Origin of the sequence: Aureimonas sp. Leaf454 (assembly GCF_001424685.1) — a bacterium.
GTDB lineage: Bacteria > Pseudomonadota > Alphaproteobacteria > Rhizobiales > Rhizobiaceae > Plantimonas.
In genome coordinates, this window is the sequence record NZ_LMQT01000022.1 from 1 (window position 1) to 220,690 (window position 220,690).

222 protein-coding genes, 1 tRNA gene and 2 pseudogenes (1 of these 225 cut by a window edge) are annotated in these 220,690 nt (G+C 67.3%); 98 read left to right on the plus strand and 127 right to left on the minus strand.

Annotation, left to right across the window (positions count from 1 at the left end):
* The 7 genes and pseudogenes from ASG43_RS16470 to ASG43_RS22300 form a co-directional block, all read left to right on the plus strand.
* Window positions 1-330, plus strand: a pseudogene (locus ASG43_RS16470) (hypothetical protein); the annotation flags it as partial.
* A 2-nt stretch (window positions 331-332) separates the two neighbouring features.
* On the plus strand, window positions 333-521 hold the full coding sequence (locus ASG43_RS16475; protein ID WP_056507490.1) for a hypothetical protein: 189 nt from the start codon (window positions 333-335) through the stop codon (window positions 519-521).
* Window positions 522-561: 40 nt separating this feature from the next.
* Complete coding sequence (locus ASG43_RS16480) at window positions 562-1,428, plus strand: ParB/RepB/Spo0J family partition protein (RefSeq protein ID WP_056507493.1); 867 nt, start codon at window positions 562-564, stop codon at window positions 1,426-1,428.
* Window positions 1,425-1,574 (plus strand): hypothetical protein, encoded by a 150-nt coding sequence (locus ASG43_RS22915; protein ID WP_156386750.1) that lies wholly within the window; start codon window positions 1,425-1,427, stop codon window positions 1,572-1,574. The genes ASG43_RS16480 and ASG43_RS22915 overlap by 4 nt, the downstream gene beginning before the upstream one ends.
* On the plus strand, window positions 1,571-2,206 hold the full coding sequence (locus ASG43_RS22295) for a dATP/dGTP pyrophosphohydrolase domain-containing protein (protein WP_244488135.1): 636 nt from the start codon (window positions 1,571-1,573) through the stop codon (window positions 2,204-2,206). Before ASG43_RS22915 ends, ASG43_RS22295 begins: the two co-directional genes overlap by 4 nt.
* Window positions 2,203-2,451, plus strand: a complete 249-nt coding sequence (locus ASG43_RS16490) for a hypothetical protein (protein WP_056507497.1) — start codon at window positions 2,203-2,205, stop codon at window positions 2,449-2,451. The genes ASG43_RS22295 and ASG43_RS16490 overlap by 4 nt, the downstream gene beginning before the upstream one ends.
* Window positions 2,452-2,469: 18 nt before the next feature.
* The gene (locus tag ASG43_RS22300; protein WP_082490997.1) at window positions 2,470-3,573 is read left to right on the plus strand and encodes a tyrosine-type recombinase/integrase; all 1,104 of its coding nucleotides are present in this window, start codon (window positions 2,470-2,472) and stop codon (window positions 3,571-3,573) included.
* A 57-nt stretch (window positions 3,574-3,630) separates the two neighbouring features.
* Here ASG43_RS22300 and ASG43_RS16500 read toward each other — a convergent pair.
* Window positions 3,631-3,706: transfer RNA gene (locus tag ASG43_RS16500), tRNA-Ile, on the minus strand.
* Between the two features lie 176 nt (window positions 3,707-3,882).
* Here ASG43_RS16500 and ASG43_RS16505 point away from each other — a divergent pair.
* Window positions 3,883-4,665 carry an SIMPL domain-containing protein gene (locus tag ASG43_RS16505; protein WP_056507861.1) on the plus strand — a complete coding sequence of 261 codons (783 nt, stop codon included), beginning with the start codon at window positions 3,883-3,885 and terminating at the stop codon, window positions 4,663-4,665.
* Between the two features lie 100 nt (window positions 4,666-4,765).
* Here ASG43_RS16505 and ASG43_RS16510 read toward each other — a convergent pair whose 3' ends face one another.
* Window positions 4,766-5,143 carry a hypothetical protein gene (locus ASG43_RS16510; protein WP_056507500.1) on the minus strand — a complete coding sequence of 126 codons (378 nt, stop codon included), beginning with the start codon at window positions 5,141-5,143 and terminating at the stop codon, window positions 4,766-4,768.
* A 459-nt stretch (window positions 5,144-5,602) separates the two neighbouring features.
* On the opposite strand from ASG43_RS16510, the gene ASG43_RS16515 reads away from it, so the two are divergent.
* Window positions 5,603-6,061 carry a DoxX family protein gene (locus ASG43_RS16515; protein ID WP_056507504.1) on the plus strand — a complete coding sequence of 153 codons (459 nt, stop codon included), beginning with the start codon at window positions 5,603-5,605 and terminating at the stop codon, window positions 6,059-6,061.
* 107 nt (window positions 6,062-6,168) lie between these two features.
* Here ASG43_RS16515 and ASG43_RS16520 read toward each other — a convergent pair whose 3' ends face one another.
* The 4 genes from ASG43_RS16520 to ASG43_RS16535 form a co-directional block, all read right to left on the minus strand.
* A complete protein-coding gene (locus ASG43_RS16520; RefSeq protein ID WP_056507506.1) occupies window positions 6,169-6,468 on the minus strand; it encodes an HlyU family transcriptional regulator in 300 nt (99 codons plus the stop codon).
* A 4-nt stretch (window positions 6,469-6,472) separates the two neighbouring features.
* Window positions 6,473-8,461, minus strand: coding sequence for an RNA polymerase sigma factor RpoD (rpoD, locus tag ASG43_RS16525; protein WP_056507507.1), 1,989 nt, complete (start codon window positions 8,459-8,461; stop codon window positions 6,473-6,475).
* A gap of 343 nt (window positions 8,462-8,804) precedes the next feature.
* On the minus strand, window positions 8,805-10,766 hold the full coding sequence (gene dnaG, locus ASG43_RS16530; RefSeq protein ID WP_056507509.1) for a DNA primase: 1,962 nt from the start codon (window positions 10,764-10,766) through the stop codon (window positions 8,805-8,807).
* 152 nt (window positions 10,767-10,918) lie between these two features.
* Window positions 10,919-11,374 (minus strand): GatB/YqeY domain-containing protein, encoded by a 456-nt coding sequence (locus ASG43_RS16535; RefSeq protein ID WP_056507511.1) that lies wholly within the window; start codon window positions 11,372-11,374, stop codon window positions 10,919-10,921.
* 309 nt (window positions 11,375-11,683) lie between these two features.
* Here ASG43_RS16535 and carA point away from each other — a divergent pair, with 309 nt between their 5' ends.
* The 5 genes from carA (at window position 11,684) to ASG43_RS16565 (ending at window position 19,199) form a co-directional block, all read left to right on the plus strand.
* Window positions 11,684-12,865 carry a glutamine-hydrolyzing carbamoyl-phosphate synthase small subunit gene (carA, locus tag ASG43_RS16540; protein ID WP_056507513.1) on the plus strand — a complete coding sequence of 394 codons (1,182 nt, stop codon included), beginning with the start codon at window positions 11,684-11,686 and terminating at the stop codon, window positions 12,863-12,865.
* 220 nt (window positions 12,866-13,085) lie between these two features.
* Complete coding sequence (locus ASG43_RS22305; RefSeq protein ID WP_082490998.1) at window positions 13,086-13,448, plus strand: helix-turn-helix transcriptional regulator; 363 nt, start codon at window positions 13,086-13,088, stop codon at window positions 13,446-13,448.
* Between the two features lie 198 nt (window positions 13,449-13,646).
* Window positions 13,647-17,147, plus strand: a complete 3,501-nt coding sequence (gene carB, locus ASG43_RS16550; protein ID WP_056507515.1) for a carbamoyl-phosphate synthase large subunit — start codon at window positions 13,647-13,649, stop codon at window positions 17,145-17,147.
* 281 nt (window positions 17,148-17,428) lie between these two features.
* The gene (gene greA, locus ASG43_RS16555) at window positions 17,429-17,902 is read left to right on the plus strand and encodes a transcription elongation factor GreA (protein ID WP_056507516.1); all 474 of its coding nucleotides are present in this window, start codon (window positions 17,429-17,431) and stop codon (window positions 17,900-17,902) included.
* 247 nt (window positions 17,903-18,149) lie between these two features.
* Window positions 18,150-19,199 (plus strand): glycosyltransferase family 4 protein, encoded by a 1,050-nt coding sequence (locus ASG43_RS16565; protein WP_056507519.1) that lies wholly within the window; start codon window positions 18,150-18,152, stop codon window positions 19,197-19,199.
* Window positions 19,200-19,457: 258 nt separating this feature from the next.
* Here the strand turns inward: ASG43_RS16565 and ASG43_RS16570 are convergent, their stop codons facing one another.
* The gene (locus ASG43_RS16570) at window positions 19,458-20,276 is read right to left on the minus strand and encodes a glycosyltransferase family 25 protein (RefSeq protein WP_056507520.1); all 819 of its coding nucleotides are present in this window, start codon (window positions 20,274-20,276) and stop codon (window positions 19,458-19,460) included.
* Window positions 20,277-20,300: 24 nt separating this feature from the next.
* The gene (locus ASG43_RS16575) at window positions 20,301-22,109 is read right to left on the minus strand and encodes an ABC transporter ATP-binding protein (protein WP_056507522.1); all 1,809 of its coding nucleotides are present in this window, start codon (window positions 22,107-22,109) and stop codon (window positions 20,301-20,303) included.
* Window positions 22,110-22,589: 480 nt separating this feature from the next.
* On the opposite strand from ASG43_RS16575, the gene trxB reads away from it, so the two are divergent.
* From trxB to ASG43_RS16600, 5 genes are all read left to right on the plus strand, one after another.
* Window positions 22,590-23,561: a thioredoxin-disulfide reductase gene (trxB, locus tag ASG43_RS16580; RefSeq protein WP_056507524.1), complete on the plus strand. Its 972-nt coding sequence runs from the start codon at window positions 22,590-22,592 to the stop codon at window positions 23,559-23,561.
* Between the two features lie 182 nt (window positions 23,562-23,743).
* Window positions 23,744-26,371, plus strand: coding sequence for a bifunctional lysylphosphatidylglycerol flippase/synthetase MprF (gene mprF, locus ASG43_RS16585; protein WP_082490999.1), 2,628 nt, complete (start codon window positions 23,744-23,746; stop codon window positions 26,369-26,371).
* Window positions 26,368-27,771, plus strand: a complete 1,404-nt coding sequence (locus ASG43_RS16590; RefSeq protein ID WP_056507525.1) for an AcvB/VirJ family lysyl-phosphatidylglycerol hydrolase — start codon at window positions 26,368-26,370, stop codon at window positions 27,769-27,771. The genes mprF and ASG43_RS16590 overlap by 4 nt, the downstream gene beginning before the upstream one ends.
* 150 nt (window positions 27,772-27,921) lie before the next feature.
* Window positions 27,922-28,818: a LysR family transcriptional regulator gene (locus ASG43_RS16595; protein WP_056507527.1), complete on the plus strand. Its 897-nt coding sequence runs from the start codon at window positions 27,922-27,924 to the stop codon at window positions 28,816-28,818.
* A 386-nt stretch (window positions 28,819-29,204) separates the two neighbouring features.
* Window positions 29,205-29,702, plus strand: coding sequence for a GNAT family N-acetyltransferase (locus tag ASG43_RS16600; RefSeq protein ID WP_056507529.1), 498 nt, complete (start codon window positions 29,205-29,207; stop codon window positions 29,700-29,702).
* 33 nt (window positions 29,703-29,735) lie between these two features.
* On the opposite strand, the gene ASG43_RS23765 is transcribed toward ASG43_RS16600, so the two are convergent.
* From ASG43_RS23765 to ASG43_RS16615, 4 genes are all read right to left on the minus strand, one after another.
* Window positions 29,736-30,062, minus strand: coding sequence for a BrnA antitoxin family protein (locus ASG43_RS23765; RefSeq protein ID WP_348271088.1), 327 nt, complete (start codon window positions 30,060-30,062; stop codon window positions 29,736-29,738).
* On the minus strand, window positions 29,944-30,246 hold the full coding sequence (locus ASG43_RS16605; protein WP_056507531.1) for a BrnT family toxin: 303 nt from the start codon (window positions 30,244-30,246) through the stop codon (window positions 29,944-29,946). Before ASG43_RS16605 ends, ASG43_RS23765 begins: the two co-directional genes overlap by 119 nt.
* A gap of 169 nt (window positions 30,247-30,415) precedes the next feature.
* Window positions 30,416-31,087, minus strand: a complete 672-nt coding sequence (locus ASG43_RS16610) for a glutathione S-transferase N-terminal domain-containing protein (protein ID WP_056507533.1) — start codon at window positions 31,085-31,087, stop codon at window positions 30,416-30,418.
* A gap of 14 nt (window positions 31,088-31,101) precedes the next feature.
* A complete protein-coding gene (locus ASG43_RS16615; protein WP_056507535.1) occupies window positions 31,102-32,307 on the minus strand; it encodes a pyridoxal phosphate-dependent aminotransferase in 1,206 nt (401 codons plus the stop codon).
* 225 nt (window positions 32,308-32,532) lie between these two features.
* On the opposite strand from ASG43_RS16615, the gene ASG43_RS16620 reads away from it, so the two are divergent.
* The 3 genes from ASG43_RS16620 (at window position 32,533) to ASG43_RS16630 (ending at window position 34,656) form a co-directional block, all read left to right on the plus strand.
* Window positions 32,533-33,150, plus strand: coding sequence for a glutathione S-transferase family protein (locus ASG43_RS16620; RefSeq protein WP_056507867.1), 618 nt, complete (start codon window positions 32,533-32,535; stop codon window positions 33,148-33,150).
* A 133-nt stretch (window positions 33,151-33,283) separates the two neighbouring features.
* Entirely contained in the window at window positions 33,284-34,246 is a 963-nt protein-coding gene (locus tag ASG43_RS16625; RefSeq protein WP_056507537.1) for a DMT family transporter, read from the plus strand.
* A complete protein-coding gene (locus ASG43_RS16630; protein ID WP_056507538.1) occupies window positions 34,243-34,656 on the plus strand; it encodes an acyl-CoA thioesterase in 414 nt (137 codons plus the stop codon). Before ASG43_RS16625 ends, ASG43_RS16630 begins: the two co-directional genes overlap by 4 nt.
* A gap of 57 nt (window positions 34,657-34,713) precedes the next feature.
* Here the strand turns inward: ASG43_RS16630 and ASG43_RS16635 are convergent, their stop codons facing one another.
* From ASG43_RS16635 to ASG43_RS23620, 3 genes are all read right to left on the minus strand, one after another.
* The gene (locus tag ASG43_RS16635) at window positions 34,714-35,202 is read right to left on the minus strand and encodes a hypothetical protein (protein WP_056507540.1); all 489 of its coding nucleotides are present in this window, start codon (window positions 35,200-35,202) and stop codon (window positions 34,714-34,716) included.
* A 111-nt stretch (window positions 35,203-35,313) separates the two neighbouring features.
* Entirely contained in the window at window positions 35,314-36,633 is a 1,320-nt protein-coding gene (locus tag ASG43_RS16640; RefSeq protein ID WP_244488137.1) for an extensin family protein, read from the minus strand.
* 260 nt (window positions 36,634-36,893) lie between these two features.
* Window positions 36,894-37,385, minus strand: coding sequence for a hypothetical protein (locus ASG43_RS23620; protein ID WP_156386751.1), 492 nt, complete (start codon window positions 37,383-37,385; stop codon window positions 36,894-36,896).
* Between the two features lie 283 nt (window positions 37,386-37,668).
* On the opposite strand from ASG43_RS23620, the gene ASG43_RS16650 reads away from it, so the two are divergent.
* The 3 genes from ASG43_RS16650 to ASG43_RS16660 all read left to right on the plus strand — a co-directional run bounded on the left by ASG43_RS16650 (window position 37,669) and on the right by ASG43_RS16660 (window position 39,694).
* Window positions 37,669-38,589, plus strand: a complete 921-nt coding sequence (locus ASG43_RS16650) for a vanadium-dependent haloperoxidase (protein WP_056507545.1) — start codon at window positions 37,669-37,671, stop codon at window positions 38,587-38,589.
* Window positions 38,589-39,062 carry a hypothetical protein gene (locus ASG43_RS16655; protein WP_056507547.1) on the plus strand — a complete coding sequence of 158 codons (474 nt, stop codon included), beginning with the start codon at window positions 38,589-38,591 and terminating at the stop codon, window positions 39,060-39,062. Before ASG43_RS16650 ends, ASG43_RS16655 begins: the two co-directional genes overlap by 1 nt.
* Before the next feature lie 335 nt (window positions 39,063-39,397).
* A complete protein-coding gene (locus ASG43_RS16660; protein WP_056507549.1) occupies window positions 39,398-39,694 on the plus strand; it encodes a hypothetical protein in 297 nt (98 codons plus the stop codon).
* A 42-nt stretch (window positions 39,695-39,736) separates the two neighbouring features.
* Here the strand turns inward: ASG43_RS16660 and ASG43_RS16665 are convergent, their stop codons facing one another.
* The gene (locus ASG43_RS16665) at window positions 39,737-40,069 is read right to left on the minus strand and encodes a hypothetical protein (protein WP_156386752.1); all 333 of its coding nucleotides are present in this window, start codon (window positions 40,067-40,069) and stop codon (window positions 39,737-39,739) included.
* Window positions 40,070-40,232: 163 nt separating this feature from the next.
* Between ASG43_RS16665 and ASG43_RS16670 the strand changes: the two genes are divergently transcribed.
* From ASG43_RS16670 to ASG43_RS16680, 3 genes are all read left to right on the plus strand, one after another.
* Window positions 40,233-40,505 (plus strand): hypothetical protein, encoded by a 273-nt coding sequence (locus ASG43_RS16670; RefSeq protein WP_156386753.1) that lies wholly within the window; start codon window positions 40,233-40,235, stop codon window positions 40,503-40,505.
* A gap of 235 nt (window positions 40,506-40,740) precedes the next feature.
* Entirely contained in the window at window positions 40,741-41,700 is a 960-nt protein-coding gene (locus ASG43_RS16675) for a LysM peptidoglycan-binding domain-containing protein (protein WP_056507556.1), read from the plus strand.
* Between the two features lie 54 nt (window positions 41,701-41,754).
* Window positions 41,755-42,339: a protein-tyrosine phosphatase family protein gene (locus ASG43_RS16680; protein ID WP_056507558.1), complete on the plus strand. Its 585-nt coding sequence runs from the start codon at window positions 41,755-41,757 to the stop codon at window positions 42,337-42,339.
* Between the two features lie 102 nt (window positions 42,340-42,441).
* Here ASG43_RS16680 and ASG43_RS16685 read toward each other — a convergent pair whose 3' ends face one another.
* Complete coding sequence (locus ASG43_RS16685; RefSeq protein ID WP_056507560.1) at window positions 42,442-42,975, minus strand: DUF1097 domain-containing protein; 534 nt, start codon at window positions 42,973-42,975, stop codon at window positions 42,442-42,444.
* 310 nt (window positions 42,976-43,285) lie between these two features.
* On the opposite strand from ASG43_RS16685, the gene uvrB reads away from it, so the two are divergent.
* Genes uvrB through ASG43_RS23625 form a run of 3 tightly spaced genes read left to right on the plus strand, consistent with a single transcriptional unit; the run spans window position 43,286 to window position 46,904 of the window.
* Window positions 43,286-46,396, plus strand: a complete 3,111-nt coding sequence (gene uvrB, locus ASG43_RS16690; protein ID WP_056507562.1) for an excinuclease ABC subunit UvrB — start codon at window positions 43,286-43,288, stop codon at window positions 46,394-46,396.
* Between the two features lie 56 nt (window positions 46,397-46,452).
* Window positions 46,453-46,653 (plus strand): hypothetical protein, encoded by a 201-nt coding sequence (locus ASG43_RS16695; RefSeq protein WP_056507564.1) that lies wholly within the window; start codon window positions 46,453-46,455, stop codon window positions 46,651-46,653.
* On the plus strand, window positions 46,650-46,904 hold the full coding sequence (locus ASG43_RS23625) for a hypothetical protein (RefSeq protein ID WP_056507565.1): 255 nt from the start codon (window positions 46,650-46,652) through the stop codon (window positions 46,902-46,904). Before ASG43_RS16695 ends, ASG43_RS23625 begins: the two co-directional genes overlap by 4 nt.
* Before the next feature lie 216 nt (window positions 46,905-47,120).
* Here ASG43_RS23625 and ASG43_RS22925 read toward each other — a convergent pair whose 3' ends face one another.
* Complete coding sequence (locus ASG43_RS22925; RefSeq protein WP_156386755.1) at window positions 47,121-48,587, minus strand: hypothetical protein; 1,467 nt, start codon at window positions 48,585-48,587, stop codon at window positions 47,121-47,123.
* A gap of 513 nt (window positions 48,588-49,100) precedes the next feature.
* On the opposite strand from ASG43_RS22925, the gene ASG43_RS16705 reads away from it, so the two are divergent.
* Complete coding sequence (locus tag ASG43_RS16705; protein WP_056507567.1) at window positions 49,101-49,523, plus strand: HIRAN domain-containing protein; 423 nt, start codon at window positions 49,101-49,103, stop codon at window positions 49,521-49,523.
* Window positions 49,524-50,064: 541 nt separating this feature from the next.
* Here ASG43_RS16705 and ASG43_RS16710 read toward each other — a convergent pair.
* The 3 genes from ASG43_RS16710 to ASG43_RS16715 all read right to left on the minus strand — a co-directional run bounded on the left by ASG43_RS16710 (window position 50,065) and on the right by ASG43_RS16715 (window position 50,975).
* Window positions 50,065-50,385 carry a hypothetical protein gene (locus ASG43_RS16710; RefSeq protein WP_056507569.1) on the minus strand — a complete coding sequence of 107 codons (321 nt, stop codon included), beginning with the start codon at window positions 50,383-50,385 and terminating at the stop codon, window positions 50,065-50,067.
* A 181-nt stretch (window positions 50,386-50,566) separates the two neighbouring features.
* Window positions 50,567-50,704 carry a hypothetical protein gene (locus tag ASG43_RS22930; RefSeq protein WP_156386756.1) on the minus strand — a complete coding sequence of 46 codons (138 nt, stop codon included), beginning with the start codon at window positions 50,702-50,704 and terminating at the stop codon, window positions 50,567-50,569.
* Between the two features lie 46 nt (window positions 50,705-50,750).
* Window positions 50,751-50,975, minus strand: coding sequence for a hypothetical protein (locus tag ASG43_RS16715; protein ID WP_056507571.1), 225 nt, complete (start codon window positions 50,973-50,975; stop codon window positions 50,751-50,753).
* A gap of 129 nt (window positions 50,976-51,104) precedes the next feature.
* Here ASG43_RS16715 and ASG43_RS16720 point away from each other — a divergent pair, with 129 nt between their 5' ends.
* The gene (locus ASG43_RS16720) at window positions 51,105-51,356 is read left to right on the plus strand and encodes a hypothetical protein (RefSeq protein WP_056507573.1); all 252 of its coding nucleotides are present in this window, start codon (window positions 51,105-51,107) and stop codon (window positions 51,354-51,356) included.
* Between the two features lie 43 nt (window positions 51,357-51,399).
* On the opposite strand, the gene ASG43_RS16725 is transcribed toward ASG43_RS16720, so the two are convergent.
* Window positions 51,400-51,774, minus strand: a complete 375-nt coding sequence (locus ASG43_RS16725) for a hypothetical protein (RefSeq protein ID WP_056507575.1) — start codon at window positions 51,772-51,774, stop codon at window positions 51,400-51,402.
* A gap of 80 nt (window positions 51,775-51,854) precedes the next feature.
* Window positions 51,855-52,430: a hypothetical protein gene (locus ASG43_RS16730; RefSeq protein ID WP_156386757.1), complete on the minus strand. Its 576-nt coding sequence runs from the start codon at window positions 52,428-52,430 to the stop codon at window positions 51,855-51,857.
* A 404-nt stretch (window positions 52,431-52,834) separates the two neighbouring features.
* Here ASG43_RS16730 and ASG43_RS16735 point away from each other — a divergent pair, with 404 nt between their 5' ends.
* On the plus strand, window positions 52,835-53,047 hold the full coding sequence (locus tag ASG43_RS16735) for a cold-shock protein (protein ID WP_056507579.1): 213 nt from the start codon (window positions 52,835-52,837) through the stop codon (window positions 53,045-53,047).
* Window positions 53,048-53,129: 82 nt separating this feature from the next.
* Here ASG43_RS16735 and ASG43_RS16740 read toward each other — a convergent pair whose 3' ends face one another.
* Entirely contained in the window at window positions 53,130-53,585 is a 456-nt protein-coding gene (locus ASG43_RS16740) for a hypothetical protein (RefSeq protein ID WP_056507580.1), read from the minus strand.
* A 109-nt stretch (window positions 53,586-53,694) separates the two neighbouring features.
* Complete coding sequence (locus ASG43_RS16745; protein ID WP_056507584.1) at window positions 53,695-54,327, minus strand: pyroglutamyl-peptidase I; 633 nt, start codon at window positions 54,325-54,327, stop codon at window positions 53,695-53,697.
* A 311-nt stretch (window positions 54,328-54,638) separates the two neighbouring features.
* Here ASG43_RS16745 and ASG43_RS16750 point away from each other — a divergent pair, with 311 nt between their 5' ends.
* On the plus strand, window positions 54,639-54,854 hold the full coding sequence (locus tag ASG43_RS16750; RefSeq protein WP_056507586.1) for a cold-shock protein: 216 nt from the start codon (window positions 54,639-54,641) through the stop codon (window positions 54,852-54,854).
* 21 nt (window positions 54,855-54,875) lie between these two features.
* Here ASG43_RS16750 and ASG43_RS16755 read toward each other — a convergent pair whose 3' ends face one another.
* The gene (locus tag ASG43_RS16755; protein WP_056507588.1) at window positions 54,876-55,112 is read right to left on the minus strand and encodes a hypothetical protein; all 237 of its coding nucleotides are present in this window, start codon (window positions 55,110-55,112) and stop codon (window positions 54,876-54,878) included.
* Between the two features lie 425 nt (window positions 55,113-55,537).
* On the opposite strand from ASG43_RS16755, the gene ASG43_RS16760 reads away from it, so the two are divergent.
* Complete coding sequence (locus ASG43_RS16760) at window positions 55,538-56,443, plus strand: hypothetical protein (protein ID WP_056507589.1); 906 nt, start codon at window positions 55,538-55,540, stop codon at window positions 56,441-56,443.
* A gap of 106 nt (window positions 56,444-56,549) precedes the next feature.
* On the opposite strand, the gene ASG43_RS16765 is transcribed toward ASG43_RS16760, so the two are convergent.
* Window positions 56,550-57,236, minus strand: coding sequence for an MBL fold metallo-hydrolase (locus ASG43_RS16765; protein WP_056507590.1), 687 nt, complete (start codon window positions 57,234-57,236; stop codon window positions 56,550-56,552).
* Window positions 57,233-58,123, minus strand: coding sequence for a branched-chain amino acid aminotransferase (locus tag ASG43_RS16770; RefSeq protein WP_056507591.1), 891 nt, complete (start codon window positions 58,121-58,123; stop codon window positions 57,233-57,235). The genes ASG43_RS16765 and ASG43_RS16770 overlap by 4 nt, the downstream gene beginning before the upstream one ends.
* A gap of 281 nt (window positions 58,124-58,404) precedes the next feature.
* On the opposite strand from ASG43_RS16770, the gene ASG43_RS16775 reads away from it, so the two are divergent.
* Genes ASG43_RS16775 through ASG43_RS16785 form a run of 3 tightly spaced genes read left to right on the plus strand, consistent with a single transcriptional unit; the run spans window position 58,405 to window position 61,143 of the window.
* Window positions 58,405-58,944, plus strand: coding sequence for a MarR family transcriptional regulator (locus tag ASG43_RS16775; RefSeq protein ID WP_244488138.1), 540 nt, complete (start codon window positions 58,405-58,407; stop codon window positions 58,942-58,944).
* Entirely contained in the window at window positions 58,941-59,669 is a 729-nt protein-coding gene (locus ASG43_RS16780) for a response regulator (protein ID WP_056507594.1), read from the plus strand. Before ASG43_RS16775 ends, ASG43_RS16780 begins: the two co-directional genes overlap by 4 nt.
* A gap of 58 nt (window positions 59,670-59,727) precedes the next feature.
* On the plus strand, window positions 59,728-61,143 hold the full coding sequence (locus ASG43_RS16785) for an ATP-binding protein (protein ID WP_082491020.1): 1,416 nt from the start codon (window positions 59,728-59,730) through the stop codon (window positions 61,141-61,143).
* A gap of 141 nt (window positions 61,144-61,284) precedes the next feature.
* On the opposite strand, the gene ASG43_RS16790 is transcribed toward ASG43_RS16785, so the two are convergent.
* The 4 genes from ASG43_RS16790 to ASG43_RS16805 all read right to left on the minus strand — a co-directional run bounded on the left by ASG43_RS16790 (window position 61,285) and on the right by ASG43_RS16805 (window position 63,591).
* On the minus strand, window positions 61,285-61,641 hold the full coding sequence (locus tag ASG43_RS16790) for a tRNA-binding protein (RefSeq protein ID WP_056507595.1): 357 nt from the start codon (window positions 61,639-61,641) through the stop codon (window positions 61,285-61,287).
* A gap of 4 nt (window positions 61,642-61,645) precedes the next feature.
* On the minus strand, window positions 61,646-62,464 hold the full coding sequence (gene proC / locus ASG43_RS16795; RefSeq protein ID WP_056507596.1) for a pyrroline-5-carboxylate reductase: 819 nt from the start codon (window positions 62,462-62,464) through the stop codon (window positions 61,646-61,648).
* On the minus strand, window positions 62,461-62,946 hold the full coding sequence (locus ASG43_RS16800) for a YbjN domain-containing protein (RefSeq protein WP_056507871.1): 486 nt from the start codon (window positions 62,944-62,946) through the stop codon (window positions 62,461-62,463). Before ASG43_RS16800 ends, proC begins: the two co-directional genes overlap by 4 nt.
* 330 nt (window positions 62,947-63,276) lie before the next feature.
* Window positions 63,277-63,591: an accessory factor UbiK family protein gene (locus tag ASG43_RS16805; RefSeq protein WP_056507597.1), complete on the minus strand. Its 315-nt coding sequence runs from the start codon at window positions 63,589-63,591 to the stop codon at window positions 63,277-63,279.
* Window positions 63,592-63,815: 224 nt separating this feature from the next.
* Between ASG43_RS16805 and lgt the strand changes: the two genes are divergently transcribed.
* The 7 genes from lgt to ASG43_RS16840 all read left to right on the plus strand — a co-directional run bounded on the left by lgt (window position 63,816) and on the right by ASG43_RS16840 (window position 70,680).
* Window positions 63,816-64,679: a prolipoprotein diacylglyceryl transferase gene (gene lgt, locus ASG43_RS16810; protein WP_056507600.1), complete on the plus strand. Its 864-nt coding sequence runs from the start codon at window positions 63,816-63,818 to the stop codon at window positions 64,677-64,679.
* 164 nt (window positions 64,680-64,843) lie between these two features.
* Window positions 64,844-65,770 carry an SAM-dependent methyltransferase gene (locus ASG43_RS16815; protein WP_244488139.1) on the plus strand — a complete coding sequence of 309 codons (927 nt, stop codon included), beginning with the start codon at window positions 64,844-64,846 and terminating at the stop codon, window positions 65,768-65,770.
* A gap of 33 nt (window positions 65,771-65,803) precedes the next feature.
* Window positions 65,804-66,613, plus strand: coding sequence for a peptidoglycan editing factor PgeF (gene pgeF, locus ASG43_RS16820; protein WP_056507604.1), 810 nt, complete (start codon window positions 65,804-65,806; stop codon window positions 66,611-66,613).
* A gap of 9 nt (window positions 66,614-66,622) precedes the next feature.
* Window positions 66,623-67,774, plus strand: coding sequence for a Xaa-Pro peptidase family protein (locus ASG43_RS16825; RefSeq protein WP_056507606.1), 1,152 nt, complete (start codon window positions 66,623-66,625; stop codon window positions 67,772-67,774).
* 172 nt (window positions 67,775-67,946) lie between these two features.
* Complete coding sequence (locus ASG43_RS16830; RefSeq protein ID WP_156386758.1) at window positions 67,947-68,528, plus strand: hypothetical protein; 582 nt, start codon at window positions 67,947-67,949, stop codon at window positions 68,526-68,528.
* A gap of 243 nt (window positions 68,529-68,771) precedes the next feature.
* Window positions 68,772-69,704 carry a ribose-phosphate pyrophosphokinase gene (locus tag ASG43_RS16835; protein ID WP_056507609.1) on the plus strand — a complete coding sequence of 311 codons (933 nt, stop codon included), beginning with the start codon at window positions 68,772-68,774 and terminating at the stop codon, window positions 69,702-69,704.
* A 7-nt stretch (window positions 69,705-69,711) separates the two neighbouring features.
* Entirely contained in the window at window positions 69,712-70,680 is a 969-nt protein-coding gene (locus tag ASG43_RS16840; RefSeq protein ID WP_056507610.1) for a magnesium and cobalt transport protein CorA, read from the plus strand.
* Window positions 70,681-70,719: 39 nt separating this feature from the next.
* Here ASG43_RS16840 and ASG43_RS16845 read toward each other — a convergent pair whose 3' ends face one another.
* Window positions 70,720-71,262 carry a tetratricopeptide repeat protein gene (locus tag ASG43_RS16845; RefSeq protein ID WP_056507874.1) on the minus strand — a complete coding sequence of 181 codons (543 nt, stop codon included), beginning with the start codon at window positions 71,260-71,262 and terminating at the stop codon, window positions 70,720-70,722.
* A gap of 336 nt (window positions 71,263-71,598) precedes the next feature.
* Between ASG43_RS16845 and ASG43_RS16850 the strand changes: the two genes are divergently transcribed.
* The 5 genes from ASG43_RS16850 to ASG43_RS16870 all read left to right on the plus strand — a co-directional run bounded on the left by ASG43_RS16850 (window position 71,599) and on the right by ASG43_RS16870 (window position 75,298).
* The gene (locus tag ASG43_RS16850) at window positions 71,599-72,255 is read left to right on the plus strand and encodes a 50S ribosomal protein L25/general stress protein Ctc (protein WP_056507611.1); all 657 of its coding nucleotides are present in this window, start codon (window positions 71,599-71,601) and stop codon (window positions 72,253-72,255) included.
* Window positions 72,256-72,282: 27 nt separating this feature from the next.
* Window positions 72,283-73,023, plus strand: a complete 741-nt coding sequence (gene pth / locus ASG43_RS16855; protein WP_056507613.1) for an aminoacyl-tRNA hydrolase — start codon at window positions 72,283-72,285, stop codon at window positions 73,021-73,023.
* Between the two features lie 151 nt (window positions 73,024-73,174).
* Window positions 73,175-74,278 carry a redox-regulated ATPase YchF gene (gene ychF, locus ASG43_RS16860; protein WP_056507876.1) on the plus strand — a complete coding sequence of 368 codons (1,104 nt, stop codon included), beginning with the start codon at window positions 73,175-73,177 and terminating at the stop codon, window positions 74,276-74,278.
* 100 nt (window positions 74,279-74,378) lie between these two features.
* Window positions 74,379-74,831: a MaoC family dehydratase gene (locus tag ASG43_RS16865; RefSeq protein ID WP_056507615.1), complete on the plus strand. Its 453-nt coding sequence runs from the start codon at window positions 74,379-74,381 to the stop codon at window positions 74,829-74,831.
* Window positions 74,828-75,298: a MaoC family dehydratase gene (locus ASG43_RS16870; protein ID WP_056507617.1), complete on the plus strand. Its 471-nt coding sequence runs from the start codon at window positions 74,828-74,830 to the stop codon at window positions 75,296-75,298. The genes ASG43_RS16865 and ASG43_RS16870 overlap by 4 nt, the downstream gene beginning before the upstream one ends.
* A gap of 97 nt (window positions 75,299-75,395) precedes the next feature.
* Here ASG43_RS16870 and ASG43_RS16875 read toward each other — a convergent pair whose 3' ends face one another.
* From ASG43_RS16875 to ASG43_RS16895, 5 genes are all read right to left on the minus strand, one after another.
* A complete protein-coding gene (locus ASG43_RS16875; RefSeq protein ID WP_082491002.1) occupies window positions 75,396-76,400 on the minus strand; it encodes a cytochrome c1 in 1,005 nt (334 codons plus the stop codon).
* Window positions 76,401-76,425: 25 nt separating this feature from the next.
* The gene (locus tag ASG43_RS16880; protein WP_056507619.1) at window positions 76,426-77,724 is read right to left on the minus strand and encodes a cytochrome b N-terminal domain-containing protein; all 1,299 of its coding nucleotides are present in this window, start codon (window positions 77,722-77,724) and stop codon (window positions 76,426-76,428) included.
* A gap of 21 nt (window positions 77,725-77,745) precedes the next feature.
* Complete coding sequence (petA, locus tag ASG43_RS16885) at window positions 77,746-78,306, minus strand: ubiquinol-cytochrome c reductase iron-sulfur subunit (protein ID WP_056507621.1); 561 nt, start codon at window positions 78,304-78,306, stop codon at window positions 77,746-77,748.
* 261 nt (window positions 78,307-78,567) lie between these two features.
* On the minus strand, window positions 78,568-80,457 hold the full coding sequence (locus ASG43_RS16890) for an ABC transporter ATP-binding protein (RefSeq protein ID WP_056507622.1): 1,890 nt from the start codon (window positions 80,455-80,457) through the stop codon (window positions 78,568-78,570).
* Window positions 80,454-82,334 (minus strand): ABC transporter ATP-binding protein, encoded by a 1,881-nt coding sequence (locus ASG43_RS16895; RefSeq protein ID WP_056507623.1) that lies wholly within the window; start codon window positions 82,332-82,334, stop codon window positions 80,454-80,456. The genes ASG43_RS16890 and ASG43_RS16895 overlap by 4 nt, the downstream gene beginning before the upstream one ends.
* A 202-nt stretch (window positions 82,335-82,536) precedes the next feature.
* Between ASG43_RS16895 and ASG43_RS16900 the strand changes: the two genes are divergently transcribed.
* Both ASG43_RS16900 and ASG43_RS16905 read left to right on the plus strand, forming a co-directional pair.
* A complete protein-coding gene (locus ASG43_RS16900) occupies window positions 82,537-83,001 on the plus strand; it encodes a tRNA (cytidine(34)-2'-O)-methyltransferase (protein WP_056507624.1) in 465 nt (154 codons plus the stop codon).
* 107 nt (window positions 83,002-83,108) lie between these two features.
* Window positions 83,109-84,503 carry an HD-GYP domain-containing protein gene (locus ASG43_RS16905; RefSeq protein WP_244488140.1) on the plus strand — a complete coding sequence of 465 codons (1,395 nt, stop codon included), beginning with the start codon at window positions 83,109-83,111 and terminating at the stop codon, window positions 84,501-84,503.
* Between the two features lie 37 nt (window positions 84,504-84,540).
* On the opposite strand, the gene ASG43_RS16910 is transcribed toward ASG43_RS16905, so the two are convergent.
* Window positions 84,541-84,795, minus strand: coding sequence for a hypothetical protein (locus tag ASG43_RS16910; RefSeq protein ID WP_056507882.1), 255 nt, complete (start codon window positions 84,793-84,795; stop codon window positions 84,541-84,543).
* A gap of 211 nt (window positions 84,796-85,006) precedes the next feature.
* Between ASG43_RS16910 and hemF the strand changes: the two genes are divergently transcribed.
* The gene (hemF, locus tag ASG43_RS16915) at window positions 85,007-85,912 is read left to right on the plus strand and encodes an oxygen-dependent coproporphyrinogen oxidase (protein WP_056507625.1); all 906 of its coding nucleotides are present in this window, start codon (window positions 85,007-85,009) and stop codon (window positions 85,910-85,912) included.
* 15 nt (window positions 85,913-85,927) lie between these two features.
* Here hemF and ASG43_RS16920 read toward each other — a convergent pair whose 3' ends face one another.
* The gene (locus tag ASG43_RS16920) at window positions 85,928-86,248 is read right to left on the minus strand and encodes a multidrug efflux SMR transporter (protein ID WP_056507626.1); all 321 of its coding nucleotides are present in this window, start codon (window positions 86,246-86,248) and stop codon (window positions 85,928-85,930) included.
* A 289-nt stretch (window positions 86,249-86,537) separates the two neighbouring features.
* Here ASG43_RS16920 and ASG43_RS22315 point away from each other — a divergent pair, with 289 nt between their 5' ends.
* The gene (locus ASG43_RS22315; RefSeq protein WP_082491003.1) at window positions 86,538-86,714 is read left to right on the plus strand and encodes a DUF1059 domain-containing protein; all 177 of its coding nucleotides are present in this window, start codon (window positions 86,538-86,540) and stop codon (window positions 86,712-86,714) included.
* 98 nt (window positions 86,715-86,812) lie between these two features.
* On the opposite strand, the gene ASG43_RS16925 is transcribed toward ASG43_RS22315, so the two are convergent.
* Genes ASG43_RS16925 through ASG43_RS16935 form a run of 3 tightly spaced genes read right to left on the minus strand, consistent with a single transcriptional unit; the run spans window position 86,813 to window position 89,282 of the window.
* The gene (locus ASG43_RS16925) at window positions 86,813-88,078 is read right to left on the minus strand and encodes a CCA tRNA nucleotidyltransferase (protein WP_056507627.1); all 1,266 of its coding nucleotides are present in this window, start codon (window positions 88,076-88,078) and stop codon (window positions 86,813-86,815) included.
* Window positions 88,075-88,701, minus strand: a complete 627-nt coding sequence (locus ASG43_RS16930) for a CoA pyrophosphatase (protein ID WP_056507628.1) — start codon at window positions 88,699-88,701, stop codon at window positions 88,075-88,077. The genes ASG43_RS16925 and ASG43_RS16930 overlap by 4 nt, the downstream gene beginning before the upstream one ends.
* Window positions 88,698-89,282, minus strand: a complete 585-nt coding sequence (locus ASG43_RS16935) for a DUF1285 domain-containing protein (RefSeq protein WP_244488141.1) — start codon at window positions 89,280-89,282, stop codon at window positions 88,698-88,700. Before ASG43_RS16935 ends, ASG43_RS16930 begins: the two co-directional genes overlap by 4 nt.
* A gap of 341 nt (window positions 89,283-89,623) precedes the next feature.
* On the opposite strand from ASG43_RS16935, the gene ASG43_RS16940 reads away from it, so the two are divergent.
* From ASG43_RS16940 to ASG43_RS16955, 4 genes are read left to right on the plus strand one after another with little or no spacing between them, the layout of a single operon-like run.
* The gene (locus tag ASG43_RS16940) at window positions 89,624-90,640 is read left to right on the plus strand and encodes a MoxR family ATPase (protein ID WP_056507884.1); all 1,017 of its coding nucleotides are present in this window, start codon (window positions 89,624-89,626) and stop codon (window positions 90,638-90,640) included.
* A 7-nt stretch (window positions 90,641-90,647) separates the two neighbouring features.
* The gene (locus ASG43_RS16945) at window positions 90,648-91,577 is read left to right on the plus strand and encodes a DUF58 domain-containing protein (RefSeq protein WP_056507634.1); all 930 of its coding nucleotides are present in this window, start codon (window positions 90,648-90,650) and stop codon (window positions 91,575-91,577) included.
* Window positions 91,577-94,462, plus strand: coding sequence for a DUF4159 domain-containing protein (locus ASG43_RS16950; RefSeq protein WP_056507635.1), 2,886 nt, complete (start codon window positions 91,577-91,579; stop codon window positions 94,460-94,462). Before ASG43_RS16945 ends, ASG43_RS16950 begins: the two co-directional genes overlap by 1 nt.
* Window positions 94,459-96,537 carry a hypothetical protein gene (locus ASG43_RS16955; protein ID WP_056507636.1) on the plus strand — a complete coding sequence of 693 codons (2,079 nt, stop codon included), beginning with the start codon at window positions 94,459-94,461 and terminating at the stop codon, window positions 96,535-96,537. The genes ASG43_RS16950 and ASG43_RS16955 overlap by 4 nt, the downstream gene beginning before the upstream one ends.
* Here ASG43_RS16955 and ASG43_RS16960 read toward each other — a convergent pair.
* Entirely contained in the window at window positions 96,534-97,085 is a 552-nt protein-coding gene (locus ASG43_RS16960; protein ID WP_244488142.1) for an N-acetyltransferase, read from the minus strand. The two genes, ASG43_RS16955 and ASG43_RS16960, sit on opposite strands and share 4 nt — an antisense overlap.
* Window positions 97,086-97,308: 223 nt before the next feature.
* On the opposite strand from ASG43_RS16960, the gene ASG43_RS16965 reads away from it, so the two are divergent.
* Window positions 97,309-98,292: a glutathione S-transferase family protein gene (locus ASG43_RS16965; protein WP_056507886.1), complete on the plus strand. Its 984-nt coding sequence runs from the start codon at window positions 97,309-97,311 to the stop codon at window positions 98,290-98,292.
* A 19-nt stretch (window positions 98,293-98,311) separates the two neighbouring features.
* Here the strand turns inward: ASG43_RS16965 and ASG43_RS16970 are convergent, their stop codons facing one another.
* A complete protein-coding gene (locus ASG43_RS16970; RefSeq protein ID WP_082491021.1) occupies window positions 98,312-98,836 on the minus strand; it encodes an NUDIX domain-containing protein in 525 nt (174 codons plus the stop codon).
* On the opposite strand from ASG43_RS16970, the gene ASG43_RS16975 reads away from it, so the two are divergent.
* Together ASG43_RS16975 and ASG43_RS16980 are read left to right on the plus strand one after the other, a co-directional pair.
* A complete protein-coding gene (locus ASG43_RS16975) occupies window positions 98,819-99,778 on the plus strand; it encodes a metallophosphoesterase (protein ID WP_056507642.1) in 960 nt (319 codons plus the stop codon). The two genes, ASG43_RS16970 and ASG43_RS16975, sit on opposite strands and share 18 nt — an antisense overlap.
* A gap of 378 nt (window positions 99,779-100,156) precedes the next feature.
* Complete coding sequence (locus tag ASG43_RS16980; RefSeq protein WP_056507643.1) at window positions 100,157-101,320, plus strand: benzoate/H(+) symporter BenE family transporter; 1,164 nt, start codon at window positions 100,157-100,159, stop codon at window positions 101,318-101,320.
* A gap of 6 nt (window positions 101,321-101,326) precedes the next feature.
* Here ASG43_RS16980 and ASG43_RS16985 read toward each other — a convergent pair whose 3' ends face one another.
* The 3 genes from ASG43_RS16985 to ASG43_RS16995 all read right to left on the minus strand — a co-directional run bounded on the left by ASG43_RS16985 (window position 101,327) and on the right by ASG43_RS16995 (window position 105,160).
* On the minus strand, window positions 101,327-101,980 hold the full coding sequence (locus ASG43_RS16985) for a hypothetical protein (RefSeq protein WP_056507644.1): 654 nt from the start codon (window positions 101,978-101,980) through the stop codon (window positions 101,327-101,329).
* Window positions 101,981-102,116: 136 nt separating this feature from the next.
* On the minus strand, window positions 102,117-103,787 hold the full coding sequence (leuA, locus tag ASG43_RS16990; protein ID WP_056507645.1) for a 2-isopropylmalate synthase: 1,671 nt from the start codon (window positions 103,785-103,787) through the stop codon (window positions 102,117-102,119).
* 431 nt (window positions 103,788-104,218) lie between these two features.
* Window positions 104,219-105,160, minus strand: coding sequence for a diacylglycerol kinase family protein (locus ASG43_RS16995; protein ID WP_056507889.1), 942 nt, complete (start codon window positions 105,158-105,160; stop codon window positions 104,219-104,221).
* 300 nt (window positions 105,161-105,460) lie between these two features.
* On the opposite strand from ASG43_RS16995, the gene ASG43_RS22320 reads away from it, so the two are divergent.
* From ASG43_RS22320 to ASG43_RS17015, 4 genes are all read left to right on the plus strand, one after another.
* On the plus strand, window positions 105,461-105,625 hold the full coding sequence (locus ASG43_RS22320) for a DUF1328 family protein (RefSeq protein ID WP_082491022.1): 165 nt from the start codon (window positions 105,461-105,463) through the stop codon (window positions 105,623-105,625).
* A 185-nt stretch (window positions 105,626-105,810) separates the two neighbouring features.
* Complete coding sequence (locus tag ASG43_RS17005) at window positions 105,811-107,466, plus strand: PRC-barrel domain-containing protein (RefSeq protein ID WP_056507649.1); 1,656 nt, start codon at window positions 105,811-105,813, stop codon at window positions 107,464-107,466.
* Between the two features lie 237 nt (window positions 107,467-107,703).
* Window positions 107,704-108,969 (plus strand): efflux RND transporter periplasmic adaptor subunit, encoded by a 1,266-nt coding sequence (locus ASG43_RS17010; RefSeq protein ID WP_056507651.1) that lies wholly within the window; start codon window positions 107,704-107,706, stop codon window positions 108,967-108,969.
* A 26-nt stretch (window positions 108,970-108,995) separates the two neighbouring features.
* Window positions 108,996-112,178 (plus strand): efflux RND transporter permease subunit, encoded by a 3,183-nt coding sequence (locus ASG43_RS17015; protein WP_056507891.1) that lies wholly within the window; start codon window positions 108,996-108,998, stop codon window positions 112,176-112,178.
* Between the two features lie 123 nt (window positions 112,179-112,301).
* On the opposite strand, the gene ASG43_RS17020 is transcribed toward ASG43_RS17015, so the two are convergent.
* Both ASG43_RS17020 and ASG43_RS17025 read right to left on the minus strand, forming a co-directional pair.
* Window positions 112,302-112,622 (minus strand): type II toxin-antitoxin system RelE/ParE family toxin, encoded by a 321-nt coding sequence (locus tag ASG43_RS17020; RefSeq protein ID WP_056507653.1) that lies wholly within the window; start codon window positions 112,620-112,622, stop codon window positions 112,302-112,304.
* Window positions 112,622-112,897, minus strand: coding sequence for a type II toxin-antitoxin system ParD family antitoxin (locus ASG43_RS17025; protein WP_082491004.1), 276 nt, complete (start codon window positions 112,895-112,897; stop codon window positions 112,622-112,624). Before ASG43_RS17025 ends, ASG43_RS17020 begins: the two co-directional genes overlap by 1 nt.
* A 102-nt stretch (window positions 112,898-112,999) precedes the next feature.
* Between ASG43_RS17025 and ASG43_RS17030 the strand changes: the two genes are divergently transcribed.
* From ASG43_RS17030 to ASG43_RS17045, 4 genes are all read left to right on the plus strand, one after another.
* The gene (locus ASG43_RS17030; protein WP_056507655.1) at window positions 113,000-114,841 is read left to right on the plus strand and encodes an ATP-binding cassette domain-containing protein; all 1,842 of its coding nucleotides are present in this window, start codon (window positions 113,000-113,002) and stop codon (window positions 114,839-114,841) included.
* Window positions 114,842-114,905: 64 nt separating this feature from the next.
* On the plus strand, window positions 114,906-115,292 hold the full coding sequence (locus tag ASG43_RS17035) for an ester cyclase (protein WP_056507895.1): 387 nt from the start codon (window positions 114,906-114,908) through the stop codon (window positions 115,290-115,292).
* A 265-nt stretch (window positions 115,293-115,557) separates the two neighbouring features.
* Window positions 115,558-116,919 (plus strand): DEAD/DEAH box helicase, encoded by a 1,362-nt coding sequence (locus ASG43_RS17040; RefSeq protein ID WP_056507662.1) that lies wholly within the window; start codon window positions 115,558-115,560, stop codon window positions 116,917-116,919.
* Between the two features lie 176 nt (window positions 116,920-117,095).
* The gene (locus tag ASG43_RS17045; protein WP_056507664.1) at window positions 117,096-117,407 is read left to right on the plus strand and encodes a polyhydroxyalkanoic acid system family protein; all 312 of its coding nucleotides are present in this window, start codon (window positions 117,096-117,098) and stop codon (window positions 117,405-117,407) included.
* Between the two features lie 42 nt (window positions 117,408-117,449).
* On the opposite strand, the gene ASG43_RS17050 is transcribed toward ASG43_RS17045, so the two are convergent.
* On the minus strand, window positions 117,450-117,953 hold the full coding sequence (locus ASG43_RS17050) for a hypothetical protein (RefSeq protein WP_056507666.1): 504 nt from the start codon (window positions 117,951-117,953) through the stop codon (window positions 117,450-117,452).
* A 316-nt stretch (window positions 117,954-118,269) separates the two neighbouring features.
* Between ASG43_RS17050 and ASG43_RS17055 the strand changes: the two genes are divergently transcribed.
* A complete protein-coding gene (locus tag ASG43_RS17055; protein ID WP_056507667.1) occupies window positions 118,270-118,593 on the plus strand; it encodes a hypothetical protein in 324 nt (107 codons plus the stop codon).
* Between the two features lie 48 nt (window positions 118,594-118,641).
* Here ASG43_RS17055 and ASG43_RS17060 read toward each other — a convergent pair whose 3' ends face one another.
* From ASG43_RS17060 to flgB, 31 genes are all read right to left on the minus strand, one after another.
* On the minus strand, window positions 118,642-120,816 hold the full coding sequence (locus ASG43_RS17060) for a DUF1217 domain-containing protein (protein WP_056507668.1): 2,175 nt from the start codon (window positions 120,814-120,816) through the stop codon (window positions 118,642-118,644).
* A gap of 193 nt (window positions 120,817-121,009) precedes the next feature.
* Entirely contained in the window at window positions 121,010-121,495 is a 486-nt protein-coding gene (locus ASG43_RS17065; protein WP_056507670.1) for a hypothetical protein, read from the minus strand.
* The gene (locus tag ASG43_RS17070) at window positions 121,492-121,845 is read right to left on the minus strand and encodes a hypothetical protein (RefSeq protein WP_056507671.1); all 354 of its coding nucleotides are present in this window, start codon (window positions 121,843-121,845) and stop codon (window positions 121,492-121,494) included. Before ASG43_RS17070 ends, ASG43_RS17065 begins: the two co-directional genes overlap by 4 nt.
* A gap of 37 nt (window positions 121,846-121,882) precedes the next feature.
* The gene (locus ASG43_RS17075) at window positions 121,883-122,389 is read right to left on the minus strand and encodes a rod-binding protein (protein ID WP_056507672.1); all 507 of its coding nucleotides are present in this window, start codon (window positions 122,387-122,389) and stop codon (window positions 121,883-121,885) included.
* A 108-nt stretch (window positions 122,390-122,497) separates the two neighbouring features.
* On the minus strand, window positions 122,498-122,905 hold the full coding sequence (locus ASG43_RS17080; RefSeq protein ID WP_056507674.1) for a hypothetical protein: 408 nt from the start codon (window positions 122,903-122,905) through the stop codon (window positions 122,498-122,500).
* Entirely contained in the window at window positions 122,902-123,657 is a 756-nt protein-coding gene (locus tag ASG43_RS17085; RefSeq protein ID WP_056507676.1) for a flagellar biosynthetic protein FliR, read from the minus strand. Before ASG43_RS17085 ends, ASG43_RS17080 begins: the two co-directional genes overlap by 4 nt.
* 58 nt (window positions 123,658-123,715) lie before the next feature.
* Window positions 123,716-125,809, minus strand: a complete 2,094-nt coding sequence (gene flhA, locus ASG43_RS17090) for a flagellar biosynthesis protein FlhA (RefSeq protein WP_056507677.1) — start codon at window positions 125,807-125,809, stop codon at window positions 123,716-123,718.
* A 190-nt stretch (window positions 125,810-125,999) separates the two neighbouring features.
* On the minus strand, window positions 126,000-126,266 hold the full coding sequence (fliQ, locus tag ASG43_RS17095; RefSeq protein WP_056507679.1) for a flagellar biosynthesis protein FliQ: 267 nt from the start codon (window positions 126,264-126,266) through the stop codon (window positions 126,000-126,002).
* Between the two features lies 1 nt (window position 126,267).
* Window positions 126,268-126,678, minus strand: coding sequence for a flagellar hook assembly protein FlgD (gene flgD / locus ASG43_RS17100; protein WP_056507681.1), 411 nt, complete (start codon window positions 126,676-126,678; stop codon window positions 126,268-126,270).
* A complete protein-coding gene (gene flbT, locus ASG43_RS17105; protein WP_056507682.1) occupies window positions 126,675-127,127 on the minus strand; it encodes a flagellar biosynthesis repressor FlbT in 453 nt (150 codons plus the stop codon). Before flbT ends, flgD begins: the two co-directional genes overlap by 4 nt.
* Before the next feature lie 5 nt (window positions 127,128-127,132).
* A complete protein-coding gene (gene flaF / locus ASG43_RS17110) occupies window positions 127,133-127,480 on the minus strand; it encodes a flagellar biosynthesis regulator FlaF (RefSeq protein WP_056507684.1) in 348 nt (115 codons plus the stop codon).
* A gap of 88 nt (window positions 127,481-127,568) precedes the next feature.
* Window positions 127,569-128,726, minus strand: a complete 1,158-nt coding sequence (locus tag ASG43_RS17115; protein WP_056507686.1) for a flagellar hook-associated family protein — start codon at window positions 128,724-128,726, stop codon at window positions 127,569-127,571.
* Window positions 128,727-128,743: 17 nt separating this feature from the next.
* Window positions 128,744-130,606, minus strand: a complete 1,863-nt coding sequence (flgK, locus tag ASG43_RS17120) for a flagellar hook-associated protein FlgK (protein ID WP_056507688.1) — start codon at window positions 130,604-130,606, stop codon at window positions 128,744-128,746.
* A gap of 92 nt (window positions 130,607-130,698) precedes the next feature.
* Window positions 130,699-132,810 (minus strand): flagellar hook-basal body complex protein, encoded by a 2,112-nt coding sequence (locus tag ASG43_RS17125; RefSeq protein ID WP_162244740.1) that lies wholly within the window; start codon window positions 132,808-132,810, stop codon window positions 130,699-130,701.
* Window positions 132,811-133,016: 206 nt separating this feature from the next.
* On the minus strand, window positions 133,017-133,688 hold the full coding sequence (locus ASG43_RS17130; RefSeq protein ID WP_056507692.1) for a response regulator transcription factor: 672 nt from the start codon (window positions 133,686-133,688) through the stop codon (window positions 133,017-133,019).
* Between the two features lie 361 nt (window positions 133,689-134,049).
* The gene (locus ASG43_RS17135; protein WP_056507693.1) at window positions 134,050-135,651 is read right to left on the minus strand and encodes a flagellar hook-length control protein FliK; all 1,602 of its coding nucleotides are present in this window, start codon (window positions 135,649-135,651) and stop codon (window positions 134,050-134,052) included.
* 14 nt (window positions 135,652-135,665) lie between these two features.
* Window positions 135,666-137,324: a hypothetical protein gene (locus ASG43_RS17140; RefSeq protein WP_056507695.1), complete on the minus strand. Its 1,659-nt coding sequence runs from the start codon at window positions 137,322-137,324 to the stop codon at window positions 135,666-135,668.
* Window positions 137,321-138,484, minus strand: coding sequence for a flagellar motor protein MotB (locus ASG43_RS23770; protein ID WP_056507697.1), 1,164 nt, complete (start codon window positions 138,482-138,484; stop codon window positions 137,321-137,323). Before ASG43_RS23770 ends, ASG43_RS17140 begins: the two co-directional genes overlap by 4 nt.
* On the minus strand, window positions 138,481-139,410 hold the full coding sequence (locus tag ASG43_RS17150) for a hypothetical protein (protein ID WP_056507698.1): 930 nt from the start codon (window positions 139,408-139,410) through the stop codon (window positions 138,481-138,483). The genes ASG43_RS23770 and ASG43_RS17150 overlap by 4 nt, the downstream gene beginning before the upstream one ends.
* A gap of 3 nt (window positions 139,411-139,413) precedes the next feature.
* On the minus strand, window positions 139,414-141,099 hold the full coding sequence (gene fliF, locus ASG43_RS17155) for a flagellar basal-body MS-ring/collar protein FliF (RefSeq protein WP_056507699.1): 1,686 nt from the start codon (window positions 141,097-141,099) through the stop codon (window positions 139,414-139,416).
* Between the two features lie 250 nt (window positions 141,100-141,349).
* Window positions 141,350-143,917 (minus strand): flagellin, encoded by a 2,568-nt coding sequence (locus ASG43_RS23640; RefSeq protein ID WP_056507701.1) that lies wholly within the window; start codon window positions 143,915-143,917, stop codon window positions 141,350-141,352.
* Between the two features lie 349 nt (window positions 143,918-144,266).
* Entirely contained in the window at window positions 144,267-145,085 is an 819-nt protein-coding gene (gene fliP / locus ASG43_RS17165; protein ID WP_056507703.1) for a flagellar type III secretion system pore protein FliP, read from the minus strand.
* Window positions 145,082-145,657 carry a flagellar basal body-associated FliL family protein gene (locus tag ASG43_RS17170; RefSeq protein WP_056507705.1) on the minus strand — a complete coding sequence of 192 codons (576 nt, stop codon included), beginning with the start codon at window positions 145,655-145,657 and terminating at the stop codon, window positions 145,082-145,084. Before ASG43_RS17170 ends, fliP begins: the two co-directional genes overlap by 4 nt.
* A gap of 249 nt (window positions 145,658-145,906) precedes the next feature.
* Window positions 145,907-146,623, minus strand: coding sequence for a flagellar basal body L-ring protein FlgH (gene flgH, locus ASG43_RS17175; protein ID WP_056507706.1), 717 nt, complete (start codon window positions 146,621-146,623; stop codon window positions 145,907-145,909).
* Window positions 146,620-147,249 carry a MotE family protein gene (locus ASG43_RS17180; protein WP_056507708.1) on the minus strand — a complete coding sequence of 210 codons (630 nt, stop codon included), beginning with the start codon at window positions 147,247-147,249 and terminating at the stop codon, window positions 146,620-146,622. The genes flgH and ASG43_RS17180 overlap by 4 nt, the downstream gene beginning before the upstream one ends.
* A 1-nt stretch (window position 147,250) precedes the next feature.
* On the minus strand, window positions 147,251-148,480 hold the full coding sequence (gene flgI / locus ASG43_RS17185; RefSeq protein WP_082491007.1) for a flagellar basal body P-ring protein FlgI: 1,230 nt from the start codon (window positions 148,478-148,480) through the stop codon (window positions 147,251-147,253).
* Window positions 148,477-148,974 (minus strand): flagellar basal body P-ring formation chaperone FlgA, encoded by a 498-nt coding sequence (gene flgA, locus ASG43_RS17190; protein WP_056507711.1) that lies wholly within the window; start codon window positions 148,972-148,974, stop codon window positions 148,477-148,479. Before flgA ends, flgI begins: the two co-directional genes overlap by 4 nt.
* A gap of 211 nt (window positions 148,975-149,185) precedes the next feature.
* Window positions 149,186-149,971: a flagellar basal-body rod protein FlgG gene (gene flgG / locus ASG43_RS17195; RefSeq protein WP_056507713.1), complete on the minus strand. Its 786-nt coding sequence runs from the start codon at window positions 149,969-149,971 to the stop codon at window positions 149,186-149,188.
* A gap of 12 nt (window positions 149,972-149,983) precedes the next feature.
* Window positions 149,984-150,307 carry a flagellar hook-basal body complex protein FliE gene (locus tag ASG43_RS17200; RefSeq protein ID WP_056507714.1) on the minus strand — a complete coding sequence of 108 codons (324 nt, stop codon included), beginning with the start codon at window positions 150,305-150,307 and terminating at the stop codon, window positions 149,984-149,986.
* Between the two features lie 5 nt (window positions 150,308-150,312).
* On the minus strand, window positions 150,313-150,729 hold the full coding sequence (gene flgC, locus ASG43_RS17205; RefSeq protein ID WP_056507716.1) for a flagellar basal body rod protein FlgC: 417 nt from the start codon (window positions 150,727-150,729) through the stop codon (window positions 150,313-150,315).
* Window positions 150,730-150,734: 5 nt separating this feature from the next.
* On the minus strand, window positions 150,735-151,115 hold the full coding sequence (gene flgB / locus ASG43_RS17210; RefSeq protein WP_056507899.1) for a flagellar basal body rod protein FlgB: 381 nt from the start codon (window positions 151,113-151,115) through the stop codon (window positions 150,735-150,737).
* Window positions 151,116-151,291: 176 nt separating this feature from the next.
* Here flgB and ASG43_RS17215 point away from each other — a divergent pair, with 176 nt between their 5' ends.
* Window positions 151,292-151,765: a chemotaxis protein CheW gene (locus tag ASG43_RS17215; protein ID WP_244488143.1), complete on the plus strand. Its 474-nt coding sequence runs from the start codon at window positions 151,292-151,294 to the stop codon at window positions 151,763-151,765.
* Between the two features lie 131 nt (window positions 151,766-151,896).
* Here ASG43_RS17215 and ASG43_RS17220 read toward each other — a convergent pair whose 3' ends face one another.
* The 7 genes from ASG43_RS17220 to motA all read right to left on the minus strand — a co-directional run bounded on the left by ASG43_RS17220 (window position 151,897) and on the right by motA (window position 157,877).
* On the minus strand, window positions 151,897-152,340 hold the full coding sequence (locus ASG43_RS17220; protein WP_056507717.1) for a hypothetical protein: 444 nt from the start codon (window positions 152,338-152,340) through the stop codon (window positions 151,897-151,899).
* A gap of 225 nt (window positions 152,341-152,565) precedes the next feature.
* A complete protein-coding gene (gene flhB / locus ASG43_RS17225; protein ID WP_056507718.1) occupies window positions 152,566-153,654 on the minus strand; it encodes a flagellar biosynthesis protein FlhB in 1,089 nt (362 codons plus the stop codon).
* Window positions 153,655-154,051: 397 nt separating this feature from the next.
* A complete protein-coding gene (locus tag ASG43_RS17230) occupies window positions 154,052-155,098 on the minus strand; it encodes a FliG C-terminal domain-containing protein (protein WP_056507719.1) in 1,047 nt (348 codons plus the stop codon).
* Between the two features lie 6 nt (window positions 155,099-155,104).
* Complete coding sequence (fliN, locus tag ASG43_RS17235) at window positions 155,105-155,440, minus strand: flagellar motor switch protein FliN (protein ID WP_056507902.1); 336 nt, start codon at window positions 155,438-155,440, stop codon at window positions 155,105-155,107.
* 197 nt (window positions 155,441-155,637) lie between these two features.
* The gene (locus ASG43_RS17240) at window positions 155,638-156,075 is read right to left on the minus strand and encodes a hypothetical protein (RefSeq protein ID WP_056507720.1); all 438 of its coding nucleotides are present in this window, start codon (window positions 156,073-156,075) and stop codon (window positions 155,638-155,640) included.
* Window positions 156,056-156,991, minus strand: a complete 936-nt coding sequence (locus ASG43_RS17245; RefSeq protein ID WP_056507721.1) for a FliM/FliN family flagellar motor switch protein — start codon at window positions 156,989-156,991, stop codon at window positions 156,056-156,058. The genes ASG43_RS17240 and ASG43_RS17245 overlap by 20 nt, the downstream gene beginning before the upstream one ends.
* A 16-nt stretch (window positions 156,992-157,007) precedes the next feature.
* The gene (gene motA / locus ASG43_RS17250) at window positions 157,008-157,877 is read right to left on the minus strand and encodes a flagellar motor stator protein MotA (RefSeq protein ID WP_056507722.1); all 870 of its coding nucleotides are present in this window, start codon (window positions 157,875-157,877) and stop codon (window positions 157,008-157,010) included.
* A 323-nt stretch (window positions 157,878-158,200) separates the two neighbouring features.
* Between motA and flgF the strand changes: the two genes are divergently transcribed.
* Both flgF and fliI read left to right on the plus strand, forming a co-directional pair.
* Entirely contained in the window at window positions 158,201-158,926 is a 726-nt protein-coding gene (gene flgF / locus ASG43_RS17255; protein WP_056507723.1) for a flagellar basal-body rod protein FlgF, read from the plus strand.
* Window positions 158,927-158,928: 2 nt separating this feature from the next.
* Window positions 158,929-160,257, plus strand: coding sequence for a flagellar protein export ATPase FliI (gene fliI / locus ASG43_RS17260; protein WP_200939524.1), 1,329 nt, complete (start codon window positions 158,929-158,931; stop codon window positions 160,255-160,257).
* A 15-nt stretch (window positions 160,258-160,272) separates the two neighbouring features.
* On the opposite strand, the gene ASG43_RS17265 is transcribed toward fliI, so the two are convergent.
* Entirely contained in the window at window positions 160,273-160,665 is a 393-nt protein-coding gene (locus ASG43_RS17265; RefSeq protein ID WP_056507727.1) for a helix-turn-helix domain-containing protein, read from the minus strand.
* A gap of 100 nt (window positions 160,666-160,765) precedes the next feature.
* On the opposite strand from ASG43_RS17265, the gene ASG43_RS17270 reads away from it, so the two are divergent.
* Complete coding sequence (locus ASG43_RS17270) at window positions 160,766-161,374, plus strand: NAD(P)-dependent oxidoreductase (RefSeq protein WP_056507904.1); 609 nt, start codon at window positions 160,766-160,768, stop codon at window positions 161,372-161,374.
* Between the two features lie 124 nt (window positions 161,375-161,498).
* Here the strand turns inward: ASG43_RS17270 and ASG43_RS17275 are convergent, their stop codons facing one another.
* From ASG43_RS17275 to ASG43_RS17320, 10 genes are all read right to left on the minus strand, one after another.
* On the minus strand, window positions 161,499-162,485 hold the full coding sequence (locus ASG43_RS17275; protein WP_056507729.1) for an ABC transporter substrate-binding protein: 987 nt from the start codon (window positions 162,483-162,485) through the stop codon (window positions 161,499-161,501).
* 51 nt (window positions 162,486-162,536) lie between these two features.
* Entirely contained in the window at window positions 162,537-163,499 is a 963-nt protein-coding gene (locus ASG43_RS17280; protein ID WP_082491009.1) for an ABC transporter permease, read from the minus strand.
* Window positions 163,496-164,401: an ABC transporter permease gene (locus ASG43_RS17285; protein ID WP_056507731.1), complete on the minus strand. Its 906-nt coding sequence runs from the start codon at window positions 164,399-164,401 to the stop codon at window positions 163,496-163,498. Before ASG43_RS17285 ends, ASG43_RS17280 begins: the two co-directional genes overlap by 4 nt.
* Window positions 164,398-164,730, minus strand: a complete 333-nt coding sequence (locus tag ASG43_RS17290; protein ID WP_056507733.1) for a hypothetical protein — start codon at window positions 164,728-164,730, stop codon at window positions 164,398-164,400. The genes ASG43_RS17285 and ASG43_RS17290 overlap by 4 nt, the downstream gene beginning before the upstream one ends.
* Window positions 164,731-164,745: 15 nt before the next feature.
* Window positions 164,746-165,537, minus strand: coding sequence for an ABC transporter ATP-binding protein (locus ASG43_RS17295; protein ID WP_056507734.1), 792 nt, complete (start codon window positions 165,535-165,537; stop codon window positions 164,746-164,748).
* Window positions 165,538-165,598: 61 nt separating this feature from the next.
* Entirely contained in the window at window positions 165,599-167,047 is a 1,449-nt protein-coding gene (gene hydA, locus ASG43_RS17300) for a dihydropyrimidinase (RefSeq protein ID WP_056507735.1), read from the minus strand.
* Window positions 167,044-167,409: a type II toxin-antitoxin system PemK/MazF family toxin gene (locus ASG43_RS17305; RefSeq protein WP_156386760.1), complete on the minus strand. Its 366-nt coding sequence runs from the start codon at window positions 167,407-167,409 to the stop codon at window positions 167,044-167,046. The genes hydA and ASG43_RS17305 overlap by 4 nt, the downstream gene beginning before the upstream one ends.
* The gene (locus ASG43_RS17310; protein ID WP_056507740.1) at window positions 167,406-167,606 is read right to left on the minus strand and encodes an antitoxin MazE-like protein; all 201 of its coding nucleotides are present in this window, start codon (window positions 167,604-167,606) and stop codon (window positions 167,406-167,408) included. The genes ASG43_RS17305 and ASG43_RS17310 overlap by 4 nt, the downstream gene beginning before the upstream one ends.
* Window positions 167,607-167,661: 55 nt before the next feature.
* Window positions 167,662-168,912: a Zn-dependent hydrolase gene (locus ASG43_RS17315; RefSeq protein ID WP_056507742.1), complete on the minus strand. Its 1,251-nt coding sequence runs from the start codon at window positions 168,910-168,912 to the stop codon at window positions 167,662-167,664.
* Window positions 168,909-170,270 (minus strand): aspartate aminotransferase family protein, encoded by a 1,362-nt coding sequence (locus ASG43_RS17320; RefSeq protein ID WP_056507744.1) that lies wholly within the window; start codon window positions 170,268-170,270, stop codon window positions 168,909-168,911. Before ASG43_RS17320 ends, ASG43_RS17315 begins: the two co-directional genes overlap by 4 nt.
* A 246-nt stretch (window positions 170,271-170,516) precedes the next feature.
* Here ASG43_RS17320 and ASG43_RS17325 point away from each other — a divergent pair, with 246 nt between their 5' ends.
* Window positions 170,517-171,176 carry a TetR family transcriptional regulator C-terminal domain-containing protein gene (locus ASG43_RS17325; RefSeq protein ID WP_056507746.1) on the plus strand — a complete coding sequence of 220 codons (660 nt, stop codon included), beginning with the start codon at window positions 170,517-170,519 and terminating at the stop codon, window positions 171,174-171,176.
* Between the two features lie 3 nt (window positions 171,177-171,179).
* On the opposite strand, the gene preA is transcribed toward ASG43_RS17325, so the two are convergent.
* Window positions 171,180-172,526: an NAD-dependent dihydropyrimidine dehydrogenase subunit PreA gene (preA, locus tag ASG43_RS17330; protein ID WP_056507748.1), complete on the minus strand. Its 1,347-nt coding sequence runs from the start codon at window positions 172,524-172,526 to the stop codon at window positions 171,180-171,182.
* 94 nt (window positions 172,527-172,620) lie between these two features.
* On the opposite strand from preA, the gene ASG43_RS17335 reads away from it, so the two are divergent.
* Together ASG43_RS17335 and ASG43_RS17340 are read left to right on the plus strand one after the other, a co-directional pair.
* The gene (locus ASG43_RS17335; protein WP_056507749.1) at window positions 172,621-172,851 is read left to right on the plus strand and encodes a type II toxin-antitoxin system HicB family antitoxin; all 231 of its coding nucleotides are present in this window, start codon (window positions 172,621-172,623) and stop codon (window positions 172,849-172,851) included.
* A gap of 3 nt (window positions 172,852-172,854) precedes the next feature.
* Window positions 172,855-173,085, plus strand: a complete 231-nt coding sequence (locus tag ASG43_RS17340) for a type II toxin-antitoxin system HicA family toxin (protein WP_056507751.1) — start codon at window positions 172,855-172,857, stop codon at window positions 173,083-173,085.
* Window positions 173,086-173,093: 8 nt separating this feature from the next.
* On the opposite strand, the gene ASG43_RS17345 is transcribed toward ASG43_RS17340, so the two are convergent.
* Window positions 173,094-174,461, minus strand: coding sequence for an NAD(P)-dependent oxidoreductase (locus tag ASG43_RS17345; protein ID WP_056507753.1), 1,368 nt, complete (start codon window positions 174,459-174,461; stop codon window positions 173,094-173,096).
* A gap of 235 nt (window positions 174,462-174,696) precedes the next feature.
* Here ASG43_RS17345 and ASG43_RS17350 point away from each other — a divergent pair, with 235 nt between their 5' ends.
* Both ASG43_RS17350 and ASG43_RS17355 read left to right on the plus strand, forming a co-directional pair.
* Window positions 174,697-175,107 (plus strand): DoxX family protein, encoded by a 411-nt coding sequence (locus ASG43_RS17350; RefSeq protein WP_056507754.1) that lies wholly within the window; start codon window positions 174,697-174,699, stop codon window positions 175,105-175,107.
* A 113-nt stretch (window positions 175,108-175,220) separates the two neighbouring features.
* Window positions 175,221-175,568, plus strand: a complete 348-nt coding sequence (locus ASG43_RS17355; RefSeq protein WP_056507756.1) for a RidA family protein — start codon at window positions 175,221-175,223, stop codon at window positions 175,566-175,568.
* Here ASG43_RS17355 and ASG43_RS17360 read toward each other — a convergent pair.
* Window positions 175,532-175,942: a DUF423 domain-containing protein gene (locus ASG43_RS17360; protein ID WP_056507758.1), complete on the minus strand. Its 411-nt coding sequence runs from the start codon at window positions 175,940-175,942 to the stop codon at window positions 175,532-175,534. The genes ASG43_RS17355 and ASG43_RS17360 overlap by 37 nt on opposite strands.
* Before the next feature lie 224 nt (window positions 175,943-176,166).
* Here ASG43_RS17360 and cysQ point away from each other — a divergent pair, with 224 nt between their 5' ends.
* A complete protein-coding gene (gene cysQ / locus ASG43_RS17365) occupies window positions 176,167-177,027 on the plus strand; it encodes a 3'(2'),5'-bisphosphate nucleotidase CysQ (protein ID WP_244488144.1) in 861 nt (286 codons plus the stop codon).
* Here cysQ and mnhG read toward each other — a convergent pair.
* Genes mnhG through mbhE form a run of 7 tightly spaced genes read right to left on the minus strand, consistent with a single transcriptional unit; the run spans window position 176,946 to window position 182,714 of the window.
* A complete protein-coding gene (gene mnhG, locus ASG43_RS17370; RefSeq protein ID WP_200939525.1) occupies window positions 176,946-177,296 on the minus strand; it encodes a monovalent cation/H(+) antiporter subunit G in 351 nt (116 codons plus the stop codon). The two genes, cysQ and mnhG, sit on opposite strands and share 82 nt — an antisense overlap.
* Window positions 177,293-177,577: a monovalent cation/H+ antiporter complex subunit F gene (locus ASG43_RS17375; RefSeq protein WP_056507761.1), complete on the minus strand. Its 285-nt coding sequence runs from the start codon at window positions 177,575-177,577 to the stop codon at window positions 177,293-177,295. The genes mnhG and ASG43_RS17375 overlap by 4 nt, the downstream gene beginning before the upstream one ends.
* Entirely contained in the window at window positions 177,574-178,041 is a 468-nt protein-coding gene (locus ASG43_RS17380; protein WP_082491011.1) for a Na+/H+ antiporter subunit E, read from the minus strand. The genes ASG43_RS17375 and ASG43_RS17380 overlap by 4 nt, the downstream gene beginning before the upstream one ends.
* Window positions 178,038-179,624, minus strand: a complete 1,587-nt coding sequence (locus tag ASG43_RS17385; RefSeq protein WP_056507762.1) for a Na+/H+ antiporter subunit D — start codon at window positions 179,622-179,624, stop codon at window positions 178,038-178,040. Before ASG43_RS17385 ends, ASG43_RS17380 begins: the two co-directional genes overlap by 4 nt.
* A gap of 2 nt (window positions 179,625-179,626) precedes the next feature.
* Complete coding sequence (locus ASG43_RS17390) at window positions 179,627-180,004, minus strand: Na+/H+ antiporter subunit C (protein WP_056507764.1); 378 nt, start codon at window positions 180,002-180,004, stop codon at window positions 179,627-179,629.
* Window positions 180,004-180,429: an MnhB domain-containing protein gene (locus tag ASG43_RS17395; protein WP_056507765.1), complete on the minus strand. Its 426-nt coding sequence runs from the start codon at window positions 180,427-180,429 to the stop codon at window positions 180,004-180,006. Before ASG43_RS17395 ends, ASG43_RS17390 begins: the two co-directional genes overlap by 1 nt.
* Window positions 180,426-182,714 carry a hydrogen gas-evolving membrane-bound hydrogenase subunit E gene (gene mbhE, locus ASG43_RS17400; RefSeq protein WP_244488145.1) on the minus strand — a complete coding sequence of 763 codons (2,289 nt, stop codon included), beginning with the start codon at window positions 182,712-182,714 and terminating at the stop codon, window positions 180,426-180,428. Before mbhE ends, ASG43_RS17395 begins: the two co-directional genes overlap by 4 nt.
* Before the next feature lie 259 nt (window positions 182,715-182,973).
* On the opposite strand from mbhE, the gene ASG43_RS17405 reads away from it, so the two are divergent.
* Window positions 182,974-185,103, plus strand: a complete 2,130-nt coding sequence (locus ASG43_RS17405; RefSeq protein ID WP_056507767.1) for a S9 family peptidase — start codon at window positions 182,974-182,976, stop codon at window positions 185,101-185,103.
* A 43-nt stretch (window positions 185,104-185,146) separates the two neighbouring features.
* Here ASG43_RS17405 and ASG43_RS17410 read toward each other — a convergent pair whose 3' ends face one another.
* The 4 genes from ASG43_RS17410 to ASG43_RS17425 all read right to left on the minus strand — a co-directional run bounded on the left by ASG43_RS17410 (window position 185,147) and on the right by ASG43_RS17425 (window position 188,428).
* Window positions 185,147-186,058 carry a cytochrome c gene (locus ASG43_RS17410; protein ID WP_056507769.1) on the minus strand — a complete coding sequence of 304 codons (912 nt, stop codon included), beginning with the start codon at window positions 186,056-186,058 and terminating at the stop codon, window positions 185,147-185,149.
* A 132-nt stretch (window positions 186,059-186,190) separates the two neighbouring features.
* Window positions 186,191-186,649, minus strand: coding sequence for a cytochrome c (locus tag ASG43_RS17415; RefSeq protein WP_056507772.1), 459 nt, complete (start codon window positions 186,647-186,649; stop codon window positions 186,191-186,193).
* Window positions 186,650-186,858: 209 nt separating this feature from the next.
* Window positions 186,859-187,461: a superoxide dismutase gene (locus ASG43_RS17420; protein ID WP_056507774.1), complete on the minus strand. Its 603-nt coding sequence runs from the start codon at window positions 187,459-187,461 to the stop codon at window positions 186,859-186,861.
* A 103-nt stretch (window positions 187,462-187,564) separates the two neighbouring features.
* Window positions 187,565-188,428: a branched-chain amino acid aminotransferase gene (locus ASG43_RS17425; RefSeq protein ID WP_056507777.1), complete on the minus strand. Its 864-nt coding sequence runs from the start codon at window positions 188,426-188,428 to the stop codon at window positions 187,565-187,567.
* A 173-nt stretch (window positions 188,429-188,601) separates the two neighbouring features.
* Here ASG43_RS17425 and ASG43_RS17430 point away from each other — a divergent pair, with 173 nt between their 5' ends.
* Together ASG43_RS17430 and ASG43_RS17435 are read left to right on the plus strand one after the other, a co-directional pair.
* Entirely contained in the window at window positions 188,602-189,264 is a 663-nt protein-coding gene (locus tag ASG43_RS17430; protein ID WP_056507778.1) for a haloacid dehalogenase type II, read from the plus strand.
* A 188-nt stretch (window positions 189,265-189,452) separates the two neighbouring features.
* The gene (locus ASG43_RS17435) at window positions 189,453-190,172 is read left to right on the plus strand and encodes a L,D-transpeptidase (RefSeq protein WP_056507780.1); all 720 of its coding nucleotides are present in this window, start codon (window positions 189,453-189,455) and stop codon (window positions 190,170-190,172) included.
* 231 nt (window positions 190,173-190,403) lie between these two features.
* Here the strand turns inward: ASG43_RS17435 and ASG43_RS17440 are convergent, their stop codons facing one another.
* The gene (locus ASG43_RS17440; RefSeq protein ID WP_056507782.1) at window positions 190,404-190,643 is read right to left on the minus strand and encodes a TM2 domain-containing protein; all 240 of its coding nucleotides are present in this window, start codon (window positions 190,641-190,643) and stop codon (window positions 190,404-190,406) included.
* A gap of 87 nt (window positions 190,644-190,730) precedes the next feature.
* Window positions 190,731-192,425: a helicase HerA-like C-terminal domain-containing protein gene (locus tag ASG43_RS17445; protein ID WP_056507783.1), complete on the minus strand. Its 1,695-nt coding sequence runs from the start codon at window positions 192,423-192,425 to the stop codon at window positions 190,731-190,733.
* 229 nt (window positions 192,426-192,654) lie between these two features.
* On the opposite strand from ASG43_RS17445, the gene ASG43_RS17450 reads away from it, so the two are divergent.
* From ASG43_RS17450 to ASG43_RS17460, 3 genes are all read left to right on the plus strand, one after another.
* Window positions 192,655-193,023 carry a hypothetical protein gene (locus tag ASG43_RS17450; RefSeq protein WP_056507785.1) on the plus strand — a complete coding sequence of 123 codons (369 nt, stop codon included), beginning with the start codon at window positions 192,655-192,657 and terminating at the stop codon, window positions 193,021-193,023.
* A 147-nt stretch (window positions 193,024-193,170) separates the two neighbouring features.
* The gene (locus ASG43_RS17455) at window positions 193,171-194,853 is read left to right on the plus strand and encodes a sensor histidine kinase (protein WP_056507787.1); all 1,683 of its coding nucleotides are present in this window, start codon (window positions 193,171-193,173) and stop codon (window positions 194,851-194,853) included.
* Window positions 194,854-195,236: 383 nt separating this feature from the next.
* Window positions 195,237-196,301: a magnesium transporter CorA family protein gene (locus ASG43_RS17460; RefSeq protein ID WP_056507789.1), complete on the plus strand. Its 1,065-nt coding sequence runs from the start codon at window positions 195,237-195,239 to the stop codon at window positions 196,299-196,301.
* 7 nt (window positions 196,302-196,308) lie between these two features.
* Here ASG43_RS17460 and pqqE read toward each other — a convergent pair whose 3' ends face one another.
* Genes pqqE through pqqB form a run of 4 tightly spaced genes read right to left on the minus strand, consistent with a single transcriptional unit; the run spans window position 196,309 to window position 199,398 of the window.
* Window positions 196,309-197,445, minus strand: coding sequence for a pyrroloquinoline quinone biosynthesis protein PqqE (pqqE, locus tag ASG43_RS17465; RefSeq protein ID WP_056507914.1), 1,137 nt, complete (start codon window positions 197,443-197,445; stop codon window positions 196,309-196,311).
* A gap of 5 nt (window positions 197,446-197,450) precedes the next feature.
* Window positions 197,451-197,744 (minus strand): pyrroloquinoline quinone biosynthesis peptide chaperone PqqD, encoded by a 294-nt coding sequence (gene pqqD / locus ASG43_RS17470; RefSeq protein WP_056507791.1) that lies wholly within the window; start codon window positions 197,742-197,744, stop codon window positions 197,451-197,453.
* Complete coding sequence (pqqC, locus tag ASG43_RS17475; protein WP_056507792.1) at window positions 197,741-198,487, minus strand: pyrroloquinoline-quinone synthase PqqC; 747 nt, start codon at window positions 198,485-198,487, stop codon at window positions 197,741-197,743. The genes pqqD and pqqC overlap by 4 nt, the downstream gene beginning before the upstream one ends.
* Window positions 198,484-199,398, minus strand: coding sequence for a pyrroloquinoline quinone biosynthesis protein PqqB (gene pqqB / locus ASG43_RS17480; protein WP_056507916.1), 915 nt, complete (start codon window positions 199,396-199,398; stop codon window positions 198,484-198,486). The genes pqqC and pqqB overlap by 4 nt, the downstream gene beginning before the upstream one ends.
* A 318-nt stretch (window positions 199,399-199,716) precedes the next feature.
* Between pqqB and ASG43_RS17485 the strand changes: the two genes are divergently transcribed.
* Window positions 199,717-201,018 (plus strand): TIGR03808 family TAT-translocated repetitive protein, encoded by a 1,302-nt coding sequence (locus ASG43_RS17485; protein WP_056507794.1) that lies wholly within the window; start codon window positions 199,717-199,719, stop codon window positions 201,016-201,018.
* 117 nt (window positions 201,019-201,135) lie between these two features.
* Window positions 201,136-201,852, plus strand: a pseudogene (locus ASG43_RS17490) (NYN domain-containing protein); the annotation flags it as partial.
* Between the two features lie 552 nt (window positions 201,853-202,404).
* On the opposite strand, the gene ASG43_RS17495 reads toward ASG43_RS17490, so the two are convergent.
* On the minus strand, window positions 202,405-203,409 hold the full coding sequence (locus ASG43_RS17495) for an asparaginase (RefSeq protein WP_056507917.1): 1,005 nt from the start codon (window positions 203,407-203,409) through the stop codon (window positions 202,405-202,407).
* A gap of 100 nt (window positions 203,410-203,509) precedes the next feature.
* On the opposite strand from ASG43_RS17495, the gene ASG43_RS17500 reads away from it, so the two are divergent.
* Window positions 203,510-204,262 carry a DUF3750 domain-containing protein gene (locus ASG43_RS17500; protein ID WP_056507797.1) on the plus strand — a complete coding sequence of 251 codons (753 nt, stop codon included), beginning with the start codon at window positions 203,510-203,512 and terminating at the stop codon, window positions 204,260-204,262.
* A gap of 168 nt (window positions 204,263-204,430) precedes the next feature.
* Here ASG43_RS17500 and ASG43_RS17505 read toward each other — a convergent pair whose 3' ends face one another.
* The gene (locus ASG43_RS17505; protein WP_156386762.1) at window positions 204,431-204,775 is read right to left on the minus strand and encodes a hypothetical protein; all 345 of its coding nucleotides are present in this window, start codon (window positions 204,773-204,775) and stop codon (window positions 204,431-204,433) included.
* A gap of 408 nt (window positions 204,776-205,183) precedes the next feature.
* Here ASG43_RS17505 and ASG43_RS17510 point away from each other — a divergent pair, with 408 nt between their 5' ends.
* Window positions 205,184-206,146, plus strand: coding sequence for a carbohydrate kinase (locus tag ASG43_RS17510; RefSeq protein WP_056507802.1), 963 nt, complete (start codon window positions 205,184-205,186; stop codon window positions 206,144-206,146).
* Between the two features lie 133 nt (window positions 206,147-206,279).
* Here the strand turns inward: ASG43_RS17510 and ASG43_RS17515 are convergent, their stop codons facing one another.
* Together ASG43_RS17515 and ASG43_RS17520 are read right to left on the minus strand one after the other, a co-directional pair.
* A complete protein-coding gene (locus ASG43_RS17515) occupies window positions 206,280-207,059 on the minus strand; it encodes an outer membrane beta-barrel protein (RefSeq protein WP_056507804.1) in 780 nt (259 codons plus the stop codon).
* Window positions 207,060-207,372: 313 nt separating this feature from the next.
* A complete protein-coding gene (locus ASG43_RS17520) occupies window positions 207,373-208,206 on the minus strand; it encodes an outer membrane beta-barrel protein (protein ID WP_056507806.1) in 834 nt (277 codons plus the stop codon).
* 476 nt (window positions 208,207-208,682) lie between these two features.
* On the opposite strand from ASG43_RS17520, the gene ASG43_RS17525 reads away from it, so the two are divergent.
* Window positions 208,683-209,093: a cytochrome c family protein gene (locus ASG43_RS17525; protein ID WP_200939526.1), complete on the plus strand. Its 411-nt coding sequence runs from the start codon at window positions 208,683-208,685 to the stop codon at window positions 209,091-209,093.
* Between the two features lie 13 nt (window positions 209,094-209,106).
* On the opposite strand, the gene ASG43_RS17530 is transcribed toward ASG43_RS17525, so the two are convergent.
* Complete coding sequence (locus ASG43_RS17530) at window positions 209,107-209,631, minus strand: hypothetical protein (RefSeq protein ID WP_348271089.1); 525 nt, start codon at window positions 209,629-209,631, stop codon at window positions 209,107-209,109.
* Between the two features lie 546 nt (window positions 209,632-210,177).
* On the opposite strand from ASG43_RS17530, the gene ASG43_RS17535 reads away from it, so the two are divergent.
* From ASG43_RS17535 to ASG43_RS17560, 6 genes are all read left to right on the plus strand, one after another.
* A complete protein-coding gene (locus tag ASG43_RS17535; RefSeq protein WP_056507808.1) occupies window positions 210,178-210,567 on the plus strand; it encodes a hypothetical protein in 390 nt (129 codons plus the stop codon).
* Between the two features lie 99 nt (window positions 210,568-210,666).
* Window positions 210,667-212,232 carry an ABC transporter substrate-binding protein gene (locus ASG43_RS17540; protein WP_056507810.1) on the plus strand — a complete coding sequence of 522 codons (1,566 nt, stop codon included), beginning with the start codon at window positions 210,667-210,669 and terminating at the stop codon, window positions 212,230-212,232.
* 214 nt (window positions 212,233-212,446) lie between these two features.
* Entirely contained in the window at window positions 212,447-213,742 is a 1,296-nt protein-coding gene (locus ASG43_RS17545; RefSeq protein WP_244488146.1) for an imelysin family protein, read from the plus strand.
* Window positions 213,743-213,905: 163 nt separating this feature from the next.
* Window positions 213,906-215,435, plus strand: coding sequence for a di-heme oxidoredictase family protein (locus ASG43_RS17550; protein WP_082491017.1), 1,530 nt, complete (start codon window positions 213,906-213,908; stop codon window positions 215,433-215,435).
* On the plus strand, window positions 215,432-216,598 hold the full coding sequence (locus tag ASG43_RS17555) for an imelysin family protein (RefSeq protein ID WP_056507812.1): 1,167 nt from the start codon (window positions 215,432-215,434) through the stop codon (window positions 216,596-216,598). Before ASG43_RS17550 ends, ASG43_RS17555 begins: the two co-directional genes overlap by 4 nt.
* Before the next feature lies 1 nt (window position 216,599).
* The gene (locus ASG43_RS17560) at window positions 216,600-217,697 is read left to right on the plus strand and encodes a DUF1513 domain-containing protein (RefSeq protein WP_056507814.1); all 1,098 of its coding nucleotides are present in this window, start codon (window positions 216,600-216,602) and stop codon (window positions 217,695-217,697) included.
* 82 nt (window positions 217,698-217,779) lie between these two features.
* On the opposite strand, the gene ASG43_RS17565 is transcribed toward ASG43_RS17560, so the two are convergent.
* Together ASG43_RS17565 and ASG43_RS17570 are read right to left on the minus strand one after the other, a co-directional pair.
* On the minus strand, window positions 217,780-218,394 hold the full coding sequence (locus ASG43_RS17565) for a sarcosine oxidase subunit gamma family protein (protein ID WP_056507816.1): 615 nt from the start codon (window positions 218,392-218,394) through the stop codon (window positions 217,780-217,782).
* Window positions 218,387-220,690, minus strand: the 3' portion of a protein-coding gene (locus tag ASG43_RS17570; protein ID WP_056507819.1) for a sarcosine oxidase subunit alpha family protein. The gene runs 660 nt beyond the window's last position; the window shows 2,304 of its 2,964 coding nt (coding positions 661-2,964); its start codon lies off the right edge, out of view; its stop codon occupies window positions 218,387-218,389. The genes ASG43_RS17565 and ASG43_RS17570 overlap by 8 nt, the downstream gene beginning before the upstream one ends.

The following is a 220,690-nucleotide window of genomic DNA, read 5'->3' on the forward strand; positions in this document are numbered from 1 at the left end:
GGAGAAAACTCGGAACTTGACCAAGGCCTGACCAGCCCAACATCGTCAAAGCCGGGTCAGTTCTTGATGGAAATCCTGGGTCAGCTCTCAGTGGAAATCAACAATCCCGACCAAGGCGAGGCGCGCGAGGAGTTGTCGGCCGAGTGCGAAGGCCCCGGCGCCGAGGATGGAATCGAGATCGGCTTCAACGCGAAGTATGCGACCGACGCGCTGGCGACCTTCGCAGGCGAGACGATCATCTTCTCGCTCGCAGATCCGGGCAGCCCGAGCCTCATCACCGACCCGTCCGATGCCACGCGACAGGTCGTCTTGATGCCGATGCGTGTCTGACGATGAACGTCCCGATCGAACAGCGCTGGACGCGCAAGCTTATCCGCAAGGCCGCCCGCCTGTGGAACGCCGGCAAGTCCGCATCCGAAGTCGCCCGCGCCATCGGCCGCACCCGCTGCGCCGTCCTCGGCGTCAGCCACCGCAACCGCCCGCTCTTCCAGCGCAAAGCCGAACCGAAGTTCCGTCGATGAACACTGCCATTCCAACCGCTTCGCAGGGAGGCAACCACTGATGCGCATGATCGAGATCCCTTCCGATAAGCTGAAGACGGTCGACGCCGGCTCGGCCGCAATCCTCCAGTGGGTCCGCATCGACCAGCTCGTGATCGACGACGACTATCAGCGCGAGCTGCAGCGCCAGAACTGGTCCGCGATCCGTCGCATCGCGGCGTCCTTCAAATGGTCGCGCTTTTCGCCTGTCTTCGTCGCGCCGGTCGAGGGCGGCAGGTTCGCCATCATCGACGGCCAGCATCGTACTCACGCGGCGGCCATGTGCGGCTTCGTCGAGGTGCCCTGCCAGATCGTCCAGATGACGAAGCAGGAACAGGCTGCCAGCTTCGCGGCGGTCAATGGCCTGGTCACGCGCGTCACACCTTGGAACATCTTCAAGGCCGCCAGCGCCGCCGGCGAGATTTGGGCCGTCGCATCCACGCAGGCCTGCGCCGACGCCGGCTGCCGCCTGATGGATCGGAATGCGACCACGTCCGACAAGAAGCCCGGTGAAGTGTTCTGCGTAAAGCTGATCAAGGGCTACGTGGACGCCGGGCACGCCGCCATGGTCACCCACGCTCTGCGCGGCCTGCGCAAGTCCGAATTCGGAAAGTCGGCCGAGGCCTACACGGCCGAGATCCTGAAGCCGTTCCTCTCGGCGCTGTCCGAACGTCCATGGCTGAGAAAGGCAAACGTCGACCTCGCCGACTTCCTCGACGAGTTCGACATCTATACCGCGATCGACCGCGCCGGCGAGTTCGTGAAGCGCAAGCGCCGCGAGGGTTTCGCCGACGTCTCGCGCTTCGACATCGTCAGCATCGAGATCGGTGAGGCCTTGGACAAGGCGCACCCGCAGCGCATCGCGCTCCCCGCGCCGAGGGCAGCATGAGCGCTCCACTGATCGCTGCCGCGACGGCGCTCGTGAAGGCCGTCCAGGCCGACAACTCGCACCACGGCGGCCTCATCACCCGCGACACGCTCCGGAAGAGCGACGAACTGCGGATCGAGGTGGCGAAGGTGGAGAGCCAACGATGAGCGCCGCCCTGGACGCCGTCACTTGGGCGCGAGACTACGCCCGCTCGATGGCCGAACAAGTGCGCGGCGGTAAGCGCGGAACCTCGGCCGAATTCTTCATTGCGAAAGCGGATGGCCTCGACAAGGCCATTGCTGCGCTCAAACCCACCGCCGCCCCCGCTTCGGGTGATGGGGGCGGTGACCTCGTCGCGTACATCCAGCGGCAATGGGCGTGGTCGCGCGAGACGTTCGGTCCCGCCCTTCGGACGAAAGGCGTCATCGATCATATCCGCAAGGAACTCGGCGAGATCGAGCGAGAGCCGCACGATCTATCGGAATGGGTCGATGTCATCATCTTGGCGATGGATGGCTTCTGGCGGCATGGCGGCAAGCCAGAGGACTTGCTGCCCCGCATGCAGGCGAAGCAGGACAAGAATTTCGCGCGGCAGTGGCCCGACTGGCGCACTATGAGCGAGGACAGCGCGATCGAGCATGATCGGTCGGAAGAGACCGTTGCCTATCGGTGTGCGTCCTGCGGAGCCTCCGATCCGGCACGCTTCGTTCGCTGCCTTCGCCAGGACTGCCCTGACGGTCGCGATCAAGCCCGCTCCCGCGCCAAAAGTGATGGGGATCAAACGGAGCGCCGGACATGAGCCGTCTATCCGACAGCCTCGCTTACCCGCCTCGCGGCATGGATCGATTCGAAGCCGCTCGTTACATCGGCATCGGCATTACGAAGTTCGACGAGCTCGTCGCTGATCACCGCATGCCGAAGCCGAAACGGATTGACGGTCGGGTCGTTTGGGATCGCATCCAACTGGACGCAGCCTTCAGTGAATTGCCCTCGACAGGCGACGCCGGCAACCGGATCGACGCCATCTTGTCGCGAGCACGGTAGCCGGCCTAGCGTGAACTCATGACCCAAGAGCATCCCGGCGCCACAAGCTTCAAAGATCGCCACGGGCACACCCGCTGGCGATATCGCCGGAAGCATAAAACGGTTTCGCTTCCCGGCGCACCGGGCGAACCAGAATTCGAAGAAGCCTACGCAGCCGCAGTCGAAGGGCGCGAGCGCAAGGTCGCCGAGGTCAGGCGGCATCCATCCGCTGCACTCCCGCGGACCTTCGGAGCCGCGTGGAGACTCGTTCTGGCCTCACCCGAATGGGTCCGGCTTGATCCTTCAACAAGGAAACATAACGTTACTCTAGCAGAGAACTTTCTCCATGATCGCGTCGATCCAGCGTTTCCGGATCTCTGGCGCGATGTCCCCGTCGCGGACTTTCGGCGCCGGCACATGAAGCTCGTTCTCAGTCGCAAGGCTTCGACGCCCCACACTGCAAAGCATCAGATGACCGCGATCCGACGCATGCTGAATGCGGCCATGGACGAGGAATGGATCGAGTTCGACCCGACCCTGCGGATGAACTGGCGGCCACCAACGACAGGCTTCCGCGCTTGGACCGACGAGGAGATCGAGGCCTTCGAAGCACGATGGTCTCCGGGCACAAACGCGCGCCTCGTCTTCGCCCTCGCCGTTTGGCTCGGCAATCGCCGTAGCGACATCGCCAATCTGAGATGGGATCAGAGACGCAAAGTCCGACTGACAATCGACAGCATGCAGCAGGAGGTCGACGTTTTCGATCTCCGGCAGATGAAAGGCGACAAGCGCCTGTTTGTGCCGGTGACGCCGATGCTGGAAGAAGTGCTGTCGGCGTCACCGGTGAAAGGTTCGACGATCCTGACGACCGCCTATGGCAAGCCGTTCTCTGCAAAGTCCCTCACCGGCCACATGGCTCTGTGGACGAAGGCTGCCGGCCTCGCGCCAGGCTGCACCATCCACGGGTTGCGTAAGACCCTTGGCCGCTTCCTTGCGGAGAGCGATGCGTCGACCCGCCAGCTGATGGACGTCCTCGGCCACGACAATATCGAGCACGCCGAACTCTACTCTCGCGACGCTCAGCAAATCCGTCTGGCGCACTCGGGAATGGCTAAGGTGGTGACCCTCCGAGGACGTGGCTAACCGGGTTGGCTAACCCTCGTGGCTAACCGTCTTCAAGCCTTTGCCACCAATGATTTGTGGTAGGCCCGGAGGGACTCGAACCCCCAACCAAGCGGTTATGAGCCGCCGGCTCTAACCATTGAGCTACAGGCCCGCCGGCCTGTTCCGTAGCGGAAAAGCTCAAGCGGCTCAAGGTGCGCGGCGCGCGCCCGGCGCGAGGTCCGGCGCGGGGCGGCGGGCGATCGGCGGTCCCTGGAGGGGATTTGGCCACATTCGGCGGCAATGGCTGTGCGGCCCACGGGCCGATGCCTGATCTTCGAGGAGCCTTCCATGAACCGTCCCCTTCTGCCGCTCTCTCCCGCGCGCGCCGGTCTTCGGCCCGGCCTTCTCGCGCTCGCCGTCCTTGCGCTCGCGCCGGCGGCCTTCGCTGAGGAGACGCCCACCGCGCCCGTGCGGCAGATCACGGTGACGGGGACGGGCGAGGCGAGCGCCAAGCCCGATCTCGCGACCACCGGCCTCACCGTTCTGCGCATCGCGCCGACCGCGGGCGAGGCGCTGACGGCGGCCAGCGCGGGAATGACGGAGGTCGTGGCGGCGATGAAGGCCCTCGGCGTCGAGCCGCGCGATCTCCAGACGAGCGGCTTCCAGATCACCCCGCAATATCGCTACGACGAGGGACAGGACGGCACCCGAAACCCGCCCGCCCTCACCGGCTACGAGGTGCGCAACACGCTCTCCGTCCGGATCCGCAATCTCGACACGATCGGCGCCCTGCTCGACAATGCCGTTTCGCTCGGCGTGAACGAGGGCAGCGGCATCCAGTTCACCATCGACGATCCCGCCGGCCTGCGCACCGAAGCGCGCAAGAAGGCCGTGGCGGACGCGCGGTCCACCGCCGAAACCCTCGCCGAGGCGGCGGGCGTCGCGCTCGGGCCGGTCGTCTCGATCGACGTCGCGGCCGACGCGATGCCTCCGATGCCGATGCCGATGTCGATGGCGCGCATGGAGATGGCCGCGCCCAAGGCCTCTTCCGACGGGGTCCCCGTCGAGGCGGGCGAGAGCACGGTCACGACGAACGTGCGCATCGTCTACGGGATCGCCGGCGGATCCTGACCGCCGGTCCGGCAACGGCAAAGGCGGCGCCTCGCGGCGCCGCCCTCGGTTTCACGCAGCGATTCCATCGGCCGATCCGGCCGCGCGGGGCTTTGCCGGTTCAGCGAACGCCCAGCACCGGGCAGCCGCGCTCCTGCGCGAAGCGCACCGAGACGAGACGGCCGCGCTTGAAGCCGTCCACCACGAGGCCGCGGCGGGTGTCGCGCACGACCTCCGGCCGGCGCAGGCCGAGGCGGCTCGCCTTGCGCAGCGCCTGGCCGGGCGCGCAGACGCCGTCGCGATCGTAGCGGCGCTCGCGGCGGTCCCGGCGGTCGTCGTAGCGATCGTCGTAGCGCTGGGCGAGACGCATGTCGGCGTCGGCGGTGGCGGCGATGGCGGGGCGACCCTCGGCGGCGGCGAAGGACGGCGTGACGAGGCCGAGCGAGGCGGCGGACAGGGCGCCGGCGGCGAGAAGGCTGCTTCTCAGGAACTTCAACATGGGGTGGTCTCCTTCCAGCGACGCGGACGTCCTCGTCCGCCGATGATGATGCGCATCCTGCCGGGATCAGGCTGAACGGCTGCGGAAGACGCCGTTCATCGCGCGTTCAGCCGTCCAGCACGGCCCCGAAAGACGCCTGCCCCAACGCGGACGGGGCGGCGCCGGATCCCGTCGCGAGAGCGTCGCATCGGTTGCCGGCTGCGCCGCAACGCTTGCGCAAGGCCGGCCGGGCCGGCTCGCTTCCTTCGCCGGCCGGGCCGGCTCGCTTCCTTCGCTGGACACGTCGCCCCGTCGCGGCGGGTCTCGTCGGCGCGGTATCCGACGGCGGGTGGTCGCCGGCCCGCGTCCGCCGCGCCATGTCCCGACCGGCCATGGCGCCGCGTCGTCATCGAGGCGACATCGCGCGGAAACGCTGCGGCGTTACGAGACGGTCGACCATCCTCCACCGGAGACCGATCCATGCCGACCGCCCTCGCCCGTCTTCTTCGTTCCAGCCTCTTTTGTCTCCTCGCCCGCATCCTCCTCACCTTCGTCTTCTGGGGAGCGGGTCTGGCCAAGGCGATCGATTTCGAGGGCGCAACGGCGGAGGTCGCCGGTTTCGGCCTTCAGCCGGCCGCCGCGATCAACGGCCTCGCCGTGGTGGTGCTTCTCGCCGGCTCGGCTCTCGTCATCCTCGACCGGATGGCCTGGCTCGGCCTCGGCGCCCTGGCGGTCTTCACGGCCCTCACCATTCCGCTCGTCCACCATTTCTGGACGATGGAGGGCGCGGAGGCGACCGCGCATTTCCACACCGCGACCGAGCATGTCACCGTCATCGGCGCGCTGATGATCGCGGCGATCCTGTCGCACCGCTTGGAAGAGGACGGGGTCGCCGACGAGGGATCGCCGCCCGCGGCGGTCCGCGCCGCCGCGTCCTGACGCCGTCGACCGGTCGATTCGCGACGAAGGCCGGCCGCGATCGGGTCGCGGCCGGCCTTCGTCGTCCGGCATTGGGTTGGATCGGTCCCGGTTCGGACGTCGAAGCGTCAGCTTCTGAACAGCGCCTCGCCCTGCTCGTCGATTAGTTGGCGGCCCTTGCGCAGGGCGCCCTGCGCCGCCTCGTCGGCGGTCTGGAACATGTCGGCCCGCACGAAGGCGTGCTCGCGGCGCTCGCCGCCGATCTCGCGCGACACCGTGCCGGCCAACCGGTACTGGCCGCCGTCGCGGATCGGCGTCGCCTGGATCAGGAACTCGCGATAGGCCTCCTGCGCCACCGGGGCCGACGGTTTGGGCGGCCCCTCCGGCTTCGCCGAACCGCCGCCGAAGAGCTTCTTCAGGAACGACATCGCCTCAGCTGTCCAGGAACGAGCGCAGCTTGCGCGACCGGCTCGGATGCTTCAGCTTGCGCAGGGCCTTGGCCTCGATCTGGCGGATGCGTTCGCGGGTTACCGAGAACTGCTGGCCGACCTCTTCGAGCGTGTGGTCGGTGTTCATCCCGATGCCGAAGCGCATGCGCAGCACGCGCTCCTCGCGCGGCGTCAGAGAGGCCAGAACGCGCGTCGTCGTCTCGCGCAGATTCGCCTGGATGGCCGCGTCGATCGGGAGGATCGCGTTCTTGTCCTCGATGAAATCGCCCAGATGCGAATCCTCCTCGTCGCCGACCGGCGTTTCGAGAGAGATCGGCTCCTTGGCGATCTTCAGGACCTTGCGGACCTTTTCCAGCGGCATGGCGAGCTTCTCGGCCAGCTCTTCCGGGGTCGGCTCGCGTCCGATCTCGTGGAGCATCTGGCGCGAGGTGCGCACGATCTTGTTGATCGTCTCGATCATATGGACCGGGATGCGGATCGTGCGGGCCTGATCGGCGATCGAGCGCGTGATCGCCTGACGGATCCACCAGGTCGCGTAGGTCGAGAACTTGTAGCCGCGGCGATACTCGAACTTGTCCACCGCCTTCATCAGGCCGATATTGCCCTCCTGGATGAGATCCAGGAACTGCAGGCCGCGGTTCGTGTACTTCTTGGCGATGGAGATCACGAGCCGGAGATTGGCCTCCACCATCTCCTTCTTGGCCTGCCGGGCCTCGCGCTCGCCCTTCTGCACCATGTGCACGATGCGGCGAAACTCGGTGATTTCGAGACCCGTCTCGGTCGCGAGGTTCTGGATCTCCTGGCGTAGATTGCGAATGCCGTCCTTCTCGCTCTGCACGAACTTCAGCCAGCCCTTGCCGGCGAGATTGGCGATGTGGCGCGTCCAGTTCGGGTCGAGCTCGGAGCCCTGGTAGCTCTTCAGGAACTCCTCGCGCTTCACGCCGTAGCTTTCGGCGAGGCGCAAGAGCTTGCCCTCGTTGCCGACGAGCCGCTTGTTGATGTCATAGAGCTGGGCGACGAGAGCGTCGATGCGGTTCTGGTTGAGCGACAGCGACTTCACCGCCGTGATCAGCTCTTCCTTCAGCTTCTTGTAGGACCGCTCCTGGCTGGGCGACAGCGTGCCGGTCGCCGCCAGCCGGTTCTCGACCTGCTGGTCCTGCAGCTTGCGCAGGCGCTTGTAGCTGTCCGCAATGAGGTCGAAGCACTCCATGACCTGAGGCCGGATCTCGGCCTCCATGGCCGCGAGCGACATCGAGTTCTCGAGATCGTCCTCGTCGTCTTCCTCCTCCTCGCCGAGCGCGCGCTCGCCGGGCAGGACGGGAGCGGCGGCGGCCGCTTCCCCCTCGCCTTCGCCGGGAACGGCGACGGCGGGCAGCTTGGCCTCGGGGCCGGCATAGGTCGCTTCGAGGTCGACGACCTCGCGGAGCATAATGTTGCCCTCGTTCAGCTCGTCGCGCCAGATGATGATGGCCTGGAAGGTCAGGGGGCTCTCGCAGAGGCCCGCGATCATCGTCTCGCGGCCGGCCTCGATGCGCTTGGCGATCGCGATCTCGCCCTCGCGGGACAGGAGCTCGACCGAGCCCATCTCGCGCAGATACATGCGGACCGGATCGTCCGTGCGGTCGGTGGCTTCCTTCTTGGGAGCGGTCGCGACGGCGGTGGGCCCAGCTTCGGTGAGCTCGCCGCCTTCCTTCTCGTCCGCTTCCTTCTCTTCCTCGCCGTCGGCCTCCTCTTCCTCGACGACGTTGATGCCCATGTCGTTCAACATGGCCATCGTGTCCTCGATCTGCTCGGAGGTCACGTCTTCGGAGGTCAGAACCGAATTCAGCTTGTCCATCGTGACGAAGCCGCGCTTCTTGGCGGCCTTGATCATCTTCTTGACAGCATCGTCCGACAGGTCGAGCAGAGGCCCGTCGGGCGTCTCCGGACGTTCCTCGACGGCCGTTTCGCTGTCCTTGGCCTTCGTCGCCATTCGTTTCCGTCTCCAGTTCGCGCGCCAAGCCCGCTGCAGTCCGAGCCGGCCGCGCAAGGCTGGGGCATCGCGTCCCTAAGCCTAGTCGCAGACCGTTAACGTCCGCTTAACCATAGTACCCATCGCCGCCAAGGCGGCTTCCTGTCCGATGGCGCATGTAAGAAGGCGCAGTATCAAACAATTTCAAGTTTGGCGTCGTCTAAAACACGTCGGGATGCCGTCCGCCGCCACAAATTTCATGGCAAGCGGCTCCCGGACAACGCTTCTGCACATCGATATCAATAGTCGGTATGCCGGCGATCCCGATCGGCGCCACGAACCGGCAATCGGGATGGCGTTTTGCTCAATAGCCCTTCGTCGCACGACCCGACAGGATTCCGAAGCCATCGATCAGCGCCTCGGTTCCGTTGGGGTCCTGCAGTTCGCGCTTGACCTCGACCACGTGGGCGAAGGCCTCGTCCGACAACTGGACGCCCAACGCTTCTTCCGCGTTGCGCAATTCCCTATTTAGGGATCGCGACCGATGGTGCAAGTGCAGGGCCTGGCGCAACGCCTCCCGGGCGTCCTCGGGCGCGGCTTCCGCGAGGAAGGTCCATTCGCGGCGCAGGCGCACCTCCGACTGATACGCCTCGAAGACATCGAGCAGGCCGCGTTCGGCCAGCGCCTTCAGGAGGATCTCGCGGTCGTGGACGGCCGATGCCGAGAGGATGTCCAGCACGGCGGAGCGCAACCGCGACAGATCGCCCTGCGGAATGTCGAGATCGGCGAAATATTCGAAGGCCTCCTCGAAGAGGACGGGATGGTTGATGAAGCCGACGACGATGGTCGTCTCGCGCAGCGCCGGGGCGGTCGCGGCGAGCGGCTTCAGGAGGCGCGATCGCGTCAGCCGGTCGGAGGCGACGACGCGCTTGGACGCGGAACCGAGCCGCGGCTCGTCGCGACCGCCGAACCGCCGCCCGCCCTCGCCCGCGCCGCCGTCCCGCCTCTGATGGCCACCCTTGCGGCCCTCGCCGCGTCCCGGCGCGCCGAAGAAGGCGCGCAGGCGCTGGTCGACGTCCTGGAGATAGTGTCGGCGGACGCTCTCGTCGCCGATCTGCCGCGTCAGACCCTTCAGCCGATGTTCCAGATCCGCGCGGCGTTCGGGCGTGTCGAAGGCGCCCCCCGCCGTCTCGCGCATCCAGAGGAGATCGGCGAGCGGACGCGCGCTGCCCAGCACGCCGCGGAACGCCTCCGCGCCCCGCTCGCGCACGAGATCGTCGGGGTCCTGACCGCCGTCGAGCAGCGCGAAGCGCAGCGAGCGACCGGGTTTCAAGGCCGGCAGAGCGACCTCGGCCGCCCGGTGCGCGGCTTTGAGGCCGGCCGGATCGCCGTCGAAGCAGAGGATCGGCTCGGGGGTGTTGCGCCAGAGAAGTTCGAGCTGGCGGTCGGTCAGCGCGGTGCCGAGCGGAGCGACCGCGTGCTCGAATCCCGCCTGCGCGATGGCGATGACGTCGAGATAGCCCTCGACGACGACGAGCGTTCCCGCCGCTTTCGCCGCCCGGCGGGCGCGCGCGATGTTGAAGAGCGTCGCGCCCTTCACGAAGACGTCCGTCTCGGGCGAATTGAGGTATTTGGCCGACACGTCCGAGGAGAGCGCCCGCCCGCCGAAGGCGATGACGCGCTCCTGCGCATCCTCGATCGGGAACATGATGCGGTCGCGGAACCGGTCGTAGGACACCGCGATGCCCTCTCCATGGACGACGAGCCCGGCCGCCTCGATCTCGGCCTTGCCGACGCCCTTGCCGGCGAGAAACTCCTTCAGCCTGTTGCGGCTGTCCGGTGCGTAGCCGATGCCGAAGAGCTTCTGCGTCTGCGGATGGATGCCGCGATCGCGCAGATAGGCGCGCGCCTTGGCGCCCTCCGGCTCCTGCAGCATCTGCTGGAAGAAGCCGGACGCAAGGCGCAGCGCATCGAGGATCGTGGCGCGCTTGTCGTCCCGCTTCTCGGCCTCGGGATCGCGCGCGGGCATTGGAAGCCCCGCTTCGCCGGCGAGCCGCTCCACGGCTTCGGGAAAGGACAGGCCCTCCGCCTCGACGAGGAAGCGGAAGTGATCGCCGGACGCGCCGCATCCGAAGCAATGGTAGCGGCCCTTGCGGTCCTCGCAGTGGAAGGACGGCGACTTCTCCGAATGGAACGGGCAGCAGGCCCAGAAATCGCCCTTGCCGCTCTGCGTCTTGCGACGGTCCCAGGTCACGCGCCGGCCGACGACGTCGGAGATCGGCACGCGGTCGCGGATGTCGTCGAGGAACTGGGGCGAGAAGCGCATGGTCTAGATCTAGGAGCGATGGGTCCGCCCCGCGAGGCGGATGCGGCTGGACCTCACCCTCTAGCAGAAAAGGCTAACGGAGTCTGGCATGTCTCGGAGACCGGAAGCCGCCGGGATGACGCGCCCATCCCACGCGCGACCGCGATTTCGCCTCACGCCCCCGTCAGCTGCCGCTTCACCACGCCGTTCGCCTTGCCGAAGTCCATCTGCCCGGCATGGCGTTCCTTGAGCGCGCCCATGACCCGGCCCATGTCCTTCATCCCGGCCGCGCCGAGGCCGGCGACGACCGCGGCGACGGCGGCCTCCATGCCGGCTTCGTCCATCTGCTGCGGCATGAAGCCGGCGATGACGGCGATCTCTTCCCGCTCCTTGGCAGCGAGCTCGGGCCTGGCGTTGTCCTCGTAGATCTTCGCCGATTCCTCGCGCTGCTTCACCATCTTGGTCAGGATCTGCGCGATCTCGTCGTCGGAGGCCGCCTCGCGGTTCTGCCCGCGATTGGCGATGTCCTTGTCCTTGATCGCGGCGTTGACGAGGCGGAGCGTGCTCGTGCGCACCTTGTCCTGCGACTTCATCGCATCCTTCAGGGCATCGGTGATCGCGGTGCGCATGGGGCATTCTCCGGGTCAAGTCGGGCGGCGGCGGCGGTCGATGCGGGGAACGCTCGACCGGCCACGCCGTTGGCGGGAGGTAGACGCGCGCAAAACCCTGCGCAAGAGACTTGCGGCCGGAGCCCGGAGCGGCGATATCGAGGTTCGACGACAGCCGGCCTTCGACCGAGCGTCCGTTCGCCTCGCGGCGGCCGGGCGTTTTCCGCGCGGGGGCCAGACGGGACCCAGGCGCCGCCGGCGGCGTCGCCCCGAACCGGCTGCGACCGGCGCCGATCCCAACGGTCGGCTTGAGGATTTGAGAGGCACGCCATGACCGAAGCCTGGACCACCCGCATCCCGACCGCGCTCCTGGTGCTCGCCGACGGCACCGTGATCGAGGGCGACGGCCTCGGCGCGACGGGAATCATCGAGGGAGAGGTTTGCTTCAACACCGCCCTCACCGGTTACCAGGAGATCCTGACGGACCCCTCCTATTCCCGGCAGATCGTCACCTTCACCTTCCCCCATATCGGCAATGTCGGCGCCAACGACGAGGATGCCGAGGATCTCGTGCCGGCCAATGCCTGCGGCGCGGTCGGCGCGATCTTCCGCGCCGAGGTCTCCTCGCCCTCCAACTACCGCTCCGCCGGCGATCTCGACGGCTGGCTGAAGAAGCGCGGCGTGATCGCGCTGTCGGGAATCGACACCCGCGCCCTCACCGCCCACATCCGCGAGCACGGCGCGCCCAACGCCGTCATCGCGCACGATCCCGGCGGGCAGTTCGACATCGAGGCGCTGAAGGCCCGTGCCCGCGGCTGGTCCGGTCTCGTCGGCCTCGATCTCGCCAAGGACGTCGCGGTCGGCCAGTCGGTCGTCTGGAACGAGAAGGCCTGGGTCTGGAACGAGGGCTTCGCCCGCGAGGAGGCCCCGCGCTACAAGATCGTCGCCATCGACTACGGCACCAAGCGCAACATCCTGCGCCTGATGGCGGATCGCGGCGCCGAGGTCATCCTGATGCCCGCGACCGCGACGGCCGAGGAGGTCATGGCGCACCAGCCGGACGGCGTGTTCCTGTCGAACGGCCCCGGCGATCCCGCCGCGACGGGCGACTACGCGGTGCCGACCATCCAGGGTCTGATGGAGACCGGCGTCCCGATGTTCGGGATCTGTCTCGGCCACCAGATGCTGGCGCTCGCGCTCGGCGGCAAGACCGAGAAGATGCACCAGGGCCATCACGGCGCGAATCATCCGGTCATGGATCACACCACCGGCAAGGTCGAGATCGTCTCGATGAACCATGGTTTCGCCGTGGAATCGGCGTCGCTGCCCGAGAGCGTCGAGGAAACGCATGTCTCGCTCTTCGACCGCTCGAATTGCGGCCTGCGCGTTCGCGACAAGCCGATCTTCTCCGTGCAGCACCATCCCGAGGCCTCGCCGGGGCCGCAGGATTCGCACTACCTGTTCGACCGGTTCTTCCGGATGATCGACGAGAAGCGCGAAGACGCCACCTGATCCAAGGTTCGGCCGATCGCCATCCCGAAGGGCTCTGCGCCGGAAGCGGCTGCGGAGCCTTTTTTCGTTCGGTCCGGGCCCGGCCGTGCGGCGGCCGTGCCAAGGGCCGAAAAAACTTCGTCGGCTGACCTTCACCACCCCTTGATTGTGACACGGCGAGGCGTTTTCTCGTCGGACGATGCCCGCTCTCCGGCGGGCCCGTTCCGCAGGAAGGTCCGCCATGAAGCCCGACGAGTTTCGCAGCTGGCGCAAGAGCCTCGGCTGGAAGCAGAAGGACGCGGCCGAGCGTCTGGGGCTGAAGAAGCGGGTCATCCAGTATTACGAGAAGGGCGACCGCGACGGGAAGAGCGTGGCGATCCCGACCTCGGTCGAGCTTGCCTGCCTCGCCCTCGCCCTCGGGCACGAAACCTACGACGCCGAGATGGCCGCACGCGCCATCGAGCAGCGCACCGCTCGCGGGCCCGCCCTGCCGCCGGGGGACGACGAGGCACCGCTGTCGGCGGTCGCGGATCTCGACGGCGCCTCCCGGCCCGACGGCGCGATGGGTGATCCGTCGGCCGGCGAAGCTGGCGGCCACGGCTGATCCGATCCGGGCCGGCGGCCACCCGCGCAAGCGAACGGTGCGGGAATCGCAACGGCCCGTCTCCCGGCCCTTTCCCGGCGCGGTGCTTTTGCCTATAAGCCGGTCCTAGCCTGACGAACCGTCCCCTGCCCACCGGCCGCGAGCCTCCTCCGCGACCGGGTTTTGGCGCGCGGCGATGCTAGAAGACGAAAGACCGCCATGCCCAAGCGCACCGACCTGTCCTCCATCCTCATCATCGGCGCGGGTCCGATCATCATCGGGCAGGCCTGCGAGTTCGACTATTCCGGCACCCAGGCCTGCAAGGCGCTGAAGGCGGAAGGCTACCGGATCATCCTCGTCAATTCCAATCCGGCGACGATCATGACCGACCCGGATCTCGCCGACGCCACCTATATCGAGCCGATCACGCCCGAGGTCGTCGCCAAGATCATCGAGAAGGAGCGACCCGACGCGATCCTTCCGACCATGGGCGGCCAGACCGCGCTGAACACGGCGCTGTCCCTCAAGAGAATGGGCGTCCTCGACAAGTACCATGTCGAGATGATCGGCGCGGATGCCGCCGCGATCGACATGGCCGAGGACCGCGCCCTCTTCCGCGAGGCGATGAAGCGGATCGGTCTGGAGACGCCGAAGTCGCTGCTCGCCAACGCGACCGAGGCCAAGAAGGTCGACCGGCACGCCCACGAGGAAAAGAAGGCGGCCCTCGTCGCCGCGACGCCCGAGGGCGAGGCGCGCGACAAGGCGCTGGCCGCGCTCGAATCCGACTGGCTCGGCGGCGAGGTCGAGCGCAAGCAGCGCTACATGACGCGCGCGCTCGCCGCCGCCGCCGAGGCGCTCGACGAGGTCGGCCTTCCCGCCATCATCCGTCCGTCCTTCACGATGGGCGGAACCGGCGGCGGCATCGCCTACAATCGCGGGGAGTTCTTCGAGATCGTCGAAGGCGGCCTCGACGCCTCGCCGACGACCGAGGTCCTTATCGAGGAGAGCGTTCTGGGTTGGAAGGAGTACGAGATGGAGGTCGTCCGCGACAAGGCGGACAATTGCATCATCGTCTGCTCCATCGAGAACATCGATCCGATGGGCGTCCACACCGGCGACTCGATCACCGTCGCGCCGGCCCTGACGCTGACGGACAAGGAATACCAGATTATGCGCAACGCCTCGATCGCGGTCCTGCGCGAGATCGGCGTCGAGACCGGCGGGTCGAACGTGCAGTTCGCGGTCAACCCGGAAAACGGTCGCCTCGTCGTCATCGAGATGAACCCGCGCGTGTCGCGCTCCTCCGCGCTCGCCTCGAAGGCGACGGGCTTTCCCATCGCCAAGATCGCGGCCAAGCTCGCCGTCGGCTTCACGCTGGACGAGCTCGACAACGACATCACGGGCGGCGCGACGCCGGCCTCCTTCGAGCCCTCGATCGACTACGTCGTCACCAAGATCCCGCGCTTCGCCTTCGAGAAGTTTCCGGGCGCCTCGCCCATCCTCACCACCGCCATGAAATCGGTCGGCGAGGTCATGGCGATCGGCCGCACCTTCCAGGAATCCCTGCAGAAGGCCCTTCGCGGCCTGGAGACCGGCCTCACCGGCCTCGACGAGATCGAGATCCCCGGCCTTCGCGGGAATCAGAACGACGACCGCAACGCCATCCGCGCCGCGCTGGGAACGCCGACGCCCGATCGCCTGCGCATGGTCGCCCAGGCGATCCGCATGGGCACCTCGCTCCACGAGGTGCATCAGATGTGCCGGATCGACCCGTGGTTCCTCGAACAGATCGACGGCATCATCCAGATGGAGGCCCGCGTGCGCGAGCACGGGCTGCCGCAGGACGCTGCCAATCTCCGCCATCTCAAATCGATGGGCTTCTCCGACGCCCGCCTCGCCTCGCTGACCAAGCGCGACGCGGTCGAGGTCTCGCGCCTTCGCGAGCGGCTCGACGTCCATCCCGTCTACAAGCGCATCGACACCTGCGCGGCCGAATTCGCCTCGCCCACGCCCTACATGTACTCGACCTACGAGACGCCCTTCGCCGGCTCGCTGCGCTCGGAAGCGGACGTCTCGACCGCCAAGAAGGTCGTCATCCTCGGCGGCGGACCGAACCGGATCGGCCAGGGCATCGAGTTCGACTATTGCTGCTGCCACGCGGCCTTCGCCCTTCGGGACGCCGGCTACGAGGCGATCATGGTCAATTGCAATCCCGAGACCGTCTCGACCGACTACGACACGTCCGACCGGCTCTATTTCGAGCCGCTGACGGCCGAGGACGTCCTGGAGATCCTGCGCGCGGAGAAGGCGCAGGGCACGCTGCACGGCGTGATCGTGCAGTTCGGCGGGCAGACCCCGCTGAAACTCGCGGAAGCCCTGGAGAAGGCCGGTATCCCGATTCTCGGCACCTCGCCCGACATGATCGATCTCGCCGAGGACCGCGACCGCTTCCAGAAGCTCCTGATGAAGCTCGGCCTTGCGCAGCCGCGCAACGGCATCGCCCATTCGGTCGAACAGGCCCGCACCGTCGCCGGCGAACTCGGCTTCCCGCTCGTCGTGCGCCCGTCCTACGTGCTCGGCGGCCGCGCCATGCAGATCATCCACGACGAGGGCATGCTGCAGTCCTATCTTCTCGACACGGTGCCGGGCCTGGTGCCGGAGGAGATCAAGCAGAAGTATCCGAACGACAAGACCGGGCAGATCAACACGCTTCTCGGCAAGAACCCGCTCCTCTTCGACACCTACCTGACCGACGCGATCGAGGTCGACGTCGACTGCCTCTGCGACGGCTCCGACACCTATGTCTCCGGCATCATGGAGCATATCGAGGAAGCCGGCATCCATTCGGGCGACAGCGCCTGCTCGCTGCCCGTCCATTCGCTCTCGCATTCGATCGTGGAGGAGCTTGAGCGCCAGACCTCCGCGCTCGCCCGCGCGCTCCATGTCGGCGGATTGATGAACGTGCAGTACGCGATCAAGGACGGCACGATCTTCGTCCTCGAAGTGAACCCGCGCGCGTCGCGCACCGTGCCCTTCGTCGCCAAGACGATCGGCCGTCCGATCGCCAAGATCGCGGCCCGCATCATGGCCGGCGAATCGCTGGAGCAGGCCTTCGCGCCCTATGGCGGCAAGATCGACCCCAAATCGATCCGCCATGTCGCCGTGAAGGAGGCGGTGTTCCCCTTCGCGCGCTTCCCCGGCGTCGACATCCTGCTCGGACCGGAGATGAAGTCGACCGGCGAGGTCATGGGTCTCGACCGCGACTTCGCCATCGCCTTCGCCAAGGCCCAGCTTGGCGCGGGCGTCGACCTGCCGCGCCACGGCGCGCTCTTCGTGTCCGTGCGCGACGAGGACAAGGACGGCATGCTGCCCGCGGTGAAGCGCCTCGCCGATCTCGGCTTCAAGGTGCTCGCCACCTCGGGCACCGCGCGCTTCCTCGGCGAGAACGGCATCCCCGCGCAGAAGATCAACAAGGTCCTGGAAGGGCGTCCGCACATCGAGGACGCGATCCGCAACAGCCGGGTCCAGATCGTCTTCAACACGACGGACGGGCAGAAGGCGGTCTCCGATTCCAAGTCGCTCCGCCGCGCGACGCTGATGCACCGCGTGCCCTATTTCACGACCCTCGCGGGGATGACGTCGGCCTCGGAGGCGATCGAGGCGCTGAAGGCCGGAAGCCTTGAAGTGCGCTCGCTCCAGTCCTACTTCACCACCGCCTGAACGACGGCTCCGCGGCCGGCGGCGATGCCTTCGCGCGTCGTCGCAGCCGCGACCGCGACCGGCATTTGACAGGGCGGCCCGGCGGCAGCATCTTCGCGTCTCGCAAGGGACGCGAGCGCCCCCGCGAACGATCATGAAACCGGTTCCGACGCCCTTCGGCGTGCGGGACCCTTTCTTCTTTTGGCCGGGGCTCATCCCCGGTTCCTTCCGACCGGGGCAACCCGGCATAGAGACACGAGGGGTGCCGGCCGGATGGCCGACGCCTCGGAAAGGTTGAGGGCATGGATAAGGTCCCGATGACGAGCGCCGGCTTCGAAACGCTGAAGGAGGAGCTGCGCCGCCGCCAACAGGAAGAGCGTCCGCGCATCATCGCCGCGATCTCGGAAGCGCGCGCCCATGGCGATCTCTCGGAGAATGCCGAGTATCACGCGGCCAAGGAATCGCAGAGCCTCAACGAGGGCCGCATCGCCGAGCTCGAGGACTACACGGCCCGCGCCGAGGTCATCGACGTCTCGAAGCTGTCCGGTGAGAAGGTCAAGTTCGGCGCCACCGTCAAGCTCGTCGACGAGGACACCGAGGAGGAGAAGGTCTACCAGATCGTCGGCGACCAGGAAGCCGACGTGAAGAAGGGCCGCATCTCCATCTCCTCGCCCATTGCCCGCGCCCTCATCGGCAAGGGCGAAGGCGACACGGTCGAAGTCGCCGCCCCCGGCGGCGCCCGCAGCTACGAGATCATCGAGCTGCGCTGGGGCTGAGAGGTGACGACGAGGTTCGAGTGCGATCCCGCCAAGAGCGCGTCGAACCTCGTCAAGCACGGCATCGATGTCGAGGAAGCGAAGCGGCTTTGGCAGGATCCTCGCTTCTTCGTTTCATCGCCGAAACGGAAGCGGAACGGCGCTGCATGGGAATCGGACGGCTCGACGACATACAGGAGACGGCCGTCTCTTCGCACCGCGCCGGACGGCTCGGACTGATATCGGGCCAGCCGATGTCTCTCGCGCCATGAATCCGCGCGACATCGACGTGATCGCGCCCAACTTCAAGCGGCGGCTCTCCGGCGTCACGTCCACCATCATCCAGCTCGTTCCGCTCCAGGCGAAGTCCCTCGGCATCGCCGTTCTCGGACCCGGACTTCCCGCCGACCTCCCGCGCCTGCGATTTCGTCAGCTGCCGCGTCTCTGGACGCGGCCGAACGGTCGCCCGTTCCGCCTCTTCCACGCCCGCCGCAATGTCGAGATGCTCTTCGGCGTCGTTCTGCGCGATGCCTTGCGCATGCCGCTCCGCCTCGTCTTCACCTCCGCCTCGCAGCGGCGGCACACCGGCTGGACGCGATTCCTGATCCGCCGCATGGACGCCGTCATCGCGACGAGCGGGAAGACGGCGGCCTATCTGCAGGGTCCCGCCACCACGATCCGCCACGGCATCGACACGGACCGCTTTTCACCGCCGGCCGACCCGGCCGCGGCGAAGGCCGCGCTCGGTCTCGATCCCGCCATGCGCTATGTCGGCTGCTTCGGTCGTGTGCGGCACCAGAAGGGCACGGATCTCTTCGTCGACGCGATGATCCGCCTCCTCCCGGCCCATCCCGGCTGGTCCGCGCTCGTCGCCGGCCGCGCCACCGCCGAGCATCTCGGCTTCGAGGCCGACCTGAAGGCGCGGGTCGCGCGGGCGGGCCTGTCCGACCGCATCCTCTTCGTCGGCGAGCACCGGGATATCGACCGCTGGTACAAGGCCCTCTCGCTCTTCGTCGCCCCGCAGCGCTGGGAGGGTTTCGGCCTGACGCCGCTGGAGGCCATGGCGAGCGGCGTGCCGGTGATCGCCAGGGATGTCGGCGCCTTTTCCGAACTCGTTCCCGACGGCGTCACCGGCCGGATCGTCGCGCCGGGCGATCCGGACGCGATGACGGACGCCATCGGCGGAGTGCTGGCGAACGAGAGGTTCCTGGCCGATGCCGGGGCGGCGGCGCTCGTCCATGTCCGGGCCGCCTTCCCGCTATCGCGCGAGGTCGAGGAACTTCGCGCCGTCTACGAGCGGGTGTGGCGCGAAGCTTGAGGTTGGAGCCGGCGGCTTGCCGAAGCCTTGGAGAAGGTGCTTGTTCCCATCGCCCGACGGCCCCCCTCTGTCCTGCCGGACATCTCCCCCTCAAGGGGGGAGATCGGCAGTTCGGCGAACTGTTTCCCATGCCAACGGCCGAAGACGCCGACGCGTCGACCTTTGACGAGATGGTTCGGAGACGACTTCACCGAGACGGATCTCCCCCCTTGAGGGGAAGATGCCGGCAGGCAGAGGGGGGCGCGACACATGCTGCCCTCAAACATCGTCATCGTCGCGCAGCCCCGCCAGCGCCGCCTCCATCTCCGCCTTCGCCACGTCGACTCGCCGGTATCGGCGCCCGAAGAGGCGCATCAAGTGATCGCCGGCGAGCGCGATCTGCGTGCCGAGGCGTCGGGCGTGGAAGGGAAGGTTCTCCACCGAGATCGTCAGCCGCTTTCGAGGAGCCTGGATCGCGGTCGCCCATCCCGCCGGCACCGCCAGTCCCTGCGCGGCGAGGAGATGGAGCTGCATGCCGAGCGCCGGCTCGATCTGGAACGAGGCGAGCGCCCGGAACTGGTGCAGGAAGGCATCCACCGGAGCCGCGCCCCGCTCGGCGCGATCGAGGAGCTTTCTCGCCCCCGCCGGCCACAGCACGTAGGCGGCCGAGCCGGATTTGTCGCGGTGAAGGCGGAGGAGCCCCGCGCCCTGCGTGATCGGCTTCGCTTCGCGGCCGACGAACCGCCGGCGGCCGAAGCTTTCGAGGTTCACGAGGTCGACGTCCTCCAGCGCCGCCATCGCCGGCAGGAGCCTCGGCAGGCGCGGCGAGAGAACGACGTCGTCTTCGAGAACCAGAACCGGCTCTGCGCCGGACGCGACCTGTCGCCAGATGCCGTGATGGGAGAGGAAGCAGCCGAGTTCGGGACGCGTCAGAGGACGCTCCCAGGACCGGCCGAGCCGCGCCACGTCGCTCTCCGAGATGGCCGGGGCCTCGACGGCGGGAACCCGCTCGAAGCCGAGGCCCAGCCGTTCGGCCTGGCGCTCCATGAAGGCGCGGCGGTCGGCCGCGCGGTCGAGATTGATGAAGACGGCCCGCATGGGGCCGCCTTCTACACGATGCACCTACTCGGCCGCCAGCATGCCGCCCGCCTGCCGTTCGGCGAGCCGACGGAAATGGCCGTTCGGCCGCCGCATCAGAACGTCGGGCGGCCCGTCCTCCACGATCCGCCCCCGCTCGAAGACGAGGATGCGGTCGAGCCGGGCGACGGTCGACAACCGATGCGCGATGACGAGGGCCGTGCGGCCCTCCATCAAGCGCTCGCTCGCGGCCTGGATCATGGCCTCCGATTCGGAATCGAGGCTCGACGTCGCCTCGTCGAGAACGAGGATCGGCGCATCCGCGAGAAAAGCCCGCGCCAGCGCCACGCGCTGCCGCTCGCCCCCGGAGAGCTTCACGCCCCGCTCGCCGACCATCGTCTCGTAGCCCTCCGGCAAGCCGGCGATGAAGTCGTGCGCGCTCGCCAGACGCGCCGCGTCCTCGATCTGCGCCGCCGTGGCGCCGGGGCGTCCATAGGCGATGTTCTCTGCGAGCGAGCGGTGGAAGAGGATCGGCTCCTGCGGCACGATCGCGATGCCCGCGCGAAGACTCGCCTGCCGAACCGCGGCGATATCCTGCCCGTCGATCCGGATCGCGCCGCCGGTCACATCGTAGAGCCGCTGCACGAGCTTCACGAAGGTCGTCTTGCCCGAGCCGGAATGGCCGACGAGCCCGACGCGCGTTCCAGCGTCGATCGTCACGTCGAAGCCCGTATAGAGGGGCGTCGCGTGACGGCCGTAGTGGAAGTCGACCGCCTCGAAGCGGATCTCGCCCTTCGTCACGACGAGCGGGCGCGCGCCCGGCCGATCCGCGACCTGCGGCTCCACCGCCATCAGAGCGACCAGTTCCTCCGCCTCGTTCACCGCGCGCTGCAGGTTGTTCACATGCATGCCGATGTCGCGGAGATAGCCGTGCACGACGAAATAGGTCGTCAGCACGTAGGTGACGTCGCCGGGGCTGGCCTTGCCGTTCCACCAGAGGAGCAGCGCCGCGCCGGTGACGGCCAGTCTTACCGCCCAGAGAATGGCCGCCTGAAGCGTGCCGCTCCAGGTGTGGCGCATCCAGGTGATTCGCGTCTTGCCGCGCCAGTCGCTGACGGCCGCGCGAAGCCGTTCCGTCTCGCGCTCCTCCGCGCCGAAGGCCTTCACCACCGCGTTGCAGGCGAGCGCATCCGCCAGAACGCCGCCGACACGCGTGTCGAGGCGGTTCGAGATGCGCGAGGCCGGCGCGATGTAGCGCGTGGACAGGAGCACCGTCATGACGACATAGGCGATCGAGCCGACCGCCATGACCACGCCCATGATGGGCCAGTGCCAGGCGAGAAGGCCGACCGTGCCGACGAGGACGACGAGCGAGGGGAGAAGCGCCAGGAGCAGCGTGTCGTGCAGCGTGTCGAGCGACCACATGCCCCGCGTGATCTGCCGAACGATCGAGCCGGAGAAGGCATTGGCATGCCAGTCGGTCGAGAAGTGCTGGACGCGCGCGAAGGCGCGGTCCGCGACGCGCGACATGATGGCCAGCGTCAGGGGCACCACGCAGGCCCAGGCGACATGGCGTAGGAGCACGTAGGCCAGACCGAGACCGGCCATGACGGCGACCGCGGGCCAGGCTTCGGAGAAGGCGGCGTTCCGGTCGGCACCGGCCGTCCCGCCGGCCGTCGCCACCGCATCGATCAGCCGCCCGGCGAAGAGCGGCACGAGAATGTCGGCGAGCGTCGCGGCGACGATGCTCGCGACGAGGATCGCCACCAGCCGCTTCTCAGCGGACCAGTTGCGGACCGTGAACAGGAGAACCGCCCGGATCGCGTCCGAGCGTTTCGAGGTTTCGATGGTCATGATGTCGTCGGCGCGAGCGACGCACCGCCTTCTCGAAGCGCGCGGCGCTCTTGCGCCCGCAACCGCTCAATCGATGGGAGAGCCGATCCCGCGGGATCGGCCGTGGACGGCCTCTGGCGTCAGCCGCGAGAGGCCGAGGGCATGGGATGATCGCAGCGGCGCATCGGCTCGGCGGTCCCAGCGGGGCGGCGGCTGTCAAAACGGTCCATGCGCGCTCCCCTTTCCACGGTTCGAAGACGCTCGGACGGTACGAAAGCCGCGCGGCATTTGCAAGACGAGCGCTACGACGGGCGACGTTGGCCTGCCGGACGGTCCGCCGCCGGATCGGCGGCGGTGCGTTCGCCGCCGTTCCCGCCACATCTGCGCCCCCAGCCGATTGCCTCGCCTGCCCGGCTCGCCTATTGCAATGGCACTTTCCGCCCGCCACCTTATCGGGCTCGCCACCCTCTTCAACACGCCTTTCCGTCAAGGAGGTCCGCCATGACCGAGCGCCATGCCGAGATCCTGATCATCGGCTCCGGCCCGGCCGGCTACACCGCGGCGATCTATGCCGCCCGCGCCATGCTGAAACCGCTGCTCGTCGCCGGTCTGCAGGAGGGCGGTCAGCTCACCATCACGACCGATGTCGAGAACTACCCCGGCTTCGCCGATCCCATCCAGGGACCCTGGCTGATGGAGCAGATGAAGGCGCAGGCGCTTCATGTCGGCGCCGAAATGGCCAACGACCTCATCGTCGAGGCGGACCTCTCGAGCCGGCCGTTCCGCCTGAGGGGCGACAGCGGCACGACCTATACGGCCGACGCGCTGATCATCGCGACGGGCGCGCAGGCCAAGTGGCTCGGCCTTCCCTCCGAGCAGCACTTCCAGGGCTTCGGCGTCTCGGCCTGCGCGACCTGCGACGGCTTCTTCTATCGCGGCAAGGACGTCGTCGTCGTCGGCGGCGGCAACACGGCCGTCGAGGAGGCGCTCTATCTCAGCCACATCGCGAAAACCGTTACCGTCGTCCACCGTCGCGACGCGTTCCGCGGCGAGCGCATCCTGACGAACCGACTGATGGAGAAGGACAACGTCTCCGTCGTCTGGAACGCCGAGATCGACGAGATCACCGGCCGGGACAAGCCGATGAAGTCGGTGACGGGCGTGCGCCTGCGCAACCGGCTGACCGGGGAAACGGAGGAGCGCGCGACGGACGGCGTCTTCATCGCCATCGGTCATGCGCCGGCGGTCGAGCTCTTCCAGGGAACGCTTCGCCAGAAGCCCTCCGGTTATCTGTGGACCGAACCGGGCACGACGCAGACGTCGGTTCCCGGCGTGTTCGCGGCCGGCGACGTCGCGGACGACGTTTATCGCCAGGCAGTGACGGCCGCCGGCCTCGGTTGCATGGCGGCGCTCGAGGCGGAGAAGTGGCTGGCGGCGGAAGCGGCGGGCGAGGCGCGGCAGGCCGCGGAATAGAACGCGGTCCGATCGACGTGGCGTCTCGACATCCCCGCGCCCAGACGTAATTTCGCCTTACTGCGGGGGCGTTGCAGGCCCCATTGGTTTTCGCCGCGCCTTCCTGACGCAGGGAGGGCGTCGCGCCACCGTCGGGTCGAGCGGCCCAGGCTGCGAATGCCGGACTTCCCAGGGATCTGATCATGGACGTCGCCGCGCCCAAAGCCTCCGATCCAACGCCCGACGCGGCGGAGGCACCGGGCCCGCCGAGCGCGCTGTCGCGCCTCTTCGCAATCCTGTCGGCCCATCGACATCTTCTCGGCGTCCTCGCGGCGCTGGCGGTTCTCGGCATCGCCGCCTATGCGCTCGTGAAGATGACGCGCGAGGTGCGCTATGCCGAGGTGGTCGCGGCCTTCGACGCGACGAGCTGGGCCTCCATCGGGCTCGCGGTCGTCTTCACGCTCGTCTCCTTTCTCGGCCTGATCGTCTACGATTTCGGCGCCTTGTCCTATGTCGGACGGCGGCTTCGCATCTCGAGCGTCGCGCCGACGGCGCTCTGCGCCTATGCGGTCGGCAACACGGCCGGCTTCGGGCCGCTCAGCGGCGGCGCGATCCGCTTCCGGGGCTATTCGCGTCTCGGCCTCGGCCCGGAGGAGATCGCCAAGGTCATCGCCTTCGTCACGGTCGCCTTCGGCCTGGGACTGCTGATCGTCGGCTCGCTCGGCATTCTCGTCGACGCCGAGACGGTCGCGCCGCTCCTGTCGATTTCGCCGACGGTGCTCCGGCTCGCCGCGGCGCTCGGCCTCGTCCCGTTGCTCGTGCTCTTCGCGCTCGGCGGACGCACGGTCAGCGTCGGCCGGTTCGGACTGCGGCTTCCCTCGCGCCAGACCGTGCTGCGCCAGGTCGCGGCGACCTTCGTCGACATCACCGCCTCGGCGGCCGTCCTTTACGTGCTGCTGCCGTCCGGCGCGATCGATTTCCTGACCTTTCTCTGCGTCTATTCCGTGGCTCTGGGCATCGGCGTCCTCAGCCATGTCCCCGCCGGGCTCGGCGTCTTCGAGACGGTGATGATCGCGACGCTCGGCGGAACGGTCGAGGTCGACCAGATCCTCGGCGCGCTCGTGCTCTACCGCGTCGTCTACTATCTCCTGCCGCTGCTCGGCGCGGCGATCTTCGTGTCGCTGACCGAGATCCGGGGCGCCGTGAAAAGCCGCGTCGGGCTCGACCTCAAGGCCGCGGGCGGGCGCCTCGCGCCGGCCGTCCTCTCGGCCTTCTCCTTCGTGCTCGGCACGATGCTGATCCTGTCCAGCGTCACGCCGACGCCCGCCGCCCGTCTCGACATCGTGTCGGACTATGTGCCCCTCGCGCTGATAGAGGGCTCCCACTTCCTGGCCAGCCTCGTCGGTCTCGCCATGGTCGTGATGGCGCGTGGCCTCGCCCAGCGCCTCGACGGCGCCTTCGCCGGCACGCTCGCCGCGACGATCCTCGCCGTGGTGATGACGCTCCTCCAGGCCGCCGCCTTCACCGAGGCGACGCTGCTGTCGCTCCTCGCCCTCATGCTCGTCGCCTCGCGCCGCGAGTTCAACCGGCCGGCCTCCATCTTCCGTCAGGTGCTGACGCCGCCCTGGCTCGTCGCCATCGCGACGATCTGCGTCGGGGCCTGCGCGGTGCTGCTCTTCGTCTATCGCGACGTCGCCTACGCACACGATCTCTGGTGGCAGTTCGAGTTCGAATCGGAGGCTCCCCGCTCGCTGCGCGCGCTGCTCGGCGTCGTCATCCTGTCGAGCGTCGTCGCCGTCTGGAGCCTCGTCCGTCCCGCGATCGGCCGCGTCCTTCCCCCGACGCCGGAGATGCTCGCCAAGGCCGAGGCGATCGTCGCCGCCCAGGACGAGGCCGACGGCAATCTCGTTCGGATGGGCGACAAGAGCCTTCTCTTTTCCGAGGACGGGCGCGCCTTCGTCATGTACGGGCGCAAGAACCGCTCGATGATCGCGCTCTTCGATCCGATCGGCCCCCGCGAAGCGTGGCCCGAGCTCGTCTGGCGCTTCATCGAGATGGCGCGCGGCGCCGGTTGCCGCGCGGTGTTCTATCAGGTCTCGCCGCAGGCCCTCTCGCTTTACGCCGACGCCGGCATGCAGGCCTTCCGACTCGGCGAGCTCGCCTCGATCGACCTCGCGCGCTTCGACCTCGCCGGCGGCAAGCGGGCGGGGCTGCGTCAGGCCAAGGCGCGCGCGGCGCGCGACGGCCTCGCCTTCGAACTGATCGCGAAAGCCGGGGTGCCCGCCATCCTGCCGGAGCTCGTTGCGGTTTCGGATCACTGGCTCGACCGCCACAAGGCCAGCGAGAAAGGCTTCTCGCTCGGCGCCTTCGAGGAGGCCTATCTCCTCGCCCAGCCGGTCGCGGTCCTGCGCCGCGAGGGCCGCATCGTCGCCTTCGCCAATCTGATGGTCACCGAAACCCGGTCGGAAGCCTCCATCGACCTCATGCGCTTCCATCCCGACGCGCCGAACGGGGCGATGGACGCGCTCTTCGTCTTCCTCATCGAGCAACTCAAGGCGGACGGCTACCAGCGCTTCAACATGGGCATGGCCCCCTTGTCCGGCATGTCGGGCCGCAAGGTCGCGCCGATCTGGGATCGCGTCGGGACGACCGTCTTCGAGCACGGCGAGCGCTTCTACAACTTCAAGGGCCTTCGGGCCTTCAAGTCGAAGTTCCACCCGCAATGGAGCCCGCGCTACATGACGACGGCCGGCGGCATCAGCCCCGCGCTCGCCCTGATGGACGTGACCCTCCTCATCTCCGGCGGTCTGAAGGGCGTGGTGCAACGATGACGGCCAGCCGCAAGACGCGACGCATTCTCGCAACCGCCCTCGCCGTCCTGGCGCTCGCGCTCTCGCCGGCGGGTGCGCAGGACGAAGCTCCGCCCGCGCCCGACATGGGGTCGATCCCCGCCCCGCGGATCGCCAGACCCTCCGGTCCGGCCAAGGCCTTCGTCGTCCTCCTGTCCGACGCCGCGGGCTGGGGCGCGGCGGAGGACGCGTTGTCGAGGAGCTTGACCGCCGACGGCGTCCTCGTCCTCGGCATCGACCTTCCGAGCTATCTGGCCCGACTGGAACGGATGCCGGAAGACGGCGGCGACTGCGTCTACACCGTCTCCGACATCGAGGCGGCCAGCCAGGAGATCCAGCGCGCCGGTGGCGACGGCCTCTACCATCTGCCGATCGTCGCCGGCTTGGGCGCCGGCGGCGCCATGGCGCTGTCGATCGCCGCGCAGACGCCGAACGCCACGATCGGGCGCACCGTCGCCGTCGATCCCGCCCGCGGCATCGCGCTTTCGAAGGATCTCTGCACGCCCGCGACCCGCGCCAGGAACGGCGACCTCACCGTCTACGGCCTCACCGACGGCGCACTGCCGAACCCGGTGGAGGTCACGTTCACCTCCGCTGCCGACGATGCGATGCGCGCCCATGTCGCCGATCTCGTCGCCGCCCATGACGACATCGCCGTCGAGGACTCCTCCGACACGGGCGCGCAAGCCCTCGCCGCGGCGCTGGCATCGGCCATTCTGACGCCCGCGGAAGACGAACTCGGCCTGCCGCTGACGGTTCTCGAAACAAAGCCGACGATGGACACGATGGCCATCGTCTATTCCGGCGACGGCGGCTGGCGCGATCTCGACAAGGACATCGGCGACGTCTTCCAGGCGGAGGGCCTGCCCACCGTCGGCGTCGATTCGCTGCGCTACTTCTGGTCGGCAAAGACGCCGGAGACGGTCGCGGCCGACCTCTCGCGGATCGTCGAGCTCTTCACCAAGCGCTGGGGCGTGAAGCATGTCGTGCTCGTCGGCTATTCCTTCGGCGCCGACGTGCTGCCGACGGCCTACAACCTCCTGAAGCCGGCCGACCGCGCCAAGGTCGCGGAACTGTCCCTCCTCGCTCTGTCCGACAGCGCGACCTTCCAGATTTCCGTGGCGGGCTGGCTCGGCGTCGGCTCGAGCGACGACGACACGAACACGCGCGAGCTCGCCAAGATCGAGCCCCGACTGGTCCAGTGCTTCTACGGCACCGACGACGAGGACAGCGCCTGCGCCTCGCTGAAAACGACGGGGATCGAGGTGGTGGCCACGACCGGCGGCCACCACTTCGACGGGGACTACGCGGCCCTCGCCCACCGCATCATCGCCGGCCTGAAGACACGCCTCGATCCCGCTTCGGCCGCATCCAAGCCCTGATCGCGTGGCCTTGTCGCGGAAAGCGCAGCCGCATGCGGGAACGCCTTGATCCCGCGCCACGAATGCGATCTACGCTGAAGGCAGGGCGATCGCACGACGTTCGGTCCGCGCAACGACGCTGCGGACGGATCGACCACCGGGGACGGACGGATGGCACTCGACTGGGACAAGCTGCGCATCTTTCACGCAGCGGCCGAAGCTGGCTCCTTCACCCATGCAGCCGACGTCCTCAACCTCAGCCAGTCCGCGATCTCCCGGCAGGTCGCCTCGCTGGAGCAGGAGATCGGCGCGCCGCTCTTCCATCGCCATGCGCGCGGGCTGGTCCTGTCCGAGCAGGGCGAACTCCTCTTCCAGACGGCCGCCGACGTCCTGAAGCGCCTCGAAATGGTGCGGGCCCAGCTGACCGAGACGCGGGAGAAGCCGACCGGCAAGCTGCGCGTCACGACCACCGTCGGCCTCGGCTCCGGCTGGCTGACCGAACGCGCCAAGGAGTTCCTCGAGCTCTATCCCGAGCTGGAACTGCAGCTGGTCTTCGACAACGAGGAGATCGACCTCACCATGCGCAAGGCGGATGCCGCGATCCGTCTGCGCCAGCCGCAGCAGCCGGACCTCATCCAGCGCCGCCTCTTCACGGTCCATCTCCACGTCTATGCCGCGCCGTCCTATCTCGCGCGCTTCGGAACGCCCGAGACGATCGGCGATCTCGACCAGCATCGGCTGATCACCTTCGGCGAACCCGCCCCGCCCTATCTGCGCAATCTCAACACGCTGGAAACGGTGGGCCTGCCCGACGGGCAGACGCGCCAGACGATCCTCCAGATCAACAATCTCATGTCGATCAAGTCGGCGATCGAGCGCGGCATCGGCGTCGGCCTCCTTCCGGACTACATGATCGACAAGCAGTCGAAGCTCGTCCAGGTCCTGCCCGAGATGGAGATGCCGACCTTCGACACCTATCTCTGCTACCCCGAACAGCTCCGCAACGCCGCCAAGCTGAAGGTTTTCAGGGACTTCCTCATCTCCAAGGCCCGCACCTGGTCCTTCTGAAGCCCGCCTCCCGAGGGAACTTCGAACGACCGGGCACCGGCTGCGCCTCAGGAAGACACCGTTGCGGAGCACGCCGCGCGGCGGTCTATCCAGACGATTTCAGATGCGGAGCAAACGGGCAGTCCGCTTGCCGGCTCACAATTTATGCGCTGTGCGCATGGCAGCCATGCAACCCGCTGGATGGTCAGCCGTTCATATCCTGTTAACTTCCAGGCAGTCAGGCAGCGGGACGGCACCTCCTCCCACCGAAGCGCTCCCGACCGTTTCCTCCCAAGGGATTGCCTGTAAGGGCGCACTTTCAAGCCGGGTTCTTTTGAACTCGGCTTTTTTCTTTTGGGTGCGGCGATGCGGATGCCGGGGAAGCGTTCGAGACCCGCCGCTTTCGTTTGCGCAGAGCAACGCTCGGTGACGCCGGCGCAATCTTCGAAAGCTACGCGGCAGATCACGCCGTGACGCGACACCTCGGCTGGATCCCGCATAAGGACCGGTCGGAGACGACGCTGTTCCTCAACAAGGTCACCGAGGAATGGACCACCAGCCGCGGCTTCCCGCTGGTCGTCTTTTCTCACTCCGACCCTGCCGACCTCGTCGGAATGTTCCGTGCGCATGCCGGCGGCTTCAAGGTGAATGATGGATACGTCCTCGCCAGCCGAGCGTGGGGCAAGGGATGCGCGAGCGAGATCCTTGGGTGGCTCGTCGAGCGCGCTTTGGCGCACCCGGCCATCTATCGAGCGGAGGCCTTCTGCGACGTCGACCATCTCGCGTCCGCACGCGTCATGGAGAAGGCCGGGATGATCCGCGAAGGACGTCTCGCCCGCTACGTCGTCCATCCCAGCATCTCGGATACGCCGAGAGACTGCTTCATGTATGCGCGAGTGCTATGAGGTCGACGGCGTGGAACGGTCACGCCGCAGCCCTCATCGATGAGCGTTGACATAGGCCTTCAGCACGTCCTGCATCTTCGTCAGATGTCCTTTGCCCTGCAGCTTGAAGAATTCGAAGACATCGGGATCGAGCTTCAGATGCACGGATTTCGTGGGCTTCTTCGGAGAAGACGACATGGCCGCAGCCCAAAAGTGCGGACCGAGACTGTCCTGCGGTGCCGCCGACGGATCGTGAAACAGTTCACCCGCTTCCCTCTTCGCCTTGATCTCCTCGAGCGATGCCCGCCTGATAGATGGCGCGGTCATTGCGACCTCCCTTCCATGCCGTGATGAGGCGTACGGTATCGTTTCTCGACACATGCACGACGACGAAACACTCGTCCCCGACGAGCCCCAGCGATATCAGGCGCTCTTCGCCATAGTCGTTGCGATCGTCAACGCGCGTGAGCACGACGCCCTCGAAGATGCCCGCCGCGTACAGAATATCGACCCTGCGTTCGGCGATGACCTTCAATCGCTTGGTCTCGTCCCATTCGAACTCCATCTCGTGAGCCCTTTGAGACAAGCTCTCGCAAAATCGGGTCGTTTTCGCAGCAGACCGCTCTTACAGCATATACACGAAAAGTGTACACGACATCAAGCAACGGCACGAATCGCCTTTCCCGATCGATATCCTTCGATCTGAGACGAGGACCGCTCCTCGCCGATGCCCCTCACGCCCGCAACCGAACCTCGTAATGCTCCCGCCGCCAGTCCGCCGGCTCAGCTTCGGCCTCGGCGAACCAGCGCTTCATCAGCGGATGGTCGTGGACCGCCGCGACGTAGCCTTGCGCTGCCGCCGGAACCTCCAGGCTCCAGGTGCGCATGCGCGTCGCGACGGGCGCGAACATGGCGTCGGCGACGCCCATCTCCGCGCCGTGCAGGAACGGGCCGGCGCTCGCGGCGAGCAGTTCCGCCCAAAGGGCGCAGATGCGAGCGATGTCGGCGCTGGCCTCGTCGTTGGCGTTGGCGTCGCGTGCCGACAGCGGCGCGATCGATCCCATGATGCAGGGGAAGCTGCGGCGCAGCGCGGAAAAGCCCGAATGCATCTCGGCCGAGGCGCTGCGCAGGAGCGCGCGGTGGACGCGGTCGGCCGGCCAGAGCGCCGGCGCGATCTCCGCGCAATATTCGGCGATGGCGAGACTGTCCCAGACCCGCGCGCCGTCATGTTCCAGATAGGGCACGAAGCCGGCGGGCGTCTTCGCCTTGACCTCGGCCGTGGCCCCGCCCGCAAGCGGGATCGTCTCGACGGCGACGTCGAGACCCGCCAGCTGCACCGCGAGCCAGCCGCGCAGGCTCCACGAGGAGTAGCGCCGCGTGCCGATGAAGAGCGTTCCGTCCGCCATGGCTCCGCTCCCGGTCAGGCGTCGAGGCTGGCGCAGAAGCGCTGGATGCGCGAGCAGGCGTCCTCGAGCAGCGCTTCCGACGTCGCGTAGGAGATGCGGAAGTTCGGGCCAAGGCCAAAGGCCGAGCCCTGCACGACCGCGACGCCTTCCTGCTCCAGAAGCTCCGACACGAAGTCCGCGTCGGTCAGGATGCGCTTGCCGCTCTTCGTCGTCTTGCCGATCAGGCCCTCGCAGGAGGGATAGACGTAGAACGCGCCTTCGGGCGTCGGGCACTTGATGCCGGTCGCCTGGTTCAGCATGGAAACGACGAGATCGCGCCTTCCCTCGAAGATCTGGCGGTTCTTCGGGATGAAGTCCTGCGTGCCGTTCAGCGCCTCGACGGCCGCCCATTGCGCAATGGAGCAGGCGCCGGACGTCTGCTGGCCCTGGATCATGTCCATCGCCTTGATCAGCGGCAGCGGGCCGCCGGCATAGCCGATGCGCCAGCCGGTCATCGCATAGGCCTTGGAGACGCCGTTGATCGTCAGCGTGCGGTCGTAGAGGCCGGGCTCGATCTCGGCCGGCGTCGTGAAGGTGAAGTCGCCGTAGACGAGGTGCTCGTACATGTCGTCCGTCATCACCCACACGTGCGGATGCCGCATCAGGACGTCCGTCAGTCCCTTCAGCTCGTCGCGCGTGTAGGCCGCGCCCGAGGGGTTGGAGGGCGAGTTGAAGAGGAACCACTTGGTGCGCGGCGTGATCGCGCGCTCCAGCGCCTCCGGCGTCAGCTTGAAGTCGCTCTCGATCCCGGCCTCGATGAAGACGGGCGTGCCGCCGCAGATGGCGACCATCTCGGGATAGCTGACCCAGTAGGGTGCGGGAATCACGACCTCGTCGCCGGGATTCATCGTCGCCATGAAGGCGTTGAAGAGCACCTGCTTGCCCCCCGTGCCGACGATGGTCTGCGCGGCGGAATAGTCGAGATTGTTCTCGCGCTTGAACTTCTTCGCGATCGCCTCGCGCAGCTGCGGAATGCCGGAAACCGGCGTGTACTTGGTCTCGCCGCGCCGGATCGCGTCGATGGCCGCGGCCTTGATGTTGTCGGGCGTGTCGAAGTCCGGCTCGCCGGCGCCGAGCCCGATCACGTCGCGGCCGGCCGCCTTCAGCTCGCGCGCCTTCTGGCTGACGGCGATCGTCGCCGAGGGCTTCACGCGGTCGAGGATGTCGGCGAGGAAGGCCATTCGATCATGCTCCGGAACAGGCTTGAAGGCGGGAGCCGGGCGGTCGCATCGGGCCCGGCGAAAAGCGGGCGGACACTAGGCCCCGCCCCCCCGGCTTGCAAGACGCGGGACCGCCCGGGATCATCAATAAAGCTGATGCCTGCGATGAAGGTTTTTGCGTGGACGCAAAGCCTGCGGCGGGCCACGCTCGGCGCGACGCAGCGACGAGACGAGCGGAACGCCCCGATGATCACGATCTACGGCATGCAGGACAGCGGCAACTGCTACAAGCCGCGCCTTCTCTGCGCCCTCGCCGGCATCGCGTTCCGGCATGTCGAGGTGTCGATGCTCGACGGCGGCACGAAGCGGCCGGACTTTCTCGCCATGAACCCCGTCGGGCAGGTCCCGCTTCTCGAACTCGAGGACGGACGGCGCCTGGCCGAGTCGGACGCCATCCTCTGGCATCTCGGAGAGACCACGCCCTTCGTGCCGGCCGATCCGTTCGAAAAGTCCCAGATGCTCCAGTGGATGTTCTTCGAGCAGAACGGCCACGAGATGCACGTCGCGGGACGCCGCTCGCTTCTCGTCTATCCCGAGCGCCGGGCGAGCGCGACGCCGGAGCGACTGGAGGTGGCGCTCCAGAGGGGAACCTCGGCCCTCGCCGTGATGGAGGCGCATCTGGAGACGCGGCGCTTCTTCGTCGGAGAGACGCCCAGCCTCGCCGACATCGCCCTCTTCGCCTACACGCATGTCGCCGACGAGGGCGGCTTCGATCTCGACGCCCTTCCCGCCGTCACGGCCTGGCTGACGCGGATCGTCGAACTCCCCGGCTTCCGGCCGATGTCGTGGCTGCCGGAGGGATGAAGCTTCGCCGCCGGCCGCAGGGCGTCCCCGCGTCCCGTCTGCGTGCGAGGGGTCGCGCGATGCCGGGGTCGCCGCCTTCATTCACCGGCTCAGCCCTGTTAGACGAAGCGACCCGCATGCGAAGGTCCCGTCCATGTCCCGCCTGTCCGCCAATCTCCTTCTCCTTCTGGCCGGCGCCGTCTGGGGGATGGGGTTCGTCGCGCAGTCCAGCGCCATGTCCGACCTCGGCCCCTGGTCCTACACGGCCGGACGCTTCCTCCTCGCGGCGCTGACGCTCCTGCCCTTCGCGATCTGGGAGGGGCGCCGTGCGCCGCGCCGGCTTTCGGGCTCCGAGCTCGGCGGCTTCGCTGCGATCGGCGTAATGCTCTTCCTCGGCTCGATGCTGCAGCAGGTCGGGATCCTCCACACGACGGTGACCAATTCCGGCTTTCTCACCGGCCTCTACGTCGTGTTGACGCCGATCTTCGGCTTTCTCGTCCTGCGCAGCGTTCCCCATTGGGTGATCTGGCCGGCCGCCGCGCTGGCGCTGTTCGGCATTCTCCTCACCGGCGGCGGCTCGCTCGCGCGGATCGGCGTCGGCGATGGGCTGACCATCGCGGCGGCCGCCGGCTTCGCCTTGCAGATCTTGCTCATCGGCCGCTTCGTGGCATCGTCGGGCCGGCCGCTCACGCTGAGCTGTCTGCAGTTCGCCACCGTCTCGCTCCTGGCGGCGGTCGGCATGGTCGCGCTGGAGAGCCCGACCCTCGTCCAGTTCCAGGCGGTCTGGCCGCAGACGGTCTATGGCGGCGTCGTGTCGGCTGGATTCGCCTTCACCCTCCAGATCCTCGCCCAGCGCTACACGACCGCCCCGCAGGCTGCGATCTTCCTGTCCTCGGAGGCGCTCTTCGCCGCGCTCTTCGGCGCGCTTCTGCTCGGCGAACGCATTCCGCCGATCGGCTTCCTCGGCTGCGCGCTGATCTTCGCGGCGATGATCGCCGTCGAGATCGTGCCCCAGATGGGACGACGCGGCGGGCCTTCCTCCAGGCATGCCGCGGCCTCTGCCGAGGCGACGGGGCTCGAAGCCTCCGCTTTCCCGAACCAAAGGCCTTCTCCATGAGCGACACCGGCCCCCTGAGCGACAGCGGAGACGACGGCCCCAAGGGCGAGCTCACCATGCGTCTTCTCGCCATGCCCGCCGACGCCAACGCGGCCGGCGACATCTTCGGCGGCTGGGTCGTCTCGCAGATGGATCTCGCCGCGGCGATCTGCGCCGCGGACCGCTCGCGCAGCCGCGTCGCGACGGTGGCGATCAACACGCTGGTCTTCCGCAAGCCGGTGAAGATCGGCGACACGCTCTCCGTCTACACCTCGATCCAGCGGGTCGGGCGCACGTCGATCACCGTCCTCATCGAGGCCTGGGCGCAGCGCTACCAGACGCAGAACCAGGTCAAGGTCACCGAAGGCGTCTTCGTCATGGTCGCGCTCGACGCCGCGGGCGAGCCGGTCGCCGTGCCGGCCGAGATCTGACGGCAGGCTCGCAAGACGAGGGGCGGCCGCTCGGGACCGCCCATCGCATCGGCGTCGTCAGTTCGCGGGCGCCGGCGGCGGCGCATCCGCGCCGGGAACCGGCATCGGCGCGTCGTTCGGAACGGGCGGCGTCATGAGATCGCCGGGCGCGGGCGGCGGAACCATCGCCGCGGCCGGCGGCCTCGCGGCGGGCCCCCCGTTCGACGTGCCGACGATGTCGATCAACGGACGGCTCGCCTCGATGCACGGGGCGATCCCCTCCATCCCGCATTCCACGACGACCATCCGGTCGCCGAACATCAGGTGGAAGCTCGCGCCGTCGCGCCCGCCCGGCCCCCGGCCGTGCGGCCCGCCGCGCGGTCCCTTGTCGCCCGCCGCCCTTTCGCGCTCCATCTTGCCGCCCGGCGGCGGCGGCGGCGGCGGCGACGGCATATCGCCCTGCATGGCGGGCGAGTCCCCCGGCGGCGGCGGCGGCGGCGTCTGGGCGAGGACGGTCCCGGTCGAAACGGCGAGGATCGCCGCGGTGAAGGCAAGGCGCAGGGTCATGACGAGGTCCAGCTCTAGCGCATCGGACTGATGCGGTCGCCCTCTCAACCCCGCCTTGCGCCCACCCGTTCCCGGCTGCCGCCCATCACGATCACTTGCACCCCATTAAGATCACTTGCACACGGTGTTGCGGCGCTGCTTGGCATCGAGATGGAGATGATCGGCATGGGCCCGGTTGTAGCCGGGTCCGAGCACCGTCCCGAAATACTCGCAGGCGCTCTTGCGCACCGCGCCCTGGAACGCCTTCTCGCGGAAGTCGAAGAAGCCCTTCTTCTCCACCGGCATCACCGATCCGTCCGCGAACTTGAAGCCGGCGACGTCCAGCGCGTTGCCGCTGGCATGCTCGCTGATCGAGCGCGATCCCGCGATCCGCGAGCAGCGGTAGGACGAGGCGTTGATCACGGCCGTCGGGCGCTTCAGGAGCTTCCAGCGCGCGGCCGGCTGCACCTCGTCGCGCATCCATTCCGCGACGCGCAGCGCGGCCGCGCAGTTCAGCGTGGCGGCGGGGCGCATGGCGACGCCCGAGGCGATCTCGGTGATCTTCACGGGATGATCGATGCCGCAGCTCCGGCTCCGGCGGATGGAACTGGCGTCGGTGAAGCGAACGCCGAGCTTGGCGAGCTCGCGTCGGCACATCGTCTCGGCCACGGGCATCGGCTCGTAGCCGCTTGGCGTATCATCCTCCAGCGCGCCGCGTCCGGGCAGATCGGTCGGGCTGGTCATGCGGCGGGGCGGCGCCATCCGCTGGAGTTCGGCGAAGCTCGGCCGCGCGCGGCGCTCCAGGCGTTCGGGAGCGGCGCGGCGCGGCGGCGCGCTCGCGCCCGGCGTCACGTCGGTCAGTCCGGCCCAGGGATCTTCGCCCGGCTGTTCTAAGAGACCATCCTTTGCCGGCCGCGCGTCGTCCGGCACGTCCCTCGCCGCCCCGAGCGGAGCCAGGGACGCTTCCTCGACCGGCGGCAGGGCGCCCGCGGCATCCTCGCCGGTCTCGGCCTTGCCCAGCACCTTCGGCGTGTAGAGCTTCACATGGCCGTCGCCGTCCTCCGGCTCCGGTTCGGCCTCGGGCGCGATCTCGATCTCGGCATCCGCGCCCATCGCGGCCGGCGCGACCGAAACCGGCAGCGGCTCGACGCCCTCGACGCCGTCCGAGAGTCCATCGCCGAGAGCGGACGGATCGAGATCGGGTTCCATCGGGGGCTGGTAGCTCGGTTCGGCCGGCGCATAGGCCGACGGGCTCGGCACGTAGACGGAGGCCTTGCCCGGCTGCGGCGCCTGGGGCACGGGCCCGCCCCACATCAGCTTCGCGCCGTTCGGCAGGACCGCCACGGGCGCTGTCCCGCCGGTGTCCATCGCATCGGCCGAGAAGATGCCCGCCACCGCCATACACGCGGCGGCGGGCAAGGTCAGGCGCCATCCACGACTCGAAAACACCATCGGATGGCTCTCCTCATCCGCGAAACGCGAGCGGATGATCGAGACCCTAGACGAGGATGGTTAAGAGCTTCTGACAGGGCGACGCGAACCCGGCACCATGGGCTGGAGGAACGCCGGCCGTGCCGGCGGCTCCGGTCCAAGCATCCCGATCCCGATCGCTGCTGCCTTGCGGACCACCGGACGGGCTGACGGAAAAAGGCGAAAACGCGCCTTGCCAAAGGCCTGACGCGTTTATAACCTCAGATTGCATTTAAAACATTTCAGCAACCTTGGAGGGTTTGGACTTGGCTCTTGATCCCGTTCTCTACTGGAATTCCGTCGCGCTCGAAGCGCATCGCCGGGATTACACGTTCGACGACGCCTTCGGCGACGACGAGGCTGGCACGGCGATGGACCGGCAGAGCCTCGAACCCCAGCAGGGCGGGCCGACCCGCACCTCGCGCGCGCTCGCGATCGTCCACCTCGCGATCTTCGACGCCTTCCATGCGGTGAAGCCGATCGCGGTCGGCGGCCGGACGGTCAGCCCCTATCTGCCGAACCTGCCGGCACCGCCGGTTCCGGCCTCCCTCGACGCGGCCTTCGCGGATGCCGCCGTTGCCGGGGCCGCGTCGGTGACGATCCAGCACCTCTTCGGCGGCCGGACCGTCGACCCCGCGCTGAAGGAGTTCGAACTGTCCCATCTCCAGCAGGGGACCAGCCTGGCCAGCCTGAAGGGCGGTCTCGAATTCGGCGCGATCGTCGGGCGGCTCCATCTCGATTGCCCGCGCGAACGACAAGTCCGACAGGCGCGACGGAACATCGCGAAATCCGGCCTATCGCGAGCGCGGCATCAACGGAGCCTTTCGCCAGGACCCCTTCGCGGGGAGAACGGTCCAGCCGGCCCTCGGCCCCTTCTGGGGCGAGGTCACGCCGTTCGGCGGCTATCCGAGCGACGTCATCACCACCTGGTTCCAGCCGCCCCAGGGGCGGACGGCCATCGGAGACTATCTCAACGCCGGCGCGGCCTGGACCGCCGAGCTCGAAGAGGTCCTGAAGGTGGGGGCCGATCAGCGATCGCCCGGCGTGACGCGCACGGCCGAGCAGACGCTGATCGGCATCTTCTGGGGCTATGACGGCGCGCGCGACATCGGCGTTCCGCCCCGGCTCTACAACCAGTGCCTGCGCGAGATCTCGCTCCAGGCCGGCCCGCTGGCGCCCGCCGAGAACGCCGTCCTCTTCGCGCTCGCGAACATGGCGATGGCCGATGCCGGCATCGCGGCCTGGCGGGAGAAATACACCTACCATGTCGGGCGGCCCGTCACCGTCATCCGGGAGGCGGATGTCGGCTTCGGCCCGGACCGTGGACCGGCCGGCCGCAAGCCGGCGGTTTCGGCGCCGACGCTCGGCGCCGCGGCCATGCCTTCGCCGGGCTCGAGCTATGCCGCCATCGAGGCATGGCTTCAAACTCCGACCACTGACACCGTCCAGCGGGGCGATCCCGTCTGGCGGCCGCTCGGAGCTCCCCAGACGAACAGCAAGACCTCGCCGAACGGCCTCGGCACGGTGAACCGGACCCCGCCCTTCCCCGCCTATCCCTCGGGGCACGCGACCTTCGGCGCCAGCTGCTTCGAAGCGGCGCGCCGGGTGCTCGAAGCCTTCGGATATCCATCCGACGCAAGCTTCGACTTCGTCTCCGACGAGTTCGACGGCGTCAGCTGCGATCCCGACGGTTCGGTTCGTCCCCTGCATCGCCGGGGACTGACCCTCGCCCAAGCCGTCCACGAGAATGCGGTAAGCCGCCTCTACCTCGGCGTCCACTGGCGGATGGACGCCGTCGAAGGCACGAGGATCGGGCTGCGCATCATCGACGAGATGGCCGTGCAGCAACGCGGCCCGGCATCGGCGCTGCCCGTTCCGGTGATTCCGGCCTCGCCGGCCGCGGATGCGGCATCGGCCACGGCGGCGGAGGCTTCGTGATGACGGACCTGCGGATCCTCATGCTGAACCAGATCAGCTTCTCCGAATGCGAGACATCGAGAACGCCTGCGGAATCGGTTGGGGAGGAGTTCATCCTCGTCACCGTTTCGGGAAAGGCGCTCGAGATCGCCGACACTCTGGTCTTCGGCCCGTCGCCCTTCTCGGCCGGGAGCCTGTTCGACCGCAGACCGGCGAACGCGCTCGCGCTTCTCCTCCCCGAGAACAGCCGGATCCGGGGTAGGCTGCGCACGGCATCGGGCACGGAACGCGTGTTCGACCTTCTCGGCGATCTTCCGCCCGGACAGACCGACTTCAGGCCCTTTCCGGTTCTTCAGACCCATGCGCACGGCGCCATTCTCAAGCGCCGCACCGAGAACGACGAAACCTCGCCCTGGACCCTGCAGGCCTGGGGCACGGACGAAGGGCCATCGACCTGCCGCGGCTGGGTGTTCGATGCCGTCGAGGTGACCTAACGAGTCGAGGCCTGCAGAGGCCGTCGAACATTCCTCCGCCGCGTCTTCCGACCATGGGCCGCGACAGGGGGCCGCGACATGGGGCCGCGACAGGGGGCCAGCGGCGATGAGCGTCGTCGCCGGTGGCCCGACCTCGTGTCGCGCAGCCCGCCGGGCGAGCGTCCCTTGATGGCGACGACGACCCAAGGCGGTTGCCTTGGCTCGGCATCCGCTCCGGTTCGCGTCCGCTCGGCCCTTCACCCGACACGAAGCCGGGATGGGCCGCCCCTTGCGGGAACCCCGCGGCGGGTCGAAGGTTCGGCCTCCATGGGGCTGTTGTTCGAAGGATCGGCCAGATGAGGCTCAAGCGGATCGCGGTGATCGTGGCGATGCTTCTCGTCGCGGGCCCGACCATGGCGCAGGGCCAGGGAAACGGACAGGGCGGCGGCCGTGGCCAGGATCGCCGGATGCCCCTCTTCGAACAACGCCAGGACGGAGAACGCCGTCCCGACGCGACGCGACGCGAGCGACGGGACCGGGCGGAGGAACGGATCCGGGAGCGCCGGGAGCGTCGCGGCGGCGAAGCCGGCGGGCGAGGCCGCGACAATGGCGACGGAATCTACCGCCGCTCGAACAATTACCGGCGCTGGTGACCGGACCGACAGCCGCACGTCGCCCGCCGTCGTCAGCCGGATTCAGGCGCGGCGGGCGAGCGAGATGCCCTTCGTGCGATGGCGCGGCTGGTCGTCCTCCTGCCCCGCGGGATCGCGGGACTGTTCGTAGAGCACGATGCCGACGGTGCCGGCAGCCCGCACAAGGGAGCGGTCGTCGCAGTGGAGAGCCAGACGAAAGGCGAGGTCGCGCAGGTGCCGCCGGTTGTAGCAGAAGGCCGCCAGGGCGGCGCGCTGCGGAACCGGCAGGCTCATCGCGATGGTCTCGGTGTTCGCCGCGTCGGCCCGCAGGAGAAGGCTGAGCATCTCCAGAGGCACGGGGCACGGCGCTTCGTTGGCGATCGGTCGTCCGTTCATGTCAAACCCGCCATGTTGTGACGCGGCTGGACAAGCAACCGCACCTGTCTTTGGATTGTCCCAACCTTACGCCCCGGGGCTTGCGGGAGGCTTGCGCGGGGAACCAATAGTCAGCTGAACATGTTGAATCTACGTATTGAACACCGCCGAGGAGCGCTTCACCATGCGTCGAGCAGCATCTCCCGTTCACCAGGCCGGCGAAGGATCCGCCGCGGTTGATCGTCCCGATGGCGATCTTCAGATCCACCAGCCGGTCGACCCTTTCGAGGAGATGCCGCACGGCGTCTTCAACGAGGAGGTGGGCTTCGGTTCCCTCGCCTTCGAGGACAGCGTGATCGTCGAACGCGGGCCGCGTCGACCGCACGCCACCGCCACGCCGCGCCTTCTCTCGGCCGGCTCCTTCGCGCGTCTGCGCGCGGGACGCTCCTTCGCCTGAAGCGTCCCGGGCCCGGCTTTCGCCGCGCGACGCGCCGGCCTTCCACGTCGCGTCGCTTCGCGTCGATCGACCCGGAGCGGCGCGTCGATATGGCGGCCTCTGGTCGCCTTGGACAGCGCCCGTTCCTGCCTCTTTTTCGCGCCGGGATCGCCCATGGGGTCATCGGACCCTTCCGGTCGATCGCCTTCTCGGTTTAAACCGTCGGCGCAACGCGGAAGATGAGGAAGGCTCGCGCATGTCGTACCGTTCGGACCTTTGGGGGATCGTCGTCGTGCTCGGCCTCGCCGCTGTCCCGTCCTCCGCTTTCGCCCAGTCGCAGGACTGCGGACCGGGATACCGCATCCTGCGCGGCGACACGCTGGTGGGCATCGCGCGCGCCTGCGACGTCTCGCCCGAAGCGCTTCGCCGCGCCAATCCGCAGATCGACTGGGACCTTCTTCGGATCGGGGCCCCGGTGACCATTCCCCTTTCCGATGCACGACGCCCGATGCCCTCGCGCGGCCCGGTCGACGTCTACGTCATACGTCGCGGCGACAATCTGGCCACGGTCGCTCGCGCCCTCGGCGTGTCGGTCGATGCGCTTCTGGACGCCAATCCGGGCCTGCGCGAGCGCGATCTCGTGCCCGGCCGCGAGATCCGCCTCGGGGCGAGCGGTCGCGACCGCGGCGGTCCCTTGCTCGGGGATGTCGAGGTGAGCGTGCGCGAGCGGTCCGTCGAGCCCGGCGAGATCGCGACCGTCGACATCGAGGGGCTGCCGCCCCGCGCCCCGGTGACGGTCCGCGCCGGACCGGACGGCGGACGCGCCATCACGCAGCGCCAGGGCCGCGCCGGCCGCGACGGCGCGGCCACGATCGAGATCGAGGTTCCCGTGCGCGCGCGCGGCGGCGAGCGCTGGCGCGTCGAGGTCGTGGATCCCCGTGGCCGGCCGATCGCGGATGCGAGCTTCCGCGTGTCCGGCCGCGATGGCGGCGCCCGTCCGGGGCGTCGCGGCGTCACGGTGTCGGGCCTCCTCACGCGGGAGGGCGTCGAATGCCCGGCCCTGCGCTCGGAGGACGGCGATCTCTTCACCCTCAGCGGACGTCTCGGCGGATTTCGCCCCGGCGACGCCGTCACGGTGACCGGCCGCATCGCCGACATGTCCACCTGCCAGCAGGGCACCACGATCGAGGTCGAGCGGATCGACGCCGACCGCTGACCTTTTTTCGACCCGCCGCGACGGCGTCGCGGCGGGCGCATCACGGAGACGTCCATGAAGACCCTCGCCGTTTCGACCCGCACCATCTGCGGCATCGAGGAACTGCCGCAGCACGGCGAGGCCGGGGTGACGCACGTCCTGTCGATCCTCGATCCCGGCCATCCCGAACTGTCCGCCTTCGGCGCCTATGGCGAGCACCGGCGCACGACGCTGCACTTCCACGACATCATCGATCCCCTGCCCGGCCAGATCATGCCCGCGCCCGAGCATGTCGACGCGATCCTGCGCTTCGGGGCCGAGATCGACGCCGAGGCCGAGGCCGGCGCGTCGGGTCATCTCCTCGTCCACTGCCACATGGGCGTGTCGCGCTCCACCGCCGCCATGCTGACGCTGATGGCCCTCGGCGACGCGGAAGCCGGCGAGGCCGAGCTCTTCGAGCGGCTGCGCCAGATCCGTCCGCGGGCCTGGCCGAATTCGGTGATGGTGGCCATGGCCGACGAGCGGCTCGGCCGCAACGGACGCCTCGTCGACGAACTGCGCCGCCACTACGCGCTCCAGATCACCGCCGCCCCGCACATCGCAGGCTGGATGCGCGAGCTGAGGCGCGGGCGCGAGGTCGAGATGGGCCTCTCCGCCTGACGAGGCGCGGCTTTTTCGAGCCCGCGACGTCGCGGACCGTCGGGCCGGGATTTGCGTCCCGGACGCGGGAGAAGCCGCGGCCGGGGCGTCTTGCGTGAGGCGTCAGGCCGAGGCGGCCCGCGCAGGCTTGGCCGCGAGCGCCAGTCCGACCGTCTGCGACAGGTAGCCCAGGAGCGAACCCACGGTCATCGACACCGCGATGTTGAGGAACGGGTTGTCGACGAGCGTCGCCGACATCAGCGTTCCCAGCTTGTTCGCGAGCAGCGCATAGGCCGCGACACAGGCGAAGCCGTAGACGGTCGAGGGGATCGAAGCGAAGATCGGCATGTTCGCCGCGAGCACCATGATCGCCGCGCCGATGCCGACGCAGATGCCGGCGGCGACGGGAACGCCGAGCGAGCCGGCGAGGCTCGTCGTGCCGACGAGCGCCGCCCAGCCGACGAAAGCGCCGAGAATATGCGCGGGGATGTTGGTCTTCACGGCGGCGACGGTCCCGCCGGAATGATAGAACGCGGCCCAGGCGACGAAGGCGGCCCAGATCTGCAGCGAAAGCCCGGCGGCGGGGCCGACGAAGGCCCAGGTCGCCAGCCCGCCGAGACCTCCGATGCTGATGGCGAGAGCGGTGAGAATTGGCATGGTCGTTCCTCCCAGATTGGCCTCGTTTGCGGACAAGCGTCCTTGGGCCCGCGGATCAGCGCCCGCGTGCTCTCTTCTTCGTTTTGAGGCGTCGAATTCTATACAGAATAAAGTCTTCGTGACCAGATGGCAAAGTTGGACGCCCCTGATTTAACTTTTTTATTGCTGTCCTTAAGTTGTATTTGGCCGCACCGCAACACATCGACCGCAATGCACATCTTCCTCTGAGGCATGGGCGGATGGCGCCGGCGCGCGCCGGATCCGTCCGTCTCCCCTTCTCGAATCCCCGGGCATCGCCCATATTCCCGTCATGGCCAAGACCTCGAAGACCTCTCCCAAGCGCTCGCCGATCCTCGACTTCGCCGATGCTTCAGAACGCCTGGAACCCGGCTTCGGCGAAAGTCCGCAAGCCGCCTTCGAGGGCGCGCCGCTCAGCGGCCCCCTGTCCGGCTGGGCCGATGCGATCGCCAGCCAGGCCGAGGTCGAGGCCGAACAGGCCGCCGCGCGCGGCACCGTCGAGGCGCAGACGCAGGCCGCCCCCGAAAAGCCCCGCCCCAAGCCGAAGAAGCCGAGCGAGAAGAACCTCAAGTCGTCGCGCGGCACCTCCATGGGCGGCACGACGGATCCCAAGAAGCGCGCCGCCGCCGGGCTCAATCCCGTGGCCGGCATGGACGTGTCGCTGGAGGACGCGGCCTTCCTGCCGGAGGGCGGCGTCACCGCGACGGTCGACGCGCTGACCAAGCTGATCACCGAGGGCAATCCGCTCCTCAAGGATGGCAAGATCTGGCTGCCGCACCGCCCGGCCCGGCCGGACAAGTCGGAAGGCGGCATCCGCTTCACGATCAAGTCCGACTTCGCCCCCGCCGGCGACCAGCCCACCGCCATCGCCGACCTCGTCTCCGGCATCCAGGACCAGGACCAGACGCAGGTCCTTCTCGGCGTCACCGGCTCCGGCAAGACCTTCACGGTCGCGCAGGTCATCGAGCAGACGCAGCGGCCCGCGCTGATTCTGGCCCCGAACAAGACGCTCGCCGCCCAGCTCTACGGGGAGTTCAAGAACTTCTTCCCGGACAACGCGGTGGAGTATTTCGTCTCCTACTACGACTATTACCAGCCGGAAGCCTACGTGCCGCGCTCCGACACGTTCATCGAGAAGGAGTCCTCGATCAACGAGCAGATCGACCGCATGCGCCACGCAGCGACGCGCGCGCTGCTCGAGCGCGACGACGTCATCATCGTCGCCTCCGTGTCCTGCATCTACGGCATCGGCTCGGTCGAGACGTATACGGCGATGACCTTCCAGATGGCCGTCGGCGACCGGCTCGACCAGCGCCAGCTCCTCGCCGATCTCGTCGCCCAGCAATACAAGCGCCGCGACATGGACTTCGTGCGCGGCTCGTTCCGCGTCCGGGGCGACACGATCGAGATCTTCCCCGCCCACCTCGAGGACCGCGCCTGGCGCATCTCGCTCTTCGGCGACGAGATCGACGCGATCCACGAATTCGACCCGCTGACCGGCGCCAAGACCGACGACCTGAAGTCGGTGAAGATCTACGCGAACTCGCACTACGTGACCCCGCGCCCGACCCTCCAGCAGGCGGTGAAGTCGATCAAGGCGGAGCTGCGCCAGCGCCTCGAAGAGCTCACCCGCGCCGGACGTCTTCTCGAAGCCCAGCGGCTGGAGCAGCGCGTCGGCTTCGACGTCGAGATGATCGAGGCGACCGGGGCCTGCAACGGCATCGAGAACTATTCGCGCTATCTCACGGGCCGCCTGCCCGGCCACCCGCCCCCGACGCTCTTCGAATACATGCCGGACAACGCGCTGGTCTTCATCGACGAGAGCCACGTCACCATTCCGCAGATCGGCGCGATGTACCGGGGCGACTTTCGCCGCAAGGCGACGCTGGCCGAATACGGCTTCCGCCTGCCCTCCTGCATGGACAACCGACCCTTGCGCTTCGAGGAGTGGAACGCGATGCGCCCGCAGACGGTCGCGGTCTCGGCCACGCCCGGCCCCTGGGAGATGGAGGAGGCCGGCGGCGTCTTCGCCGAGCAGGTCATCCGCCCGACCGGCCTCATCGATCCCCAGGTCGAGATCCGCCCCGCGCGCAGCCAGGTCGACGATCTCCTCGGCGAGATCCGCGAAACGGTGGACAAGGGCTACCGCGTCCTCTGCACGGTGCTGACCAAGCGCATGGCCGAGGATCTCACCGAGTATTTCCACGAGCAGGGCATCCGCGTGCGCTACATGCATTCGGACATCGAGACGCTGGAGCGCATCGAGATCATCCGGGATCTCCGCCTCGGCACGTTCGACGTGCTCGTCGGCATCAACCTCCTGCGCGAAGGTCTCGACATCCCGGAATGCGGCCTCGTGGCCATTCTCGACGCGGACAAGGAAGGGTTCCTTCGCTCGGAGACCTCCCTCATCCAGACCATCGGCCGCGCCGCGCGCAATGTCGACGGCAAGGTGATCCTCTATGCCGACCGCACGACCGGCTCGATGGAGCGCGCCATCGCCGAGACCAACCGCCGCCGCGAGAAGCAGGAGGCCTTCAACGCCGCCAACGGCATCACGCCGCAGAGCGTGAAGGCCCATATCGCCGATATTCTCGACAGCTATTACGAGAAGGACCACGTCCGCGTGCCGACCGGCCCGCTGGCGCCCGAAGGCGTGATGGTCGGCGCCAATCTCAAGGCCCATCTCGATGCGCTGACCAAGCAGATGCGCGATTCCGCCGCCGATCTCGACTTCGAGCGCGCCGCGCGCCTGCGCGACGAGATCAAGAAGCTCCAGGCCAAGGAGCTCGAAATGGGCGGGGAGGCCGGTGCCGCCGGCCCCAGCGACACGCTCTCCGACGCCGCCGCCTTCGAGGAGGCGACCCTCTCCCCCATCACCGGCCGCTCCAAGCACGGCAAGCGCGCCCGCCGCGACACCCCCGCCGCCGACGCCCGCTTCGGCCCCAACGGCGAGCCCTTGAAGGCGCGCGGCACGCCGAACCCCGGCCTCCCCCCCACCCTCGGCAACCGCGCCAACCCCGTCTTCGGCCCGAACGGCGAACCCCTCGCCGCCCGCCTCAAGGGCGAATCCGACGCGGCTCCGTCCACGGGCCCCGGCCTCTTCGCCAAGCCCTCCCTCGACGACATGGGCCCCGGCACCGACCTCCCCACGCCGAACCGCCCCGCCCGGGCCGGCGACGGCTATTTCCGCAAGAACTCGCTGGACGAGATGACCGTCGGCCGCACGGAAAAGCCGAGGCACGACGGCCAGCTCCCCACCAAGCCCACCCTCCCCGCCGCCAAGTCCGACGACGCCAAGCCCGTCCGCCGCGAGAAGATCGGCATCGGCAGCTACGAGGACCCCGGCGAGGTCAAACGGAAGGGGCGACGGACGGGGAAGACGGGGAGGCCGGGGCGGTAGCAAACCCGTCCCCGCCGAGGCATGATGCGGATGCAGATCGGCACGGAGCCACCCTGATGACCCGCCTCGACAGAATCGAACAGGATGTCGCCAGCCTGTCGCCCGAAGACCTCGCCCGCTTCCGCGCCTGGTTCGCGCGACACGACGCGGCCCGCTTCGACGAGCGCATCGAAGCCGACGCAACGTCCGGCCGTCTCGCTCCCCTCGCCGACGAAGCGCTGCGCGAATTTCGCGCCGGCCGCGCGAAGCCGCTTTGATCCATCATGCGACGCAAAGCTTCTGGACGGCTTACGATGGCCTACCCCAAGGCATCCGAGCCTTGGCCGACCGAAACTTCCAACTTCTGAAGACCGACCCGCATCATCCGTCCCTGCATTTCAAACGGGTCGGACGCTTCTGGTCCGCTCGCGTCGGCCTTGCCTATCGGGCGCTCGGCGTCGAAGATGAGGGTCGGATGATTTGGTTCTGGATCGGGAGCCATGCGGATTATGACCGGTTGATTCGATGATGGGGAAGGGAATCTGCGGGACGAGATGATCGACGGCTGCACCTCGAAGGCGGCCAATCGGGCCACCTCCCCATCAAGCCCGCCAAGGCCCCAACAGCGCGAAATCCATCTACGGAGAACGAATTGGCATTGAGCGCACCAAGACCCCGGCAAGGTAAATCGGACGAAACATTGGGCATAAAATATCAAATACTAAGTCCCCGAAAAGACAAGACTTTACTGAGTATCGCTATTCTCTTTTGATCCGATTTTCTTAGATGATGATATTTGAGAGTCCGAAACGTCGAATATAGAGACTTTCTTCTTTGAAGGAATATTCATTGGACGACTATAGATTCTTTCAAACTCCGACTTAAAAGCTGTGTCCTCTCGTAAGCCAGCAAATAAAGGCCACTCTTCAAAATTTTTCGACTCAAAGTTTTCTGATTGGGAAACCTTTTCCATCAGCGAGATGACTTGCGAGTCGTTACCCTTAATTGCCGCAACTGAAATCTGGAATTCGTAATTTGCAAAGTTCCAGTCCACGGAATTTATAATCTCAAGAGCTTTATCGTTATCTCCTGTCAACTTATAAGCATTTGCTAAATTGACTAAGTTGATTCGTTTTCGCTGCTCGCTCGACAGGTCTCTTAATGAGGTTGCAAATTCAAGTAGGCGGATTGCTAATGTGTACTTTCCTTGACAAATTAAATTGTAGCAAAACTCACCAAGCCTCTGACTCGCAACCGTCTCTTGATCCTTCTCGATTTTCCTCCAAGCAATTTGGATAAGCTTGACCCCAAACTCGCATATGGCCTCAATCGAAGCACCAATGTAGCGACCATCAGCAGTCAGTTCCTCACCTTTCACGGCGCCATATTTCACCTTGGCTGCAGACGACCGCCGTAAATACTGACTGTTTACAATACCGTTTGCATGTGCATATATATTTCGCCTCTCGAATATTTCTACGAGCTCATCCCATCCGTTGTGTTTGGAACCGATAGGCGGCTGGATTGTTAGAGTTCTCTCAATCCAGCTGATTTGCTCCACGAAACTCTCTCGAATGATACTGTCAACCTCCCTCTCAAGAATGCTTTCTCTAAATTCATCAAGAGACGAAGACTTAAAGACCTCTTGAACCGTAAATTCTTTTCTTGAAGACTCAATTTTTTCTGGATTTTTCTTGAAAATTTCCCGTATAACTAGAGAAAAGTGATGCTCATAACTACTGACGATGCCTATAATTAGCATTTTTGGGATTTGCCGACCTACCATCGATGAAATCGAAATTTTCTGCATCATCTTGAAGAACGCATGCTTAGAATCGTCTTTTATAATAAACAGATCATAATCTTCGCATGTCTCAACTTTTTCGCCACATTTCTTTGCGAATCCGATTACTCCTTTCATCGTTGAAAACGATGACATGTTTGGAACAAGCGAGGATATCATGGGAAGAATTTCCATGTATCCAACCATAGAGTTGACAAATTGAGAGAATATCTTATCGATATCGCTCGGATTTGTGAACGCTTTGCTGTCTAGCTCTTCCTGCCTTCTTCGCTCTCTGACTCTTTCGGATTTTTCAGGGACTACCTTGAGTTTTGAAGGAAATTCACCTTCATTGGATACGACGTGCCCTATAAAATTGCCGTTCTCTTTGTAAATGCAAAGATAAAACTCATCCTCTTGTTTTTTCATTTTTCTGGACTCCTCTCTTCTGTTTGAATATCGAGTTTTTCGCACATTTTGCGCTAGATAAACATGCTATACGATCATTCTTGAGGCACCTCTGCACAATGTTGCCTCCTAAAAAACGGGTATAGCCTTACGATTACCCTGCCCCTCGATTTCTTCTATTGCAAGAAAATTTTTTGCTATTATACACTCTGCATTTTTACCAAACCTCTATGAAAAAAATGAGTTCTATTAGCCAGATTTATCTACAGTCAATTATTTATATTTGATTTTGCCGGCAAGTAAGAAACAAAACATTTCTAGATATACCCACTCGGTATATCTAATTCAGCTTTATGTTGATTCCGCTCAGAAAATTTTAGGAACCTCGCTCGAAAAATCGTGTTGCTTCTTCGATGCACGACTGTAGCAGCGGAAGGGCCAAGTTAATACACGCGACCGGCCCAGTCCACACCTTTTGGTTGAACCGCCAACCTGCTACAGGCCCCTCCTCTTTCATCACACCCGAGCCCTGCCATGCTATCCCGCCGCTCCTTCGGCCAAGCCGCCATCGCCCTCGTCGCCGCCGCCTTCGGGCGGGTCGCGCCGGCGCGGGCGGCGGAGCCGATCATGGATGTCGCGATCGCGGGCGGGCGCTATCATGCCTTGAAGCCGCGCCGGGCCCTGCTGCCGCTCGGCCGCGTGCTCACGCTGGCGCGGGAGCCTGAGAATCCGTTCGACGCCAATGCCGTCGCGATCCTCGACGCGGACGGCGTCCGGCTCGGCTATGTCCCGCGCGCGGCGGCGGGGCAGGTTGCCGCGCTGCTCGACGGCGGCGAGACCGTGACGGCCGAGATCGTCGGCACCTTGCCGGATCGCTTCGCGGACCTGCCGGGGGATGTCGTGGCGACCGACCCCTTTCCCGGCGATCCCCGCATCCGCCTGTCGCGCCCCGCCTGACCGAGCCCTTTAAAAACTTATCCCCACTCTCCCCGCCTCCCCTATCCTCCTCTCACCACCAGCCCGCGAGACGGGCGCGAATGATCACCGGGATCGTTCGGGGGCTGGGGGGCGGGTCTCGGGAGAATGCCGTTTCGGAACGGCGGAGCCCCTTGGTTCGGATGTTCGCGTCGGCTCCGGGAAACCGGGGTTGCGGGAGAGATCGGCGTAGATCCTGGCGGGCGAAGTCGCCCAAAGTCCAATATGCCCGATCAACAGGTATCCGGACAGAAGCCCGCGCGTGGACGCCGGAGGCGGACCAACCACACCACATACCCCTACCGGAGGGTCTTCCTCCGGCGTCCCGCCGCTCCCCCTGAGGACGGCACGAGCATCCCGGCGACCAGCCCGCCGGCTTCATCATCACCCCGGCGCGCCAGCGTGCGGGCGTTTCGGCATGTCCGGCCTCGGGAGGTCGTGCGGGTCTTCGGCTCCATCCCTCACGAAAAAGGCCCCGCCGGAGCGGGGCCTCGATCGCCGAGCCTCGATCGTCGCGAGGGCTTCAGTAATAGCCGCGGCGGTTGTTGTTCTTGCGGTAGATGTTGCGGTCGGCGCGGTCCTGCATGCGCTCCAGGCGGCGCTGCGTGCGGGGATCGACATAGCCGCCGTTCATCGCGCGCGCCCGGCGCTCGACCTGGCGGATGCGCTGCTGCTGGCGGTCGAGGCGGCGCGCCTCGCGCGGTGTCAGGTGGCCGCGCTGGTAGCCGCGGTCGATGCGCTCGTTCTGCCGGTGCTGGCGCACGTCGCTGCGATAGGTCTGGGCGGCCGCGGGAAAGGAGGTCGCGAGAACCAGGGCCGCCGCTGCGAGAATGAGGGTCTTCATGGAATGCTTCCTCGTTCGTTTCATCGGGGACCAGGTTGCGCCGCTGCGCCTGATCCCATCGTGAACCGAACGTTCATCTCGCCTTCAGGTTCAACCGCACTGGCGAAACAAGCGGTTAACCCTGACGAACCGTGAACGCCCTTCGTCCTTCGACGGGCGTCCCGTTCCCGGCGTCGTGCCCTCAGGGAGCCGGCACCGCGTCGATCGCGATGGCGCGCTCCTTCCAGCGGTCGCCCGGCGTGATCGGCTTGTTGATCTCGGACAGGCAGCCGCTCAGCACGGCGAGACCGGCGAGGAGGGCGATCAGGCGAAGGTTCATGGCGGCGGTCTCGTCGGGGGACACAAAGGGGAAGCGGCTGGCGCCGTCAGGTCGGATCGTCGTCGGGCTCCTCGAAGCCGTCGTCCTGTTCGTATTCCCAGCCGCCCGCGCCTTCCCGGCGCCAGAGCTGGCCCTCGCCCGGCCGGCTCATCGTGCCGTCGCGCAAGGTCACCGGCACCGCCGAGGTGGCACGATGCCATCGGCGCCGGTCGCGCGAACTCGGCCGCGCGTGGATCCAGTTCAGAAGCCCTTTCTTCGTCTGCGTCAACATCGCGGCCCCTCCTCCATTGCGGGCCGGCTCGATCGTCGCACGGGAAACGCGGCGGAAACACAGCCGGCATCGGGCGGAAACGGTCGAGGGGTAGAGAGGGTTTCATCGTTCGAACCGGAGGTCCCGCCGATGTTCTCGTCCTTCCGCAGCCCCGCCCTTCGCCACCGCCCCGCCGCCTTTCCCGCCGCGGCCCGCGCCGCCGCTCCCGCCATGGCGGCGGGCATTGCGTCCGTGCCCGGCATCGAGACCCGTGTCCGGCGCGGTGCCATCGCGGGAGCTTTGGCGGGGGGAACGGATGCGTCCCTGTCCCCGCCGCCCGCGGATCGTGCATCCTATGCCACGCGCTTTCCCTGTGGGGGCGGCGGCGGGTCCTTCGTCTGAAGGGCCTGTCTCCTTCCGCTCACCGGGCGGGCGTCGGGCCTCATCAGTTGGCGGTCGCGCCCGGCTCCACCGGCAGGGCGATGCCGCCGTCACCGGGCTCGCCGGCCGCCGGCGTGTCCACGATGTCGTTGTTCGCGCCGGTCGTGGAGGGCGCGAGCGTGCCTTCGCCGCCGACGCCGTTCTGGAGGCCGCCCGGTCCCTTCGTCGCGCCCGCCCCTTCCGTCGTCTCGCCGGAATCGAGGCCGACGCCGGGCACGCCCGTCGCCGCGCCACCGCCGATCTCGGTGCCGGTCGCGGTGGACATCGAGCCGTCCTGCAGCGGCATCGGCGCGGCGTTCGGCTCCGAGGCGGTCTGCGCGGTGGCGGTGCCGCCGATCGAGAGGACGAGCATGGCGGTGTAGAGGGTGCGCGCGTTCATGTCTGGGTGATCCCGTTGGTGCCGCGGCCCGGGCGGCCGCGATCGTCGGGGATAGAAGTCGCGAGGGGCCTTCGGCGTTCCTACTGCTGCGCCAGCGGATCGTAGGGCGGCGCCGGCGGCGAGACGTTCATCGCGCCGAGAAAGGCTTCGATGCGCGTCGCCGACACCGGCATGTCCACCGCGTCCACCGCGCAGATCACGGCGTTCAGCTGGTTGTCGGTCACCCAGATCGCCATTTCCACCGCCTCCTGCTTCGCTCCGGCCTTGGCGACGTAGGAGCGGCGCATGAAGTCGCGCTCGCCGATCCGGCTCCCCGTCGCCGGTCCCGCCGCCGCGAGCGTGCCGGAGGCCGCCGCGAGCTCCGGCCGCACGATCGGCGCCTTGGCCCTCATCCAGCCCTCGAAGTCCTTCCAGGGAAAGGCCTTCGGCCGCAGCATGTCGTGCACCCGGAGCGTGCGCCCCTGGCCCGGCGCGCCGGGCGCCACTGCATGAAGGCAGGCCAGCCCGCCAGCCGGGCAGTCCGCGCCCTCGCAGACGAAGCGCCGTCCCTTGTCCATGGTCGCATCCGCCTGCGGCCCCGCCGTCCAGCCGTCCGGCTGCACCGCCATCGCCGAAGGCGTTCCACCCGCCACCGCCAGCAGCACGGCCAGCGCCAAGCCCCGTCCTCGCATTCCCACGTCTCCCGACACGTTTGTTCTCCGCCTGCCTTATCAGCCCATGCTGGATCGGAGCCGGCCAAGTCCCGAAGCCCCGCCCTTGCGCAAGCCGGTGCGCACTGCCATATCAGCAGCGTTCGGGCATATCTGACCCGGAGACTGGTGAGACGCTTCCTTGCCGCGGGCCTCCCCGCGGAGATGCCGAAGACGGGCCCTTCCGGGTTCGGACCGGCCGTACCGATGACCTCGACCCTTTCGCCGACACGAGCTTTCCGAAATCGCCGACGACCGTTCGACTGGAACGGGCGTCACCTCCATGCGGGCTGCGCGCGACACCGTTGCCACCGAAGCCCGTGCCGATCGGAAGCCAGCCTCTCGATCGGCGACACTGAAAGGGTCATTCCATGAGCCAGACCGGTACCGTCAAGTTCTTCAACGCCTCCAAGGGCTTCGGCTTCGTCACCCCCGAGGGCGGCGCCAAGGACGTCTTCCTTCACGTCACCGCGCTCGAGCGCGCCGGCATGTCGTCCATCGAGGACGGCGCGAAGATCACCTTCGACGTCGAGCCCGACACGCGCGGCAAGGGTCCGAAGGCCGTCAACGTCCAGCGCGCCTGATCGCGCCGACGACCTCCAGCATTTCGGAAAAGGGCTCGCCTCGCGGCGGGCCCTTTTCTTGTCAAGCGTCGTTTCCGTGTCGTCAGTTGCAGGGCAGCGTCGAGAGCTTCCAGTCGTCGTCGGGGCTTTCGAGATCGGCGACCTTCCACCGATCTCCATCCTCCCGCATCGTCCAGCGCATCTCCCGCCGCTCTCCGAACAGCTGGAACCGCGCCGTCACCTCGGTGTCGCCCGCATCGTCGCGCCCGGTCACCTCGGTCTCGATCGTCGTCGCGATCTCCTCCTCGTCATAATCCTGCCCGCCGACCGTCACCACGAAGTCGACGCAGCCCATCTCCCCGGCTTGCGCGCTGAGCTCGGCGCTACGGCGGAAGAGCGCGAGCGCCGGTCCGGTCAAGCCGGAGACATCCTCGCTCTCCAGCGGATTCCAGACCGTCGGCGCATAGAAGCCCCGCACCGTCTCCGCCGCTCCCTCGGCGAGGGCCGGATGGATGACCGAGAGGGCAAGGAGGACGGCGACGGCGGAACGGCAGATCATCGGGGCAAACCTTCGGTTTCGATCCGCCTTGATCGCAGATCGCATGCGGCCCGGCCATCGCCGTCGCTCCCGGTCGCCCGAACCTCGCGACGCGACAACGGCCTCGCCGCTACGCGACGACGGGATCACAGGCATCCGCAAGGCACAAGGCCGCCTGCCGCAGCGTGTCGGCGGAGATCGTGCGACATAGCTCCGGCAAGGCTCCGGCCGCCGCCCATCCGTCGATGAGCTCGTCCGTCAAGGGCGTGTGGACGAAGCCCCAACTCCGGAGCCGCCCGCCCGCGCCGTAGCGGCACAATCGATAATAGGTGTCGTTGCAGAGATAGCGACCGGCATCGCGCGAAACCTCGAAGGGGATCCCGGCCCGTGTCAGCGCGGCGGCACAGGCCGAAAGCGGCCAAGCCCCGGACAGGCGCTCGGGTCCGTCCTCGACGCCGGGACCGGAGGGAAAGCGGCCGGCTGCATCGGCCTGACCGAGTTGGCGCGCGTTCACCGCATCGAGTTCCAGCCGCAGCCGCTGCGCGCCGGCGTGGAGCCCGAAGGCGAGAACGGTATCGGCACCGGATCGCTCGATCGCCTCGCGGAGAACCGGCCAGCTTCGATCCCACTCGACCGGCAAGAGGACCGGATGGACGAGGGATCCGGCCGCCGTGCGAACATCTCTCAGCATTTCCACCAGAGTCTCGCTCGGATTGAGCGGCGCGCTGGGGAAGGCTCCGAAGCCGGCGACAAGTATCGTCATGGAATGCACCCGAACCTACTTCGCGAAAATTTTCAAAGGCTTAAATCCCGAAGCCTCAGCTGTGTCGAAACGAAACGTGAAGTCTCCAGCCAAAAGATCTACTTGCAATCACAGTGCATTGATAGCATCAAAGGACGTTCGGGCAATTTCGCGAACACAGTGAGACTGGACGGATCGCGTATCGGAGGCGCTACCCTCCGGGCGGCATGTGAACAGCATGCCGCGATGTATCGCTTCCTATCCTTGCACTTCGAGACTTGCCTGCGACTGCCAGACGGCAACGCGAACCGCCAGGGATAAGGAGTTCAGGTATGGCACAGACCGGCACCGTCAAATTCTTCAACACCGAAAAAGGCTTCGGCTTCATCAAGCCGGACAATGGCGGAGCGGACATCTTCGTCCACATCTCGGCCGTGCAGGCATCCGGGCTGCCCGGCCTCGTGGAGAACCAGAAGGTCTCCTACGACACCGAGCCGGACAAGCGCGGCAAGGGGCCGAAGGCCGTGAACCTCGAAGCCGCCGACTGATCTCGAGATTGAATGGGCCTTTCAAGCGGAGAGGCCCGAGATCCATCGCTCGTGGTCCGGTTCGCTCGACATCGCCGTGGCGTGATCGCCGCGGCTTTGCCAGTCTTGGCGCATGACGGCGCAGAAGGCAGTCCGGGTCTCGCGGCTCGACAAGACGCCGGCATGGCGCAGATGCGGTCGTCGCGGGGCAATGAATCCAGCATCGTGCCGATGGCTCGAATGCAGTTTCGCAAGGACCGCAGCGGTGCCTTCGAGCATTCGAGCGCCTCTTGCGCGACCGGAGCGTCCGATGGCGCGTCTTTCGCAAGCCTCGGCGGTCGAGACGCGACGGCACGTCCCATGAGTGTCGATAACGGGTGCGTTCGCTTCGCCATCTTACGACGCCGGCCCTGACGTCGCGTGCGCGCCTCGAAGGCCCGAAGCACGGACGCAAGCCGAGGGATCGTCTTCCTTGGATCAGGTCGAACGCAGGGCGCGCACCTCGTTCGGTCCCAGACTGATGCACGTCGAGACCCCGGCACATCACGGTCGATCGACCAGCCACCGGTCCCCGCGCGTCTCGGAAGCGGCCTGTCGCGGGAACCACATCCTGTCCGGCCGTTCCATTTCGGCACAATCCGAATGGCACGCCATATGCAACGCCCGCCTCGAAGGCCCCGTGGGGCCGAGATCCGGAGGTTGCCATGTCTCGTTTCGTTCGACATCTCGTCGCGGTCACAGGCCTGTTCGGAATCATGCTGGGCGCATCCTCGCCCGTTCATGCCGGCGACATCGGACGAGGCGGTCGCTCGACGACCCGCGACGTACACTTGGCGAACAGCAACGCCCGCGATGTTCGAGGACGGGACCATGGTCTGGAACGCACCGGCTCCGGCAGTTTCGACCACGTGGTCGTCGGCGGCGGATCCTTTGTCTCGACGCACCGCTACATCGACGATCGCCGTGGAACGATCGGCTTCGACGCGGATCTCTACGAAGGACGGCACGATCGCTCCTTCGACGGCCGCACGTCCGGAGCGACGAAGCGCTATCGGGATCGCGATCGCGATCGCTTCGACAATGAAACCCGCCGCGCCGGCGGCTCTTTTATCCGCCTTCGCGATGCCGGTCGCATCGATCGCTTCGGACGCGATCCGCGTTACGATGGTCGCCGGGACGCAGGGGACCGGTATGATCTTGGCGACACGCTGACGACCTTCGACGTCGGAGACTGGCGCGGCGGCTCCAGCATCGTGGCCTACGGTCTCCCCTCCTATGGAGACCCCGCGAGCCTGTCCGGCCCGTCGCTTCATCCCGGCCCGAAGATCATCGACATCGAGACCGAACGGCTCGATCGGCGCCCGATCGGACCGTCCGGCCTCGATGTCGTCGATACCGGCGGCGCGAGGATCATCCGGATCGCGCCGGGCTACCGCATGAAGGGCAGAACGGCGGAGACGAAGCGCGTTGCCGCCGGGAGGGATCTCGGCCGCCAGCCCTGGTCGGCCGCTTGGCTGACCCATTGCAGCCGAACCCACAGCAGTTTTGATCCCGAGCTCGGCACCTACGTCACACCGAGCGGCAAGGTCCGCTTCTGCAACGCCGAATGATCGTCAGGGGGATCGCGAGGGATCGCTCGACATCGCAAATTTGTCGAGCGGCTCTTGTCATCCATGCCCACCGGCGCAGGTCCAGCGGCTCGCACCGATGCCACCCTCACGTGAGGTAGGGATTGGTCCTGCGCTCGTGGCCGAGGGTTCCGCCGGGACCGTGGCCGCAGAGGAAGGCGACGTCGTCGCCGAGCGGCAGCACCTTCTCGCGGATGGAGCGGATCAGCGTCGCGTGGTCGCCGCCGGGCAGGTCCGTGCGGCCGATCGAGCCGGCGAAGAGAACGTCGCCCGCATGCAGGAACCGGGCCGCGCGATGAAAGAAGACGACATGCCCGGGCGCATGTCCCGGACAATGCAGGACCTCGAAGACATGACGACCGAAGCCGACCGTCTCGCCGTCGGTGAGCCAGCGGTCGGGTACGGCGTTTTCCAGATGATCGGGGACGCCGAACATCTTGGCCTGGTTCTCGATATGGGCCAGGAGCTCCGCGTCGGCCTTGTGGGGACCGACGATCGGGATCCCCCCCAGCTTCGCCTTCAGAGCCATGGCGCCGCCGGCATGGTCGAGATGGCCGTGGGTCAGCCAGATCTCGCGGATGTCGATGCCAAGCTCGTCGGCCGCAGCGAGGATCTTCGGCACGTCGCCGCCGGGATCGACGACGACGCCGACCTTGTCGTCGGGGTCGTAGAGGAAGCAGCAATTCTGCTGAAAAACCGTGACCGGGACGATCCGCACCGCAAGGCGCGGGCCCTCGACGCCGTGCTCCGCCGATCCAGGCGCGCCCTCGCTCATGGCGCGGCCACGCGCTGGGGCTGGACCTCGGCGGCATAGTCCTCGACCAGCCGACGCGTGATCTCGCCGGGCGCGAAGCGGTAGGGGCCGACCTCGGAGACCGGCGTCACCTCGGCGGCCGTCCCGCACAGGAAGCACTCGGTGAAGCCTTCCATCTCCTCCGGCTGAATCGCGCGCACCTCGACGGGATATCCGCGGCGCGTCGCGAGCTCGATCACGGTGCGCCGTGTGATGCCGTCGAGGAAGCAGTCGGGCGTCGGCGTGTGGATCGTGCCGTCCTTGACGAAGAAGACGTTGGCGCCGGTCGCCTCCGCCACTTGTCCGCGCCAGTCGAGCATCAGCGCGTCGGCATAGCCCTTGGCTTCGGCCGCATGCTTGGAAATGGTGCAGATCATGTAGAGGCCGCTCGCCTTCGACTTGGACGGCGCCGTCATCGGGTCGGGTCTGCGATACTCCGCCAGATCGAGGCGGATGCCCTTCATGCGCTGCTCGGGATCGAAGTAGCTCGGCCATTGCCAGATCGCGATGGCGACGTTGATGCGGTTCTTCTGCGCCGCGACGCCCATCATCTCCGAGCCGCGCCAGGCGATCGGCCGGACATAGGCATCCATGAAGCCCTGACGGCGAAGAAGTTCGGTGCAGGCGTCGTCGATCTCGTCGGGCGTATAAGGGATCGTGAAGCCGAGCAGGCGGCCGGACTCGATCAGTCGTTCGGTGTGCTGCCGCAGCTTGAAGATCTCGCCGCCATAGGCCCGTTCGCCTTCGAACACGGCGCTCGCGTAGTGAAGTCCATGCGTCAGCACGTGGACCTTGGCGTCGCGCCAGGGCACGAACTCGCCGTTGAACCAAATCTGTCCGTCGAGCTGATCGAATGGAACTGACGTCATGTCCTACCGCGCCGCTCAGGGCGCGCTCCCTTTTGCCCAAGCAGCCGTTTGCGGCAGGGTCTCTCCAGCCCCGGCCTAATCCTCGTTTCCACGACCCTGAGAACCCGGCGATCTCGGTCAGCAGGTCTTCTGGGACGCGGAGGAAACGGACCGTTCGTCCGGCCGGGCTTCAGACCCGGTTCTTGACGGTTCCAACGAGGCGCTTTGAATGTAACAATGGCACCAAATTACGTCAACAGTGCTGACCTATTTCGATGGATGAGTGTTTGGACGATCGTGTCGTGCCCCCCCGTGCTCCCCGCGCAACGCCCCGCTCGATCGTGACCGAGGGCCTGACGACGACCGGCGAACTCGATTTCCGCATCATCGAGCTCTTCTTTTTCGCCTATCGGGAATTCACCGCCGATGCCGATCTCGTGCTGGAGCGCTTCGGCTTCGGACGCGCGCATCACCGGGTCCTTCACTTCGTCAACCGCGCGCCCGGCATGACCATCGCCGATCTTCTCGACCTCCTGCAGATCACCAAGCAATCGCTCGGACGCGTCTTGCGCCAGCTGGTGGACGGCGGCTTCGTGGAGCAGCTTCCCGGCGCCGAAGACCGCCGCCAGCGCCGTCTCTTCCCGACACAGGAAGGCCGCGATCTCGCGCTTGAACTCTCCCGCGCGCAGGCCGCGCGCATCGAGGCGGCGCTGGCGACCGCAGGTCCGCACGATGCCGATCCGGTGGCCGCCTTCCTTCTGGAAATGTCCGGGGACCGGGACAGCACCAAGGCCTGGTTCGAGCGGAACGGCATCGGACCGGAGCGAGGACGACAGGCATGAGCACCGCCGAAAGCCGAAGCGACGCGGCCCCGCGACCCTTCATCGACGATGATGCCCCGCATCTTCTGATCGTCGACGACGACCGGCGCATCCGCAGCCTCCTCTCGCGCTTTCTCTCGGAGCGCGGGTTTCGCGTCTCGATGGCCGCCGACGCGGCCGAGGCGCGCAAGATCCTGGTGGGACTCGACTTCGATCTCCTCGTCGTCGACGTCATGATGCCCGGCGAGAACGGGATCGATCTCGTACGCTCGATCTCGAGCCTGCGCGACACGCCGATCCTGATGCTCACCGCCAAGTCGGAGATCGAGGAGCGGATCGAGGGGCTGGAAGCGGGCGCCGACGATTATCTCACGAAACCCTTCGATCCCCGCGAACTCCTTCTCCGGATCAACAACATCCTGAAGCGCGGCGTGCCGGCTCCGGTTCCCAAGGTGGAAACGGTCCGGTTCGGCCCGTTCACCTTCTCGCTCTCCAAGCGGGAGTTGAAGCGCGGCCCGGAACTGATCCGGCTGACCGAACGCGAACAGGAGATCATGGCTCTCTTTGCGGAAAAGGCCGGCGAGACGATCCAGCGCCAGGCCCTGCTCGGCGAGGAGACGGAGGTGGGCGAGCGCACGGTGGATGTGCAGATCAACCGTCTTCGCCGCAAGATCGAAGCCGATCCCGCCAATCCCCTCTGGCTGCAGACCGTCCGAGGCATCGGCTACCGGCTGAATGTCGATTGAAGGACGTTTCGTGACTCTGATCGAACGGCTGCGGGACCGCGCGCCACGGGATCTGGAGATGGCGAAGGCCTTCCTCGGGTCGCTTGCGGCACGTCTTCCTTCCACGGGCCGGCGGCTGCCGCGCATCGACATCTGGCGCGGGCCGCTTCGCCACGTGCCCCGCTTTCTGTCGCGCCGGGTGCCGAAGGGTCTCTATGCCCGTTCGCTCATCATCATCATCGCGCCGATGGTGCTCCTGCAGTCGGTCGTCGCCTTCGTCTTCATGGAGCGCCACTGGCAGCTCGTGACGCAGCGCCTCTCGACGGCGGTGGTGCGCGACATCTCCGGCATCATCGACGTCATCGAGACCTATCCGCAGGATCCCGACTTCGCCGAGATCACACGGATCGCGCGCGACAAGCTCAATCTCAACATCGCGGTCCTGCCGCCCGAACCCCTCCCCGCGCCGGCGCCCAAACCCTTCTTCAACATTCTCGACAGCATCCTCTCCGAGGAGATCACCGACCAGATCGCGCGGCCCTTCTGGATCGACACGGTGGGCGACAGCGGCCTCGTTGAGATCCGGATCCAACTCGAAGCGCATCTGTTGCGCGTCTTCGCCCGGCGCAATTCCGCCTATGCCTCGAACTCGCACATCTTCCTGCTCTGGATGGTCGGCACCTCGCTCGTCCTGATCCTCATCGCGGTGCTCTTCCTGCGCAACCAGATCCGGCCGATCCAATCCCTCGCCGCCGCCGCGGAAGGTTTCGGCCGCGGTCAGCCGATGCCCCCGGACTTTCGTCCGCGCGGCGCATCCGAGGTTCGCAAGGCCTCGCTCGCCTTCATCCAGATGCGCGATCGGATCGAACGGCAGATCGAGCAGCGGACCCAGATGCTGAACGGCGTCTCCCACGACCTGCGAACCGTCCTGACGCGCTTCCGGCTGCAGCTCGCGCTGCTCGGAGACGGCGAGGACCAGCGCGAGTTGAACGAGGACATCGACGAAATGCAGCGCATGCTGGAGGGCTATCTCTCCTTCGCGCGCGGCGAAGCCGGCGAGGACGTCGCCGAGCTCGACCTCGAACGCGTCTTCGAGAGGCTTGCGGCGGAAGGAACGCTGAAGGGCAAGGCGATCGAGACGGACGTCTCCGGCGATCCCCGCATCATGGTGCGGCCCGACAGCTTCCGCCGCCTGATCGGCAATCTCGTCGGCAATGCGCTGCGCCATGCGAACCGCGTGAGGATCATCGGCCGACACGAGGGGCGCTGGCTGACGATCGCGGTGGAGGACGACGGGCCCGGCATTCCCGCCGAGCAGCGCGAGGAGGTCTTCAAGCCGTTCATGCGCCTCGACACCGCGCGCAATCTCGATGCCGGCGGCACCGGCCTCGGTCTTGCCATCGCCCGCGACATCGCGCGCAGCCATGGCGGCGACATTCTGTTGTCGGACTCCGCGCTCGGCGGGCTGCGGGCGATGATCCGGATCCCGGCCTAGGGAGCGAAGCGTCCGCCGTCGAGGCATTCCCATGACGGAACTCCGGATATCGATGTCGCGTCGCGCGATGGCGGCGGCCCGCGAGCTCGGGGCGTCATCGAAAACGGTCCAGCTCCGCTCAGGCTGGCCGCCGCCTCGGCCTCAGAACATCCGGCCGCCGTTCGGCACGTCCTTGGACGGCACGAGCAGGACGACCTCGCCGGTCTCGTCGGGCACGCCGAGGGTCAGGACCTCGGAGCGCATCGGGCCGATCTGGCGGGGCGGGAAATTGACGACGGCGACGACCTGACGGCCGACCAGCGTCTCCGGCGCGTAATGCAGCGTGATCTGGGCGGACGACTTCTTCCGTCCGATCTCGGGACCGAAATCGATGACGAGGCGGATCGCCGGCTTGCGCGCTTCGGGAAACGGGGCAGCCTCGACGATCGTGCCGACGCGGATATCGATCTTGGTGAAGTCGCCATAGGCGATCTCCGGAGCGCGAGGTTCGGTCGTCACGGCATCAGCCCTTCGAGAGGTCGCGCGCCCGGTCGCGGGCGGCCGTGACCGCGCGCGCCATCAGCGGCGACAGGCCGTCCTTCGCCATCAAGATGTCGAGCGCGGCCTGCGTGGTGCCGTTCGGCGAGGTCACGTTGCGGCGGAGCTGGTCGGGTGCCGCCTCGGAGCGGATCATCAGCTCGCCGGCGCCGGCAACGGTGTGGCGCGCCAGCGTCATGGCGAGTTCCGGCGCGAGTCCGAGCGTCTCCCCGGCCGCGGCGAGGGCCTCGGCGAGATGAAACACATAGGCGGGCCCACTGCCCGAAACCGCCGTCACCGCGTCGATGTCGCCTTCGCTCTCCACCCAGACGACGGCACCGCTGGCCGACAGGAGCGCATCGGCCTTGGCACGCCCCGACGCGTCGACGGCGGCATTGGCAAAGCAGCCGGTGATGCCGCGTCCGATGAGGGCCGGTGTGTTCGGCATGGCGCGGATGGTCGGATGAGGCCCGAGCAGGGCCTCCAGCGTGGCGATCGTCGTGCCCGCGGCGACGGAGACGACGATCGTTCCCTCGTGCAGAACCGGCCGCAGGGGCGGCAAGGCCTCCGACACCATCTGCGGCTTCACGGCGACGACGACGATATCGAAGAGACCCTCCGGGACGATCGTGGAATGACGGATCGAACCGGCCTCGACGAGATCGGCGAGGGCCGGACCCGAATGGGGATCGACGACATGCACAGGATCGACGGACAGCCCGGCCGCTGCCCAGCCCCGCAGCATCGCGCCACCCATATTGCCGCCCCCGAGCAGGAGGATCCGGCCGATCGCGTCGGCGCTCATGCGTGGCCGACCGTCTCGAAAAGCATGCAGGCCAGCGCCTCGTCCGCGTCCTTGTTCGCCCAGACGACGAACTGGAAAGCCTGGTAGAACCGCTCGCAGGTCTCCAGCGCGATGCCCAGCATCCGCTCCGCCTGCTGGCTCGTCGGGTCGGCGCCTCCCGACAGAAGCAGCGCATGCCGGAACATGATGGCGCTCTCCTTCGGCCAGAGATCGAAATGCCCGACGAGAAGCTGTTCGTTGATCTTGGCGAGCAAGCGCAGCACCTCGACCTGACGCAGAGGCGGAACCTTCAAGTCGAAGGCGCAGCCCAGATGCAGCGCCTCGCAGGATTCCAGCCAGGAAAAGGATACGGAATAGTCGGACCAGAGGCCCGCCACCGAGACGGCGATCTCGTCATCGCAGGACCGTTCGAAGGACCAGTCGTGGCTGGATGCCACGAGTTCGATCACATCGACCGGATTGAACTGCCGCTCCAGTTCCATGTCGCCGAAATTCGCCGTCAACCCAAGTCTCCATGCCGCCTGATCGACGGGCTCGCCGGAGCCGCTCGCCGATGGATCGCCGCCGGAGGCCCGGAACGGCGGGGTCGATCGTCGAACGGACAGCGCCCGAAACGAATCACCCTTATGAATCAGTCTATAGGGAGGGATTCTTCGGCTTAAGGGGGTTTACGAAATATAAGGGTTTGCTCGTCCAGCCATCGTCTGCGCCCTGTCGCTTCGCGGCGCCTAAGCGACTCTTGGAAAAGGCGTTTCCACGATGAAAAAAGGGCGCGAATCCCGTTCGCGCCCTGTGCACAGGATGTGGATAAGTCAGAAGGAGGTCTCGGGCGCAGGTCCGGACGAAGCGGAAGACGACGCAGAGGCAGACGGCGACGCGCTCATCCGGGCCTCCAGATCGGCCAGCCGCTTCTTCAACGCCTCGTTCTCCAGACGCGCCTTGGCGGCCATGTCGCGGACCGCTTCGAACTCCTCGCGCTGGACCAGATCCATGGAGTTGATCAGTCGTTCGCCCTGCGAACGGAACACCGTCTCCATTTCGCGGCGGACCCCTTGCGCGGCTCCGGCGGCATCGGTCATCAGCCGGGCGAATTCGTCCAGCATGCGGTTGGGGGCTCGGTTGCTCATCGCCGTTTTCTCCGGGAGGGACGCTGGAGAGGGACGTAGGTGCCGCGCCCGCGCTTGGCAATGCCGCCGAGGCGTCGGCCCCTTCGCGCCGGGTCGTGCTTTTGCCGGGAAAGGGGCGGCGCTTGACGGGCGCCCAAGGGTCTGGCCATGGTCCGCCGCCGTGCGGGCTGTCGGGCTGAGACGTCGTCATCCCGGCGCGAGGAGACTTCCGAGGACCCCTGCCGATGCTCACTGCGACCCTCTTCGGCGTGCTCGCCTATCCCGAAATCGACCCGGTCTTCCTCAGTCTCGGCCCGATCCAGCTGCGCTGGTACGGCCTCGCCTACGTCGCCGGCATCATCTGCGGCTGGCTCTACGGACGCGCCCTCGTCTCGAACTCTCGGATCTGGCCGAACGGGGTCTCGCCGATCACCAAGCTCCAGATCGACGACTTCATCCTCTACATCACCGCCGGCATCATCCTCGGCGGGAGGATCGGATCGATCCTGTTCTACGACTTCGCGCGCTACACCGTCGATCCCTTCGCCATGCTGCGGATCTGGGAGGGCGGCATGTCGTTCCATGGCGGGCTGATCGGCGTGGTCATCGCCATGGCGCTCTTCGCCTGGCGCCACCGCGTGCCGCTCTGGAGCCTCATCGACGTCGTCGCGGCCTCCGTGCCCTTCGGCCTCTTCTTCGGGCGGATCGCGAACTTCATCAACGGCGAGCTCTGGGGCGCGCCCTCGGTCGTGCCCTGGGCCATGGTCTTCCCGACGGGGGGACCGGAGCCGCGTCATCCGAGTCAACTTTACGAGGCGGCCCTCGAGGGCATCGTCGTCTTCCTGATCCTCCGCCTCCTGACGCATCGCTTCAAGATGCTGCGCCGGCCGCGCTTCGTCGGGTCGGTCTTTCTCGGCCTCTATGCGCTGGCGCGGATCGCGGTGGAGTTCGTGCGCGTGCCGGACGCCCAGATCGGCTATCTCCTCGGCGGCTGGCTGACCATGGGCATGGTCCTGTCGCTGCCGATGATCGCCATCGCGCTCTGGGGGATCGCGACCGCGCGCGAGACGGCCTATGCACCGCCCGAGCCCGAGGCGGGGCGCTCCTGAACGCGCTGCATCACAGGATCGCGGCGATCGTCCGGCAGGATGGACCGATCACCATCGAGCGCTACTGGAACATCGCGCTGTTCGATCCCGAGGCCGGCTACTACACGGTTCGCGATCCGTTCGGGCGCGGCGGCGACTTCACGACGGCGCCGGAGATCAGCCAGATGTACGGCGAACTTCTCGGCGCCTGGGCTCTTTCGGCCTGGAATGCGCTCGGCCGTCCCTCGCCCTTCGTCTTCGCGGAAATGGGTCCCGGCCGCGGCACAATGATGGCCGACATGCTGCGCGTCGTCCTCCGGGTCGAGCCGGCCTTCCTGAAGGCTGCGACGATCACGCTGATCGAGGCGAGCGATCGTCTGGCGCGGCTCCAGATCGACCGCTTGTCGCGCTTCGACCTGCCCGTCCGGACCGCCCGGCGCATCGACGAGGTCGGCGAGGGACCGCTCGTCCTCCTTGCGAACGAGCTCTTCGACGCAGTCGCCATCCGGCAGTTCGTGCGGATGGGTCGCGGCTGGGCCGAGCGATGCGTCGGGCTCGGCGAGGGCGGCGAGGGCCTCGCCTTCGCGCTCCTTCCCCTTCCACCCGAAGCGGCGGCGCGGCTTCCCGACGCACCGGCGGGAACCCTCATCGAGGTCGCGCCGGCTCGGCAGGCCATCGCCGAGGCGATCGGTCGCCGGATCGCGAGGTTCGGCGGGGCGGGACTGTTCATCGACTACGGACATGACGGCGGCTTCGGCGATACGCTGCAAGCGGTCCGGTCGCATGGCTTCGTCGATCCGCTGGAGAGACCGGGCGAGGCCGACATCACGAGCCATGTCGATTTTCGCGCGCTGGCAGGAGCGTTCCGCGCCGGCGGGGCGCTCGTATCGCCGCTTTCGACGCAAGGCGACCTCCTCCTCTCCCTCGGGCTTCTGGAGCGTGCCGGACGGCTCGGCAGCGGCCGCGATGCTTCGGAGCAGGAGGCGATCCGCGTCGCCGTTCGCCGCCTCGCGGGACCCGGACCCGGCGAGATGGGCACGCTCTTCAAAGCCATCGCCGTCGCATCCGGGCCATTGGGCGTGCCCCCTTTTCCGGCGGCGGCCCCGCGTTGACTTCGCGCCGTCCGTCCACCAAGAATCCGCGCCATGTCCGATCCGACCCCGAACGAAGCCCCGCCGATCCGCGATCGCGACGTGGTGACCAGTCCCGACCTCGCGCGCGCCGACGGCGTTCGCCACGCCTTCTTCACCCGCGCAGGCGGTCTGTCCCGCGGGATCTACGCCGGTCTGAACGCCGGCGTCGGCTCGAAGGACGACGCAGCCGCCGTGCGGGCCAATCGGGCCCGTGCCGCGACCTATCTCGGCCTGCCCGGCGCTGAGATCGTGACGCCCTGGCAGGTCCACTCGCCGGACGCCGTCGCGGTGAGCGGGCCCTTCGCGGGTGAACGGCCGAAGGCCGATGCGGTGGTGACCGCGACGCGCGGTCTGCCCATCGGCGTCGTCACGGCCGATTGCGGGCCGGTCCTCTTCGCCGACGAGCGGGCCGGCGTCGTCGGCGCGGCGCATGCGGGATGGGGCGGGGCCGTCGGCGGCGTTCTGGAATCCACCATCGCGGCCATGGAAGGTCTCGGCGCGCGCCGGGGCGACATCGTCGCCGTGCTCGGACCGACGATCACGCGCGACGCCTACGAGGTCGGGGTCGACCGGCTGCAGGCCGCCATCGCCGCCGATCCCGAGGCCGAAGCCTTCTTCTTCGAGGGCCGCACCGCCGACAAGCGGCAGTTCGACCTACCCGCCTACATCCTCGCACGGCTGCGGCGAGGCGGCGTTGCCGCCAGCTTCGTCGAGCATTGCACCTATGGCGAGGAGGACCGCTTCTACTCCTTCCGCCGAACGACCCATCGCAGCGAGCCCGATTACGGGCGCCAGCTGACCGCGATCGCACTCGAGCGATAGGATCTCTCCATGCTGCATTTCTCGCCCGAGGAATTCGACGACCGCAAGACGCGGCTGCTGGCGGAAATGGCGGAGCGCAAGCTCGACGCCATGCTCCTGTTCGCCCAGGAATCCATGTACTGGCTGACGGGCTACGACACGTTCGGCTTCTGCTTCTTCCAATGCCTCGTCGTGAAGGCGGACGGCGAGATGCGGCTGATGACGCGGTCCGCCGATCTGCGGCAGGCGCGCCTCACCTCGAACCTCTCCTCGATCGTGCTCTGGCGCGACCGGGGCGGCGCCGACCCGACGATCGATCTGCGCGACCTCCTCGACGACATGGGCCTCCTCGGCGCGAAGATCGGTGTGGAATGGGCGACGCACGGCCTGACGGCATCGAACGGCCGGCTCGTGGAGACCAAGCTCGGGTCCTTCGCCTCGTTGAAGGACGCGTCCGATCTCATTCCCGGCCTGCGCGTCATCAAGAGCCCGGCGGAGATCGCCTATGTGCGCGAAGCCGCGCGCCTGGGCGACGACGCGTTCGAGGCCGCGCTCGCCGTGACGCGGGCCGGTGCCGACGAGGCGGACATCCTCCACGCCCTGCAGGGCACGATCCTGAGGGGCGGCGGCGACTATCCGGCCAATCCCTTCATCATCGGTTCGGGCGAGGAAGCCCTCCTCTGTCGCTACAAGGCGGGTCGTCGCAAGCTCTCGGCCGACGACCAGCTGACGCTGGAATGGGCCGGCGTGAAGGCCCAGTACCACGCGGCCCTGATGCGAACCGTCGTCATCGGTGCGCCGACCGCGCGCCATCTCGAGCTCTTCGAGGCCGCCCGCGAGGCGCTGGCGGCCGTCGAGGAGGTCATGCGGCCCGGCCACAGCTTCGGCGAGGTGTTCGACGCCCATGCCGGCGTGATGGAGGCGCATGAACTGGTGCGCCACCGGCTCTCGGCCTGCGGCTATTCTCTCGGGGCGCGATACGCGCCCTCCTGGATGGATCCGCAGATGTTCGTTTCCGGCAATGCCGATCCGATCCTGCCGAACATGACGCTGTTCGCGCACATGATCATCATGGATTCCGACACGAACACGGCCATGACGCTCGGACGCACCTATCTGACGACCGACGGCGCGCCCGAGCCGCTGTCCCGGCTTCCGATCGAGCTGACGATCGTCTCCTGAACCCGGTTGAGGCGGGGACGACCTTGGGAGACGTCGTGCCGGCCCCGCGATCGCGATGGAGGATGGGCCGGCGCCGCGCCTTGGTTAAGACTTCGTCCAGCCTTTCCCGCGATGAAGGTATATCGCGACGTGCATGTGGGTTCATCGCGGCGCCCCGGTGAAGGAGATGGCGATGAGATCGATCGCGGCCCTCGGCCCTTGTCTGACAGCCGGCCTCGTCGCCATCCTTCTCGCCGGCTGCACCAGCGTCGATCCGACGGCCGGCATTTCACCCTCCGCCGATATCGGCGGCGGCGGGCGGCTCGCGCCGATGGGCGGCGGTGGCGGGAGCGCCGCCGAGCCGATCGTGACCGCGTCCGTCGCTTCGGCATCTGCCTCGAACGCGACGATCGGCCCGATCCAGTTCCTGCCCGTCGTCGGCGCGCCCGCCTCCACCGTGGAGACGCTGTCGGCGGCTTTGGCGGCGGAGGCGCAGCGCGCGAATGTCGCGATCGCGCCGTCCGACGGGCCTGCGACGCCGGTGCGGTTGAAGGGCTATCTCAGCGCCATCGGCGAAGGCCGCGACACGCTCGTGATCTACGTCTGGGACGTCGTCGATCTCAGCGGCAACCGCATCAGTCGAATCCAGGGCCAGGAGCGCGCCGGCGGCGTCGGCGCGGCCGACGACCCCTGGTCGGGCGTTTCCGCAGCGGCCCTGTCCGCCATCGCCCGGCGCACGATCGGCGAGATCGCGAAGGCCGGCGCGCCGGCCTGATGATCGGCCGCCGCGCGTCTCTCCGTTCACCGTTTCGACGCATTGCAGCAAAAGTTCAGGCTCTAGCGTTTGACTCTCCGGGGGTAGTTGCTAAGAGCCCGCATCACGCCGCCCAATGCGGCAGACGACGAGGCTCGTTGTGGCAGCTCGATCTCCGGACCTCGGCGTCGTGAACCATCCTGTGACCTTCGACCCCTTCGAGGCGCGCGACATCATGTCGACGAACCGGACGAGCGAGACGCGATGAAACTGTTTGTCGGCAACTCCAATCGCCAGCTCGCAGAAGCGATCGCCAAATACCTGGAACGGCCGCTCGGCCTGGCGACCGTCCGGCGCTTCGCCGACCAGGAAATCTTCGTCGAGATCCAGGAGAACGTCCGCGGCGAGGATTGCTTCATCATCCAGTCGACCTCCTATCCGGCGAACGACCATCTGATGGAGCTCCTGATCATGACCGATGCGCTGCGACGCGCCTCGGCCAAGCGCATCACGGCGGTTCTCCCCTATTTCGGCTATGCGCGGCAGGACCGGAAGGCCGGCGGGCGCACGCCGATCTCGGCCAAGCTCGTCGCCAATCTCATCACGCGCTCGGGCGCCGACCGCGTCATGACGCTCGATCTCCATGCCGGTCAGATCCAGGGATTCTTCGACATCCCGACCGACAATCTCTTCGCGATCCCGCTGATGGCCCGTGACATCAAGGAGCATCAGGACCTCTCCAACACCGTCGTCGTCTCGCCCGACGTCGGCGGCGTGGTGCGCGCCCGCGCGCTCGCCAAGCGGATCGAGGCGCAGCTCGCCATCGTCGACAAGCGGCGCGAGCGCCCAGGCGAATCGGAGGTCATGAACGTGATCGGCGAGGTCGAGGGGCGCAATTGCATCCTCATCGACGACATCATCGATTCCGGCGGCACGCTCTGCAACGCGGCCGAGGCGCTCCTGAAGATCGGGGCCAAGAGCGTGAAGGCCTACATCACGCACGGCGTCCTGTCGGGCGGCGCCGTCGCGCGCATCTCCGCATCGATGCTGGAAGAGCTGGTCATCACCGATTCGATCCAGCCGACCAAGGCCGTCCTCGACGCCCCGAACATCCGGGTGGTGACGACCGCGAACCTTCTCGGCGAGGCGATCGCGCGCACCACGACCGAGCAGTCCGTCTCCAGCCTCTTCGACTGACCCCGGCTTGAGCGTCGTCGCGGCCTATGTCTACGCCGCAGGACGGCGGGTGCGCGAGGTCGTCTTCGACGGCCTGCAGTGCCCGGTCATGGGCGAGGGCGAATTCCTGTGGCTGGGGCTCGTTGAGCCGACCGAACAGGAACTGGAGGCGTTGCGCTGCTGCTTCGACCTTCATCCGCTCGCCTTGGCCAATGCGCAGAAGCCGCGCGCCCTGCCCCGGATCGAGATCCTGGACGACGAGATCTTCGTCCTGGCGCGAACCGTGCAGCTGAACGACGGCGCGATCGTCTACGGGCAGACCTCGATCTTCGTCGGCGACCGGCATGTCATCACCCTGCGATCGAACACGGTGCGGGGCCACACCTCGCTTCGGCAGGAGCTCGAGGCGACGCCGGCCTTCCTGAAGCACGGCGTCGACAGCGTCCTCTACGGCGTGCTCGACTTCATCGTCGACGGCTATCTCGAAACGCTGGATGCCCTGGAGGAGGACGTGCTCGGCATGGAGCGCCGGGCGCTCGACGCCTTCCTCAGCCGGGCCGAGATCGGCCGGATCTTCGACCTGCGTCGCGAGCTCGTGCGCTTCGGGCGCATCATCGGACCGATGGAGGAGGTCGCCAACCGGCTCGGCCATCTCGAGATCGGAGCCGTCGACCCGGAGATCCGGCCCTATTTCCGCGATCTCGTCGCCCAGGTCGACCGTGTCGCACGCCGTCTCGACGGGCTTCGGGAGATCCTGTCCTTCGTGCTGGAGGCCTCCAGCCTCCTCGAACAGCAGCGGCAGGGCGAGATCACCCGTCGGCTCGCCGCCTGGGCCGCGATCCTGGCCGTGCCGACCGCCATCGCCGGCATCTACGGAATGAACTTCGAGCACATGCCCGAACTCCGCTGGACCTTCGGCTATCCCATGGCGCTCGGGCTGATCTTCGGGATCGCCGGCACGCTCTTCTGGCGCTTCAAGCGGTCCGGCTGGCTCTGACGAGCCGGCCGCTTCCGATCCCAGGATGTATGCGAAGGCTCACCAGGAGCCGGGTTCCTCGATGGCCGAGGCAAGGGAGCGGTATTCGGCACAGGTCCGGCTGCCGCAGAGGACCTCGATCCGGTCGAGCTGCGCCAGCGCCAGATCGGTCTCGCCCTTGAGCGCATAGGCTTCGCCGAGATATTCGCGAACCTTCACATATGTCGGATCGAGCGACACGGACTTCAGGTAGTAGGCGATGCCCTCGTCGATGCGCCCGAGCTTGCGGGTTGCGTAGCCACGATAGTTCAGGGCCTGCGCCGTGTCCGGCTCCGCGAGCGTGTCGAGGACGTCGATCGCTTCGGCGTAGCGGCCAGCCTTGGCAAGCGCATAGGCGTAGGGCGTGAGCTCGGAGTCCGACACGGCGCTCGTCCGCTTCACGCATGTCTTGGTCTTGCCGTCGTAGACCTGGCCCTTCGCGCAGGTTTTGGTCGACCCGCTGTCGTCGCCGGCGGCCTTGGCGGGGGCAGCCGGGACGAGAAAGGACGCGAGAGAAACGAAGGCGGCGAGAACACCGGCGCGGAAGGACGGATCGAATGTCATGCGCATTGGCGGATCTCCCGGGAGGCCGGTCGGCAGCGGTCGCTGTCGGCTCATGCCCGGCTCTCAGCGAGAGGGTAGCCGTCTTGCCGACGGCGGGCAAAGGACATCTCGATGACGCAAAGACGCAGGACCATCGACGAACCGGCTTTGCGCGGCCGAGGCGCCGTCCATGGTTTGGTTGATTTTCCGGTCCGTCTCCGCTATGGCGCTCACGTCCGCGCGGACACCCTTGGAGGCAGCGCGGAGTTGAGCGGTCCCGCGGGTCCGCTTTTCGTCGTTCCGGTCCCCAGCGGGATACCGGTTCGGCATCCTCTGAACGAAACGAAGGATAGAGCCATGAGCGAGACCTACACGGTCAAGGCCGAGGCGCGCGAGAAGGTCGGCAAGGGGGCCGCCAGACATCTTCGCCGCAACGGAATGGTGCCCGCCGTCATCTACGGCGACAAGCAGGAACCCCTCCCGATCGCCGTCCCCTACAAGGAGACGTTCCTGAAGCTCCATGCCGGCGGCTTCAAGACCACGATCGCGACGATCGAACTGAACGGCAAGCAGATCAAGGTCCTTCCCAAGGACTACCAGCTCGACCCGGTGAAGGACTTCCTGATCCATGTCGACTTCCTGCGCGTCTCCGAGCGCACGGTCGTCCATGTCGCCATTCCCGTCCACTTCGAGAACGAAGACGCGGCGCCCGGCATCAAGGCGAACGACGGCGTCCTCAACGTCGCGCATCACACGGTCGAGGTCGAGTGCCCGGCCGAAAGCATCCCGGAGGCCTTCACGATCGACCTCACGGGTCTCGAGATCGGCGCGGCGATCCATGCGTCCGAGCTGAAGCTTCCCAAGGGCGTCACGCTCGTCGGCGAAGGCGACGTCGTGATCGCGACGATCGTTCCTCCGATGGCCGAAGAGGTCGACGAGGTCGAGGCGGAAACGCCCGAGACGGAAGTCACCGGCCAGGGTCCGGAAGACGACGCCGCTTCGGACGAGAAGTAAATCGAACGACAGGAGAGGCCGGGCGCCATGCTGCTCATCGTGGGTCTCGGCAATCCCGGCCCCTCCTATGCCGGACACCGGCACAATATCGGCTTCATGGCGGTGGACGAGATCCAGCGCCGGGCCGGCTTCTCCCCCTGGACGAAGAAGTTCAAGGGGGAGATATCCGAAGGTCAGATCGGGACCGACAAGGTCCTCCTCCTGAAGCCGCTCACCTTCATGAACGAGTCCGGCGCCTCGGTCGGGGACGCCGTCCGCTTCTACAAGATCGAGCCGGGCCAGGTCGTCGTCATCCACGACGAGCTCGACCTTGCCGCGGGCAAGGTTCGCGTGAAGACCGGCGGGGGCAATGGCGGTCACAACGGCCTTCGATCGATCGACGCCCATATCGGCAAGGACTATCGGCGCGTGCGTCTGGGGATCGGCCATCCCGGCTCCAAGGAGCGGGTGAACGGCCATGTCCTGTCGGACTTCCACAAGGTCGATCGCGAGTGGCTGGATCCGCTGATCGAGGCCGTGGCACGGCAGGTCGAACTGCTTAGCGCCGGCGAGGATGCGCAATTCATGAACCGCATCGCCATGGCGACCGGTTCGACCGAGCCGACCTCGGCCAAGGGATCGTCCGCACCGATGTCCGCCAAGACCACCGTCGCGAAGGCGCCCGCGAAAGGCCGCAGCCACATCCGGCAGGCGCGCAGCGATCCGCCCAAGGCCGAACCGAGCGGCGCTATGGCCGACATGCTGAAACGGCTGTTCGGCAAGGACTGACCGGAGGCCGGGCAGCGTGCATCCCGATGGCTGGCGCCGACGGTGCCCGCGCCTTCCAGCATTGACCGCGACGGCCCGGCAGACCAAACAGCGACCAACGATCTTCATCCGCGGCTCCAGCGCGGATCCTCCATTCGAAGGAACGGAAACCATGGGTTTCAGATGCGGCATCGTCGGGCTGCCCAATGTCGGCAAGTCCACGCTCTTCAACGCCCTCACCAAGACCGCCGCGGCGCAGGCCGCGAACTATCCGTTTTGCACGATCGAGCCGAACACCGGCGATGTCGCGGTGCCCGATCCGCGCCTCGGCGTGATCGCCAAGATCGGCAAGTCGGCGCAGATCGTACCGACGCGCATCACCTTCGTCGACATCGCCGGCCTCGTGCGCGGCGCCTCGAAGGGCGAAGGGCTCGGCAACCAGTTCCTCGCCAACATCCGCGAGGTCGACGCCGTGGTGCACGTGCTGCGCTGCTTCGAGGACGACGACATCACCCATGTCGAGGGCAAGATCGATCCGACGGCGGACGCGGAGACGGTCGAAACCGAGCTGATGCTGTCCGATCTCGAAAGCATCGAGCGGCGCATCACCGGCATCCGCAAGCGGGCCTCGACCAAGGACAAGGAATCGCTGGCGGTTCTACCGGTCATGGAGAAGGTCCTGGAGAAGCTTCAGGCCGGCGAGCCCGCGCGTGTCCTGCTCGACAAGCTCGACGCGGACGATCTGCAGCATCTGCGCAACCTCAATCTCCTGACGTCGAAGCCGGTCCTCTACGTCTGCAACGTCGCGGAAGCGGATGCGGCGACCGGCAATGCGCACACCGAGGCCGTGGCCGCGATGGCGAAGGCCCAGGGTGCGTCGTCGGTGATCATCTCGGCGGCGATCGAGGCCGAGATCGCTCAGCTTCCGGAAGCGGACGTGCCGGACTACATGGAGGCGATCGGACTGACGGAACCGGGCCTCGACCGGCTCATCCGTGCCGGCTACGAACTTCTCAGCCTCATCACCTACTTCACGGTCGGCCCGAAGGAAACGCGCGCCTGGACGATCGACAAGGGCTGGAAGGCGCCGAAGGCCGCCGGCGTGATCCACACCGATTTCGAGAAGGGCTTCATCCGCGCCCAGACCATCGCCTATGACGACTTCGTCGGACTCGGCGGCGAAGTGCCGGCGAAGGAAGCGGGCAAGGCGCGCGACGAAGGCAAGGAATACGTCGTTCAGGACGGCGACATCATGATGTTCAAGTTCAACAACTGAGACCGGGCTGAGGCGGGAGCGCAATCGCGGTCTCCCCTCACCTTCCGTTCGAAACGCGATATATGCTGGCTCCGAGGCCCCGTCGGGCGGAGGGATAGGCATGCAGACTTTCGAGGACTTTCCGGTGGGCGCGACGCGCCCGCTCGGCCCTTACGCGGTGACGCGCGAGGAGGTGATCGCCTTCGCCGCGGAGTTCGATCCCCAGCCCTTTCATCTCGATGACGACGCCGCGGCGGCGTCGATGCTGGGCGGTCTCTCCGCATCCGGCTGGCACACGTGCTCGATGATGATGCGGATGATGGCCGACGGGTTCATCCTTGATTCCACGTCCCAGGGTTCGCCCGGTGTGGATTTCGTCAAGTGGAAGCGGCCTGTCCGGCCCGGCGATACCTTGTCCGGTACGATGACGGTGCTGGAGGCGCGGGTCTCGCAGAAGCGTCCGACGATCGGGATCGCCAAGCTGCGCAACGACCTCGTCAACCAGAACGGCGAGCCGGTTCTCGCGTGCGAATACACCGTCATGCTGTCGACGCGCGCGGGATCAGACGCATGAGCTTCTGGGATTTGATCAAGGTCGGCGAGGCCATGCATCTGGGCTCGCATCGGTTCGAAGCCGACGACATCCGGCGTTTCGCCCGACAGTTCGACCCTCAACGCTTTCACCTCGATGCCGAGGCCGCCAAGGCTTCGGTGCTCGGCGGTCTCTGTGCGTCCGGCTGGCATACGGCGGCCGTGTTCATGCGGCTGAATGTCGATGCGACGGCAGCGGCCGTCGCGCGCTTCGTGGAGGATGGGGGTACGGCGCCGAGGCTCGGGCCGTCGCCCGGCGTGAACGAGCTGCGCTGGCTACGTCCGGTCTTCGACGGCGACACCGTCACCTTCTCGCAGACGGTCACGGCCAAGCGCATCTCCGCGACGCGCCAAGGCTGGGGCGTCCTGGAATTTCTGGCGACCGGCGCCAACCAGGACGGTGCTCCAGTCTTCTCGATGAAGGCTGCCGCCTTCATGGGGACGGATTGAGGACTGCCGGGCCGAACGGGCGACGAGACGCAACGCCAAAACGAAGAAGGGCCCCAGTCGGGGCCCTTCTTCGTTTCGAAGCGATCGATCCGGCACCTCAGTGCGGGGTGTTCGCCCAGACCTTGCGCTTGGTCAGGAACAGCAGGACCGCGAAGATGACGAGGAACACGACCGCGACGAGACCGGTCGCCTTGCGCTCGGCCAGATGCGGCTCGGCCGCCCACATCAGGAAAGCCGAAACGTCGCGGGAATACTGGTCGACCGTCTGCGGCGAGCCGTCGTCATAGGTGACCTGATCGTCGGAGATCGGCGGCGGCATGGCCAGCGCCGGGCCGGAGATGAAGTAGGGATTGTAGTAGGTGCCGGGCTGCACCACGACGCCCGCCGGCGGCTCCTGATTGTAGCCCGTGATGAGGCCGTGGATGTAGTCGGGACCGCCTTCGGCATATTGCGTGAAGATGTCGAAGACGAAGGTCGGGAAGCCGCGCTCCACCTGACGCGCCTTGGCGATCAACGAGAAGTCGGGCGGCACGGCGCCGTTGTTGGCGGCGGCAGCGGCCTCCGCGTTCGGATAGGGCGACGGGAAATAATCCGACGGGATCGCCGGGCGATCGAACATCTCGCCGTCGGCGTTCGGGGCGCGATCCTGAACCGTGTACTCGGCGGCCAAGGCCTTGACCTGATTTTCGTCGTAGCCCAGCGCTTCGAGATTGCGGAAGGCGACGAGATCCATGGAGTGGCAGGCCGCGCAGACCTCCTTGTAGACCTTGAGGCCGCGCTGGAGCTGTCCGACATCCCAGTGACCGAAGGGACCGGCAAAGCTCCAGTCGAGCTGGGCTGGATGCTTCAGCGGATAATGCTGGGTCGCGCCATGCTCTTCGGAATGCTCCGACGGGGGCACGCCGCCACCGGCAGAGCGCTGTCCGGCTTCGGCGGCGGGAGCGGCCGCCGGCGCGCTGTCGGCGGCCGGGGCAGGCGCTGCCGCCGGTGCCGCGCCCGTCGGCGTCTCCGGCGGAGTCGCGGGGGCGACCGCTTCCTGGGCGAAGGCCATGGGGCTGAAGAAGACGCCGGCCGCGAGAACGGTTGCGAGAAGTCTGTTCATGGTGATGGATCCCGACCGCAACCGTTCAGCCCTTGACGTCCGGCGAAGCCGCGGCGCCGGCCGGAACGCCCGACCCGCCCTTGTGCTTGCCGAGCACCGCCTCGGTGATCGAGGCCGGCAGCTTCTTCGGCGTCTCAATGAGGCCGAGCAGCGGAAGGACGATCAGGAAGTGCGCGAAGTAGTAGATGGTGCCGATCAGCGCGAGCGTCGGGTAGATGCCCTCCGCGGGACGCGAGCCGAGCCAGCCGAGGATCACGGCGTTGGCGGCGAAGATCCAGAAGAAGATCTTGTAGATCGGGCGATAGGAGGTCGAACGCACCCGGCTCGTGTCCAGCCAAGGCACGAAGAAGAGGACGATGATCGAGCCGAACATCACGAGCACGCCGCCGAGCTTGGAATCGATCGGGCCGACGTCGAAGGTGATGGCGCGCAGCATGGCGTAGAAGGGCAGAAAGTACCATTCCGGCACGATGTGCGCGGGCGTCTTCAGCGAATTCGCCGGGATGTAGTTGTCGGGATGGCCCATGTAGTTGGGGATGTAGAACAGGAAGTAGGCGAAGATCGCGAGGAACACGACCATCGCGAACGCGTCCTTCACCGTCGCATGCGGGGTGAAGGGAACCGTGTCCTTCGAGGTCTTGACCTCGACACCCGTCGGATTGGTCTGGCCCGTCACGTGCAGCGCCCAGACGTGCAGGACGACGACGCCCGCGATCATGAAGGGCAGGAGGTAGTGCAGCGAGAAGAAGCGGTTGAGCGTGGCGTTGTCGACCGCGAAACCGCCGAGGAGCAACTGCTGGATCGGATCGCCGATCACGGGGAAGGCCGTGAAGAAGCCGGTGATGACGGTCGCGCCCCAGAAGGACATCTGGCCCCAAGGCAGGACATAGCCCATGAAGGCGGTCGCCATCATGAGGAGGAAAATGATCACGCCGAGGATCCAGAGAACCTCACGCGGCTGCTTGTAGGAGCCGTAGTAGAGGCCGCGGAAGATGTGGCAGTAGACGGCGATGAAGAAGAAGGACGCGCCGTTGGCATGCATGTAGCGCAGGAGCCAGCCCCAGTTCACGTCGCGCATGATGCGCTCGACGGACTGGAAGGCGCCGGCGGAGGTGGCGGCGTAGTGCATGGCGAGCACGACGCCGGTCAGGATCTGCGAGACCAGGAAGATCGCGAGGATGCCGCCGAACGTATAGGCATAGTTCAGATTGCGCGGCACCGGATAGGCGACGAAGCTGTCATAGACGAGACGCGGCAGGGGAAGGCGCGCGTCGATCCAGCGCATGACGCCGGAGGTGGGGACGTAGGACGAGTGACCGCTCATGGATAATCCTTAGCTCCTACCTCAGCCGATGCGCACGGTCGTGTCGGAAATGAACGTGAAGGCCGGCACCGCCATGTTCTGCGGCGCGGGTCCCTGCCGGATGCGTCCGGCCGTGTCGTAGTGTGAGCCGTGGCAGGGGCAGAACCAGCCGCCGAAATCGCCCTGCTGGCCGAGCGGGATGCAGCCGAGATGCGTGCAGACGCCGACCATCACGAGCCAGGCTTCCTTGCCGTTCGCCGTGCGATTGGCATCCGTCGCCTCGGCGGCGTCGGGAAGGTTGGCGTTGCGGGCGACGGGGTCCTTGAGGTCGGACAGAGGAACGGCCTTCGCGGAGGCGATCTCCTCGGCGGTGCGCTGGCGGATGAAGACCGGCTTGCCACGCCACTTGGCGGTGATCGACTGGCCTTCGGCGACCTGGCTCACGTCGACCTCGATCTCGGCGAGGGCGAGCGTTCCGGCATCGGGGTTCATCTGGTCGATGAACGGCCAGGCGAGCGAAGCCGCCCCTACCGCGCCGGCGGCGGCGGTCGCGATGTAGAGGAAATCCCGGCGGGTCGGTTCGGCGGTGTCGTTGACGCTCAAATCTCGAGCTCCTTCCAGGGACTTCATGGTCTCCGATCCGCTTTTCGCGGAAACTTCGGATCGCGACAAGGGCGCTGACGACGCATGTTGCCACGCCGCCCACGATCTTGCCACGTTTTGGAGGCGTTCTAGGCGGCGATTTCGAGCTTGTCCAGACGCTTGGCACCCTCCGGTCGAGGTCTGGCCGCGTTCGGCCGTCTCCGATGCCGATTCGCCGCAAGCTTCGCGCCAGCCCCAGCCCGCCCGCCCGGTCTGCGGGCCCTATTCGGCCGCCTGCGCATCGATGAAGCCGCCGGACTGGCGCGCCCAGAGTTCGGCATAGAGTCCGCCGCGCCACACGAGGTCGGCATGCCGCCCTTCCTCGACGATCCGCCCGCCGTCGAGGACGATCAGCCGGTCGAGCGCGGCGATGGTGGAAAGGCGATGCGCGATGGCGATGACCGTCTTGCCCCGCATCATGACCTGCAGATTTTCCTGGATCGCGGCCTCGACCTCGGAGTCGAGCGCAGAGGTGGCCTCGTCGAGAACGAGGATGGGGGCGTCCTTCAGAAGGACGCGGGCGATGGCGATTCGCTGGCGCTGACCTCCGGACAGCTTGATGCCGCGCTCGCCGACATGCGCGTCGAAGCCGCTGCGGCCCTTCGGATCGCGCAGGGTCGGAATGAAGGCGGTGGCGTTGGCGCGGGCGGCGGCGAGCTCGATGGCCGCTTCGTCGGCATCCTCGCGCCCATAGGCGATGTTCTCGCGGATGGAGCGGTGAAGAAGCGAGGTGTCCTGCGTCACGACGCCGATCGCCGCGCGCAGCGAGGCCTGCGTCACGCGCGAGACGTCCTGGCCATCGACGAGGATGCGCCCGCCCTCCACCTCGTAGAGGCGCAGGAGCAAGTTGACGAGCGTCGTCTTGCCGGCCCCGGACCGACCGACAAGGCCGATCTTCTCGCCCGGCCGGATGGTCAGCGACATCTCGTCGATCACGCCGCCGCCCTTGCCGTAGTGAAAGGTCACGTTCTCGAACCGCACTTCGCCGCGGGGCGCTTCGAGGCGCACGGCGTCCAACCGGTCGACAAGGGTCGGCGGCACGGCGATCGTCGCCACCGCATCCTGGATCGTCCCGTAGTTCCGGACGAGACCGTTGATGTTGAACATCATCCAGCCGCTCATCTGGTTCAGGCGCAGAACGAGCCCGAGCGCGGTCGCGACGCCGCCGGCGGTCGTCGTGCCGGCCTGCCAGCCGAGGATCGCGACGGCGCCGACGGCGGTGATCATGAAGCCGTTGAGGATGGCAACGGCGCTGCGGACGCTCGTCAGGGCTCGCCCGAGCCGCCACACGGCCTCGACATAGGATCGGAACCCGTCCTTGACGAAGGCATCCTCGGCCCGCGTCGCATCGAAGAGCTTGACGGAGAGGATGTTGGTGAAGCTGTCGACGACGCGGCCGGTCCAGATCGAATTGGCGGCTGCCCGTTCGCGTCCCCGTTCGCGGATCCGCGGCAGGAGCGCATACACGATCCAGGCATAGCCGAGCGACCAGACCGCGAGCACCGCGGCCATGCGCCAGTCGATCGCGCCGAGGATCGTGACGGCGAGGAGGACGAAGGTCACGAAGCCCCAGAGGGTCTGGAGCGTGGTGACCAGGAAATCGCCGGTGGCCTGCCCGATCTGCTGGACCTTCTGGGCGAGGCGACCGGCGAAGTCGTTCTGGAAGAAGGTGTAGGACTGGTCCATCAGGCGACGATAGGCCTGCCAGCGAATGCGGTTGTAGAGGCTCGGCGAGACGATCTGCTCCTCGACGACCGACGCCGCCACAAGGACCAGGGCGCGGCCGACGAGGGTGAAGAGCGCGAGCGCGATCAGCATGCCGCCGTGCTCGGCGAATAGGGTCTCGGGCGAGCCGCGCTCCAAGGCGTCGACGATCCAGCCGACGCCGGAGAAAAGAAGTGCATCGACGCCGCCGGACAGGCCGCCGGCGACGAGAAGGACGAGAAGCGGTCCCCTCGCCTGCTTCGCGAAGTGCCAGATGAAACCGTTGGCGGTGGCGGGCAGCGGCGAAAGATGACCCGTCAGCCGCTCGCGTTCGCGTGCGTCGTCGGTCATCGTCTCGTCGAAGGGATCGAGGATGCGCTCGAAGCGCCGGAGAAAGCGCTCGATCATTCCACGGCCTTCTTCGTCCGGACTTCGGCGTCGTCGCCTCCGAGGAACCCGCCGGCCTGCCGCTGCCAGAGCTGCGCGTAGAGGCCGCCGGCCGCGACGAGATCGGCATGACGGCCCTCTTCGACGATGCGGCCGGCGTCGAGCACGACGAGGCGATCGAGGGCGGCGATGGTCGAGAGGCGGTGCGCGATGGCGATGACGGTCTTGCCCTCCATGAGGCGGTAGAGATTCTCGGCGATGACGGCCTCGACCTCGGAATCCAGCGCCGAGGTCGCCTCGTCGAGGAGAAGGATGGGCGCATCCTTCAGCATCACGCGCGCGATGGCGATCCGCTGACGCTGTCCGCCGGAAAGCTTCACGCCGCGTTCGCCGACCTCGGCGTCGAGACCGGTCCGGCCCTGGGAGTCGACGAGCCCGGCGATGAAGCCGGCGGCTTCGGCCCGCTCGACCGCGCGGGCGAGCGATGCCGTGTCGGCATCGGGGCGGCCGTAGAGAATGTTCTCGGCGATGGTTCGATGAAGCAGGGAGGTGTCCTGCGTCACCATGCCGATGGCGGCCCGCAGCGAGGCCTGCGTCACCTTGGAAATGTCCTGCCCGTCGATGAGGATCCGCCCGCTCTCGACGTCGTAGAAGCGCAGGAGGAGGTTGAAGAGCGTCGACTTGCCGGCGCCCGAGCGTCCGACGAGCCCGATCTTCTCGCCCGGCCGGATCGTCAGCGAAAGGCCGGGAATGACCGGTCCGGCCGGGCGGTGGGCGACGGATGTCCCGTAGGAGAAGGACACGGACTCGAATCGGACCTCCCCGTGGGGCACGGCGAGGTCTTTGGCGTCCGGCGCATCGGTCAGAAGGATCGGCCGCGTGAAGGTCGCCATGCCGTCGCGGATCGTACCGATGTTCTCGAAGAGGGCCGAGACCTCCCACATGATCCATTGCGACATGCCGGTGAGGCGCAGGACGAGGCCGATGCCGACCGCGATCGCGCCGATCGACACCGCATCGGTGAGCCAGAGGGCGATGCCCGTTCCGCCGACGCCGAGCAGGAGCAGCGAGTTCAGAGCATAGAGGCTGGTGAAGAAGGCGCTGATCAAACGGGCCTGCCCGTAGACGGGCGTCAGGAAGCTCTGCATCGAATGCCGCGCATGGGCGGCTTCGCGGTGCGTGTGCGCGAAGAGCTTGACCGTCCCGATATTGGCGTAGGCGTCGACGATGCGCCCGGTCATTTCCGCGCGCGCATCCGACTGACGCTCGGCGACCGCCATCAGGCGCGGAATGAAGAAGCGCAGGAGAAAGACGTAGGCGACGAGCCATCCGAGGAAGGGCAGCGTGAGCCGCCAGTCGGAACCGGCGATGAGAAGGACGATGCCGGTGAAGTAGACCGCGACGTAAAGGAGGACGTCGATGGACTTCACGATCGTCTCGCGCAGCGCCAGCGCCGTCTGCATCAGCTTGGTGGAGATCCGACCGGCGAACTCGTCCTGGAAGAAGCCGAGCGACTGGTCGAGCAGCCAGGAATGCACGCTCCAGCGGAAGCGCATGGGAAAATTGCCGAAGAGTGCCTGGAAGCCGAAGAGCGACTCCACGAAGACGAGGCTCGGCAGGACGAGGACGATGACGACCGCCATCCCAAAGAGTTTCCAGCCTTCGGTGGCGAGGAAGGTCGCGCGATCGGCCGCCGACAGCCAGTCGACGATCTGCCCGAGAAAGCCGAAGAGCGAGACCTCCACCAACGAGACCAGCGAGGTCAGGACCGCGTAGCACAGGAGCAGCGGCCAGACCGGCCGGGCATAATGCCAGATGAAGCGCCAAAGGCCGGAAGGCGGGCTCGCGGGCCGATCGCCCGGAAAGGGATCGACGAGCCTCTCGAAGAAGGCGAACATGGGGGACTTTCGAAGCCGGTCGATCGGTCGGGCGAGGAGGACCGGCTGCCTGGGACAGCCGTCTTTCGCCATATAGGCCCGCCTTGCCCGAAAATCACGGCGGTGGTCGTTTGCCGCGGTCCGATGCCCCGGGCGTCGCCGGAGCATGCCTTGCTCGGGCGGCAGGCTTGCCCACGAGGCGGGCTTGCGCCATGAGGCGGCCATGGCTCCGACGCTCGCCCTCTACCAGCCCGACATTGCCGGCAACACCGGGACGATCCTCCGGCTCGGCGCCTGTCTCGGCCTCGACGTCGCGATGATCGAGCCGGCCGGGTTCGATCTGTCCGACCGGGCGCTGAAGCGGGCGGGGATGGACTATCTCGCCATGGCGCGGCTGACGCGCCACCTGACCTTCGGCCATTTCGAGGACTGGCGCCGATCCGGGGCACGTCGGCTCGTCCTCTTCACCACCGCCGGCGACCGTCCCTATACGAGGACGACGTTTGAGGCGGACGACGTGCTGCTGTTCGGGCGCGAAAGCGCCGGGGTCCCCGCCGAGATCCATGACCGCGCCGACCTTCGCGTGACGATCCCGATGGAGACCGGCGCGCGATCGCTCAACCTTGCTGTCGCGGTCGGCATGGCGGCCGGCGAAGCGCTGCGCCAGACGCGATGGGCGGAGGGTTGAACCCGGAACGCTTCGTTCATCTTGCCATACAAAACCGTGCCGCTGGCCTGCCTTCGTAAGGATCCACTGCGCTATCATGCCCCCGGGGAAAACAGGGGATCGCGGCCATGGCGCTGGCACTCGTCGATGCGCACCACCGGGTTGAGGACACGGGCCAGATGCGGCTGGCCGAACTGCTCGGCGCGCTCAGCCATGCGCTCGACATCACCGAGGGCCAGCCGATCGGCCACTGCGTCCGCTCGACCTGGATCGGGATCCACATCGGGCGGCAGTTGGGCCTGCCGGAGCTCCAGCTGTGGGAGCTCTACTACACGATCATGCTGAAGGATCTCGGCTGCTCGAGCAATGCCGCGCGCATCTGCGAACTCTATCTGTCCGACGATATCGGCTTCAAGCGCGACTTCAAGACGGTGAGCGACAGCCTGCCGAAGGTCCTGTCCTTCGTCTTCTCCCATACGGGTCTGAAGGCCGGTTTGACGGAGCGATTCAAGGCCGTTCTCAACATCCTGCAGAACGGCGGCGAGATCGCCGACGATCTCATCCAGACGCGCTGCCAGCGCGGGGCCGAGATCGCCCGGATGCTGCGATTTCCGAAGAATGTGTGCGAGGGCATCCATGGCCTCGACGAGCACTGGAACGGCCGGGGCCGGCCCGACCGTCTGGAGGGGCCGGCGATCCCGCTCTATGCGCGGATCGCCCTCCTCAGCCAAGTCGTCGACGTCTTCCACCGGGCCGACGGGCGCGAGGCCGCCCTCGCGGAGGTGCGCCAGCGGACCGGCAGCTGGTTCGACCCCTCGATCGTGTCGGCCTTCGAGGCCGTCGCGGCATCGAACGCCTTCTGGTCCATGCTGACATCGGAGGACATCGCCGACGCCGTGCTGGCGCTGGAGCCTCGCCAGGGCCTCATCACGGTGGACGAGGACTATCTCGACGACATCGCCCGCGCCTTCGCACAGGTCATCGATTCCAAGAGCCCCTTCACCTCGGGTCATTCCGAACGCGTCGCGGTCTATGCGGACATGGTGGCGGCCGAGAGCGGCTACTCGGCCGAGCGCCGACGCTGGCTGCGACGCGCCGCCCTCCTCCACGACATCGGCAAGCTCGGCGTTTCCAATTCGATCCTCGACAAGAACGGAAAGCTCGACGACGAGGAGTGGAAGGAGATGCGCAACCACGCCTCCCTGTCCGAAAGCATCCTAACGCGCGTGCCGGTGTTCCGCGAGATGGCGCGCATCGGCGGCGGGCACCACGAGCGACTGGACGGCAAGGGCTATCCGCGCGGCCTGCGGGAAAGCGAACTCGAACCCGAGACGATGATCGTCTCGGTCGCCGACGTCTTCGATGCCCTGACGGCCAACCGCCCCTATCGCGCGGCGATGCCGGTCGAGGCGGCGCTCGCCATCATCCGGAAGGATATCGGCTCGGCCTTCCACCCCGACTTCGTGGCGGCGCTCGAACGGGCGATATCGGCGATCGAAAGCGACCTCTCGCGAGCCGCCTGACGGCTCCATCCGCAGAGCGGGGGATCCGCGAGACCGGTCAGTCCGCGGAGGGAAGCCGGCGCATGGTGAACTCGACCTCGTCGCCGGGCAGGAGACGCCAGCTTTCGACGGACGTCCAGTAGGCCGCCTTCGGATAGAGCTCGAACCATTCGCGCGCCTTCACCCGGGCCGCTTCGCGGGGCAGCGTGTAGGTCTGGCGCAGGAACGCGTCGCGCGTCGCCTCGGATCGCGATCGCGTTTCGCGGAGCTGGCGCTTCAGGCCGTCCAGGGGCGGGCGTGGAAAGGCGTTCATCGAGACCATCGCGTCGCGGCCGGGGATATCTCGGATCGAAGATAGCGTCGCAGCTTTCGATTTGCGAATCGATTCAGCGCTCTCGTTCACCGCACCTCGCGTCTCGGCGCTTCCGGTCCCGCGGGCTTCCTGCTAGGCGAAAACGTGAATGGCTTCGCTAGGAAGCCCGTCGCTGCCCCGAAGAGAGCGCGACCGAGAAGGACACGATCGGATGGAACGTCCCCAGCTGCCCGAGGGCCTGCCGGAAGGCCTCGAAGAGAAGAAGGCGGAAGCGCGCGGGTGGTTCGAGGCCCTGCGGGACCGGATCTGCCAGGCCTTCGAGGACATCGAGGACGCGTTCGAGGCGGACGGACTGCCGGCGGGGCGGTTCGTGCGCACCCCCTGGTCGCGCGAGGGGGACGGGGGCGGCGGCGTCATGTCGATGATGCACGGCCGTGTCTTCGAAAAGGTCGGCGTCCACACCTCGACGGTCCACGGGGAATTCTCCGAGGAATTCCGCAAGCAAATTCCCGGCGCGGACGAGGACCCGACCTTCTGGGCGTCCGGCGTCTCGCTGATCGCCCATATGCGCAATCCGAACGTGCCGGCCGTTCACATGAACACGCGCATGGTGGTGACGTCCCGCCAGTGGTTCGGTGGCGGCGCGGACCTCACGCCGACGCTCGATCGGCGGCGCACGCAGGAGGATCCGGACACGCAGGCCTTCCACAAGGCGATGCGCTTCGTCTGCGACCGCCATGCCGGCGTCGCGAGCTACGACCGGTTCAAGGAATGGTGCGACGAGTATTTCCACTTGCCGCATCGCGGAGAAGCGCGGGGCGTCGGCGGCATCTTCTACGACTGGCTCCATTCCTCGTCGGACATGGGCGGATGGGACGCGGACTTCGCCTTCACGCGCGACGTCGGCAAGGCGTTTCTCGTCGTCTATCCTCACATCGTCCGGCAGAACGCCGCGCTTCCCTACACCGAGGCCGACCGCGAGGAGCAGCTCGTGCGGCGGGGACGCTACGTCGAGTACAACCTTCTCTACGACCGGGGCACCCTGTTCGGGCTGAAGACGGGCGGCAACGTCGCCTCGATCCTCTCGTCCATGCCGCCCGTGGTGAAGTGGCCCTGAACCGGCCGTCGCGTTTCAGCTGCCGGACGACAGCTTCATCAGAATGAGGCCGGACAGGATCAGCGCGGCCGCGAGAAGCCGCATCGGCGTGACGGCCTCGCCCAGGACGCCGATGCCGATCACGAAGGCACCGACCGCGCCGATCCCGGTCCAGACAGTATAGGCCGTGCCCAGCGGGAGGCTGCGCATGGAAACCGACAACAGCGCGAAGCTGCCGATCATGGCGACGAAGGTGACAAGCGTCGGAACAAGGCGGGTGAAGCCTTCCGACTGCTTCATGGTGAAGGCCCAGACGATTTCGAGAAGACCGGCACCGAACAGATAGACCCAAGCCAACGCGGACTCCTTATGGTCGCCGGGTCGTCCCGAATGAGAATGCAGGCGTGAGGTCGTCCCCGCGCCCGCAGATAGGGAAGCGGCCCGCCGAAGAAAAGATCATGCCGTACCAACAGCGCAGAGAGCTCGCAGCGATCGGGTGAAAGTCGGACGCAGACCTGCGGCAATCCTGCGGTTCCATGATCTATTCGCATGACTGTTAAATTCGGCGAAGGACCCTGGAACTCGGCACCGCTTGCACCTTTATTGCTCGTGTTGAGCGTCCAACGCTCGCATGGGAGACGAAGACATGTACGAACTGAATTGCGCAGGGGTCATTCCAGGCTGCGAGCGCGTGATTCGAGCCGAAAGCCCCGCCGAGGTCATTCGGCGTGCCGTGATGCAGGCCCGCCAACTGGGTGTCGATACGATCACGCCGTCGATGATGGACCAGTTCCGTCAGGCGACGACGGAGCACCGGAACTGAGAACCTCGCACGGTTTGGTGGGACATTGACGAAGCGGGCTCTCGGGCCCGCTTTTTTCGTGACGCCGTGCGTTTCTCTTCGAGGCTGGCAAGCGATCCCTATCGCAGGCTGGCGAGCAGCCGTTCGCGCGACAGGACGAAGCCGCTGTCCACCCAGCTTCGCCGAAGCGACTGCAAGGCCAGTCCGAGGGACGGTCCCGCCGGAACGCCCTCGGCCTTCAGGTCGTCGCCCGAAAGGGGAAAGACCGGGGGATCGAAGCTCTCGGCTTCCCCCAGCATCCGCTGCAGCGTCGCCGTCTCGGCAAGGGCGGACAGGTCGGCGCCGCCCGGCCTTGCCCGAGCGTTCGCGACCGCCAGTCTCAGCCGATCGACGATGGCCGGCCGATCGCCGAAATACAGCCGGCCGCGCAGGTCCGATGCCGTCATGTCGGCGGCGACCGGACCCGCTTTCGCCCAGGAGGTCATCCGGTCGCGATCCGCGTTGGAGAAGCGCAGCCGCTCGGCCATGGCCGTCATGCGCGCCTCGTCGGGCGGGACGATCGACTGGAGACGCAGGAGCGCGTCCGCCGGCCAGCCGAACTCCGTCTCGGCCCGCGTCAGCCCGTGAATGGCATCGATGCCCCATTTCTCGCTTTCCGGCAGGACGGCGCTGAGGACACCCGTCTGACGCATCCACAGAAGGGCCCGCGAAGGATCGGGCGCCTCGAGGAGCTTCTTCAGCTCGGACCAGACGCGCTCGGCCGAGAGGCGGGACAGGCCCGATTTCAGCCGCGTCGCGGCCCGAAGACCCGCCGCGTCGGGACGCCCCTCCCCGTACCAGGCGAAGAAGCGGAAGAAGCGCAGGATGCGCAGATAATCCTCCTCGATCCGCGTCTCGGCATCGCCGATGAAGCGCAGAACCCTGGCTTCGAGATCCCCGATCCCGCCGACGAGGTCGACGACCCGGCCGTCGCTGTCCGCATAGAGCGCGTTGATCGTGAAGTCGCGCCGCTCCGCATCGAGCTGCCAGTCGCGGCCGAACAGGACCTTGGCGCGGCGCCCGTCGGTCTCGACGTCGCGGCGCAGGGTCGTGACCTCGTAGGAACGTTGCCGGGCGACGACGGTGACCGTGCCGTGCTCGACGCCGGTCGGCACCGCCTTGAAGCCGGCCGCTTCGACGCGCTCGATCGTCGTGTGGGGATGGCAGGTGGTCGCGATGTCGATGTCGGCGACCGCTCGGCCGAGCAGCGTGTTGCGGATCGCGCCGCCGACGATCCTCGCCTCCTCGTCGCCCGGGCCGACCAGCGCCGCCAGCAGGGACTGGAGATCGGCATCGGACAGCCAGTCGGCCCCAATGGTGCGCGGCGTCGCCGGAAGGGTCGTCATGCGTAGAGCCTTTCGTAGAGCGCGCGAACGATACCGGCCGTGACGCCCCAGATGATCTGCCCGCCGAAGGGCATGGAATAGTAGAAGCGCTCGTGCCCCTGGAAGAGGCGGCTTTCGCGGCGATGGTTCGCGGCGTCCATCAGAAAGGCCAGCGGCACCTCGAAGATGTCCGCGACCTCCGCCGGATCGGGTGTCAGCGCGAATCCCGGCGAAACGATGCCGAGCACCGGCGTGATGCGAAAGCCGGTCGTCGTGCGATAGGCGGGAAGGCGACCCAGCGTCTCGACGAAGGCGCTGTCGAGGCCGATCTCCTCCCGGCTCTCGCGCAAGGCTGCGGCCTCGGGAGAGGCGTCCGTCGGATCGATCGAGCCGCCGGGAAAGGCGACCTGACCCGAATGCTTGCGCAGCGCGTCCGAGCGCCGCGTCAGGATCACCCGGGCGCCGTCGGGATCGTCGACGACGGGGACGAGAACGGCGGCCTCGCGAGCGGCCGGTCCTTCGACCAGTTGTGCCCAATCGGGATTGAGCACGTGATCGCCGATATCCTTCACCTCGCCGCCCGGCGCCGGGCCGACGAGCCGCGGCAGGCGCGCACGCAGGTCGGCTGCCGAGAAGATCGTCATGCCTTCGCGTCGTCCAGCGCATGCGGCGGCAGCGGGAACCAGGCGCCGCCGGACGCGATCGCCGGCGCGCCCGCGTCGTCCGCCTCGATGGCGTCGGCGATCTCGAAGGCGAGCGCGCGCGTCAGCTTGGCGTCGAGCCGTCCGCGTACGCGAAGGTAGGGCTCGAACCCGCCGCCCTCGCCGGCGATCTCGAAGCGCAGGGGATGATCGGGCCCGGCCTCGACCACATCGCCGACATTGGTCCGGAATGTCAGGACCGAAACGCCGTCCCGTTCGTTCCGGCTCATCTCGACGGCGAGGAACGGGGCATCCTCGACCGTGATGCCGAGCTTCTCGACCGGCGTCACGAGATAGGTCCGCCCGTCCTCGTCGCGCCGGAGAACGGTGGAGAAGAGGCGCACGAGGGCCGGCCGGTTGATCGGCGTGCCGTTGTAGAACCAGCTTCCGTCGGCGCGGATCACCATGTCGATGTCGCCGCAATGATCGGGGTTCCACATCTCCACCGGCGGCGCGCCCTTGCCCGCCCGCTCGGCGCGCGCGACGAGGGCGGCGAGATCGGCCGGCACTGCGGCCCCCGGCATCTTCCCTGCGGGGCCTTCGGATTGCCGCATATCGGTCTGTCCCCTTTGTTCCAAATCCCATGTCCTTTGCAGCGCAGGCGAACGCGGCCGAATGGCGCGGATCGTCTCGACCGTCCGGCGATGCAGCCGCGACAGGCTGTCCCACGCGCCGCCGGCACGGGGGAGCGCATCCCGAAGGTCTTATTTTGGCCCGCCTTCGCAGTCACGAAATAGTTGCGAAAGCCCGGCTTGTCAGCACGCCGCCCGCCGGCCTCTACTGAAGCCGGCGTCGAGGCCGGTGCGGCTCCCGGTCCGCCGGCCGCTTGGACGCCTGCAGCGTCGGATCCCAGGAGTTTCCCGACATGACCATTCACGCGCCCCAGGACACGACGCTCGACGCCGGCGAGATGGTGGCGCTGGCGGAAGCCGCCCTCGCCGACATCGCCCGCGTCAAGGGTTCGGTCGGCCGCGTGATCTTCGGCCAGGAAAGCGTCGTCGAGCAGACGGTGATCGCCATCCTGGCCGGCGGCCATGCGCTTCTCGTCGGTGTTCCCGGCCTTGCCAAGACCAAGCTCGTCGAAACGCTCGGCGTCTCGCTCGGCCTCGACGCGCGGCGCATTCAGTTCACGCCGGACCTCATGCCCTCCGATATCGTCGGCTCCGAGGTGATGGACCAGGACGAGACGGGCCGCCGCTCCTTCCGCTTCATCAAGGGGCCGGTCTTCGCGCAGCTCCTGATGGCCGACGAAATCAACCGCGCGAGCCCGCGCACGCAGTCGGCCCTGCTGCAATCCATGCAGGAATACCATGTGACGGTGGCCGGCGAGCGGCACGACCTGCCGGCGCCCTTCCACGTGCTCGCGACGCAGAATCCGCTGGAGCAGGAGGGCACCTATCCGCTGCCCGAGGCGCAGCTCGACCGCTTTCTGATGCAGGTCGACGTGCTCTATCCCGATCTCGAGGCCGAACGCCGCATCCTGCTGGAGACCACCGGCTCCAACGAGCAGAAGGCGGTCCCGGTCCTCACCGCCGCTCGGCTGCGCGAGATCCAGTCGCTGGTGCGGCGCATGCCGGTGGCGCCGAGCGTCGTCGAGGCGATCCTGACACTGGTTCGCTCGGCGCGCCCCGGCAACGGCCACAAGGAAGCCGACGCGCATATCGCCTGGGGCCCCGGTCCCCGCGCCTCGCAGTCGCTGATGACCTGCGTGCGCGCCCGCGCGCTCTACGAGGGCCGCCTCGCCCCGTCGATCGACGACGTGATGGCGCTGGCCGAGCCGATCCTGCAGCACCGCATGGCGCTGAACTTCGCCGCACGCGCCGAAGGCATGAGCGTGCGCGACGTGATCGCCGCCCTGAAACGCGACGCGGTCCGGAGCTGAGGGGACGATGGCGCAAATCGGCGGGACGGTCGACCTCACCTCCTCGGGTGACGCGCTGTCGCGCGCCCGCCAGCGCGCGGCGCTCCTGCCGGACCTCCTCGTCGAAGCGCAGCGCGTCGTCTCGACCGTGATCGCGGGATGGCACGGCCGCCGGCGGCGCGGCACGGGCGAGAACTTCTGGCAATTCCGCCCCTTCGTCGACGGCGGCGAGGTCTCGCGCATCGACTGGCGCCGCTCGGCCCGCGACGACAGCCTCTATCTGCGCGACCAGGAATGGGAGGCGGCGCAGACCATCTGGCTCTGGGCGGATCCCTCGCCCTCCATGCTCTACAAATCCTCGACCGCGCAGGTCTCCAAGGAATCCCGCGCGCTCGTGCTCGTCCTCGCTCTCGCCGATCTCCTCTCACGGTCGGGCGAACGGGTCGGATATCCCGGCGTGATGCAGCCGATCTCGGCCCGCAACGCCGCCGAGCGGATCGCCGCGGCGCTCCTGACCAATCGACCCGGCGACGGGTTCCCGCCGGACGACCGGCTGAAGCGCTTCAGCGAAGTGGTGCTCGTCAGCGACTTTCTCGATCCGGTCGAGGAGGTCGTGGCGAAGATCGACCGGATCGGCCGCCGCGGCATCCGGGGCCATCTCGTGCAGATCGTCGACCCCGCCGAGGAGAGCTTTCCCTACGCCGGACGGACGGAGTTCCGCGATCCGGAAACCGGCGCCAAGCTCACGGCGGGCCGGGCCGAGACGCTGCGCGCGGATTATCTGCATCTCTTCGCCGCCCGGCGGGCGCACATCGCCGAGCATTGCCGGCGGCTCGGCTGGAGCTTCGTGCCGCACGGCACGGACCGGCTCGCCTCGGAAGCGCTGGTCGCCGTGCACAGCCGCCTCAGCGGCGTGCCGCAGGCCATACCGAACATGGCGCAGGGAGGACGCGGCTGATGGGCGGCCTATCCCTCGGAGCGCCGCTCGTCCTCTTCGGCCTCCTGTCGCTGCCCCTGATCTGGTGGCTCCTGAAGCTGACGCCCCCGCGCCCGCAGATGGAGGCGTTTCCGCCGCTCCGCATCCTCGCAGAGGTCCGGAAAACCGAGGAAACACCCTCCAAGAGCCCCTGGTGGCTGACGCTTCTGCGACTGCTCCTGGCAGCCCTCGTGATCCTCGCGCTGGCCGCGCCGGTGCTGAACCCGAGCGACGGACGCCTGACGGGCTCGGGACCGGTCGCGATCCTTCTCGACAACGGCTGGGCCTCGTCCGGCGATTTCGAGACCCGGCGCGATGCCGCCGCCGACCTCGTGCGCGAGGCGGGGGAAGCCGGACGTCCCGTGGCCCTCGCTCTGTCCGCGGAAGGCTCCGCGGACGACGCGACCCCTGTCGAGGCCGCGACGGCGCTGGAACGCCTCGCCGCCGCTGAGCCTCGACCGATATCGACGGACCGCGCAAGCGCCGCGTCCCGGCTGACCACCGCGCTCGGCGGCTCCGTGCCGGGATCGTTCGCCATTCTCGCCGACGGCCTCGACTCGCCCGGCGCCGGCGAGGCCCTGGCGTCGCTCGGCGCGCTCGGCGCGGGGGAAGCGCTGCTCTATCGTCCCGACATCTCCCGTCTCGTCGGCCTCACCGGCGCGGACAATTCGACCGAAGCCCTGGTGGTCGACGCGGTCCGGGGGACGCCCTCGCCCGATCCCCGCTCGGCGACGCTGCGTGCCCTCGACGCGCAGGGACGCGAGGTCGGGCGCGCGCCGCTCGAATTCGCGGCGGGCGAGGCCAAGGCATCGGCGCGCTTCGCGATCCCGGTGGAGCTTCGCAACGACATCGCCCGGATCGAGGTCGAGGGTGCGCGCGACGCCGGGTCCGTCCGGCTCGTCGACGACAGCTTCCGCCGCCGCCGCGTCGGCCTCGTCTCCGGCGAGACGGCCGACGCCGCGCAGCCGCTCCTGTCGCCCCTCTACTACATCACGCGCGCGCTCGAGCCCTTCGCCGATCTAGCGCGCGCCGAAAGCGCGGATCTCGCGACCGCCGTGCCGGCGCTGATCCAGCGGCGTCCCTCGGTCATCGTTCTCGCCGACATCGGCGTCATGCCGGAGCCGGCGGAGGCCGCGATGCGCCGCTTCGTCGAGACCGGCGGCGTGCTCGTGCGCTTCGCCGGACCGCGCCTCGCGGCGACGACGGGAGAAGATCCCCTCGTGCCGGTCCGCCTTCGGTCGGGCGAGCGGCAGCTCGGCGGCTCGCTCTCTTGGTCGGAGCCGCAGACGATCGCGCCGATCGCCGCCACGAGCCCGCTCTCGGGGATCGCGCTCGGCGAGGACGTCACCGTGTCGCGCCAGATCCTCGCCGAGCCCTCGGCGGATCTCGCGGAAAAGACCTGGGTCAGCCTCGTCGACGGAACCCCGCTGGTCACGGCCGAGACGGTGGGCGCGGGAACGATCGTGCTCTTCCACGTCACGGCGGAGGCGACTTGGTCGAACCTTCCCATCTCCGGCGCCTTCGTCGACATGTTGCGCCGGATCGTCACCCTTTCGCGCTCCGGCGGCCCGGCAGCGACGCAGACCGCCGGAACAGCGGCGCCTGCCGGGACGGCCGAACCCTTGGCCCCCGCCGTAACGCAGAGCTTCTCGCCCTACCGGGTCCTTGGCGCGGACGGACGTCTCGTCTCGCCCGGGGCTGAGGTGCAGCCGCTCGTCCTCGGCGCCGGCGCACCGGTTCCCAGCCTTCAGAACCCGCCCGGCCTCTACGGCAGCGAGGATGGATACACCGCCTTGAACCTTCTCGGCCCCGATGCCGCCCTTACGCCCCTCCCCGCCGACGTGCTCGGCGTTCCCGCGACCGAACGCGGATACGGCCGGGAGGGCACGGTGGACCTGACGCCCTGGCTCTTCGCGGGCGCGCTCGTCCTCTTCCTCCTCGATGCGATCGCCATGCTCTGGTTGAACGGCGCGGGACGCCGCCTGGTGCAGCGTCTGCCAGGCCGGCGCGCCGTCATGCCCCTCCTCGCCATCGCCCTGCTCGGCGGCGTGGTGCTGCCGTCCGGTCAGGCCTTCGCGCAAACTCCCGCACCGACGTCTGCGGACGAAACGGCGCGGGCGCAAGCCGCGATCGCGGCGACGGAGACGACCCATCTCGCCTATGTGGAGACCGGGGACAGCCAGGCGGACGAGATCTCGCGGCGCGGGCTCGACGGGCTCTCGCAATTCATCGCGGCGAAGACGGCGCTGGAGCCGGGCGCGGCGGTCGGCGTCGACATCGCGACGGACGAACTCGCCTTCTATCCCATCCTCTATTGGCCGGTGGACGCGGCGTCGGCGATGCCGGACGCCGCCGCGATCAGCCGCGTCGACGGCTACATGAAGCAGGGCGGCACCGTTCTCTTCGACGTGCGCGACGACGAACTCTCCTCGCTCGACGGCGCCGCCGTCTCGCCGGGACAACGCCGCCTGCGCGACATCCTCGCCGATCTCGACATCCCGCCGCTGGAGCCGGTGCCGAGCGACCATGTGCTGACCAAGTCCTTCTACATCATGAAGGACTTTCCCGGCCGCCACACGGGATCGGACCTCTGGGTCGAGGCGCTGGTGCGCGATGCGAACGCGGCGAGCCGTCCGGCCAATGCCGGCGACGGCGTCTCCTCGATCATGATCACCTCGAACGACTTCGCCAGCGCCTGGGCCGTCGACGACGGCGGGCTCTTCCTCTATCCGACGGAGAGTTCCGATCCCTCGCAGCGCGAATACGCCTATCGCGCCGGGGTCAACATCGTGATGTACGTCCTCACCGGCAACTACAAGGCCGATCAGGTCCATGTGCCGGCGCTTCTGGAAAGGCTGGGCCAATGAGCTGGTCGATCGCCTTCGCGCCGTTCTTTTCATGGACCGTTCTCGCCATCCTCGCCGTCGTCGCCCTGCTGCTCGCCGCGGCGATGATTCTGTCGGGGCTGCGGGGTGGGCTGTTGCGTGCGGCAGCGCTGGCCGCGCTCCTCCTCGCGCTTCTCAACCCCGTCGTGCTGCGGGAGGAGCGCGATCCGTTGAAGAGCGTCGTCGCGCTCGTGGTCGACCGCTCGCAGAGCCAGAGCATCGAGGCGCGCAACGCCGAGGCGACCGCGACGGCCGAGGCGTTGAAGCAGAGCCTCGAGCGCTTTCCCGAATTCGAGCTCCGAACGGTGGAGGCGAACGCCTCCGCCAGCCCGGGCGACGATGCGACGACGGCGCTCTTCTCGGCTCTTCGCGGCGCCCTGTCGGACGTCGCTCCCGCGCGGGTCGCCGGCGCCATCCTCGTCACGGACGGGCAGGTCCACGACATTCCCGCAGAAGCCGCCGCACTTGGCTTCGACGCGCCGGTCCACGCGCTCGTCACCGGACGGGCGGACGAGTTCGACCGGCGGATCGAGATCGAGAACAGCCCGCGTTTCGGCCTCGTCGAGCAGGACCAGCAACTGACCTACCGGGTGATCGAGGACGGCCCCCGAGCATCGCGGACGCCGGTCGAGGTCCGCGCGTTCCTGAACGGCGAGCTCATCTCGCGCGAACAGGCGGTGCCGGGCTCCCCGGCGCAGCTGACCTTCCGCCTGCCGCGCGCCGGCAAGAACATTCTCGAAGTTTCGGTGGCGCGCGATCCGGCCGAGATCACGCCGGTCAACAACCGCGCGATCGCGGTGGTCGACGGCATCCGCGAGAATTTGCGCGTGCTTCTCGTCTCCGGGGAGCCGCATGCCGGCGAGCGCACCTGGCGCAATCTCCTGAAGTCCGACGCCTCGGTGGACCTCGTCCATTTCACCATCCTGCGCCCGCCGGAAAAGCAGGACGGCACGCCGATCGACGAATTGTCCCTCATCGCCTTTCCCACGCGCGAACTCTTCGTCGAGAAGATCGACGACTTCGACCTCATCATCTTCGATCGCTACCAGAGTCGCGGCGTTCTGCCGGCGCTCTACTTCGACTATATCGCGCAATACGTGGAGAACGGCGGCGCGCTCCTGATCGCATCCGGCCCCGAATATGCCGGGCAAGATTCGGTCGCGACGACCTCGCTCGCCTCGATCCTGCCGGCGCTGCCGACGGGCGAGATCGAGACGACGCCGTTCCGTCCGACGCTCTCCGATCTCGGCCGAAAGCACCCCGTGACGCGCGAACTGCCCGGTTCCGGCTCGACGCCGCCCGACTGGAGCGAATGGTTCCGCTCGATCGACGTCGGCGAACCCGAGGGCGAGACAGTGATGAACGGGCCGAACGGCAAGCCGCTGCTCGTCCTCAACCGTGCCGGCGAAGGGCGTGTCGCCCTCCTCCTCTCGGACCAGGGCTGGCTGTGGTCGCGCGGCTTCGAAGGGGGCGGCCCGCACGTGGCGCTCTTCCGCCGGCTCGCGCACTGGCTGATGAAGGAGCCCGAGCTCGACGAGGAGGCGCTGGACGCCGAGTCGCGCGGCTCCGCGCTCGTCGTCACGCGGCAGACGATCGGCGAGGATCCCGGCCCGGCGACCGTCGTCACGCCTTCGGGCGGCGCGGTCAACGTGCCGCTGACGGAGATCGGCGCGGGTCGGTGGGAGGGCACGCTGGAAACGACCGAGCTCGGCCTCTATCAGGCCGCGAACGGCGACCTTTCCGCGCTCGCCAATGTCGGACCCGTCAATCCCCGGGAGTATCGCGAGGCGGTGTCGACGACGGCCAAGCTGCAGCCCATCGCGGATGCGACGCGCGGCAGCGTCCGCCGCGTCGCGGACGGCGGCGCGGTTTCCGTGCCGCGCATCGTGCCGATCCGGGGCCGGGCGGATGCGGAAGGGCGGGACTGGATCGGGTTGAAGACGACGGAGGAAACGGTGCTGCGCGGCGTCGACCGGACGCCGCTCTTCGCCGGCTTCCTCGGGCTCGGCATCCTTCTGCTCGCCGTATCGGCCACTTGGTACCGCGAAGGGCGCTAGAGACCGACCTGACGCCAAACCGTCCGCGATCCGACGCGACCGCAGAGCCCGTCGAGCGCACCCGCGACGAGCGGAAGCGCCAGGATCCGGGCGGGATCGGCGGGACCCGGCATCGTCACGGAGCCGATCGGCAAGACCCGGTAGCCGTGCGGCTGATAATAGGGGGGATCGCCGACGAGGAGGATCACGGTCTCGCCGGCATCGCGACCGGCCCGCGCCGCGACATCGAGCAGCGCCGCGCCGAGGCCGCGCCCCATGACGGGCGGGCGCACCGCCAGCGGCCCCAACATCAAGGCAGGGCGTTCGCCGATCCGGATGCGCGACTGGCGCACCGAGCCGACGATCGCGCCGTCGAGCACGGCGACGAAGGAGAGCGAGGGCTCGTGCCCCGCCATTTCGCGCACGCGCTCCGCGGCGCGCGAGAAGCGACCGGGACCGAATGCCTCTTCCGAGATGTCGGCGACGGCATCGGCATGAACGGGCATTTCAGGCAGAAAGCGAACATCGGGATGTTGCTGCAGCATCAGGGCGGCGGTCCGGTCTGGCAAGGAGGGTCGGTCCTCCGCCGTCCTCAACAGGAAACGCGGGGCCGGTCGCAGAAGGCTCCTTTGGCGGGGCTTGCCATGGATCGTCGTCGCAGCATGACGCCGGCTTTCGCTGTCGGCCCGCCGGGGCCGGTCGTTTCGCCATAGCATTCGAATGCGCCGTGGTCCAACCTTCGACCATCTCCTTTCGCCCCATTGGGCGGACACCAACCGATGGAGCATGACGATGGGCCTACTGGTCGACGGTCAGTGGCAGGACAGGGCGTTCGAGACGAAGGGCGGGGCCTTCGAGCGCAAGGCGTCGAGCTTCCGTAACTGGGTCACACGAGATGGCGGACCGGGGCCGGACGGGCAACGCGGATATCCCGCCGAAGCCGGGCGCTATCATCTCTACGTCTCCCTCGCCTGTCCCTGGGCTCACCGGACGCTGATCGTCAGACGCCTGAAGAAGCTGGAGGAGGTCATTTCCGTATCGGTCGTCGACTTCCTGATGGCCGAGGAGGGCTGGATCTTCTCCGACCGACCGGGTGCGACGCCCGACGCGATCAACGGCGCGAAGCGCCTCTACGAGGTCTATGCCGCGGCCGATCCGACCTATACGGGCCGCGTCACCGTGCCGGTTCTCTGGGACCGGGTCGACAACACCATCGTCAACAACGAATCCGCCGACATCATCCGGATGCTGAACGCATCCTTCGACGCATTCGGCGACACGTCGGTCGATCTCTATCCGAGCGGGCTGCGCGCGGAGATCGATGCGGTGAATGCGGAGGTCTACGACCGGGTCAACAACGGCGTCTACAAATGCGGCTTCGCGACGACGCAGGCCGCCTACGAGGCTCCGTTCCATGCGCTGTTCGACACGCTCGACGCGCTGGAGCAGCGCCTGTCACGCCAGCGATATCTTTTGGGGACCGTGATCACCGAGGCCGACTGGCGCCTGTTCACGACGCTCGTCCGCTTCGACGCCGTCTATGTCGGACATTTCAAGTGCAACCTGCGGCGGATCGCAGACTATCCGCATCTCTCCCATTACCTGCGTGACCTCTATCAAGTCCCCGGAATTGCCGAAACCGTGGATTTCGACCACATCAAGGGCCACTACTACCAGAGCCACCGGATGATCAACCCGACCGGCATCGTGCCGCTGGGGCCGGAGATCGATCTGTCGGCGCCCCACGATCGCGGGCGGTTCGACGCGATGCCCTGAGGCGCCGCAGCCTTCGACCTCACCAGTGGGGATCGACCGGCGCATCGCCGCGATGCTCGGCGATGCGCCGGAGCGTCGCGGGCGTCGTCCCCGTGGGGAGCGCGTCGAGAGCGAAGAACCCGCTGTCCGCGATCTCCAGATCGGGCGCCTTCGGTGCAGCCTGACGGACGTCGCGGCAGAGATAGACGAGAACGTGATCGCGCTGCGAGGCGGCCCGGTTGAAATGAACGCTGACGAGAGCCGGGCGCGCGTCCAGGGAGACGCCGCCCTCTTCCATGAGTTCGCGTGCGACGGCCGTCTCGGTGGTCTCGCCGGCATCGACGCCACCGCCGGCCAGATGCCAGCCGGGCAGATAGGTGTGGCGCACGAGAAAAACGCGACCGGTCGGATCGAAGGCGAGCGCGCGAACGCCGAGCGTCAGGGGGCGGCGCGCGAGATGCGCCCAGTGGAAAAGCCGGATCTTCAGGCTCGGTTTGGCAAGGGGCCCGGTCTTCCCAGGACCATGATCCCGGCTAGATGAGGCAACATGTTCCGACTCGCTCATCTCTCAGACATCCATCTCGGTCCGTTGCCGGAGCTCTCCTTTCGGGAGATCGCGTCCAAGCGCATCACGGGTTACGTCAACTGGCACCGCAACCGGCGGCGGATGATGTTCGGCGACACGCTGATCTCTCTCGTCGCCGATCTGAAGGCGCAGTCCCCCGATCACATCGCCGTCACCGGCGATCTCGTGAATCTCGCGACCAAGACGGAGACCAAGGCCGCCGGACTCTGGCTGCAGGATCTCGGCGCGCCGACCTTCGTCTCCGTCATCCCCGGCAACCACGATGCCTACGTGCCGGGCGCGCTCCGGCGCGCCTGCAGCGAGTGGCATGACTATATGCTGGGCGACGATCCGTCGCCGGAAATCGGCAGGCTCTTTCCCTACATGCGCGTCCGGGGCAACGTCGCGATCTGCGGAACGTCGAGCGCGGAGGCGACCGCACCCTTCCTCGCCACCGGAACGTTCAAGCGCTGGCAGGCGCTGGCGCTCGCACAGCAACTCCAGGCGGCCAAGGCGCTCGGGCTCTTCCGTGTCGTGATGATCCACCACCCTCCGATCTCCGGCTCGACCTCCTGGCACAAGCGCCTGATCGGGAAGCAGTTCTTCTCCAAGGTCCTGCGCGAGGTCGGCGCCGATCTCGTGCTGCACGGCCACACCCATCTCGACACGGTGAACTGGCTCGCGGGCACGGACGGGCTCGTCCCGGTCGTCGGCGTCCCCTCCGCGAGCCAGAATGCAGGCTCCGCCAAGCCGGCCGCCCGCTACAATATCTTCGAGATCGACGGCGAACCCGGCCAGTTCACCGTGACCCAGCACGAACGCGGACTTCGCGCCGACGGGAGCGGCATCGACTGGATCCGCCATCGTCGGCTGATGCGCAACGGCGACGCGATCGACGTCGGACCGAAGGCCGACGCCAAGCCGGCCGTCGGCGCGATCTGATCCATCGGCATCGTAGGCAAACCCGCACGCGCGGGCGGGTTGTCCGATCAGGCCAAAGGCGTTCGGGAAGGCTCGAGGGGCCGGAGGCTGCAAGCCAAATCCGGCCAACCGGGACGACGGGAACCCGGCGGACGGCGTTTCCCGTCACGCAGGATGATCGATCGGACAGGGCCACTCGGCATCGGCGATCGCCGATCCCCTTTCACCGGGTTGCATCCGGGATCATGCGAAGCGTAGGACACGACGCGCGCGCTCCACATCGTCATCCTCGCGCCGGCTCCTCGCTCGCGGGTCCCGTCCCATCGAGGGCAACGCGCGTGCCGGACGGCGGATGTGAAGCGCCACGGAACCGCCTGCGAACGACCGGGACACCCCGACATGACGCATCCCCCGACGACGGCCGCCGTCTCCGCCGGCCTTCTCGCCGCCTTCGTCGGCTTCGCCTCCTCCTTCGCGGTGATCCTGCAGGGATTGACGGCGGTCGGCGCGAGCAAGGAAGAGGCGGCGTCGGGCCTGATGGCGCTGTCGATCGCCATGGGACTCTGCGGCATCCTCTTCAGTCTGCGCACGAAGATGCCGATCTCGGTCGCGTGGTCGACGCCGGGCGCGGCGCTTCTGGCGACCTCGGCCCTGCCGGAAGGCGGCTTTCCCGCAGCGGTCGGCGCGTTCATCGTCGCAGCCGCGCTGGTCGTCGCATCCGGCCTCTTCCGTCCGCTCGGACGCATCATCGCCGCAATCCCCGCCTCCATCGCGAGCGCCATGCTGGCAGGCGTGGTCTTCGGCCTTTGTCTCGCCCCGGTGAGGGCGGTCGCAAGCGATCCCTTGTCCGGTCTGATGGTCGCGGGTAGCTGGCTCGTCATGACCCGGATCCGCCGGCTTCTCGCCGTTCCCGTCGCCGCCATCGTCGCGGTCGTCGTGATCATCGCAGGCAAAGGCGTTCCCGGCGCCGACGCGACCCTCCTGCCGCATCCGATCTTCGTTCTTCCCACCTTCGATCCAACGGACATTATCGGCCTGTCGCTGCCGCTGTTTCTCGTGACCATGGCGTCTCAGAACATTCCGGGGCTCGCGATCCTTCGCGTCAACGGCTACGCGCCGGAGGCCGGCTCGCTGTTCCGCACGACAGGCCTCTTCAGCGCCGTCAGCGCCCTCTTCGGCGGACACGCGGTCAATATCGCCGCGATCACCGCGGCGATCTGCGCGGGCGACGAGGCGGGACCGGACCGCGAGGGACGCTACTGGGCGGCCGTGGTGTCGGGCGGCGGCTACGTCGTCTTCGGCCTCGCCGCGGGGCTCGTGGCAGCGTTCGCCGCGCTGGAGCCGGTGCTGATCCAGGCGGTGGCGGGGCTTGCCCTCATCGGAGCGTTCACCGGCGCGCTGCAAGCGGCGATGGCGAGGATCGAGGAGCGCGAGGCCGCGACGGTGACCTTTCTCGTCACCGCGTCCGGCATCGCCTTCCTCGGCATCAGTTCCGCCTTCTGGGGCCTTCTCGCCGGTGCGGCAGTTCTCGCCGTCACGCGGATCGGTCGAGCCCCGGGTTGAAACGGCTCAACTCGGAGCGAGACCGAAGATCGAGGTGATGCCGATGAAGGCCGCGACGCCGATGAACATGCCGATCACGAGGATGCTGATCGCATAGGCGAAGATCGTCGGAAGCTTCAGCCGCAGACCGCTGCCGATCCCGAACGGACCGGCGGTCGCCGCGTCGCGCAGCGACCATCCCCGATCCTCTCCACGTTCGCCGCCGCGTGCCTCGGTCCGCGCCGGGCGGCCGAAGCCGTCCGTCTCGGCGAAAGCCTTGTCGCGCTCGACGATCCGCTCGGCGACATAGGCGAGCACGCGATCGGCGATCTCGCGCGGATGCGTCGATTCCGCGAGCGTCACCCGCCCGATGCGGGTTTCGCGCACGAACCGATAGGTGCGCCGGTCCCGCGCCATCGAGACGTGGGACGTGCCGTCCACCCAGTAGCGGGGCTGCGGACCGCCGGAAATGGTGAAGTCGAAGAGGTCGTCGCCGGCCGGCATCTCGTCGACGATCGGCTGCATCTCCTCGGCGAAGATCTCCAGCCGGGCCCGGTCGGCCTCCCGGATGTCGACGACGACGTCGCTGCGCTGGGCGGCGGTGATCTTCGCAGCGCGCACCGCATCGGCGAGCCTTCGGCTCCCCTTCAACGAGGACACGTTGTCCCGGCTGTCGCTCATGGCGGCCCTCGATTCGATCCGTCGCTTCAATACTTTCTTTACCATAGGGCCGGAAGGGGCGAAGGAAAACCGGGCTCCGCCCCTCGCGGCCGCAAAAAATCACGGCCGCGAGAGCGCAGACGCCTCGGTCGTTCGGTCACCGGCCAGACAGGATCCGGTTGGCCGCGGACACGACGGCCTCCAGCGAGGAGGCGACGATGTTCTGGTTGATGCCCGCGCCGAAGAGACGGCCACCGGAGTGCTCGATCTCCATATAGGCGATCGCCGTCGCGTTGGAGCCGCGCTGCAGCGAGTGCTCCGAATAGTCCGCGACGGCCATGTCGAGGCCAAGATACCGGTTCAGCGCATCCACGAAGCCGTCGACGGGGCCGGTGCCCCGGCCCTCGATCTTCGTCTCGACGCCCTCGTCGAGGATCGTCGCCTCCACGATCCGCGCGCCACGACGATCGGGATCGGGCAGCGTGTGATGGTCGAGGAACTTCAGGCGCGCGCCCGGCTGTTCCACGTAACGCTCGATGAAGCGCTCGTAGATCCGCTTCACGGGCAGTTCGCGGCCTTCCTCGTCGGTGATGCGCTGGATGTCCTCGCGGAACTCCACCTGCAGGTTGCGCGGCAGGTTCAGGCCGTGATCCGCTTGGAGCACATAGGCGATCCCGCCCTTGCCCGATTGCGAATTGATGCGGATGATCGCCTCGTAGGACCGGCCGACGTCCTGCGGGTCGATCGGCAGATACGGAACCTCCCAATAGGGCTTGTTCGACGTGCGCGCGGCCTTCATGCCCTTGTTGATCGCATCCTGATGCGAGCCGGAGAAGGCGGTGTAGACGAGCTCGCCGACATAGGGGTGCCGTTCGCCGACGGCGAGCTGGTTGCAGTGTTCGTAGACCTCCCGGACGTGGTTGATGTCGGTGATGTCGAGCCCGGGATCGACGCCCTGCGTCATCATGTTCAGGGCGAGCGTGACGAGATCGACATTGCCCGTCCGCTCTCCGTTGCCGAAGAGCGTGCCCTCGACGCGATCCGCGCCGGCGAGCAGGCCGAGTTCCGTCGCCGCGATCGCGGTGCCGCGATCGTTGTGGGGATGCAGCGACAGGATGATCGAGGAGCGGTTGTCGAGATGGCGGCTCATCCACTCGATCTGGTCGGCATGGATGTTGGGCGTCGACATCTCGACGGTGGCCGGCAGATTGAGGATCAGGCGGTTCTCGGGGGTCGGCTTCACGACCTCGGCGACGGCGTTGCAGATCTCCAGCGCGAAATCGAGCTCCGTCCCGGTGAAGCTCTCCGGGGAGTATTCGAAGCGGAAGTCGCCGCCGGCCTTGGCCGCCATGTCGGTGATCAGCTTGGCGGCGTCGGTCGCGATCTCAAGGATGCCCGCGCGATCCTTGCCGAAGACGACGCGGCGCTGAAGCTCGCTCGTGGAATTGTAGAAGTGGACGATCGGACGGCGTGCGCCCTCCAGGCTCTCGAAGGTGCGCTTGATGAGGTCGGGTCGGCACTGGACGAGGACCTGCAGCGACACGTCGTCCGCGACGCCACCCTCCTCGACGCACCAGCGGGTGAAGTCGAAATCGGTCTGCGAGGCGGAGGGAAAGCCGATCTCGATCTCCTTGAAGTTCATCGTCTTCAAGAGCTGGAAGAAGCGCTCCTTGCGCTCCTGTCCCATGGGATCGACGAGCGCCTGGTTACCGTCGCGCAGATCGACCGAACACCAGATCGGCGGCGTCTCGATGCGCCGGGAAGGCCAGGTGCGGTCGGAGAGGTCGACGGCGGGATAGGGCTGGTACTTCGCGGCGGCCTTCGCCATGGCGGAGGGCGCGCCCGACGTTCCTGCGGCCGATCGACCGTCGACAGCTTCGGGCGGAGTCATCGTGCGTGGGGCGGACATGGATCGTGAACCTTCGTCGCTCGTCGGAAGACGGGGCGCCCGTCGCAAGGGCCGCCGCGCGCGTCTTCGGATGTTTCGGTGATCGTGGCAAGCCGAAGGGGCTGGGTGCGCGTGTCGCGACCGGCTCGACCGCCGGACGCCCCTTGAACTACCGGGTCCGACGATCGCTTCTAAGCGTGCGAAGAAGGAGAAGCTTCGGGGTGCGCGCTAGCCCGAGACCGGTCGCGAGCGACAGGGTCAGAACGAGGATCAGGGCGGGCGCGAAGTTCATGCGACGAAGCTACCTCAAAGCGGACGCGTTGCAAGCGCTTTCGCGCGGCGGCCGGCGAAATGCTTGACGCAGCGCAGCATCAGGCCGCCGCCTCCCCTCGTTCGGCCTGAGTCAGATAGCTCGCCTCCCTCGGCGCCAGAACCTTCAGCGCTCTCGGATGCAGGACGATCTCCGACTGTTCGCGGGCATCGGACAGCTCGCCGTCGCGCACCGCCCGGTGGTGCCGGTGGCGGCCGTGATAGTCCACGACGACGCGGGTCGCGCGGTGAACGGCGAGGGAGGGATTGTTGCGCCAGTTGCCGAAGAGGATGTCGAGCGTCAGCTTGGCGACGGCGCCGACCCTGCGCGTCGTGCAGATGTAGATGCCGAGCTCGCCGCCGCGCGGATCGTCGGCGTAGGGAAGATGCCATTCGCCGTAGAGATTGTTGGAAATGGCGAGGGCCGGCGTCTTCAAGCGCCGCCTCTCGCCGTCCATGTCGATCTCGATCTCGATCTTCGGCATCGAGCGGAGCGTCGTCAGGATGGCGCGGGTGGTGGCGAACATCTTGCCGAACCGCGATCCGTAGTCGAGCCGCTCGCGCAGGCGAACCATGCGGGCATGCATGCCGACGGCGAACTGGTGGACGAAGGGCTCGCCGTTGACGGTCGCGATGTCGACGTCGACGAGGATGCCGTCGGCCAGGGCAGCGACCGCCTGCGGCAAGGCCTGCGGGATCTGGAGCGTGCGGGCGAAGAGGTTCATCGTGCCGGCGGGCAGGATCCCGAGCGCGACCGGCTTGCCCATCAGCGAGGCTGCCGCGGTCGAGACCGTGCCGTCGCCGCCGCCGACGAGGAGAACGTCGATGTCGGTCCGCTTCGCGGCGGCCTCGATCGCGGCCACGATCTCGCTTCCGGCGACGCGGGCGACCTCGGCCTCGTGGCCATGCAGCTTGAACTCACCCTCGATCAACTCGGAAAATGCGTCGAGATCGGTCGTCTTCAGGGTTCCGCCGTCGCGGTTGAGGATCACGGCAATCTTCATGGACATCCGATCCCGGCCGAGCGGCCGATGGTTCTTCGATGATGCCGCTCGCCGTTCGGGGAACATGCGCGGCACGTGTGTTGCGAGAAATGGCCGCGAACGGCGACACGGCAACATGAATCGCCCGACCCAACCTGCCGGACTCAACGCCGAACGCCGCCCTCCCCCTTGGCGTTGCGAGCCGACGGATCGACGGGCGTTGCGAGCCGACGGCGAGGAACTTCGACCGGGACCGCTCGTTCCATCGCGGTCTTCCCCAGCCCGGCGATCCGCCGCGGCGCAGCGCCGGAGCTTCATCCCGTGATCGAATGGATCGTCATCCTCCTGATCGTCGCCGCGATCGCCAGCCTTCTCGGGTTCCAGGGCGTCGCCGGCGTTTCGGCGGGGCTTGCCAAGTTCCTGATTTTCATCGTGCTGGCAGGCCTTCTCGTGCTTGTCCTTTTCGGCTTCCTCGTCTTCGCCTGACATCGCTCCGCGATCGCGGCGACAGTGACCCGGCCCATCGCGAAAAGGGGCGCAACTGGCGCGGTTCGCGGAACCAACAGCCTGCCTTTCCACTTCTCTTCCCTGTGTAGACGCGACATCGACGAACGACAGCGTTCGAGCGGATGCCGCCAATCAATCCCCTGTTTTAGACGAGGAAACCCGCCATGATTCGCAAGCTTCTCGCGACGACGGCCCTTGCCAGCGTCATCGCCACCAGCGCCTTCGCGCAGGACACGACGACGACCACGACGGCTCCGGCAGCCGCTCCCGCTGCGGACTCGTCCGCGCCTGCCGCAACGACCGGCGCCATGTCGTCGGACGCCATGTCGTCCGGTGGTGCCGCCACGACCGCGGCCGCCGGCGGAAACTATCTCCAGCGCGTCGAAACCGACCAGTGGCTCGCCACGCAGCTCGACGGTCTCAATCTCTATCAGAGCGGTGCGGCGGACGCGGCATCGGCGGGTGAGATCGACGATCTCTTGATCGGCAAGGACGGCAAGGTGGTCGCCGCGATCGTCGACACGGCCGGCCTCGACGACGACAAGACCGTCGCCGTACCGTTCGAGAAGGTGACTTGGTCGATGGACCAGAGCAACCAGTTGCGCGCCGTGCTGACGGCGACGCGCGAGGAGCTGACCGCGGCGCCCGCGTTCCAGGACGACAACGCTCGTGAAGCCGCCGCCGGCGGTGCGATGACGCCCGCGACCGGTACGGGTACGGATGGTGCCATGGCGCCGGCTGCCGGCACCGGCACGACCGACACCGCGATGGCGCCGGCCGCGGGTACCGGAACGATGGCACCCGCCACCGGAACGGGCGCAATGGCGCCTGCGACGGGCACCGCCGTCATGACTCCTGAGACCGGTGCGGCTGCGACCTCGACCGCAGGCGCCAGCACGACCGCCGGAACGCCTGACGCCAACGGCTATCTCGCCATGGCGGCGGCCGACCAGTACCTGGCGGACGACATCGTCGGAGAGAAGGTCTATTCCGGCCCGGCCGACGATGCGGATTCGATCGGCGACGTGAACGATCTCGTCATCGGCAAGGACGGACAGGTTGCAGCTGCCGTGATCGGCGTCGGCGGCTTCCTCGGCCTCGGCGAAAAGAACGTCGCGGTCCCCTTCGCCGATCTGCAGATGGCAATGGACGACGACGGCGACGACGTCCGTCCGGTGCTGGCCGCCACGAAGGAACAGCTGACCAACGCGCCGACCTTCGAGACCCGCAGCGCAGCCCAGACGGCCGCGAACACGGTCAATGACGGCGCGGCCGCCACGGGTGCCGCTGCCGGTGCCGCCGCGGGCGCCGTGACCACGGCCGCCGGAACGGCCGCGACCAGCGCCGACAATTCGATGGCCGCCGCCACCACGACGGGCACCGACAACGCGACCACGGCCTCGACCAGCGGCGAGACCGATCGCGCCTCGATGACGCAGGCGACCGGCGCGGATCTGACCTCCGAGCGTCTCGTCGGCACCAAGGTCTATGGCCCGGACGATCGCTCGATCGGCGAGGTCGGCGACATCGCTCTGACACCTGAAGGTCAGGTCGATGCGGTCATCGTCGATGTCGGTGGCTTCCTCGGGCTCGGCGCCAAGCCGGTCGCGGTCGCCATGGACAACCTTCAGTTCATGAAGGACAACGGCGGGTCGCTGTATCTCTACACGGCCTTCACCGAGGACCAGCTGAAGCAGGCGCCCGAGTTCAATCGCGAGTCCTACGCCGAGAACCGCGCGACCATGCGGATCACGCCGACGACGACGCTGCCGGCCGGCGGCGCGGATGCCGCAGCGCCGGCGACCGCTCCGGCCCAGTAAGCGCAAATCCGGTACCACGGATACGAAGAGGGCTCGCCGCAAGGCGGGCCCTTTTTTTGCGTCCGGTGCCATGCGCCGGACTCGGAGGCGCGGCATGTCGGATGATGTCCGGCACCGCCCCCTGCGACATCGTATTCACAAGCTGTTCTTACGAAAAGTTATGGCGAGCTTTCCGCCAACCTCCTGTAGCCTGTCCCTCAACCGTCCCGACGGTCGCAACCGGAGCATCCACGCCGCATGGGCTTTCTGAAGCAGATCCTCGTCACCATCCTCGTGATCGTCGTCGGCGGCGCCGGCTGGATGGCGCTCGACGCACGTCCCGGTCAGGCTCTTCTGGCGGCGGACCTGCCGCTGCCCGGTTTCGTTCGGACGGGCATCACGGCGATTTCGGCCGAGCCGAAGCAAGAGACGATCGGCGCCACGCGATCGCCGGCCGGCGGCCCGCGCGGCGGGGGCGCGGCGGTCGTGGTCGCGGGACAGGTGGAGGAAGCGCAGACGCGCACGCGCATGCGCGCGATCGGGACCGGCGAGGCGGAGCGCTCCGTCACCGTCTATCCCGACGTTTCCGGCATCATCCAGACGGTGCCCTTCAAGTCCGGAGACGCGGTGGCGGCGGGCGACGTGCTGGCCGTGCTCGAAAACGAGACCGAGACCGTCGCGGTCGAGCGGGCCCGGCTCGCGCTCGACGCGGCCGAGGAAAAGGTCGAGCGTGTCGCCCGGCTCCAGGCGTCTCGGGCGGTCACCGCCGTCGAGGTGACGGATGCGGCCCGCGAGCGGGAAAACGCCCGTCTCGACCTTCGCGGCGCGGAGATCGCGCTGGGCAAGCGCACCATCCGCGCGCCCTTCGACGGGCGTGTCGGCATCGTCGGCGTCGATACGGGCGACCTCGTGACAGGGCAGACCCTGATCGCGACGGTCGACGACCGCACACGCCTCAAGGTGAATTTCTACACGCCCGAGGCTTTCGTCCAAGAGCTCGCCATCGACGGCCCGATCGAGGCCCAGAGCGTCGCGCGTCCCGACAAGACCTATCCCGGCCGCATCACGGCGCTGGAAAGCCGCCTCGACGAGGCCAGCCGGACGCTGCGATCGGAGGCGACGATCGAGAATCCGAACGACGAACTGCGTCCGGGCATGTCCTTCGCCATCAATCTGGCGCTGGCCGGCGAGCGCTTCCTCGCCGTCGATCCGCTCGCCGTCCAATGGGAGCGCAGCGGGCCGATCGTCTGGACCATCAACGGCAGCGACGTCGCCAAGACGCCGGTTCGGATCGTGGAGCGCACCATCGACAAGGTGCTCGTCGCCTCCGACACGCTGAAGGCCGGGGACAGCGTCGTCGTCGAGGGACTGCAATCGGTCCGCGAGGGCGGAAAGGTGGAGGTGCAGAACCGGGTCGCGCCCGTCGGTTCGCCGACGGCCGATGCAGGATCCAAGACGCCCGCCGCCGCCGAGGTCGCGCAAGGCGGCACGTCCGGCGCACCCAGCGGGTCGACGACCCGATGAGCGCCGACGGAACGGACCGGGCCGCGATGAGGAACGTCGAAACGATCGATCCACCGCCGGCGAAGCCGGACGGGCTGACCGCCTTCACCAGCCTCTTCATCCGCCGGCCGGTCCTGACGATCGTCATCAATCTCCTGATCGTCGTGGCAGGCCTCGCCGCCTTCAACGCGGTCGAGATCCGCGAGCTTCCCAATGTCGATCGGCCGGTGATCACCGTCTCGATCGCCTTCGAGGGCGCCTCGCCGGACGCCGTCGACCGACAGATCACCAGCGAGGTCGAGAGCGCCGTCGCGCGCGTCTCGGGCATCGTCGGCGTTTCGTCCCGCTCGCGCTTCGGCGACAGCCAAGTGACGGTGGAATTCTCCGACGACGTCGATCTCAACGTGGCGGCGAGCGACGTGCGCGACGCGATCAGCCGCATCGCCAACAGCCTGCCGGAAGAAGCGGACGAGCCGCGCATCGTCAAGGCGGACGCGGACGCGCAGCCGATCATGCGTCTTGCCGTGCTCGCGCCCGGCATGGCGATCGAGGATCTCACCACGCTCGTCGAGGATCGGATCTCCGACCAGCTCGCGGCAGTGGAGGGCGTTGCCGATCTCCAGCTCTCGGGCGAGCGCGAACGGCTGATCTATGTCGACATCGAACCGGACCGGCTGGCGACGCGGGGCCTCACGCTCGGCGACGTCTCCTCGGCTCTGGCCAATGTCGCGCTCGACGTGCCCGCCGGCTCCCTCGCCTCCCCGACGCAGGACCTTATCGTGCGGGCGGACGCGAACGTTACCTCGCCGGAGGAGTTCGAACGGATCTTCCTCAACGAGCGCACGCGACTGGGAGACGTCGCCAGTGTCCGCTTCGGGCCGGACGACGCGGCCTCGCAGCAGCGGGTGAACGGCGAGACGGGCATCGGCCTCGGCGTCGTGCGGCAGGCCGGCTCCTCGACGCTCGACATTTCGGACGGAATCCGCCGCGAGGTCGCCAATCTCAACCAGACCCTGCCGGACGGCGTGTCGGTGCGCGTGACGAGCGACGACGCGGTCTTCATCGACGGCGCGATCCACGAGGTGGAGCTCGCGCTCGGCCTTGCCGTCGTGATCGTCGTCGCGGTGATCTTTCTCTTTCTTCTCAACATCCGCGCCACGATCATTCCCGCGCTGACCATGCCGATCGCGCTGATCGGCGTCATCGCCTTCATCTATCTCGTCGGCTTCTCCATCAACATCCTGACGCTCCTCGCCCTCGTGCTGGCGACGGGCATGGTCGTCGACGACGCGATCATCGTGCTCGAGAACATCGTGCGCCATCGCGACATGGGCGCGAGCCCGCAGGCCGCGGCGGTGATCGGCACGCGCGAGGTGTTCTTCGCCGTGATCTCGACGACGGCCACGCTCGCCGCCGTCTTCGTTCCCATCTCCTTCCTTCCCGGCGCGGCCGGCGGCCTGTTTCGCGAGTTCGGCTTCGTGCTCGCGATATCGGTGACGATCTCGGCCTTCATCGCGCTGACGCTCTGCCCGATGCTCGCCGCGCGGTTCCTGAAGTCGCGCGAGGACGAGGCGGCGCCCGGCCTCTTCCACCGGGCGATCGGCCGCTTCGGCTCGTTTCTCGCCCATGCCTATGCGGTCTGCCTTCGCGCGTGCCTTGCCCTGCCGCTCCTCGTCGTCGTCGCCGCGGCGGCCTTCTCCTTCGCGGCCTACCTGACCTTCCTGACGCTGCCGCAGGAACTGACGCCGAGCGAGGACCGCGGGGTGGTCCTCATGAGCGTGACGGCGCCGCAAAGCGCCAGCCTCGACTACACCGCCGGTCAGCTCCGGCGCATCGAGGAGATCGTGATGCCCTATGTGCGCTCGGGCGAGGCGACGAACGTCTTCGCCATTTCCGGACGCGGCGCGGCCAACAGCGGCTTCATGGTGCTGAGCCTCGCCGACTGGTCGGTGCGCGAGCGCACGCAGCAGGCGATCGTGGCCGAGATCAACGGCAAGCTCCGGCAGGTCGCGGGCGTGAGGGCCGTCGCCATCCAGCCCAATTCTCTCGGCATCCGCGGCGGCGGCCGCGGACTTCAGTTCGCCATCGCCGGGCAGAATTTCCGGGAAATCGCCGAAACCGCCGATAGCCTTCTCGCGGCCATGCAGCGGGACGGACGCTGGGGCCGCGTGCAGCTGGCTCAGGACGCGACGCAGCCGCAGCTCTCCGTCGTAATCGACCGCGCCCGCGCCTCCGATCTCGGCATCGACATCGACGGGCTCGCCACCGCCATCCAGGCCCTCCTCGACGGGCGCGAGATCGCGCAGACCTATGTCGAGGACAAGCAGGTTCCGGTGAAGCTCGTCGCCACCTCGACGCCGATCAACGATCCCGGCGATCTCGCCAACATCTTCGTGAAGGCCAGGGACGGCCGGCTCGTGCCGATGTCGACCGTCGCCAAGGTCGAGGAACAGCCGATCGCACCGGCCCTCACGCGGGAGGACCGGTCCCGGGCGGTCTCGCTCCAGGCCAATCTCCCGGACGGCTACCCGATCCAGCAGGCTTGGGACGAGGTGCGGGCTTTCGCGCAGGACAAGGTTCCCGCCACGATGCGGCTCCTGCCGCTGGCCGAGGCGAAGACGCTGACGGACACGTCGGGCGGGCTGACGCTCGTCTTCGGCTTCGCCCTCGTCATCATCGTCCTCGTGCTGGCCGCCCAGTTCGAGAGCTTCGTCTCGGCCTTCATCATCATCTCGGTCGTGCCGCTCGGTCTCGCCTGCGCGGTCTTCTCCCTCGCCTTCTTCGGGATCAGCCTCAATCTCTACAGCCAGATCGGGCTGGTTCTCCTCGTCGGCATCATGGCGAAGAACGGCATCCTGATCGTGGAATTCGCCAACCAGCTGCGCGAGGAGGGCATGGGCCTTCGCGCGGCGACGGAGGAAGCCTCGCTCGTTCGTCTTCGCCCGGTCATGATGACGATGGTGGCGACCGTCGTCGGCGGCGTGCCGCTGATCTTCGCAACCGGTGCCGGCGCGGAGGCGCGCGTCTCGCTCGGCTACGTCATCGTCGGCGGGCTCGGGCTCGCCACCTTCGCGACGCTCTTCGTGACGCCGGTCGCCTATCTCATCTTCGGCCGCTTCTGGTCGCCGAACGCGGCGAAGTCCGCGGCCCTCGTCCGCGACATCGCCGCGGCCGAGAGGATGGCGCGGGAGCGCGGCGAGGGAGCGGGCGGGGCCGTGCCGGCGGAGTGAAATTCAAGAGGCATTGCAAACGACGCTTGCGAATGTCTCAGGCTCCCGGTGCATTGGAGACATCCGCAGTCGCTTCGATGGCTGGACACGCCGGCGCCTTGGGCCGTTCGGACGGGAAGCGATCTATGATGGCGGGCTGCCGATGATCCCCGCGATATCGCGGGCTGCATGAAGCACGCGTGTCACTTCCACCCGGTCTTTCGTCAATCGATAGACGATGACATAGTTGCCGACCACGCGCCGACGAAAGCCGACATCGACCGGATCGGTGATCCTCGCGTAAGCTTCGGGATAGACTGCAAGCTCATCAGCGCAATCTCGCAATCCCTTTGTCACGATGCGCGCGCGAGCCGGATTATCCCAGGCGATAAACCGAGCGATCTCGACGAGGTCGTTGCGAGCAGCATTCGCGAAGACGACCTTCATCGAAAGCATTTTGGCCATCAAGCGCTTTTCTTGCGCTCGATCTCGGAAATCGCGGCTTCCATTTCGTCGAAAACAGCATCGGCTTCGAAGACCCGACCGGCGTCGAGATCGGCGATCCCTGCGTCGATCAATGCCTGAAACCGCAACAGACCCATCTCGAAGGCGGCGCCTGTCTGATCGCGGCGAATGAGGTCGCGAACGTAATCGCTGACATCCTCATAGAGCCCGCTCTCGACGCGACGCTGGACCCACCGTTGCATCGGCTCGGGAAGCCGGACATCGATACTCGCCATCTCTCGAAAATCCTCATCCTGCTCACCCGCAAAATGGCATTCGGGCGCGGCATCGGCAAGGCGCGGTTTCTCTCGAGGCCGCCATCGGGTAGAGGATCGCCCATGGCACTTCCTCCCCTTCTGCGCCTCGACGGCGTCAAGCTGACCTTCGGCGGCACGCCGCTTCTCACCGGTGTCGAGCTCAGCGTCCTGCCCGGCGACCGGATCGCGCTGGTCGGGCGCAACGGCTCCGGCAAGTCGACGCTCCTCAAGATCGCCGCCGGCATCGTGGAGCCCGACAGCGGCGAGATCTTCCGCCAGCCCGGCGCGACCATCCGCTATCTCGCGCAGGAGCCCGACTTCGGCGATGCCGAAACGGTCGAGGCCTATGTCGCGGGCGGGCTCGGGCCGGCCGACGATCCCTATCGCGTGACGCGCCTCATGGAGGCGCTCGGCATCGACGGAGAGGCCCGGCCCGCCGACCTCTCCGGCGGCGAGGCGCGCCGGGCCGCGCTTGCCCGCGTCCTCGCGCCCGAGCCCGACATCGTCCTTCTCGACGAGCCGACGAACCATCTGGACCTTCCCACCATCGAATGGCTGGAAGAGGAGGTGCGCGCCATGAAGAGCGCGATCGTCCTCATCAGCCACGACCGGCGCTTCCTGGAGCGCACGACCGAGGCGACGGTCTGGATCGATCGCGGCGGGGCGCGCCGCATCAACCAGGGCTTCGGCGCCTTCGAGGCCTGGCGCGACAAGACGCTGGAGGAAGAAGAGCGCGATCTCCAGAAGCTCGACCGCAAGATCGTGCGCGAGGAGCACTGGCTGCGCTACGGCGTCTCGGCGCGGCGCACCCGCAACGAGCGCCGCCTGTCGGAGCTCCACCAGTTGCGCGCGGACCGCAAGAACGTGCGCCGCGCCGTCGGCATGGTCGAGATGAACGCGGGCGAGACGCGCGAGAGCGGCAAGCTCGTGATCGAGGCGATCAATATCTCGAAGGGCTACGGGTCGCGCGTCCTCGTCGACGATTTCTCGATGCGCATCCTGCGCGGCGACCGCGTCGGATTCGTGGGGCCGAACGGCGCGGGCAAGACGACGCTCCTGAAGATGCTGATCGGCGAGGTGAAGCCCGATTCCGGCCGCGTGCGGCTCGGCACCAATCTCGACCTCGCCTTTCTCGACCAGAAGCGCGCGGCGCTGAACGACGGCCTCTCCGTCTCGGCCGCCCTCACCGACGGGCGGGGCGATCAGGTCATGGTCAACGGAGAGGCGCGCCACGTCGCGGGCTATCTGAAGGACTTCCTGTTCAGTCCCGAGCAGATCCGCACGCCCGTCGGCAATCTCTCGGGCGGCGAGCGGGCGCGCCTGCTGCTCGCCAAGACCATGGCGACGCCGGCGAACTTCCTCGTCCTCGACGAACCGACCAACGACCTCGACATGGAGACGCTCGACCTTCTGCAGGAGCTGATCGCCAATTATCCCGGCACCGTCCTCCTCGTCTCCCACGATCGCGACTTCCTCGACCGGACGGTGACGAGCTGCGTCTCGCCCGGCTCGGACGGCAAGTGGCTCGAATATGCGGGCGGCTACTCCGATATGGTCGCCCAGCGCCGGGGCGAGGCCAAGGAGGCCAAGCGCGTCGCCAAGGGCGGGCGCAATCCCGATCTCGCCTCGCCCGCCAAGGTCATGTCCGCCCTCCCCGCACATGCAGGACAGGCCGCGCCATCCGGCGCCAAGCTCTCCTACAAGCAGAAGTTCGCGCTGGAGACGCTGCCGAAGACGATCGCGGGCCTCGAGAAAGACATCGCCAAGCTCGAATCCGACATGGCCGATCCCCAACTCTTCACGAGGGATCCCGTCCGATTCTCCAAGCTGGCCGCCGCGATGGACGAAAAGCGCGCGGCGCTGGCAAAGGCCGAGGACGACTGGCTGGAGCTCGAGATGCTGAAGGCGGAGATGGAGGGATAGGGCCCTCGCGCCGCAGGCCGGCGACGGATCGGCCCGGGGGTCGCGGATGCATGAGGATCGATCGATGACGAGCGAGCAGCTGAGGCTTTTCTATCGGGACTACATCGCCTGCCTCAATGGCCAGGACTGGCATCGTCTCGATCGTTACGTTCACGAAGAGGCGCAGCACAATGGTCGCGCTTTCGGTCTTTCCGGCTATCTCGACATGCTTCGATCCGACTTTCGCGCCATCCCGGATCTGGTGTTCAACATCGATCTTCTGATGTGCGAGCCGCCTCGGATCGCCGCACGGCTTTGTTTCGACTGCACGCCGGTCGGAACGTTTCTCGGCCTCGACATCGGCGGCCGGCGCATTCGCTTCACGGAGAACGTCTTCTACGAGGTCCGAAACGAGAGGATCGCGTCGGTCTGGTCGATCGTCGACAAGGCCGGCATCGAAGCTCAGCTCTGAAGACGAAACCCCGCTCGACGCCATGTCTTCCCCACACGCGCCGAGAACGTCCCTTGACGCACTGCACACCAAGGCGCATATCCAGCCTCGTCACGCCGTGATCGCGCTGCGCCCGTTCTGTCCAACTTGGATTTTTATCGAGCGCACGCCGGACTCTCCTGATGTCCGGCCACGGCCCGTGCCGTTCCGTCGCTGTTCAAGCGCGAAGACGTTCGGCCGCTTCGCGGAGCTCATGGAGCCTCCGCAGGATTTCTAAAGGCATTCCTTGACCCATACGACCTTTGCGACGCTCGGCCTTGCCGACGTCCTTCTGACCGCGCTCGACACTGCGGGCCTCAGCACCCCGACACCCATCCAGGCCCAGGCCATTCCCGCGCAGCTCGCCGGGCGCGACGTTCTCGGCATCGCCCAGACCGGCACCGGCAAGACCGCCGCCTTCGCCCTGCCCGTCATCCACCAGATGCTCGCCTCCGGCGGCAAGTCGCGCCCCAAGACGCCGCGCGCCGTGTTCCTCGCTCCCACCCGCGAGCTCGCCTCTCAGATCGCCGAAACGGTCGAGAAGTTCATCGCCGGCACGGGGCTGCGCCAGCATGTCGTGTTCGGCGGCGTGTCCGCCCGGCCGCAGACCGAGGCGCTGCGCCGTGGCGTCGATATCGTCGTCGCGACGCCCGGCCGCCTTCTCGACCTCATGGATCAGGGCGCGGTGTCGCTCGGCGAGATCGAGTTCGTCGTCCTCGACGAGGCCGACCGCATGCTCGACATGGGCTTCGTGCGCGACGTGATGCGCATCGTCCGCTCGCTGCCGACCAAGCGCCAGTCGCTGCTCTTCTCCGCCACCATGCCGCAGAACGTGGAATCGCTCGCCGCCAAGATCCTGAAGGATCCGGTGCGCGTCGAGGTGACCCCGGAGGTCGTGACGGTCGAGAAGATCGACCAGAGCGCCTATCTCGTGCCGCAGAAGGCCAAGAAGCACTGGTTGATCAAGCATCTCGGCGACGAGAGCCTGAACAAGGTCGTGGTCTTCACCCGCACCAAGCATGGTGCGAACCGCCTCGCCGAGGATCTCGGAAAGGCCGGCATCGATGCCGCCGCCATCCACGGCAACAAGAGCCAGGCAGCGCGGCAGAAGGCGCTTTCGACCTTCCACGAGGGCAAGATGCGCGTGCTGGTGGCGACCGACATCGTCGCGCGCGGCATCCATGTCAACGACATCTCCCATGTCGTGAACTTCGACCTGCCGGAGGAGCCGGAGAGCTACGTCCACCGCATCGGCCGCACGGCCCGCGCGGGCAAGTCGGGCTATGCGATCGCGCTCGTCGATCCGACCGAACGCGCCAAGCTGCGCTCGATCGAGCGGCTCACCGGCCAGCGCTTCGATCTGAAGGAGTCCGAGTTCGCCTCCTCCGAGCTCGCCGCCATGGAGGAAGAGCGTGCGCGCCCGCCGCGCCAGGACCGTTCGCGCAGTTCCAAGCCCTCCGGCGCGCCGAGCGGCAACCGCCAGGGCCGCCCGTCCGGCAAGCCGCAGGGCGCGCCCGGCGCGAACCGCTCGGCCAAGCCGAACAACGGCGGCGGCAACCGCCGTCCGCAGCGCGGCCGTTCGTCGGCCCCGCGCGCCGCGGCCTCCTGATCTGAAGTCGGGTGCCTCGGGCCCCTCGGCCTGAAGCATCCCCTTCGCAGCCCATCGAACGCCCGGGAGCACCGCTCTCCCGGGCGTTTTTGCATTCAGAGGATCCGGCGGCCCCGCATTGCGGGCCACCGCCCCGCTCTCCATATGCCGGGCAAAGCAATCGGGAAGGTTGGGCCATGGCCGAGACGATCAAGATCGACATTCCGCACAAGCTGACGCGCGACGCCGCACGGGTCCGGCTGCAGGAGAGCTTCGCCAAGATGCGCGACAAGGCGGTCGGCGGCATGGTGAAGTTCGAGGATGTCTGGACGGGCGACCGGCTCGACTTTCGCGCGCGGATGCTGGGGCAGTCCGTCGTCGGGCGGCTGGATGTCCTCGACGACAGCGTGCATGTCGAGCTCGACCTGCCCGGCTTCCTCGCGGCCATCGCGAACAAGGTCAAGGGCAGACTCGCCCGCGAAGGTCAGGTGCTTCTGGAAAAGAAGTGAGCGACGCGGGGCCGGAACACCGGTTGGAGCCGCGACAGACGGTCAGTCGGCGACGCTGCGCAGCGTCGCTTGCGTGGTCGACACGACCCCGCCGGCATCGCTCGCCTCGATCCCGGTCACAGCGCCGAGACCGGGCAGCACGCTCCCGACCTTGACGCGCATCAGCTCGTTCGGCGTCGCCAGAATGGCTTCCCGTTCGAAGACCATCACGATCTGGTAGTCGCCGGGCTCGAGCGGGCGATCGCGCACGATCCGGGGCCCGGGCATGGGATCGCCGCCTTCGGCGGGAGAGGTCGAAATCGTCCCCGTCTCGATCGGATCGAGCCCCACCGGCCGCATCGAGGAAAGGATGCGGCGCGTGAAGTAGTCGGGATCGTTCGTGGAGACGGTATAGGCGAACACCAGGAAGCCGATCGAGAGGCTGCAGGTGGAGGCGATGAACACGCGCTCGAAGGTCAGCCAGGAGCGGGCGGCGATCCGCCGCCTGGGTGAATTGGCCTCGGTATCGGCGAGGACGGCGGCAAAACTCATGGACGTCTGGGACATGGCGGACACCTCCGTGGAGAGCCCGACTTTCGCCCGACATGCTTAATGGAACGGGCGCGGCGCAGCCGGTCGACGGCGCCTTTCCGCGATCATGGTTGCCGAGCCGTAAAGATCGGACCGCGTCGAGCGAGCGCTCCGCAGCCAAGCCCCTGGACGATCAAGCCTTGTCGGCGACCCCTTGGGGTCGCGCCCTCGGCGGTAACCCTAATGCGCGATTTCCGCGGCCTCGCGTCTGCGGACCGCTGATCCCTCGGCGGAATCGGACTATTCTATGGTGAACGAAACGTGAGGACCCGAAAGCGGGGAGGACGGCACCATGATCCCGATCGAACAGCGCGCGTCCGAGCGCGTGGCGACGCGACTGAAGCCGGGAAAGCTCCTGACGGTCAAGGGAGGCTTCCTGGCCGATTGCGCGATCACCGATCGATCGGCCACGGGCGCGCGGGTGCGCATCTTCGGCTCCCCTCGCCTTCCCTCCGACCTCATCCTGTTCGATGAGACCGGAACGGTCGCCTGGCCGACGCATCTGGCCTGGGATCGCGGAACCGAGGCGGGCCTGCAGTTCCTTGCCGGTCCCCTCACGGTGCCGCCGGAGATCGTCCACAGGATCGCCGGTCCGTACTACGCCGTGACGGATTGAACCCGGAGGAGCCGGTCGGCAGGGACGGCCTTTCGTCCAGCGTGATCGTCAGAGGCTGGCGAGCAGCGACGTCGTGGTGTCGCTGCCGGCGAAGAGCCCCATGACCGGAGAACTGGCGCCGCTGTTGTTCTTCAGGTCGTAGAGGGCCGCGAAGCGGGAGATGAACTTGTCGAGCTTGCCCTTGTCCTGGAGATCGGCGACCTTCAGGCGCTTGTCGATTTCCTTGACCTGCTTGTCGATGTCGAGCTGCGTGAAGCTGTCGGGCAGGCTGAGGGCGGTGCGGACGACCTCGAAGAGGGCCTTGTCGGCGAGGATCGACAGCGTCGACCGGATCTCCGGGCTCTTGCGCATGAAGTAGAGAGCGAGGCGCGTTCCCTCGCTCTGGTCGCCGACCTGTTCCTCGAGGGTCTGCAGCAGGAAGAGATTCTGCGTCGACAGGCGCTTTGATTCGGTCTGCACGCCGGAGGTCTCCAGGCGCACCGTTCCCTGCGGCGTCACGTTGAACGCGGCGGCGAACTTCTCGTATCGCGCGTCCTTCAGCGTGTAGACGTAGCTCTTGGGATCGCCGAGATCGCTCGTCAGGACCTTGCGCAGCTTGGCCGTGTCAAGGGCTTCCTTGCCGAGTCCGTAGGCTGTCAGCGCATAGGTCAGCGTCTTGCCCGACTTGAGGAGGTCGTCGAGCGTGTCGACGTCGGCGAGACCCTGCAGATAGGCCTTGGTGTCGGACGTGATCTGCGTCTTCTGGGCGTCCGATGGCGTCTTGAAGGTGGCGGCGTAGAGCTGGCCGGTCGTCGTCTGTGCGGACAGCGACTGGATCAGCCGCTCCGTCCGGATCTTGCCGGTGGAATCGAAGTTGAAGGCCGCCGCGAGGTTCTGGAAGCGCTCGTCGCCAAGCTTGTTCACGTAGCTGTTGGGGTCCGAGGCATCGCTTTCGAGGGCGCGGCGGATCTGTGTCAGGCTCGTCGTCGCGGGATCGATGTCGAAGGCCTTCAGCGCGACGTTCAGCGCATCGCGACCGAAGACGGGATCGAAGGCCATGAGATCGACAAGGCTCTTGGTCTTGGAGAGGATCGTCTTGTAGGTGCTGACCGCGCTCGCATCCCGAGCGTTCGCCGCGGTCTGATAGTTCTTGTAGAAGCCGTCCTCGGTCGTCTTGGCGGCGGCGGCGGTCTGCACGGCCTGCCCCGCCGGGATCGTCCCGTCCGCAGCGAAGTTGAAGGCGGCGTTCAGCGCCATCAGCTTCTCCTTGCGCGCGACGTTCGCCGAGCTGTCGGTCGGCAGTTTGGCCAGAAGTCCCGTCGGATCGGTCGGATCGTCCTTCAGCACCTGGTGGATGTAGGACGTGGTCTCGATCGTGGAGTCGAGACCGAAGGCCGTCGTCACGTATTCGAAGAGGCGCGGGTCGCCCGCAATATCCTCGGCCCCGTCGATGCGACCGATATTGCTGTTGTAATAGGCGGTCTGATGCGCGGCGAAGGCCGGACCGGCGGCGTTCCCGGTCGCCTTGAAATAGGCGTAGATCACGTCGTCGGCGTCGATCGTGGACAAGGCGTTCGTGCCGGCCGGCAGCGTTCCGTCGGCGGAGACGTTGAACTTGGCGGCGAGCGTGGCGAGCGGCGTCAATCCGTCGACCGGGGACGTTCCAGACATCGAGACGAAGACCGAGCGGACGAAGTCCTTCGAGGTCAGAACCGGATCCATGCCGATCGAGCGCAGAGCCACGTCGTAGATCGCGGGATTGTCGAGGATGTCGTCGATCGAACTGACGCTGCCGAGCGCCGTCGCGAAGGCAGCGGTCTTCGATGCCGCCGCCACCGAACCGCGGATCGAGCGCTCGCTATAGGCTTCGATCATCGACTCCATCTGGCCGGTGCTCTGCGCGACCTTGGTCGTCGCGCTGGCCTTGAAGTTGAAGGCGGACGCGAAATCGCGATAGCGGCTGTCGTTCAGCTTGTTGGCGAAGGACGAGGAGTCCTTCAGATCGCTTTCGATCACCTTGCGGATGAAGCCCTTGGAAGACGCCTGGTCGGACAGGCCGTAGGCTTTCAGCGCGTAGGTGTAGAGCCGCTGGTCGGCCAGGAAGTCGTCGACCGACTTCACCTTGCCGATGTTCTCCTCGTAATAGGTCACATCCCGCGCGACGCTCGACGATGCCTCGATGCGTGCCAGCGATTTCGCGATGTCGTTGGAGTAGATCCGGTAACTGGCGAGCGTCGAGAGCATGGGAAAACCTGGCGGCCGGAGCGGGTTGATGTCGGACGGGTTCCGGCAGGCCCCTTGGCCGGCCATGGTCGCGTCAAAGGATTAAAGGGGCGTCAACCTTGTTGTCCGAAATCCCGCCGGGCGACGTGGCCGCCGCTCCTTCTGCGAAGCGGGGACGAGCCGCCCCCGGTCGCGATCGAAGACGGCCCGATGCTCATTTCACCGTCTTCAGGCCTTCGCCACCGGTCTGGTTGCGCGGCAGGAAGTCGAATTGCTCGATCAGGACGTCCTCGATCACGTCCTTCTTGTAGCGCGCGTTCACCGACGTCTTGATCGACGTCGTCAAGGCGGCGAGATCGAACCGCTCGGGGTGCTCGAAATCGAAGTTCGAGGTCGAATAGACCGCGCGATAGGCCTCGTCGAGAATGAACGGATCGGGCGGGACCGACAGGGACGACGCCATCTCGCCGTCGATCGTGTAGACGAAATTGGCGAGAACGTAGCCCTGCACCTTGTCGTCGCCGATGATCGGCACGGTGATCGAATCGGTCTTCTTGTAGTCGAGACCGGCGAAGTAGGACGGGGGTGGCTTGCCCTCCTCGCCTTCGGGCGAGTCCGACCCTTGCATGGAGGCCATCACGTAGCTCGAAGCGAGCGTGACGACGCAGACCCACAGACCGATGGCGATGATCTTGATCATGACTCGCGCTTGACGCCCCGGACGGAGGAACCGTAGGTGCCGTCCGATTCCGCTTCCGACATGGCGCGGGCGATCAGGGACGAAATCTCCTGGGTCGCCTTCATGTGGAGCTGCAGAACGCGACTGTTCTCATCGAGCCGGTACTTCAAGACGTCGAGCTTCTCCTTCAACGCCGGCGTGACCGTGCGCGGATCGACGCCGCGCGAGATGCGCGAGAGTTCGAGCAGGCTCTGGTTCTTGCGGTTGCTCATTTCGCCGAGGTTGACGGGAGCGTTGACGCGCAGCGCGTTCGTCTCGCCGGCGAGCACGGCTTCGAGGCGCTGGATGGCTTGGGTGAGAACCGCTTCCAAATGGGTCTTCCTATTCTGTCGTTCGATCGGGCCCGGGTCACAGACCGTCGAGGCCGCCCTTTGCGATGGCCGACGTCGCCGCCGCCCTCTGGATGTCGAGCGTCTGGCTCGCCGCGCGCGCCTCGGACGCATTGTGCTTGCCGATCATCTCGGCGATGCCGATCCCGCCGGCCGCGGCCATTTCCTCGCCGATGCGCTCGGCGAGCATGGATTTCCAGATGTTGCCGGCCGTGCCGTCGCCGAAGAAGGCGCTGTTCTCGCTCGGCAGCATCTCCTCGACGAAGGACCGGAGCATGAAGCTCTCGAACTGCTTCTCCGGGCTGAGCTCGCCGGTGCGCGAGCCGCGATAGACCTTCGAGGAATCCTCGGTCGGGAGGACGTCGGCCGGCGTCGAGGCGGTGGGCATGCCGGACCTTGCATCGACCGTGGCCGTGAAGAGCTTGGCCGCGGCCTTGGTGCGGAAGGCTTCGGCGGTCGCCTGCGCCTCGGAAAGGGAAGCCTTCGACGCGGCGGAAAGCGCGTCGACGGCGGAGGGTGTCGTCATCGGGTCGTTCCCTGGCGGCGCGGCCGCTGCGGGCGGGGGTCCGGAACCTTCTTCTCCGAGAGGGTTCGGATCCCGGAAGGTTCGTCCAACCTTGGTAGCGGAAGGGTCTTATTCGAAGCTTGCGGAGCGCGTGGTGAGGAAGTCGTCCAGCGCCGACAGAAGGCTTTCCTGCTCGCGCACGCGTGCTGCGGCCTCGGCGGCGTCGCCCGCCGCGCGCTCCAGGCGCTTCTCGATGCCGCGGGCGGCATTGAGGTCGGCCTCCGCATGGTCCTGGGCACTCCGGTTGCGCACGATCAGACCCTCGTTCCGCCGAAGCGCGGATGCCCTGCCTTCGAGGAAGAGACCGTTGAGGAGGGACTGCTCGCCGAGGCTGGCGAGGATCTCCGCGCTCGTTTCGACGAGTTGGACCGCCTCGCGCTTCAGGGCGCCCAGCCGCCACTCTTCCATCTGCCGCTTGCGGCTCTGCACCTCGACGAGGCGCGCGAGGCGCACGACGCGTTCCGTTTCGCCGCTCATCCGCCGAGCACCCATAGCTGATAGTTCTGCATGAAGATGCGCAGGAAATCGCCGACGGAGACGCCGAGGAGCATCATGCCGCCCGCGATCACGAAGGGCAGCGAAATGAAGTAGACCGGGATCTGCGGCGTCATCTTGTTCATGAGGCCGATCGCGAAGTTGACGATGACGGCATAGACGATGAAGGGGCTCGCGATGCGAAGGCAGAGCAGGAACGTCTCGTCGAGATTGTCGGTGATCTGGACGAGGCCGCTGCGCGCGGCGAAGCCCGCCTCCACCGGCATGGTGCGATAGGAGGCGAGGATCGCCTTCAGGACCTCGGCATGAAGATTGAGCGCGAAGATCAGCACCGTCGCCGTCAGCGTGATCAGCGTCACGATCGCCGGCGTCGCCTCGGTCTCGTCGATCGTCGCGCCGATCGCCTGACCCATGCCGATCGAGTTGGCCGCGACATTGCCCGCGAAGTTGAGCGCGATCATGAAGATGCGACCGAGCGTCCCGATCATTGCCCCGTTGAGGAGCTCGGTGAAGATCATCTGCAGACGCATGTCGTCGCCCGAGACGCGCACGATGGGCAGAATGTCCGGCAGGAGGCTCGGCGACAGCGACAGCGAGATCGCCACGGCGACGAAGAGGCGGATGTTGGCCGGCACGACATTGCTGGAGTAGCCGGGCAGCAGCATCAGGCAGGCCCCGATGCGGCAGAAGATCAGAAAGAGCGACAGGACCGTCGCCGTCGCCTCCGCGCTCATCGGCCCGGCGCCCCGATCCGGCGGTCGTCCGGCGCGCTCACGCGACCGCCCGGCGCCGTCACGAGATGGCGCCCAGCGACTTGATGTCGACGCCGCGGGCGATCTCGAGATGCGAAAGCACCGGCAGGTTCACGAAGATGCGCTCGATCATCATGCGCACGTAGGGACGCGCGTCCGGCGAGGCGACGAGCACGAAATTCTCGCCCGCATCGGTCTTCTCGCGGATGACCTTGGTGGCTTCCGTCGCGAATTGTTCGACGAGACGGGGATCGATGTCGAACTCGATGACGTCGCCCTTGGCGTCGCGCTTCAGGGCCTGATGGAAGGCGAGATCCCAGCGGTTGCCGAGGCGCAGGACACCCAGCTGGCCCTTGTGGAGGAGATCGCCGCAGATCTGCTGCGCCATGCGGGCCCGGACGTGCTCCACGATCTTCTCGGAACGGCGGACATGCGGCGCGATCTCGGCGATGGCCTCGAGGATGAGCGTGAGGTTGCGGATCGACACGCGTTCGGCGAGCAGCAGCTTCAGAACGGCCTGGAGGCCGGAGAAGGACATGTGCGTCGGCACGATCTCGTCGATCAGGCGCTTGTATTCGGGTTCCAGTCGATCGAGCAGCGAGCGCGTGTCCTTGTAGGACAGGAGATGCGCGAGATTGTTGCGGATCACTTCGGACAGATGCGTCAGGACGATCGAGAGCGTGTCGACCGGCTCGAAGCCCGCGCGCCGTGCGGCCGCGCCGAACGTATCGGAGATCCAGGCGGCTCTGAGGCCGAAGGCGGGCTCTCGCGTCAGGTCGTGCGGGATGTCGGGAACCGGGGAATCGCCGAGCACGATCAGGAGATCGCCCAGACGAAGCGACTGCGTCGCGACCGTCGTGCCGTGCACCTTGATCTCGTAGGAGCGTGAATCGACGGCCAGATCGTCCGACAGCTTGATCTCGGGCACGACGAAGCCGTAGCGGGACGCGAAGCGGCGGCGCATCTTCTGGACGCGGTTGGCGAGATCGTCGCGGGCGAAGGAGAGATGGGCGGCCATCTGCTTGCCGAGGACGAGTTCCACCTCGACGATGCGTAGGGATTCCTTGACGGACTGGCGCTCGGTCTCGACGGCCTGCTCTTCGACCTGCTTCTTCTCGCTCGCGATCCGCTGCTCTTCGGCCGCCCGCTTCTTCGGAACGGTGTAGGCGATGAAGCCGAGGGCCAGCGACACGACGAAGAAGGGCATGAAGGGCAGGCCCGGCAGGAGCGCCAGAACGCCCATCAGGAGGGCCGCGATCATCATGGCGCGCGGGTAGTAGCCGAGCTGCGTCAGGATGGCCTTTTCCGCCGCGCCGCGCGTTCCGCCCTTCGAGACGAGAAGGCCGGCGGCGAGCGAGACGATGAGGGCGGGTATCTGCGTGACGAGACCGTCGCCGACGGACAGCTTCACGAACACGTCGGCCGCGTGGGCCGCGTCCATGCCGTGGCGCGTGATGCCGATGATGATGCCGCCGAAGATGTTGACGGCCGTGATGATGAGGCCGGCGATGGCGTCGCCGCGCACGAATTTCGAGGCACCGTCCATGGAGCCGAAGAAGGAGCTTTCCTCTTCGAGCTCGGCGCGGCGGGTCTGCGCCTGGCGCTCGTCGATGAGACCGGCGGACAGATCGGCGTCGATCGCCATCTGCTTGCCGGGGATCGCGTCGAGGGTGAAGCGCGCGCCGACCTCGGCGATGCGCGTCGCGCCCTTGGTGATGACGAGGAAGTTGACCGTGATGAGGATCGTGAAGACCACGAGGCCGATGACGAAGTCGCCGCCCATGACGAATTCGGAGAAGCCGCCGATCACGTAGCCGGCCGCGTTGTGCCCCTCGTCGCCATGGCTGAGGATGACGCGCGTCGTCGCGATGTTCAGCGAGAGGCGCAGCATGGTGGCGAGGAGGAGGATCGTCGGGAAGGACGAGAAGTCGAGCGGCTTCTCGATCCACAGCGCGACCATCAGGATCAGCACCGAGAGGGAGATCGAGACCACCAGGCCGAAATCGATCAGGAAGGCGGGGATCGGGACGAAGAGCACCGCCATGATGAAGACGATGCCGAGCGCGAAACCGATGTCGCGGCGGCTCTTCGGCGTGATCACGGGTCCCGCGATCTTCAGCGTGTCGACCGTCATTCCTCGTCCTTTCGAGCATCATGCTCCGGGGCGGCCGTCCGGCGCCATGCGCCGCACGGGGCTCCGCCCCTCCTGCCCTTTCTGGCGGCAGAGCCTTGAGCCGGGCTGGACGAGGGTTCCCGACATGAAGAAGCCGCCGGTTCCTTCGGAAACCGGCGGCTTGCAGGAGCTGTCGAGGAGTGACCGCGGATCAGAAGCCGTGTTCGATCCGGGAAAAGCTTTCCTGGGTGAAGGCGTAGACCTGGGCCCCCGTGAAGGAAGCGGTGAAGGCGATGATGACGAAGATCGCGATGATCTTCGGCACGAAGGTCAAGGTCACCTCCTGGATCTGCGTCAGCGCCTGGAAGAGCGCGATGGCGATGCCGACGAGCATCGCGCCGCCGACCGCAGGCCCGCAGGCGATGACGACCGTCCAGATCGCGGACTGGACGATGTCGATGGCGTCCGCTTCGTTCATCTCACTCGACCGTCACGCCGGAGCCGAGGGTAAGCTTCTGGCCGTTGGTCATCGTGGCGACGGGGCCGGCATCGGTGACCTGCACGGACTTGACGATGCCGGTGACGGTGCCGTCACCCGATGTCAGCGTGCGTCCGATGACCGCGTCGGCCTGGTTCAGCGACGACAGCGTCATCATGGATTCCAGCTTCTGGTTGACCTTGATCGACTGCTCCACGTTGGAGAAGGCGGCCAGCTGGCTCAGCTGCTGGGTGGCGTCCGTCGGGTTCAGCGGGTCCTGGTTCTGCATTTGCGCAACCAGGAGCTTCAGGAACGCGTCGTAGTCGAGGCTCGCCTGCTTGGCGTCCGCCTTGGAGGCCGTCACGGCCTCCGCGGTGGTGGAACTCGAGGAAACGCCGGCAATGGTCGTCATGACCTGGCTCCGATGGCAAGAGGCATGGCGATGGATCGCGGCTCGATCGCGGCCGGCTGGACGCCGGAGAGGATCATGTCCTCCAGCGGGATGAGGCCCCGCAGGCATTTCAGGGCCTCGAAGGCGCGATCGCGCTCGACGAGTTCGGCCGCATCCATCAGCCCGTCGCGGACGCGGGCATTGGAGAAGGCGGCCAGCAGCAGCGGATAGGTCTTGTCGAAGGCGTCCCGCGCCGCCCGCGCGTCGGCCGGATCGATCAGCATCATCTGGACGAGGAAATAGAGCTGGCGGATCGGCGTCTTGGCGTCGGCCGCCTGCATCACGTGGCTTTCCAGAAGGAACGTCACGTCGTTCAGGAGCTCCAGCGACGTCTTGCGATCGACGCGCATGACCGCACCGTTGACGAAGATGCGCTCGCCGGCCCTCAAAGACAGTCGAAGCGTCGTCATCTGCCTTACTCCAGGCCGTCGCGGATCATCGTGGTGACGTCGATCATCGGCTGGAAGCTTTCCTTCTGGCCGAGGCGGATGGCGTCGACCTCGCGCATGACCCAGAGGCCGATGGAGATGAGGCCGGCGCGGAGCTGTTCGGGCAGCGCGTTGTCCGGGCTGGCGAGATCCTCGACGAGGATCGACCAGAGATTGCGCGTGACGTAGATGGCCTCGACGGCCTCCTTGGACCGCGGCCCTTCCTTCTCGGCCCGCTGCAGCATGTCGAGCGCATGGTCGAGCGCCTCGCGCTCGCGCTCGCGCGCGGTCGTGCCGCTCTCCTGACTGACCTCTGCGTAGCTGAACTGATACATGCTTGTTCCCCGGTTCGGATGGACGCTCGAACGTCCGATCCGCAATGCGTTGCCTGGCGAAGGGTCAGAGGTCGTTTCTGCGGTCGTGTCAGAGGTAGTTGAGGAGACTGAGATTCTGGATCTTGCCGGTCACGGTGTAGGCGACTTCCAGCTGCGTCTTGAGGTTCATCACCTTGGTGCTGATCTCGGTGACGTCCTCCTCCTCGAGGGCGGAGACCGTGTTGGTCATGATGTCCTGCTGGCGCTTCAGCTCGGTGTTCGCCGTTTCGATCCGGGCGCGCGTGGTGCCGACGGAAGCGCCGAGGGCAGTGATAGCGGTGCTGGCTGACTTGAGGGTGGTGGCCGCCGTGTTGAGAACGACCGCGCGCGCTTCTTCGCCCAGGCCGGCAATGCCGAGATCGGTCAGCATCGAATAGCCGGAGATCATGGCGCGGTAGGCGTCGTTGTTGGCCGATGCGAGCGAGGACACGGTCTCGGTCGAGCTGATGCGGGACTGGCCGGTGTCCGTCGCGGCGTTCGACCAGTTGGCGGTCCAGTTGGCATAGGCTGCGGTGACGGCGGGATCGTTCGGAAGAGGAAGAGGACCCGTCGTCGTCCGGCCGGTGAAGAGCTCCGAATACTTGTAGGTCACACCGGACACCGTGTCGGTGAAACCTCCGTTCAGATACTTCGTCATGTCGGCAGCAGTCACGAGGCTCGCGGCGGTCTGTGTCCCCGTCGGCACGCGCGGGGGAGCGGCGGCGGCGTTCGAGACCTCGACGAATTTTGCGAAGTGAGCGGCGGCGACAGAGGCTGCATTCGTCGTGCCCGGCGTCTTGATCGGCTGAACGTCGGTCTGGATGCCGCCGAAGAGATAGCTGCCGGCGTCCGACGTGTTCAGCGCGGCGGTCATCTGGGCGAGGCCCGACTGGGCCTGCTGCACCATGACGGCGTACTCCTTGCCGACGCTGACGCCGATCAGCCCGTTGGCGACCCCTTCCGCTCCGTCCTTGATCGTCGTCATGGCGGCCTCGATGTTCTGGAGGCGCCGGTCGAGAATGCCGTTGGAGGTCTGCTGCTCCTTGAGGCTTTCGCCGACGGAGCGCGCGGAAATGGCGCTGCCGGTGAGACGGCCGAGCGTGCGCCCGACGTCGCTGAGGCGGCCGCCGTTGTTCATCTGCTGCGCGAGGTCGTTGACCTCGCCCTGCAGGCGCATCAGCGAGGTGCGGGTGGTGGTGTTGAACGAAAGGGTCGAGATGCTGGTCATATCGGTCGAAAGCTCCGTTAGATGCTCGCGAGAAGGGTCTTCAGCATCTCGTCGATGGTGGAGATCAGCTTCGCTGACGCTTGGTAGGAGCGCTGGATCTCGGTGAGATGGGTGAGTTGTTCGTCCATGTTGACGCCGGTCGCGTTGGACAGAGCGGTCTCGGTGTTCTGCAGGAAGGTCGTCTTGTACTCGGTCTCGGCCAGCGCGGTCTGGCGGAAGGCCTGGAGCCAGCTGATCGAGGAGGCGGCGTAGTCGGCGACCGAGCCGGTCGGATCGGCGCCCGTGCCTTCGGCGAAGCTGCGTCGAGCAGCGAGGCCGTCGAAGAGTTGGTTCAGGCGTCCGGCATAGCCGCCGGCATCCGCGGCGTTGTACTTGAAGCCCGAAATGGCGCTGTTGACGCCGTCGCGCAGGAGTTGGGGATTGATCGCCACGCCGGCCGCGATCTGCAGCGAGGCGGCAAGCCCGGCGATCACGGGAGCCTTGACCGCGATGGTCGCGCCCGCGACGAGGCCGCCATCCTTGTCCGGATCGGCCGTCGTCGCCGGAGGCGTCACCCCGACGATGTTGCCGATCGAGACCGGAACAGAGCTTCCGAGGCTCGTCGCCGAGAGCGTCAGCGCTCCCGAGAGATCCTGCACCTTGATCTTGCCGGCACCCAGCGTCGTCGCCGGCGACGAGCCGACGAGCGTCGCGCCCGCGATCATCGTCTGAAGCTGCTCGGCGAACGTGTTCGACGCGGTGACGCCGAAGGTCGCGGCATCAAAGTCGGCGGCGGCGAAGGTCTTCGTCGCGCGATAGGTCTTGCCGTCGTAGCTGATGTCAAAGCTCAACGTGTCGCCGACCGCGAGCGTTCCCCGCGCAACCGTTCCAAGGCTCATCGAGGACGTGGTCTTCAGGGCCTCGAGCGAGGTGGGGCTGCCGGAGGTGAAAAGGCCGGTCAGATAGCCCTGCCCGCTGCCCGTTTCCTTGGTCGCGTCGATCAGGCCGCGCGCGATCTCGTCGAGCTGGGTCTGGTAGGTCGGCATGATCTCGTCGCGCAAAGCGACCAGTCCGGCAACCGAGCCGCCCTTCAGGGGCATGTAGGCGGTGTCGCCCGTAACGGGGATGCCGTCGATGCGGAAGGCTCCGCCCGTCGCGATCGTGGCATTGAGGCCCGGGGAGGCCGTGAATTCGATCGTGCGCGCGGACGTCTCGAACAAAGTGACGCCGGAATCGGTGTAGAGCACGACATCGTCGTTGCCGCGCGTGCGGACCGTCACGGCGACATATTGCGACAACTCCCCGATGGCGAGATCGCGCTGGTCGTTGAGATCGGTGATGTCGGCGCCCGACTGCGACCCGGACACGACGCGCTTGTTCAGATCCTCAATCTTGGCGAGGATGCGCGTCATCTCGGATGCGGCGTTGACGAGTTCCTTGTCGGCATCGCGACGGATCGTCTGCACAGTGTCGGAGGCGGAGTTCAAGGTCGTCGCGAGGTCGGTCGCGGCGTTCGCGGCGTTTCGCGCGAGCTCGAAATTGTTGGGCGAAGCCGCGAGCGTGTTCAAGGCATCGCTGAGCTTGGTCACCATGGCGGAGGGCGAACGGCCGAGCGTGGTGTCGCCCATGGTCTCGTTCAGCCGATCGAGGCCGTTGGCGATCACGTTGCCGCGTCCGACGGCGGCCTTGGCCTCCAGCATGTTGCCGTAGAGGATGGCGTTGGAGGACTGGGTGATCGAGGTGATCTTGACGCCGCCGCCGGCCGAGGTGACGACATTGGCATATTTCTTCGTCGCGCCGACGACGTTCACGTTGGCGATGTTGCGCGACAGGATCGCGGTCTGCGCCTGGGTCGCCGCGAGCGAGGATTTGGCCGTATCGAGAGCGGTCGAAAGCGACATGGGAAGGATCTCGCGGGCAGAAGGGAACTAGGGATCGCAGTGGCTCGGCCGGGCTGCCGCGTGGCGCCCGGCCAAAAGGGGCGGGAAGCGGATCAGCGCTTCAGGTTGACGAGAACGTCGAGGATTTCCGACCCGGTCTGGAAGACCTTGGAATTGGCCGTGTAGGAGCGCTGCGACTCGATCATCGTGGTGAGCTCGCTCGCCATGTCGACCGTGGAATCCTCGAGCGCGCCGGCCGTGAGATTGCCGAAGCCGGCCGAGCCGCCGAAGCCCATGAGGACGGTGCCGGACTCGACGCCCGCCGCGTAGACGTTGCCGGCCTTTGCCGTCATGGCATCGGGCGCGTTGACCATGGCGAGTGGCACCTTGAAGAGGATGCGCGACGTGCCAGAGGCGAAGGCGGCGGTGATCGTGCCGTCCACCCCGACCGAGATGTCCTTGATGACCTCGGCCGGGTTTCCGTTGACGCTGGCCGCGAGCGGCTGGGTGTTGCCGCTGAACTGCGTGGTGTCGGCGAGGCTGAGGTTGAAGTTGCTGGTGCCGCCGATGGCGGCGAGGTTGATGCTGAGGACGCCCGCCGCCGGGACGCTCGATCCCGAAACGGCCTCGACCGACTTCAGCGTGAACTTCGTGGCGTCGAAGGCGAGATTGGCGGTTGCCAGCGGAGGCGTGCCGGCCGGTCCGTAAGGGAACGGCGCGCTCGAGCCCGTCGACGCCTTCCGGCTGTCGAACACGGCGACCTCCCACGTATTCTCCGTGTCGCTGGTCTTGGTATAGTAGATGTCGAGCTTAACGGCCTCGCCGGAATTGTTGTAGACGGTGATCGAGGTGCTGACGGTCGAATTCTTCGACGGGGCCAGGGAGGTGTTGTCGCTCGGCCGCTTGGCCGCGACACCCGTCACCGCTGCGAAATCCCCGAAGTTCGGATTGCCCGGCAAGGTGCCGAGGCTGCTGGGCACCGCCGTCACCGCAGGCGTGACCTCCAGGATGTTGGACATCGAGACGTTGCCGGTGATGCCGGACGTTCCCGATGTCACCACGAGCTTGGGCGGAGTACCGCCATCGGTGGAGGCTAGAGTGGCGCCGAATCCCGTGGTTCCCGCATTGATCGCCGAGACAATGTCGGCGAGCAAGACTTTTCCTGGCGCAGCGGCGGGCGCCGCTACGTTGATCGTCTTGGCGACGCCGTCGATCGTGACGGTCATGCGCAGACCGTGACCCGCGGTCAGACCCGTGTTGTCGAAGCCGTTCAACTGCGTGAAGGTCGCGTTCGTCGGAGCTGCCGTGCCGGTCGTGGTCGAGACCGGCGAGAGGCCAGGGACAGTGACGGACGCGGTTTTCTCCGGTGCCGCCACAATCTCCGGCGTCAGTTCCTTGGTGTTCGCGATCTCGACGCTGCTGCCCAGCGCCGTCTTGGCGGAGTTGGAGGTGAGAACGATCTTGCCATTGACCAGTGACGCCACATCCGACAATCCGCCGGTATCGTTGATGGCCTTCACGACATCGGCTGCCGTGATCTTGGAACTGGTCGAGGCGGGAAGGACCTTGACGTCGATGCCTGCGGCGGCTCCGTCGAGCTTGACGGTGAACTGCATGCCCTTGCCGACCGCCAGAACCGTGTTGTCGAAATCCACGGTGAAAGCCTTCGATCCCTTCGTGCCGGGGACCACGAAGTCCTTGTTCAGCGGAACCGTGAGCAGGCCCTGGGTCGTCGGATTGGCGCTGAGGAGCGAGGTCTTCAGGTTGACGTCGACGAGGCCGGCATAGCCGTTGAGGACGTTGTTGATGCCCGTGGCCGTCGCGGGATAGCCTTGGAGGCGATAGCCGGCTGCGTTGACGAGCGTGCCGTCGGCCTGCTGCGTGAAGGCGCCAGCGCGCGTCAGATAGGTGCCGCCCGCGCCGTCGCCGACTGCGAAGAAGCCGTTGCCGTCCACGGCGAAGTCGAGGCGCTTCGGCGACTTGTCGTTGCCGGTGTAGCTGAGGCCGCCCTGCTGGCTGATCGCCGTGCGGACCTGCGCCTCGACGGCGCCGGAATTGTAGCCGCCGCCGCCGTTCGTCGGCAGGATGAGCGAGGAGAATTCCGTCTGAGACTGCTTGTAGCCGGTCGTGTCTGAATTGGCGATGTTCTCGGAGACCACGCTGAGACGTGTGGCCTGCGCGTTCATGCCGGACACGCTCGTGCGCATAATTCCGCCGATGCTCATCAGTTCGCCCTTCCAGGTCGTTTGCAGGTCGTTTGCAGGTCGTTGGTACCGCATCATTAGGGTTCGGAGCTTGTGCGAAGCTGCCAAGGCGCCGCTCAAGCCCAACCGAAGCCAGTATCGGACAAGCAAAAGGCCCCGGATCCGCGCAGATCCGAGGCCTATATTTGAGAGAGAAACCGTTTATACTTTATTAGGTATTTCGTCGTTCAGACGCCGATGCCGTAGCCGAGGTAGCGCATCGAGGAGACCGGATCGTAGCCGAGGCGCATCTTGAGCTTCTTGCGGAGCTTGGAGATGTGGCTCTCGATGACGTTCTCTTCGACGTTCTCGTCGAAGATGCCGTAGATGGCGCTGAAGAGCTGCTGCTTGGAGACCCGGCGACCGCGGTTGGCGACCAGGTATTCGAGGATGCGGCGCTCGCGGCGGGGCAGCATCATCGGGGCGCCGGCCACTTCGGGATCGCGACCATCGGCGAAGACGCAGATCTCTTCGACCACGGTGCGGCCCTTGTCGAGCTGGGCGTCGCGGCGGCGGATGGCGCCGACCCGGGCGAGGATTTCCTTGACGTGAACGGGCTTGGCGACGACGTCGTCGATGCCGGCCGCGAAAAGGTCGAGCGTGGAATTCAAAGCCTTGGACTCGGCCAGCGCGATCATCGGCGCCGACGAACGGCTGCGCACGAGGCGGGTGAAGGCCGAACGCTCCGGGAACTCGCCGAGCAGGAAAGCTTCGACGGCCGAGATGTCGGTGTCGGGCGCAGTCTCCACCCAGTCGCGGAATTCGTTGACCTGAAAACCGGCCGCCGAGACGCCTTCCGTTCCGAACAGCGACTGGTAGCCGCTGGTGACCAATTCACGATTATCGACCACTACGATCATCTCATCCACCTGCGCCGCCTGGGTTTCTCTGGATGTATTGATACCGGGTTAAGCCGTTTTCTCGCTATCCCTAAAACTCACTATATGGTTAACCACACCTTACCGAGGCCGCTCGAAAGAACATCATTTTCAACAGTTTGGCCTGCAATTGGGCAGGTTTGGAAAAGTTCCACAAGGCTCGAAACAGGTTCACCCATGCCTCTTTTCGGCCCTGTCAAGAGTGGGTGGCACGGCTGCACCCGTGCGATGCATCCCCGTCACATCCCACCTGTTCCACCGCTGTTCCGGACGCCATGAAAAAACCGGCCCGCGAAGCGCGGGCCGGTTCCAACTTGTTCCGTCTCGATGATGCGAACGGTGCCTAGAGAAAGGTCGAGCTACCTCGTCTTTTCTGCGCCTCGGGCATTCCCTCCATGGGACGGTGTCCGTCGCGCGAGGATGGCTGGCCGCCCGAACCCGATCCCCGCTCGAAGCCGCGTTCACCGGAAGCGGAGCCGTTCGCGCTGCGCTGGCCCTCGCCGGAGGGTCCCTGCTGCGTGGAGCCGTTCGCGTCGCTGGCAGCCCCCGCACGCGTCATCTGGGCGGCGGAGTCGCGGGAAACGATCGAGATGGACGCCTCGTCCATCGAGAAGCCGGCGTGCTCCAGAAGCTTCTTCAGGCCGGCGCGATCATTGCCGAGGGCGACGGCCGTCTCAGCCGAGCTCGCGGCGAGTTCCAGCGTCAGCCGGCCATCGACCAGACGCATGGAGACTTCGAGCTTGCCGAGGTTTTCCGGCTGGAGCTGGATCGTCAGGGTCTTCAGCGCGGCGCCGCCGGCCGTGAGCCGGAGATGGGTCGCTTCGGAGGGAAGATCGGCCGGCCGCTGGCCGCCGCTGGCCGGTCGGAAGGCATCGATGATGCGGTCCGCGATCTGTCCGGTCATCGAGCCTGCCGCCGGAATCGGGATCATCGACGCGGTTTCGACGTCGGTGCTCGGCGTCACGTCGGAGCGCGCCGCGGCCCGGCGACCTTCGTCGATCGAGGTCCGCGCCGACCGCCGATCCTCGCGGCCATCGCGGCGCTCGGTCTCGCCGTCCTGTCGAAGACCCGCGCCTTCGCCGGTCGAGAGGCGGGCCAGCGTCTCGTCGAAGCGCGTCGTCGGGCCCAGCGCATCGGAGGACGCCCGGCCGCGGTCGAATGCCGCTGCGCTTGCGGTGACGGACGCGGACGTGGACGCGGACGCGGACTGGCCCGTGTTCGAGGCCGCACCGGCCGCGCCGGCGCCGCGCCGCATGGACGAGAGGACGCTGTCGAGCCCGTCCCGGCTCGGGGGCGGCGGAGCCGCGATCCCACCCTCGACGAGCACGACGTCGTCGACGCGCGGCTCGAAATGCGTTTTTATGTGCAGAACCTCGAGCCCGACGCCGCCGGCCCCGCCCGTCTTCCCGGACGCAGCGGCTTCGGCAGCGCCCGCACCGAGCGGGGTGATCACCAGCCGCTCCTCGAGGGCGCCGTCGAAGGTCGTCCCCTCTTCGGGCGCCGCGGCCAGGGCGACGGCGGCCAGGGCGGCGGCATCGGCCTGCGACAGCGTGGACAGGCTCGGCTCGGCCGGCGCGGCGCCCTTCCCGTCGGCCGAAGCCTTGCCGCCGCCCGCCTGAGCGACGAGCCCGGCGGCCAGAAGCAGGCGGCCGAGGAGATCGGCGGCGGGGGTCGTTCCCAGATCCTGCGCCGTTTCCTCCCGGGGCGCTGCATCCTCGGCGGCGTCGTCCTTGCCGGACTTCGCCTTCGTCGCCTGGTGTGACGAGGAGGAACCCGAATCGGGCTTCGCCCGAACCGCGCCGTTCTCGCCGCCGCCCGATGCGGGGCCGGGCTTCTCGCGCTCGCCTGCCTTGGCCGCGACCTCGCGCACGGCCACCTCGAAGCCCGCGTCGGCGGAGCCGTTGTTCGCAGGCGCCGGCGGCGGCGCGAGGTCGAGAGCGGGCATGCCTCCAGAAATCTTCACTTCTGTACCTTTCCGAGATCGCTCTGGACCTCGTCCAACAATTTCTGCGCGCGTTCGAAGACCGGCGACGCGTTCGCCATGTCCGCATCGTCGCCGGCGTCCTCGGGCGGATCCAGAGGCCGCTCGATCCCCGCGACCACCGAATGGGCGGCATCGAGCAGCTTGATATCCTCCGGATGCAGCTCGGCGCGGTCGATGGCGTCGAGCAAGGCCGCGGAGTCCCGCGTCACGGTCTTACCGAGGCGCGCGGCCGTGGCGTAGAGCTCCGCCCGCTGCTTCTCGGCGGCGGGCATGCCGTCGATCGCGCCCGCGGCATCGGACGCGAGTTCGGCGAGCTTCAGCTTGCCGTCGACCAGCGAACGTCGCGCGACCGCCAGGAGGAGACCGCGGCGCGAATCCGCCGGCAGGCGGTCTGTCACGTCGAGGATCGTCGCCACGGACACGTCGGGATCCTCGTTCTTGCGTCCGGCGTAGACGGCGGCGAACCGCGCCTCGAAGTTCGCCGAATAGGACGACCGGGCGTAGCGGTCGAAATACTGCCGGGCGAGCCGATCGGCGGTCGGTGCATCGCCCCGTCCCTCCGCGATCAGGACCTCCATGCGCAGGGCCGCCTCTTCGATGAGACCACCGGGCGCCAGGAGCCTGGCCTGATCGAGATTGCGAACGGCGCTGTCGGGGTCCTTCATCTGCTGGATCTGACCGAGCACGAGATAAAGGTGAGCCGCCAGACCCGGCTCCATCCCGTCGAGATCGACGGTCGCCAGAAGCCGTCCGGCCTTCTCCAGGTCGTTCTGGACATAGGCCAGGGCGCCGTCCAGCAGCGCCTTGCGCTCGGCGTCGAAGTCTCCGGTCTCCATGAGGCGACGCAAGACGTCCGGCGGTCCGCCGCTGAGGACGAAGAGCACGGCGGCGCGCTGGTTGCGCTCGTCGGCCCAGACGGTGCGGTCGGCGGCCAGAAAGACGGGGCCGAAGCGTCTGAGCAAGGCCGACTGGACGCGAATGGCGCGGCCATTGCCGCGTGCGACCTGGTCCTGGAGAAACTGGATCGTGCGGATGATGTCGTAGGGCGCGGGTCCGCGCTCCGCCGCGAAGACGGGAGCGGCCTCGCCCAGAGCGCCCTCGGCTGCCGGGGGCGGCGGCGCGGCCCCGCCGGCGGGTTCGGCGGATGCGTCGTGCGGGGCCCCGCCTTCAGCCGAGGCGGGCATCGCCTCGTGCTCGGGCACGATCTCGGGCGTCTCGGCCTCGGGTTCCCCGGGCCGTGCCGTCGCCGTCTCGGCCGCCGGCTCGCCGAGGATCGGAGCGGCCGGCAGAGAAACCGGCGCTGCCGCCGCTTCGCCATGACCCGCCGCGCCCTCTGCGGGAGCGGCGGCGAGGGCGTCGGCCGACGGGCGGTGGCTGTCCGCCGACCCGGTCGGTGCCGGCTTGGCGATCTGGCCCGTGACGATGGCGTCGAGACCGAGGCGCGCGGCATCCTCGATGCGGGTGACGCCGAGCGAAAGCGAGGGCGAATTCGGCGCCTTGAAGGAAAGCGGCGCCAGCAGGACCTCGGTCGAGAAGCGATCGGCTTCCGGCCGCGCGATCTCCTGACCGCGTGCCGTTGCCGCGGCGCCGGCCAGAGCCAGCACCGAAACGGAGAGGCCGAGCCAGGATCTCATGCGGCGGGCTCTCGCAGCAGGATCTCGATGCGGCGGTTGACGGCGCTGAACGGATCGGCGGCATCCTTCAGCTGGCGATCGCCATAGCCTTCGATGGCATCGACACGATTCTCGTCGAGACCGCCGCGCACCAGCATGTAGTAGGCCATGTGGGCGCGCGCCGTCGACAACCGCCAATTGTCGTAGTCGGGTCCGGAATAGGGCCGCGCGTCCGTGTGGCCCCGGATCACGATCTCACCCTTGCGCGCCTCGAGGAGCTTGGCGATCGTCTCGACGAGCTTGATCGCTTCCGGCGTCGGCTTGGCCGATCCGATCTGGAACATGCCGGAGGTCAGACTGTCGGCGAGCTGGATGGTGACGCCGCCCTCGCCCGCCGAGACCTTCACGCCGTCCGCCGAGCCCGGTGCCGCAGCCTTGATGGCGGCCTCGATCGAGGCCGCATCCTTGGACGCGGCGTCGGCCGCGGACATGTCGGTCTTCGCGGGCGTCTCGGCCTCGACCGGACCGGCCGGCTTGACCGGAGCCTCGACCACCGTCTTGGCGAAAGCCTGGACCGGCTCGCCCTTGTCGGAGAGCTCCGACGGCTGCATGGTCGAGGTCGCGTCGGATTTGGCCACGTTCGGCTGGAGCTGCCAAGACGAGGGATCGAAGGGATCGCGATAGGCCTCGCCGCCGTTCAGGCCGGGCAGGCCGGACCCGTCGGGAACACCCTTTTCGCCCGCGTTATCCTTGCCGACACCGCCTTCGGCCGCGATTTCCGCGAGCACGGCATAGGGATCGCGGAACAACGATTCCTCGGTACCGCCGGTCGCACCGCCGCTGACGGATTTCGCCTCGGACGGCGGTGCGTCCGGCACCGCGCCCGGCGTCGTGCTGGAGCTCGGCGCCTGGGGCACGGGCTCGCCGGGATCGAGGCCCATGGTCTGGGGCGTCGAGGCGTTGAGCTTGATCGGATTGAAGTATTGCGCGATCTGCTTCTTGGAGGCGTCGTCGGAGACGCTCGTCAGCCACATCACGAGGAAGAAGGCCATCATGGCCGTCATGAAGTCGGCGAAGGCGATCTTCCAGGCGCCGCCGTGATGACCGTCCTCGCCGTCGCCGCCGCGCTTGACGATGATGATGGACGGCGGCAGCGGGGCCGCGGGGCTGGTGGAACTCACGAGAGAGCCTCTTCCAGGGCGAGCTGCCAGGACGACAGGCGCGATTCGATGACGGTGTTGTCGGCATCGATGCGCAGGTCGGGCTGGGTCTCGTCGGCTTCGAAGGACAGGAGCTTGGCGTGATCGCCGAGCTTGGCCTTCAGATCGACGAGGAGATCCTTCGGACCCGTGGCGGAAATCTTGTACGCCGCGCCGTCGAGCGCGATCGTCTTCACCGCTCCGACGAGTTCCTCCAGCGTCTGGCGACGCCGCGCGTCGAGGGCGAGCGGACGCAGGACGCTGGACAGACTGACTTTGATCGTTTCCTCCAGGATCGCCATCTGGAGCACCATGAGATCGGCGAGCCGATCGCCCTGCTCGGTCGTCCAGGCCGCGCGAGAGGTCGAAAGGGCCTGCGCGTGGGTATCGGCGAGTTCGGCGCGGACCGCCTCCAGGCGGGCTCCGAGGGAGGCCTCTGTCGCATCCGAGCCGAGCCGGCGGCCGATTTCGATGCCGTCCTCGCGAGCGGCGGCAACCGCCTCGGCCAGGGCTTCGGCATGGGCCTCGCGCTCGGCGGCCCAGGCGGCGCGCTCGGCCTCGACGATGCGAAGCGCGATGCGCGGTTCGGTCATGACGCGGGGCGAGACGGTCTCGACCGGACGGGACGTCTGGACGGAGGGCTTGGACGGACGCACGGCGCCGGCCGAGCCGTTCGTCAGAAGCGTGACGCCTTCGGCCTCGCGCATCGACGAGGTGCCGGACGATCCGGCGGGACGGGCGGGCGCCGCCGGGCGCGTCGCCCGCGGCGCCGTGCTCTGCACGACCGGAAGGGCGGGACGCTGAATGGGGGCTGCCGGGCGGGGCGCGGGCTTGCGGGTCGGCGCGGCGGCCATCGGGGTGAAGTCGTCGCCACCGGTGGCGGCGAAGTACTGCGCGAGAGGGATCATGGATCAGGCCGCCTCTTTCTGGTGAATCCAGTGCTTCAGGATCGAGGCCGCCTGGGCCTCGTCGAAATCGATGAGCTTCTCGAGGCGGGCCTGCGGCGAGTTCGCCTGGCTGCGGGTGAGGTCCTCGAGAAGATCGGCATCCATGCCGCCGTAGCCGCCCATGGCCGCCATGCCGCCGGTCATGTCGTTGCCGAGCATGCCGCCCATGGCGCCGTCGAATTCGCCGAGGCCGGCATTCTGGAGCTCGATGGAGCCGCCTTCGGCGCCGGCTGCCGCCGCGGTCGGAGCCGCGATGGCGCGGATGGCGGGCTTCAGGCCGAACCAGATGAGGAGAACGGCGACGACGAGGATGGTGAGCGCGTTGATGAGCGTGCCGGACTGGCGCATCAGCATCTCGCCGACACCCATCGGCTCCACCGGCTCCAGCGTCTCGCCGTTGGAGGCGAAGTCGACGGCGGTGACCTCGATCTGGTCGCCGCGGCCTTCGGTGTAGCCGGAGGCGGAGATGACGAGCGCCTTGATCTCGGCGAGAGCGGTGGCGACCTGCTCGGGCGTCGCCCCCTCCCCGATCGTCTCGGCGAGGCGCTTGCGGTTCACCACGACGGCGACGGAGAGCTTCTTGACGTCGTAGCCGTCGCTGATCGTCTGCGTGGTCGTCTCGTTGATCTCGTAGTTGGTCAGCTCCTCGCGGCGCTCCTTGGCCTCCGAGGACTGGTTGCCGGCGTCCGCACCGCCTGCGGCGGCCGCTTCCGGCACATTCTGGTCGACGGTCGCGGGCGGGGCGCCGGCCTTGTCCGAGGACTGGCCCGTCTCGCGGACTGTGCGGGTGGAGCGCTCGACGCGCACGTCGGGATCGAAGGTGCGGGCGTTGATGCTCTTGCGGTCGGTGTCGAGCCGCGCGGTGACGCTCGACTGGAAGTTGGCGATGCCGAGATAGGGGGCGAGGGTCTGGCGGATCGAGTCCTCGACGCTGCGCGAGACGATGCCTTCGATCCCGAGAAGCTTGGAGGGCGCGGCCGAGGTCGAGTCGTCGCCGGAGGCGAGAAGCGTGCCGTCGGTGTTGAGGACGGTGACCTCGTCGACGTCCATGCCGGGAATGGCGGAGGCGACGAGATGGCGGATGGCCTGGGCGGAGCCGAAATCCTCCGCGCCGTCGGTGCGGATCACGACGCTGGCGGAGGGCTTCTGCGTTTCACGCCGGAAGGAGCCGGCTTCGGGCAGGACGATGTGGACGCGGGCGGCGCGAACGTCCTTCAGGGTCTGGATCGTGCGGGCGATCTCGCCTTCGAGGGCCCGAACGCGCGTCACCTCCTGCATGAACGAGGTGAGGCCCATCGAGCCCATCTGGTCGAAGAGTTCGTAGCCGGCATTCTCCGAGCGGGGCAGACCCTTCTCGGCCAGCAGCATGCGGGCCCCGGCGGTCTGCGAGAAGGGCGTCGACACGCTGTCGCCGGCGGCGTTGATGTCGAAGGAGATCCCCGCCTCCGTCAGTTCCGCGCCGATGCGGCTGACGTCCTGGCGGTCGAGGCCGGTGTAGAGGACCTCCATGTCCGGCCGACTGAGATAATAGGCGCCGAGGCCGACCACCGCGATCACGAGCAGTCCGATGATCGCCATCGCGCCGAGCTTCTTGGCTCCAAGCGCGGAGAGGTTGTCGAGGATTTGTTGCGCTTGCGCGCCACCGATCATTGCCATGGATTGCCGCCTGCCTACCGCGAACCGATGCGTTGCAGGGACAATCTCGCCTTTGAAGCTTGTGCGGACGTGATGGAGCTTTAAGGCCGGGTTAATAGCTCGGACCGAAGCGGAATGTGATGCGTCGCCCGAACGAAAACGCCCCCCGAACCGTGAAGCTCGGGGGGCGCTAGAGGTGTCGATGCCGCTGGGAACGATGAGTTCTAAGTGACGCGACCCGTATTTTGTTCAGGTTCCGAGCGGCTTACTGGAAAAGCCGGAGGATGTTCTGGGTGCCGGAGTTGGCGATCGAGAGCGCCTGGACGCCGAGCTGCTGCTTGGTCTGCAGAGCCTGGAGACGGGTCGACTCCTCGCTCAGATCGGCATCGACGAGGTTGCCGACGCCCTTGTCGATCGTGTCCATCAGCGTGTCCACAAAGGAGTTCTGCAGTTCGATCCGGCTTGCGACCGCACCGAGCTTGGCGGCCGCCGTCGTGATCGAGTTGATCGCCTCGTTGACCACCGTGATGTAAGCCGAGAGAACGGCCTTGCGCTGCGCGGCCGTCGTGACGCCGGCGGTCGTCAGTGCGGTATCGCTGATGTTGATCGTGTCGACCGAGATCGTGTCGCCGCCCGAAGAGGCGACCGCGTTGCTCACGGCGACCGTGCCGGTGCCCGGGGTAGACTTGGCGATCTTGATGAAACCGCTCGAATCCGACGCGGTCAGTCCGGTCACGCCCGCAGCAGTGAAGGCGGTGTTGATCACCGTCGCATAGTTCGCGGCGGAGGAGACGACGCCATCCGTCGTGGTGAGAGCCGTGCTGATGATCGCCTTGTTGATCGTGACCTTCTTGGCCGTGCCGCCATCGACGGCGACGTCAAAGGTGACCGTATCCTGATCGTCGAACGTCATCGGTCCGGTGAACGTGGAGTTCGTCTGCGTGAAGGCGGCGGCGGCCGTCGTGGCGGCGGTACCCGTCGCCGTTCCGGCGGTGAGACCGCCATTGGCCGCCGTCGCGCCGTCGCCATCGACGCCGAGGACGCCGCTGATGCCGAAGGCGACGTTCTCGCCGCTGGCGGCGGTCGTGAAGGTCAGCGCGGTGTTGCCGCCGTTCTGACCGACGATCACCTTGCCCGTGCCCAGCGCGACGTCCAAGGCGCTCTGAACGGCGGTCTGGAAGGTCGTCAGCGATGTGACGCCCGTCGTGTTGACCGAAACCGCGATCGGAGCGTTCGTGCCGCCGCCCGCGGTGGACAGCGTTGCGTTGAAGGTGATGCGGTCGCCCTGGGCAAGGGTCGAGCTGCCCGCAGCGTATGCACCGGCGGTCAGAACAGCGGCGGTCGACGTGCCGGCGGTTCCGGCGATCAGGCCCGTGTTGTAGTTTTCGACGTTGGCGACGCCAACGGTTCCGACGCCGACAGTTGTTCCCGTGACCTTGTAGCTGTTGATGTTCTGGAAGCTCACCAGCTTGTCGGCACCCTTGCCGACGGTCTGGACGAGCACGTTGGCGGGTACGTCGGGATCGACCGTGATGGTGACGTCGGCTGAACCGGCCGAGGCGTTGAAGGCCGTACCCGTGTTGACGTTGAGAGCGGCGCGGACAGCGGCGTCGAGTTCAGACGCATAGGTTGCAACCGTTCCGTGCGTCGCCGGACCTGTCATACGACCACGGTAGGTCTCACTACCGTAGCGGAAGTCGAACTCGATATAGTCGTTGGCGTCGGGCGTGTCGGCAGGGGCTGCCGGCGCGAAGGTGATACGCGACGGTGTCGCGGCTCCACCCGTGGTCAGCGAGGTGCCAAGAAGTCCGCCGGTGGCCGTCGACTGCACGATGGCGACGCCATCGCCGTCCAAGGCTGCGACGTTGGTGACGTTGATCGAGGCGCCGCTGCCGGTCGCCGTCGTCGTCAAGGTGATGACGCCGCCGACATCCGTCGCGGAGAGGCCGGTGACGCCGGCGTTGCCGAGACCCGTGTTGATGGCGGCCACGAAGTTGGCATCGGAGGATTTCGCCGTGGCGTCGACGGTCACCTTGACCGGAACGACGGCCGCGCCGTTCAGCGAAAGATTGAACGTGATGCGGTCATTGACCTGGAGATTGGTCCGATTGATCGTGCCGAACGTGTTCGTCGCGGCGACGGGACCCGCAGTGACGATACCCGCCGTCGCGCTTGTCGCAGTGAGGCTCTGAAGTGACGGGGCGCTGCCCGTGGCATCGGTGCCGCCGACGGTCAGCGCGGTGCCGTCGGCAGCCTTCAGGGCCTTGCCGCCGTCGAGGATGCCGTTGGCCGTCGTGCTGGAATCGTAGAGCTTGATCGTCGTCGTGTCGACGGCGACCGTGCCGATGGACACTGCGCCCTTCGCATCACGCGAGAAAGAAGCAACGATTTCCTTGCCGGAATTGTAGCCGGCGACGGAGGAGTCGACCGAGAGCCAGTTCTCGCCGGAGAAGATCGAGGACGTGGCGATCGACTTCAGCTGGTCCTGGAGCGCCTTGACTTCGTCCTGGATGACGTTGCGGTCGAGGCCGTCCTGCGTGGCGGAGGTGAGCTTCGACTTGATCTGGTCGAGAACTTCCTTGGCCTTGTTGAGGCCCTGATAGGCGGTGTCGACGGTCGCGGCGCCGAGGCCGAGCGCGTCCTTGACGGTCGAGAGCGACTTGTTGTCGGACTTCAGCGTCGTGGAGATCGCCCAGTAGGCCGCATTGTCCTTGGCTTCGCCGATCTTCAGACCGGTCGAGATGCGGTTCTGCGTGGTGTCGAGGGCCTTGTTCGTCTGCTGCAGGGTGCGCAGAGCGGTGGTGGCCGAGGCATTCGTGTTGACGGACGTCATGGGTTTAGTCCCGTAAAATCAATACGTTGGGACAGGCTGGATCGGGCCAGCATAGCGGCGCGGCATCATGCCTAAGGTCGGGCTTCATTTGTGCCGGCGACCCATTCGCTATGGGTTCAAACTAGGCGGCCACCCTTAACGCGGTGTGAAAAAACGCCCCGCGTTGAGACGGCATGCTCCTTTTTTGACATCGGCGGGACCAAGGATGCGTCGGCGCCTTAACCTTCCGTTTACTCGAAGGTAATCTTTCCTATCCGGGATCAAGCAAAAGGCCGACATCCCGATGTGAGGGGATGCCGGCCTGCAAAGAGGCGTCTTCGGTCGTCCGTCGGCAGACGATCGGCCGTCGCTAGAAGAAGGAGCGCACCAGCGATCCCGTCAGCATGTTCCAGCCGTCGATGAGGACGAAGAACAGGATCTTGAAGGGCAGCGAGATCACGGTCGGGGGCAGCATCATCATGCCCATGGACATGGTCAGCGTCGCGACGATGAGGTCGATGACGAGGAAGGGCAGGACGATCAGGAAGCCGATCTCGAATCCTCTGCGCAGTTCGGAGATCATGAAGGCCGGAATGAGGACGCGCAGGTCCACGAGAACCGGCGCGGTCTGGGCCCCGGGGAGCGCGGCCTCGCGCACCGGCTCGACCCGGTCGCGGCGATGGGCCTCGTTGAGATCGTCGAAGAGGGCGAGGTCCTGCGGGCGCACCTGCTTCATCATGAAGTCGCGGAACGGGTCGGAGATGCGCTCGAACGCCTGCTGCTCGTTGATCTCGTTGTCCAGCAGCGGCTTCAGGCCCTGGCTCCAGGCCTGGTCGAAGGTCGGCGACATCACGTGGAAGGTCATGAACAACGACAGCGAGATGAGGATCAGGTTGGCCGGCGTCGACTGCAGGCCGAGCCCGGAGCGCATGATCGACAGCGCCACCACGATGCGCGTGAAGGACGTGATCATGACGAGGAGGCCCGGCGCGATGGACAGGACCGTGACGAGGCCGAAGAGCTGGATGACGCGGCCGGAGATCGAGGCGTCGCCCGCGGGGATCAGGGAGGACAGGCCGCTGTCCTGGAGGAGCGTGTTGGCGTCCTGGGCCAGCGCCGGCGCAGCGCCCGCGAGGAGGATCGCCAGCGAGCCGGCGACCCATCCGAGGCGGAGATGGCTGCGCCTCATTGCGCGACCATCGACTGGATGAGGTAGTCGGTGATGGCGGGCGAGCGCAGGCGCGCGCGCTCCTTGAGGTCCTCGCGCAGATGCAGAAGCCCGCGCGCGCCCTCGATCTGGGCGAGATCGACCGTGCGCAGGAAGGTCATCGTATCGGCCTGGATCTGCGCGGCGAGGACGTCGACGTTCTCGACGTCCTTGGCATGGAGGACGATCGAGGCCTCGATGCGGATCAACGTCTTCGGCGGCGTCGCGATGTTGGTCATGACCGGCAGGAGCTTGACGAGCATGATCGGGTCGGCCTCGGTGCCCCCGTCGACCTTCTCGTCGGCCGTGGCGGTCTCCGCCGCCGTTTCCGCGCCTTCGGTCGCGGCGGCTGCGGCGGTCTCGTCCGGCGTCGGCGCCGGGTCGGGCTTGGCCGCGCCGATCAGCATGCCGACACCGGCCCCGCCGGCGATGGCGACGAGGGTCAGGACCGCGACCGCCGCGATGGTCGGCACCATCTTGCCCTTGGACGATTTCGGCCCGCTTTCCGCTTCGGCGGCAATGGCGGCCAGAGCATCGGCGCTGACATCGGACATGGATCTCGTCCCCTCATGGGAAGGATGGAACGTCGCTCGTCGAGCGCGTCCCAAAAACAGGCCGTCATGGCCGTCCAACCCGATCCGGATTACGCCGCGACCCTATCGCGAGCCTTGCGCGCGTTAACCGATCCTTCATCCTTTGCGGCCGCCGGCAGAATGCCGGTCTTCGGAACGAGAAACGGCGCGGGAAGTGCTCCCCGCGCCGTCCGGTCGTCGATCGTCTCGTTCCGGCCGAAGCCGGACGGGTCAGTAGGGCAGCGCGCGGTCGAGGACCTGCTGGCCCCAGCCGGGCTGCTGCAGCTCGGTCAGGCGGCCGCGACCGCCGTAGGAGATGCGCGCTTCGGCGATCTTGTCGTAGGAGATCGTGTTGTTCGGCAGGATGTCGCCGGGCCGGATGACGCCGGCGATCTGGAGCACGCGAACCTCGTAGTTGACGCGGACCTCCTGCTGGCCGGAAATGAAGATGTTGCCGTTGGGAAGCACCTGCGTCACGAGCGCGGCGACCGAGAGGTTGATCTTCTCGGACCGGTCCACCGTCCCCTTGCCGGTCGCCTTGGTACCACCGGTAAGACCGAGCTTGCCACCCAATGTGCCGAGCGACACGTCGTTGAGGGCGCCGTCGAAGTCGAGACCGACATTGACCCCGGAATCGCGCGAGCGCTTGGAGTTGTTGTCGAGCTCGGCCTTGTCCTGGATTTCGATCTTCACCGTGACGATGTCGCCGACATTGAGGGCGCGCGTGTCGCGGAAGAAGTCGGCGGTCGAGTCGGTCCAGAGCGAATTGGCGCGCCGCGGGGGCGTGCGCGTCATTGGAAAGCTCACGGGCTCGACATAGGGCGCGTATTGCTGGAGCCCGGCGCCCGGCGCCGAGAGGGCCGGTTCGGTGTTGAGATCGGGGCGCGTCGTCGTGCAGCCCGATACGGCGAGCGCGGCGACGACGGAAAGGGATGCGAGACGCTTCACGATTTGGCTCCAGGCTTGGCCGCCGTCGTCGCGACGTCGCCGTCCTTGCTGGTCTTCTTGACGATCAGCGCGGCGAGCTCCGAGGCGACGCCGGGCGGCATTTCGGACAGGATGCCGCTCGCGGTTCGCGACTTCAGCTTGGTGAGGACCGAAGCCGCCATCTCGCGGTCGATCGAGGCGAGCTGGGCCGCGGCGGCGTCCGGCTTCATCTTGGCGTAGATGTCGACCATGATGGCGCTGGTGGAGTCCAGGAACGCCTGCCGCTGCTCGAGCCAGCTCTGGTATTCCTGCCGCTTGGCCTCCAGCGCGTCGATCTTGGCGTCGACCTCGGCTTCGAGCTGCTTCAGCCGTTCGGTCTGGAGGGCCAGGCGCTGGTCCTTGGCGGGGTCGGCGATGGCCGAGCAGTAGCGCTCGACATCGCTCTGCTCGGGCACGTCCGGCACCACGGGCTTGCCGTCCTCGCCGATGACGCGGACCTGCTTGGGTCCGGTGTCCACCGGCTTTTCCACCTTGCCCGGCTGGTTGGCCTTGGAGCCCTCCGCGAGCGTCGTGGCGGGAGCGAGGAGCGCGAAGGCTCCGACGAGGAGGAGACGACGGATCTTCAGGGATGCGGTCTTTTCGGTCATGTCACTGCACCACGAGATCGGCCTGAAGGGCACCGGAGGTTTTGATCGCCTGGAGGATCGCGATGATCCCGGTCGGCTTCAGCCCGAGCCGATTGAGGCCCCGAACGACGGTGTCGAGATTGGCGCCGGCGACATAGGCGAAGTTCCCGCCTTCCTGCTGCGCGTCCACGGTGGTGTTGGAGGTGACGACGGTCTGGCCGTCCGAGAAGGGCTCGGGCTGCGAGACCTGCGGCATTTCCGTGATCCGCACCGTCAGGTTGCCGTGGGTGACGGCGACCGTCGAGATCTGCACGTCGTTGCCGATCACGACCGTTCCGGTGCGCTCGTCGATCACCACCTTGGCCGACTGTTCCGGCTTGATCGTGAGATCGCCGAGATCGGCGATGAAGCGCGTCGAGGAAACCTTGATCGGACGCGTCAGCGAGATCGTGCGAAGATCGTTCTCGCGGGCGACGGGCTTGCCGTATTTGGGACCGGCGAAGGCATTGATCGCGTCGACGATGCGGATCGCGGTGCGATAGTCGGGGTTGCGCAGTTCCATCGTGATCTGGTCGGTCTCGACGTCGGCGCGCTTGACTTCGCGCTCGATGATCGCGCCGCCGGCGATGCGGCCGGAGGTCGGCACGCCCTGCGTGAGAGACTCGCTCTCGCCCTGGCTGGTGAAGCCGGTGACGGCGAGCGAACCCTGCGCCACCGCGTAGATCTCGCCGTCCGGGCCGTAGAGGGGAGTCATGACGAGCGTGCCGCCCATCAGCGACTGGGCATCGCCGAGCGAGGACACGGACACGTCGATGCGCGAACCCGTTCCGATGAAGGGCGGGAGATCCGCGGTCACGACGACCGCCGCGACGTTCTTGGTGCGGGGATTGTTGGAGCGCACGTTGACGCCCATCCGGTCGAGCATCGACTGCAGCGACTGCTCGGTGAAGGGCGAGTTGCGCAAGCTGTCGCCGCTGCCCTGAAGGCCGATGACGAGGCCGTAGCCGACGAGCTGGTTGTCGCGCACGCCCTTGATCGTCGTGATGTCCTTGATGCGCACGCCGCCGGTGCGCAGCGCGTCGAGGCCGGGGCGCTGCGGCCGGAACGACTCGCGCGCCCCGATGCCGGCTTCCATCGCGATGCCGGTGTCGACCGCGTCGTAGTCGGCCGCCCCGGCGATGCCCTGCCCCGCCGCCGTGACCTGGCCGGCGATGGCGAGCGTGAGAGCAAGGCGCTGAAGGAGCCGGATCATGGAGCGAGGACCTCGATGGAGCCATCCTTGGCGACGACGCCGGAGATGGTGACGCCGCTGTCGGCGTTGCGAACGCGCACCGTCTCGCCCTCGGCCGCCGATGCGAGCGGCAGGCCGACGGCGGTGATGAAGACGCCGGGCTCGCGGTAGACAATCGGCGTCGGCACGCCCGAGCGCACGAGGTCGGGCGACTTGAGGTCCGACAGCATGATCGGCTTGTTGGGAAGCAGCGTGCGCTTGGCCAGCATGTCCGTCAGCATGTCGGTTTCCACGACATAGGCGGCGAGCTTGTTGCCGGGCACCTTGAAGCGGACGGACGTGACGCCGCGATCGAGAATGTTCTGGCCGGGATAGATCACGACGCTGGGGACCGGCAGCTCGATCTCGGCCGCGAAGGCGCGGACCGGGATCGCAAGCAGCACGAGCGCGACGACGAAGAGACCGAGCGCGTAGAGGGTGACGACCGTCCGTTCCCATTTCGAGGCCCATTCCATGGCGGGTCGCCTTCCCTGACGCTTGATGTGGATGTGAAGGGCGCCGAGCGCCGCCGGCCGCGTCGGCCGGATGGGACGAAGGTCGCCGTCGAACGGTGCGGATCCGATCGAGAGGGTCTGCCGCGCCCTCGCCCGGCCGGATGGGCCGGACCTGCGATGCGACGATCGCGGGGCGCCGGACCGCCGTGCGGTCGCGGTGTCCCGCCCGTGCTTAGCGGATGCCCTTGGACACGACGCCCGACATCTCGTCGGCGGCCTGGATGACCTTGGAGTTCATCTCGTAGGCGCGCTGCGCCGAGATCAGCTCGGAGATTTCCTTGACGGGATCGACGTTGGAACCTTCGAGGTAGCCCTGGTGGATCACGCCGAAGCCGGGATCGCCGGGAACGCCCGCCACGGGACCGCCGGACGCCGTCGTCTCCTTGAAGAGATTGCCGCCCTGCGCTTCGAGGCCCGGCTCGTTGGCGAAGTTGACGAGCGTCAACTGTCCGAGCAGCTGCGGGTCCTGGCCCTGCTGCGTGGCGTAGACCTCGCCGGACGCGCTGATCGTCGTCTTGATCGTGTTCTCGGGAATCGTGATCTCGGGATCGACGAGGAACCCGTCGAGCGTGACGAGCTGGCCCTGACCGTTGGTGTTGAAGGCGCCGTCGCGGGTGTAGAGCGTGTCGCCGCCCGGACCCTGGATCTGGAAATAACCGTTGCCGTTGATGGCGAGGTCGAACGTGTTGCCGGTCTGGTCGAGCGTGCCCTGGATGTGCGTCGTGCGGATAGCGGCGGTGCGAACACCGAGGCCGAGCTGCGCGCCCTCCGGAACCACGTCCTCGCCGCCGCGCGTCGGAACGCCCTGCATGCGCTCGACCTGGTAGAGAAGATCGGTGAATTCGGCGCGGGCACGCTTGAAGCCCGTCGTGTTGATGTTCGCGATGTTGTTCGCGATCACCTCGACATTGGTCTGCTGCGCGTTCATGCCGGTGGCGGCGATGGCGAGAGCTCTCATCGGAATGGGTCCTTAAATCGCCATGCGGGAAAGTTCGAGATAGGCGGTAACCACCTTGTCCCGGATGGTAACGGCGGTCTGGAGCGTGCGCTCGGCCGACATCACGGCCTCGACGACGGCCTGGGTGGAGGCGTTGCCCTGGACGCCCTGGATGGACATCTGTTCGGCCGACTTCATCGTGTTGATCGCATCGCCCGCGACCTCCTTCATGACGGAGGCGAAGTCCTGCGAGGCGGCGGCCGGCGCGCCGGAGAAGGCCGCGGCGCCCGCCCCTTGCGTGGCGGAGATGCCGGACGTCTGGAGGCCGGGAAGACCGGAGCCGATGGCGGGGATCATGATCGTCAGCTCCTGAGGAGATCGATGGTCATCGAAATCAGCTCGCGCGATTGCTTGATGACGTTGAGATTGGCTTCGTAGGACCGGTTGGCCTCGCGCATGTCCGCCATTTCGACGAGCATGTTGACGTTCGGCATCTTGACGTAACCGTTGGCATCGGCCGCCGGATTGCCCGGATCGTGCTCGGTCAGGAACTCGGAACCATCGGTGCCGTACTTGCCGATCTTGACGAGGTCGGCGCCGCTGATGCGGTCGAGCTCGCTCGCGAAGGTGACGGTCTGCCGACGATAGGGATCGGCGCCGGCGGTCTTGCCGGTGGAGCGGATGTTGGCGACGTTCTCGGAGACGATCCGGAGACGGTTCGACTGCGCCTCGAGGCCGCTCGCGGCGATCTTGAGCGAGGAGAGGATCGGATCGGACATCGCGCTCAGCCCTTCGTGGCGGTGAGGAGGAAGCGGTGGAAGGCTTTCACCACGGATGTGTCGAGCGCGAAATCGCGGGAGATTTCGCCGGCCTTCAGCATCTCCTGCTCCAGGCTGACCGAGTTGCCGGAATGAACCGTGCCCCAGGTGCCCTCGTCGACCTCGTCGACCGCGACGGCCCGCCCGCTGACGTCGGACAGGTGCAAGGGGCTGCTCCCGGCCATGGCGAGACGCGTCGTCTCCATGGCTTCGGAGAAGTCCTCGATGTCCTTGGCTCTGAATCCCGGCGTGTTGACGTTCGCGATGTTCTCGGAAACGACGACCTGGCGGTTGGACAGCCACTCCGCGCGGCGGGAGGCTAGTCCGAAGAGATAGACCTGGTCCAAGGGATTCCCCATTCGGCGTGTCTTGATACTGCTTGTTTAAGGTCAAGCACTTGTCCGAAGCTTGCCGGCGTCCGGCCCGCAAAAAGCCGACACTCTGCATCGCGTCGGAAACGCTTACTTAAGGGAACGGATGTCATCGTGCCGGACAGGACGTTGGACCGTCGAGGAGAAGCAGAATGGCGCAGGGCATGATGACGGCCAGTCAGACGCCGCGCGGAAGCGAGTTCCTGTCGGTGCGTGTCGGCATCCAGGAATTCATGATCGACATCATGCAGATCCGCGAAATCCGCGGCTGGATGACGTCGACTCCGATGCCGCATTCCCCCCCGTCCGTCGTCGGGATGATCAACCTGCGCGGGACGATCGTTCCGGTGATCGACATGGCCGAGCAGCTCGGTCTGGGCGGCTCCGATCCGAGCCCCTCCTCCGTCGTCGTCGTCGTGGAATTCCACGGCCGCCTGGTCGGCCTCCTCGCGGATGCGGTCTGCGACATCATCATGGTGTCGGACGACATGATCCAGCCGACGCCCGATGTCGGCGACAGCCAGGCCAGCGATTGCCTCGGCGGCATGGTCATGATCGACGGACGCATCGTCGGGATCGTGTCTCTCGAGGCGATCCTGCCATGCTCGCAGCTGCAGGCCGCCTGACGGCGCCACCCGGCTCCCCGACCGCCCCGCCACACACGAAAAGGTCCGGACATCGATACCGATGTCCGGACCTTTTCGTGTGTGCTGGCTGGTGAAGCGGCTCGTGCGCGGCGGGCGGACCGGCCGCCCGATCAGACGCGTCGCGACAGCCGGGCCTTTGCGATCGCCTCGCGCAGCGCTTCGGTCTCGGCGTCGGGATCGCCGGCACCTTCGGGATAGGCGAGATAGGTGATGGAGACGGCAGCCTGGGTCGCCGTGAGGCTGAGGCGGAAGTGGACCGTCACGCCGGCATGGCTGAACTCCATGGCGAGATCGATGGTCGCAGGCCCGCCCCAGAGCAGGATCGCCTCCCCCTCGTTGGCGAAGCGCAGCGTTCCGACCTTCAGGAAGAGTTGGGCCGAGGACTGGACGATGTCGGCGATGTTGCCGAAGCGATCGAGCCGGAGGAAAGCGACGTAGTCCGCCGGCTCCACAAGCCGAAGCTCCGCAACCACCTCCGAAATGCCTTCGGCGAGGAGTCTCTCGCGTTCGGCCGTGTGCTTGTTGCGGACGTTCAGCATGAAGTGAGAACCCATAGACACCGTCCAACGGATGCGAATGCGACGTAAGTCCCGGAGGCGCACCTCGACTGCGGGGCTTTGATGAAACCGCGAACTTCGGGGTTCGCGGCAATGCCCTCTTCCCCGAGTTCAGCCGCGAGGCCGCTGGCCGGGGTCCGTGCGCGCGGGCGACGTGCACGGTCGTCTCGACGTCTGCCTTCACACCCCCGCATCCTCGGGCGGCAGACCGTCGTCGTCGGGTCAGGCGGCGCCTGCAGATCCTCTCGAAGAGGACTTCGACTGCAGGAAGTAGATGAGCTCCGCGACAGCCTTGAAGAACTGCGAGGGGATCATCTGCTCGATTTCAACATGATCGTACATCGACCTTGCCAGCAGCTTGTCTTCGATGACGGGAACGTCGTTGGCTTCGGCGATTTCGCGAATTTTCAGCGCGATGAGGTCGACGCCCTTGGCGACGACCACCGGGGCGCCGCCCTCCTCGCGCGAATATCGCAGGGCGATCGCGTAGTGGGTCGGGTTGGCGATGACGAGGGTCGCCTTCGGGACTTCGGCCATCATGCGCTTCTTGGTGCGCTCGCGGGCGATCTGGCGCTGGCGCGCCTTGACCATCGGATCGCCCTCGGCCTGCTTCATCTCGTCCTTGATCTCCTGCTTGGACATGCGCAGGTCGCGCTTCCAGTGGATGCGGGAGAAGAGAAGATCGGCAGCCACGAGGACGAGCGTCGCGATCGAAACCGCCGACAGAAGCTGCATGGCCAGCGTCAGAAGGGTCTCGGGCAGTTGGGCGGGATCGGTGAACATCGTGTTCACCGCGGTGTGCAGGCGGCTGGACAGCAGCGAGCTGACGATGACGATGACCGCGCCGAACTTGAAGATCGCCTTGCCGAACTCGGTGAAGCCCTTGACGCCGAACAGACGGCTCCAGCCCGAGACGGGCGAGACGTTCGACCATTTGGGGCGAATGCGCTCCAGATTGATCTGCGGCGGGTTCTGGAGAACGGAGGCGAGGATGCCGGCGACGACGAAGAAGCTCGTGGCCGGCAGCACGAAGCGGGCGCAGTCGAGGCCGACCATGCGGAGAAACTGCAGGGCGTCGACGCCATTCTCAATGTTCCACTGGACAGGGTTCTCGAACGTGGCCTTCAGGCTCGTCAGCAGTTCGCCCGTGATGCCCCGCGCCTGAAACCCGACAAAGGCCATGGACGCGAGGAGAGAGCCGAGGATCGGTGCTTCACGCGAGAACGGCAGACTGCCCTTCTCCACCGTGTCGCGGATCTTCTTCTCGGTGGCTTCCTCTGTCCTTGAGTCCTTGTCTGCGGCCTCCGACACTTCGACCCTGCCCTATCTCGCCTTAAGAGTTCGCTTCGGGACCGGAAAGGCGGCGACGCCTTTGTCCCGGACCGTCAACGAAGCGTTACGCACGGCGGCTTGCGCGGAGCCGTGCAGACGAGGAACGAGGTCGAGGACGCCGTCGCGGCGAGGCCGGGGTCATGCCAGGGTTCATGCCAGGGTTCATGCCGGAGTCATGATCGGGAGCAGGACGGAGATCGTGAAAGGTCGCGGGGGCCGGCGCTCGTTCCGTGGGAAAGCTCCGGCGTCAAGCGTGCGTCGGCGGCGAGAGGAGCGTCCCGCGCGGGCGCTGCCGGTCGGTCCCCGGCACGCTCCGCACGCGGGAGGCCGACCGTGAGCCCGACTCGACCGGTCGGGCTCCGTCTGTGCCGGGGTCCTATTCCTCGCTGGACGAGGCCAGCGAGATGCGGCCTTCGGAGGCGAGTCGCAGCGTCTGCTGGGCGATGACGCGGCGTGCCGCGGTGACATCCTTCGACGCGACGTCGGCCGTCCGGGCGAGCTCGGCCTCCACCATGCGGCGGGCGCGTGCGGCGAGCGAGGACGTGACGGTCTCCACGAGTTCGGGAGAAGCGCCGCGCAGCGCGAGCGTGACGGTCTCGGTCGGGATGTCGTCGAAGAGGATGAGCCGGGCCTTCTTCTGCAGGCGCGGCAGGTCCTCGAAGGCGAAGAGCATCTGGCGGATGGCGACCGCCTCCTCCGGCTCGGTCTCCTCGATGGAGGCGAGAAACTCGTCGGTCTGGCTCTTCTCCATGCGGTTGGCGATCTCGGCGAGGATCGTGCGACGCGCGGCCTTTTCGGCATTGCCCGAACCGGCGACGAAGATGTCGTTGAGGATCGTCTCGATGACGGTCTCGGATTCCATGGACAGCGGCTTGGCGCTGAGGACGCGGCGCATGACGTCGTTGCGGAAGGCCGGCTCGAAGCCGACGACGACCGCCGCCGAAATCTCGGCCGGAAGCCGGGCGATGACGATCGCGACGACCTGGGGATGCTCCACCGACAGGAGCGCCACGAGGTTCTTCGGACCGAGATTTTCCAGCTCGTCCCAGATCGAGAGGGCAGGACCGGTGAAGAGCGAGGGATCGATGAAATCGTCGGACCCGAAGACGTTCGTGTATTCGTCGGCCGACATGGTCGAGCGCAGGAGCCTGTTCAGCTCGGTGTCGAGGCCGGAAAGGCCCGGTCCCGTCTTGAACTCCTCCTGGAATTCGGTGACGAGACGCTCGATCTGCGTCGCAGAGACCGGTTGCTGATCGGCCACGCTCTGACGGATCGCCCGGATCTCGTCCGGGGTGAGATGCTTGAGGAGGCGCGAAGCCCCCGTCGCTCCCATCGCCAGGAGCAGGATCGCCGCGCGGGCGGGACCCGGCAGGTTGTCGAGCCCGCCGTCGTTGTCCAGTTCAGAGTATGCGGGCAGACCCATGGCGGATTAGGCGCCTGTCGTCTTGGACCGCTGCGGCCGGGAACCGGGCGAGACGATCTCGGTCAATGTGATGCCGAAGCGCGATTCCTCGTTTTCGAGGACCACCACTTCGCCGCGGGCGACGATGCGGCCGTTGACGATGAGGTCCACGGGATCGCCAATCGATGTGTTGAGCTTCACGACCGCGCCGCGGCCGAGCTTCACGAGATTGGACACGGGCATGACGGCCGTGCCGAGCACGACCTGCATGGTCACCGGGATGTCCATGATCAGGTTCAGGTCGGGCTTGCCTTCCGGCTGAACATAAGCCTCCTCGCCCCCGAAGTCCTCCTCGGCGTCCATCAGGTCGGTGGCGCCGGAGAAGGCGACGTCCTGGTCCTCGTCGAAGTTCGTCGCGTCGAGGGCGTTGTCGTCGTCTTCGTCGATCATGGCTTCAATCTCCTGGAAGAAAGGCCCGGAGCTTGTCGGGCATCGGATCCGACCCGGCGTCGGATCGAGCGATTCGGGGGTTGGGTGCCGGCCGGTGCCGGCGCCCTGCATTAACGATTAGCGGTCGAGGCTGGCGCGAGGCGGGACTCGAGCCGGCGGAGCCATTCGGCTTCGTGGGCCGGCGCGAGCGCGGGCGCCGAAACGAGAGGGCTCGCCGCGGCAGAGGTTTCGGCGGCGAAGACGGCATTGTCGTTGGCGAGATCGAGCTCCAGCGCGGCCATGCGCGCGGCGTCCTCGAGCGCCTCGACGAGGCTTCGGGCTTCCTCGATGCGCTCCCCGAGAGCGGCGAGCGTGCGCGTTCCCTCGCTCTTCAGCATCACCACCGCATGGGCCGCGCGGTTGATCGCCGCGTCGCTGTCGCGCAGCGCCTGGCCGAAGCTCGCCTCTTCGCTGCGCAGCCGGCGGAGCTCCTGGACCATCCGGCCCGTGCGCCAGCTGGTCACGACGAGGGCGGCGACGAGCGTTCCGTCAATCAGCCAGGATATCATCGATGAACTCCTCCGTCGGGTCGACCCGCTCCTCGATGCGCACGACATAGGCGTCGCGTTGAACGCCCATGCGGCCGCGGAAGAGACGCTGTTCTTCGCACTCGATGACGATCAGGCTCTCCATCGTGGCGTTGAGCACGATCGTCTGGCCGAGGGTGAAGCGGGCGACCTCGCCGAGCGTGATCTGCTTCTCGTCGAGAAGCGCACGCACTTCGAGATCGGCATGGCTGAGGCCTTCCTGGATGTCGCGGGCCCAGCTCTCGTCGGCGAACGGCTTCTCCTCCGGCACGATCGCGAGCTTGCGGCGATGCGGCAGGATGGCCTTTTCCGGCAGAGCGAAGCGGATCGTGCTCTGCAGCCGGCCGACCGACACGCGGAAGGCGAGCTGCAGGAAGGCGCGGCCATCGGCCGGCAGGCGCTCGTCGAGGGCCGCTCCGATCGGGGCGGCGATGACCTCGCCGGCCGTCATGTCGAGCGGCGCGATGGGATCGAAGATCGGATTGGCCGCGTCCACGAAGCTTGCCAGCGCCACCTCGACGAAGCTCCGGTCGAGCTTGGTCATCGGGCGGGCGCCGGGCAGTTCGCCAAGGCCCGAGCCACCGAACATCGCCTCGACCAGTGCGTTGGCGAGGCTCGGTTCGGCAAGAATGTAGCCGGTCTCGCGCCATTTCGACGACTTGACGGTCGTGGCGAGGGCGGCGGTCGCGACGTCCGGCGCGGCCGGGGCGAACGTGAAGACGGTGAGTCCGGTGAACTCGATCACGACCGGCGCGGCGTAGACCGCGTTCAGCCTCTCCGCGCTCGCCTCGGCCCAGGCCTCGGCGAGGAGCTTCAGTCCGGGGAGCCGCTCGGGCTCGATCTTGGCGGCCGAGCGGAGATGGGCTTCGATGTTCGTCCGTTCTGCGGTGTCGAGCATGGTCGGTGATCCCGGATCAGGCCGCTTGCGCGGCGCCGCCGCCGATCGTCTCGGCTTCGACCTGGTCGATGGTCGGACGTTCGTAGGCGGAGATGGTCTTGCGGCCGTATTCGAGGGCGACCTGCGGCATGGCGCCGTTGATGTAGGCGATGAGCGTCTGCTTCACGATCACGTAGCGGCGCAGCTGCTTGTCGCGCACGACCTTCACCTTGTGGGCGATCGGGCCGAAGACGCCGTAGGCGAAGAAGATGCCGGCGAAGGTTCCCACCAGCGCGGCGCCGATGAGATGGCCGAGGATCTCGGGGCTCTGGTCGAGCGCGCCCATGGCGTGGACGATGCCGAGAACGGCGGCGACGATGCCGAGTGCGGGAAGACCGTCGGCGATGTCCTGGAGCGCGCCCTTCGGCTTCAGGCTGTCGCGGGCGATCGTCTGGATCTCCTCGTCCATCAGCGACTCGATCTCGTAGCCCTTGACGTTGCCGATGATGATCAGGCGGCAATAGTCGCAGATGAAGTTCAGCATCGCCTTGTCCTTCATGATCGTCGGATAGGCGCTGAAGATCGAGGACTCCGCGGGGTTGTCGACATGCTCCTCGACCTCGGAGCGCGGCTTGGAGCGCATCTCGCGCATGATCGCGTGGAGGAGGCTGAGAAGGGCGAGATAGTCGGCCTGCTTGGGAACGCTGTCCTTGAAGGCTTCGCCGATCGCCTTGCCGGTGTCCTTCACCACCTTCATCGGGTTGGCGACGATGAAGGTGCCGAGCGAGGCCCCGAGGATGATGAGGAGCTCGTAGGGCTGCCAGAGGACATCCAGATGTCCGCCGCCGGCGATGTAGCCGCCCAGCACGCAGGCAATCGTGATGATGAGACCGAGGATAATGCCCATGATCGAACCCTTCTGACCGTTCCGTTCGGTGCTACGGACAAGGACTTGTGCGAGCCTGACGATCGTCCGAAGGGTTCCCCGAAGCTTTCGCCAGCCCGTCCACGGCCGAAAGGCCCAGCGAGGGCCGCTGCGCTCGCTCCGGGTTGGCAAGCCGCCCGAACAGGCTGGCGCAAGCGACGTTGCCGATGGTCGGACCTCGTGACGGCGAGGTGTCCTCGCCTCCGTTCGGACGGGTTCGCGGGGTCATCTTCGACACGCGCCCCTTCGTCCGACCGAGCCGCCCGATTGAATGCCGGCCTCCGGCGCCCAGGGAACGACATCACATGCAAACCTCTCTGCCGGTCGCGCTGTCCGCCCAGCTTGCGATGGAAAAGCGCCTGGACACGATCGCCGACAACCTCGCCAACTCGCGCACCGCGGGCTTCCGGGCCGAAGAGGTGAAATTCGAAAGCTTCATCTCGCGGGCCGCCGCCGAACCGGTCGCCTTCGCCTCGACGGGCGAGACCTATGTCTCGACCCGCACCGGCGAGATGACCCAGACGGGCAACGCGCTCGACATGGCCGTCAACGGCAACGCCTATTTCGCCGTGCAGGGACCGAAGGGTCCGATCTACACCCGCGACGGCCGCATGACGATCAGCGAGACGGGAGACGTCATGTCGCTGACCGGCGTGCCCTTCCTCGATGCGGGCGGCGCGCCGCTCCAGGTCGATCCCTCGGCCGGGCCGATCCAGATCGCTCGCGACGGCATGATCCTGCAGCGCGGAACACAGATCGGAGCCGTCGGCCTTTTCGAGATGCCGGCCAATGCCAAGCTGACCCGCGCCGGCACGTCCGGCTTCACGCCCGACCGGCCGGCGACGCCGCTTCTCGATTTCGGCTCCGTCAGCGTGCTGCAGGGCTTCACCGAGGGGTCGAACGTCAATCCCATCCTCGAAATGACGCGCCTCATCGCCGTCCAGCGCGCCTTCGAAAGCGCGGCCAACTTCATCGAGACGTCCGAGCGCTCGCTCGATTCCGCCGTCGCCCAGCTCGGGCAGAAGGCGTGACGGTGAAGACCAGGACGCCGCTGGCGGCAGGCCAGCTCGACGATCCCCGCATCCGCATCTCCGGCCACATCGTCGACGTCTCGCCGCAGGCGTTCCGCGTCGCCGGCCTTTCGCCCTTCGTGCGTCTCGGCGACTGCATCGTCGCCCAAGGCCCCGAGGGCGAAGAGCTCGGCGAGGTCGTGCGCATCGAGGAGGCCGCCGCGACGGTGAAGCCCTTCGCCGTGCGCTTCCAGAGCGGCGTTCGCTCGATCGCCTGGCGGACCGGACCGGTCACGCTGTCGCCGGCCCAGAGCTGGCGCGGCCGCACGCTCGATGCCTTCGGCCGCCCCTGCGACGATCTCGGTCCCCTCGAACAGGGCCCGACGCCGCGGATCGCCGACACCCAGCCGGATGCCGCCATGAAGCGCGGACGCATCCGCGAGCCCGTGCAGACCACCGTCAAGGCGATCGACATCTTCACGCCGCTGATCAAGGGCCAGCGCCTCGGCGTCTTCGCGGGTTCGGGCGTCGGCAAGTCGACGCTGATGGGCATGCTCGCGCGCGCCAAGGGCTTCGACACCGTGGTCGTCGCGCTCGTCGGCGAGCGCGGCCGCGAGGTCCGCGAGTTTCTCGAAGAAACCATGAAGGGCGAGCTCGACCGCTGCGTCACCGTGGTCGCGACCGGCGACGAGAGCCCGATGATGCGGCGCCTCGCGCCGAAGACCGCCATGGCGATCGCGGAATACTTCCGCGATCTCGGGCAAAGCGTGCTTCTGATCGTCGACAGCGTGACGCGCCTCGCCCATGCCGCTCGGGACGTCGCGCTCGCCGCCGGGGAACCGCCGGTCGCGCGCGGTTATCCGCCGAGCGTCTTTTCCGACCTTCCCCGACTTCTCGAACGCGCCGGTCCCGGCCCGGAGGGCAGCGGCACGATCACCGGCATCTTCGCCGTCCTCGTCGACGGCGACGACCACAACGAGCCGATCGCCGACGCGATCCGCGGCACGCTGGACGGGCATATCGTGCTCGACCGCGCGATCGCCGAACAGGGACGATTCCCCGCGATCGACGTCCTCAAGTCCATCTCGCGCCTCGCCGATCTCTCCTGGAACCCGCAGGAGCGCGAACTCGTCGTGCGCCTTCGCGCCATGATCGCGCGCTTCGAGGACACCAAGGACCTGCGCCTTCTCGGCGGCTACCAGCGCGGGGCCGACGCGACGCTCGACCAGGCGGTCGACCTCGTGCCGCATCTCTACGGCGCGCTCGTCCAGCATCCCGGCGACGCCACGACGACCGAGCCCTTCGAGGAGCTGTCGCGGCGGCTGAAGGCCGGGATGGCGCAGGCGGGGTAGAGAACCCTTTCGCGGTCAGGCAGTCCCGGCGGCGCTCGCATCGTAGCGCCGCTGAGCATCCAGGACGGCGTCGAAATGGGTCTGCGCCCAGAGCCGTAGGGGATCGACGGTCGCCGCCAACGTTCGCCCGAGATCGGTGATCGCGTATTCCACCGTCACCGGCACGGTCGGCGCGACGGTCCGCGTCACGAAACCATCCCGCTCCAGGTTCTTCAACGTCTTCGACAGCATCTTCTGCGAGATGCCCTGGATGGTCCGCAGAAGCTGATTGAAACGCATGGGACTTTCCGCCAGCAGACCGAGGATCAGCACCGCCCATTTGTCCGAGATGCGGTCCAGCACCACGCGCGTCGGACAGTCCGCGACGTAGGCGTTCGGGGTTTGAGCGGCACAGGGGGCCCAGCTCATGGCAGTCTCCTCGGGGTAATCTGGTGAGAGGCGGGTGCGTTCTTTACACCTGCAGCCTGATCGGCCACTTGGTTTCTATCGGAAACCAGGAGACATGACCATGAACGTTGCACTGATCGGGGCGACCGGCAATGTGGGCACGCGCATCCTCGCCGAGCTGACGTCTCGCGGACACGCCGTCACCGCCATCGCCCGCAACCCGGCCAAGCTCGACGGTCTTCCCGGCGTCAGCGCCAGGACCGGCGACGTTCACGACCCGGACGGCCTTGCCGCGCTCCTCGCCGGCCACGACGCCGTCATCAGCTCCATCCATTTCCTCGATTTCGATCCGGCCAAGCTGGTCGCCGCCGTGCGAGCGTCCGGCGTCCGACGCTATCTCGCGGTGGGCGGCGCCGGCAGCCTCGAGGTCGCGCCGGGGGTCCGGCTCATCGACTCGCCGAACTTCCCCGCCGAGTACAAGTCCGAAGCCGCGGCCGGCGCGGCCTATCTCGATCGCCTCAAGGCCGAGGCCGAGCTCGACTGGACCTTCCTGTCGCCCTCCGCCCTCATCGGACCGGGCACCCGCACCGGCACGTTCCGCCTGGGTGCCGACCAGCTGCTCACCCATGAAAACGGCAGCAGCATCTCCTACGAAGACTACGCCGTGGCACTGGTCGACGAGCTCGAGAGGCCGGCGCATTCGCGCAAGCGCTTCACCGTGGGATATTGATCGCGGGGTCATCCTGACAGAACATCCGACGATCCGCGCCGATCGTCGCGGCCGCACTTCGAAGGCCCCGCAAGGTCGCTCCCCGCTTCATCGGGCGAGGGAGCGACCCTGCGGATGTCCCGATCTACTTCACCGCGTCGGTCACCTTGCTCGTCCACGCGCCTTCGGGCTGCTTGGTGATCACGGGATCGGAACCGCCGGACATCAGCACCTTGACCGTCGTTTCGGCGGCGGCCGTGTCGAGCTTGGGGCTATCGCCCAGGAGCTTGGCGATCTCGGTCATCATGAACGTCTGGTGCGCCTCGGTCTGGGCGCCCGTCGTGTCGTTGTCGAGCACGATGCCGGCCGCCTCGTCCGGGTTCTCCTTGGCGTATTGCCAGCCCTTCATGGAGGCCGAGACGAAGCGGGCGAGCTTGTCGACCATGGCGGGGTCGCCGAGCGCGGGCTCGAGGACATAGAGCCCGTCCTCCAGCGTCGAGACGCCCTGCTCCTCGTATTTGAAGACGACGAGATCCTCGGGCTTCAGCCCGGCGTCGAGAACCTGACCGTATTCGTTGTAGGTCATGGTCGAGATGCAGTCGGCCTGCTTCTGGATCAGGGGATCGACGTTGAAGCCCTGCTTGATGACGGTGACGCCCTCCGGACCGCCGTCGGTCTTCAAGCCGAGCTTCGACATCCAGGACAGAAACGGATATTCGTTGCCGGAGAACCAGACGCCGAGGGTCTTGCCCTTGAAGTCGGCGGGGCTCGCGATGCCCGTCTCCTTGCGGCAGGTCAGCATCAGGCCGGACTTGGCGAAGGGCTGGGCGATGTTGACCAGAGGCAGGCCCTTCTCGCGGGCGGCGAGCGCGGACGGCATCCAGTCGATCACCACGTCGGCACCGCCGCCGGCCAGCACCTGCGTCGGCGCGACGTCCGGACCGCCCGGCTTGATCGTGACGTCGAGCCCGGCTTCCTCGTAATAGCCCTTCTCGGCCGCGACGTAGTAGCCGGCGAACTGCGCCTGGGTGACCCATTTCAGCTGCAGCGTCAGCGCGTCGGCGGCGAGCGCCGGCGCCGAGGCGGAGAGGCCGAGGGCCAGAGCCGCCGCGGACAGTATCGAAGTCCTCATCAGTCAGTCTCCTTCGCTGCGAAGGGCGCGCCAGAGGCGGCCCGATCATGCCTACTTCCGGTAGGACGGATGCCAGAACGTCGAGGCGCGCTCGACGAGGGATATCAGCCCGTAGCTCGCCGAGCCCGCCAGCGCGGCCACCGCGATCTCGGCCCAGACCATGTCGGTGTTCAGCCGGCCGATCTCGGCGGAGATGCGAAAGCCCATGCCGACGATCGGGGTGCCGAAGAATTCGGCGACGATGGCACCGATCAGGGCCAGCGTCGAGTTGATCTTCAAGGCGTTGAAGACGAAGGGCATCGCCGCCGGCAGGCGAAGCTTCAGGAGCGTCGCGCCGTGGCCCGCGGCATAGGTGCGCATGAGGTCGCGCTCCATCGCGCCGGCCGCGGCAAGGCCCGCCAGCGTGTTCACCAGCATCGGGAAGAAGGTCATCACCACGACGACGGCGGCCTTCGACGGCCAGTCGAAGCCGAACCACATGACCATGATCGGCGCGACGCCGACGATCGGCAGGGCCGATGCGAGGTTGGCGATCGGCAGGAAGCCGCGTTTGAGAAACGGCGAACGATCGATCAGGAGCGCGGCGAGAAAGCCCGAGCCGCAGCCGAGGACATAGCCGGCGATCACCGACTTGAGGAAGGTCTGGCGGAAGTCCGCCCAGAGGATCGGCAACGAGGCCGCGATGCGCGCGCCGATCGCCGAGGGCGGCGGCAGGAGCACGCCGGGCACGTCAAGGCCGCGCACGACGGCCTCCCAAAGAAGCAGAAGGGTCGCGCCGAAGACGAGGGGCACCGCGATATCGGCAAGGCGGGCGGCGGCGGGCGTCGCGGGTCGAAGCGCGGCGAGCCGGGCCGTCAGCTGCCAGGCGGCGAGCCAGACCGCGACGATAAGAATCCAGAAGCTCGCGTCGTAAGGGCCGGTCGCGAGCGTATCGGACAGGACGTAGACGCCGCCGAGGGCAAGGGCGGCGGGAACGGCGATCCCCTGGCGAAGCAGTTCGTCCATGCCGGTCATCCGAGGGCTCCCGTGCGCCGGAGCACGACGCGCTCCGCCAGCGAGACGAAGCCGACGAGGACCGCGGCCATGGCGGAGGCCGCGACGAGAGCGGCCCAGATCTGCACCGTCTGCCCGTAATAGGAGCCCGCCAGCAGGCGGGCCCCGAGGCCCGCGACCGCGCCGGTGGGCAATTCGCCGACGATCGCGCCGACGAGGCTCGCGGCCACCGCCACCTTCATCGAAGCGAAGAGGAAGGGCAGCGAGGCCGGCAGGCGCAGCTTGGTCAGAACCGCCGTGCGACTCGCGCCATAGGTGCGCATGAGGTCGAGATGGAGGATATCCGGCGAGCGCAAGCCCTTCACCATGCCGACGGCGACGGGGAAGAAGGAGAGATAGGTCGAGATCACCGCCTTCGGGATCAGCCCCTGCACGCCGACCGAATTCAGGACGACGATGATCATCGGCGCGACCGCGAGGATCGGGATCGTCTGGGAGGTCACGATCCAGGGCATGAGGCTCTTGTCGAGCGTCCTGGAATGCACGATGCCGACGGCGAGCGCGACGCCGAGAAGCGTTCCCGCCGCAAAGCCCGTGAGGGTCGAGGACAGCGTCACCCAGGCATGGAAGAGAAGCGAGCGCGCCGAGCTCGGCTTGACCGTCGCGGTGGTCTTCCAGATCTCGGCCACGATCTGGTGCGGCGCCGGCAGAAGCGGACGTTCGGCACTCCAGGTCTCGGCGACGGTCTGCGTGAAGGTCGCCGTCGTTCCCGCCCGCGCCAGCCGATCCACGGTCGTCTGCCAGTTCATGAGGACGGCGGCGGCGTACCAGAGGGCGACGATCGCCGCGACGACGACGAGCACCGGAACGAGACGCCCCTCCCCCGCAGCTCGCACCGGCCGGGCGACGGGCACGGCGCTCATCGCGCGCCCTCCGGCCACATCATCAGGACGAGCCCCAGCGTGCCCAGCGCCATTCCGGCGAGTTGCATCGGCGGCACGCGTTCGCCGAAGACGGTGAAGGCGACGAGGTTGACGAGAACGAGTTGGGCGATCGAGGAGACCGAGATCGCAACCGCCAGCCCGCTCTCGCGCATCAGCCGCACCATCATGAGATTGCCGATCCCGTAGAGGGCGAGCATCAGCGCGATCGCCCAGAGCTTGTTCGTCGCCACGTAGAAACGCGACATCGACGCTGCGGCGAGAAAGACCGGAATGGTGGCGAGAAGCCAGAGGCTGGCGGCGATGCTCATGGCTGGATCGCGCCCTCAGTCATAGCCGTGTCCCAGCCGCAGACCCTCTCGCACGCGGTGGGCGATGGCGAGGAATTCGGGCGTCTCCCGGATCTCGAGCGGGCGATCCGTTCCGAGATCGCAATCGATGATCTCGTGGATGCGGCCGGGACGCGGGCTCATGACGACGATGCGGGTGGAGAGGAAGACGGCCTCGGGGATGGAATGGGTGACGAAGATCACGGTCTTTCCCGTCTTCGCCCAGAGCTTCAGGAGTTCCTCGTTGAGGTGGTCGCGCACGATCTCGTCGAGCGCGCCGAAGGGCTCGTCCATCAGGAGAAGATCGGGATCGAAGGACAAAGCCCGCGCGATCGAGGCGCGCTGCTGCATGCCGCCCGACAGCTGCCAGGGATATTTTCGCCCGAAGCCGGCAAGGCCGACGAGATCGAGGCCGGCCGCGACGCGGCGTTGGCGCTCGGCCTTGTCGAAGCCCATGATTTCCAGCGGCAGCGCCACGTTCTTCTCGATCGTGCGCCAGGGATAGAGCGCCGCCGCCTGGAAGACGTAGCCATAGGCGCGCGCGAGCCGCGCCTGTTCCGGGGTCATGCCGTTGACGGCGATCTCGCCCGATGTCGGCCGCTCCAGATCGGCGATGACGCGCAGCAGCGTCGTCTTTCCGCAGCCGGACGGACCGATGAAGGACACGAACTCGCCGCGCGACACGGTGAGGTCGATGTCCTTCAGCGCGTGGACGGGGGAATCCCCGGTCTCGAAGACGAGGGATAGGTTCTGCGCCGCGATGACCGTCTGAGAGGACGAATTATTCAACGCCGGACACGCCGATCTCGCGACAGTCGGCGGGACGGACAAGACAGCCGGACGCCATGTCTCAAACTCCTGCCGGAATGCCGGACCGTTCGATCCGGCGGGGAGCGGTCAGCTCCTTCCAGGTCGACAGCGCCTTGGCCGGCGCGGGACCCGCGGGGCGTTCGACGAAGCGGCCCGTCCCGGTCTCGGCCCGCACGTCTCCGTCCCGGTAGGCGATCTGGCCGCGCGAGATCGTCACCACGGGCAGGCCCGTCACCTCGATGCCCTCGAACACGTTGTAGTCGATCGCCGATTTCTGCGTCTTGGCGGAAATGGTCTTGGTCGCGGCGGGATCGAAGACGACGAGATCGGCGTCCGCACCCGGCAGGATCGCGCCCTTGCGAGGATAGACGTTGAGGATCTTGGCGATGTTGGTCGAGGTCGCAGCGACGAACTCGTTCATCGTGAGGCGCCCGGTCCGCACGCCCTTCGTCCAAAGGACGGCCAGCCGGTCCTCCAGCCCGCCGGTGCCGTTCGGGATCTTCGTGAAGTCGCCGAGCCCGAAGCGCTTCTGCTCCGTGGTGAAGGCGCAGTGGTCGGTCGCCACGACCTGGAGCGAGCCCGAGGCGAGACCGGCCCAAAGCGAATCCTGATGGCCCTTGTCGCGGAAGGGCGGGCTCATGACGCGCCGGGCGGCATAGTCCCAGTCTGCGTTGAAATATTCGCGCTCGTCGAGGGTGAGGTGCTGAATCAGCGGCTCGCCATAGACGCGCATCCCCTTCTGGCGCGCCCGGCGGATCGCCTCGTGGCTCTGCTCGCAGGAGACGTGGACGACATAAAGCGGCACGCCCGCCTGATCGGCGATCATGATGGCGCGGTTCGTCGCCTCGCCCTCGACCTCGGGCGGGCGCGAATAACCGTGCGCCTCCGGCCCGTTGTTGCCCTCGGCCATCAGCTTGGCTTGCAGGAAGGCGACGACGTCGCCGTTCTCGGCATGGACGAGGGGCATCGCCCCGATCTCGGCGCAGCGCGAGAAGGAGGCGAACATCTCGTCGTCGTTCACCATCAGCGCGCCCTTGTAGGCCATGAAATGCTTGAACGTGTTGATGCCGCGCTCGACGACCAGCGGCATCTCGTCGAAGACCTTCTGGCCCCACCACGTGATCGCCATGTGGAAGGAATAGTCCGAGCGCGCCTTGCCGGCCTTCTGGTGCCAGGCCTGGAGCGCGTCGATCAGGCTCTCGTTCGGCGCGGGCAGGCAGAAGTCGACGACCATCGTCGTGCCGCCGGCCAGCGCCGCCGCCGTGCCGGTGTCGAAGTCGTCGGCGGAATGGGTGCCCATGAAGGGCATTTCGAGATGCGTGTGCGGATCGATCCCGCCCGGCATGACATAGGCGCCGGAGGCGTCCACCGTCTCGTCGCCGGAGAGATCCGGGCCGATGGCGGCGATCTTGCCGTCCTCGATCAGGATGTCGGCGCGATAGGTGAGATCGGCGGTGACGATGGTGCCGCCCTTGATGGCGATGGTCATGAGGATGTCCCTAGTCGCAGGCCTGTGGCTACCACACGACCCAAGCCGAGAATGTTGGTGAGGCCCAGATCGATACGCAGGATGTCCTCGTCCTCGACTTCCCCGATGACGATTCCGATTTCTCTCGGGAGAACAGAGCTGAGGCGATCAAGCATCACCTGCGACGGAACACGGAGCCCGTTCGCAATGGAAGGTTCGATGTCGACACGTAAGAGCGGTGCGCCGACAATGTCGCTCGTCAGTGGACAGACGAGAAGCGGTCGATCCGCGCGGATGAGATGATCGGCATGGATGACGATTCCAGGCCGAGGCTTCGCGGCGACACCACGGGTCGACATCGTGATGACATCACCTCGCTTCAACTTTTATCGTCCCATAGATCGCCGCGGACCTGAAGCATCCAATCGTCGAGATCGGGATCGCGACGATCCGCTTCGGCGACGGCGTTCATCTGACGGTTGACCTCCTGGAGATAGGCTTCGTCTTCGCGATCGATGATCCAAAGCTCGACCGGACGGTATCCAAGCGCCTTGAGCGCTGCCCGCTGTTCGTCGGTCAACTCCTTAGGCCGCCCCATTGCGTCGACTCCTCTCCGCTCCGCCCCCTGTTCCACCCTACCCCACGATCTCCGCCGTCTCCACCACCGCGCGCAGGAGGACGTCCGCGCCCGCCTTCGCCCAGTCCTTCGAAATCTCCTCCGCCTCGTTGTGGCTGAGGCCGTCGACGCAGGGGCAGAAGATCATCGCGGTCGGGGCGACCCGGTTGATCCAGCAGGCGTCGTGACCGGCGCCCGAGACGATGTCCCGATGGGAATAGCCGAGGCTCTCGGCCGCCGAGCGGACGGCGGCGACGCAGGTCTCGTCGAAGGTCACGGGGTCGAACTGCCCAACCTCCTCGATGTCGTATTCGATGTCGAGCGCCTCGCAGATCGTATCGATCCCGTCCTCGATGCGATCCTCCATCCGGTCGAGGATCTCCTTGTCGGGCGAGCGGATGTCGATGGTGAAGACCGCGCGGCCGGGAATGATGTTGCGAGAGTTCGGGTAGATCTCGACATGGCCGACGGCGCCGACCGCGTTCGGCTGCTCGTCCATCGCGACCTCGTGGACGAGCTCGATGATCCGCGCCATGCCGAGCCCGGCATTGCGGCGCTTGAACATCGGCGTCGAGCCGGTGTGGCTTTCCTTGCCGGTCAGCGTGACCTGCAGCCATTTCAGGCCTTGGCCGTGCGTGACGACGCCGATGTCGATGCCTTCGTCCTCAAGGATCGGACCCTGCTCGATGTGGTACTCGAAGAAGGCCTTCATCTTGCGCTGGCCGACGGGCTCCTCGCCCTCCCAGCCGATGCGCTTCAACTCGTCGCCGAAGCGCTTGCCCTTGGCGTCGACGCGATCCTTCGCCCAGGCCTCGTCGTGCAGGCCAGCGAAGACGCCGGAGGCGAGCATGGCGGGGGCGAAGCGGGCGCCCTCCTCGTTCGTCCAGTTGACGACGACGATCGGGTGCTTCGTCTTGATGCCGAGGTCGTTCAGCGTGCGCAGGACTTCCAGTCCCGACAGCACGCCGAGGACGCCGTCGTACTTGCCGCCGGTCGGCTGGGTGTCGAGATGGCTGCCGACGCACACGGGCAGCGCGCCTGGATCGGTGCCCTCCCGCCGGGCGAACATGTTACCCATCGTATCGAGGCCCATGGAAAGGCCGGCCGCCTCGCACCAGGACTGGAACAGCCGGCGCCCCTCGCCGTCCTCATCCGTCAGCGTCTGGCGGTTGCTGCCGCCGGCAATGCCGGGACCGATCTTCGCCATGTCCTCGAGGGCGTTCCAGAGACGGTCGCCGTCGATCTGGAGGTTCGAGGCCTGAGAGGTCATGCCAGCCCCCGGAGGACGGAGCGAAGCGTGTCGACGATCTCCCCGATCTGGTCCTCCTCGATGATGAGCGGCGGCGACAGCGCGATGATGTCGCCGGTCGTGCGGATGAGAAGGCCGCGCTCGTAGGCTTCGAGGAAGGCGGAAAAGGCGCGCTTGGTCGGCTGACCTTGGATCGGCTCCAGTTCGACCGCGCCGATGATGCCGGTCGTGCGGATGTCGATCACATGCGGCTCGCCCTTCAGCGACTGGATCGCATCGGACCAGACCGGGGCCAGCGCCTTGGCGCGCTCGAAAAGCCCCTCCTCCTTGTAGGTCTCCAGCGTCGCCAGACCGGCCGCGGAGGCGATCGGGTTGCCGGAGTAGGTGTAGCCGTGCGCGAACTCGATCAGATGCTCGGGGCCGTTCATGAAAGCCTCGTAGATCGTGTCCTTCACGAAGACCGCGCCCATGGGAATGACGCCGTTGGTGAGCCCCTTGGCGGTCACCATGATGTCCGGCGTCACGCCGAAATGATCGGCCGCGAAGGGCGCTCCCATGCGGCCGAAGCCGGTGATCACCTCGTCGAAGATGAGAAGGATGCCGTGCTGGTCACAGATCTCGCGCAGGCGCTTCAGATAGCCTTTCGGCGGCGGCAGGACGCCCGTCGACCCCGCCACCGGCTCGACGATCACGGCGGCGATCGTGGAGGGATCGTGGAGCGTCGCGATGCGCAGGAGATCCTCGGCGAGATCGGCGCCATGCTCGGCCTCGCCCACGGGATAGGGATTGCGCAGGGGATCATGCGTGTGGCGCATGTGGTCGACGCCGGTCAGAAGCGTGCCGAACATCTTTCGATTGCCGACGATGCCGCCGACCGAGATGCCGCCGAAGTTCACGCCGTGATAGCCGCGCTCGCGTCCGATGAGGCGGAACCGCGAGCCCTCGCCGCGCACGCGCTGGTAGGCAAGCGCGATCTTCAGCGCGGTGTCGACCGATTCCGAGCCCGAATTGGTGAAGAAGACGTGGTCGAGGCCCGATGGCGCCAGGGCCGCGAGCCGCGAGGCGAGCTCGAAGGCCTTGGGATGGCCCATCTGGAAGGCCGGGGCGTAGTCGAGTTCGGCGGCTTGGCGCTGGATCGCCTCGGTGATCTTCGGCCGGCAGTGCCCGGCATTCACGCACCAGAGACCGGCCGTTCCGTCCAGCACCTGCCGGCCGTCGGACGTCGTGTAGTGCATGTCCTTCGCGCCGACGAACATGCGCGGCGACTGCTTGAACTGGCGGTTCGCCGAGAACGGCATCCAGAAGGCTTCGAGATTGTTCGGAGCCACGGCGTTGGGGGAAACGGGCGAGCCGTCCCGGATGGGGGTGGTTTCGTTCATGGCGGACGGCGGCTCCGATGTCTCCCGGCGCTCCAGCGACTTCGCGGCGTCCGGTTTCTTGACTGGATGGTCAAAATGGAGGCTAGAAGGTGGTTCGGAGCCGGTCAAGCCGCTTCCGCCATGCGGTTCTGCCGGCTCCACACGGGCGACGATCCCCTCATCCGGCGCAATGGTATCGAAAGGCCGGCTTGCTTCGCGAACTCGCCCCCGCGAACCGCGCCCGGTCAGAGGAGAGGTTTCGACGGGATGGATGCCAAGGTCGATCCAAGCCCCGCCTCCGAGGAGCCGCGCACGACGCGGATCCAGGCGATCAATCGCGGCGCGATCCTCGAGGCGGCGCTGGAGGTCTTTTCCACGCATGGCTTCCGAGGCTCGACGATCGACCAGATCGCGCAGCGCGCGGGCATGTCGAAACCCAACCTTCTCTACTATTTCAAGCGCAAGCAGGACATCTACGCCGCGGTCCTGGAAGCGACGCTCGACGCCTGGCTCGCTCCTCTGGAAATGCTGGATCCCGACGGCGATCCGATCGAGGAACTGCGTCGCTACATCACCCGGAAGATCGAGCTTTCCGTGGAGCGTCCCGAAGCGTCTCGCCTCTTTGCCGGGGAGATGCTGAGCGGTGCCCCGGCCATCGGCGACTTCCTGAAGACGCGGCTGCGAAGCCTCGTCCAGGACAAGGCCGGCGTCATCCGGGTCTGGGTCACGCAGGGACGTCTCGCTCCGATCGACCCGTTCCACCTCCTCTTCGCGATCTGGGCGACGACGCAGACCTATGCCGATTTCGATGTGCAGATCCGCGCCATTCTCGGCTCGGAGGTGGGCCGGCCCGGCTTTCGCGAGCAGAGCGCGCAGGCGGTGCTGACGATCGTGCTCAACGGCATTCGTCCGCGCGAAGCGGGGTGAGGCCTACTCGGCCGGCTCGGCCTGCCGCACCATCGGTTCGGGCGCGAACTGCAGAGTCTCGCGGCGCATCGGATTGTTGCCGTGAACGGTCCAGTTTGAATACTCGGCCGGGATCGGCTTTTCTGTGCGCGGATCCCAGCCGGCAATCTGCTCCATGGTGATGCAGTCCTCGACGGGACAGACATTGACGCAGAGATTGCAGCCGACGCATTCCGCGTCGATCACCTCGAAGTGGCGCTTTCCGTCCACCATGCTGGTGATCGCCTGGTGGGACGTGTCCTCGCAGGCGATGTGGCAGCGTCCGCACTGGATGCAGAGATCCTGGTCGATCCGGGCCTTCGTTACGTAGTTCAGGTTCAGGTACTGCCAGTCCGTGACGTTCGGGGCGGCGCGACCGCGGAAGTCCTCGATCACGGCGTAACCCTTCTCGTCCATCCAGTCGGAGAGGCCGGACGCCATTTCCTTCACGATCTTGAAGCCGTAGGTCATCGCCGCCGTACAGACCTGCACGGTGCCGCAGCCAAGCGCAATGAACTCGGCGGCGTCCCGCCATGTCGTGATGCCGCCGATTCCGGACATCGGCAGGCCCCGCGTTTCCGCGTCGCGGGCGATCTCGGCGACCATGTTCAGCGCGATCGGCTTGACCGCCGGGCCGCAATAGCCGCCATGGCTGCCCTTGCCGTCGATGGTCGGGGTCGGCGCGAAATTGTCGAGATCGATCGAGACGATGGAGGAGATCGTGTTGATCAGAGAGACCGCATCCGCTCCGCCGCGCTTGGCCGCGCGGGCGGGATAGCGGATGTCGGTGATGTTCGGCGTCAGCTTGACGATGACGGGCAGGCGGGAGTGCTGCTTGCACCAGCGCGCGACCATCTCGATATATTCCGGCACCTGACCGACCGCCGAGCCCATGCCCCGCTCGCTCATGCCGTGCGGGCAGCCGAAGTTGAGCTCCACGCCGTCGGCCCCGGTCTCCTCCACGACCTTCAGGATCGACTGCCAGCTCTTTTCCTCGCAGGGGACCATCAGCGAGACGATCATCGCGCGATCGGGGAAGCGCTGCTTCACCCGCGCGATCTCCTCCAGATTGATGTCGAGGGCGCGATCGGTGATGAGCTCGATGTTGTTGAGGCCGAGCAGGCGCCGGTCCGGCCCGTGGATCGCGCCGTAGCGCGGACCGTTCACGTTGACGACGGGATCGCCCTCTCCGAGCGTCTTCCAGACGACGCCGCCCCAGCCCGCCTCGAAGGCGCGGCAGACATTGTACTCCTTGTCGGTCGGCGGCGCGGAGGCGAGCCAGAACGGGTTCGGCGAGCGTATGCCGAGAAAGGTCGTGGTAAGGTCGGCCATGTCGTCACCCCTTCAAAGAGGAGAATGCCAATCGGCATTCGGCGGCATCGATGCTATCAATCCGTGCGGCGGTCGGCGGCACGGAGGCGAGAGAATGGCGAGCGAGCATCGGTTCACGATCCATCTCCATCCCCAGCCGGAGGGCGGCTTCACGGTCCTGGTGCCGGCGCTCCCGGAAGTCGTCACGGAAGGCGAGACACGGGAAGAGGCGCTCGCCCACGCTCGGGAGGCGATCAAGGCCGTTCTTTTGGTCTATCGCGACGACGGGCAGGCAATTCCGGACGACGTTCCGACGCAAATCGAGCATCTGACCGTCGCCGCCTGATCGATGGTCGCGCTTCCCGCCTGTAACGGACGCGCCGTCATCCGCGCGCTCGAACGACCAGGCTTCACCGTGATCCGGGTTGCGGGCAGCCATCACGTCATGCGCCATGGCGCTCCGCCGCAGCGGACGGTGACCGTTCCCATGCACAATTGGCACGAGCTGAAGCGCGCGACGCTCGCCTCCATCCTCAGACAGGCCGACATCTCCGTGGAAGCCTTCTTCGACCTCCTCTGACGATCGCATCACTCCGCCGCCATCTGCGCCGCGCCCATCAGCGCCGCGTGAATGTCCATCGCCGCGATCTTGCCGTCCTCGACCGCGACGACGGTCAGGTCCTCGCCCTCGAAGATGCAGTCGCCGCCGGCCCAGACGCCGGGAAGGCTCGTGCGGCGGGCGGCGTCGACCCAGATGCGGCCCTTCTCCAGCCGGATCACCTCGTCGAGGCCGCGAGCGACGAAACTCTGGCCGATCGCCTTGAAGATCTGATCGGCGGCGAGAACGATCGTCTCACCGGTTCCCACCAGCCGCCCGTCCACCGTCGCGGTGCGTTCGAGCTCGATGCCGGCGACGTGACCATCCTCCGTCAGGATCGATTTCGGCTGGAGATGGCAGCGGATCTGGACGCCGCGGGTCTGGGCGAGCTCCTGCTCCCAGCCGGAGGCGTTCATCGCCTCGCGGCCGCGGCGATAGACGAGCGTCACCTCCTCCGCGCCCAGCGACTTCGCCTGCACCGCGGCATCCACCGCGGTCATGCCGCCGCCGAGGACGACCACGCGCCGCCCGACGGGAAGGCCGGCGAGGTCCGAGGTCTGGCGCAGATCCGAGATCCAGTCGACGGCATCATGCGCGCCGGAGGCCGCCTCGCCGTCGATGCCGAGCGCGTTGACGCCGGCAAGGCCGAGCCCGAGGAAGACCGCGTCGAAATCCTCGCGCAGGCTGTCGAGATCGAGGTCGCGGCCGAGCGCCCGACCGGTTTCGATGGCGATGCCGCCGATCTTCAGGATGAAGGCGACCTCGGCCTGCGCGAAGTCGTTCGTCGCCTTGTAGGCGGCGATGCCGTATTCATCGAGGCCGCCGGGCTTGGGGCGCGCATCGTAGACCGTGACGTCGTGGCCGAGCATGGCGAGGCGATGCGCGCAGGAGAGGCCGGCCGGCCCCGCGCCGACGACGGCGACCCGCCGTCCGGTCTCCGGGGCGCGGCGGAAGGGATGGTCCCCGCGCTCCATCAGGTGGTCCGTCGCGTAGCGCTGCAGCATGCCGATCTTCACCGGCTTTCCTTCCGCGACCTCGCGCACGCAGACCTCCTCGCAGAGCGTCTCCGTCGGGCAGACCCGGGCGCACATGCCGCCCAGAATGTTCGCCGAGAGGATCGTCTTCGCCGCGCCGGTCGGGTTGCCGGCCTGGATCTCCCGGATGAAGAGCGGGATGTCGATCGAGGTCGGGCAGGCCTGCATGCAGGGCGCGTCGTAGCAGAAGTAGCAGCGATCGGCCTCGACAAGGGCCTCGTGGGCACCGAGCGGCGGATGGAGATCGCCGAAATGGGCGGCGATGATCTCCGGATCGAGCCTTGCGGACGCGATGTCGGGACCGACCGGACGCAGCTCGTTCATGGACCACCCGCCTCTGTCTTGAGCCTGCGGCGCACCGCAGTTGAGAACCATTCAAAACGAAGATGATCCCAAAAATCGGAACGCGTCAATTTTTTTATCGTCTGGTCAAAGATTGCCCGAGAGGCCTTCGCATCAACTCCAGAACAGAACGAATGCGCTTGTCGACACTCCGGCAGAAGCTGGTAAGTCTGATCACCCTTTGCGTTTGACGACCCATCCGAGGAGTTTCGAGCCCATGCCGTCCGCCACCGACCGAGCCGCCGCCTTTGCGCCCTATGCACTGGCCGCCCTGCGCATCATCGCCGGCCTCCTCTTCATGGAGCATGGAACGCAGAAGCTCTTCGGCTTTCCCGGACTGCCGCAGAGCGGCGAGTTGCCGGGGGTCTTCACCCTCCTCTGGTTCGGCGCGGTGCTGGAATTCGTCGGCGGCATCCTGATCGTCGTCGGGCTGTTCACGCGGCCGGTCGCCTTCGTGCTCGCCGGCGAGATGGCGGTCGCCTATTGGGCCTTCCATGCGCCGAGCAATTTCTATCCCGCGCTCAACGGCGGCGACGCGGCGATCCTCTTCTGCTTCGTGTTCCTCTATCTCGCCGCGCGGGGCGCTGGTCCCTTCAGCGTGGACGGGACCCGCGCGAAGACGCTCTGAGAGCGCAGCCGGGAGCAGGGCTGCCGGCGCCGGCCGGCAGCTTTCGCTTGGGACCAGGGGCCCCGCCTGATATGGCGGGGCCCTTTCCGATTCCGGACCTTGAGGATTGATTGATGACCATCCGCCGCATCGAGCCCGGCCCGCGCATGTCGCAGGCCGTGATCCACAACGAGACCGTCTATCTGGCCGGCCAGGTCGGCACCGCGGGCGAGGACGTGACCGCGCAGACCAAGACCATCCTCGCCGAGATCGACCGCCTGCTCGCCGCCGCCGGCACGGACAAGTCGAAGATCCTCTCGGCCACGATCTGGCTCGCCGACATCGCGGATTTCGGCGCGATGAACGCGGTTTGGGACAATTGGGTGGACAAGGCGAACCCGCCCGCCCGCGCGACCGGCGGCCAGATCGCCCTCGCGACGCCGGACTACCGGGTCGAGATCATCGTCGTCGCCGCGATCTGATCGCGTGACGTCCGGCGCAGGCTGAGAAGAGCCGCGAGCGCCAGAAGAAGCCAGCCGGCGATGAGGAGAACCCCGCCGGTCGGCGCCGCCATGGCGAACAGGCGCTCGCCCGTCAGGGCGCGCATGGAGAGATCGCCGGAGAAGAGCGCGACGCCCGAGGCGAAGCCGAGGCCCGGCAGGAGTTTCCAGGCGACGGAGCCGAGCGGCAGCGCGGCGAGCGCGACAAGCGCCGGGGCGTGGACGAGTGCCATGGCCGCCGCCAGCATCAGCCGATCGGCACCGGGAGCGCCATGCGAAGCCGCCGCCGCGCCCGCGACGCCGCCGGCACCCAGCAAACCCGCCAGAACGGCGAGGAAGACAGCCGTTTTCGTCATCGCATGTCGACCTCAACGTTGGTCCGGAATTCCGAGCGGATCCCACCCTCTTTCCGGTGAGACCTATCCCGGGATCGAGCTTCGGCCGCAGTCCCTAGCGCAGTCGGCCTGATGTGGAAACGTCCGTCGCTCCCGCCGTGCGCATCGGACACAGTCATCGATCGCGCGGCCTTGCAGCAAGGTTCGGGCTTGCGGTCCCGCGCTGCCCCGACTCATGATGGGGCATGATCCCGGACCAGCGCTTCGAACCCATGCTCGCCATCTTCACCGAGATCGCGCTGGAGGCGTCCAGCTTGATCCTGCAGGCCTTCGGCGGAGATTGCCGGACGCGGGAAAAGGCCGATGCCTCGCCCGTCACCGATGCCGATGTCGCGGCGGAGCGGCTGATCGCGGCGCGGCTTCGCGAGCGCCTGCCGTCGCTTCCCCTCGTCGCGGAGGAGGCGATCTCCGACGGCCATGTCCCCGCCGCTCTCGGACGCCGCTTCGTCCTCGTCGATCCCATCGACGGAACGCGCGAGTTCGTCGGCGGCATCGGAGATTTCACGGTGAACATCGCGCTCGTGGAAGGCGGGCGGCCGAGGCTCGGCGTCGTCGTCGCGCCGGCCTATGGCGAAATCTTCACCGCCTCGCCGGCCGGCGCCTTCAAGGGGATCGTCGAGGCCGACGGCACGCTCGCCCGGCTCCACCCGATCCGCGTCCGGCCGCGACCGAAGTTTCCCGTCGTCCTCGTCAGCCGATCCCGGGCGACGACGCCCGACGTCACCGCCTTCCTGGCGCGCCATCTCTCCGCCGAGGTCGTGCCCGTCGGCTCGTCGCTGAAATTCTGCCGGATCGCCGAGGGAATGGCCGATCTCTATCCCTGCTTCGGCCGGACCATGGAATGGGACACGGCGGCGGGACAGGCGGTGCTGGAGGCGGCGGGCGGCTCCGTGCTGGATCTCCAAGACGCGCCTCTCGTCTACGACAAGCGGGACCGCGCCCACGAGGCCGATTTCGCCAATGCCTATTTCGTGGCGTCCGGCGGGCCGGCCGGGTCCTCGGATGCCGGCGAATCGCATTCGGTCGAGGCTTCACCGGCGCGGTAGGCCGTCCGCGCCAGGAGATGGGCGGCGAGCGGCGTCGTCAGGAGAAGAAAGCCGACGGCGCCGAGCGCCCGGAGAACGAAGCCCGGCTCCGGGGCGACGAGCGCCACGGCGAGGAGCAACAGTCCCGCGCCGACGGAGCCGACGAGGGACGCGGCATGCGTGCGCGCCAGGAAATTCGGCAGGCGCAGCAACCCGATCGCGGCGACCAGCGCCAGCAGAGAGCCGGACAAAGCGAGAAGCCCCGCCAGAATCGTCGTCATCTGCGTCATCGCCGCCCCCTTCGCTCGATGAACCAGGAGAAGGCGAGCGTGGCGAGAAAGCCGAGCACGGCAACGCCGAAGGCGATGTCGACCATCGCCGCCGAGCCCGGCCTCAAGGCCATCAGAGCCAAGAAGCAGACGGCGAGATTGGTGCCGAGATCAAGGCCGAGAACGCGGTCCGGCAGGGAAGGTCCGAGCGCGATGCGGATGGCGGTCAGGAGGAGCGCGGCCCCGAGAAGCACCGCCGAGACGAGGACCGCGATTTCGAGGAAGGATTCGCCGCCGCTCATGGGAAGGCCTTTCGGATGGCCGGCTCGAACCCTTCCGCGATGCCGCGCCGAAGACCCGCGGGATCGGAGGCGTCGAGGGCATGGACGAGAAGGCTCCGCCGATCCTCGGAGAGGTCGACCGAGAGCGTGCCCGGCGTCAGCGTGATGAGACAGGCGAGAAGCGAGATCTCGCCGTCCCGCCGCAGCGTGACGGGAACCTCGACGAGACCGGGCTTCACATCGAGGCGTGGCTTCACGACGGCGCGCACCACGGTCGCGGCCGACAAAGCGAGTTCCTTCAGGAACAGGAAGAGGAGCGCCGCGAGCGCGAGCGGCCGGATGCGCGGCAGGTGGCCCGACGCAGCCGCGATGCGCAGCGCGAGCCAGCCGATGCCCATCCCGAGCAGGAGGTTCAGCAGCGTGAAGGATGCGCCGAGCGCCATCCACAGGACGGCGAGGAGGAGGACGGCGGAAAGACGTCTCACGGTGCGTCTCCGAGGGTCAGGCGGATCACCGCGGCGGGATCGGCGATGCCGTCGGCGGCGATGCGCGACAGGCGCGCGAGCGGCTCGGGAACGAGCCCGAGGAGGACGACGAGGAGCGTCAGCGCCGCCAGCGGCAGGCTCGTCTGCCAACGGGACGGCAGGGCCGCCGTGAAGTCTTCCGCTTCAGCCGGGGATTCACGCGCGGGTTCGTCGCGCCAGAAGGCCAGCGCGAAGACCCGCATCATGGCCAGCGTCAGGAGGAGGCCGCTGAGAAGAAGGATCGCGGCCAGCGCCGTCTCGCCGTCGGCGAGCGTCGCGCGCAGGAGCACCAGTTTCGGCCAGAAGCCGGACAGCGGGGGAAGGCCGGAGACGGCGAGGACGAGGATGAAGACGAGGCCGGAAAAGACGGGGAAGCGCTTCCAGAGCCCGCCCATCTCGTGCAGCGAGGAAGACCCCGTGCGGTTCGCCGCGACGCCGGCGGCGAGATAGAGGGCGGCCATGACGAGGATCGAGTGGATCGCATAGGCGATCGCGCCGGCAAGACCCGCGGCACCCGGTGCGATCGGCACGGCGAGACCGGCCAGGATCGTGCCGATACCGGCGACGACGACGTAGTTGAGGAGCCGCCGGATGTCGCTCTGCGCCAAGGCGCCCAGCGCTCCGATCATCATGGTGAGGCCGGCGATGCCGGCGATCAGCGGTGTCAGGACGTCGTGGGCCGCAGGCAGGACCATGCCGAGGACTCGGATCAGCGCGTAGACGCCGACCTTCGTCAGGAGACCGGCGAAGAGCGCGGAGGTGACGAAGCGGGGCGTGTGGTAGGAGGCGGGGAGCCACGCGTTCACGGGGAAGGCCGCGGCCTTCATGCCGAAAGCGGCGAGGAAGAGGACGGAAAGGCCGATCACCAGCCCATCCGCGCCGCGTTCGGCCGCGAGCCGGGCGAGATGGGCCATGTTGAGCGTGCCGAAGAGGCCGTAGGTCAGCGCCGTGGCGATGAGGAAAAAGGTCGTGGCGACGAGGTTCAGGATACCGTAGGCCAGCGCTCCGTCGAGTTGGGCCGGCCGCGAGCCGAGCGCGAGGAGGCCGAAGGATGCGATCAGCAGGACCTCGAACCAGACATAGAGGTTGAAGAGGTCGCCGGTCAGGAAGGCGCCGGACACGCCGGCCATCATCAGGACGAGGAAGGGGAAGAAGCCGCCGCGCCGCTCCTCGCGCGGAATTGCCGCCGTCGCATAGACCGCGCAGGCGAGCGCGGTGAAGCCCGCGACGGCGAGAAACGTCGTGCCGAGCGCATCGGCGGAGAAGACGATGCCGAAGGGCGGACGCCAGGCGCCCATCGCCATGATGCGCGGCCCGTTCTCAAGGACATCGGCGAGCAGCGCGAGGTCCACGGCGAAGACGGCGCCAAGCCCGGCGACGGCCAGGATCGCCTGCAGCCGCGGCCGCTTCTCGACGAGAAGCAGGATGGCGGCGAGCAGGATCTGGAGCGCGACCGGCAAGGCGATCAGGGCGTCGTCGAGAAGGACGGGCGCTGACGTCGCGGCTTCGGCCCAGAGAGCGGCGGTGTCGGACGGGCTCGCCATGCTCAGTAGCCAAGGGGCGGCGGCCCCTCCCCTTCGGGTTCGGCGACGCGCATCAGCCGCGTGTCGTCCGTGCCGAGATCGCGATAGGCGCGAAAGGCGAGCACGAGCAGCACCGCGAAAAAGGAGAAGGAGATGACGATCGCCGTGAGGATCAGCGCCTGCGGCAGCGGGTTGGCGATCGGCCCGGCCGGCACGTCGAGCCCGTCCGGAACGAGCGGCAGGAGGGTCGAGGACACGCGGCCGGCGGCGAGGATCGTGAGGTTCGCGGCATTGCCGAAGAGCACGAGCCCGATCAGCACCCGCACGATGTGTCGCGACAGGAGAAGATAGATCGCGGCGGCGAGAAGGAGGCCCGCGAGAAGGGCGAGGAGCGCCTGCATCAGTCCTCGCCTCCGTCCGGGTCGGACAGCGCCAGGACCAGCGCGGCGAAGGTGCCGAAGACGACGGCGAAGACGCCGAGATCGAAGACGAGCGGCGTGGACAGGCCGACATCACCGCCGAGGAGCGCTGGAAACCACCAGAGCCCGGTGAAGAGCGGCCGGCCGGCCAGAAGCCCGCCGAGGCCGGCGAGCGCCGCCACGAGAAGGCCGGAGGCCGCGATGGCGGTCGGCTCGAAGCGGAGCGACCGGCGCATGACGGCGCCCTCCCCGGCGAGCGCGCGCATCGCGACGGCGCCGGCGGCGAGAAGTCCGCCGATGAAGCCGCCGCCGGGCTCGTTGTGGCCGCGCAGGAGAACGAAGATCGCGGCGAGAGAAAGGAGGACCGCGACGAGCGGGCTCGCCGCGCGGAAGATCGGACTGTTCACGCGCGCCTCCTGCGCCGACCGGGCTTCGTCTGCGAGGGCAGGTTCAGAAGGCCGAGGATCGCGAGCCCCGCGGCGAGGACGACGGCGATCTCGCCCAGCGTATCGAGCCCGCGGAAGTCGACGATGATGACGTTCACGATGTTGCGGCCGTGGGCGAGCGGCGCGCTGAAGCGCGTGTAAATATCCGACAAGGTCGCATCGAAGGGCACCTGCGAGACCGCAAGGATCAGGAGCGTCAGCCCGAGACCGCCCGCGACGGCGACGATCCCGTCGCGCAGCCGATGCCGAAGCGCCCGGCGATCGTCGGGTCCGAGGTCGAGGCGCATCAGGACGAAGACGAGGATGACGACCGACAGGGTCTCCACCATCATCTGCGTGAAGGCGAGATCCGGCGCGCCCACGGCGGCGAAGAGGAGCGCGACGGCCAGCCCCTGGATGCCGAGGGCGATCACCGCGACGAGGCGGCTCGCCGCGCGAAGCACGACGAAGAGGCCGGCGACGAGAAGCGCGGCCGGTCCGGCCGCGGCGACGCCGATGCCCTCGAGGCTCGGCAAGGCCGGCAGCGCGCCGCCGAGGGCGAGCGGCGCCAGCATGGCGCTGGCGAAGACGGCGAAGGCGACGGCGGTGTAGCCGTCGAGCCGGCCGGTCTGGAGGCGACGGGTCAAGGCGACCGCGCCGCGGATCAGACCCTGGAGAAGCTGGTCGAAGCCGCGATCGGGACCCCAGCCGACGAGGCCGAGACCTCTTGCAAGACCTGCGCGAACGCGATCGGCGGCGACATAGAGCCCGATGCCGAGCGCGATCGTGGCAAGCGAGAGGGCGAGCGGAATGCCGAGATGCGGAAGCGCCGATGCGGAGACCGAGACCTCGCGGCCGAGCGAGGCGGAGGCCATGGGATCGACCAAAGCGGGAAACACGATCGCGGACCCGAGACCTGCGACCAGGCCGCAGACGGCGAGGAGCACGGGCGCGGCAAGGAGGAGCGGAGAGCCCTCGTGCGCGTTCGCCACGCCGCTCGGCCGGTCGCCGATGAAAGGCCGCAGAGCGACGAGGCCGGCGGCGGCGACCATGGCGGCATTGCCGAGGACGGCGGCAAGCGTCGCGGCGATACCAGGGAGCGTCGCGGCGTACACCTCCTCCTTGGCGATGAAGCCGAGAAAGGGCGTCATTCCCGCCATGGACAGGGCCGCGAACAACGCGGCTCCGAACGTGACCGGCATGGCCCGGGCGAGACCGCCGAGCGCGCGCAGATCGCGGGTGCCCGCGCCGTGGTCGATCGAGCCGGCCACCGTGAAGAGGGCGCCTTTGAAGAGCGCGTGGGCGAGGAGGTAGAGCACCGCCGCCTCGATCGCAGCCGGCGTGCCGAGACCGATCAGCATCACGATCAGGCCCAGCGATCCGACCGTCGTATAGGCGAGCACGAGCTTCAGGTCGGTCTGGCGCAGGGCCAGCGCCGCGCCCGTCAGGAGCGTCGCGCCACCGAACAGCGGCAGGATGGCCTCCCAGGCCGCGGTGCCGCCGAAGGCGGGATGAAGCCGCAGGAGGAGGTACACGCCGGCCTTCACCATGGTCGCGGAATGGAGATAGGCCGAGACCGGCGTCGGCGCGGCCATCGCGTTCGGCAACCAGACGTGGAACGGCACCTGCGCGGACTTGGTGAAGGCGGCGAGGAGGACGAGCGCCAGGAGCGGCCCGTAGAACTCGCTCTGCCGGATGGCTTCGCCCGCCGCCAGCACGTCGGTGAGGCTGCGCAGGCCGAGACCTTCGCTAAGGAGAACGGCCGCCGCCAGCAGGGCCAGTCCGCCGCCGCCGGTGATCACCAGCGCCTGGATCGCGCCGCGCCGGGAGGCCTCGCGCTCGTGATCGAAGCCGATCAGGAGGAAGGAGGCGATCGAGGTGAGCTCCCAGAAGACGGCGAGAGTCACGAGATCGTCGGACAAGACGAGCCCGAGCATCGCGCCCATGAACAGGAAGATGAAGCCGAGGAACCGGGCGAAATGTCGCGATGTCCCGAGATAGCCCGCCGAATAGAGGACGATGATCGCGCCGATGCCCGTGACCAGGAGCGAGAAGAGGGTGGACAGACCGTCGAGCCGCAGCGAGAGGCGAACGCCGAGGCTCGGAATCCAGTCGAGCCCGACGAGACGCGGTGTCCCGGATCCGGCGGACACGGCGATCAGCGCGAAGGACAGGGCCGGGAGGAGCGCCAGCGCCGCGCCGGCCGGGCGACCGGCGGCCCGAACCGCGAACGGCGCGAGCATCGCGCCGAGAAACGGCAGCGCCAAGGCCAGAAAAAGGGGCGCCGATCCGCCATTCGTCGAAAGCAGCGCTTCAGCCTCCCGCGATGACCCAGGTGATCGGACATAGGGGCCATCCCGCCGCCGGGCAAGCCTGGTTCGGCACGGCGCGGAGTCGGGGGCGCTGTGACCCTTGCACCGGCCCGCGCGCTATGAGAATCCAAAGGCCACGAGGCCGCCTGCCTCGAACGAGGACACGGAATCCTGCGACGACCCTTGCGGTCCGCGACGCCCGATCGGAACCGACTTGACCTTCACCTCCCAGAGCCATCCGTCCGACGACACCGACGCCGCGGTCCCGCAGCCGCCGGTGGCCGAGCGCCGCCCCACCGAGGACACGCGCCACGGGCGCACACGCCGGGACGATTACGCCTGGCTGCGCGCGCCCAACTGGCAGGAGGTCTTCAAGGATACCAGCATCCTCGATCCCGCCATCCGCGACCATCTCGAAGCCGAAAACGCGTATCAGGAGGCAATGCTCGCGCCGGCGTCGGGCCTGAAGGAGACGCTGATCGGCGAGATGCGCGGGCGGATCAAGGAGGACGACAGTTCCGTCCCCGCCCCGGACGGGCCCTTCGCCTACGGCGTGTCCTATCGCCAGGGCGCCGAGTATCCCCGCTACGTTCGCCGCCCCCGCGGCGGGGACGATGCGTCGGAAACGGTGATCCTCGACGTCGAGAAGGAGGCCGGCGCACGCGAATACTTCTCGCTCGGCGGCGTCAGCCATTCCACCGACCACGCCTGGATCGCCTGGTCCTACGACGACAAGGGTTCGGAATATTACGCGCTGACGCTGCGCGACCTGTCCACTGGCGTCGACGCGACCTATCGCATCGATGACACGAGCGGCGGAGCCGTCTGGTCGTCGCGCTCGCGCGGCATCTTCTATACGCGGCTCGACGCCAACCATCGGCCGAGCCGGGTCTTCTACCACCGCCTCGGTTCCGATCCCGCCGACGATGCCCTGATCTACGAGGAGACCGATGCCGGCTTCTTCATGGATGTCGACAAGACGCAGTCCGGCGAGTTCGTCGTCATCCACATCAACGACCACGAGACGTCCGAGGCCTGGCTGATCCCGGCCTCCAATCCGGCCGCCGAGCCACGGCTTCTCGCCGAGCGCGAGACGGGCGTCGAGTACAGCGTCGACGAGGGCGAAGGCACCCTCTACATCCTCACCAATGCCGGCGATGCCAAGGACTTCAAGATCGTCGTCGCGCCGACGGACGCGGCGCGCCGCAGCGACTGGATCGACCTCGTGCCGCACGAGCCCGGTCGGCTGATCCTCGGGCACACCGTCCTGAAGCGCCACCTGATCTGGCTCGAGCGGCGCGACGGCCTGCCGCGCATCGTCGTGAAGCGGCTCTCCGACGGCGAGGAGCATGTCGTCTCCTTCGACGAGGAAGCCTATTCGCTCGGCCTGTCCGGCACCTACGAATACGACACGACGGCGATCCGCTTCACCTATTCCTCGATGACGACGCCCTCGCAGACCTTCGAATACGACGTCGAGACGCGCGAGCGCACGCTCCTGAAGACGCAGGAAGTCCCTTCCGGCCACAATCCCGACGACTACGTGACGCGCCGCGTCTTCGCGCCGGCCGCCGACGGCGAAACGGTGCCCGTCTCCCTGCTCTACCGCCGCGATACGCCCCTCGACGGCACGGCGCCGCTGATGCTCTACGGCTACGGCGCCTACGGCATCACCATTCCCGCCTCGTTCAACACGAACGCGCTCTCGCTCGTCGACCGCGGCTTCGTCTGGGCGACCGCGCACATCCGCGGCGGCAAGGACAAGGGCTTTCGCTGGTACGAGGAAGGCCGCCGGCAGGCCAAGACCAACACGTTCAACGACTTCATCGCGGCGGCGAACCATCTCGTGGCCGAGGGCTACACGTCGCACGAGAGGATCGTCGCGCAGGGCGGCTCGGCCGGCGGCATGCTGATGGGCGCCATCGCCAATATGGCGCCGGAGAAGTTCGGCGCGGTGGTCGCGGTCGTTCCCTTCGTCGACGTCCTCAACACGATGCTCGACGACACGTTGCCGCTGACGCCGCCGGAATGGCCGGAATGGGGCAATCCGATCGCATCGGAGGCCGACTACCTCGCCATCGCCGGCTACAGTCCCTACGACAATGTCGAGGCCAAGGCCTACCCGCCGATGCTCGTGCTCGCCGGCCTGACCGATCCCCGCGTCACCTATTGGGAGCCCGCCAAATGGGTCGCCAGGCTCCGCGCGCTGAAGACCGACGCCAATCCCATCCTCCTGCGCACCAACATGGGCGCGGGGCACGGCGGCGCATCCGGCCGCTTCAACCGGCTGGAGGAGGTCGCGCTGATCTACGCCTTCTCGCTGATGGCGATGGGAAAGGGCTGACGCCGGCCGACGCGGCGCGTCGGGCGGCGTTTCGATCCGGCCCTCAAAGGGCCGGCACCGCCTTCAGATAGGCGGCGATCGCCTCGCGATCTTCGGCGGGGAGCTTGGCCATGTTCCTCTGCACCTCGACCATCGCGCCCCCGACGCTGTCGAAATCCGGCGTGAACCCGGTTTCGAGATAATAGGCGATGTCGCTCTGCGACCAGTCGCCGAGCCCCGCGTCGGACGGCGTGATGTTGGGGACCTTGCCCTCGCCCTCCGCCGCCGCTGCGCCCGACAGCCACCTTGCCTCGTCCAAGCCGCCGAGCCCACTGAGGAGGCGCGGCGTGTGGCATTCCCCGCAATGGCCGGGACCTTCGACGAGATAGCGTCCGCGCAGGACCTGCGCCGGCGTATCGGCCGGAAGGGCGACGACCGGCGCCGGATCGAGGAAGACGCGCTGCCAGAGCCCCAGGCCCTGCCGGATGTTGAAGGGAAAGGACAGATCGTTCGGCGGCGCGGCGCCGGATACGGGGGGAAGCGTCTTCAGGTAGGCGAAGAGGTCGGCGACGTCCGATTTCGTCATCCGGGCGTAGGACGTGTAGGGGAAGGCGGGGTAGAGAGCCGCACCGTCCGGCGCGACGCCGCGCTGCATGGCGTTGGCGAAATCGGCCAGCGTCCAGCCGCCGATGCCGTCCGCCGGATCGGGCGAGATGTTCGGAGCGTGGAAGGTCCCGAACTTCGTGACCAGCGGCGCGCCGCCGCCGAGCCGAAGCTGCGCCTGCCCTTCCGACTTCGCCAGAGCGTGGCAGGACACGCAGCCGCCCGTCCAGAACAGACGCTCGCCGTGGACGGGATCGCCCGAGCCCTCCGCCGCGATTTCGGAGGCCTCCAGCCGAAGGGGTCGCGCCAGCCACAGGAAGGCGGCACCGGCGAGAAGGAGGAGAGCGAGGATCGCGAGCAACGCACGGCGCATGGGCTCTTCCTTCTTTGCGACGAGGGAAGGCCGCCCGGGCGAGACTGCGGCGGGCGGCCATGCGAGGCTGGACGGGCAGCCGGCAGGCCGGGCGACCCTTCTCGGCCGGCCCCGGATCGCCGGCGGCGCGGGTTACTTGTCGACGCGGAATTCCTCGTGGCAGCTCTTGCAGTTCTGGCCGACCGCGCCGAACGACGCCTTGAAGGCCTCGAGCGTCGCGGGCTTGGCGGCGATCGCGGCATCGAGGTCGCCCTCGAACTTGACGAGCTTGGCTTTGAACGCCTCCGGCTTCTCCCAGATCGCGGGCGAGGCCTCGGTGTCGTTGCCCGTCTTGGAATCCTCGGGCACGTTCTTCGAGAAGGTGACGGCGTTCTCCTTCATCGTGACGAAGAGTTCGGCGGCCTTGGCGGCGTCGAACTCGGTCTCGCCCTTGAGGTATCCGCCGGCGGTCTTGGCGGACTTTCCGATCGTCTTCATAGCGGCCTGCCGGGCCTTGACCGCGTCGATGTTCTGCGCAAGCGCCGGCACAGCGAGCGGCAGGGTCGCGGTGGCGAAAAGAAGGGCGGCGAGGCCCCAGATCCTGGTCTTCATGAATCGTCTCCCAAGAGAGCGCGCCCGAACATCCGGTGATGGGAGGCCGGCGCGGGGTCTCCCCCCTAATGGAGGGCAGAACGCGGTCCCGGGCAATCTGGAACCGCTCTCAACTCGCCGTGACAGCATGAATCGATCGCAGCGACGAAAAAGGCCCCGACGCCAGGAGACGCGGGGCCTTCGAAACGGACAAACCGTCCTTCGACGTCTTACTTCGTGGCGTCTTCGTACATTTCGAGCACATGATCCCAATTGATCAGGTTGTCGACGAAGGCCTCGAGGTATTTCGGACGGGCGTTGCGGTAGTCGATGTAATAGGAATGCTCCCAGACATCGACGCCGAGCACGGGCGCGGCGCCGTGCACGAGCGGGTTCTCGCCGTTCGGCGTCTTCATGATCTGCAGCTTGCCGTCCTTGACCGCGAGCCAGGCCCAGCCGGAGCCGAACTGACCCTTGCCGGCCTCGATGAAGTCGGTGCGGAACTTGTCGTAGCCGCCGAGATCGCTGTCGATCGCGGTCTGCAGCTTGCCGGGCAGGCTCTTGCCGCCGCCGTTCGGCTTCATCCACTGCCAGAAGTGGATGTGGTTGTAATGCTGGCCGGCATTGTTGAAGAGCGGCTGGTTCTTGCCGAAGGACTGCTTGACGACCTCTTCGACCGACGCATCGCCGAGACCGGCTTCGGCGGCGAGCTTGTTGCCCATCTCGACATAGGCGTTGTGATGCTTGTCGTGGTGGAACTCCAGCGTCTCCTTCGACATGTAGGGCTGAAGCGCCGTGTAGTCGTAGGGCAGCGGGGGAAGCGTGAACGCCATGGTCGTCGTCTCCTTCGTTCGGGTTCGCGGGACCTTGCCGCCACACTGCGGCCGGGCCTCGCTGGAATTGCGCCGGGTCAGATAGGGCGCGGTTTGGCGAAAGCTATGCGTGAGCCCGGGCGAAGGCCATGTAGGACGCACGCGCCTGCTCGTAGAAGCGGCCGGGCTGGAAGCTCGATCCTTCGAAGCCGGTGACCGGCACGACCTTGGAATGATTGCCCGTCGAGAAGACCTCGTCGGCGGTCAGGAAGTCGGAAACGGTCAGGCTCTTCTCGATGACTTCGACACCGTCCGCCCGCAGGAGGGCGATGACGCGCTGGCGTGTGATGCCGTTGAGAAAGGTGCCGTTCGGGATCGGCGTGTAGACCACGCCGCCCTTGGCCATGAAGACGTTCGACGTTCCGGTCTCCGCGACGTTGCCGACCGCGTCGAGGAGAAGCGCGTTGTCGAAGCCGCGCGCCTTGGCCTCGAGGATCGCGCGACCGCTGTTGGGATAGAGGCAGCCCGCCTTGGCCGCGGTCGGCGCCGATTCCGGCGTCGGACGACGGAAGGGCGACAGGCCGAGCGTGAAGCCCGACGGCGAGATCATCGGCGATTCGTAGAGGCACAGGCAGAAGCGCGTCGAACCGGCATCGGCCGGCACGCCCATGTAGCCGCCCTCCTCGGCCCAGTACATCGGCCTTATGTAGACCGCTGTCGTCCCGTCGAAGCGCTGGAGGCCGTCCTTGGCGAGCCGCACGATGTCGGCGGCCGAAACCGTCGCGGCGAGGCCGAGGGCGAGCGCGGACCGGTTGACGCGTTCGGCATGGAGGTCGAGATCGGGGGCGAGACCGTCGAACCAGCGCGCGCCGTCGAAGACGCTGGAGCCGAGCCACATGGCGTGGCTGCGCGGGCCGACGAGGCCCGGATTGCCCTCCACCCAAGAACCGTCGACGAAGGTGACGGTGCGGCTGATGTCCGTGGCCATGGTGGTCTGGTCCTTTCGCGCTGCGACGAAGCCGCCGCCGGATGATCCACCCTCTTGGCATTCCAGCGCCGGCTCGGAAAGGGCCCGGCGGCATCAAGGCCCCTTCCCCTCGCCCGCAATCGCGATAAGACACGGGACCAACCTGCTGCGACCCAATCGGGGAATATCGATCCTTGCCCTCGCTCTACGTCTTCGACGCCTATGGCACGCTCTTCGACACCTCCGCCGCCGTCGCCCGCATCGCGGCCCATCTCGGCGAGGACGGCGCCAAGCTCGCCGAGATCTGGCGGCGCAAGCAGCTGGAATATTCCTGGATCCGATCGCTGATGAAGGATCGCTCGCGCGACTTCTGGCGCCTCACCGAGGATGCGCTCGATTTCGCCATCGCCAAGGTCCCGGCCGCCGAGACCTCGATGCGCGACGGACTTCTCGAGGCCTATCGCGATCTCGACACGTTCGAGGAGGTGCCCGGCGTCCTGCGGGCGCTGAAGGACGGCGGCGCGCGGCTCGCGATCCTGTCCAACGGCTCGCATGCGATGCTGGAGCGCGCGATCCGTTCGGCCAAGCTCGACACGCTGATCGACCGCGTCTTCTCGGCCGAGGATGCCGGGACGTTCAAGACCGCGCCGGAGATCTACGAACTCGCGACCACCGCCTTCCGTCTCTATCCCTCGGCGGTTTCGTTCCAGTCCTCCAACCGCTGGGATATCGCGGGCGCGACCCGGTTCGGCTTCTCGACGGTCTGGATCAATCGGAGCGGCGAGCCGGACGAGTATCGCGATCTCCCGCCGAACGCGATCCTGCCCGACCTCAAGGGATTGCCGACGCTGGGCTGACGCTCCGCCGGCCCGGGCACGACCCGCCTTAACCCTCTCTTCACCCTCTGTTGCCAGGACGACACGGTAGACCCACCGATCACCCCTCGTCCGGGAACGAACCCGCTATGGCCATGTTCTGCAACGAGACCGGCGGCGTTGCCGCGGCCCGCAAAGAGGCCGGGCTTTGACACTTCTTTAGGCTGGACATGACCGACATCGCAGACCGCAGGCTTTCGCGCCGCCAGATCCTCGCCGGCCTGGGGCTGGGCGCAACCGCTCTCCTCGCCGGCTGCTCGACCGGCGGACGCCGGGCGATCCTCGTCGACGGCGCCGGTTATCCCGGCGACGGCGGCTATGCCGACGCCTCGATCGACTACGCTTCCATGTACGGGCCGATCGAGGACGAGGGCTATCTCATCCCCGGCATCGACCTGAAGCGCGTGCCGCCGCAATTCTATCGCCAGGAGGTCGCCGATCCCACGGGCATGGCGCCCGGCACGGTCGTGATCGACACGCAGAACCGCTTCGCCTATTTCACGCAGGGCGGCGGACGCGCCATGCGCTACGGCGTCGGGATCGGGCGTCAGGGTTTCTCCTGGTCCGGCGACGCCGTGATGCAGTGGAAGCGCAAGTGGCCGACCTGGACGCCGCCGGCCGAAATGATCGACCGCCAGCCCGAGCTCGAGATCTATCGCAACGGCGGGCAGCAGCCGGGGCTGAAGAACCCGCTCGGCGCCCGCGCGCTCTACCTGTTCCAGAATGGGCAGGACACGCTCTATCGCCTGCACGGAACGCCGGAATACTGGACGATCGGCAAGGCCGTCTCGTCGGGCTGCGTGCGCTTCATGAATCACGACATCATCGACCTCTACGACCGTGTGCCGAACGGCTCGAAGGTCGTGGTTCTGCAGTCGGGCATGGTCTGATCCAGGGTCCGGCCGACAAAGCCGGAACCGGATCGGACCTTGACGACGTGACTTGGCGCGCCGTCTTCGTCTCCCCACCAGGGGCGAAGACGGCTCCGCGTCGCGGGCTCCATGGCTGCCGCCCGTCCGGATGAGACGCGGCTCTTGCCGAACCGCTCTTCCGTCGTCACCGCCGGCCGGCGTGGCTCCCCAACGGCCAGACGCCGATCGGTCCGACCTCTCCGTCGATGCTCACGACCGCCGAAGCGTCCGATACTCCGCCTCCATCCGGTCGAGCCGACGCTCGGTCGCACCCTCGCGCAACATGCCGGGGATGAGGAAGAGATCGACGATCTGGCCGATGCCGAGAAGGCCGAAGGTCAGGAGCCAGAGGAGGCCCGTCCAGGGGCGGCCGAGATAGAAGCGGTGAAGGCCGCAGAAACCGACGAAGCAGAGGCACCAGGTCAGATAGGCCGCAAGTCCCGATCGCATCTCGTCCGTTCTCCTGTCGAAGGTTTTGGTCCGGCTTCATATGGGAAGCCGAAGCGCGAGACGCGAGGGCCAGGACGAGCTCGGAGTTCACCGACCGCGCTTGAGGCTTCCCAGAATGCCGCGAAGGATCGCGTTGGTGACCGTCGAGGCCGCCGTCCGGCCGACCTGCTTCAGCACCGTTTCCGTAATGGTCTGACGCTCGTAGCCCGAGGAACGGCCGCGTGAGGCCGGCGCGCGGCGACGAGGGGCGGGCTCCTCCTCCTCGGGCTCGTCTCGGCGGCCGAGCCCGAAATCCGGCAGGCGGAACCCGCCAATCTCGATCTCGCCGCTTCGTTCGCCCCCACGGGAAGGCTCCGGTTCCGGCGGCGCTTCGGCCCGGCGACGCGCCGCCTCGGCGCGTCGGCTGGATTCGGCGCTTCGCGCGCGGGCGCGCCCCTCGGCCTCGGCCTTTTCCTGCTCGGCCTCGCGGGACAGCTGCGCCTCGGCGCGGCCGACCAGCATCTCGTAGGCGGATTGCGCGTCGATGCGCGTCTCGTAATCGCCCGCGACGGGGCTCGCGCGCCGGACTTCGGCCCGCTCGGCATCGGAGATCGGACCGACCCGGCCGGCCGGCGGACGGATCAGGGTGCGCTGGACGACGGAGGGCACGCCGCCCTTGGCGAGCGTCGAGACCAGTGCCTCGCCGACGCCGAGCTGCGTGATCGCTTCGAAACTGTCGAAGTCCGGATTGGGCCGGAAGGTCTCGGCCGCCACCTTCACCGCCTTCTGCTCGCGCGGCGTATAGGCGCGCAGCGCATGCTGCACGCGGTTGCCGAGCTGGGCGAGGACGGCATCGGGCACGTCGAGCGGGTTCTGCGTCACGAAGTAGATGCCGACGCCCTTGGAGCGGATCAACTTGACGACCTGCTCGATCCGGTCGGTCAGAACCTTCGGTGCGCCGTCGAAGAGAAGATGCGCCTCATCGAAGAAGAAGACGAGCTTGGGCTTTTCGGGATCGCCGACCTCGGGCAGTTCCTCGAAGAGTTCCGACATCAGCCAGAGGAGGAAGGTGGAATAGAGCCGCGGATTCATCATCAGCCGGTCGGCCGCCAGCACGTTCACATAGCCCCGGCCGTCGCGGTCGGTGCGCATGAGATCGGCGATCTTCAGCGCCGGCTCGCCGAAGAACTCGGCGGCGCCCTGCCCTTCCAGGACCAGGAGCGCGCGCTGGATCGAACCGACCGTCTGCTTGGCGACATTGCCGTAGAGCCGGCCGATCTCCTCGGCATTCTCGCCGACATGGGCGAGCATCGCCTGGAGGTCCTTGAGGTCGAGAAGGAGCATTCCCTCCTCGTCGGCGATCTTGAAGGCGATGTTGAGCACGCCTTCCTGCGCCTCGGACAGGCCCATGAGCCGCGAGAGGAGCAGCGGCCCCATTTCCGCGATCGTCGCGCGGACGGGATGGCCCTTTTCACCGAAAATGTCCCAGAACATCACGGGATAGAGGTCGTGATAATAGGGATCGAGACCGATCTCCCGGGCGCGGGCCACGAGAAAGTCCTTGTCCTCGCCCCGCGCGGCGATGCCGGACAGATCTCCCTTGATGTCGGCGCAGAAGACGGGAACGCCGGCCTCGGAAAAGCCCTCCGCCAGGATCTGCAGCGTCACGGTCTTGCCGGTGCCGGTCGCGCCCGTCACGAGCCCGTGGCGGTTGGCGAGCTTCAGATCGAGATATTCGCCCTCGCGCACCGTGTCGTCCGGGCCTCGGCTGGCGCCCAGAAAAATGCGACCGTCTTCCAGCATGATTCCTCCCGGACCCCACACGCCACGTCCCGCGGACCGGCGTCGGAGCGTTATAACGCGCAGCCGGCCAAGAAGAACAGGCAGCGCCGAAGCACCCGGCATCGCGGGGGAGCCGAACCCGAGGATTGCGCGGCACGGCGGCGTTTGCCATGGTCCGCCGACATTCCGGCACCGCCCGTTTTCACGACGGGCGCGCCACCACATCCCAGATCAAGAGGCAGAGCCGCTCATGGACGAACTACTCAACCGCATCGCCGCCGAAACCGGCCTGTCCACCGACGACGCCCGCAAGGCCGTCGGGCACATCCTCGCCTACATGAAGGCCGAAGGCACGGACCCCGCGGTCGGCAAGATGCTGGAGGAAACGCCGGGGGCGCAGGCGGCGATCGATTCCGTCGGCGAGTCCGGCGGCGGAATCATGAGCTTCTTCGGGGGCGGCATCATGGCGCTCGGCTCCAAACTGATGGGCCTCGGCCTCGACATGGGGCAGATCCGTCAGGTCGCGACGGAGCTCGTCGCCTATGCCAAGGCCCATGCCGGTGCGGAAACCGTCGACCGCGTGATCGCGACGACTCCCGGACTTTCGCAGTTTTCCTGACGGTCGAAGCGATGCCAATCGCGAGATCGAACCTGCCGCAATCTTGGAACGGGGTCGCCGCTCACCTATAGTCCGTGACGATTTCGGCCCGCGGCTTCCACCGTCGCGGGCCGGCGTCGTGGCGGTAGAATGGCGGGTCGATCCGGAATGACGGCAGAGCTTGATCTCGCGCGGCCCAGGGCTTGGCGCGTGCACCAGCAGCGCTGGACGCGCCTCTGGCGGCGGCCGCCGCTCCTCATCCACCTGATGGGCTTCGCCCTCATCGTGCTGACGCCCGCGCTGCTGTTCAGCGCCTTTCTGGTCTTCCAGTTCTCCGAACAGCAGAAGTCGATCGCGGCGGGACAAGTGGCCGACACCGCCGAAATCATCTCCGATGCGATCGATCGCGAGATCTACGCGATGATCACGTCGGCAAAGGTGCTCGCGTCCTCTCCGTTCCTCGACGAAGCCGAGACCGACATCTTCGACGACCGGGCTCAGGCCGCCCTCGAGGCGACCGGCTCGAGCGCGATCCTCGTCGATCCCGCCCTGCGCGTCGTCGTGGACACCAAACGGCCGGGCGCCGCGGGCACCGCGCTCGACCATCGCGAGACCGTCGAAGCGGCGTTCGCCACGCGCCGGACACAGATCTCCGGCGCCTTTCTCGGTCCCGACGCCGATACGTTCGTCTTCCATGTCGCCGTTCCCGTCTTTCGCGGGGATCGCGTCCTCTTCGTGCTGGCGATCAGTCGCGAGACGTCCGAACTGACGCCGATCCTCACCGCTCGAAACATCCCGGAGACGTGGAGCGCCATCATCCGCGACGGGCAAGGCTCGAAGGTGACCGCCGTCCTGGCGACCAACGGGCAGATGCGGCGCAGTTCGAGCAACGTCGTCGACAGCCCGAGCCTCGCGGAGTCGCTCGGCGAGGGCATGAACCGCGACTTCATCGAGGCCTCCTACACCTCGGCCCTGTCCAGCTGGACGACGACGGTGGCGGTGCCGAACGCGGTGATCGGTCAGCCGATCAAGCGTTCCTGGCTTCTTCTCGTCGGCATGGGCGTCGCGCTCCTGTCCTTCTCCGCCCTCCTCGCGATCGTCTTCGGCCGCAGACTGGCCGCTCCGATCCTGAAACTGGCGGATCAGGCGAAGGCGATCGGCCGCGGCGAGCCGGCCTTGCCCGTCCACACGGTCATCGAGGAGGTCGGCGGCGTCTCCAAGGTGCTGGCGCAGGCCTCGCGCGACCGGCGCGACGCGGAGGAGCAGAACAGCTTCCTCATGCGCGAGATGAGCCATCGCGCCAAGAACCAGTACGCGCTGATCGGCGCCATCGCGCGGCGCGCCGCCAAGGAAAGCTCCAGCACGAACGAGTTTCTGGCGACGCTCTCCGAAGCTCTGGCCTCGCTCGCCCGCTCGGCCGATCTCCTGGCTGGCAAAGGCTGGGACTCCGCGGGGATGGCCGATCTCGCGGCAACACAGCTCCAGGCCTTCGGCGTCGGGCCCGGCCATCAGATCGGTGTCGCCGGCCCGCCGGTGCGGCTGAATCCCTCGGCGGCGCAGACGATCGGTCTCGCCCTTCACGAGCTCGCGACCAATGCCGCGAAATACGGCGCCCTGTCCGTTCCCGGCGGTTCCGTGGAGATCCGCTGGAAGCTCGACGAGACGTTCCGTCTGTCCTGGCGCGAGATCGACGGGCCGCCCGTCGTCGAGCCGAAGCGTTCGGGCTTCGGAACGCTCGTCACGCAGAAGATGACGGCGCGCGGTCTCGGCGGCGAGGTCGACATGCGCTATGCTCCGAGCGGCGTCACCTGGCAGCTCATCGCCCCCCGGGACGCCGTTTTGGCGACCTGACGTCCGGAACGTCTCGGCCAATGGGCTCGTCGGAGCGGGCGTCGTGCCGGCCATCTCCGACACCCGGAGACCCTTCGACGAAGACCGGGACCTGCGCGATGGCCAGCTCGGGCGGCGTCGACATCTCGACGGACGTCCTGGCGGAGCGCCATTGCGGCGCGCAGCCTTCGCGAGTCGGCAGGCGTGTCGGCAGGTGAGTCACCCGGGGCAAGGGCCGGACCGTCGCATCCGACATCGCGGCCCTAAGGGCTTGCGCCACGCCGCCGCGCCGATCGGCTCGGCGCGCGTCGTTGCGCCGCCGCTCTTGCGGAACGGGCGTTGCGGGTGCAGTGACGCGCCGCGGCGGGCCGCATCGGCCGCGTCCGGCGTTTCGGAGCAGAACCATGATCGAGGTCTATCGCGCCGACGCGGCGCAGATCCGCGGGGACCGCGTCGACGCGGATGCCGTGCCGGCCGATGCGATCTGGATCGATCTCATCAATCCGACCAAGGAAGAGGAGCAGGCGGTCGAGCGCCTCTGCGCGATCGAGGTTCCGACGCGCGAGGAGATGCGCGAGATCGAGGTATCCAGTCGCCTTTATTCGGAGGACGGTTCGGACTTCATGACGGCATCCGTGGTCTTCGGGCTCGACAGCGGTCGCCCGGCCTTCGCCCCGGTGACCTTCATCCTCACGGGTTCGCGCCTCGTCACCCTTCGCTACACCGAGCCGAAATCCTTCGCGATCTACTCGGCCAAGCTATGCAAGAGCCAGACGGAAACGAGCGCCCTCGCCCACGTGCTCGGTTCGGACGTGCCGGAGCCCCCCACGGCGGGTGCCGCCCCGAACGGCAAGGGGGCCTCGCGCGTGCCGACCGCCGACACGATGCTGATCGGTCTTCTCGAAACGGTGATCGACCGCGTGGCGGACATGCTCGAAGCGATCGCCGGGGATCTCGACCATATCGCGACCGACATCTTCGCGTCCTCGAAGGTCAAGAAGCCGGTGGCGAGCCACGAGTTCAAGGAACTGCTCCGCCGGATCGGCGCCGCCGGCGACCTCGCCTCGCGCACGCGGGAAAGCCTCGCCACGCTCGACCGGATGATGCCCTATCTCCAGTTCGTGCTGGAAGGCCGCAAGACGGGCAAGGATGCGAAGTTCCGCGTCAAGGCGATGAACCGCGACATCACCTCGCTCAACGACTTCGTCTCGTTCCTGTCGAACAAGACGACCTTTCTCCTCGACACCACGGTCGGCATGATCTCGATCGAGCAGAACGCGATCATCAAGATCTTCTCGGTCGCCGCCGTCGGCTTCATGCCGCCGACGCTCATCGCCTCGATCTACGGGATGAACTTCGAGATCATGCCGGAGCTGCACTGGGCGCACGGCTATCCCATGGCGCTCGGCGCCATGGTCGTCTCGGCCGTGCTGCCGCTCGTCTTCTTCCGCTACAAGAACTGGCTCTGAAGCTGGCTTAGACGGCTCCACCGAAGCCGCGATAGACCGCGGCGCCGGGGATGACGGCGGCGGAAGCCTCGCGCGCGGCGATCTCGCCGAGCGTCATGTGCATCGGCGACTTGATGCAGGCCGGGTCGGTCGCGCTGGCATCGCCGGTGAGCGCCAGCGCCTGACAACGGCAGCCGCCGAAATCCACTGCCTTGCGCTCGCAGGACCGGCAGGGCTCCGGCATCCAGTCCGTGCCCCGATAGGCCTCGAAGGCCGGCGAGGACGCCCAGATGTCCGCCAGCGACTGGGTCCGGACCGAGGGAAAGTCGAGATGCGGGATCGTCTGCGCGGCGTGGCAGGGCAGGACGAGGCCGGCCGGCGTGACGCTGAAGGTGCGCTGGCCCCAGCCGCCGTTGCAGGTCTTGGGATAGCGCGCGTAATAATCGGGGAAGACCGCGTCGATGACGAGAATGCCCTTCAGGCGCTCGCGCGCCGCCTCGACCTCTGCGATCGTGCGGTCGACATCCTCGCGCGCGGGCATCAGCTGCGCCCGGTTGCGGAGCGCCCAGCCGTAATATTGCGTGTGGGCGATCTCCAGGCGCTTGGCGCCGAAGGCGACCGCCTTCTCGATCATCGCCGGAACCTGATGGATGTTGGTGCGGTGGATGACGGCGTTCAGCGTCAGGGGAAAGCCGCGCTTCACGACCTCGGCGGCGAAGGCCTCCTTGCGTTCGAAGCCGCCGCGATAGCCGCCCACCGCCTCCGTCACCGCGGCGTCGGCACCCTGGAGCGAAAGCTGGATGTGGTCGAGACCGGCTTCGAGGAGGCCGTCGAGCGTCGCGGTGGAGACGCCGATGCCGGACGTGATGAGGTTGGTGTAGAGGCCGACCTCCGCGGCGTGCCGCGTCAGTTCGACGATGTCCTTGCGCGCCGTCGGCTCTCCGCCGGACAGGTGGATGTGGATGACGCCGAGTTCGGCGGCTTCCGCGAAGACGCGTTTCCAGGTCTGTGTATCGAGCTCGCTGGAGCGCTGGTCGAGTTCCAGGGGATTGGAGCAGTAGGTGCAGCGCAGCGGGCAGCGATGAGTCAGTTCCGCAAGAATGCCGAGCGGCGGCGGCGGGGGGACCCTGGTGCTTTCGACGGTCTCGGGGACCGGGAAGACGATCTCGTTCACAACTCCACCATTCCCTTCTGCCGGAGATCGGCGAGAAAGCTCTCGACGTCCGGCCGAATCACGCTGGCGTCGGCGGTGAAGACCTCGGTCAGCTCGAACAGGATCTCGCCGAAGCTCTTGCGCCCGTCGCAGCGCTTGAGGATCTCGGTCGCGACGTCGTCGGCGTTGAAGATGCGCTCCGGCCCGACGAGGATGAAGCGACCTCGCGCCTTGTCCTCGCGAAACCGCACGCCGTGCGGAAACCGCGGAACGGCGGCATCGTCGATGGCGGAGGACGGCGCCGCGCTCATGGTTCGGTGCCGCCGAGGCCGGGCTGCCAGACGTCGAAGGGCGGCTTGCCCGGTTCGACATAGGCATGCTCCAGCGCGTCCAGCTGGGCCCAGAGCACGGAGCATTTAAAGCGGAGCGCGTCCAGAACCGCGATCTGCTGCTCCGGCCGGCGGGCGTGGCGGATGCAGTAGTCGAGCGCGAAATCGCTGTCGCGCTTGGCCTGGACCGGACGCTTGTCGAAATAGGCGAGCGTCTCCGGCGAGATGAAGTCGTAGTGCGCCAGCATGCCGCGCACCCGCGTGCCGATGATGCCGGGCGAGAAGAGTTCGGTCAGCGAGGAGGCGATGGCCTCCAGCAGCGAGCGTTCGCGCACGAAGGCGACATAGGCGTCAACGGCGAAGCGCGTGCCGGGCAGGATGCCCTCGCCGGACAGGACGTAGTCGCGGTCGAGCCCGACGCCGTCGGTGAGCGCGATCCACTTCTCGATGCCGCCGCGATTCTCCGAGTCGCCATCGTGATCGACGATCCGCTCGCGCCATTCGCGCCGCAGCTCCGAGGTCTCCATGCGGGCGAGGATGTAGGAGTCCTTCACGGGGATCTTGGACTGATAATAGTAGCGGTTCAGCGCCCAGGCCTGGACCTGCGTCTTCGTCAGCTCGCCCGACTGGAGCTTCAGCTGGAACGGATGGAGATGATGGTAGCGCGTCGCGCCGATCTCGCGCAGCGCGGACACGAAGTCGTCCGAGGTCATCATCGCGTTCATGGCTCGATCTCCCGCCCGTCCGACGCGACGCGCCAACCCGCCGCCTCGACCGCTTGCCGCTCGACCGATCCCTCCACCAGGATCGGGTTCGTGTTGTTGATGTGGATATAGATCCGCTGGCCGATGCCGAGATCGTCGAAGGCGTGGAGACTGCCGCCATCGCCCGCGATCGGGAGATGGCCCATGCGCCGGCCGGTCTTCACCCCGACGCCCGCCTCCGACATCTCGTCGTCGTGGAAGACCGTGCCGTCGAAGAGGAGCACGTCGGCCCCGCGCACGCGTTCGCGCAGGTGATCGGGCACGGACGCGCAGCCCGGAATGTAGAAGGCCGTGCGACCGCCCGCCGACAGGCGAACGCCGACCGTCATCTCGCCCTCCGCACCGATCTCCACCTCACCCGCCTCCAGATAGAGCGGCACCTTTCCCGGCACCGCGAAGATCTCGATCTCGAGCCCCTCGACCGGCTCGGCGACCTCTCCGGCACGAATCGGCCTCAACGCGACGACGGCCGGGTCGAGAACCGAAAACACCGGGTTCGCCTGCAGCACGTCGAGGACGCCGCGCGTTCCGTAAAGGTCGAATCTCTGCTTTTCGCGAAGCGTCAGCAAGCCTGCGACGTGATCGACGTCGCCATTGGTGACGAGCACCGCTGAAATCGGCGAAGCGCGGCTTTCGCCGTCCTTGCCACGCGCCCCGGCGCCCAGCGTCGGGGAGGCGACGATCTGCCCGCGCAGATCGGGAGAGGCGTTGAGCAGGAGCCAATGCCGTCCATCCGCAGATGCCGCGATCGACGACTGGCTCCGCTGCTCGACGCGAGGATCGCCGTTCCAGGCCAGTCTGCAGACCGCGCAGAGGCAATTCCACTGGGGATATCCGCCACCGGCGGCAGAGCCCAAAACAAGAAGCCGCAGGCGGGTGTCGTCCCGCCCGCGGCTGTCACTCGATGTCGACAATCAGGTGTCGATCAGAATTCGATCGGCATGTAGCCGTTGATTTCCATCGCGACGCAGACTTCGACGAGAACGGGCTTGTTCCAGGCCATGTGTAGCTCCCAAGATGTTCGCCGGCGTGGTTCGCCAGCTCGTTGTCGGTAGGTGCCCAACTCGCACGCTACAACGCTGTTCCGTTCAGGGAAAGCGGATCGGAATTAAACTCCTGTAAGGTGGTGGCGCAAAGGGCCGCCCGCCGGCCTTCATGCGTTGGCAAGTCCTTCTTTTGTAGGATGTGCGATGCCTTCCAGCGCCCCGACCACCCGCCGTCGCCTCCTCCAGGGTCTCGCCGCCTTCGCCGCCGGCAACGTCCTGCGAATCGACGCAGCCGTCGCGGCCGAGACGACGCGCCGACTTCAGGCCTCGATCGAGGAATCGGCGGCCCGGAACCGCGTGCTCGTGCTGCCGCCCGGCGATTATCCCGTGGGACGACTCGAGCTTCCGCCGAATGCGCGCCTCGCCGGCACGCGCGGAGCGACGCGGATCTTCGGCCGCGATCTGGAATGGGTCTTTCGCGGCGGCGGGACGCTGCAGATCGAGGACATCGTTTTCGACGGCCTGTCCGAGGGTGCGAGCGAGGGTCCCGATCTTCTCGCCGTCGCCGATTGCCCCGATCTGCGGATCTCCGGCTGCACGATCCTCGGCGCTCGGGGATCGGGCCTCGCGCTCCACCGCTGCGGCGGCCGCGTCGCCGACGGACGCATCGCGGGCGCCGGCTTTGCCGCCCTCCTGTCGCGCGATGCGACCGGCCTCTCGATCCGCGACATGGTGATCGAGGATTGCGGACATGGCGGCATCCTCGTCCACCGCAGCGAGCCGGGTCCGGACGGCACGCTCGTCGCCGACAACCGCATGCGGCGCATCCGCTCCGATTCGGGCGGCACGGGCCAGACCGGCAACGGCATCAACGTCTTCCGGGCGCACGCGGCGATCGTCTCGGGCAACCATGTGGAGGATTGCGCCTTCTCCGCCATCCGGTCCAACGGTGGCTCGAACGTCTCGATCTCGGGCAACACCTGCCTGAACTCCGGCGAGACCGCGATCTATTCGGAGTTCCGCTTCGACGGGGCCGTCATCACCGGCAATCTCGTCGACGGCGCGGCGATCGGCATTTCCATCGCCAATTTCAACGAGGGCGGGCGGCTCGCGGTCTGCTCGAACAATCTCGTGCGCAACCTTCGGCGCGCGGGCCCCTATCCCGCCGACGCGCCGGGCTTCGGCATGGGCATCTCGGTGGAGGCCGACACGGCTCTCAACGGCAATGTCGTCGAGGGCGCTCCGCTCTTCGGACTAAAGCTCGGCTGGGGTCCGTTTCTGCGCAACGTCTCGGCGACGGGCAATGTGGTGCGGGATTGCGGCACGGGGATCGCGATCTCGGCGGTGGAAGGCTCGGGGACCGCGATCGTCTCCGGCAACGTCGTGGCAGGCTCGAGGGACGGCGCGATCCGCGGCTTTCGCTGGAGCGAGGTCTCGACGGCGGACCTCCTGGAAACACCGGGCGAGACCCCTCCGCACGTCAAACTCCTGGGCAATTCGGCCTGAAACGTCAGTTTGGCGTGGACGAGGCGTCGAATGCCCGCCTAACGTCTTTCGCAACGGTACGACCGCGCTAATTCGGCTACCAATCGCTTCGGCGGCAATTTTCCCAGGGAAACGACCATGAACGACGCCCGGTCCGCGCGCCTCGCCGTGCTCATCGATGCGGACAACGCATCCGCCAAGATCGCGGACGGCCTGTTCGAAGAGATCGCCAAGATCGGAGAGGCCAGCGTGCGCCGCATCTACGGCGACTTCTCGACCCAGCGCATGAAGGGCTGGACGGACATCCTCGCCCGCCACGCGATCATCCCGCAACAGCAGTTCGCCTACACGACGGGCAAGAACGCCTCCGACATCACGCTCGTGATCGACGCGATGGATCTCGTTCATTCCGGCCGGTTCGACGGGTTCTGCCTCGTTTCCTCCGACAGCGACTTCACGCGCCTCGCCTCCCGCATCCGCGAGGAAGGTCTCGACGTCTACGGCTTCGGGGAGCAGAAGACGCCGGAGAGCTTCCGCCAGGCCTGCCGCCGCTTCATCTACACCGAGAACCTTCTACCCGAGCGCATCGCGCCCGGACGCGGCGCGGAGCCGTCCAGCGCGCCGCTCGCCCCGCCGAGCGCGGTCACGCCGATGCTCAAGCGCGTCATCGACCAGATGGAAAGCGAGGACGGCTGGGTCAATCTCGGCACGTTCGGCAAGCAGTTGCAGACGCTCTACACCGACTTCGATCCCCGGACCTACGGGCACAAGAAGCTGTCCGACCTCGTGCGCAAGTCCGGCGTCTTCGACATCGACCATCCCGAAGGCGGCTCGATCCGCATCCGCCTGAAGCAGAGCGGGGACAAGCGCACCGGGGATGCGGCGGCGGCGAAGCCGGCCGTCGCGCCGCTGGCGGCCAAGCCGGTGGCCGCAACCGTTCCAGTGTCAACGTCGATACCGGCCCCGGCGACCGCGACGGCTCTTCCGACGTTCCTGGCGCCGCTCTCGCCGGCCGAACTCGCCGCCAGCGTCGAGGCGGCGTCGCAGCCGGCGGCCAAACCCGCGCGCCGCAGCCGCGGCTCGGCCAAGCCCTCGGTGACGAAGCAGGCGGCCGCCAAGACGGCCACGGACACGAAGCCGGCGCAAAAATCGTCGGCCGATGCCAAGCCGGTGGCGGAGAAGCGCTTGGCTCCGGCGGCACCGAGGCCCGCACCGGCCGCGGCCGAGCCTGCGGCATCGACCGTTTCGGCTGAGACGGAAGCGGCACCTTCGGCCGCGCCGACGGCGCCGATCGCGTCGTCTCCCATCGCCGCGCCGGTCGAGAAGGCCGCGACGGCCGAACCCGCCGCGGCGGCGAAGCCGGTCCGCAAGCGGCGTCCACTGGGGAACGCTTAAAAACGGGCGTCTTTAGAAGCCCGTCGGCCGCACTCCGCCGACGCGCGTCTTCTCCCAGTTGAAGATGTCCTTCGCCGCCAACCGGTCATAGGCCTCCGCGACGGGATCGCCCTGGCGACGGAACAGCGTCGCGATCGTCGCGGCGACGGCGCTTTCGGCCGCGCGGGTCGTGCCGTCGTCGATCTTCAACGCGAAACCGAGGCCGTATTCGGGGATCGCACCGCAGAAGACGCCCTCCGCGCCCGTCTTGGCGAAGACGCGGCCGGGGGCAGCCTCCATCAGCGCGACGCAGGCGCGATCCGTGCCGGCCATGTACCAGGGTTCGGCCATGGCCGCCTCGATCAACCGGCGGCCCGCTTCGGCGCGCTCGGCGCCGACGCGCTGACCCGAGACGAGTTTGGCGAAGCCTGTGGCGAAGCCTCGAAGTGGGGCCGCATAGGTCGGGATCGAGCAGCCGTCGATGCCGCCATCATCGGGACCGAGCCTCGTCCCGGTCAGATCCTCGATGACGGCCCTCGCCCGCACCTGGACGGGATGGTCGGCCCCGACGTAGCCGGCCGTCGTCTCGCCGCAATGAACGGCGGTGCAGAGAAAGCCGGCATGCTTGCCCGAGCAGTTGTTGTGAAGCGCCGTCGGCCGGCCGCCGCTGCGGGCGAGTTCGAGCGCGACCGGCTGGTCGAAGGGCCAGTGGCATCCGCATTCGAGGGCTTCTTCGGACAATCCGGCCCGGCCGAGCATGGCCGCGGCACGCTCGACATGGCCGGGCTCGCCGGAATGCGAGGCGACGGCGAGCGAAAGATCGGCCAAGGCCAGGCCGAACGCATCGGCAGCGCCGGTCTCGATCAGCGGGATGCCCTGAAAGACCTTCACGGCCGAGCGCGGAAAGACCGGCGCGTCGATATCGCCCAGCGACAACACCGCCTTGCCGGCCGCATCCATCACCGCCACTGCGCCGCGGTGCCGGCTTTCGACGCGCGATCCCCGCGTCACTTCCGCCACGATCGGATTGTTCGACATCGTCATCCTCGTTTTGCCGCGGCGCACACGCCATCTTGATGACCGGAGCCATCGCCTTTGCGCGATGCTCTAACGCCCTGCCCGCTGGTTCGAAAGCCCGATGCGCCTCTTGAAAGTCGTTCTTCTCATCCTCCTCCTCGTCTACATCGCGCCCGTCGCGCTCTCGGCCCTTCTCTGGAAGGTGGGCGAGCATCCCGGCTCCTGGCGGGACGCGGACTGGACGAGCGCCAAGCTCCTGCCGGCACCGGCCGATGCGCCGGAGGCGGCGGTCTACGTCCTGTCCGCGCGCACCGGCGGGTTGAAGGGCGCCGTCTCGGAGCATTCCTGGATCGTTCTGAAGGAAGAAGGGGCGAAGGCCTACGAGCGGTGGGACAAGGTCGGCTGGGGCAGCCCCATCCGCCGCAACGGCTACGCGGCGGACGGGCGCTGGTATTCCAACGAGCCGCGCATCGTCCTCGCGCTGCGCGGGCCGCAGGCCGAAGCTGCGATCCCGGCCTTTCGGAGCGCGATCGAGGCCTATCCCTATGCGGCGCATGGCGGCTACCGGATCTTTCCCGGACCGAACTCCAACACGTTCGTCGCCCATGTCCTGCGCCATGTCCCGGGAATTGCGGCGAACCTGTCGCCCGTCGCGGTCGGGCGCGACTTCCCCTCGGAAGGCCGCCTCGTTTCCTTCGATCGCGATCGCGAGGACATCCGGCTCTCGCTCTTCGGCTATGCCGGGGCGGTGATCGGCTGGACGTCGGGCATCGAGGTGAACGTGCTCGGCCTCGTCGCCGGCGTGGATCCCCGGCGCCTCGCGGTGAAGGTCCCGGCCTTCGGAACCTTCGCTCTGCTGCCACCCTCGACCTGACGGCCGGTTCGAAACCGGGTCAAACGCGCATCACGACGTCCCGGCCGACATGGGCGAACGTCGCACCCGACCGGTTCCGAGCGGCTCCACCGGTCCTTCGAAACACAAACGGCAGGCCATCGGAGACGGCCTGCCGCACAGTTTCGCAGCGGGTCGACCGACGTCGGCTCAGAAGTCGATCTCGAGCCCGTTCTCGCAGAAATCGAACTTGGCCGGTTCGGACTCGGTGCCGTCCGCATAGGCGGCCTTCACCCACTGCGTGCAGGTCTCGCTGTTCGTGGCCTGGTCCCACACCAGATTGACCGTCGCCCCCGGCTTGATGCCGCTGCCGATGTCGAAATATCCCCATTCCTGCTTGTCTTCGGACACATAGACGTCGGTGATGGCCGATTTCGTCGTATTGGACGCGGTGAACGAAAACTCTTCGGCATGGGCCGCGCTGGCCGCCATCCCGCTCGTGACGATCCCCAAAGCTGCCGCAACAAGACCTGCGTGAACGCCGACGAATGCCATGCCTTACCCTCCGGTGAATGTGCGCAGCCTTCTTGCATTATCGTTGGGGAAAGTCGACGGCGCATCTTGGAAGACCTTCGTCGAGCATCCCGGCCTTGCAGGCAGCGAGGCGTCCGGCCTTCGCTCTCGCCGCCTCGGCCCTGCGGGCCCTGTGTCATGAGTCGAAGATGGAACGGCCAACGGCCGCGGCGGGGAAGTCGGCGCGAGCGCGGCTCGCATCCGCCACCGTCCGTCCTGGCGTCGCCTCGTCCGGACGCTTTCGCGCCGGATTGCTCGGTCGTCGCGCCGGGCCGGGCGGGCTCTCGCGCCGGCGCCATCAGAAACGCGGTTTTCCCCGGCTGCGGGGAAGCGGTTTTCCCCGGCTTCGTTTCCTGCTACCGCCGATCGCGACACTTCCGGAGAGGCACCATGTTCCTAAGTTGCGGCGATGCCCTGTTCGACGTCTTCGCCGAGCCCAGCCCCGACGTTTCGCAGATCGCGCTCAACGCGCGCGTCGGCGGCTCGGCCCTCAACGTCGCGCTCGGTCTCGCCCGCCTCGGACACCCGTCCGCCTTCTTCACGAAGATGTCCGGCGATCTCTACGGCCGGCGCATCCGCGCCTACATGCAGCGCGAGGCGATCGACCAGCGCTTCCTGATCGAGACGACGCGCAACACGACGCTCGCCATGGTCTCGCTCTCGGAAAGCGGCAGCGCCGAATATTCCTTCTACATCGAAGGCACGGCCGATCGATCGATCGAGGCTTCCGAGGTTCCCGCGAGCTTTCCGCAAGCGCTGCAGGCGATCCATATCGGCGGGTCCTATTCGACCGTCTCCGAGCCGACGGCCTCGTCCCTCGCCGCGCTAATCGCGCAGGAAAAGGCGCAGCGCTTCGTCTCCTACGATCCGAACATCCGCGCCTCGATCCAGCCCGACCTCGACGTCTGGCGGGACCGCGTCGCGGCGACCGTTCCGGAGGTCGCCATGGTCAAGGCGAGCGAGGAGGATCTCGAGCAGCTCTATCCCGGCCGGACGTCGGACGCGGTGCTGTCGGATTGGATGGACAAGGGAATCGCGCTCGGCATCGTGACGCGCGGCGAGCATGGCGCGCTCGCCTATGCCGCGTCGGGCATCCAGTCCTCGGTCGATGGCGTTGCCGTCGACGTGGTGGACACGGTCGGCGCGGGCGACACGTTCCAGGCCGCCCTCCTCTCGCAACTTCAAGAGAAGCGCGCCCTGACGCGTCTCGCCATCGGCGACCTCGACCGCGAGGCGCTCGACGCGCTGATCGGATTTGCCATCCGCGCGGCGGCGATCACCTGTTCGAGGCGCGGCGCCGATCTGCCGCGGCGCGGCGATCTCGGTCTGGCGCCGCTCGCCGCCGCTCACTGACGCGCGGTCGCCCTCCATCGAGGCGGCGCGTCGTGGACGGTGTGCTCCAACGAAAAACCCGCCGCATCCGATGGGATGCGGCGGGTTTTTGCATGAGACGTCTCGGCGGCCCCCGGAGGAGCCGCCTCGGGTCTTAGTTGAAGCGGTAGGAGGCCTTCGCCATCACCGAGTGGAAGTCGAGATCGGTGTTCGACTCGGTCGTGAAGTTGCCGACCGAGGTGCCGGCGGCGTTCGCGTAGTTGACCTTGACGTTGCTCTCGCCGAGATCGGTGTAGAGGTATTCCAGGCCGAACGAGATGTTCTGCGTGGCCATGACGTCGAAGCCTGCGCCGACGGCGTAGCCGACATCGTCGTTGTCCGTCGAAGCGGACACACCGAAGACGCGGTTGTTGCGGGTGTCGGCATAGATCGTGCCGCCCGAGTACTTGTTGTCGATGTCGGCATAGGCGAGACCGCCGGTCGCGTAGAGCGCGAAGCGATCCATCGCGACGCCGGCCTTCGCGCGGACGGTGCCGACGAAGTTGATGTCCTGCTCGGCGCCGAACGTCTGCGTGCCCGTGCCGGTGGGCAGGGTGTAGGACGTGAAGGACTTGGCGTCGATGTAGTTGAGGTCGGCGACCGCACCGATCAGGAAGTTGTTGATCTGGTAGTCGTAGCCGACATGGCCGCCGCCGATGAAACCGGACTCGCCGTCATCATTGCCGCCGACGAAAGACGTGTTGGCCGACGAGAAGGCGCCCGAGTCACGGTTGAAGGCAACACCGGCCTGAAGACCGGCATAGAAGCCCGTCCAAGTCGCCGTGGGAGCCTCGTAGACGGCTGCAGGGGCCGGCGGCTCTTCGTAGACGACGTCCGCAGCCATGGCGGGCGTCACGAAGGCGGTCGTCGCGAGGAGAAGTGCAAAACGCTTCATGGTGATACTCCATTCTTGTCGCCGAAGGCGACGTTCGTCCGGTGGTCCCGTCCCTCATCGGGTCCGCCGAATTTCAGACAGGGGCCGGATGCGCCCCGGTTGTGGTCCAAATGTGGTTCGACGGGTCCGGGTTGCTCCGGTGGTCTCGTTCCCCACGACGCTGTTGCAGGCACGCCACATGGTCAGCCAGCCGCTGCGTTGGTGAATCCTTCCTAAGCCCGGGTCCTTGATTTTGAATTAAAAAACCCGCCGAACCCCTCGGTTCGGCGGGTCATCACGGCTTCGTCAGAACGCTGGCGTCCTGGCGAGGACCTTACTTGAAGCGGTAGGACAGCTTCGCGGTGACGGTGTGGAAATCGAAGTCGTCGTTCGACGAGAACGAGGTCGCGCCCGTTCCAAGACCCGTGCCGTTGCCGTCGAAGGGGCCGCCGTTCAGCGTCGTGAAGCTGTCGCCGCCGAGATTGGTGTAGAGATACTCGGCACCGAAGGAGACGTTCTCGGTGACCATGACTTCCATGCCGGCGCCGACCGTGTAGCCGAAGTCGTCCTCGTCCTCGAAGGTACGGGCGGGGAAGGCCGCGGTGATGGCGGGCGAGTTGCTCGAGAACGAGTAGTCGACCTCGCCGTAGGCGACACCACCGGTCACGTAGGCCAGAGCCGTCGGGGTGACGGCATAGCCGGCGCGCAGACGTGCGGTCGCCAGGAAGTCGAGGCTGCGCTCGGCCGTGTAGAAGGCCGGGGTGTTGGAGAAGGCGCTCTGCTTCTGCGCGACGTCGAGGGCATTGATGTCGATGACGCCGCCGAGGACGAAGTTGTCCATCTGGTAGTCGTAGCCGACATGCGCGCCGCCGACGAAGCTCTCGTCGAACTCGGAGGCGAAGTTGCCGCCGAACGCGCCGTTCAGCGAACCGCCCGCCGTGTTCGGAATGCCGATGTTGGTGGCATTGCCGAAGGTCGAGGCGATGCCGAGGCTATCGGGATCTTCCGGGTTGAAGGCACCGCCGCCCTGCACACCGATGTAGAAGCCGGTCCAGGTCGGAGCGGCCATGACGGCGACGGGCGCCGGCGGCTCCTCGTAGACGACGTCGGCGGCAATCGCGGGCGTCACGAAAGCTGTGGTGGCGAAGAGAATGGCAAAACGCTTCATGGCGCGAACTCCAGGCGTCGCTCGGTGGCGACGATCTTATCGTGGGCGGCATCACCGGAGGTTCGGCGCTCGCCACGTGGCGAAGCACAGCCCCTTTCGGCTTTCCATGACGACAAAATCGGCCATCGCGGGGCGATCGGCAAGCCTTCCTTCATGTCTTGCCGACTGCCCTGTTGCACCTGCGCCACAAAACCAACGATGTGGCCGCGCCGCGCAAAGCCTCGAACCGACATCAAGGACATGATTTTTAAGCGTTTTTACGCATTCATTCTACGCGTCGCCATGCCTTGACAAACTGCAATATCACGGCCGCGTGAGCTTTCTGAGCTCGAGGCGCGGATCCGCATGGCGCAGCCGCTCCCTGACGGACCGTCGGCCCGAGCGATGTCGGCCTGCGCCTTTCCGCTCGATTGTCAGGACTTGCCAAGGGGCCATATGGTGGCCTCGGAGGCACCACATCTGCAGTCGGAGGAAGCATGCTGAAACGTCGAACGATGACGTCCCTGTTCATCGCGATGGTCTTGGGCGGACCGGCGCTGGCGCAGGGCGCCGGGGATCCGGAAGCGGGCAAGGCCGTGTTCAAGAAGTGCCAGGCTTGCCACGCGGTCGGACCGGGCGCGGCCAACAAGATCGGCCCGGAACTGAACGGGATCGTCGGCGAGGCGGTCGCCTCGGTGGAAGGCTATGCCTTCTCGCCGGGTCTCGTGGAGTATGCCAAGGCTCATCCGGTCTGGGACGAGCCGACTCTGACCGCATGGCTGACCAATCCGAAGGCCGAGGTCCCGAAGACGAAGATGGCGTTTCCCGGCCTGAAGAAGCCCGAGGATATCGCCAATGTCATCGCCTATCTGAAGACCTTCGGCGAAACCGGCGAAGCCGCGCAGTAAGTCCCGGACGCGATCATCGAGCCGGCGTCGAGCCGGCCGGCCGCTCGTTCGAGCCGGTCGGCTCGAACGAAGACGGCGCAGCCGCCTCCGCGTCGCCGCTGGCGAGGCGATCAATCAAGGCGTCGATCTCCGCATAGAAGTACCGCCGGCCGGGATAGCCCATGAGGCGTCCGACTTCGCGACCATCCTCGACAAGAACGAAGGTGGGGGTGAAGACTGCGGGGTCGAGGCCCTCGATGCCGCCCGTGCGGCTTTCCCAGATATCGACACGACGCAAGGGGGCCCGACCGCCTGCCCGGCTTCTTGGGTAATCCGGAGCGATCTCGCGAAGGAACGCTTCGCAGAAGGGGCAAGCCCGCTGCTCGAACATCAGGAGTTCGGCAGCGCCGACGGCCGTCGCCGGGTTGAGACCAACGAGAGCGCACAGCGCGATCGGCCAGAGGACCGCCTTCCGAAGTTTCCCGTTCCAGCGCCGCACCGTGATCCCCTGCTTCTCCTGGACCGGCCCCGTGCCGCGGGCCGAAACCTGGTCGGGCACGACACGCCGGACCGCACCCGGCCCGTCAGGGACGAGCTTCGGCGACCACGGACATCCTTGCATGGTGCAGCCGGCTTGTCCCCACCCCCGTGTCGGGAACGCGCAAGCACGGACGGTGCGAGGAAGCGCCGAGACTTGCGGGAGGAACCCGGCGCGGTCCGGAACCAGCCATCGGACCCGCTAGCGAACCCGAGGTCGCGTCGGTCGTTCGCTCGACGATCGCGTCGGCGGCTTGCGAGCGCAGGACGGTTCGCCACCCACGAGACCGACACGTCGGCGAACGGCGGCCTTATCCGGTGACAGTCGACCGATCCATCGATCGATCGGGAGAAGCATATACGGATATATACTTAGAATTTTTGCGCATATTTTTGGTGTCCGACCTTGCCATTATAGTACAACCTCTTAAATTCATTTCTTAATTATTTGTTAATCGCCTGAACTTTTCGGAACCTCGCGCGTTTCTCCTTTGAACTTTCTGCACGGAGCGTAACGATGCGGGCCATGTTGGACTTCCCGGACACTTACGGGACAGACCAAAATTCGATGATCAGCCCAGCCGCCGCCGCGGCACGTCGTCATGTCGACCCGGACGAGCCGAAGGACAGTCTCGCCGAGCCGATCCTTCTGTCTCTCGTGACGAGCGACGGGACGAGCGATCGCAAGAGCGGTGGTCCGGCGAGCACCTGCGCCCATGTGCCCGGGCCGTTCCGGGAATCCAGCCGGACGACCCGGGAAACCGAGCGGCTGCAATTGACGGCGGCGCATCGGCTGGCCTCGGGCGGCTTTCGGCCGAATGTCATGGGCGAGGCCGAGACGGACCCTGCCGAAATCGGCGTGGGCCCGATCTGGCGCGATCCTCGCACCGCCGTCATCATGATGCTCGCGATCGGCATCCTCCTCGCGGCCTTCAGCTATTTCATGGACCTGCGGTAACGCGATCGTTGACCCGACGGCGCGGATTTCGAGACGCGCGCCCATCCTGACACCACATTTCTGATCTCCTCCCGAGCGCAAATGCTTCGGAGATCTGCTTTGCCTTTCGACCCTCGTCGTCTTTTCGCCTGCCTCGCCTTCATCTCCCTGGGCCTTGCCGTTCCGCCTGTCGCGGCCGCGACGCCCGACGATGCCATCGTCATCGCGGAGACCGCGGATCCGACGACGCTTGATCCGCAAGTCGCGACGACACCGTCGGAATTCCGCATTCTGTCCGCCATGTTCGAAGGCCTCGTCCGCTTCAAGCCGGGAACGATGGAGATCGAGCCTGCACTGGCGGACCGCTGGACCGTCTCGGCGGATGGCCTGACCTACCAGTTCGATCTGAAAGCCGGCGTCACGTTCGAGGACGGAACGCCGCTCGATGCCAAGGCCGTTGCCGAAACGTTCGACCGGTTGCTCGATCCCCGTGCGGCCGAAGCCGGCACCTTTCCGCTCGCCTTCGTCTTCGCGGCCGTGGATCAGGTCCAGGCGGTCGATGCCGATACGGTGGCCTTCCGTCTTCGGTATCCCTATGCCCCCCTGCTCGCCAGTCTGGCGACGCCGACCGGCTTCATCGTGTCGCCTGCGGCGCGGGCGGAACCGTCTGCGACCATCGCGCGACGTCCCGTGGGGACCGGACCCTATCGCCTCGCCCGCTGGACGGCGGGGTCGACCGTCGAACTCGAGCGCAATCCGCGCTATCGCGGCGAGCCCGCGGGTCTGGCCAAGGCCGAGTTCCAGTCGATGGCCGACCCGGCCGAGCGCCTCGCAGCCCTGAAGGCGGGCCGGATCGACGTGATGACGGATCCGTCCCTCGATATGCTGCCGGCCCTTCGAGACGCGGCCGCCGGCGGGCCCGCGCTCGTCGAGACGACCGCGCCCCACCTCTGGTTCCTGATCCTCAACACGCGGGAGGGCGTCTTTTCGGACCGGCGCGTGCGGCAGGCGGCGAATTATGCGATCGACCGCCGGGCGATCGCCGAGAAGACCCTGTCCGGGGGCGCGCGACTGGCGGCCGGTCCCGTGCCGTCTGCCTTCGGCGCGGCTGCCGGCGACACCAAGCCCTATCCCTACGACCCGGACAAGGCGCGCGCCCTCATCCGGGAAGCCGGCGCCGAAGGGCGCAGCGTGACCTTCCTGGTCGCGCAGGGCGGCAGCGGCATGCTGGAACCGGTCGAAATGGCCAAGCGCATCGCCGCCGACCTTTCCGCCGTCGGACTCCAGGCGAAGATCCAGACCTACGAGTGGAACACGTTCCTCGCCAACGTCAATCCGGGCCTCGCCGGGAAGGCGGACATGGCGGAAATGGCCTGGACGGTGTTCGATCCCGATACCCTTCCCTACCTTGCTTTGCGGGGCGAGGCCCGCCCCGGTCTCGGCGGCTTCAACGCCGGCGGCTATGCCAATGCCGAGGTCGACCGGCGGCTGGAGGACGCGCGCCGCTCGAACGATCCCGCCGGGCGGGCGCGGCTCTATGCCGAGATCCAGCGGATCACCCACGAAGACGCTCCCTTCGCTTTCGTGGTGGAGCGGACCGCCGCCATCGCCGTGGCGTCCGGCGTGGAGGGCATCGTGCTGGAGCCGACGGGACTCATCGATCTGACCAGCGCAACCAAGCGATAAAGACTTTGTCGTCCGGCCCCGTTTGCTTCGATCGACTTCGGTAGATCAGAGAGGTTCCAATATAGAACGCCTCCAAAGAAGAAGTGTTCGATTGACAAGCCGCCCCCCGGCTCCTAGCGCTTCGACCGACATCCGGAGACCTCGCCGCGAGAGCCGTTGGGGTTCGTCGGCGCCATCACCCTGGAAACCTCCGCCGGTTTCCGCTGGAGGCTACATGAACACTCGCTTCTCCATGGCTCGCCGGCCCTTGGCCGCCCTTGCCGCCTCGGTCGCCCTGGTCGGGTTCCTCAACGTCGCGGCACGGGCGCAAGCGCCGAACGAAGCCGCCGTCGTCGCGACCTATTCCGACCTCGCGCTCGCCGGCTACGAAGACGCGCTGGCATCGGCGAAGACGCTGAAGACGTCGGTCGACGCACTGATCGCGACGCCCTCCGAGGAAACGCTCGGCGCGGCCCGCGCGGCGTGGACGGCGGCCCGGCCCTTCTACCAGCAGACGGAGGCCTTCCGCTTCGGCAACCCGATCGTCGATGACTGGGAAGGCCGCGTGAACGCCTGGCCGCTCGACGAGGGGCTGATCGACTATGTCGCTCCGACCTACGGGACGGAGAGCGACTCCAACGCCTTCTACGTCGCCAACGTCATCGCCCATCCCCAGTTGACGCTGAACGGCGAGACGATCGACGCCACAGTCATCACGCCGACCCTCCTCAAGGAAAAGCTGCAGGAGGCCGGCGGCGTCGAGGCGAACGTGGCCACCGGGTACCATGCGATCGAGTTTCTGCTCTGGGGTCAGGACCTCAACGGCACGGGTCCCGGCGCGGGCAAGCGCCCGGCCACCGACTATTCCACGACCGACTGCACCAACGGCCATTGCGACCGCCGCGCCGCGTTCCTGAAGGCGGCGAGCGACCTACTCGTCGCCGATCTCGAGGAGATGGTCGGCAACTGGACGCAGAGCGGCGCCGCGCGCAAACGACTGACGGACGATCCCAAGGCCGGCGTCGCCGTCGTCCTCACCGGCATGGGCTCGCTCTCCTACGGCGAACTCGCGGGCGAGCGCATGAAGCTCGGTCTTCTTCTTCACGATCCCGAGGAGGAGCACGACTGCTTCTCCGACAACACGCATGTCTCGCATCTCTACGACGCGATCGGCATCCGCAACGTCTATACGGGCCGCTACGTCCGGCTCGACGGGTCCGTCGTCGAAGGACCGTCGGTCTCCGATCTCGTGGCCGCGACGTCGCCCGAGATCGACACGGAATTGAAGGCCAAGCTCGATGCGACCGTCGGCGCGATGGAGGCCGTCGCAAAGGCCGCGCAAGCCGGCGAGGCCTACGACCAGCAGATCGCCGAGGGCAACGTGGCCGGCAACGCCCGCGTCCAGGCCGCCATCGACGGGCTGATCGCCCAGACCCGCGTGATCGAACGGGCGGTCGCAGCGCTCGAGGTGAAGAACGTGCAGATCGAGGGATCCGACAGTCTCGACAACGTCAACGCGGTCTTCCAGTAGAGCGGCGCTCTCACGCATAAGCCGTTAGCGGCGGCGGGGAGCGAACGGTGCGGCAAAGCGCGCCGTGCCTTTCCCCCGCCTCTTCGCGACATGATCAGAGTACCCCGCGCGCGCTCCGTGCCGCGCAAGCCGCGTCTGCCGACCATCCGAACGCTGTGAGGCCATGGCTGCTCTTCGCTCCCTCGCTCTTCTCTCGCTGATCTTCGGCGGCGCGGCCCTCGTGCCGGTCGCGGCCGTCGTCGCCGAGAGCGTCGCGGCGCGGGGCGATCTGTCGCCCTTGGACCTGAAGCGCGTGCGGGCCGTCACGAAGCCGGCGAGCGACTTCTCGAAGCCCGAGGCCTTCGAGGCGATGCAGGGCGGCGCGGGGACGTCGACCAAGCTCGTCAACCGGGATGCCTTCAGCCAGATCTCGGCCAACCAGGATTTCGCCGGCGAGGACACGTTCAAGCTCGGCAACGCGCTGTTTCGCAAGTTCTGGGTCTCCTCGCCCGCGTCCACCGAGGCCTCCGACGGCCTCGGACCGCTGTTCAACGCACGATCCTGCCAGAGCTGCCACCTGAAGGACGGCCGCGGCCATCCCCCGGCACAGGGCGAGCCGGGCGTGTCGATGTTCCTGCGCCTGTCGGTGCCGGCCTCCACGGACGAGGAGCGCGAGGCGCTGGCGAAGCGAACCCTGCTTCGCATTCCCGAGCCCACCTATGGCGGGCAGCTGCAGAATTTCGGCGTTCCCGGCGTCGAGCCGGAAGGGCAGATGACCATCCGCTACGACGAGACCTCGGTCACGCTCGGCGACGGCACGCGCGTTGCGCTCCGTCATCCGACCTACGGCGTCGCGGATCTCAAATATGGCCCGATGGCGCCCGACGTGCGCCTGTCGCCGCGGGTCGCGCCGCCGATGATCGGGCTCGGGCTCGTCGAGGCGATCGCGCCCGAGGACATTCTCTCGCGCGTCGACGCCGGGGATGCCGACGGCGACGGCATTTCCGGCCGAGCATCGCGGGTGCGCGACCCCGGGACGGGCGAGACGGTGCTCGGGCGTTTCGGATGGAAGGCGAGCGCGCCGTCGATCAAGGTTCAGTCGGCCGAGGCGTTTTCCGGCGATATCGGCATTTCGACGCCGCTCGTCACGGACGGTTTCGGCGAGTGCTCGCTCGCCCAGCGCGTCTGCCGGGACGCGCCGAACGGCGTGCAGCCCGGCCTGGGAGAGGTCGAGGCGCCCGACCCCGTGCTCGACCTCGTGACCTTCTATTCGCAGAATCTCGCCGTTCCCGCCCGCCGGAATGTCGGCGAGACCAAAGTTCTGACGGGAAAGAAGCTCTTCTACGGCGCGGGCTGCGCCGGCTGCCACACGCCGAAATTCGTCACCAGCCGCGAAGCGCTCGACAAGGCGCAGCGCTTCCAGCTGATCTGGCCCTATTCGGACTTCCTCCTCCACGACATGGGCGAGGGGCTGGCCGACGGCTCCACGATCGGCGATGCCGGACCGCGCGAATGGCGCACGCCGCCGCTTTGGGGCATCGGCCTGACGAAGGTGGTCAATGGCCACACGCTCTTCCTGCACGACGGCCGCGCGCGCGACCTCACCGAGGCGATCCTTTGGCACGGCGGCGAGGGCGAGGCCTCGCGCAATGCCTATGCCGCGATGGACAAGGCCGATCGCGACGCGCTTCACGCCTTTCTGGAGTCGCTATGAAAACCGTCCGCAGCCCGGCGTCGCGCCGGTTCCGTCGTCTGGCGTCGGCGCTCGTCCTCGCTTTGCTCTTCGGAGCTTCGCTCTCGGGGGCCTTTCCTCTGTCCGTCATGCGCAGTGCCGGCGCAGCCGAGCCCGCCAGCGCTAGCCCCGGCTCGGCTGAAAAGACCGCCATCGTCCGGCGCGCGGTCGAGGAGGTCTTCCGCCCCGCCTATCGCGACCTCGCGGTGCGGGCCGCCGACATGACCGAAGCGCAGGGCGCGCTCTGCTCGTCGCCCTCGACGGCCGCACTCCTTGAAGCGCGCAAGCGGTTCGCCGGTCTCGTCACGAGCTTCTCGCGCACCGAGTTCGTGCGCTTCGGCCCCATCATGGAGGACAATCGCATCGAGCGGCTCCTCTTCTGGCCGGACCGGCGCGGCATCGCGCTCCGCCAGGTCCAGGGCCTTCTCGGCGCCCAGGACGAAAGCGCGACCAGCGTCGCCGGCCTGCACGCCAAAAGCGTCGCGGTGCAAGGATTGAACGCGCTCGAATTCGTCCTGTTCGGGTCCGGCGCCGAAGACCTCGGCCTGCCGTCCGGCGATTTTCGCTGCCGCTACGGCGCGGCGATCGCGGGCAATCTTTCCGCCATGGCGGAGACGATCTCGGCGGGCTGGCAGAGCCCGGACGGCATCGTGAAGGCTTTGACAGAGCCGAGCGCCACGAGCCCGGCCTATCGCGAGATCGACGATTCGCTCGACGAAATCCTCGGCACCTTCGTGCACGGCTTCGAGGCGATCCGGGATCTGCGCATCCGGCCGGCCTTCGGCGAAACGATCGGGGATGCCGCTCCCAAGGCCTGGATCTACGGGCGCTCGGAGCTGACGGAGGCGAGCCTCCAGACCAATTTCGCGGGCCTCTCCGAACTCTACGACCGCTCGGGGATCGCCGGCCTCCTGCCACCATCCGAACGTTGGATGGAAGCCTCGATCGCCTTTGAATTCGGCAATGCGGGCCGCGCCTTCCAGACGATCGCCATGCCGCTCGCCATCGCGTCGGGCGATCCAAAACGTCGCGACCGCGTCGGCTACCTCCTCATCCTCACGCAGAGCCTTCAGGATCTCTTCGCCAACCAGTTCGCGCCGGCCGTCGGGCTGAAGGCCGGTTTCTCCTCGCTCGACGGAGACTGAGATGCGCCTTCTCGATCGCCGGGCTTTTCTGATCGGCGCCGGCGCGGGCTTCGTCGCCGCTCTCACGCCGCGCGCCGCCGAGGCGATCTCGCGCATCGATGCCGTCTTCGGCGCGGCCTGCCAGACCGCCGACGGGCGCTACGGCTGCGCGGTCTTCTCGGAGGCCGGCGAGATCCTGTCGCTGGTCGAACTGCCCGACCGTGGACACGACGTGACGTTCGATCCCGTGTCCGGCCACGCCGTCGCCTTCGCCCGCCGGCCCCGCAACTTCGCCGTCGTGTTCGATCCAGCGAGCGGACAGGCGCGGAAGACGATCCTGTCCGCCGAGGGCCGCCATTTCTTCGGACACGGCTTCTTCTCACCCGACGGCCGGTTTCTCTACGCGACGGAGAACGAGATCGAGACGGCTGAGGGGCTGATCGGCGTCTACGCGGTCGCCGAGGACTACGGGCGCGTCGCGGAATTTCGCACCGGCGGCATGGATCCGCACGAGGCGCTGCTGATGGGGGACGGCGAGACGATCGTCGTCGCCAATGGCGGCATCGAAACCGACCCGGCCTTCGGCCGACAGAAGCTCAACATCGCGACGATGGAACCCTCGCTGGTTTTCATCGACCGGCGGTCAGGCGCCATCCGCGAGCAGCAGCGGCTCGACGCCAAGCTCCACCAGCTCTCGATCCGGCATCTCGCGATCGATGCCAGCTCCCGCGTCTGGTTCGGCTGCCAATACGAGGGCAACCCGGCGGATGCGCCCGAGCTCGTCGGCTTCGCCTCGCTGGGCGAGGCGCCGAAGCTGGTCGAACTGCCCCGTCCGGAGCTCGCCGCGCTGTCGAACTATGTCGGCTCCGTCGCCGCCAGTGCGGACGGCGCGCGCATTGCGCTGTCTTCGCCGGTCGGCAACCGGCTCCTCGTCCTGGACGCCGCCACGGGCGCGGTCTCGGCGCGGCACACGCTGAAGGACGGCTGCGGTCTCGCACCCGCAAGGGACGGGTTCCTCGCCACCAGCGGCCAGGGCGACATCGTCACGCTCGCCAATGGGCTGGACCGGATGCCGAGCCGCAAGGTGGTCTGGGACAACCACATCCTCGCGATCTCCTAGCGCCGTCGCCGGCGGGGGATCCGTTGCACCGTCGAGCCCTCGAACTGACCTGTTCGCGGGACATTCGAGGCCTCGTCGACGTTCAGATCGCCGGCGCGCGGGCGGCGACGGCGAGGAGGGTCCAGACGTAGTCGGCGAAGGATCGCCAGCAGGCGATCTCGAAACGGTGCTCGGCGCGGCGCCAGAGCACGATGTCGGCCTTGGTGAGGATGGTGCGCGTCGCCGAGCCGACCGGGAAGCTCGGCAGGCGGATATCCTGCGCGCAGCCGGCGGAGATCACGGCCTCCGCCGCCGGACCGTCCAGGGAGATCGCGACGCTGCGATGGGTGACGTCGACCAGGGAAAACGGCGCGGTGACGCCGTCGAACCGCTCCGCCAGGGGCGGACGAGCCGCCAGCGGATCGCGCCCCTCGCTCTCGTCGACAAGGAGCCAGTCGTCGGGGCCCAGCCAGAGCGCGGAGACCGCACCCTCGCCGGTCACCATCTTCGGGCGACGCGGAAGCGCGAAGCCGAGCGCGGACTCGACCCCGGCGAGGTCGCCCTCGCCGACCCGAAGCGCCAGACGCGTGCGCGGGGCGATGGGCGAAAGCGTGACGCCGGCGGCGCTCGCATAGCGTCCGTCCAGCGGCGACATCGCGCGCAGGACGGACGGCGCGGGGGATGACGCCGCTGCCGTGAACTGTCCAGCCTCAACCATGAAGACGCTCCCCTTCCCTGTCGAAGAAGATCGGAGCGGTGACCTCCACGCCGATCGTTTCCTTGGCCATCGGCATGTAGAGCGTCCGCCCTTTCAGCGCGCGGCCGTCTCGGACCAGCGCCAGCGCGATCGAACGGCCGAGCGTTTCCGACCAATAGCTCGACGTGACATGGCCGATCATGGTCATCGGGATCGGCTCGTTCGAATCGGCGACGATCTGTGCGCCCTCCTCCAGCACCGTCAACGGGTTCTGCGTGAGAAGTCCGACCAGTTGCTTGCGGCCCTCGCGGACGAGATCCGGCCTCTGCATGCCACGCTTGCCGACGAAATCGGCCTTCTTCTTCGAGACGGCCCAGGACAAGGCGGCATCGGCCGGCGTGACCGTGCCGTCGGTCTCCTGCCCGACGATGATGTAGCCCTTTTCCGCGCGAAGGACGTGCATCGTCTCCGTGCCGTAGGGCTCGACGCCGTGCGGGCGACCGAGTTCGCGCAGCGCGTCCCATACGGCGCGGCCGTAGGGGCTCGGCACGTTGATCTCGAAGCCCGTGTCGCCCGTGAACGACACGCGGAAGAAGCGGCAGGGAACGCCCATGAAGGTGCCGACGGCGACCGACATGTGCGGGAAGGCCTCGGGCGAGATGTCGATGCCGCCGACATGGGGCGTCACGATCTCCCGGGCCTTCGGGCCCTGGATGGCGATGGTCGCCCATTCCTCGGTGATCGAGGTCAGCCACACCTTGAGGTGCGGGAACTCGGTCTGGAGATAGTCCTCCATGTGGTTGAGGACGCGCGGCGCGCCGCCGGTCGTCGTCGTGACGTGATATCGGTGCTCGTCGATCCGGGCGACGATGCCGTCGTCCATGACGTAGCCGGCCTCGGACAGCATGATCGCATAGCGGCACTTGCCGACGGCAAGGCTGGCGATCGGCGTCGCATAGAGGAGATCGAGGAATTCGGCCGCGTCCGGGCCCGTGACCTCGATCTTGCCGAGGGTCGAGGCGTCGAAAAGGCCGGCGGCCTCGCGCACGGCGCGGCATTCGCGCTTGACGGCGGCGTGCATGTCCTCGCCGCGCGGGAAGTACCAGGCGCGCTTCCAGTTGCCGACGTCCTCGAACACGGCGCCCTCGGCCTCCGCGCTCTCGTGAATCGGTGTCAGCCGGGTCGGATCGAACAGCGCGTCGCGACCGTAGCCGGCGATCGTGCCGAAGGTCACGGGCGTGAAGGGAGCGCGGAACGTCGTCAGCCCGACCTGCGGCATGGACGTTCCGAGCTCGACCGCCGCGACGCCGATGCCGTGGATGTTGGAGGTCTTGCCCTGGTCGGTGGCCATGCCGTTCGTGGTGAAGCGCTTGATGTGCTCGACCGAGCGAAAGCCCTCCTGCGTGGCGAACCGGATGTCCTTGGCGGTGACGTCGTTCTGCCAGTCGACGAAGGCCTTCCCGAAGGTGCCCGGCCCGGCCGCCGGCGTCGCGCCGGCCATGCCGCCGCCGGCCTTCGCCATGCCGGACACGGCGACGGACCGGTCATCGTCCGCTCCGCCGGCGGCCCTTGCCGAGGCGATGGCGGAGGCGAGGTCGAAATCGCCGTTGCAGGCGCCGACCGAGGCGCAGTCCTGCGCGTTCTCGCCGGGCACGTAGGCGTGGAGCGCCTCGTCGAACGTCACCTTGCCGCGCGACTGCGAGAAGAGGTGGACCGAGGGCGTGAAGCCGCCGGACATCAAAACCGCATCGCAGTCGAAGCCCTGGCGGTCGATGCCCGTGCCGATTTCGGCCGCGAAGACGCCGCGCACGCGCTTGACGCCGCGGACCTTCGTGATCTCGTAGCCGGCGAGCACGGGAATGCCGAGCGCCCTCGCCTCGCGCACCAGAGCGTCGTCCGGCGACGGTCGGAGGTCGATGATGGCCGGCACCTCGACGCCTGCGCGCTTCAGGTCGATCGCCGCGGCATAGGCGGCGTCATGCGCCGTGAAGACGACGACGCGGTTGCCGGGCTTGACGCCGTAATGGTTGAGATAGAGGCGACCGGCGGAGGCGAGCATGATGCCCGGGCGATCGTTGTCGGGGAAGACCAGCGGCCGCTCGATGGAGCCGGTCGCGAGCACGACCTGTCGGGCACGCACCTGCCAGAGGCGCTCGCGGGGGACGAGCGGATCGGGGTTCGCGAGGTGGTCCGTCAGTTCCTCGGTCAGAGCGACCATGTTCTGGACATAGTAGCCGAACGCGGTCGTGCGGGTCATGAGGCGCACGTTCGGCAGGGCGGCGAGTCGGGAAACCGCGTCGGCGACGAAGCTCATGGC

Coding starts and splice junctions, on each gene's coding strand:
- ASG43_RS16475 (WP_056507490.1), top strand. CDS start 333: ATGAACGTCCCGATCGAACAGCGCTGGACGCGCAAGCTTATCCGCAAG.
- ASG43_RS16480 (WP_056507493.1), top strand. CDS start 562: ATGCGCATGATCGAGATCCCTTCCGATAAGCTGAAGACGGTCGACGCC.
- ASG43_RS22915 (WP_156386750.1), top strand. CDS start 1,425: ATGAGCGCTCCACTGATCGCTGCCGCGACGGCGCTCGTGAAGGCCGTC.
- ASG43_RS22295 (WP_244488135.1), top strand. CDS start 1,571: ATGAGCGCCGCCCTGGACGCCGTCACTTGGGCGCGAGACTACGCCCGC.
- ASG43_RS16490 (WP_056507497.1), top strand. CDS start 2,203: ATGAGCCGTCTATCCGACAGCCTCGCTTACCCGCCTCGCGGCATGGAT.
- ASG43_RS22300 (WP_082490997.1), top strand. CDS start 2,470: ATGACCCAAGAGCATCCCGGCGCCACAAGCTTCAAAGATCGCCACGGG.
- ASG43_RS16505 (WP_056507861.1), top strand. CDS start 3,883: ATGAACCGTCCCCTTCTGCCGCTCTCTCCCGCGCGCGCCGGTCTTCGG.
- ASG43_RS16510 (WP_056507500.1), bottom strand. CDS start 5,143: ATGTTGAAGTTCCTGAGAAGCAGCCTTCTCGCCGCCGGCGCCCTGTCC.
- ASG43_RS16515 (WP_056507504.1), top strand. CDS start 5,603: ATGCCGACCGCCCTCGCCCGTCTTCTTCGTTCCAGCCTCTTTTGTCTC.
- ASG43_RS16520 (WP_056507506.1), bottom strand. CDS start 6,468: ATGTCGTTCCTGAAGAAGCTCTTCGGCGGCGGTTCGGCGAAGCCGGAG.
- rpoD (WP_056507507.1), bottom strand. CDS start 8,461: ATGGCGACGAAGGCCAAGGACAGCGAAACGGCCGTCGAGGAACGTCCG.
- dnaG (WP_056507509.1), bottom strand. CDS start 10,766: ATGCGCTTCTCGCCCCAGTTCCTCGACGACATCCGCGACCGCGTGCCG.
- ASG43_RS16535 (WP_056507511.1), bottom strand. CDS start 11,374: ATGCGCACCGCGATCACCGATGCCCTGAAGGATGCGATGAAGTCGCAG.
- carA (WP_056507513.1), top strand. CDS start 11,684: ATGACCGAAGCCTGGACCACCCGCATCCCGACCGCGCTCCTGGTGCTC.
- ASG43_RS22305 (WP_082490998.1), top strand. CDS start 13,086: ATGAAGCCCGACGAGTTTCGCAGCTGGCGCAAGAGCCTCGGCTGGAAG.
- carB (WP_056507515.1), top strand. CDS start 13,647: ATGCCCAAGCGCACCGACCTGTCCTCCATCCTCATCATCGGCGCGGGT.
- greA (WP_056507516.1), top strand. CDS start 17,429: ATGGATAAGGTCCCGATGACGAGCGCCGGCTTCGAAACGCTGAAGGAG.
- ASG43_RS16565 (WP_056507519.1), top strand. CDS start 18,150: ATGAATCCGCGCGACATCGACGTGATCGCGCCCAACTTCAAGCGGCGG.
- ASG43_RS16570 (WP_056507520.1), bottom strand. CDS start 20,276: ATGCGGGCCGTCTTCATCAATCTCGACCGCGCGGCCGACCGCCGCGCC.
- ASG43_RS16575 (WP_056507522.1), bottom strand. CDS start 22,109: ATGACCATCGAAACCTCGAAACGCTCGGACGCGATCCGGGCGGTTCTC.
- trxB (WP_056507524.1), top strand. CDS start 22,590: ATGACCGAGCGCCATGCCGAGATCCTGATCATCGGCTCCGGCCCGGCC.
- mprF (WP_082490999.1), top strand. CDS start 23,744: ATGGACGTCGCCGCGCCCAAAGCCTCCGATCCAACGCCCGACGCGGCG.
- ASG43_RS16590 (WP_056507525.1), top strand. CDS start 26,368: ATGACGGCCAGCCGCAAGACGCGACGCATTCTCGCAACCGCCCTCGCC.
- ASG43_RS16595 (WP_056507527.1), top strand. CDS start 27,922: ATGGCACTCGACTGGGACAAGCTGCGCATCTTTCACGCAGCGGCCGAA.
- ASG43_RS23765 (WP_348271088.1), bottom strand. CDS start 30,062: ATGTGTCGAGAAACGATACCGTACGCCTCATCACGGCATGGAAGGGAG.
- ASG43_RS16605 (WP_056507531.1), bottom strand. CDS start 30,246: ATGGAGTTCGAATGGGACGAGACCAAGCGATTGAAGGTCATCGCCGAA.
- ASG43_RS16610 (WP_056507533.1), bottom strand. CDS start 31,087: ATGGCGGACGGAACGCTCTTCATCGGCACGCGGCGCTACTCCTCGTGG.
- ASG43_RS16615 (WP_056507535.1), bottom strand. CDS start 32,307: ATGGCCTTCCTCGCCGACATCCTCGACCGCGTGAAGCCCTCGGCGACG.
- ASG43_RS16620 (WP_056507867.1), top strand. CDS start 32,533: ATGATCACGATCTACGGCATGCAGGACAGCGGCAACTGCTACAAGCCG.
- ASG43_RS16625 (WP_056507537.1), top strand. CDS start 33,284: ATGTCCCGCCTGTCCGCCAATCTCCTTCTCCTTCTGGCCGGCGCCGTC.
- ASG43_RS16630 (WP_056507538.1), top strand. CDS start 34,243: ATGAGCGACACCGGCCCCCTGAGCGACAGCGGAGACGACGGCCCCAAG.
- ASG43_RS16635 (WP_056507540.1), bottom strand. CDS start 35,202: ATGACCCTGCGCCTTGCCTTCACCGCGGCGATCCTCGCCGTTTCGACC.
- ASG43_RS16640 (WP_244488137.1), bottom strand. CDS start 36,633: ATGGTGTTTTCGAGTCGTGGATGGCGCCTGACCTTGCCCGCCGCCGCG.
- ASG43_RS23620 (WP_156386751.1), bottom strand. CDS start 37,385: ATGGAGCCGCCCGACGATCGCGCCGAATTCGAGACCGCCCTTCAGGCT.
- ASG43_RS16655 (WP_056507547.1), top strand. CDS start 38,589: ATGACGGACCTGCGGATCCTCATGCTGAACCAGATCAGCTTCTCCGAA.
- ASG43_RS16660 (WP_056507549.1), top strand. CDS start 39,398: ATGAGGCTCAAGCGGATCGCGGTGATCGTGGCGATGCTTCTCGTCGCG.
- ASG43_RS16665 (WP_156386752.1), bottom strand. CDS start 40,069: ATGAACGGACGACCGATCGCCAACGAAGCGCCGTGCCCCGTGCCTCTG.
- ASG43_RS16670 (WP_156386753.1), top strand. CDS start 40,233: ATGCGTCGAGCAGCATCTCCCGTTCACCAGGCCGGCGAAGGATCCGCC.
- ASG43_RS16675 (WP_056507556.1), top strand. CDS start 40,741: ATGTCGTACCGTTCGGACCTTTGGGGGATCGTCGTCGTGCTCGGCCTC.
- ASG43_RS16680 (WP_056507558.1), top strand. CDS start 41,755: ATGAAGACCCTCGCCGTTTCGACCCGCACCATCTGCGGCATCGAGGAA.
- ASG43_RS16685 (WP_056507560.1), bottom strand. CDS start 42,975: ATGCCAATTCTCACCGCTCTCGCCATCAGCATCGGAGGTCTCGGCGGG.
- uvrB (WP_056507562.1), top strand. CDS start 43,286: ATGGCCAAGACCTCGAAGACCTCTCCCAAGCGCTCGCCGATCCTCGAC.
- ASG43_RS16695 (WP_056507564.1), top strand. CDS start 46,453: ATGACCCGCCTCGACAGAATCGAACAGGATGTCGCCAGCCTGTCGCCC.
- ASG43_RS22925 (WP_156386755.1), bottom strand. CDS start 48,587: ATGAAAAAACAAGAGGATGAGTTTTATCTTTGCATTTACAAAGAGAAC.
- ASG43_RS16705 (WP_056507567.1), top strand. CDS start 49,101: ATGCTATCCCGCCGCTCCTTCGGCCAAGCCGCCATCGCCCTCGTCGCC.
- ASG43_RS16710 (WP_056507569.1), bottom strand. CDS start 50,385: ATGAAGACCCTCATTCTCGCAGCGGCGGCCCTGGTTCTCGCGACCTCC.
- ASG43_RS22930 (WP_156386756.1), bottom strand. CDS start 50,704: ATGAACCTTCGCCTGATCGCCCTCCTCGCCGGTCTCGCCGTGCTGAGC.
- ASG43_RS16715 (WP_056507571.1), bottom strand. CDS start 50,975: ATGTTGACGCAGACGAAGAAAGGGCTTCTGAACTGGATCCACGCGCGG.
- ASG43_RS16720 (WP_056507573.1), top strand. CDS start 51,105: ATGTTCTCGTCCTTCCGCAGCCCCGCCCTTCGCCACCGCCCCGCCGCC.
- ASG43_RS16725 (WP_056507575.1), bottom strand. CDS start 51,774: ATGAACGCGCGCACCCTCTACACCGCCATGCTCGTCCTCTCGATCGGC.
- ASG43_RS16735 (WP_056507579.1), top strand. CDS start 52,835: ATGAGCCAGACCGGTACCGTCAAGTTCTTCAACGCCTCCAAGGGCTTC.
- ASG43_RS16740 (WP_056507580.1), bottom strand. CDS start 53,585: ATGATCTGCCGTTCCGCCGTCGCCGTCCTCCTTGCCCTCTCGGTCATC.
- ASG43_RS16745 (WP_056507584.1), bottom strand. CDS start 54,327: ATGACGATACTTGTCGCCGGCTTCGGAGCCTTCCCCAGCGCGCCGCTC.
- ASG43_RS16750 (WP_056507586.1), top strand. CDS start 54,639: ATGGCACAGACCGGCACCGTCAAATTCTTCAACACCGAAAAAGGCTTC.
- ASG43_RS16755 (WP_056507588.1), bottom strand. CDS start 55,112: ATGCTCGAAGGCACCGCTGCGGTCCTTGCGAAACTGCATTCGAGCCAT.
- ASG43_RS16760 (WP_056507589.1), top strand. CDS start 55,538: ATGTCTCGTTTCGTTCGACATCTCGTCGCGGTCACAGGCCTGTTCGGA.
- ASG43_RS16765 (WP_056507590.1), bottom strand. CDS start 57,236: ATGAGCGAGGGCGCGCCTGGATCGGCGGAGCACGGCGTCGAGGGCCCG.
- ASG43_RS16770 (WP_056507591.1), bottom strand. CDS start 58,123: ATGACGTCAGTTCCATTCGATCAGCTCGACGGACAGATTTGGTTCAAC.
- ASG43_RS16780 (WP_056507594.1), top strand. CDS start 58,941: ATGAGCACCGCCGAAAGCCGAAGCGACGCGGCCCCGCGACCCTTCATC.
- ASG43_RS16785 (WP_082491020.1), top strand. CDS start 59,728: ATGGCGAAGGCCTTCCTCGGGTCGCTTGCGGCACGTCTTCCTTCCACG.
- proC (WP_056507596.1), bottom strand. CDS start 62,464: ATGAGCGCCGACGCGATCGGCCGGATCCTCCTGCTCGGGGGCGGCAAT.
- ASG43_RS16800 (WP_056507871.1), bottom strand. CDS start 62,946: ATGGAACTGGAGCGGCAGTTCAATCCGGTCGATGTGATCGAACTCGTG.
- ASG43_RS16805 (WP_056507597.1), bottom strand. CDS start 63,591: ATGAGCAACCGAGCCCCCAACCGCATGCTGGACGAATTCGCCCGGCTG.
- lgt (WP_056507600.1), top strand. CDS start 63,816: ATGCTCACTGCGACCCTCTTCGGCGTGCTCGCCTATCCCGAAATCGAC.
- ASG43_RS16815 (WP_244488139.1), top strand. CDS start 64,844: ATGTACGGCGAACTTCTCGGCGCCTGGGCTCTTTCGGCCTGGAATGCG.
- pgeF (WP_056507604.1), top strand. CDS start 65,804: ATGTCCGATCCGACCCCGAACGAAGCCCCGCCGATCCGCGATCGCGAC.
- ASG43_RS16825 (WP_056507606.1), top strand. CDS start 66,623: ATGCTGCATTTCTCGCCCGAGGAATTCGACGACCGCAAGACGCGGCTG.
- ASG43_RS16830 (WP_156386758.1), top strand. CDS start 67,947: ATGAGATCGATCGCGGCCCTCGGCCCTTGTCTGACAGCCGGCCTCGTC.
- ASG43_RS16835 (WP_056507609.1), top strand. CDS start 68,772: ATGAAACTGTTTGTCGGCAACTCCAATCGCCAGCTCGCAGAAGCGATC.
- ASG43_RS16845 (WP_056507874.1), bottom strand. CDS start 71,262: ATGACATTCGATCCGTCCTTCCGCGCCGGTGTTCTCGCCGCCTTCGTT.
- ASG43_RS16850 (WP_056507611.1), top strand. CDS start 71,599: ATGAGCGAGACCTACACGGTCAAGGCCGAGGCGCGCGAGAAGGTCGGC.
- pth (WP_056507613.1), top strand. CDS start 72,283: ATGCTGCTCATCGTGGGTCTCGGCAATCCCGGCCCCTCCTATGCCGGA.
- ychF (WP_056507876.1), top strand. CDS start 73,175: ATGGGTTTCAGATGCGGCATCGTCGGGCTGCCCAATGTCGGCAAGTCC.
- ASG43_RS16865 (WP_056507615.1), top strand. CDS start 74,379: ATGCAGACTTTCGAGGACTTTCCGGTGGGCGCGACGCGCCCGCTCGGC.
- ASG43_RS16870 (WP_056507617.1), top strand. CDS start 74,828: ATGAGCTTCTGGGATTTGATCAAGGTCGGCGAGGCCATGCATCTGGGC.
- ASG43_RS16875 (WP_082491002.1), bottom strand. CDS start 76,400: ATGAACAGACTTCTCGCAACCGTTCTCGCGGCCGGCGTCTTCTTCAGC.
- ASG43_RS16880 (WP_056507619.1), bottom strand. CDS start 77,724: ATGAGCGGTCACTCGTCCTACGTCCCCACCTCCGGCGTCATGCGCTGG.
- ASG43_RS16890 (WP_056507622.1), bottom strand. CDS start 80,457: ATGATCGAGCGCTTTCTCCGGCGCTTCGAGCGCATCCTCGATCCCTTC.
- ASG43_RS16895 (WP_056507623.1), bottom strand. CDS start 82,334: ATGTTCGCCTTCTTCGAGAGGCTCGTCGATCCCTTTCCGGGCGATCGG.
- ASG43_RS16900 (WP_056507624.1), top strand. CDS start 82,537: ATGGCTCCGACGCTCGCCCTCTACCAGCCCGACATTGCCGGCAACACC.
- ASG43_RS16905 (WP_244488140.1), top strand. CDS start 83,109: ATGGCGCTGGCACTCGTCGATGCGCACCACCGGGTTGAGGACACGGGC.
- ASG43_RS16910 (WP_056507882.1), bottom strand. CDS start 84,795: ATGAACGCCTTTCCACGCCCGCCCCTGGACGGCCTGAAGCGCCAGCTC.
- hemF (WP_056507625.1), top strand. CDS start 85,007: ATGGAACGTCCCCAGCTGCCCGAGGGCCTGCCGGAAGGCCTCGAAGAG.
- ASG43_RS22315 (WP_082491003.1), top strand. CDS start 86,538: ATGTACGAACTGAATTGCGCAGGGGTCATTCCAGGCTGCGAGCGCGTG.
- ASG43_RS16925 (WP_056507627.1), bottom strand. CDS start 88,078: ATGACGACCCTTCCGGCGACGCCGCGCACCATTGGGGCCGACTGGCTG.
- ASG43_RS16930 (WP_056507628.1), bottom strand. CDS start 88,701: ATGACGATCTTCTCGGCAGCCGACCTGCGTGCGCGCCTGCCGCGGCTC.
- ASG43_RS16935 (WP_244488141.1), bottom strand. CDS start 89,282: ATGCCGGGGGCCGCAGTGCCGGCCGATCTCGCCGCCCTCGTCGCGCGC.
- ASG43_RS16940 (WP_056507884.1), top strand. CDS start 89,624: ATGACCATTCACGCGCCCCAGGACACGACGCTCGACGCCGGCGAGATG.
- ASG43_RS16945 (WP_056507634.1), top strand. CDS start 90,648: ATGGCGCAAATCGGCGGGACGGTCGACCTCACCTCCTCGGGTGACGCG.
- ASG43_RS16950 (WP_056507635.1), top strand. CDS start 91,577: ATGGGCGGCCTATCCCTCGGAGCGCCGCTCGTCCTCTTCGGCCTCCTG.
- ASG43_RS16955 (WP_056507636.1), top strand. CDS start 94,459: ATGAGCTGGTCGATCGCCTTCGCGCCGTTCTTTTCATGGACCGTTCTC.
- ASG43_RS16965 (WP_056507886.1), top strand. CDS start 97,309: ATGGGCCTACTGGTCGACGGTCAGTGGCAGGACAGGGCGTTCGAGACG.
- ASG43_RS16975 (WP_056507642.1), top strand. CDS start 98,819: ATGTTCCGACTCGCTCATCTCTCAGACATCCATCTCGGTCCGTTGCCG.
- ASG43_RS16970 (WP_082491021.1), bottom strand. CDS start 98,836: ATGAGCGAGTCGGAACATGTTGCCTCATCTAGCCGGGATCATGGTCCT.
- ASG43_RS16980 (WP_056507643.1), top strand. CDS start 100,157: ATGACGCATCCCCCGACGACGGCCGCCGTCTCCGCCGGCCTTCTCGCC.
- ASG43_RS16985 (WP_056507644.1), bottom strand. CDS start 101,980: ATGAGCGACAGCCGGGACAACGTGTCCTCGTTGAAGGGGAGCCGAAGG.
- leuA (WP_056507645.1), bottom strand. CDS start 103,787: ATGGCGAAGGCCGCCGCGAAGTACCAGCCCTATCCCGCCGTCGACCTC.
- ASG43_RS16995 (WP_056507889.1), bottom strand. CDS start 105,160: ATGAAGATTGCCGTGATCCTCAACCGCGACGGCGGAACCCTGAAGACG.
- ASG43_RS17005 (WP_056507649.1), top strand. CDS start 105,811: ATGATTCGCAAGCTTCTCGCGACGACGGCCCTTGCCAGCGTCATCGCC.
- ASG43_RS17010 (WP_056507651.1), top strand. CDS start 107,704: ATGGGCTTTCTGAAGCAGATCCTCGTCACCATCCTCGTGATCGTCGTC.
- ASG43_RS17015 (WP_056507891.1), top strand. CDS start 108,996: ATGAGGAACGTCGAAACGATCGATCCACCGCCGGCGAAGCCGGACGGG.
- ASG43_RS17020 (WP_056507653.1), bottom strand. CDS start 112,622: ATGGCCAAAATGCTTTCGATGAAGGTCGTCTTCGCGAATGCTGCTCGC.
- ASG43_RS17025 (WP_082491004.1), bottom strand. CDS start 112,897: ATGGCGAGTATCGATGTCCGGCTTCCCGAGCCGATGCAACGGTGGGTC.
- ASG43_RS17030 (WP_056507655.1), top strand. CDS start 113,000: ATGGCACTTCCTCCCCTTCTGCGCCTCGACGGCGTCAAGCTGACCTTC.
- ASG43_RS17035 (WP_056507895.1), top strand. CDS start 114,906: ATGACGAGCGAGCAGCTGAGGCTTTTCTATCGGGACTACATCGCCTGC.
- ASG43_RS17045 (WP_056507664.1), top strand. CDS start 117,096: ATGGCCGAGACGATCAAGATCGACATTCCGCACAAGCTGACGCGCGAC.
- ASG43_RS17050 (WP_056507666.1), bottom strand. CDS start 117,953: ATGTCCCAGACGTCCATGAGTTTTGCCGCCGTCCTCGCCGATACCGAG.
- ASG43_RS17055 (WP_056507667.1), top strand. CDS start 118,270: ATGATCCCGATCGAACAGCGCGCGTCCGAGCGCGTGGCGACGCGACTG.
- ASG43_RS17060 (WP_056507668.1), bottom strand. CDS start 120,816: ATGCTCTCGACGCTCGCCAGTTACCGGATCTACTCCAACGACATCGCG.
- ASG43_RS17065 (WP_056507670.1), bottom strand. CDS start 121,495: ATGATCAAGATCATCGCCATCGGTCTGTGGGTCTGCGTCGTCACGCTC.
- ASG43_RS17075 (WP_056507672.1), bottom strand. CDS start 122,389: ATGACGACACCCTCCGCCGTCGACGCGCTTTCCGCCGCGTCGAAGGCT.
- ASG43_RS17080 (WP_056507674.1), bottom strand. CDS start 122,905: ATGAGCGGCGAAACGGAACGCGTCGTGCGCCTCGCGCGCCTCGTCGAG.
- ASG43_RS17085 (WP_056507676.1), bottom strand. CDS start 123,657: ATGAGCGCGGAGGCGACGGCGACGGTCCTGTCGCTCTTTCTGATCTTC.
- flhA (WP_056507677.1), bottom strand. CDS start 125,809: ATGACGGTCGACACGCTGAAGATCGCGGGACCCGTGATCACGCCGAAG.
- fliQ (WP_056507679.1), bottom strand. CDS start 126,266: ATGAACGAAGCGGACGCCATCGACATCGTCCAGTCCGCGATCTGGACG.
- flgD (WP_056507681.1), bottom strand. CDS start 126,678: ATGACGACCATTGCCGGCGTTTCCTCGAGTTCCACCACCGCGGAGGCC.
- flbT (WP_056507682.1), bottom strand. CDS start 127,127: ATGACGACGCTTCGACTGTCTTTGAGGGCCGGCGAGCGCATCTTCGTC.
- flaF (WP_056507684.1), bottom strand. CDS start 127,480: ATGTATCAGTTCAGCTACGCAGAGGTCAGTCAGGAGAGCGGCACGACC.
- ASG43_RS17115 (WP_056507686.1), bottom strand. CDS start 128,726: ATGACCAGCATCTCGACCCTTTCGTTCAACACCACCACCCGCACCTCG.
- flgK (WP_056507688.1), bottom strand. CDS start 130,606: ATGTCGCTTTCGACCGCTCTCGATACGGCCAAATCCTCGCTCGCGGCG.
- ASG43_RS17125 (WP_162244740.1), bottom strand. CDS start 132,810: ATGAGCATCGGCGGAATTATGCGCACGAGCGTGTCCGGCATGAACGCG.
- ASG43_RS17130 (WP_056507692.1), bottom strand. CDS start 133,688: ATGATCGTAGTGGTCGATAATCGTGAATTGGTCACCAGCGGCTACCAG.
- ASG43_RS17135 (WP_056507693.1), bottom strand. CDS start 135,651: ATGCCCGCTCTCGACCTCGCGCCGCCGCCGGCGCCTGCGAACAACGGC.
- ASG43_RS17140 (WP_056507695.1), bottom strand. CDS start 137,324: ATGAGATCCTGGCTCGGCCTCTCCGTTTCGGTGCTGGCTCTGGCCGGC.
- ASG43_RS17150 (WP_056507698.1), bottom strand. CDS start 139,410: ATGATCCCTCTCGCGCAGTACTTCGCCGCCACCGGTGGCGACGACTTC.
- fliF (WP_056507699.1), bottom strand. CDS start 141,099: ATGATCGGTGGCGCGCAAGCGCAACAAATCCTCGACAACCTCTCCGCG.
- ASG43_RS23640 (WP_056507701.1), bottom strand. CDS start 143,917: ATGACGTCCGTCAACACGAATGCCTCGGCCACCACCGCTCTGCGCACC.
- fliP (WP_056507703.1), bottom strand. CDS start 145,085: ATGAGGCGCAGCCATCTCCGCCTCGGATGGGTCGCCGGCTCGCTGGCG.
- ASG43_RS17170 (WP_056507705.1), bottom strand. CDS start 145,657: ATGTCCGATGTCAGCGCCGATGCTCTGGCCGCCATTGCCGCCGAAGCG.
- ASG43_RS17180 (WP_056507708.1), bottom strand. CDS start 147,249: ATGACCGAAAAGACCGCATCCCTGAAGATCCGTCGTCTCCTCCTCGTC.
- flgI (WP_082491007.1), bottom strand. CDS start 148,480: ATGATCCGGCTCCTTCAGCGCCTTGCTCTCACGCTCGCCATCGCCGGC.
- flgA (WP_056507711.1), bottom strand. CDS start 148,974: ATGGAATGGGCCTCGAAATGGGAACGGACGGTCGTCACCCTCTACGCG.
- flgG (WP_056507713.1), bottom strand. CDS start 149,971: ATGAGAGCTCTCGCCATCGCCGCCACCGGCATGAACGCGCAGCAGACC.
- ASG43_RS17200 (WP_056507714.1), bottom strand. CDS start 150,307: ATGATCCCCGCCATCGGCTCCGGTCTTCCCGGCCTCCAGACGTCCGGC.
- flgC (WP_056507716.1), bottom strand. CDS start 150,729: ATGTCCGATCCGATCCTCTCCTCGCTCAAGATCGCCGCGAGCGGCCTC.
- ASG43_RS17215 (WP_244488143.1), top strand. CDS start 151,292: ATGGCGCAGGGCATGATGACGGCCAGTCAGACGCCGCGCGGAAGCGAG.
- ASG43_RS17220 (WP_056507717.1), bottom strand. CDS start 152,340: ATGGGTTCTCACTTCATGCTGAACGTCCGCAACAAGCACACGGCCGAA.
- ASG43_RS17230 (WP_056507719.1), bottom strand. CDS start 155,098: ATGGGTCTGCCCGCATACTCTGAACTGGACAACGACGGCGGGCTCGAC.
- fliN (WP_056507902.1), bottom strand. CDS start 155,440: ATGGACGCCGAGGAGGACTTCGGGGGCGAGGAGGCTTATGTTCAGCCG.
- ASG43_RS17240 (WP_056507720.1), bottom strand. CDS start 156,075: ATGATATCCTGGCTGATTGACGGAACGCTCGTCGCCGCCCTCGTCGTG.
- ASG43_RS17245 (WP_056507721.1), bottom strand. CDS start 156,991: ATGCTCGACACCGCAGAACGGACGAACATCGAAGCCCATCTCCGCTCG.
- motA (WP_056507722.1), bottom strand. CDS start 157,877: ATGGGCATTATCCTCGGTCTCATCATCACGATTGCCTGCGTGCTGGGC.
- flgF (WP_056507723.1), top strand. CDS start 158,201: ATGCAAACCTCTCTGCCGGTCGCGCTGTCCGCCCAGCTTGCGATGGAA.
- ASG43_RS17265 (WP_056507727.1), bottom strand. CDS start 160,665: ATGAGCTGGGCCCCCTGTGCCGCTCAAACCCCGAACGCCTACGTCGCG.
- ASG43_RS17270 (WP_056507904.1), top strand. CDS start 160,766: ATGAACGTTGCACTGATCGGGGCGACCGGCAATGTGGGCACGCGCATC.
- ASG43_RS17275 (WP_056507729.1), bottom strand. CDS start 162,485: ATGAGGACTTCGATACTGTCCGCGGCGGCTCTGGCCCTCGGCCTCTCC.
- ASG43_RS17280 (WP_082491009.1), bottom strand. CDS start 163,499: ATGACCGGCATGGACGAACTGCTTCGCCAGGGGATCGCCGTTCCCGCC.
- ASG43_RS17285 (WP_056507731.1), bottom strand. CDS start 164,401: ATGAGCGCCGTGCCCGTCGCCCGGCCGGTGCGAGCTGCGGGGGAGGGG.
- ASG43_RS17290 (WP_056507733.1), bottom strand. CDS start 164,730: ATGAGCATCGCCGCCAGCCTCTGGCTTCTCGCCACCATTCCGGTCTTT.
- hydA (WP_056507735.1), bottom strand. CDS start 167,047: ATGACCATCGCCATCAAGGGCGGCACCATCGTCACCGCCGATCTCACC.
- ASG43_RS17315 (WP_056507742.1), bottom strand. CDS start 168,912: ATGACCTCTCAGGCCTCGAACCTCCAGATCGACGGCGACCGTCTCTGG.
- ASG43_RS17320 (WP_056507744.1), bottom strand. CDS start 170,270: ATGAACGAAACCACCCCCATCCGGGACGGCTCGCCCGTTTCCCCCAAC.
- ASG43_RS17325 (WP_056507746.1), top strand. CDS start 170,517: ATGGATGCCAAGGTCGATCCAAGCCCCGCCTCCGAGGAGCCGCGCACG.
- preA (WP_056507748.1), bottom strand. CDS start 172,526: ATGGCCGACCTTACCACGACCTTTCTCGGCATACGCTCGCCGAACCCG.
- ASG43_RS17335 (WP_056507749.1), top strand. CDS start 172,621: ATGGCGAGCGAGCATCGGTTCACGATCCATCTCCATCCCCAGCCGGAG.
- ASG43_RS17340 (WP_056507751.1), top strand. CDS start 172,855: ATGGTCGCGCTTCCCGCCTGTAACGGACGCGCCGTCATCCGCGCGCTC.
- ASG43_RS17345 (WP_056507753.1), bottom strand. CDS start 174,461: ATGAACGAGCTGCGTCCGGTCGGTCCCGACATCGCGTCCGCAAGGCTC.
- ASG43_RS17350 (WP_056507754.1), top strand. CDS start 174,697: ATGCCGTCCGCCACCGACCGAGCCGCCGCCTTTGCGCCCTATGCACTG.
- ASG43_RS17355 (WP_056507756.1), top strand. CDS start 175,221: ATGACCATCCGCCGCATCGAGCCCGGCCCGCGCATGTCGCAGGCCGTG.
- ASG43_RS17360 (WP_056507758.1), bottom strand. CDS start 175,942: ATGACGAAAACGGCTGTCTTCCTCGCCGTTCTGGCGGGTTTGCTGGGT.
- cysQ (WP_244488144.1), top strand. CDS start 176,167: ATGATCCCGGACCAGCGCTTCGAACCCATGCTCGCCATCTTCACCGAG.
- mnhG (WP_200939525.1), bottom strand. CDS start 177,296: ATGACGCAGATGACGACGATTCTGGCGGGGCTTCTCGCTTTGTCCGGC.
- ASG43_RS17375 (WP_056507761.1), bottom strand. CDS start 177,577: ATGAGCGGCGGCGAATCCTTCCTCGAAATCGCGGTCCTCGTCTCGGCG.
- ASG43_RS17385 (WP_056507762.1), bottom strand. CDS start 179,624: ATGGCGAGCCCGTCCGACACCGCCGCTCTCTGGGCCGAAGCCGCGACG.
- ASG43_RS17390 (WP_056507764.1), bottom strand. CDS start 180,004: ATGCAGGCGCTCCTCGCCCTTCTCGCGGGCCTCCTTCTCGCCGCCGCG.
- ASG43_RS17410 (WP_056507769.1), bottom strand. CDS start 186,058: ATGCGCCGTGCGTTGCTCGCGATCCTCGCTCTCCTCCTTCTCGCCGGT.
- ASG43_RS17415 (WP_056507772.1), bottom strand. CDS start 186,649: ATGAAGACCAGGATCTGGGGCCTCGCCGCCCTTCTTTTCGCCACCGCG.
- ASG43_RS17420 (WP_056507774.1), bottom strand. CDS start 187,461: ATGGCGTTCACGCTTCCCCCGCTGCCCTACGACTACACGGCGCTTCAG.
- ASG43_RS17425 (WP_056507777.1), bottom strand. CDS start 188,428: ATGGCCACGGACATCAGCCGCACCGTCACCTTCGTCGACGGTTCTTGG.
- ASG43_RS17435 (WP_056507780.1), top strand. CDS start 189,453: ATGACCGACATCGCAGACCGCAGGCTTTCGCGCCGCCAGATCCTCGCC.
- ASG43_RS17440 (WP_056507782.1), bottom strand. CDS start 190,643: ATGCGATCGGGACTTGCGGCCTATCTGACCTGGTGCCTCTGCTTCGTC.
- ASG43_RS17445 (WP_056507783.1), bottom strand. CDS start 192,425: ATGCTGGAAGACGGTCGCATTTTTCTGGGCGCCAGCCGAGGCCCGGAC.
- ASG43_RS17450 (WP_056507785.1), top strand. CDS start 192,655: ATGGACGAACTACTCAACCGCATCGCCGCCGAAACCGGCCTGTCCACC.
- ASG43_RS17455 (WP_056507787.1), top strand. CDS start 193,171: ATGACGGCAGAGCTTGATCTCGCGCGGCCCAGGGCTTGGCGCGTGCAC.
- ASG43_RS17460 (WP_056507789.1), top strand. CDS start 195,237: ATGATCGAGGTCTATCGCGCCGACGCGGCGCAGATCCGCGGGGACCGC.
- pqqD (WP_056507791.1), bottom strand. CDS start 197,744: ATGAGCGCGGCGCCGTCCTCCGCCATCGACGATGCCGCCGTTCCGCGG.
- pqqC (WP_056507792.1), bottom strand. CDS start 198,487: ATGAACGCGATGATGACCTCGGACGACTTCGTGTCCGCGCTGCGCGAG.
- ASG43_RS17485 (WP_056507794.1), top strand. CDS start 199,717: ATGCCTTCCAGCGCCCCGACCACCCGCCGTCGCCTCCTCCAGGGTCTC.
- ASG43_RS17495 (WP_056507917.1), bottom strand. CDS start 203,409: ATGTCGAACAATCCGATCGTGGCGGAAGTGACGCGGGGATCGCGCGTC.
- ASG43_RS17500 (WP_056507797.1), top strand. CDS start 203,510: ATGCGCCTCTTGAAAGTCGTTCTTCTCATCCTCCTCCTCGTCTACATC.
- ASG43_RS17505 (WP_156386762.1), bottom strand. CDS start 204,775: ATGGCATTCGTCGGCGTTCACGCAGGTCTTGTTGCGGCAGCTTTGGGG.
- ASG43_RS17510 (WP_056507802.1), top strand. CDS start 205,184: ATGTTCCTAAGTTGCGGCGATGCCCTGTTCGACGTCTTCGCCGAGCCC.
- ASG43_RS17515 (WP_056507804.1), bottom strand. CDS start 207,059: ATGAAGCGTTTTGCACTTCTCCTCGCGACGACCGCCTTCGTGACGCCC.
- ASG43_RS17520 (WP_056507806.1), bottom strand. CDS start 208,206: ATGAAGCGTTTTGCCATTCTCTTCGCCACCACAGCTTTCGTGACGCCC.
- ASG43_RS17525 (WP_200939526.1), top strand. CDS start 208,683: ATGCTGAAACGTCGAACGATGACGTCCCTGTTCATCGCGATGGTCTTG.
- ASG43_RS17535 (WP_056507808.1), top strand. CDS start 210,178: ATGATCAGCCCAGCCGCCGCCGCGGCACGTCGTCATGTCGACCCGGAC.
- ASG43_RS17545 (WP_244488146.1), top strand. CDS start 212,447: ATGAACACTCGCTTCTCCATGGCTCGCCGGCCCTTGGCCGCCCTTGCC.
- ASG43_RS17550 (WP_082491017.1), top strand. CDS start 213,906: ATGGCTGCTCTTCGCTCCCTCGCTCTTCTCTCGCTGATCTTCGGCGGC.
- ASG43_RS17555 (WP_056507812.1), top strand. CDS start 215,432: ATGAAAACCGTCCGCAGCCCGGCGTCGCGCCGGTTCCGTCGTCTGGCG.
- ASG43_RS17560 (WP_056507814.1), top strand. CDS start 216,600: ATGCGCCTTCTCGATCGCCGGGCTTTTCTGATCGGCGCCGGCGCGGGC.
- ASG43_RS17565 (WP_056507816.1), bottom strand. CDS start 218,394: ATGGTTGAGGCTGGACAGTTCACGGCAGCGGCGTCATCCCCCGCGCCG.